We start from the raw sequence: 230,686 nt of genomic DNA, 5'->3' as shown, positions 1-230,686 counted from the left end.
AAGCTGCGCGCCAGCATCGAGGCCCTGGTGGCCGAGGGCCTGCTCGAGGTCCCGGATGACTGAGATCGTCACGGTCACCGTCGCCGACGTCGTCCGGGAGACGGCCGACGCCGTCTCCGTGGTGTTCGACGCGGACTTCCCCTACCGGCCAGGGCAGTTCCTGACGTTGCGGTGCGGCGAGGTGGCCCGTTGCTACTCCCTGTCCAGCTCCCCGCACACCGGTGACCGTCCACAAGTGACGGTCAAGCGGATCCCGGACGGGTACGGCTCGGCATGGGTGTGCGACAACCTCCGGCCGGGCGCACAGGTCGAGATCCTGTTGCCCGCCGGGATCTTCACACCGCGGTCGCTGGACGACAACCTGCTGTTGTTCGCCGCCGGCAGCGGGATCACGCCGGTGATGTCGATCATCAAGTCGGCGCTCAGCCAGGGCACCGGCAAGGTGGTCCTGGTGTACGCCAACCGCGACGAGGCCTCGGTGATCTTCGCGGACCGGCTGCGTGAGCTGGCGGCCGAGTATCCCGAACGGCTCCTGGTGATCCACTGGCTGGAGTCGTTGCAGGGCCTGCCGACCCCGCGGCACTTCGCGCAACTCAAGCCGTACACCGGGTTCGATGCGTTCCTCTGTGGACCGGCGCCGTTCATGGAGGTCGTCACGCAGGCGTTGAAAACGCTGAACGTCCCGCGCGACCGGATCCACATCGAACGGTTCATCTCGTTGTCCGGCAACCCCTTCGAGGAGAACGTCGAGGAGCTCCCCGGCGACGGCGACAACGCGACCATCGAGGTGGACCTGGACGGCGAGCAGCACACCTACGAGTGGCCGCGGCACAAGAAGCTGCTGGACGTGTTGCTGGACAACGGGCTCGCGGCGCCGTACTCCTGCCGGGAGGGCGCCTGCAGCGCGTGCGCGTGCCGGATCGAGCAGGGCGAGGTGAAGATGCTGCAGAACGAGATCCTCGACCAGGAGGACCTGGACGACGGTATCGTGCTGGCCTGCCAGTCCCTTCCGGTCACCGACACGGTGAAGATCACGTACTCCTGAGGAGCGGCATGCCGATCGACCCCGCCAAAGCCATCGGAGCGTCCCTGGGCTCGACGAGGTTCGAGTGGACCTCGTCGGATGTGCTGCTCTACCACCTGGCGCTGGGCGCGGGCGGCGACCCACTGTCCGAACGGGAGCTGCGGTACGCCACCGAGCAGGACCTCCAGGTGCTGCCCACGTTCGGGGTGATCGCGCCGAACCTGCGGATGACCAAGGCCCCCAAGGTGTCCTTCCCGGGCGTGGAGATCGACCTGGCGAAGGTGCTGCACGGCCAGCAGGAGATCACCGTGCACCGCCCGCTGCCGGCCCAGGCGACGGCCACGGCGAGTACTCGGATCGCCGATGTGTTCGACAAGGGCAAAGCGGCCGTGGTGGTTCAGGAGTCCACGGTCACCGACGAGAACGGTGACCCGCTGTACACAACGCGATCCAGCATCTTCGCTCGCGGCGAGGGCGGGTTCGGCGGCGAACGCGGCCCGTCGACCACGGTCGAGATTCCGGACCGCGAACCGGACACGATCCTGAACACGCCAACGCTTCCGCAGCAGGCTCTGCTGTACCGGCTGTGCGGCGACCGCAACCCGCTGCATTCGGACCCAGCGTTCGCGCAGGCCGCCGGGTTCCCCAAGCCCATCCTGCATGGCCTGTGTACATACGGAATTGTCTGCAAGGCCGTCGTGGACGGTGTTTTGGATGGCGATGTCAGCCGGGTTGCGAGCTACGCAACGAGGTTCGCCGGGGTGGTCTTCCCCGGTGAGACCCTGACGACCCAGGTCTGGCAGGACGACAAGCGTTTGCTGATCACGACGACGGCCGACGGGCGCCCGGTGCTGTCGGACACCGTGCTCACCCTATGTTGATCACCGGGTGCTGCGCCGGGTCCAGCCAGCGCATGATCGCGTCGAGCTGAGCCGAGGGCACCGAGACACAGCCTGCCGTGGCCTTGCCGTTGGACACGTGCAGGAAGAACGCCGAGCCCGCGCCCGGCTGGACCGGGCTGCGGTTGTAGTTGATCACCACGGCGTGGTTGTACACGCTGCCAGCAGCCAAAAGGTGCTCGCCTGCCTTCTCGTTGAAGGTGCACGCCCCTGGCTCGCAACGGACATGCGTGTTGTAAGCGGGCGAAGCCGAGTCGCTGACCCACCAGTCCGAGTCGTCCACCTGGAAGTACGGCAGTTTCGTCCCGTTGTTCGCGGCGATTCCGAACGCCTCGGTCAGGCTGTGCACGCCGGCCGGAGTGCGGGAGGTCGTCTCGCTGGCCTGCCCCACGCCCATCGAACCGATGTTCGCCGTGACCGGGCCGAGATCCCTGCGCCAGCCGCCCTCGATGCGGGTCCACGCGTTCAGGGTCGCGGTGGTCGCGGTCCTGGACGCCGCCACAACCGTGATCACCTGACCTGCCGAGCCGCTGTACGGCAACGGCAGCTGCTCGCCCTCGTTCCGGGTCTGTGCCTGGGGTTGTTCGGGCTTCCTGGTGACCGCGGGCGGTGCGCTCGTCAACGTGGTGTGCGCGCTGACCGGCGGGGCACTGACGCTGGGCGGGGCCGAAACCGACGCCGTTGCGGACGGTTCCACGGTGAGCGCCGGGGTCTGAATGTCCACAGCGGCCGGTGCGGTGAGCAGCTGCGGAGCCGCCTCGGCAGGGGTCGGGGTGCGCACAGTGGTGGATGCTGTCACGAGTCCGGCGACCGCGCAGGCTAGGACGAAGGGCAGCAGGATTCGGCGCACCGGGCCACTGTAGTGGCGTCACTCACGGAAACGGCAAGGCCCCCAACGCCTTTTCACCGTGGTCTGCCCTTTTGTCACCCGGTGACAATCAACCCGCTCGTCGGGACGCCGGTTCCGGCCGTGACAAGCACCGGAAATCCCACCTGGTTGGGGGACGTTCCACGGACCTGCCGCACCGCTTCGGCAATCCCGTTCATCCCATGAATGTAGGCCTCGCCGAGCTGGCCGCCGTGGGTGTTGACGGGCAACGATCCCCCGGTCTCGATGGCCCCATCGGCGATGAAGTCCTTGGCCTCACCGCGCTCGCAGAACCCGAGCTCCTCCAGCTGGACAAGGACGAACGGGGTGAAGTGGTCGTAGAGGATGGCGACTTTCACGTCCTGCGGCGAGAGTCCGGACTGTGTCCACAGTTGATCACCGACGACCCCCATCTCCGGCAGGCCGACCAGGTCGTCGCGGTAGTACGAGGTCATGACGAACTGGTCCGCACCACTACCCTGCGCCGCCCCGGCGATCACCGCCGGTCGTTGCGGCAGGTCACGGGCTCGCTCCACAGTGGTCACCACCAATGCGACTCCGCCGTCGCTTTCCTGGCAGCAGTCCAGCAGGTGCAGTGGTTCAACCACCCACCGTGACCGTTGGTGATCTTCCAGCGTGATCGGTTTCCCGTAGAACCAGGCATTCGGGTTCACCGCCGCGTGCTTACGGTCCGCGACCGCGACCCGGCCGAAATCCTCCGACGTGGCACCGTAGACATGCTGGTAACGCTTGGCGAACATGGCCACGTCAGCCGCGGGTGTGCCCAGTCCCATCGGGTAGGACCACGCGTTGTCGATCCCGTTGGAGGTCGGCATGGCCGCGGCGGCCGTGGACACCTGACCGAATCGGTGCCCGGATCGTTCGTTGAACGCGCGATAGCACACCACGACGTTCGCAACACCGCTCGCGACAGCCATCGCGGCCTGCTGAACGGTCGCACAGGCCGCGCCACCACCGAAGTTGATCCGGCTGAAGAAGCTCAACGACGGCACACCGAGTTCGCGCGCGACCGCGATCTCCGAGTTGCTGTCCATTGTGAACGTCACGAGTCCATCCACATCGGACGGGCTCAGTCCGGCGTCGGCCAGCGCCGCCCGGCAGGCCTCGACGGCCAGCCGCAGCTCCGTCCGGCCGGAGTTCTTGGAGAACTCGGTGGCGCCGATGCCTGCGATGGCGGCTTTTCCGGACAGCGTCATGGGACCACCAAACGAACGGTTCCGGTCACGTGGTCACCCAGCGAGCAGCGGCCGACAACCTGTACAACGGTGTCGGCGCCGTCCGGGGCCGCGGTTCCGGCGAAGGTGAGTGTATCGCCCGCGTAGCACGGCACGCCGAGGCGAATGGAAACGTTGCGCACCAACGCGTCCGGACCGGCCCAGTCGGTGACGAACCGCTGCACCAACCCGGTGGTCGTCAGGATGTTGAGGAAGATGTCCTGCGAGCCGCGCGCGATCGCCGCGTCCCGGTCGTGGTGCACGTCCTGGAAGTCCCTTGTGGCCAGCGCAGTGCTGATCACGAATGTCGTGGTCGTCTCGATGCTCAGTTCGGGCAGCTGTGTCATCGCGACCGCCAGACCGGGAGCGTCAGCTCACCGTCCACACGCGACCAGTCCACCGTGACGGCCTGGCCGATGGCCACCTCGTCCGGCGGGACGTCCAGCAGCTCACCCAGCATCCGCACGCCCTCCTCCAGCTCCACCAACGCGATCACGATCGGCAGCTGCTTGCCCGGCACCGGCGGGTGGTGGTGCACGACGTAGCTGAAGATCTCGCCGCGCCCGCTGGCGACGACGTACTCCGGCTTGTCGTGCCCACACGACGGGCAGAACGGGCCCGGTGGGTGCCGCAGCCGTTGGCACGCAGGGCATTTCTGGATCCGCAGCTCGCGTTGCGCGGTGCCGTCCCAGAAGAACTGGGTGTCCTGGTTGACCTGCGGCCGGATCACCGCGCCCGTCGCCGGTCTGGGCCGGAACTTCAGCACCCGGAACATCATCTCGGCGACCGGCTCGTCATCGACGTACCAGATGTTCTTGGTGGTGACGAACCAGCCCTCGCCAAGCCCGGTCTTCTTGGGGCCGGCCAGATCCGACAGCTGGGTGGTGAGCGAGAGCTGCTCGCCAGGCCGCAGGTACCGGTGGTAGGTCTGCTCGCAGTTGGTCGCGACGATCGAGGTGAACCCGGCCTCGTCCAGCACCCGGATCATCGAGCCGAGCGGGTCGTCGGCGTCGCGCTGGCCGTGCAGGCCGAACATGGTCCAGACCTGGATCATGGCCGGGGGCGCGAACTTCGGGTAGGCGGGGTTGCGGTCCCCCATCGCCTCCACCCAGTTGTTGATCATCGGCTCGTTCACCGGGTCGCGGGCGAAGCGGGGTTTGCTCTCCCCCAACGCCTTCAGGCGGGCCGCCTCGGCTTCGATCGGGTTGATGGTCATCGGGGCACCCTCGGCAGTTTCAGGCCGGCGGTGGCGATCAGCTCGCGCTGGATCTCGTTCACGCCCCCGCCGAACGTCAGCACCAGGTTGCGTTTCGCCTGCGCGTCCAGCCAGCGCTGGAGCGCGCCGGTCTCCGGGTCGGCCGGGTCGCCGTGCTTGCCGACGACCTCCTCCAGCAGCCGGCCGACCCGCTGCATGCGGTCGGAGGCGAAGATCTTCGTCACCGACGCGTCCGCCACGTCGAGCGGCGCGGAGGCGACCTGGCCGTTGAGCAACTCGTTGACCTCCATGCACGCGTACACCTCGGCGAGCGCGCGCCGCACATCCCAGTGGTTGAGCAGTCCTCGTTCCTTCGCCCAGGACCGGACCCGTTCGTACTGCCCGGCGATCCGCCCGGCCGGGCCGAGCATCACGCGTTCGTGGTTGAGCTGGGTGGTGATCAGCCGCCAGCCGCCGTGTTCCTGCCCCACCAACATGTCCGCGGGCACCCGGACGTCCTCGTAGTAGGTGGCGTTGACGTGGTGCGCGCCATCGCAGGTGATGATCGGGGTCCACGAGTAGCCGGGCAGCTTGGTGTCCATGATCAGGATCGAGATCCCCTTGTGCCGTGGGGCTTCGGGGTTCGTCCGGCAGGCGAGCCAGATGTAGTCGGCCTCATGGGCACCCGTCGTGAAGATCTTCTGCCCATTGACCACATAGGACTCACCGTCCCGGACCGCCGTGGTCCGCAGCGAGGCCAGATCGGTGCCGGACTCGGGTTCGGTGTAGCCGATGGCGAAGTGGATCTCCCCGGCCCGGATCTTGGGCAGGAAGAAGTCCTTCTGTGCCTGGGTTCCGAACTGGCGCAGGGTCGGCCCGACGGTCTGCAGGGTGACGTACGGCAGCGGGACGTCCGCACGGGCGGCCTCGTTGATCAGGATCTGGCGTTCGACGTCGCCGGTGTCCTGGAACCAGCCGTCCGAGCCGATCCGGCGCATCAGGTCCTTGAACACCGTGCCGTGCCGGTCGGTCATCATGGCCTCTTGCTCCGCCGGGGAGATCAGCCCGGTGAAGTACTCACGCAACTGTTGCCGCAGCGCGCGTTGCTCCTCGGTCAGATCGACGAACACAGCTGCTCCAGCCTTTCCTCGACGCCGCCGACGAACCGCACCAGGTCCTTGCTCAGCGAGTAGTAGCGGTGCATCGGGTAGGTGATGTCGACGCCCAGCCCGCCGTGCAGGTGGTGGCAGGTGTGCATGGCCAGCGGCAGTTCCTGGGCCAGCCAGTAGGCCGCCACGTCCAGCGCCGTACCCGCGTCCCGACCGGTGCCCAGCCGCCAGATCGCCGACCACGTGGCCAGGTGCAGGGTCCGCGCCGCCGTGTACACGTCCGCGATCTGCTGTGCCACGGCCTGGAAAGTCGCTAGCGGCTTGCCGAACTGTTCGCGGGTGCGGATGTGCGTCGAGGTCAGCTCCAACGCCCCGGCCAGCAGACCATCGCCCAGAGCGCATGCCCCGGCGAGCGCAAATGCCTGCAGGACTTGGACATCACCGAGGCGTTCGGCCGGGACCGCCGCGAGAGTGACTGTGGCCTCGGGCGCGCCGCTCGCCGAGTAGGTCGGGACGATGTTGACGCCCGGGTCGGCGGGGTCGATGACATACGCATACTCATTGCATGCAACGAGTATGCGGGTTGCATACTCGGCGTATACAACGTGTGTTTTGGTGCCGGTCAAGCGATCCCCGTCGATCCTGAGCTCGCCGCCGTCCAGCGCCGCGGTCAGCACCGGAGACCCTGCCAGCAGCCGGTCCTGCTGCTCGGGCGTGCCCAAGTTGACGATCGGCAGCACGCCGAGGGCGAGCGTGGCCAGCGCCGGGGTGTCCAGCCCGGCCCGGCCGACCTCGGTCAGCACCGCGCACGTCTCCAGCACGCCCAGCCCGTCACCGCCCAGCCGTTCGGGCAACGCGAGCGTCAGCAACCCGGCCTGCCCCAGGGCTTTCCACGCCTGGTCGGGCTCCCGGCGCAGCACCGTGGCCGCCAGGTCGGCGATTTCCTTCTGGGTGTCGTCGAAGGCGAAGTCCATCGGCGTCTCCTAGCTCCTCGGCAGGCCGAGGACGCGCTCCGCCGCGAGGGTGAGCAGGATCTGGCTCGTCCCGCCGGCGATGCTCAGGCAACGGGTGAGCAGGAACTGGTGGATGGCGGCACCGGCCACATCGGCGAGCGCACCTTCCGGGCCGTACAGGTCGAGCGAGAGTTCGGCGACCGCCTGCCGATGCTTGACGCCGACCAGCTTGCGGACGCTGGGATCGGTGCCCAGATGGTCCATTAAGGACACTACAAGCCCTTCGGCGACCTGTTCGCCCAGCCGCTCGTGGTCCGCGTCTCGTTGCTGCGCCAGCTTGAGCAGCTCCTCGACCTCGGTGCCGAACGACGACCCGCCGCCCATCGCGACGCGCTCGTTGGCCAGCGTGGTCCGGGTCAGCCGCCAGCCGTCGCCGGGCTGCCCGACCACGCAGTCATCGGGGACGAACACGTCGTCGAGGAAGACCTCGTTGAACATCGCGTCGCCGGTGATCTCCCGCAGCGGCCGGATCTCGATGCCCGGGCTCTTCATGTCGACCAGGAAGTACGTGATCCCCTTGTGTTTGGGGACATCGGGATCGGTGCGGGCCAGGCAGATCGCCCAGTCCGCCTGCGCCGCGCGGGACGTCCAGACCTTCTGGCCGGTCAACCGCCAGCCGCCGTCCTCGCGGACTGCCTTGGTACGCAAGGAAGCCAGGTCCGATCCCGCCTCCGGTTCGGAGAACAGCTGGCACCACTCGATCTCACCGCGCAGGGTCGGCCAGACGAACCGCTCGCGCTGTTCGCCGGTGCCGCCCTTGAGGATGGTGGGCGCCGCCCAGGCTCCGATCACGAGATCTGGCCTGCTGACTCCAGCTCTCCTGAGTTCGTCCGCGATCATCAGCTGCTCTTCGGCGGTGGCGTCCCGGCCGTAGGGCTTGGGCCATTCCGGGGTGAGCAGTCCGGTCTCCGCGAGCCGGTTCCGCTGGTCTTCGCGCGGGAGGGCCGCGATCTCCGCTACCAGGTCCCGAATCTCACCGTCCGCTGTGGACAGTGCCCGGACCTGCCTGCGCTTGCCTTCCAGCGCAAGGCTCGCCACTCGGCGGCGCCATGCCGCTGTGCCGCCCAGCAATGCCCGCAGGGTCAAGGCCCGGCGCAGGTAGAGGTGGGCGTCGTGTTCCCAGGTGAAACCGATACCGCCGAGGACCTGGATACAGTCCTTGGCCACCTCGACCGCCGCTTCCAGCGCCACCGCCGCCGCGACGGCCGCCGCCAGTGGGTGCTCGTCGGGGGCTTCGTCGGCCGCGCGGGCCGCGTCCCATGCCGCCGCCGTCGCCTTCTCGACCTGGCACAACATGCCCGCGCACAGGTGTTTCACCGCTTGGTAGGAGCCGATGGGCTTGCCGAACTGCTCTCGTACCTTGGCGTAGTCGGTCGCCGTACGCAGACACCATCGGGCGATTCCGGCGGCTTCCGCCGCGGCCAGTGTCGCCGCCAGGTCGCGGACTTCCTGTGTTGTCACCGAGACGACACGGCCGGCTTCGGCGCCGTCCAGCGTGGACAGCTCCTGGGACAGGTCGAGCGAGTCCCTGGGCTTGGTCGCGTTCTCGGTGATCGTCCAGGCGCCATCCCGCTCGACGAGTTGGTACGGAGCGTTACCGAGGAGTGGCCCGTCCGGTGTCAGGCCGACCGCCACCGGGATGCCGCCTTCGGCCAGGCCAGGGAGCAGTTCCTTGGCCACCGGTGAGTCGGGGTCGCGGGCGAGGAGCAGTCCGGCGAGTACGGTGGGTAACACCGGACCGGGGACCAACGCGGCTGCGGTCTGTTCCAGCGCGGCGGCGAGGTCGGCTACCGAACCGTCCTCGTCGGGGAGCACCATGGCGAACAGGCCGAGGTGTGCCAGGTCGGCCCAGTGCTCACGCCAGTGTTTGGCCCCGTCCATGCGACGCACGGTCGCCAGGACACCGGCCTCGGCGGCCCAGGCCCGGATCGACTCGCCGATGGCCCGCTGTTCCTCGGTGTTAGCGATCGACGCTGCGCCACTGACCACATCCCCATTAGAACGTGTTTCAGTTCTGGGGACAACCCCGGGAATAGGTGCGATTGGCGGCGAAGCGGTACACTACGACCCGAAGTGGAACAGGTTTCAGCAAGGGGTTCGGATGACAGCGACACCGTCCAGCGCGCTTGGTGAGGACGAGCTCGGCTCGGCGGCTCAACGCGACCGGCGCAAGCGCATCCTCGACGCGACGATCGCGTTGGCCACCAAGGGCGGCTACGACGCGGTGCAGATGCGCGCCGTCGCCGAGCGCGCCGAGGTCGCCCTGGGCACCCTGTACCGCTACTTCCCGTCCAAGATCCACCTGCTGGTCTCTGGCCTGGCGCGCGAGTTCGAGCGCAACCAGGAACGCATCGAGAAAGCCACCGTCCCAGGCGACACCCAGTACGACCGCGTCCTGTTCGTCCTGAGCCGCGTCACCCGCTCCATGCAACGCGACCCCCACCTCACCGAAGCCATGACCCGCGCCTTCATGTTCGCGGACACCTCAGCGGCCGCGGAAGTGGACCACGTCAGCCGCCTGATGGAGCGCATGTTCACCAGAGCCATGCACGAAGGCGACCCCACCGACGAAGACAAGGCGATCGCCCGCGTCATCGGCGACGTCTGGCTCTCCAACCTCGTCTCCTGGGTAACCCGCCGAGCCTCAGCCACCGACGTGACCACCCGCCTGGAACTGACAGTCCGGTTGCTCCTGAAGAAGGACTGATACACGACCGGAGTCCCGGGCCACCTACGACAACGGAAATACTGGCGATCGCTGCTCTCGGGCACCGACACAGCACGCTCATGTCCTAGTGCCTAAAGGCCGAAGCGAGCAGGACCCAACCAAACCCGACCTCCGCATAGACCACCGAACGCCGCAAACTCCCTGCGCTGCCAGCCGCACGCAAATAGTGCCCCCAAAAGAAAGCAACCCCCACCACACCCAGGGGGGCGACCCCGATGCCAGTCTACCGGTGGCGGCGGGGCGGACCCAGGGTTGAGGCGTGCCAGTGGGCCGTTCGCACGGTGTTCGCTCGGATGGGTGGCGGCTCGCGCCGGAACGCGGGCGCCAGGCCACTCGGGTGGGTGACAGTGCGGGCTCGAGTTCGCCCGGATGGGCGACGGCGCTAGGGGTGGCGGAAACGCGTGCGTTGCCAACGACTTCCGGCGCATTCGGTGCGGTGCGGGACGTCTTCGCTCGGGCAGATGATGGCGCGGATCGGACTCCAGGGTCGATAGCCCGCGCCCGAACGCAGGCGCCGGTCCCATCGAGGTGGGCGACAGCGCGGCGCGAGTTCGCTCAAGCAGGTGAGCAGGCCCGCGCCGGAGCGCAGGCGGGTATCAGCCGAGGGTTCCGCTAATAGAGCTGTGGCCTTTGAGGAGGTTGCGGGCGATGGTGCGGCGCTGGATCTCGTCGGTGCCTTCGTAGATGCGCAACAGCCGCAGTTCGCGGTACCAGCGCTCGATCGGCAGTTCCCGGGTGTAGCCCATGCCGCCGTGGATCTGCAGGACGCGGTCGACGATCTCGTTGGCCTTCACGCCGCCGTACAGCTTGGCCATCGACTGCGCCTGCCGCGAGTCCATGCCCTGCTCGACCTGCCACGCCGCGTGCAGCACCAGCCACCGCAGCGCCTCGATCTCCACTGCGGAGTCGGCGATCATCCACTGGATCGCCTGCCGCGTGGCGATCGGCTGGCCGAAGGTCTCCCGGGTGTTCGCGTAGTCGATGCCCATCTGCACCAGGCGTTCGCACGCGCCGATCGCCCTGGCGGGCAACAGGTAGCGGCCTTGGCCGATCCAGCGCATGGCCAGCTCGAAGCCGCGGCCTTCCTCGCCGAGGATGTTGCGGGACGGCACGCGCACGTTGTCGAACGTCAGCGCCGCCGGGCCCCACTCGCCCATGGTGTCGATGGGGTGCGACTTCCAGCCCGCCTCGCGGTCGACCAGGAAGCACGTGACGCCGCCATTGGCGCTCCCCCCGGAATTCATTGCTGCCTTGTCCGTCACCGCGAAGACCATGGTGAAGTCGGCTTCGTTGCCGCCGGTGATGAACGTCTTCTCGCCGCTGATGATCCAGTCGTCGCCGTCGCGGCGCGCGGATGTGCGAATCGCGCGCGCGTCCGACCCGGCGCCCGGTTCGGTGATCGCGAAGCAGGAGATCCGCTCGCCGCTGATCGTCGGCTCGAGGTAGGTCCTCTTCTGCTCTTCGTTGGCGTAGAACAGGATGTTGTCCGCCGAACCGCCGAACCGGAACTGCACGAACGACCGGCCCAGCTCGGCCTCGATCAGCGCGGCCATGGTCGCGCCCAGGTTCATGCCGCCGTACGCCTCGGGCGTGAGCACGCCCCAGAAGCCGGATTCCTTGGCCTTCAGCTGAAGCGCGCGCAGCTCGCCGCGGTCCAGGCCGGGCTGCCCGGCCCGTTCGCGCCGCAGCACCTCGGGCTCCAGCGGCATGATCTCCTTGCGCACGAACGTCCGCACCCAGTCGCGGACCTCGCGCTGCTCGTCGGTGAGCGAGAAGTCCATTGTCTCTCCTTAGAGTCGGCGTCCGCCGTCGACGTAGATGGTTTGGCCGGTGATGAACGACGACGCGTCGCTGACCAGGAACGAGATGGTGTTGGCGATGTCCTCGGGCTGGCCGACGCGGCGCACGGGGGTGATCTCGGCGCTGCGGGCGGCGAGCTCGTCTGCGGTGATGCCCAGGCGTTCGGCGGTGGCGGCGGTCATCTCGGTGACGATGAAGCCGGGCGCGACCGCGTTCACGTTGATGCCGAACGGGCCCAGCTCGATGGCCAGCGTGCGGGTGAAGCCCTGGATGCCCATCTTGGCCGCGGAGTAGTTGGCCTGGCCGCGGTTGCCGAGCGCGGAGACGCTGGACAGGCTGACGATCTTGCCGTACTTCTGGGCGACCATGTGCTTCTGCGCCGCCTTGGTGGCCAGGAACGCTCCCTTGAGGTGGACGCCGATCACGGTGTCCCAGTCCTGCTCGGTCAGTTTGAACAGGAGGTTGTCGCGGGTGACACCGGCGTTGTTGACCAGGATGTCCAGCCGGCCGAACTCCTCGGCCGCGCGGTCGGCCGCCGCGGTCACCTGGCCGGCGTCGGTCACGTCGGCGCCCACGGCGATCGCCCGGCCGCCCGCCGCCACGATGGAGTCCACAGTGGACTTCGAGGCGGCCTCGTCCAGGTCCAGCACGACCACCGCGGCCCCGTCGGCCGCGAGCCGGCCGGCCACCGCCGCACCGATCCCCCTGGCCGCCCCGGTCACCAGGGCCACCCGTCCGTCCAGTGCCGCCATCTCGAGAATCCTCCACAGTGCGAAAGCCTGACCGCTGAAAACCATACGGTGTTAGGTATAGTCAGAGCATAACTCCGAGAGGACCTGGATGCCACGGCCGAGCACACCCCTCCTGAGCAAGGACCGGATCAGAGCGGCCGCCCTGGAGATCATCGACCGGGACGGCCTGCCCGGGCTGTCCATGCGCCGCCTCGCGGCCGAGCTCGGCGTCCAGGCACCGTCCCTGTACAGCCATTTCGCCACCAAGGACGCCCTGCTGGACAACGTCTGCGACGAGATCATGTCGGCCGTCGACGTGTCCGACTTCGCCACTGGCGACTGGCAGGCGGGCATCCGGACGTGGGCGAGGTCATACCGCGCGGCCCTGGCCGCGCACCCCAACATCGTCCCGTTCCTGGCCGGCGGACCGGCCCGTCGTGACTCGGCGTTACGAGTAGCCGATGCCGTGCACGGAGGGTTGGTGCGCGCGGGCTGGCCGCCGAAGTACGCCACCATGATCGGCGCCTCGACGAAGTACCTGGTCCTGGGCGCCGCGATCGGCTCGTTCTCCCGCGGTTTCGAGGACGACGTGCAGGTTTATCTGGATCGGTACCCCAACCTCAACCAGGCGCACAAACTCGCCGAACACGCCGACGAGATCGACCAGGGCTCGTTCGAGCTGGCCCTCGACTCCTTCCTGCACGGCCTGTCGGCGCTGCACAGCGCGGTGTCCCCGGCCTGAAAGTGGTGCAATGGGCGGGTGCGCCCGCTGCCCTTCGTCGGCCGCGACGCGGTGCTCGGCGAGATCGGCGCCGCGCTGGCCGCGCCGCGCGGCGGCCTGGTCCTGCTGACCGGCCCGGCCGGCGCGGGCAAGACGCGGATCGCGGCCGAGGTCGCCGGCCAGGCCGACGGGTACCGGGTCGTGTGGTCCTGGTGTCACCCGGCTGGGAGTGTGCTCGAGCCCTGGGCGCGGATCCTTCGGGACCTCGACGCGTCGTTGAGTACCGCGGGGCAGGCGACCGACCCTGACAGCGCGCGGCGGCAGCTGACCGGCGATATCGCGTCCGTGCTGCGGGCGAACGCACCGTTGTTGATCGTTCTGGACGATGTGCACGACGCTGATGCTTCGTCGTTGCGGCTGCTCACCGAGCTGGTGGCGACCGCGCGGACCTCGAAGATCGTGTTCCTGGCGACCGCGCGGGACGACGACCTCGCCTGGCAGGACCGGGTGGCGGCGCGGGCGACGCTGCATGGGCAGGCGACGTCGCTGCCGGTCGGGCCGCTGAGCCGGACGGACATCGGCGCCCTGGTCGAGTCGGCCACCGGGCGGCGTCCGCTGGATGACGAGGTGTCCTCGATCTTCGCCCGGACCGGCGGTGAGGCGTTCTACGTCACCGAACTCATCCGCTACGACCAGGACCTGCCCAGTTCAGTGCGGACCGCGGTGGCCGCGCGGCTGTCGGCTTTGTCGCCCAAGACCGCGCAAGCCCTGACCACGGCGGCGGTTCTGGGTGTCCGGTTTGGACTGGATGTGCTCGCCGAAGTGCTCACTGTGGACATCCGTGAGCTGCGTGCGATGCTGGCTGACGCGGCCTCGGCGGGGTTGCTGGCGCGGATCGAACCTGGGGTGGCGAGTTTTCCGCACCAGTTGCTCCGGGACGCGGCCTACGAGAGCATGCCGCCGGACGTGCGCGCGAGTGTCCACATGCGAGCGGCGGAAGTGCTTGCCCGGCAGGAGGAACGCAACGCTCAGGTTGCCCATCACCTGCTGTTGGCCGGGCCGGAGCACACCCAAGCGGCCGCCGAGTACGCGTGGCAGGCAGGAGACGACGCCGCTCGGTTGCTCGCGTACGACGACGCCGTGACTTGGTATACGCGTGCGGCGGAGACGATCACCGCGCCGGAGTTGTTGGTAGCACTGGGAACCGCGCGGCTCGGCACCGGTGACCGGGACGGGGCGCGGGAGGATTTCCTGCGCGCGGCAACGGTGGCGGACGACCGGCCGGATCTGCTGGCGCGTGCGGCGCTGGGGTTGGGGAGTTTCGAGGTCGACCTGCTTGACCGGGCGCAGGTCGACTTGCTGGAACGGGCTCGGGCCCAGCTGGCCGAGGGTGAGCTCAAGGCCATGGTCACCGCTCGGCTTTCCATTGCCACGTCGTTGATCGAGCCTGAGGAGCGGCGGATCGCCCTGGCCGAGGAGGCTGTGCGGATCGCGCGGGACTGCGACTCGCCGTCGGCGATCGGGCAGGCGTTGGCGGCGATGTGCGACGCGCGGCCGGGTCCTGACTTCTGCGCGGATCGGTTGGCGTGGTCGTCGGAGATCATCGCGGTGGCGCGGGAGATCCGGGATCCTGGGCTGGAGTTGCTGGGGCGGCGGTTGCGGGTCGTGGCGTTGCTGGAGACCGGTGGGCAGGCGGATGCCGAGATGCTCGCGTTCGAGACCACCGCGAAGCCGTTGGGGCAGCCGCAGTACGAGTGGTTCGTGCCGTTGTGGCGGGGAATGCGCGCGCTGGCCGAGAAACGGTACGACGACTGCCGTACTTTCCTTGCGCAGACCGAGGAACTGGGACGCCAGGCGGGGAGCCACAACGCGGCGATACTGGCCGGCACGCAGCGCTGGTATCTGCTGACTGAGCTGGGGGATCTGGACGCCGTGGATGTCCTGATCGAGGAGTTCGGGCTGGAGCAGGTCGGCGGTGTCTGGCCTCGGGTGACCATGGCGTTGATCGCGGCCAGGGCGGGTCGGGTGGAGGAGGCACGCGCTCGACTGTCCACTGTGGCGCCTTTGCTGGCTGCCGCGCCGCGCGACTCCGAGTGGCTGTCGATGCTCGCGCAGGTCGCCGATCTGGTCGCTCTGACCGGGCCGCATCCGGTGGCCGCGCAGGTGCGGGAGTGGCTGGAGCCGTACGCGGATCTTCAGGTGGTGGAGGGAATCGGCGCCGTGATGCGCGGGCCGGTGCGTGATTTCCTTGCGTTGCTGGGTGCTCCGGTGGCTTCCGGCAATGTGTTCCGGCGGGATGGGGATGTGTGGGTGGTCGGCTTCGGTGGTTCGACCGTCCGGTTGACCGCCAGCAAGGGCCTGCAGGACCTCGCTCGGTTGCTGTCGCAGCCTGGTCGGGAGATCGCCGCTGCGGATCTCGCCGGTTCGGTGGTGTCTTCGGGGTCGACTGGTGAGGTGCTCGACGCCACTGCTCGGGCCGCGTACAAGCAGCGGCTGGTGGATCTCGCAGCGGCGGCTGAGGAGGCCGATTCCGCTGGGGATGTGGAGCGGTCGGCGCGGATCGCCGCTGAGCGGGATGCTCTTGTTACGTCGTTGAGCTCGGCTTATGGGTTGGGTGGGCGGGTGCGGCGGTCGGGTTCTTCCGCTGAGCGGGCCCGGTCGGCGGTGACTGCTCGGATCCGGGCGACGATTGACCGGATCGGGAAGGTTCATCCGGCGCTGGGGCGGCATTTGGCGAGCTCCGTGCGGACGGGCACGTTCTGTGTGTACGACCCGGAGACACCGCAGACCTGGGATCTCACGCCGCCCTGAATCTCACACTGTGAGGGCGGATCTCACGCCTTTGGGGTAAACACCCAGAGAGGACGTTGAGATGTATCTGACTGCCTACCACTTCGCCGGCGATCCCCAGCGCATTCTGGCCGGGTACGAGACCATGATGAAGGACTTCCCTGTGGAGTCGCTGCAGTTGCACCTTTCCGTGGTGACCTTCCACGGGTTGAGCGTCTTCGACGGCTGTCCGTCCTACGACGAGGCCGTCGAGTTCGCGCAGAGTGACGGTTTCTTGAAGGCCATCGCGGACGCCGGGCTGCCTTCTCCTCGGGTTGAGCATCTCGGGGAGGTTCACAGCAGTATCCCTCGTGTGGGGTAGGTGCTGCGAAAAGATGTCCTCGCCGGACGGCAGGCCGCCAAGAGGGGCAAGGGATCAGGATCCTTCGGATCCTTTGGGGTGGGCTGCTTTGCGCGTTCTCTCCCTCCCGTATGGCCTGCCAAGAGGGAGGGAGAGAACGCGAAGGGCACCCCTGTGGCGCGGGCACGCGCAAGGGTATGGGCATGCGCAAGAGGCGCGGACCGGCAGGCAGGGCAGGACTGGGCAGGGAAGTGCGGAGGCGCGGGGCCCGCCAGGGCAGGGGCGTGCGGAGGTGCGGAGGCGCGGCCGGGGTGGATGGTGCGCCGACGATCGTGGTGTGTCCTGTTATGCCGCGGTGGGGAGGGGTCTTCGGAGGGAGTTGGTTCTGGGGCGGCGTTGGGGGTCGATGTAGGTGGGGGGTGTGAATTGTGGGCGTCTGTTGACCATTGTGACGGCCCAGTCGCTGTTGTGGATGAGGCGGTGGTGGTGTTTGCAGAGGAGTACGAGGTTGTCGAGGCGGGTGTCGCCTTGGTCCGCCCAATGCTGGATGTGGTGGGCATCGCAGACGCTCGCGGGTTTGCAGCACCCGGGGAAGGCGCAGCCCTTGTCCCGCAACACAAGTCCCCGCCGGATGTGCGCCGGGGTGGTGTAGGCGGGTACTGCTACGTCCAGGGGTTCGGAGCGGCTGCCGAGGACTGCGGGGAACATGTGGCAGTCACACGCGATCCGCCGTGCCTCCCGCGCGGTCGTGTAGATGTCATCGCCGACCAGGATGCGGTCGTCGAGGCCCTTCTTGAGGTCCTCGAAGGCGATGGTGAACGCGACCTCGGTGCGCAGCCCGTTCCCCATCGGCATGTCCGGACAGTTCGCGGCGCGCTTGAGGATGCGCTCGGCGAAGGCGTCGCCCAGACGTTCGCTGAACGTGCGGGTGTCCTCCGTGTCGCCGAGGCGGGGCCGTTCGCACTCGTTGATCATCACCCGGAGCGGTCCAGCGTTCTCGGCGGCGACAACGGCGGACAGCTCAAGGCTGCCATCACGGCGGTCGCGGTACTTGAAGACCTGGGTCTGGCGCGCGGGTTCGGGATCGGGTGGCGGCGGCCCATCCGGATCGACCATGGTGCGCACCCGCGCACCAAACCGAGCCAACGCATTGGGATCGTCCTCAGCAGCCTGCTCCAGCATGACCGACTCGGCCAGCACCCGCTTCTCCGGCTCGAGATCCGGCAGGTCCTTCAAGGTCTTGCGGATGACATCCACAGCTTCGGAACTGATATCGCCAGCGGCGAACGCAGCGGAGGTCTGCGGCAACAACGCTTCGGTGACCGAACCGGTAGGCGTGACACCCGGAAACAGATCCGAAGCCTGCGCAACCAGATGCTTCGCCTCCCGCGGAGAGATCCGCAACACATGCACCAGCAACGCAACCGTATTGGAGTACCCCAGATTCGTCCCGGTCCCACGATTGTCCATGTGCGACACAACTTCCACCAGCCGCGCATACAACCGCCAAACCTCCCCCGCGATCCCCTGAGCGAGCGACACCATCTCGGTATCACCAACCCGCCAAAGATCACCACGAAGTTCCACACCCCCATACTACCGCCGAAAGGAACGAAAAGCATTGCCGCACAAGCATTTCACCCACTTCAGCGACCCACCCCAGCTCACCGCCCCGCAACACGCACAACCAAACAGTCATCCAGGACTTCGCCCCGCAACGCGCAACCCACTTCAGCGCTTCGGCGCGCCAGCGCACACGTGATCTTCGTGCCCTCGCCCTCCGGTATGGCCTGGCGCTTGCGCAACCGCATCTGTCAAGTGGGGCCAAAAAGAACTCGCCGCTCCGCCAACGCAACGCAACCGCCCACGCAAGCCATACGGACCGGCACAACGCTGGAAGCCAGGCCCCACTTGACAGATGTGGTTCCCTCCGGGCAGGCCATACCGGAGGGCGAGGGCACGGCCCCTCATCCCCTCTGGGTGGCGCTGCCCGTCCGGCGAGGACAACCCCACCTAGAGGCAACGCATAGCCGAGAAGCCACGACGAGAGTCACGCGCGGGCCAAGCGAGCACGCATCCCATCAAGGATCAGCTCAATCCCCATCCCCACCCGATCCTCAACAGGAAAAGCCGTAACCCCAGCCTGTTCCTCCAAAGTGGCGCCCAGAACATAGTCAGTCAACACACCAAGCCCATGCAGGCCGTCCTCCTGCGAGAACCCCGCCGCCCGCAACATCGCGACAATGGCCTCAACCGCCTCCCACCCACCCTCAGCAGGCCGAGCGGCGGCGTGCAACAACGCCCCATCCCGATGAGCGAGCATCAGCGCACGCATGTTGCGGGCCATCCACGAAAGCCATTCGTCCCAGGACGCCGAGGTCGGCGGCGGTAGGGCCTCCCCAGCCATCATCTGCGCGGCCATCTCGTCGATGAGGTCCTGCTTGTTCTTGAAATGCCAGTACAGGGTCGGAGCCTGAACACCTAGCTTTGCCGCGAGTTTGCGCAGGGACAGGCCATCCAGCCCGACCTCGTCCAGCAAGTCGAGGGCGACGCGGACCGCTTCGTCTCGTTCGAGGGGCACGGTTGACACTCTAACACTGTTAGAGGCAGGATGGCGACATGGTCTCTAACAGTGTTAGAGTGGTCCTGCTCGCTTTGATGATCTCGGTGTTGCTCGCCGCGACGGACATGATGGTCGTGAACGTGGCGATGTACTCGATCATCAGGGACCTGGATCCGCTCAACGGTCTCCGCGACAGCCAGTGGGTGCTGACCGTCTACATGCTCACGCTCGGAGTCACCGGGCCGGTCTACGGCAAGCTCGCCGACATCGCGAGCAGCCGCAAGGTGATGTTGTTCGCGCTCGCGTTGTTCCTGCTGGGCAGCCTGTTGTGCGGACTCGCGCGAAGCATGACCGGGCTCATCATCTTCCGTGGCGTACAGGGGCTTGGCGCGGGTGGGTTGATGAACACCGCCACGGTCATCGCCGCGCAGGTCTCGCCACCGGAGAACCGTGCGAAATACGCGGGGTATATCGGCGGCCTGGCGTTGCTGGGTCTGGTTGTGGGCCCCATGATCGGCGGGTTGTTCACCGACGGCGTCAACTGGCGCTGGGCGTTCCTGATCAACCTCCCCTTAGGACTGATCGCCCTGGCACTGCTAGCCAAGAGCCTGCCCAAGCAGATCGTCCCCAAAGGACTCAAAGTCGACTACGGCGGCGCAGCGCTCATCATTGCCGGCATCGGATGCCTCCTGATGTTCCTGCAGTGGAACCACATCTGGCTCGCAGCACTAGCAGCAGCGGCCATCGCGGCTTTCTTCTGGTGGGAACGCAGGACGAAGGAACCCATCCTGCCGCCGAACCTCCTGAAACTACGGGTGTTCCAGACCGCGAGCGCGATCTCTCTGGTGGCGGGGTTCGCGATGCTGGGCATGTCCTTCCACATCGCGCTCTACTTCCGGATCACCAAGAAGCTCGGCGCCACCGACACCGCCCTGCACATGATGCCAATGATCTTCGGCATGCTGGCCGGCCTCCTGGTCACGGGCAATCTTGTCGCCCGCTTCAACCGCTACCGCATCTTCCCGGTGATCGGCGCCGCGATCGCCGCCGCGGCCGTGGCGATGTGCGCGACCCTCCAGCCGGGCACGCCAATCCTGTTGACGTTCCTCTACGTCACCGCGTTCGGACTGGGGATCGGCCAGCTCATGCAGGTTCCGGTCGCGGCCGTGCAGAACACCGTGGGAGAGAACGAACTCGGTACGGCATCCAGCTTGGTCGTGTTCGTCCGCCTGCTCGGCCAGTCCATCGGTCCAGCCGTGTTCGGTGCGGTCAACGCGCCGTTCACCCTGAGCGCCATCGCGTTGGCGCTCGCGTGTGGGATCTCCCTGTTGCTACCTGAGCGAATCGGCCACCGCGAGAATGCGCCGGGCGTTGTCCACGTGTAGGTTCTCGATCATCCGGCCGTCCACAGTGACCACTCCGCGGCCGTCCCGCTGAGCCTCCTCGAAGGCCTCGATGATCCGCCGGGACCGGGCGATCTCGTCCTCGGACGGCGCGAACACCCGGTTGCACGGCTCGATCTGCGACGGGTGGATCAGCGTCTTGCCGTCGAAGCCGAACTGCTTGCCCTGCAAGCACTCCGCCTCAAACCCGGCCATGTCGCGCACGTCGTTGTAGACGCCGTCGACGATGTCCTTGCCCGCGGCCCGCGCGGCCAACAGGCACAGCGATAGCCCGGTCAGCAGCGGCGCGCGCCCCGGAACGTGGTCCGCCCGCAGCTCGTTGGCCAGGTCGTTGGTACCCATGACCAGCACCGACAGCCGTTCGCTGGCTGCAGCGATGTCGTAGGCGCGCAACATCGCGATCGGCGTCTCCACCATCACCCAGATCGATGTGCGGTCGGGCGCGTCCTCCAGGGCGCGCTCAATCGCGTGCACCTCGGCTGCGGAGTTGACCTTGGGCACGAGCACGGCGTCCGGCCCGGCCTCGGCGGCGGCCCGCAGGTCGTCCTCGTGCCACTGGGTACCGAACCCGTTCACCCGGATCGCGACTTCCCTTGTGCCGTAAGACCCCACGGCCTCGCACACACGCTTGCGAGCGTCCACTTTGGCGTCCGGCGCGACCGCGTCCTCCAGGTCGAGGATCAACGCGTCCGCGGGCAACGAGCGCGCCTTCTCCAACGCGCGCTCGTTCGCGCCCGGCATGTACAGAACCGAACGTCGTGCCATCGCTTAGTCCTTCTCAGCCAGGGCGTACGCCTCGGCCAGCTCGGGGTCCCGGGCGGCCAGCTGGTCGGCGAGCTCGGCGACCACCCGGCACTGCTTCACGGTAGCGTCATCCTGCATCTTGCCGTCGATCATCACGGTTCCGGTGCCGTCGCCCATCTCCCGGATCACCCGGCGCGCCCACGCCACGTCCTGCGGCGACGGCGAGAACACCTTCTTGGCGATCTTGATCTGCGCCGGGTGCAGGCTCCACGCACCCACACAGCCCAGCAGGAACGCGTTGCGGAACTGGTCCTCGCAGCCCACGGTGTCCCGGATGTCGCCGAACGGCCCGTAGTACGGCAGGATCCCGTTGGCGGCGCAGGCATCCACCATCCGCGCGACCGTGTAGTGCCACAGATCCTGTTGGTAGGTCTGCCTTCCCACGGTGATGTCCGCACCGGTCGGGTCGCTGCGCACGAGGTAGCCAGGGTGACCGCCGCCGACCCGCGTGGTCTTCATCCGCCGGCTCGCGGCGAGGTCCGCCGGGCCGAGCGACATCCCTTGCATGCGAGGGGAAGCGGCCGCGATCTCCTCCACATTGGCCACCCCGGTCGCCGTCTCCAGGATGGCGTGCACCAGGATCGGCCGCTCCAGCCCAGCCTTGGCCTCCAGCTGGGCCAGCAGCCGGTCGACGTAGTGGATGTCCTGCGCGCCCTCGACCTTCGGCACGATCACCACGTCGAGCTTGTGCCCGATCTCCGGTACCAGGGTCAGCAGGTCGTCCAGCGCCCACGGCGAGTCCAGGCTGTTCATCCTGGTCCACAGCTGGGTGTCGCCGAACTCGGTGCTCTTGCCGATCCGCACCAGCCCGGCCCGCGCGGCCTCCTTGCGGTCCGCTGGGACGGCGTCCTCCAGGTTGCCCACCAGCACGTCCACCTGCGGCACCAGGTCGGGCACCTTGGCGGCCATCTTCGGGTTGCCCGGGTCGAAGAAGTGCAGCGCACGCGAAGGGCGGAACGGGATCTCCCGCACCGGCTGCGGCGCGCCCAGCGCCAACGGCCGGAAGAAGTCCTTCGGCGAACGCATCCCTGACCTCCTCAGCTCGAGTTACCAGAGGGTAACGCGGCCGGTACCGCCCTGCAGGCGAGACAGGTCACACCGCGATTCACCCAAAGAAGCCGATGGTGCCGTCCGCGGTCAGGTAGCCGTGGAACATGCCGGGCGTGGAATAGGGCCTCGCCAGGGTTCCTTCTCGATCAAGAGCGATCAGGCCGCCGGTCCCGCCCAGCGCCTTGAGCCGGGTGAACACGACCTCGGCAGCGGCCTCGGTCACGTCCATCCCGGCGAACTCCATCAGCGCCGCGACCGTGCCCGCCGCCATCCCACGCAGGAACACCTCGCCGTCACCGGTCGCGCTCACGGCCACCACGGAGTTGGCGTACGTCCCGGCGCCGATGACGGCGGAGTCGCCGACCCGGCCGGTGAGCTTGTTGGTCATCCCGCCGGTTGAGGTCGCCGCGGCCAGCGCGCCCGAAGTGTCCCGCGCGACGGCGCCGACCGTGCCCTTGACCTCCATCAACTGCTGGTAGCGGTGCTTGGTCGAGAAGTAGTCGGGCGTGACGGTGACAAGACCTGCGCTCAGTGCGAAGTCGTCCGCGCCCAGCCCGGCCAGCAGAACGTGCGGTGTGGACTCCATCACCAAGCGTGCGGCCGCGATCGGGTTGCGGACACTTCGGACAGCGGCGACCGCCCCCGCGGCCTGGTCGGAGCCACGCATGATGGACGCGTCCAGCTCGTGGCCCTCGTCCGCGGTGAACACGGACCCCTTGCCGGCGTTGAACAACTCGTTGTCCTCCAGCGCCAGCACGGCCGCTTCCACCGCGTCCACACAGTTGTCCAAAGCGCGCTGACCTGCCCGCAGGGCCTCCTCGATCCCTGCTCGGTAAGCGTCTTCCAGATCCGCTGGTGCCTTCTTGCCCGCACCGCCGTGTACCGCGAGGATGACGTCCTTCATGCCCTACAGAGTAAGGCGTCCGGAGTCCTGCGTGAGCCGAACCGGCCGGTGTACGCCACTCCGGCGACGTACTCGCCCTGGGCGCACTGTCCTTTGTAGTTGCCGTAGGCGAAATCGCCGCCCGGGTTGCCGGAGGGCCGGTTGTCGCCGCGGTCGAACCACACCGTCCGCCCGTTGCGCCCCAACGAAGTCGTCTTCCCGCACAAGGCGGCGTCCAACGCCGCGCCCTTCACGGCGTAGCCAACGAGGAAGCTGTTGGCCGGGCACTGCAACTTCGTGTATCCGGACGCCCAGTCGGTATCCACATAGGACTCATCGCGGACGACGACATAGCCGTTGACGGGCTCGGAACTGGTGCACAGGCCACGGTTGCCGGTGTGGCTGAGCCCGGCCAGACGCTCACCGTCGGGGCAGACTCCCTTACGAGCGCCGGAATCCCAGTCACCCAACGCACGAACGTTCCGGGACTGCTGGAAGTCCGCGTGGTCCAGGTTCAGCATGTTCCAGCGCTCGACCGAAGGGACCTGCCCGGTCCGGCTGGGGGCGTTGATCAACCGGGTCCAGGCCGGTTCCCGCCAGTCATCCCCGTCGTACACGCCCATCCGGTTCCCCGCGGAATCCCAGTGCAGCAACGCCCAGCCATTCCCGGTCCGGTTCTCGTGGAACCCGACGAGGGGCCAGAAAGCGAAGTCGGTGTCCGTCTGGATGAGATAGTCGACGAACCGGTTGAACCAGTCGCGGGACTTCGGGTCGGTGTTCTCCCGGCCGGCCACGCCGAACTCGCTGATCCACAGTGGCGCCTGGAAGTGCCCGCTCTCGGCGGCGACGTAGAAAGCCTGACGGTACATGACGTCCCGCATCTCCTGCGGCGACAGGTCCTGGTAGCGCGGGTCGTGCGTCTCGCCCATGCCGGTGGCGCCCGAGTGGTTCGGACCGGTGTAGCCGTAGAAATGGGCAGAGTAAACAAGTTTCCCGGAGTCGATCAACGTGTGCGAGAGGTTGCGCACCGGCTCCAGGGTCGGGCGGCCATGCGGGAACCCGTCGACCGGGATGCCGGTCCAGTTGATGCCCTCGACGATGATCAGCAGGTCCGGGTTGGCCTCCAGCTGGATCCGGTCGGCCACCAGCTGCGACGCCAGCTGCCAGTCGTGGTCGTCGCCCCAGCCCCAGTTCGGGTCGTCCCAGACGTTGCGGCGCACCTCGTTGTACAGGTCCGCGCCGACAACCCGTTTGTTCGCACGGTACCGGCGGGCCATGAACAACCAGTCGTCCTGCCACTGCTGCACGGACTGGCTGGTGTTCCAGCGCTCGTTGCCGTCGACGCCACAACACCAGCGCGAGGTGTTGGTGTGGTTGTTGAGGATCACCGCGATGCCGCGCGCGGTCAGCCGGTCCACCACGGCGTCGTACACCTGCAGCGGCGTTTTCCCGCTGAGCTGAGGGTTTCGCGCGAGCTGCACCGGCTGCGTGTCGTGGATCATCTGGTTGGAGAACGGCAGCCGGACGCTGTTGACGCCCAGCTCGGCGAAGCCGTCGATGATCGACTCGATCGGCGCGCGGTCCAGGCCCAGCGGGACCTGGTCGGCCTTCTCCCCGGCGTGGTGGTTCGCCGGGTCGTCGACGTCGCCGGACCCGTTCCACGTCCCGCTGGCGCCGTGCCAGTTGCCGGACTTGAGCTTGAACCGGTCGCCGTTCGCGTCGACGATGTAGCGGCCGCGCGTGCTCAACGGCCCGGCCCAGCTCACCGGCGCGGATGCCAGAGCGGCGGCCGGCACAGTGACGATTCCCGCCCCCAGCACCATTGCCAGGAGAACGTGAGGAAGCCTCATGTCCCGGCAGGGTAGGGCCAACGCCCGCTGAGCGATAGTGCCGATAGGTGGGAACTAGTGGGCGGCGACGCCGTTGACGGCGATCCAGCGCTCAACGGAGTACTCCACCAGCGTGATGAGCGTCTGTTTGGTCGACTCGCGGTCGCGGGCGTCGCAGCGGACGATCGGCACCTGGGGGTCGACGGCGAGGGCTTCGCGCACGTCGTCGACCTTGTGGTGCAGTTCGCCGTCGAAGCAGTTCAGGCCGATGATGTAGGGCAGGCCGCGCTCCTCGAAGAAGTCCACCGGGGAGAACGAGTCGGCCAGCCGCCGGGTGTCGGCCAGCACGACCGCGCCGATCGCACCCCGCACCAGGTCGTCCCACATGAACCAGAACCGTTGCTGCCCAGGGGTTCCGAACAGGTACAGGATCAGGTCGGTGTCCAGCGACACGCGGCCGAAGTCCATCGCGACGGTGGTGGTGGTCTTGCCCGTGGAGGAGTCGAGGTCGTCCACGCCGACGCTCGCCTCGGTCATCACCGCCTCGGTCGTCAACGGCATGATCTCCGAGACCGAGCCGACGAAGGTGGTCTTGCCGGCCCCGAACCCGCCGGCTACCACGATCTTCACGGACGTCATCGTCGGGATCACTGTTTGCGCGGGGCTAAAGCCGGCGGAGTCCACCCAAAACCCTTTCCATCAGCGCGAGATGCGACGATCCGCCGGACAGGCCGGTCGTCCGGTGGACGATGACCAGTCCGGTGGCGACCATGTCCCCGAGCACGATCTTGGCCACTTGCAACGGGATGTCCAGCTCCGCCGAGATCTCCGCGACCGAGCGCGGGGCACGGCAGAGCCGGGCGATCGAACGGTGCTCGACCTGGGCGAGGCCCTCTTCGTCCAGGCCGGGGGTGGTGGAGATCATCGCCTCCACCCGGATCTCCGCGCCTGCCCTGGTGCGCCCGCCGGTCCAGGCGTACGGCCGGACCATCGCGGGATCGTCGTCGGGCATCTCCACCAGCACCGGCACCGGCTGTTCGGCCGGGCGCGGCGAGGGGGCCGGCGTCTGCGACCCGGCGGTCTCGTCCTTGCGGCCGAAGGTCAGTCCATTGAGGACATCGGCGAAGGTCGGGCCCGGCGGGGCGTCCTCGTGAATCGTCATCGGCTCACACCGCGGCCCCGGTCATTCCCCGCGCGCCCTGCAGCGCCGCACGCAGCTCGGGGGTGAGCATCTGGCCGACCCGGTCGACCAGCATGGTCATCTCGTAGGCGATCTGGCCGATGTCGCAGCTGGGCGCGGCCAGCACGGCCAGCGAGGACCCGTCGCTGATCGACATCAGCAGCAGGATCCCGCGCTCCATCTCCACCACGGTCTCCTTCACCGGCCCGGCCTCGAAGCACCGGGACGCCCCGTGGGTCAGGCTGACCAGGCCGGACGTCACCGCGGCGAGCTGGTCGGCGCGGTCCATCGGCAGCCGCGCGGACGCGGTGAGCAGCAGCCCGTCGGCCGACACCACGACCGTGTGCGCCACCCCGGCGACCCGCTCGGCGAAGTCGTTGACCAACCAGCCGAACTGGTGCGGCTGGGACTGGGGCGAGCTCATCGAGTCTCCTGTCCGTTCTCCCGGCCGGCGAGGCTGCGCCGGCCATTGCTCAGTCCACGCTGGAGCTCGTCCAGCCGGCCCCGAACCTCCTGTGCCCCTCGCTCACCCCGCACCAGGCCCTCGCCGAACCCGGGCGGCGAGGCGATGCTCCCCGGTACGAGCTTCTCCCGGGGGACGCGCTGCGGCAAGCCCGCCGGTGTGACACCTTCAGGGGATTTGGCCGCCAGCTCGGCGGCCTGAAAGCCGTTGTCCGCAGCGGTGACCGGCGGTTGCTCGCCGCGTGCCCTGGACAGCCCGCGCTGCAGGCCGCCCAGCCGCGAGCGCAGCTCCTCGGCCTCGCGGATGCCCCTGCCCTCGGTGGTCTGCGTGGCCGGCTGCTCGCCGGAAATGCTGCCAGGAACCAGTTTCTCGCGCGGAACGCGTTGCGGCAGCCCGGCCGCGGTGACCCCGGCTGGCGTGTCCGCGACCACCTGCGCGGCCTCGAAACCCTTGTCCGCCTCGAACTTCCACGTCTCGGTGGGCGCGGACCCGACGTCATCGGGCTTGTCCGCGGTGAACCAGGCGGAGATCATCTCGTCGAAGATCGGCGTGGTCTCGTGGATCCCGCGCTCGGCGGACGGGGACGAGGGCGGCGGCGGTGTCACCGGTTCCCACCAGCCGGTGGCGGTCTCCTCGGACGCGTTCGTCGTGGCGAACAGGTCGCCGCGGACGACCGGCTGCGGCACGGACTGTTCCACCGTCGTCGCCGGGGCGGCGCCGGAGGACAGCGCCTGCACGATGTCCGAAGTGGACAGGTGGTGGCCGTTGACGCGCTTGGGCCGGTGGTCCGGCTCGCCCTCGGCGAGCAGCTCGGCCGGGACCGTCATGGTGGCGCGGATACCGGCGATGTCCTTGCCGCCGTGCAGTTCCACCCGCACGCCGTGCCGGCCGGCCAGGCGGCCGACCACGAACAGGCCCATCCGGCGGGAGGCCGACGCGTCCAGCTGACCGCCCTCGGCCAGACGCGCGTTCGCCTCGAGGATCTCCTCGTCGCGCATGCCGATCCCGCTGTCCAGCACGTCGATCGCGACCGTGCCGTCGTCGGCCAGCCGGCTGGAGATGGTGACCCTGGTCTCCGGCGCGGAGAACGCGGTCGCGTTGTCCAGCAGCTCGGCGGTGAGCCGGACGAGGTCACGGGCCGCGTAGCCGACCACGGTCAGCGAGGGCGGCGGCTGCACGGTGACCCGTTGGTACTGCTCGATTTCCGACACCGCGGCGCGCAGCAGGTCGGCGAGCTGGACCGGCGGCCCGGCCCGGCGGGCGAGCTCGTTGCCGGACGAGAGCACCATCAGGTTCTCGTTGTTGCGCCGCATCCGGGTGGCCAGGTGGTCCAGCTGGAACAACGTGGCCAGCTGGTCGGGGTCCTCCTCGTCGCGCTCCAGCCGGTCGAGCAGGTGCAGCTGGCGCTGCACGAGCCCCTGGCTGCGGCGGGACAGGTTCACGAACACGTCGCCATAGCTGGCCCGCAGGTGCGCCTGCTCGGCGGCGAGCCGCAAAGCCTGGTCCTGCACGGCATCGAACGCGCGCGCCACCTGGCCGAGCTCGTCGTGGGTGTGCACCGGCACGGGCGCGACCTCAGGCGGCAGCAACACCCCCGAGCGCAGACCCGCCACGGCGTCGGGAAGTTTGTGGTCGGCGACCTCGAGTGCGCTGCGCCGCAACACGCGCAGCGTGCTGACCAGCTGACGGCCGACGAGCACCATCACGGCCGCGGCCAGGAGCATGGCCGCGAACAGGATCACCGACACCACGCCGGCCGCGTCGCTCGCCTGGTTGCGCAGGCGGTCGGACTCGGCCTGCATCTCCCGGCCGAGCGCACCGGCCACAGTGGACACCGCGGCGGTGGTCAGCGCGGAGCTGGTCTGCCAGTCGCTGAGGTTGATCGCGGGGGTGGCCGGGCGGGTGTCCGGCTGCTCCAGCACCTGGTTGAGCAGCTTGGCGCGGGACTCGACGCCCGCACCGGTCACCGTGCTGTTGAACAGGTCCAGCTGCCGCGGGCTCGCCGAGGCGCGGAAGTCGGTCAGCCGCGCGTCCAGCCGGGACAGCGAGGACCGCAGGTTGCTCAGGTCGCTGACGGTCAGCTGGCCGCGGGTCAGCCCGGCCGAGATCACCGCCTGCTGCAGGAAGATCTCCTCGTTCGCCAGCTGCAGGTCGTGCAGGGCGCCCGCGGTGCCGGTCAGCGCCGGGTCGGAGATCTCCGCGGCCAGCGCCTGGTCCAGGCCCAGCAGCACGGAGACCAGCTCGGTGTACCGGGTCAGCACCGCGCGGCCGTCCAGCTCGCCGCCGGTGACCTGCCCGCGCAGCCGCAGCAGCTGCGCGGGCAGCTCGCTCACGTCCGCGGCCCGCGCGGAGGTGGCCGGGACGGAGAAGGTGACCGGCGCGGAGGCCCGGCTCATCGCCGCCCAGGCGATGTCGGTGACCTGGTACTCCTGCCTGAGCTCGGCGCCCGGGTCGTCGCTGCCCGAGGTGAGCAGGCGCGCCGACTCGGCGCGTTCCGCCTGCAGGCCGCCGATCGTCCGGCGGACCTGGTCGGACAGCGCCACCAGCCGGTCCACCCGGCGGTAGGACTCGGCCCTGGCCACCTCGCCGCCGATCTGCGCCACGCCGAGCGCGACCGCGAACACCAGCGGGACCAACGTGACGGCGGCGAGCTTCGTGCGCAGGCGCCAGTCCCGCCACCGGAGCAAGCGTGCCCGTCTAGTGGTGATCACCGTTAACACTCCCAATGCGCGCACTCGCGTAGTGCAGGGGCGAATTATTCTGCGCCGTAGGTTCTCGGGGAGCCCCGACTGTACATCAGAAAAATGATCTCTCAATGGTCCGTTCAGGGAGTTCCTCGATTTCACTACCGAGAGCACGTCCGTGCGACGGCTTTATGCCCCGATCGGGTTGTTCTCACCGCGAGGTCGGGCCGGTTTCGCTCCCCGGGACATATACGGAGCGCGACACGAAGATTCACTCGGAAGTGTGACGATCGCCCCTAAGGTACCGGCGACCAGGCGCCGATGTAGTGGTCAGGCCGCTGGACAATCGCCTGCGCGTGGCTAGTATGGCGCCCGGCCGATACACGTACCGGGAAGGTACATATGACGCACTGGTCCGGCCGAACACCCTCGGCCAGCTTTGTGAGAATCAGCGAAACGAGCAATAAACACCATCAAGAAGGGCCCGACTTCGTCCGGATACAGCAGAGCCGGGAATTCGCCGAACTGCGGTCCAGAGTCCGGAGGTTCGTGTTCCCGGTCAGCCTGCTCTTCTTCCTCTGGTACCTGGGGTACGTCGTGCTCGCCGCGTATGCGACCGACTTCATGAGCAGGCGGGTGTTCGGCTCGGTCAACGTCGGCCTGCTGCTGGGCGTCTCGCAGTTCGTCACCACCCTGCTGATCACCCTGTGGTACCGGCGGTTCGCCCGCAGGCGGATCGACCCGCAGGTCGCCGCGGTGAAGTCGGTATGAGCGACATCGGCAGCCCGGTCCTCAACATGGCGGTGTTCGGGGCGTTCGTGCTGGTCACCCTGGTGATCGTGGCGCGGGTCAACCGGACCAAGGGCAACACCGCCGACTACTTCACCGCCGGGTCGGCGTTCGGCGGCGGCCGCAACGGCCTCGCGCTGTCCGGCGACTTCCTGTCGGCCGCCTCGTTCCTCGGCATCGCGGGGGCGATCGCCATCCACGGCTACGACGGCTTCCTCTACTCGATCGGCTTCCTGGTGGCCTGGCTGGTCAACCTGCTGCTGATCGCCGAGCTGGTGCGCAACACCGGCCGGTTCACCATGGGCGACGTGCTCAGCTACCGGATGCGCGCGCGGCCGGTGCGCGCCGCGGCCGCGACATCCACGCTGGTCATCTCGTTGTTCTACATGCTGGCCCAGATGGCAGGCGCGGGCGGTGTGGTCGCCCTGCTGCTGGGCGTGCACACCCGCGGCGGGCAGGCGATCGTGATCACCGTCGTCGGCGTGGTGATGATGCTGTACGTGCTGGTCGGCGGCATGCGCGGGACGACGTGGGTGCAGATCATCAAGGCCTCGATCCTGGTGCTGTGCGTGGCGCTGATGACCGTGTTCCTGCTGGGGAAGTTCGGCTTCGACATCTCCGCGCTGCTCGACCAGGCCGCCGCCAACAACGCCCGCGGCACCAAGGTGCTCGACCCGGGCGGGATGTTCGGCCAGAGCGGCACGTCCAAACTGGACTTCGTGTCCCTGGCGCTGGCCCTGGTCCTGGGCGCGGCCGGCCTGCCGCACGTGCTGATGCGGTTCTACACCGTGCCCAACGCGGTGCAGGCGCGCCGGTCGGTGATCTGGGCGGTCGCCACCATGGCGGTGTTCTACCTGGCCACGCTGGTGATCGGGTACGGCGCCTCGGCGCTGGTCGGGTCCGACCGGATCCTGGCCGCGACCGGCCGGGAGAACTCGGCGGCCCCGCTGCTGGCGTTCGAGATCGGCGGAACCCTGTTGCTGGGCATCGTCTCCGCGGTGGCGTTCGCCACGATCCTCGCCGTGGTCGCGGGTCTGACGCTGACGGCGTCGGCCTCTTTCGCGCATGACGTGTACGCCAACATCTTCAAGCGCGGCCAGGCCAACCCGGTGGCCGAGGTCCGGGTGGCCCGGCTGACCGCGGTGTTCGTCGGTGGGCTGGCCATCGTCGGCGGCATCATGGCCAACGGGCAGAACGTCGCCTTCCTTGTCGGGCTGGCGTTCGCGTTCGCGGCCTCGGCGAACCTGTCCACATTGCTCTACTCGTTGTTCTGGCGACGGTTCAACACCAGGGGAACGCTGTGGGGCATGTACGGCGGGCTGATGTCCTGCCTGGTGCTGGTGTTCCTGTCGCCGGTGGTCTCGGGCAGCACGACGTCGATCTTCCCTGGCGTGGACTTCGCGGTCTTCCCGTTGAGCAACCCGGGGATCATCTCCATCCCGGTGTCGTTCGTCCTCGGCTTCCTGGGCACGATCCTCAGCCGGGACAAGGGTGACGAGGCCAAGCAGGCCGAGATGGAGGTCCGTTCCCTGACCGGGATCGGCGCCTAGCCGTACATCCGGCCCAGGAACTCGATCAGGAGCCGCTCCCGCAGGGCCGCGGGGGCGGCTTCCAGCAAGGCGTTCACCGCGGCCATGCCCCGGCTCAGGTCCACTGTGGCCAGCAGGGTGTCGAACTGGGCCGCGGTGAGAGTTCCCGGGTCTAGGCCGTCGAGCAGGGCGAGGTCGACCTCGACCGGCGTGGACTCCGTCAGGGAGTCCTTGAGGTCAGTGAGGAACTGCTGTTCGTTGCCCCGGTTGGCGGCGGTGATGGTGAGGTGCAGGTTCGTCGGCGAGTTCTGGAAGGCGAACTGCGGCTGGACGTACCAGCCCCGGATGCGCATCTGGTCGGCGACCGCGAAGAGGTCCTTGTCCGATGAGGACAGTGCCAGCAGGGTCGAGATCGGGTCGCCGAGAATCTTCAGGCCCAGATCCTCGATGCCGGCACGGAGTTCCCGGACGGCGGCGAGGGTTTTCTCAGCCAGGGCAAGGTAACCCTCGTCGCCGACATGCTTCAGGACGGCCCAGGCGGCCGCGATCGGACCACCGGAACGAGTGGACTGCATGGTGGAGTTGAGCATCGTGTAGCCCGGCCAGGCCGCGCTCGCGAAGTACTGGGACCGGCGGAGATCCGCATTCCGGTGCAGCAGGACTGACGTGCCTTTGGGACAGTAGGCGTACTTGTGCAGGTCGACCGAGATGCTCGTGACGCCAGGGACGGTGAAGTCGAACGGCGGCACGTCGACGCCGAGCCGCTTGAAGTATGGCAGGACCCAGCCGCCGATGCAGGCGTCCACGTGGCAGCGGACACCGCGTTCCATTGCGGCAGCGGCGATCTCGGCGACCGGATCGACCACGCCATGCGCGTACGAAGGCGCGGAGGCCACGACAAGCACTGTGTCGTCGTCGATCGCGGCCCGGATGGCCTCAGCGTCCGCCCGGAAGTCCGGGCCGACCGGAATCGCGATGATCCGAATCTTGAAGTAGTGCGCGGCCTTGTGGAACGCGGCGTGTGCGGTCACCGGGAGCACAATGGACGGACGCTCGACGTCCGGCCGGGCCTCGCGGGCGGCCAGCACGGCGAGCATGCAGGACTCGGTCCCGCCCGAGGTGACCTGCCCGGCGCCGCCGTTCAGCAGCGTCGCGGCGGTCGCGACGACCTCGTTCTCCATCTGCAGCAGGCTTGGAAACGCCGTCGGGTCAAGGCCGTTCGTCGACGACGCGAGCGCATGTGCCGCCGCACCAAGCTCATCCAGCGAGGCCAGACCGCTGTCGTAGACGTACGCCATGGTCCGGCCGCCGTGAGTCGGCAGGTCGGCCGAGCGCAGGGCGCGCAGCTGAGCGAGAACGTCCTCGGCGGGGATCACGCGCTGACCTCGACCTTCTTGGTGAGCAACGGCAACGACACCAGCGCGATCGCCGCGGGCACCACCGAGAAGCCGAGCAATGCCGCCACCACAGCGCTTTCCGGCTGCGCCGCGGACCCGTCCGTGCTGGACACGTACCCGCCGATCGACAGGATCAGCCCGTACACGCCCGGTCCCAGCGCCAGCCCGAGGGTCTCCCCCGCGGTCCAGACCCCGGAGAACAGGCCCGCGCGCCGGGCGCCGGTGCGCTGCTCCTCCGCGGTGATCACGTCTGGCAGCATCGCCATCGGGAACACCTGCATCCCCGAGTAGCCAATCCCGGCGATCCCGCCGAACACCACCGACACCGAGATCGGCACCACCCGCGCGAGCACGCACAACGTCATCCCGGTCGCGAAGATCAGCGTGGCCACCACGAAGCTCACCCGTTTGCCGTACCTGGCCGCGAACCGTTGCCACAGCGGCATCACGACCAGCGCGGGGCCGACGAAGGCCACGAACAGCAACGTGTTCAGCCCCGGATCGCGCAGCACGACCCGGGAGGCGTAGTCCACGCCGGCCAGCACGGTCCCGATGCCGATCGCCTGGATGACGAACACCGCCAGCAGCCGGCGAAACGGCCTGGAGTCCCGCACCGCGGCCAGCAGAACCCGCCAGCCCGCACCATGATCGGCCTCCGTGGTGAACGTGACCCCGCGGGTGCCCAGGTACACGCCGAACGTCCCGGCCACGATCAGCGCGCCGAACACGATGCCCATCACCTGGTAGCCGCCGGTGGCGTTGCGGATGGCCGGCGCGCCCGCCCCGGAGATCAGGATCGCCAGCGCCAGCACCGCCATCCGCCAGGTCATCAGCCGGGTGCGCTGGTGGTAGTCGGTGGTGATCTCGGCCATCATCGCCACGTAGGGCACCTGGAACAGCGCGTAAGCCGTGGCGCACAACAGGAAGGTGATCTCCACCCAGGTGCCGCCGCCACCCGGCCAGGCGAAGATCAGCGCGAACAGCAGGCCGACCCCGATCCCGCCGCGCAGCATCAGCGGGCGGCGCGGGCCGATCCGGTCGCTGATCCGCCCGGCGACCGGGTTGAACAGCACGTCCCATGCCTTCGGCAGCAGCACCAGCAGGCCCGCGGCGGCCGCGCCGACACCGAGCGAGTCGGTCAGGTACGGCAGCAGGAGCAGCCCCGGCACGGTGCCGAACGCGCCGGTGACCAGCGATCCGACGCTGTATCCGGCGACCCGGTCGCGGGTGATGATCTCGGTCATAGTGGCCGGGAGCCTAACCCGGGCGATCCCGGCCAGGCGGAAATCGTTTCCCACTCGTTGGACAGCGTTGACCCTGGCCGCCCGGGTTTCCATGCTCGGAGCATGACGGTCATCGGAGTACTCGTCGGCAACCCGAAACCGGCGTCCCGCACCCTGCGGGCCGCGCTCGCCATCCGGTCCGCGCTGCCCGGCACGGACGGGCCGGTGATCGACCTGGCGGAGTTCGCCGGGGAGCTGTTCGACCACACCAGCGCACGGGTGGCTCAGGCGGTCGAGGACGTCAAGGGCGTGAACGTCCTCGTGGTTGCCTCGCCGACCTACAAAGCGAGCTACACGGGCCTGCTGAAGGCCTTCCTGGACCGCTTCGGCGCGGGTTCGCTGCGCGGCATCACCGCGGTGCCGCTGCTGGTCGCCGCGAGCGACCGGCACGCGCTGGCCGTCGAGGTGCACCTCAAGCCGGTCCTGGCCGAGCTCGGGCTCAGCGTGCCCGGCCAGGGCCTGTTCCTCAACGAGTCCGTTTTCAACGGTGACGTCGACGCCGAGGCGGCCAAGGTACTGAAGGAAAGTGGGTTCCTGTCATGAGGGACGAGCTTCGCCTTGCCTTGCGGCACCACCCGGCCGCCGTCGCGATTGTCACGGCGCCGGGGCCGGTCGGGCTCACGGTCAGCTCGTTCGGTTCGGTGAGCATGGAACCACCGTTGGTGGGCCTGTGGATCGGCACCGGCGCCTCGGCTTTCACCGCGCTGTCAACGGCTTCACACTTCGCCGTACACCTTTTGCACGCGGACCAGACCGAGCTGGCGGACCTGTTCGCGCGCACCGACGCCGACCGGTTCGGCCCGGCCACCCGCTGGGAGTCCGATGTGGACGGACTACCGAACCTGCTGGACGCCCCGGTACGCCTGCGCTGCCGCACCGCGCAACGGCTGACCGTAGGCGACCACATTGCTCTGATCGGGGCACCGCTGGACATCGACCACCACGCCGAGCCGCAGCCGTTGTTGCGCTTCAAGGGACGCTATACGTCCGTCGCCTAGTTCCTATGGGTGAACGGGGGCACGAGTAGCGTTAATCCTGACGGAGTCCCCTTCGAGTCGCGCGGGCGCGGGACTTATGCTCTCGCGGTGATCGACGTCCTCCCGCTCGCGGCCGAACGCTGTACGGCGTTCCTCGACGACCGCAGACCCCCGACCCCGTGCCTTGTGATCGACCTTGACACGGTGCGGGAAAGCCATACCCGGCTGCGGGACACCTTTCCCGAAGCGAGGATGTTCTACGCGGTCAAGGCCAACCCCGCGGCGCAGATCGTGAAGCTGCTCGCCAAGGTGGGCGCCGGGTTCGACGTGGCCAGCCGCGAGGAGATCGAACTGTGCCTCGACCAGGGCGCCCGCCCGGAGACGATCTCCTATGGCAACACCCTGAAGAAGGCCTCGGACATCGACTACGCGTTCCGCGCCGGTGTCCGCCGGTTCACCTTCGACAGCGGCACCGACCTGGCCAACATCGCCCGCTACGCCCCGGGTTCGACGGTGTCCTGCCGGATCCTGGTGGACAGCCCCGGCTCGCTCACCCCGTTCGGCCAGAAGTTCGGGTGTGCCCCGGAAATGGCGGCCGAGCTGCTCGTCCAGGCGGCGGCACTGGGGCTTGACGCCGAAAGTGTCGCGTTTCACGTTGGTTCCCAACACCTCGACCCGGCCGCGTGGGACGCCGGGATCGCCGCCGCGGCCGCGGTGACCGCCGCCGTCGCCGAGCGCGGGGTGACGTTGCGGGGCTTGAACATCGGCGGCGGCCTGCCCGGCCGCTACCGCGAGAACCCCCCGCCACTGGCGGATTACGCGGCGGCCATCCACGCGTCCATCGCCCGTCACTTCCCGGTCGCCCCGGAGCTGTCCTACGAGCCCGGGCGCGCGCTGGTCGCCGAGGCCGGGCTGATCCGCACCGAGGTGGTGCAGGTCTCGCGCAAGTCCGAAGCGGACCCCAAGCGCTGGGTGTACCTGGACATCGGGCGCTACAGCGGGATGGCCGAGACGGAGAACGAGGCCATCGCCTACGAGTTCCGCACCCCGCACGACGGCACCGAAGGCGGGCCGGTGATCATCGCCGGGCCCACGTGTGACGGCGATGACGTGATGTACCAACGGACTCCCTACTCGCTGCCGCTGGCGCTGCAGGCCGGCGACCTGGTGGACATCCTGTGCACCGGCGCCTACACCCAGAGCTACTCCTCGGTGGCGTTCAACGGTTTCCCGCCGCTGCGCACCTACTTCGTCGGTGAGGAACCGGATGAGGTCGGCGAGTTCGCCGGGCGGCACGTGCTTGCGGAGTTCGAGGGTGTGCCCGCTGAGCTGCTGGACGACTCCCAGTTCCTGCGTGACAGCTTGGAAAAGGCGCTGAACGAGGCCGGCGCGACGGTCCTTTCGATGACCTACAAGCAGTTCGAGCCGCAGGGCGTGACCGTGCTGGCGCTGCTGTCGGAGTCGCACGCGTCCATCCACTCGTACCCCGAGCGGGGCGCGGTGTTCGTCGACGTGTTCACTTGCGGCAGGCGCGCGGACCCGGAACTGGCCGTGCACCTGTTGCGGGACATGCTCGGACCGAGCATCGCCCGGACGAACACCATCCAAAGAGGACAGGAGGACCGGTGAGGATCGAGGAGCCGGTCGGGGCCGGACTGACCCGTGTCTGGCAGGTCGACGACGTGCTCGCCGACGAGCGGACGGCCTTCCAGCACGTCGTGATCGGCAAGACCGCCCAGGGCGTGTCGTTGTTCTGCGACAACGAACGGCAGAGCACCGAGCTGAGCCAGCTCGTCTACCACGAGGCGCTGATGGTGCCCGCGTTGCTGCTGGCGGAGAACCTGAACCGGGTGCTCGTGGTCGGCTCGAGCGAGGGCGTCGTCTGCGAGATGGCCGTCGAGGCGGGCGCCTCGGTGGTCGACCACGTGGACATCGACACCCAGGCGGTCAAGCTGTGCGCGCAGCACTTGCCGTACGGCTACACGACTTCCGCGCTCGCTTCGGCGGAACAGGGCGACGGTCCGATCCGCGTGCACTACACCGACGGGTGGGAGTTCATCCGCACGTCGGCTGAGCGCTACGACATCGTCCTGGTCGACCTCCCCGACGAGCAGGACGGCACCGACGCCCAGCACAACCGGCTGTACGGCGAGGAGTTCCTCCAGCTGTGCAAGGGTTTGCTGACCCCCGGCGGCGTCGTGGCCTACCAGGGCGGCTGCCCCACCCTGTGGCGCAACGCCACGCTGGTGCAGTGCTGGCGCCGGTTCGAGCAGGTCTTCGGCACGCCGGTGTACTTCGGCTCGGACGAGCACGAGTGGGCGTTCTTCTTCGGCACCAAACCAGACGACACAGCGCTGGACAACCCGGTGCGGCGGATGGCCGAGCGGTTCGCGACCCTGCCCTACCGGCCGAAGACGATCGACGAGCTGACCCTGCGCGGGTCGACCGTCCCGCCGATCAGCCTTCGCTAGCCGCGCGCGGGGGCGTCTGCTCAGGCGCCCCCGTCAGCTCCCGGGTGACCTTGCGCTCGGCGATGAAGGACACGAACGGGACCATGCCGGCCAGCAGGATCAGCACGGTGCGGGTCATCGGCCAGCGGGCCTTGAGGCCGAGGTCGACCGTCAGGGCGAGGTAGACCACATACAGGAAGCCGTGCACCGGACCGACGATCTTGCTGTACTGGGGCTGGTCGAAGCCGTAGTTCAGCACCATCGCGGCGCACAGGCAGAGCAGGCCGACACCGACGACGTAGGCGGCGATGCGGTAGCGGGACAGCGCGCCGGTCAGGCCGGGGGCCGCGGCGTCACGGGCCGGGCTCTCCTCATTGGTCGACACGGCGGGGTCTGGGGCGGTCATCAGGCTTGGTCCTTCGCGTTGAGCTCGGCCAGGTAGCGGTTGTACGCGGTCAGCTCGTCGTCGTCCTCGTGCACCACGACCGGGGCAACGGGTTTCACGGGAGTGGCCGCGGGTTCCGCCCTGACCTCGGTCCGCTCCCGCTGTTTGAGCCGGCGCACCCGCCACACCATGAACGCCGGGAACAGCCCGAAGAGGGGCCACTGCAGGACGTATCCGAGGTTCTGCCAGGTGCCGCTCGCCGAGGAGAACCGGGTCCACTGCCACCACGCGAGCGCACAGGCGCCGAGCAGGCTCACCACGCAGGTCGCCGCGATGAGCAACCCGCGTGCCGTCACCCGCTTGCCACGCACACCCCGACGCTAACACCCGTCACCTGAGTGACGCCGAACACATCAAGCCTTTTGAGCCGCGCGGGCGTACCCGTCGGCGAGGCCGAACACCTTCTGGCCGTAGGGGACCGAGTTGTTGTACGACAGCACACCGGCCCACCAGCCCTGGGGCGAGCCCATGTCCCGGCCGCCCACGCAGAGGTACCGCGCGGCGCCGAGGGCCGCGTCGTCGATCTGCTGCGGGTCGCCGCGGCCGTCGCCGTTGCCGTCGGAGGCCCACTTGTTCCAGGTGGAGGGGATGAACTGCATTGGTCCGACCGCGCGATCCAGCGAGGCGTCGCCGTCGTACCGGCCACCGTCCGTGTCCGCAATCCTTTGCACACCCACGGATCCGTCCAGCGGGACACCGACGATGGGCTTGGATGGACGCCCGTCCGCGCCCAGCTGGGCACCGCCGAACTGGCCGTGGTTGGACTCGATCCGGCCGATCCCGGCCAGCGTCGCCCACGACAGGTGACAGCCGGGGGTGGTCGAGCGCAGCACGAGCTCAGCGTTGCCGTAGGCCATCAGCGCCCGCGCCGGGACCCCGGTCACGGCGGAGACGCGGCCTGCCCACGCGGTGAGCGGGTCCGTGCCCGCGGCGCCCTGGGGTTTCGGTACGTCCTGCACCTGCACAGGCGCCACCGCACCGGGTTCGACCTGGGCCGCGGGAACCTGCAGAGCGGGGATCTCGGTGGTGACCGGGCTGGCCTCGGGCACGAAGGAGGTGCTCAGCGACCAGACGCCGGCACCGGCCATCCCCAGTACGAGCAGGACCAGTGCCAACCGCCCCAGCAGCCTGCGCCCTCGTTCAACCACCGCCACGGGTGGTCAACGACGAGGGCTGCCCGGCCGTTACGTACACCTTCGGGTGGCTTACGCCACGCCGTTTCGCTGTTGCCGCTGCAGACGAGCCACACACCACGCGGGCGCGCTGCCCCGGCGGAGGTGCTCCAGCACCGTCAGCGGGCCCAGCCTGCGGCTGAGGTCCGACGGCACCAGGCCGGCCGCCCGGTAGTCCAGGGCGCGCTGGTCGAGGGGGCTGATCCCCGCGTCCCACCACTGCTCGGCCTCGGCCAGGCCGCCCACCATCTGCCAGTACCCGGCCGCCGAGGCGATCAGGTCCTGCGGCACCCCAGGCAGCCGCTTGCTCATCGCGTCCAGGTACGCCGGATCGGCCGACTGCACGGCCACCCAGGACTTGGCGCCACCCTTGGACCGCTGACCCGGGATCCCAGGCTGGGAAACGGTTACCGGTCCCTCGGCCAGCCAGGTCGAGGCGATGCGGTTGATCTCCTCCGCTTCCGCGTCTTGCGAACGCTCCTGTGTCCACTGCCGAACCAGTGCGTCGACCCCGTGGTCGTCGACCATCCGTGCCTCCTTTGGGGGCGATGATCACTCGTTGCCGAAGACCGTAGGGTGGCGCGCCCTCCAGACGCTAGAGGAGAACCTTCATCAATCTCGCCACCTGGACTTTTCTTCGGTAATCCACCCGGACGGTCCAATATGGATCGCCCGACGGCAGCACTTGTGACCCAGCGTCACTAAGCGAACAGCTGCTTGACAAACGTGATGATCGCGTCCGCGCCCTCGCGCAGCCAGCCGAGCACCGTCTGCACCGCGTTCGCCGACTGCGTCGGCTGGGTGATCAGGTAGAACACCAGCAGTGCCACCACCGCCAGCAGGACTATCTTCTTCGCGTTCACCGGCTCGACTCCGTCCGCTCCGCACTCCGCCAGGCTGTCAACCCGGGCGAGTTCCTGCCCTCCCCCGGTACGCAAAACCGGCCGGACTCACTCTACGGGGGCAACCCGTTCCAGCGCATCCAGGCACACCCCGTAGTCACCCATTAGGGGACCTCCCTGAACGGGGGCATTCTCGCACTCTTCGGATAAGCGCTCCCGTGCATGAGTCACTACCAGCCACGATCTTCAGTTTGTTCAGTGAATGCCGAACTGGCGACACTGCTATGTGGAATACTACATTGAAGAGTATGACTGACGACACCCCGTTCAACGTCTTGCAGCTGCTGACCGAACAGCAGCGCGAAGACCTGTACGCCGCGGGTACGTGGGTGTCGTTCCCACCCGAACGGACGATCTTCTGGCAGGGCCAGCCGTCCCACTCCGCCCTGCTGACCCGGTCGGGCAGCGTCAAGATCACCCAGACCGCGCCGGACGGCGAGGAGGTCATGCTGATCGCGCGCGGCGCCGACGAGCTGATCGGCGACGAGGGTGCCCTGCTCGGCGAGGTCCGCTCGGAGACGGTGACCACGATGACCGAGGTGACCGGCTACGACATCAAGGCCGAGGACCTGGTCCGGTTCGTCGAGGAGAACTCGCTCTGGCCGGTGATGTACCGGGCCGTGGTGCGCCGCCGCCGCGAGTCCGACCAGCGCGCGGTCACCGCCCGGCTGGACGTCCGGTATCTCCTGGCCCGCTGGCTGCTCGACCTGGGCACCGAGGTCGGCATGCCGACCGAGCACGGCCTGGAGATCGGCTCGCTGACCCAGCGCGACCTGGCCGGCCGGATCGGCGCCTCGCGCGACGCGGTCGCCAAGGAGCTGGGCCGGTTGCGCGAGGAGAACGTGGTCACCACCGGCCGGCGCAAGATCATCCTTCGAGACGTGGCTGCTCTTCGAAAAATCGCCACTGTTCAGTCTTCGATTCCATCTCTCAACGTGTAATACTCTACACAGAGGGTGGGAGGTGTCATGACAGCCAGACCCGAGCCGACGCGCGACCTCGGCCCCTTCCAGGACATCTGGGACGCCTGGGACGAGGCGCACCAGCAGGTCACGGCCAAGCCGCTCAAGCACTTCGAGGCCGCGGCCGGCCACCAGTTCACCGAGCTGCGGGCCCATCTCGCGAGCGGTGACCGCGACGCCGCGGCCAACGAGGCGATCGACGTGATCAGCATCGGCCTCAACGTGCTGCGCTGGCTGGACTACCGGCCGGACGAGATCGCCGCCGCCGCCCGGGCGCGGGCCGGGCGCCGGATGCGCGGCCGGACCCTGGCCATCCTCGAGAAGTACGAACGCCTCTACGGCGTCTGACGGCTGGGGAGGCACCCCATGACCGCTCCAACGACACTGCCCGGCCCGACGATCCCCGTGCTGGGCGAGGGCCGCTGGCCCTCCGTGCTGCTGATCTGCGACCGCTGGTCGCCGGCCCGCGGGGCGATCTCCAAGTTCAACCGCGCCCTGGCGATCGCGTTCGCGCAGGCCGGGCACCGCACGACCTGCCTGGTGGAGCGCGCGTCGCAGCAGGAGCGCCGGGACGCGGAGAGCTTCGGGGTCACGCTGCGGATGGCCGAGCGGACCCCGGCGGGCCCGAACTTCTACCTGCCGTCCGCGGCCGTCCTCGACTCCCAGCCGGACGTCGTCGTCGGGCACGACGTGGTGACGGGTTCTGTCGCCTGGACGTACGCGCGCAAGTACCTCAAGACCTCGAAGCTGGTGCTGATCGTGCACTCCGCGCCGAACGAGCCGTACGAGCAGCTCGGCGAGATCCCGCGGCCGCGCGACGCCCGCGAGGGCGAGATCTGCGGGATCGAGGCGGACCTGGTCGCCGCGGTCGGGCCGAAGCTGACCCGGGAGGCGGAGGGCATCGTCGGCGACGGGTTCGGCAGCGTCCCGGTGCTGCAGCTGGACCCGGGCATGCACATCCCGACCACGCACGCGGGCCGCACCCGTGAGGTCCCGCGCAACATGAACGTCACCATGACCTGCCGGACCGGCCACATCAGGCTCAAGGGCCTGGACATCGTGTCGGCCGCGATCGCCGAGGTCACCGGCCAGCCCAGGCCGCGCCTGCTCATTCAGGGGCCGCCGCGGGACAAGTGCGTCGCGCTGCACGAACGGCTGCTGGTGATCTCGCAGCTGCCCACCGACCGCCTCGACGTGCGGCCGTTCAAGGAGGACTTCCTCGAGATCGGCCGGGAGATCGGCCGGTCCGCGCTGTTCGTGCTGCCGGCCAGGGTGGAGGGTTTCGGCCTGGCCGCGCTGGACGCGATCAGCCTCGGCACGCCCATCCTGGTCAGCGACCAGAGCGGGATCGCCGAGACCCTGCGGGCGCACCTCGGCGAGGACGCGGACCCGTTCATCGTGGACGTCGTCGACGACCCCGGCCGGGACATCCCGCGCTGGCGCGAGGCCATCCAGCGCGTGCTCGCCAACCCCCGCAAGGCCTTCATCGACGCCCACGAGCTGCGTGACCGCCTGGCCGGCGCCATGCGCTGGGACCTCACCGTGAGCACCCTGGTCACCCGCCTGGCCATCCCGGTCCCCCGGATGAGCTAAAGCGTGCGGGCGATGATCTCCTTCATGATCTCGGTGGTGCCGCCGAAGATCCGCTGCACGCGGGCCGAGGTCCAGGCCTTGGCGATCGGGTACTCGTTCATGTAGCCGTAGCCGCCGAACAGCTGCAGGCAGGCGTCGACGACCTTGCCGAGGCGTTCGGTGGTCCACATCTTGGCCATGGCCGCGCCGGTGACGTCGAGCTCGCCCCTCAGGTGGCGGGTGATGCACTGGTCCAGGAACGCCTTGCTGACCTCGACCTCGGTGGCCGCCTCGGCGAGGGTGAACTTGGTGTTCTGGAACCCGAACAGCGGGCGCCCGAACGCCTCCCGTTCCTTGGTGTACTGCAAGGTCTGCTGCACGGCCAGCTCCATCGCCGCCACCGCGCTCACCGCGATGATCAGGCGTTCCTGCGGCAGCTGCTGCATGAGCTGGATGAAGCCCTGGCCTTCCTGGGTACCGAGCAGGTTCTCGGCCGGGATGGTCACGTCGTCGAAGAACAGCTCGGCGGTGTCCTGACCCTTCATGCCGATCTTGTCCAGCACCCGGCCGCGCCGGAACCCTTGCGCCCCTTCGGTTTCCACCACAACGAGGGAGACGCCGGACGCCTTCTCCCCGGGGTTGGTCTTGGCCGCCACGATCACCAGGCCGGCCTGGGCGCCGTTGGTGATGAACGTCTTGGCGCCGTTGACCACGTAGCTGTCGCCGGTGCGGATCGCCTTGGTCTTGATGCTCTGCAGGTCGGATCCGGTGCCCGGCTCGGTCATCGCGATCGCCGCGACCAGCTCGCCGGAGGCCATCCTGGGCAGCCAGCGCCGCTTCTGCTCCTCGGTGCCGTAGTTGAGGATGTAGTGCGCGACAATTCCATTGTGGACGGACACGCCCCACGCGTCGTCCAGCGCCCGCGCCTGTTCCTGCAGCAGCACGGTCTCGTGGGCGAACGTGCCGCCCCCGCCGCCGTACTCCTCGGGGATGCTCAGGCAGAGCAGGCCCACCTCGCCGGCCTTGGTCCACAGCTCGCGGTCCACCTGCTTGGCCTCGGACCAGCGTTCCTGGTTGGGGGTGAGCTCCTTCTCGCAGAACGAGCGGGCCAGCTCTCGGAACGCGGTCAGGTCCTCATCCAGCCAGCTGGTCATGGGCACACGCCTCCCCGGCAGCAGAAAACAATCCGTCCGGAATGTACATGCGTGCAGGACTGCATGTAAAGTGCCCTTCGTGGCCCACCTGACCCAGCGAGAGCGCCGGACCCGCACCCGGGAGGCACTGCTCGACGCCACCATCGACTGCCTGGTGGAGCTGGGCTACTCGGGCACGACCGTGCAGGAGATCTGCCGCCGCGCGGGCCTGTCCCGCGGCGCGCAGCAGCACCACTTCACCACCAAGGCCGAGCTGATGGCCGCCGCGGTCGAGCACCTGGTCGGCCGGTTGCGGGCGGAGGTCACCGCCACCCTCGACCTGCCCCGCGAGCCCGAACGCGTCGCCGAGGCCATCGAACTGCTCTGGCGCGGGTTCTCCGGGAAGCTGTCCATCGCGGCGATGGAACTGTGGGTGGCCGCGCGCACCGACGAGGAGCTGCGCCGCTCGATGCTGCCGGTCGACCGCGCGCTGGCCCGCTCCACCCTGGACATCTTCACCCGGGACGCGACCGGTGCGGATCTGCCCCCACACCGGCTGGAGACCCTGTTCTGGCTGACCGTCAACGTCACTCGTGGCCTGGCGCTGGACGCCATGATCGGCGGCGACGCGCAGCGCCGGGCCCGGCTGCTGGACGAATGGAAGACCATCGCCACCAGCGTCTACCTGAGCGATGCCGACCGGCCCGGCCCTCGCTCGGGCCGGCCGGCATGAGTACAAGAGGGCGGCGGGGCGCGATTATGACGCCCGTGCCGAAAACTCACACTCCTCGCGGATCGCCGGTGGCACGATTGGTCCCATGACATCAGGGGGACAGCCGGTGGGACCGGTTGCGAGGTGGCCGGTCAACCGGTTGCGGCTCTACGGCGGCGGCGCGTGGGTGATCGCGGCGGGACTGGCGGTCGGCGGCACGTTCGCGCCGCTGTTCGAGCTGCGCTTAGGCCGGGAGTCGGCCGGGGTCACGGCCTGGGGAGCCAACGGTGACGACGCCGGGATCCTGTTCCCGGACTTCGGCGTGACGATCGTGGTGGGCGCGGTGCTGGTCGTGATCGCCGCGGTGCTGGCGCTGACCTCGACCCGGCTGCACCCGGCCAGCGCGCCCGTGCTGGCGGCACGGCTGATCGGCGTCGGCGCCACCGGCGTGGTCATCGGCACCACAGCCACGTTGTTCCTGCTCAAGGTGCTCTTCGAGGACACCATGGAACAGGACCGGAACGCCCTGGTCAGCAGCGGGCTGGGGATGTGGCTGCTGATCGCGTCCGCGGTGGTCGGCATCGCCGGGACGGTGCTGATGATCGTGCCGAAGCGCAGCAACTACGACCCCGACCCGGAGACGCCGCCGATGGGCATCCCGATCGTGCGCGTGCTCGAGCCGGAGTTCGACGAGCAGCCCGAAGAGCAGAAGGGCGCATGACCCGGTTCGCCGGAGCCGCGTGGCTGTTGCCCGCGGTTCTCGCGGTCGCGGGCGCCTTCGTCCCCTACCTGGAGCTGCGCGTCGGCAACCAGCAGGCGACGCTGCACAGCGCCCGGCAGACGACCCTGTTGCCCGGGGACGTGCCGCAGAGCCACTTCTACTGGGTCGTGCTGCTGGCCGGGGCCGTTCTCCTGGCCGTCGCGGGCGCGCTCACCCTGCGCGGGACCGCGCTCGGGACCGCCCGGCTGATCGGGACCGGCGGTGCGGGGCTGGTCCTGGGCACGGCCGTCGTCCTGCTGATCGACGTCACGCGGTTCGTCGTGCTGGCCGACTCGGCGGCGCACATCGAGGCGGGCACGTGGCTGCTGGCCGTGGCGGCGCTGCTGCCGGTCGCGGGCATCGCGCTGACCAGGCCGCCCCGCACGCCGGACGACGTCCCGACGCCGCCGATGGGCATCCCGGTCGTGCGCGTGCTCGAACCCGACTACGAGGAGCACGAGTGAACAGGCTCTGGGCATCCGCAGCCTGGCTCGTGGCCGCCGGGCTGGCGATCGCGGGCAGCCTGGTGACGATCAACAGCTACCGAACGCCGTACGAGACGCTCACGTCCAGCACGTGGACCATGAAGATCACCCCGGCAGTGGATCACCTGACACAGCCGTGGCAGGGCTTCGGGCTCGCCGTGGCTGCGGGCCTGCTGGCCGTCGCGGCGGCGGTGCGGCTGTCCCGGACCCGGCAGCCGCTGTCCCGGCTGGTGGGCATCTACGGGACCGGGGTGTTGTGCGCGGTCACGGTCGGCGTCCTCGACTGGTTCCGGATCCTCATGCCCAACGACAGGCTCCCGCCCGGCTTCGTCGCCGAGTCCGGACCGGCAATGTGGTTCCTCGTGGCGGCATCGGCGCTGGCCATCGCGGCTGTGGGGCTGAGTCTGGTGCCAAGGACAGAACAGTCCGGGTAGGCGTCTGGGCCTGGCGTCACCCATGAGGGATGATCTGGTCCATGTCCTGGCGCGTGCCCGCCGCGTGCCTTGCGCTGGCGTTCGCACTGCTGGCCGCCTCCGGCTGGTGCGTGCTGAGCAGGGCAACCAGTCCGTCCGACGGCACCGTCGTGAACGTCGGTGACCAGGCGGTACAAGCGCGCGCCGTGATCATCCAGCAGGACTCCGCGGACGGGCTGTTCCGCGCGGGCGACGAGGTCGTGGCGATCAACGGGCGCGGCGTCCGGGACTCCATCGCCGACGGGGTGGGCGGGCCGGCCGTGCACGTCGGCGACGTCATGCACTACTCGTTGCGCCGGGACGGCCGGACCGTCGAGGTCGACAGGACGCTGAAGCTGTACCCGATCGCGGAGGCGGTCGGCCGCAACTGGCCGACGCTGCTCGTGCTTGCCCTGATCCTGATCGTCTCCGCGGCGATCTTCACCGCCCGGCCCCGCGACCCCGCCGCCCAGGCGGCCCTGCTGAGCTCGGCGCTGGCGTTCATCACCACCAGCGGGTCCACCCACTTCCAGCTGGAGGCCCTCGACCTGGTCGCGGGCGGCCAGTTCTGGCGGTGGTACACGGGCGAGTTCGGCTTCATGCTGCTGTGGGCCTCGACCCTGCATATGGCCTTGGCATTCCCCGCCGTGTACGAGAAACTTCCGTTCCGCCGCAAGGTCATCGCCGGGTACTTGGGCGTGCTGGTCCTCTACGGGCTGATGGCGTTGTACGCGTGGCAGTTCGTCGACGACCCGCTCGGCCGCCTCGGCCTGCTCGGGTCTCCGGTGCTGCCGGTGCTGTTCTCGTATCCGCTGCTGATCGTGGGAGTGCTGATCTACCGGTTCCGCAACGTGCGCGACGGCCTGGACCGCAACCGGATGAGCTGGCTCGTCTGGTCGCTCGGCGGCGGCGCGGTGATCTACGTGCTGGTGTTCGTGCTGCCGCAGGCCATCCTCGGCCACACCCTGCTGCCCAGCGAGTTCCACACCCTGGCGTTCCTGCCCGTCCCGATCGGCGTGGCCGCGGCGATCCTGCGCTACCGCGCGCTGAACATCGAGGTCGTCGTCAGCCGCTCACTGGTCTACGGCACGTTGTCGGCCGGCACGATCGGCATCTACATCGGCCTGGTCAGCTTGCTCTCGATGCTGTTCCCGCCGATCGACAAGCTGTGGCAGCAGGCGGCCGCGGCGGCACTGGTGGCGGTCGTGGTGGCGCCGTTGCACTCCCGGCTGCAGTCGCTGATCAACAAGCGGTTGTTCGGCGCCCGGGACGATCCCTACGGCGTGGTCACGACGCTGGCGACCCGGCTGGAGCAGATCCGCACGCCCAGCGAGATGCTGCCCGCACTGGTCGAGACCATTGGCACCGCGCTGCGGCTGCCGTACGTGGCCATCGAGATCCAGTCGAGCGGGATCTACGAGCAGGCGGCCACCTTCGGCGAGTCCACCGGTGAGTTGTTCCGGTTGCCGTTGAGCTATCAGGGTGAACAGGTCGGTCAGCTGGCCGTGGCGCCGCGCACCCCGCGGGAGATCCTGGGCCGCCGGGACCGGATCGTGCTCGCCGACGTGGCCCGGCATGCGGGCGCCGCCGTGTACACCGTCCGGCTGACCCGTGATCTTCGCCGCAGCCGGGACAACGTGGTGCAGGCACGGGAAGAGGAGCGACGGCGGCTGCTGCACGACCTGCACGACGGGGTCGGGCCGACGCTGGCCGCGATCTCACTGGGGCTGCAGGCCACCCGCAAGGCGATCGGCCCGGCCAGTTCCCAGGGCGAGCTGCTGGGCACGTTGCAGGAGGAGCTGGACGGCGCGATCAACGAGATCCGGCGGCTCGCGCACGGCCTGCGGCCACCCGAGCTCGACCGGATCGGGCTGGTCGGGGCGATCCGCGCGTATGCGAGCGCGATCTCGGCAAGAGCCGATGACCAGGGCGTCACGATCGCACTGGATGTCCCGATAAGCATGCCGAGGCTGCCGGCGACCGTGGACGTCGCCGCGTACCGGATCGTGTCCGAGGCGCTGACCAACGTCACCCGTCACGCGTCGGCCCGGTCCTGCGCGGTCCGGCTGTGGGTGGACGACGACCTGCACATCGAGGTCGTCGACGACGGAATCGGACTGCCCGAGCAGCCCGCCACCGGTGTCGGGCTATGGTCAATGCGCGAAAGGGCGACCGAACTCGGTGGCGACTGTGTCGTGTCAGCGGGCAGCGGCGGGGGCACCAAGGTGCGAGCCACCCTGCCCCTGCCGAAGGAAGGCGGGTAAGGGCGGTGACATTCCAGCCCCCTGGCGCGGACTCCCAGCCCGCCCAGCAGGACCCCCTGCGGGTCCTGGTCGTCGATGACCACCCGTTGTTCCGTTTCGGGCTGTGCACGGTGCTGGCGGACGTGCCGGAGACCGAGGTCGTCGGCGAGGCCGCGACCGGGCTGGACTCGGTCAGCGCGGCCAGGGCGTTGCGGCCGGACGTGGTCGTGATGGACCTGCACCTGCCGGACATCAGCGGGATCGAGGCGACCCGCCAGATCGTCACCGAGACGCCGAGTGTGGGCGTGCTCGTGCTGACCATGTTCGACGACAGCGAGTCGGTGTTCGCCGCCATGCGCGCGGGCGCCCGCGGATATCTGCTCAAAGGCGCGGGACAGGACCAGATCGTGCGCGCGGTGCACGGGGTCGGCCGCGGCGAGGCCATCTTCGGGCCGGACATCGCGACCCGGGTACTGGGCTACTTCAACAGCCCGCCGCCCACCAACGACCCGGTGTTCCCGGAACTGACCAGCCGGGAACGGGAAGTGCTCGCGCTGATCGCCGAGGGCCAGTCGAACACGGTGATCGCCAAGGCGATGTCGTTGTCCCCCAAGACCGTGCGCAACCACGTGTCCAGCATCTTCACCAAGCTGCACGTGGCCGACCGTGCGCAGGCGATCGTCCGCGCGCGCAACGCGGGCCTGGGCTGATCACTCCACAGTAGACATAGGACGATCCGACACACCCATGTGGACACCCGGACGGTTTTTCACCGGCTTCCCGGGTTTCCCGGTGCAATGAAACCCCTTGTGCACACAGGGTTCTTGACTGTGCACAGCCAGCTGCGCCATGGTGGAACCCTAGGTGCGCGAACCCCCTCGGTGCGATGCCCACTCGGGCAACAACAGGACATCAGTCCCATGTGACCGGGACGCCCCATCGGGCAGTCTGTCCGTACACATCACAGAGCAGTGCCGGGCGAATGGGGACGTCCGGAAAAAGCGGGGAGAAAGAGAAATGCACGAGCAGCGCCGCACGCCGGTCATCGTCCGCGCCACCGACCCGATCCTGCAGAACGGGGTGCACATGGCACTCCGCACCCGTCCCGAAGTCTGGCTGGTCGACGAGGACGCCGCGACACCCGAAGCCGTCGCCCTGGTCGTCACCGACCGGTTCGACGAGCGCGGCAGCCAGCTGCTGCGCACTCTCCAGGTCCGCGGGTTCACCCGGATCGTCCTGATCGCGGGCGAGCTGGAGGACACCGAGATCCTGACGGCGGTGGAAGGCGGCGTGTGCGCGGTCGCACGCCGGTCCGAGACCACCCCCGATGTGTTGGTGCGCCTGGTAAAGGCCGCCGCCGCGGGCGAGGGCGCACTGCCCCCCGACCTGCTCGGCCGCCTGCTCAACCGGGTCTCGCGGCTGCAGCGGCACGTCCTGGAGCCCCGCGGCCTGCACCTCGCCGGGATCACCAACCGGGAGACCGAGGTCCTCAAGCTGGTCGCGAACGGCTTGTCCACCAAGGAGATCGCCGACCAGCTGTGCTACTCCCAGCGCACCGTGAAGAGCATCCTGCACGACGTGACGAACCGCTTCCAGCTCCGTAACCGTTCGCACGCGGTCGCCTACGCCCTGCGCGAGGGCCTGATCTGAACACTGGCAACGCTTTTCCGGCCCCGCTCGGGACACCCCCGGTCGGGGCCGGACGCACGCGCGCACGAGTGCCACTCCGGGACGCACAGCGGCCCCTTCCGACCGGAGTGGAGCCATTGCCTGCGGGACAACGGATCCCACCCCGACAACCTGGGCAAAAGGCATGCCCTGGCCCGAGCCCCACCCAGACACCCCAATACCACCAAAGACACGCCTCTCGCCCGAAAGGGCAGGGTGTGTGTCCCGATGAGGCGGGCCGCAAGCCCTTGGTGGGCCGGGACATGGCTAGGACACTCGTAGGGTGATCACCGAGGTGGACGACGCGCTGTGCCGGCTGCTCGGCCGGCGGATGCCGGAGGGCACGGTGGTCCGGCTCGATCCGCCGAAGCCCACCTGGCAGACCGAACGGCCGTCGAACACCATCGACCTGTTCCTGTTCGGGCTGCACGACGACTCGAATGTCCCGGCTCAGCGGGACTCGGTCCGGCGCTGTGAGCTGTCCTATCTGGTGACCGCCAGGGCCGAGAAGATCCACGAGGAGCACCGCCTGCTCGACCGGGCGCTGCGCACGGCGATGTTCGCGGGCACGTTGCCGGCCGACTGCATGTCCGATTCCCTTGCGGCGACCACGAACGAGCCGATTTTCCTGCGGATCGCGAGCACCGGGCCGGGCGCGTTGTGGACCAGCCTGGGGATGCCCGCGCGGGCCGCGTTCGTGATGAACGTCAGCGTGCCGATGGTCCCCGAGCAGCCGCCCGTGCGCACTCAGCCGCGAAGGGTGTGGGAGACGCCCTAACCGACGCTGACGCTGCGGCCGATCAGCACGATCGCGCCGATCGACGCCAGGGTCCCGCCGTTGCGGGAGAACCACGCCGCAGCGTCGGGATGCGCCACCGGTTCCCGGTTGTGCGGGGCGACCGTGACGGCCAGCTGGTAGGACACCTCACCGCTGACCGAGATCCCGTCCTCGGAGAAGTCGATCACGCTGCCGCCGGTGAACACCATCGTGGACGGCCCGAGGAACTTGGTGCCGTCCTGGGTGAACTTGTGCTTCGCGGTCGACGTCACGCTTGGCACCTCGGTGCCCAGCCCGCTGACGAACACGCCCTCGCTGATCCGGTCCAGCACCGGATGGGCCTCGGCCATCGACGGTGAAGTGACCTGCACCTGCCCGTTCAACGTCAGCGCGAGATCCACCCCCACGTGCCCGATGTCGGCCGACGCTGCCGCGATCGGTGCATCGGGCAGCGTGAAGCGGAACGACATGACCACTCCTGGCAAAGCGGATAAGTGAGGCCTGATCACGTTATGGCCAACCGGTCCGCGCCAGGGTGACCAAAAGGGCAGCACATCGGGCGAGCCCCATGACCACGCGGCAGAGGTTCATGCCGGTAGAAAAGCGGACGCGGCCCCTGGAGGGGGAGGGACCGCGCCCGCTGAGATGGCTGCTACGAGCCTGAACCCGGCAGCAGCTGGGTCGCGGTCACCGCCTTGGCCACCTGGTCGCAGTCCGAGGCGGTCGTACCGGCCACTCCGGTCTTGACGTTGTTGGCGCACACCGTGTTCAGCGCGACCCCGAGGTCACGGAAGTCCGCGGTCTCGGTGAGCGAGTTCTGCACGCCCCACAACAGCGCGATCGCCTTGTCCTCGCCGATCCCGTGCACGTCCTGGCCGTTGAAGGTGTCGCCGTCGGTGATCAGGTACGCGGTCTTGCCGACGATCAGCGAGTCGGAGAACGGCTGGTCGTCCGGTCCCACGAAGTGCTCGCCGCCGACCCGGTCCGCGCCGGGACCGCTGCGCAGGTTCGAGGCGGCCGGGTTGCGCAGGTCCCGGAAGTAGCCGGACAGGCTGCCGGTGCCGATCACCCACCGGCGCGACCCGGAGTCGGCCCACTCGTGCGCCTTGATCCCGATGAACTTGCCGAACACGTCCGCGAGGCCGAACCGGATGGACGCGGCGTAGCCCCAGTAGAGGCCGGATGTCTGGTTGATGATGCCGTCGTCGATCGCCCCGCCGACAGCGTTGAGCGCGTCCGCGCCCACCGCGTCACCGACAGCCAGCTGGGACACGCCCCACCACGCGCCTTCCCACGGGCACTGCAGCACCATGTCGTCGGGCTGGTTCCAGGTCGGGCCCTGGTAGCAGGCCCTGGTCGTGCCGCGCAGGGCCTTGCCCTTGCCGTCGCCGTAGTCCACGCCGAGGGTGTCGGTCAGGTCGATGCCGGTGTACTTGCCGTAGAAGTCCTGCGCGGTGCCGAAGTGGTCGTAGAGCCGGTCGACCGGCGCGAGCCCGGTGGCGCGCCGGCCCTCGGAGCGCGCGGGCGAGAACTGGAACTCCGAGCCTGCTCCGCAGCTGAACATCTCGCCGAAGTGCTCCGGGTCGAACCGGACCACCTTGTGGTCGGCGTCACAGACGACCCGGTTGCCGCGGCCGGAAGTGGCGGCTTTCACGGTCGCGGTCCTCTGCTGCTGGGTGACGCCGTCGAGCACCTTGAGCACTTTGTTGTCATTCGCGTTTACGACCACGGTCTGCCGGGCTTCGGGTGTGGTTCCGGCGACCTCGACGAAATACGCCGGAACGGCCGAGGCCGTCGCGTCCTCGCCGGTCAGACTGGCGTCATACCAGAACGACTTGACGCCGGTGACCCGCGTTCCGTTCTGTTTCGTGGCAGTGACTGCCGTTTCTTTGGCGGCATTCCGCGCCGCGGTCCCGTCGGCCGGGAATGACCCGGTGTGCCGGGTGCTGGCCTTTCCGAGGGTGGACAGCACCGCGCCGGTGCCGTCCTTGCCCTGGACCAGCTCACCCCCGAAGACCTGCACCCCGTCGATGGCCTGCCGCAGCCGCACCACGCTGCCGCCGGGAATGACCTGGGTCGAGACCACCCGCCAGTCGGGCGAGTCCGCATAACTCGAATTACCTACGACGATCGTCGCTGACACAGTGGCGAGCACCACTGCCCCGGCCGCGATTCTCCGCGCTGACATTTCGATTTGCCCCTGTCTTTGTCGCCGAAAACGCCGATGGAAGATCCGTCATGAACCTAACACGGACAGTAATCAACGCACCTGTGAGCAATCTGGCGAGCTATTGTCAGTCATCGGACAGCCGACCATTCTTTTCGCTCAGTACCAATTCATTTATCCGGCGGCCGGATATCCGGGAGATCGCCGGTTCTCACCTGACGGAAACATGGCCGTACCCGAGGGGCAACAGCGGACGGCGAGCCTGGAGGCATGGCGGAGACATCAGACACATCAGACACCTGGCGCCTGCGCGTCGAGCTGGACGACCACCCCGGCGTGCTCGCCCGGATCACCACGCGCCTGGCCGCCCGCGACTGCAACGTGCTGGCGTTGAGCATCCTGCCCGTCCCGGGCGGGGTGGTCGACGAGATCGTCATCCAGGCGGCGCCGGGCGTGCCGCCCGCCGATCTGGTCCGCGAGATCCGCGCCGAGGGCGGCCGGTGCTTGGGCATCACCCATGCGGATGTACGAGACCTGGTCGACCCGCCCACGGCGGCCGTGCGCGCGACCGCGATGGCGCTGGCGGACCCGTACGCGGTACCAGAGGCGATCCGGATTCTGCTCACCGCCGACTCGGTCGGCTACGAACAGGGCGAACCCGGCACGGTGGCCGACGGCGGGCACCGCGCGTTCCTGTCCCTGAGCGACGGCGTGACCGTGGCTGCTCGACGGGGCTGGGCGCCCTTCACCGACGTCGAGCTGGCCCGTGCCGCGGCGTTCACCGAACTGCTGAGCCGCAACGACATCGACCTCGACCCGCCCACGGCTGTAGTGACTCCAACCGGTGCGGGCGTGGTGCTGCGCCGCGGAGACCACACCGATGTCGACGCGGTCGGTGACCTACACGCTCGTTGCTCGGCGCGCAGCCTTTTCGCCCGCTATCACTCGGGAGTGCGAACTTTGCCGCGGCGGCTGCTGCACCGCCTGCTCACCCCGCCGCGCGGCCGGACGCTGCTCGCGGTGTCCGGGCGGGAGGTCATCGGCATCGGCCAGCTGATCCGCACGGCCCGGCCGGAAGAGGCCGAGGTGTCCCTGCTGGTGGAAGATTCCTGGCAGCACAACGGAATCGGTACAGCCCTGTTGCGCAGGCTGGCCGCGTCCGCACGAGCCGAAGGACACAGTGAACTGGTCGCATGGTGCCTGCCCGGTGAGTCCGGTTTCGAGCGAACCGCTGTCCGGGCGGGAATTCCGGTGTCGGTGCGCCAGGAACAAGGCATGGTGCGGCTCGGGTTGAGCGTGGCAGAAGGTGAGAGCGCTTCCCACACCGTGTCCACGCGGTGAGCCCACGCGAGGATTCCGCTCTGCCAAGCTAGTCTGACCGTGCAGAGCCGAAACTTCGGTGGGAGGACACTGGTGGCCGGTAGACCGCTGTCCGGGGCACGCCCGACGCTCGAGGACGTCGCGGCGGTCGCCGGGGTATCCCGCGCGACCGCGTCCCGGGTGCTCAACTCGTCGCCCCGGGTGAGCCCGGAGGCGCACGAGGCCGTGACGGCCGCCGCGCTGCAGCTGGGCTACGAGCCCAACCAGGCCGCGCGCACGCTGGTCACCCGGCGGGCCGGGGCGATCGCGATGCTGGTGTCCGAGCCGCAGGCCAAGGTGTTCGACGATCCGCACTTCGGCGGCCTGGTCCGGGCCGCGGCCGGGGAACTGGCCCGGATCGACACCCAGCTAGTGCTGATGCTGACGCACGGCGACGGCGCGCACCAACGGGCCGAACGGTTCCTGCGCGGCGGGCACGTCGACGGCGCGCTGCTGTTCACCCCGCACCGCGACGACCCGCTGCCCGCGACCGTCCGCAAGCTGCACCTGCCGGTGGTCCTCGGTGGCCGGCCGTGGGGTTCGCTGCGCGGTCTGTACACGGTGGACCATGACAACGAGGGCGGCGCGATCGTGGCCACCGAGCACCTGCTCGGCCTGGGCCGCAAGACCGTCGTCAGCGTGACCGGCCCGGACGACGAGCTGTCCGCCCGCGACCGGCTGGCCGGCTGGACCCGCGCGACCGGTGCGGACGAGCGCGCGATCGCCCGGCTCACCGAGAGCGGCGGGTACACGCGCGAAGGCGGTTACCACGCCACCAACAAACTGCTGCACCGAGTGCCCAAATTGGACGCGATCTTCGCCGCGAACGACCTGATGGCAGTGGGTGCGCTGCAGGCGTTGCGCGAGGCGGGCCGGCGCGTGCCGGACGATGTGGCCGTGGTGGGCTTCGACGACAACCCGACGATCGCCCCGCACGCCGACCCGCCGCTCACCACGATCCGCCAGGACCTCGGCGACCAGGTGCGCAAGATGATCGCCAACCTGACCACGTTGATCGACGGCGGTTCGGTCCGCAAACGCGAGGTCCTCCCGGTCCAGCTCGTCCGCCGCGAGTCGGCCTGATCCCCCGCGTGTCCCCCGTTCCTCCGCCCCGTGTCCCCCGTTCCTCCGGGGTGTGTTCCCCGTTGCGGACTAGGGACTGCCGTTGCCGGGCGGGATGCGGCTGGCGCGGAACGCGGGGATGGCCGCGGCGATCACCGCGCCGACAACGCCGGTGAACACGGCGAACAAGTAGAACGCGCCGGTCAGTTCGCTGAGCACGGCCCCGCCCGCGATCCCGGCGAGCGCGCCGAGCAGGCCGACGGTCGCGGCCTCGGACAGGACCCCGGCGAAGACCTGGCCCCGGCTCGCGCCGAAACACCGCAGCAGCGCGAGATCCCGCCGCCGCCTGCCCACCAACCGGGTGAACGCGTGGAACAGCACGACTTCCGCGAGGACGAACACGCCCAGCACAAGCCAGCCGGTGAACTGCAAGGCGCACAACCAAAGCAGCACCGCGACCGTGCCGACGGACAGCGCCAGCCCGACGGCGGTCAGCCGGGGTCCGGCGTGGATCGGGTTCACGCCAGCGCCTCCCGGACCGCGGTGAGTGTCGGCCGCTCGATCGATCGGGTGATCCTTCCGTTGTCCAGCACCAAGACCAGGTCGGCGCGCACGGCGACCTCGGGTTCGGTGGTGGCCAGCAGGATGGCCTGGTCGAGCTTGCGCACCCACATCCGCAGGAACCCCAGCAGCTCGGCGGCATCAGAGTGGGAAAGCTCACTCGTCGGTTCGTCGGCCAGCACGATGTCCGGGCGGTTGAGGAACGCCCTCGCGCACGCGACTCGTTGGCGTTCCAAGGGAGTCAGCACCGCGGGACGCAGCCGCAGCAGTGGCGTCAGCTCCAGCAACGCGGTGACCCGGTCGTACCAGGCCTGGTCGGGCTTGCGCCCGGCGAGCTCGGGCGCGATCCGGATGTTCTGGCCCACGCTCAGCGTCGGCAGCAGGCTGCAGGTCGCGAAGATGTAGCCGATCCGGTCCCGGCGCACCTTGGTCAGCGCCGCGTCGCCCATCCCGGTGATCCGCTGCTGTCCGATGTGGATGGTCCCGGCATCCGGCCTGGCCAGCCCGCCCAGGCAGCTCAGCAGGACGTCCTGGCCCGCGCCGGGCCGGCCGGTCACCGCGGTCAGCCGCCCGGCCGGCACCTCCAGATCGATCCCGGCCAGCGGGCCACGGGCCAGACCCGCGACCCGGGCGGCGAAGTCGACAGCAACCGGCATACGTCAACCGTAAGTTGTGAAACCCGCACAGCGCGTCGGCTTACGGGCCGGTTGACCGTCAGACCTGAGAATGATTTCAGTCCAGCAGCCCCCGGTCGTACGCGATCGCCACCGCCTCGGCGCGACGGCTCGCGCCCAGCTTGGCCATGATCCGGGACAGGTGCACGCTCACCGTTTTCTCGCTGATGTACAGCTCCTCGCCGACCTGGCGGTTGGTCTGGCCGAGCGCCACGAGCCGCAGCACGGACTGCTCGCGGGGCGTGAACAGGTCGACCGCGTCGCGCGGCTGGTCGTCGGACAGCGAGATCCGGCCGCGCCGGGCCAGCTGCGTGATCGCCTCGGCGAGGGGCTTCGCGCCCAGCCGCTCGGCCACCTTGTACGCGGCCCGCAACTCGGCGACGGCGTCGTCGCGCCGGTCCGCGCCGAGCATCGCCTCGGCCAGCCGCCACCGGGCCAGCGCCTGGTCGTAGACCGTCCCATAACCGAACGCGTCGACGACCTTCGCCCACGCCTCCGGGTCGCTGGTGTTGTGCAACCTGGTCAGCTCCGCCTCGGCCCGAGCGAGCCAGGCCCGCCCCTCCGGACCGAGCGAACCGTTGCGCGGGGTGCCGAACAGGGCGGTGTCACGGGCGTGCTCGACGAACTTCTCGCCTTGCGCAATCGCTTGCGCCATCCCGTCGGCGTCGTTCTTGAGCGACGCCCGATGGGCCAGGTCCGCGGCGGCGGCCGCGCCGAGGGCACCGAACTTGATCCCGCTCAGCTGCCAGGCGCCGCCGGCCCGCTTGGACCAGTCGAGGATCTCGTGCACGCGTTCGACCGCCAGCTCCGGCTTGCCCCGCCACATCGCGACCTCGGCGCCCAGGCTGCCGCTGTTCAGCGCGATCTGGATCTCCTTGGGCCACTCCGGGCGGACGTTGGCGAGCAGCCGTTCGGCGTCCGCGAACTGACCCCGGCCGACCGTCACGTGCAGCCCGGTCACCGCCAGCCGGGCCGACACCGTGCTGGAGATCCGGCGTGGCTGCTCGGCGGCCGCCGCGGCGGCGTCCCAGTCGCCGGTGGCGAAGTGCGCCAGGATCTGCAGGATCCGCAGCTCCACGCCGAAGTCGCTCCACGGCAGGCCGTTGTGCTTCGCCCGGGCCACCCCGTCGTCGAAGGTCCGCACCGCCTCGGCGAGCATGCCCTCCTCGTAGTAGTTCAGGCCGAGGTAGAACCGCGCCCGCAGCTCGACGGTGATCGCGTCCACCTCGGCGGCCCGGTCCTTGGCCTGGACCAGCAGCTCACGAGCCTTCTCGACGTCACCGGTGGCCTCGGCCGTGACCGCGAGCGTGGCCAGCGCGTCGGACTCGGCGCCGACCGCGCCCACCGCCCGCGCGTCCGCGACCGCCAGCTCGGCCCGTTCCCGCGCCAGCTCCAGTTCTCGGTCGTTGCGCAGGATCCGCGCCTGCACGGCCAGAACCCACGCGCGGGTCTGGCTCGGCGGCAGCTCGGCGACCTTCTCCCAGGCCGCCTCGATCACCGTGCGGGACTCGTCCTCGCCGCCGTCGATGGTCAGCAACGTCTGCGCGAGCCGGCGCCGGACCTCCGCGGACAGCTGCGCATCCCCTTGTTTGTCAGCGAGTTTGACCGCCGAACGGGCGTACGCGATGGCGCGTTCGGGTTCACCGGAGGTGCCCGCGGCCCAGGAAGCCTTACGCAGCAACGTCAACTCGTTGGTGTCGGCCGGGCGGGCGGACTCGTCCACCGAGTCCCACAGCCGCAGCGCCTGTTCCAGGTGCCGAAGCGCGTCCCCGGGAGCGCCGAGTTTGGTCGCCTCCTTGGCCGCGGCCACCGAAGCCATAAGCGCAACTGGCAAAGAATTGCTTTCAAGACTGTGGTACGCCAGCGCGGCCGCGTTCCCGCGTTCGTCCTGATGCGCCATCTTGTAGCGGGCGTACGCCGCATGCATGCGCACCCGTTCGCCAGGAAGCAGGTCGCCGTACACGGCCTCGCGCAACAAGGCGTGCCGGAAGGAGTACTGCTCGCCCTCGCCTTTGAGGACCAGGACATGATGCTGGACGGCCTCCCGCAGGGCCTCTTCCAGCTCGCGGTCGTCGAGTTCGCCGACGTCGTGGAGGGTCTCGTGGCGTACCGTGCGGCCCGCGACCGACGCCAGCCGGATCACCTGCTGGGCGGGTTCGCTCAGCCGTTCCACCCGGTTGAGCAGCACGTCCACCAGCGACGCCGGGATGCCGCAGTCCGGATCCGACAGCGCGGCAAGCAGCTCCTCGGCGAAGAACGCGTTGCCCTCGGACTGGTCGGCCACCTTGCGCACGGTGTCCGCCTCGATCCCGCCCTCGCCCAGCGCCGCGACGAACGTGCGCGCGTCGGTCTTGTCGAACGGCGGCAGGTCCAGCCGTTCCACCGCGGGCAACCGGACCAGCTCGGCCAGCAAGGGCCGCAACGGATGCCGCCGGTGCAGGTCGTCGGTCCGGTAGGTGCACACGATCAGCAGCCGCTGCGAACGCAAGCGGGACAACAAGAACGACAACAGTCCCCGGGTGGAACTGTCGGCCCAGTGCAAATCCTCGATGACGAGCACCACACAGTGCTCTTCGGCCAGATCGGTCAGCAACGCGTACACCGCGTCGAACAGCTGCAGCTGCCCCACATCCTGCTCGCGGCGGGGCTGCATCCCTTGCACTTTCCCAAAAGCAGGCACGAACCGCTGCGGCTCGTGCGTCGGCGGCTCGTTCGCGGCCGGGGCGAGCTCCGGCAACAGCATGGACAACCCGGGCCTGCCCGCCAGATCCTCCCGGCGGACCTGCGACAACGCCTCGGCGAACGGCAGGTAGGGCAATCCGGCCTCACCGACGTCCACGCAGCGCCCGGACAGCACGATCGCACCCCCAGCGGTGGCGATCCTGCCGATCTCCTCCACCATCCTGGTCTTGCCGACGCCCGCGTCCCCAGCGATCAACACCGCTCCGGCCGTTCCCCCAGCCGCACGGTCAAAAGCCGCGCGTAGCCGGGACAGCTCCCGGCCACGCGCGACCAACGATATTCCCGATCCCAGTCTCGGCACGTCAGGCATAGTGACACACCTCAGGCGGCGCGGCGGTGCTCATTTCCGTCGTCCACCTCACGGTGCGTCCACAACCGCTGCCACCACCTGGGCGGGGCCGACTCGCGGGCCTCACGCAGCTGGCGCAGGGTCACGGGGTCACCGGTGCGGTACGCCATCTCGGCCTTGATCGCCTCGGGGGTCCATTCCATCTCAGTTCACCTCTGTTGTCGCTCCGGATCTGGTGACACTGAGATTCGTCCTAAGGGCTCACACCGGACATCAGGCGAACAACCACTGTTGCGCCGCCGGACCCTTACCCACGGGGGTAAGGGGTGGGTAAGGGCCCCTGAGGCCCCCTTACCCACCCCTCGTGAGTGGTTGTGCCGGTTCTGACCAGTACCCCCCTCACCAGGGCTGACCTGCGGAAACGTGGTCAGCAGGGGCCTTGGTCGGCCCAGACGCCCCACTCACCCGTGGTGCCGGGTTCCTCGTTCTGGGTCCACCACTTCGCGCGCCAGGTATGCCCGCTGTGCGCAACCTGCATACCGCCGGTATACACGCTGGTCGGCGTCCATTCCGGGGCCGTGCAGCTGCCCGGCGGCGGGGTGGTCGGCGGGTCGGTCGGAGGCGTGACCACCGTGCCGCGAGGGTTGTCGGTGCTGAGGGCGTAGCTCTTGCCGCCGAAGGTCAGCTTGAAGTTCGACGGGGTGGCGATCGGCATCTGGTAGACGATGGTGATGTCCACGCTGCCGCCCGCGGGAATTGTCTGCCAGCTCGGGATCGTCACCGACACGTGCTGGAAGTCACCGCGCAGGCCACCGGCATTCGCACCGCTGTGGCCCTTGGCTGTGACTCGCAGGCCGAACCCGGACTGGTCGGACATGCTGCCGGGAGCACTGGTGCCGTAGTCGAACTCCAGGGTCGCGCCGCCCGGGATGGCCGCGGCCGACCGGTTGGTCAGGCGCAGCTTCGGGTTGATCGGATAGTTGTTGTCGCCCAATGCGAAGCCGTTGAACGTGACGTTGACGTCGAGGATGTCCGACGGCATGGCCGAGTTCGCCTTCGAGGCGCCGTAGGGCGCCGCGCCCCGCATGGCCGTGTTCATCGCGTCGATCAGGGTCGTGCCCATGACGTACTGGTTCCTGGCGGTGTCCAACCTGTAGTCGCCCGCCAGCTCCCAGATCATCAGGCCGCCGATCCCCTTGTCGGCCACGTACTTCGCCTTGGCCGCGATGGACACGTCGTCCTCTGTGGACAGGAACACCTTCTTCTGGGCGTTCCACAGCCACGGGCTGACCAGGGAGGTGCTGTAGTTGCGGGTGTAGGTGCCGGTGATCCGGTCCGTCGGGTCGTTGACCGGGTCCAGGCCGTACGCGGTGAGGTAGTCGCCCTGGATGCCGCGCTCGAGGTTCTTGGCGTGCCACATGGGGTTCACACCGGACGGGACCTCGGCGCCACCCGCGGTCGAGTCGTGCCACAGGTTGTCGATGCCGATCGCGCCGTTGCCGCACGGCACGGTCGAGCCGACGCCGGAACCGGTGCCGGGCGGGCACTTCGTCTGGTCGGGCAGGGCGGCCGTGCCCCAGAGTCCGTTCGTGCCACCGGAGACGTTCTGCCAGCCGCGCGTGTAGAACGGCACGCCGAGGTTGATCCGGCCGGCCGGCATGGCGCCGCGGAAGTAGTGGAACGCCCAGTCGGTGTTCAGATAGCCCATCCCCTCGTACTGCGGGGTGGTGTAGACCTGCCAGTGCGCGAGCTCGGCGTCCTTGCCGTCGTCGTACAGCGCCGCGTTCGGGCCGACGAAGTGGTTCCACGAGCCGTGCAGGTCGTAGCTCATCAGGTTGACGTAGTCGAGGTACTGGGTGACCTGGTAGGTCTCGGCGCCGCGCAGGATCCAGCCGGACGAGGAGACGGCCGCGGTCAGCATGTAGTGCTTGCCATCCGCGGCACCCGCTGCGTCCAATTTGGACCGCAATGTGCGCATCAGGTTCACGTATCCGGTCATCAACGTGCCGCGGTTGGCGTTCGAGACCCAGAAGTCGTCCGGGTTGCCCGCGAAGTTCGCCGAGGTCGCGTACTCGTAGTCGATGTCGGCGCCGTTGAAGCCGTACTGGCGCAAGAAAGCGACGACCGAGTCCGCGAAAGTGTCAATTGACGACTGATTTTGCGTAAGTTTGTAGAAACCGCCACTGGCCGTCCGGGAACCGTCCGGATTCAGGATCCCGCCGGTCTCGGCCCAGCCGCCGATCGAAATCAGTGTTTTGACACCCGGATTCGCCTTCTTGTACTTGGTCAGCAAGTTGAAGTGCCCTTTGTAGGGAAGCGCCGGGTCCATCTCGGCGCCGGGAACACCGGGCCACTCCATGCCGGTCGACGCGTTGTTCGCACCGGCCGGGCCGACGGAGATCTTGTTGTCGGTACCGATGTGCGCGAACGCGTAGTTGATGTGCGTGACCTTGGTCCATGGAATGTTGTTCACCAGGAAGGCGGGTGTGCCGTCCTTCCCGGTCCGCCAGCTGGTGAAGTAGCCGATCACGCGGCGGGAGTTGCCGTTCGCGAGCTTCTCGCGGCCGGCGGCGTCGTAGACGGTGCAGTACGGGACCGTGACGCCGGGCGTCGTGGCCAGGCCGTCGGGCCGGCAGTCGTCGGCCGCGAGGGCGGGCCGGGCGGTGTTCAGCACCAGCGCGGCGAGCCCGAGCAGGGCGGCGAACATCAACGACAGTAAGGAAAACATGGGACGTCGGGACATATGGGACCTCCGCCAGGGGCAGGGGGTGGCCGCGGGCCACGTCCTGTCGGAAAAGTCTCCTGACGCTAAGAGGTCCAGACCTATACGGTCAATAGGTCTGGACCACTGTTCCGCTATGCAGCGTAGTGCGCGGGTATCAGCCCTTCGCTGCCGCCAGGAAGGCCGACCACTCGGCCGCCCCGAAAATCAGCACGGGCCCGCCCGGGTTCTTGGAATCGCGAATCCCCGCCCCGTTGTCCACCAAGGCGATCTCCACACAGTCGTTGCCGGCACCGCTGTAGCTGCTCTTGCGCCACATCGCGCCGGCGAGTTCGGAAACCGTCAAAGCCCCTACTCCTCTCGTTGACGAGACAACCTTTCGGCCGCCCCAGAGATCAAGTGCAGGGTGTCGTCCGGGCTCAGTGCGGACGCCCGCAAATGATCGAACATCAACGTATACCGTTGGACGTCAACTTGCTCTTCCAAGTAGACGCCGCCGGTTGTCGTGTCAACGAACACGACGTCCGGGTCGGCCTGTTCCGGGAATCCGAGAATCAGGTACGGACCCTCCATACTGGAGTGCGCTCCCGCGTCGAACGGCACCACCTGGATGGTGACGTTAGGCATGGCGGCGGCTTCACACAACCGAAGCAACTGGCGGCGCATCACGTCGCGATTCCCGACGGTTCGGCGGATCACCGCCTCGTCGATGACGACCCAGTAGTTCGGCGGCTCGGGCGCGGTGAGCAGGCGCTGGCGTTCCATCCTTCCGGCGACCCGGCGCTCGACCTCGTCCCCGGTCCAGTCAGGGCGGATCGAGCGGATCACCGCCCGGATGTAGTCCTCGGTCTGCAGCAGGCCGGGCACCAGCAGCGCCTGGAACGCGCGCAGCGACGAGGCATCCGACTCCAGCCCGACGAACGCGCCGGTGAACACCTCGCGGTAGGCGTGCCACCACCCGTTCTTGCGCGCCTCACGGGAAAGCTGCACAAGGGCTTCGAGCCGATCGGCTTCAACGTTGTAAAGCTCCAGGAGATCGCGCGCGTCCCGCGGTGTCACCCCCACATGACCCGTTTCGATGCGGCTGATCTTGGATGCCGAACATTCGAGTTTCTCGCCGACCTCGTCAATGGTCAGCTTCGCCGACTCCCGAAGCCGCCGCAGCTCACTGGCCAGCCTGCGGCGCCTTACCGTCGGGCTTTGCCCACGTGCCATCCCCGCTCCTCGCCTGTGACAGTTGCGCCGGGAGACAATGACACTGCTGTCACCCGTTCGTGTACTGCAACTTGCAGAATGCCGGTTGCAGTCGCAAGCTTCTTCTATCCGCGAGGAGTAGCGGCAGAAGGTCCAGACGGACGCAGAGGACGTGGTGACGGGTGGTCGTCGTGAACAATTCCATTTTCGGCCACCTGGAGTCCTCGCTGAACGGCTACCTGGCCGATCTCACCCGTCGCGGGGAGTCCGCCGACCCCATCACCGCGACGCGGATCGCGCAGGCCGAGCTGCCGCGCGTCGTCAGCGCACTGCAAGCAGTGCTCGACGAACACCGACCGGACGACCAAGGCCGCTGCCCCACCTGCCGCAAGCGCCTGTTCGGCCGCGCCCCCGCACCGTGCCGTGCCTACCTCGCCGCGCACCTGTGCCTGCTGGTCACAGAAGACGACCGCTCGGATACCCACCACCGGGGCCTGTCCACAGCCTGACAGCCCCGCCCCACCTGACCGACCCGCCGGGACTGCCCTATCCGGACTGTCCCGTCAGGACTGCCCCATCGAGACCCACCCAACGGGATCGACCCATTGAGATCGACCCATCGGGACCTGCCATCGAGATCGACCTATCGGGACCCGCTCATCGAGACCCGCCCAACGGGATTGCCCTATCAGGACTGCCCCATCGAGACCGGCACCGAGACCGGCCCACCGGGACCGACGCATCCGGACCGCCACACCGGGACCGGCCTGCATCGGAACTGACCTAGTAGGACCGGCCCCGTCGGGGCTGCCCCAAGGCCGCCCCGCCGAGACCCAGCCCCGCAGACTTCCCTTCCCCGCAGACTTCCTTCCCCCACAGACTTCCTTTCCCCACAGACGAGCCGGCCCTCAACCCTCCGGCTCGGCCGGACCGCACGAACCCCCAACCCCACGGCCAACCCCCTTCCCCCGGCCGATCACTCGTGCAGTCCGGTGCCTCTCCCAGCGGGGCCGAGACGCGCCCCCCGACTGACTCGGCCCCGCTGGGTCCACCAAAGCGCAGGACACAGTCCCTAGCGGACCCAAGCAGTCCATAACGGACCCAAGACGTCCACACCTCGCCTCACAGTCCACTGTGCTGTGCAGCCGCCCTCAGCCGCTTGCCTCCGGCCCCCCGAATCCCACGCTACAGCCCAGCACCGACAGGATCGGGACGGCAAGATCGACTCAGCCGCGGTTGTCCACAGACCTGCCGGTTGTCCACAGATCCCGGCAACCACCAGTTCGGCCCAGTTTCGGCCGCTACGCTGGATTTCGGGGGGCCGAAGGCACCCAGCGCCACACTTCGCGCCTCAAGTCGTCCACTGACAGATCCCGAGAGCCAAACGCGGCCGACGGCTGGCCCGGGCGCTTGAGGGCAACCGATGGCAGATCCCGAGACCCTGGGGCGACCTGCGCCGAGTCCCGAGGACCCTGCGCTCCCATCGACCGTCCCAACGGTTCGTCACCCGGGATCGTCGCCCTCGCCACGACGCAGACATGGCAATCGACACCAGACTTCGAGCTGAAGCCTGCCAGGGGACGAGCCTGCTCCGATCGTGAATCAGTTCTGGTGGGCCTGTGGCGCCTGGGCAGTGCAAGAGTCCGTGGGAGTTGGCACCTCGCGTTGCGGACGCGTGGACACAATTGTCGCAGAAGGCATCTGGGGCCCGGATGTTCGAGGAGAGGCACCGATGACCCGGGCCCCCACACGACCAGCCCAACACATAGCCATCCGCAAATATCACCACTCGTGATCAACTCCCCACACTTTCCACGTATGGCTGAACTTCTTTGCGTCCCATGTGGACTTTCACTCATCATGGTGGCCAGCGGGTGAGGTGTGCCTTGCCTGTTGTGTGCCGACACTCCGTGCCCTGAGGGGCGCGGTGCCGACACGGAGGTGGCTTCGATGGCCGGTTCGAGCAGTCAACGGATGGAGCGGGGGCCTTTTCGGCCTCGTGGCGGTTTTGGGCGTGCGCGTCGGGCATTGGTGGACCAGCCGCGGTTAACGGCGGCCGGTTAGCCGCGCGCGGAAGTGTCCACTTATTTGTTGGGGTTGAAGCATGTCCATCTTGCGGTACGACGTGCCCGCGTCGTTCGTCGTTTTCCTTGTGAGCGTGCCGTTGTCGTTGGGGGTGGCGGCGGCTTCGGGGGCGCCGTTGATCTCCGGGCTGATCGCGGCGGTGGTCGGCGGGGTGGTCGCCGGCGCGCTCGGCGGGTCGCCGTTCCAGGTCACCGGGGCGGGGACCGGTCTGCCCATTGTGGTCGCGGGTCTGATCGACCAGTTCGGCTGGCCGGCGACGGCGGCGATCACGGCCGCGGCCGGCGTGGTCCAGATCCTGTTCGGGATGACCAGACTCGGCCGCCTCGCACTCTCGTTGTCCCCCGCGATCGTGCACGGCATGCTCGCCGGGATCGGCCTTTCCATCGTGATCGGCCAGTTGCACGTGCTGCTCGGCGGAACGGCCGACGGCGATGTCCTGGTCAACATCGGCCTGTTGCCGCGTCAGCTCGCGAACCCGGTGTGGGGCGCGGTCCTCGTCGGCGGGCTCGCGGTGGTGACAATGCTGCTCTGGCCGAAAGTCCCCAAGGGCAACATCATTCCGGCGCCGCTGATGGCCGTCGCCACAGCGACCGCCGCGGCAGCGCTGGTAACTGTCCCGACCGTTCACCTGCCCGCGTTCCAAGGCCTCGCCCTGCCGCAAATGCCCAGCGGCGGTGCCCTCCCGATCGCCTTGGCTGTCTTCACTGTCGCGCTTGTGGCAAGCATGGAGTCACTTCTGGCGGCGGTGGCCGTCGACCGCATGCACAACGGCCCCCGCACGGATCTCAACCGGGAACTCATCGGCCAGGGCGCGGCGAACATCGTGTCCGGCACCCTCGGCGGTTTCCCGGTCAGCGGTGGGATCACCCGCAGTTCGACGAACGTGGCCGCGGGCGCCAAGACCCGCGCAAGCGTGATCCTGCAAGGACTCTGGGTCGCGCTGTTCGTGCTGTTGCTCAGCCACGTGCTGGAACTCATCCCGCTGGCCGCACTGGCCGGTGTCCTGGTCGTCGTCGGCGCCCGCCTGATCAGGATCGGCCACCTGAAGAACCTGAAACTGCACGGTGAACTCGTCGTCTACCTGGTGACCATCGGCGGCGTGGTCACCTTGGGACTCCTCGAAGGCGTCGCTCTCGGTCTCGCCACCGCGATGACCCGCGCGCTCTACCGCCTCGCCCACACGAGCGTGGAAGTCGAGCAACGCCCGGAAGGCTGGCGGGTCGACGTCCGCGGCTCGCTCGTTTTCCTCGGGGTGGGGCGACTTGTCCGGGAGCTCCGCGAGATCCCCCTCGGCGAACGCGTAACACTGTTGCTGCACATCGACTTCATGGACCACGCCGCCTTCGAGGCCATCGACGACTGGCGCATCGGCTACGAGGATCGCGGCGGACAGGTCACAGTGGACGAAGTGCACGACACCTTCTACAGCCGCGCCCGCAAGGGCGAACCGGGGCACCGCAAGACGATCCCGACCCGGTGGGTGGGCCGCTGGACCGACTGGGAACGCACCAGTGTCGTCCCCGAACCACGCGAGCCCGTCCTGGACGGCGCCCTGGAGTTCGAACGGATGTCCGCGCCCCTGGTCCGCCCGTTCCTCAAGGAGCTTGCCGACAAGGGACAGGCACCCGAGCAGCTGTTCATCACCTGCGCCGACTCACGGGTCCTGCCGAACCTGATCACCTCCACCGGCCCGGGAGACCAGTTCTGCGTCCGGAACATCGGCAACCTCGTCCCCGTGCACTACGAGTCCGAGTCGGTCGGCGCCGCCATCGAGTTCGCCGTGGACGTCCTCGCCATTCCCACGGTCGTCGTATGTGGACACTCACACTGCGGTGCCATGAAAGCCCTCCTCAGCGGCAGCACCGAACCCGGCTCACGCCTGCACTCCTGGCTGCGCAACGCGAGGTCCAGCCTGTCCCGTGTGGACGGAACCAACGACGTCGAACGCCTCGCTGTGGCGAACGTCGTTCAGCAGCTGGACAATCTCCGCACGTACCCCAGTGTCAAGAAAGCCGAGCAGGCCGGGCGGCTGAACCTGGTGGGCATGTACTTCGACCTCGCAGAGGCCCGGGTCTATCTGGTCGACCCGAACACCTGCGAGCTCAAACGCCTCGAGGAAGACGCTGTCCCTACCTGATCGGGTGCATGACCGGCAGATAGGACGGGATCTCGGGCTCGGGCGGCCGGTGACGGTCGTACCCGAGCCCGAACTCCATCCCGACCATCGCCATGGCCACCACCGGAAGCGAGACCAGCGAGGGGAAAGCCACCCCGCGGGGCACGAACGACGGCCGGAACTTGGCGTTGAACAGGTAAAGCGACTCGACCTGGATGAACGGGTCCAGCAGGTGCAGCGCCTTGTACCCGGCCTTCTCCACCGGCCCGCGCGTGGCACCGGCGTCGATCAACGTCCGGAACGCGGCGAAGTTCAACGACACCAGCGAGATCCCGTGTGCCCGCGCGTACGTCACGAGGTCCACGATCATCCGCTCGTTGAGCCCGTTCGGCCCGTTCCGGTCGCGCCGCATGGTGTCCAGCGACAGCGCCTGTCCACAACGGGCATACCGCTGGAAACCAACCACCCGCCCGGAACCGTCGTAAGCGATCACCAGCAGGCAGTCGGGGTGGGTCCCGGCGAGCATCCCGTCCAGGATCATCGAGAACCCGCGCTCCCGCGACCCGTTGAGCCACCGCGAAGACACCGCGGCCAGTTCCGCCCGCAACGAGCCAGGCAGGTCACCTTCACGGACAATGCGAGTGGTCACGCCCATGTTGTGGGTCCGCTGCACGGCCTGCCGGACGTTGCGCATGGCCCGTCCGGAAAGGTCGAACCCATCGACCGGCAACACCACCTCGTCGCCGATCCCGACGGTGCGAAGCCCGTGCCGCCGCCACAAGTGTTCTAGATCACCCCGGACCGCGAGCACGGACACCCGCCACCCGGCCCGGTCACAAGTGGCTACGAAAGTGTCCACAGCCGACTGGAAAGACTCTGGATCGCCCACCGGATCGCCGCCGACAACGGCGGTTCCTAACAAAACCCGGTACCCCACAGCGGCCCGGCCGTCCGGACTGAACACGTAAGCCTTGTCGTGCCGCAGCACGAAGGGTGCCAGCGTGTCCGAAGCCGGGTGCTGGACCAGCTCCCGGACCCGCGCCCGCGTGAACCCGTCGGCGGGCGGAGGGGGCGCAGCGGGCGCCAGCAGGACCACCAGGGCCACGCTGACGCTCAACAGGACCAGCGACCCCAGGTCGACACGGAGTTCGTCATGTCGTTGGATCACGCCGTCATAGAACGTCCCCGTGCCCAGCACGATGAGCCCGGCGTAGGCCGCGATCCGCATCCGGCCCAGCGACGGCACCGCCGGGAACTCGGCCCGCCGGACCGTCAGCAGGACACCGCAGCCGACCAGCACCAGCGCCAGAATGCTGTGCCCGGCGACCAGGATTCCGCAGCCGGCCAGCAGCAACGCCACCCAGTAGGCCACTTTCCGGCGTCGTAACAACCCGTGGGCCAGCAGGATCAGGCCGACGGCGAACAGGCCGCCGTGCAGGCGGCCGTGGGGTCCTTGGCACAGCATGTGCGCCGCGGGCCGCACCCAGCTGGGGAGCGCGACCCGCAACGCGGCCAGGGCGGCGACCACGCCGAAGCCCCCGGTCACCAGACCGAGGGGCCAGACGTGCCGCCGGGGCTCAGGCGTCCACTTCGGACCGGTCGGCGCCCCAGAGGGTGTGGAAGGTCCCCTCCCGATCGGTCCTGCGGTAGGTGTGCGCACCGAAGAAGTCTCGCAAACCCTGGATCAGCGCCGCTGGCAGGCGGTTGGACCGCAGCGCGTCGTAGTACGCCAGCGCCGAGGAGAAGCCCGGGACCGGGACATTCGCCTGCACGGCGGTCACGACGACGCGGCGCCACGCGTCCACAGCGTTGTCCACAGCGGCCTTGAAGTAGTCGTCGACCAGGAGGGACGGCAGGTCCGGGTTCTTCTCGTAGGCCTCGCGGATGCGGTTGAGGAACACCGCGCGGATGATGCAGCCGCCGCGCCAGATGGTCGCCATCGCGCCGCGGTCGATGTCCCAGTCGTACTGCTCGCTGGCCGCCTGGATCTGGTCGAATCCCTGCGCGTACGCGACGACCTTCGACGCGTAGAGCGCGGCGCGGACGTCGTCGACCAGGGTGTCCGGCACCGAAACGGACACATCGGACGTGGACTCGAGCGCCTCGCGCTGCTCCACCCGCGAGGACAGCGACCGGGCGAACACCGCCTCGGCGATCCCGGTCACCGGGATGCCCAGCTCCAGGGCCTCCTGGACGGTCCAGCGGCCGGTGCCCTTCTGCTCGGCGCGGTCCTGCACGATGTCCACGAACGGCTTGCCGGTGGCCGCGTCGACGTGCCCGAGCACCTCGGCGGTGATCTCCACCAGGTAGGACTCCAGGTCGCCGGAGTTCCAGGTGCGGAACACGTCGCCGATCTCGGCGGGCGACAGGCCGCCCGCGCGGCGCAGCAGGTCGTAGGACTCGGCGATGAGCTGCATGTCGGCGTACTCGATGCCGTTGTGCACCATCTTGACGAAGTGGCCGGCACCGTCCGGGCCGACGTGCACGCAGCAGGCCTGGCCGTCGACCTGGGCGGCGATCGACTCCAGCACCGGGCCGAGGTGCTTGTAGGACTCGGGCGAGCCGCCGGGCATGATGCTCGGCCCGTTGAGGGCGCCCTCCTCGCCGCCGGAGATGCCCGCGCCCACGAAGTGCAGGCCGCGGTCGCGCAGCGCGGCCTCGCGGCGGCGGGTGTCGGCGAAGTGGGCGTTGCCGCCGTCGATGATCATGTCGCCGGGTTCCATCAGGTCGGCGAGCTCGTCGATGACCGCGTCGGTCGGCGCCCCGGCCTTGACCATGATGATCACCTGGCGCGGCTTGGCCAGCGAGGCGACCAGGTCGGCCGCGGTCTCCGCCGGGACGAAGTCGCCCTCGTGGCCGTGCTGCTCGACCAACGCCTTGGTCTTCGCGTACGACCGGTTGTGCACAGCCACCTTGTACCCGTGGCGGGCGAGGTTGCGCGCCAGGTTGCTGCCCATCGTCGCGAGGCCGGTCACCGCGATGCGGGCCGTGCCGTCCGTGCTGTTCGCCATGTCTCCCAGCCTGCCGTATCAGCTCAAGTAAGGCTCACCTGTCCCGCACGGACCGGAAGTTTGCCCAGCTCACCGGTCATGCGCGGGTTATGTACCACACGAGCCTACGCAGCTGCGAGTTCACGCTCTTGGACATCTGTTGCGGCCCGCTTGCGTGCTCTGCCCGACAGTGGTCCTCACCAGGGGAGGAGGTGAATCTCAATGAAGGATCTCACTTTCGACGTGGAGGACCTGCAGCTCGACGACCTCGCCGTGACGTCCATGCGCGACGCCGTGGCGCTGCCCGAGTCGGCCGCGTCCGGTGCGCCGTCGTCGTGTTCGTGCGGCAGCTCGTCGTGCTGCTGCTGCCAGCCGAACCTGCCGACGACCGACGTCTTCTGACCAGGTTTCTTGTCCAGAACTCGCCGTCCGGTGGTGCCGGGGAGCACCACCGGGACGCCGGTTCCCACACCAGGGAGAGTGAGCGATGACGAGCCCGCGGGTGGCGCCGTTCGCGCTGGTCCGGGTGGCCGCCCTGGCCTGCCCGCCGCCGCCGGACGCCGCGCGTGGCTACCGCGAAGCCGTGCGGTCGCTCGCCTCGTTGGAGTCGGCTGTCCGTACCCTCGGCCGGGAGCTCGTCGAGGCGCTGTACGCCAGCGCTTCGGGGCACTCGGCGGAGTTCCACCGGCGGGTCGTCCTCCCGCTGCGCCGTGACGTCCACAATGGACGGACACCCAAGCTGACCGGTCTTGGTCGTCTGGCAGACCGGGTTCCCGGACTCAACACCTGGCTCGCCGCGCAGTCCGCGCTGGCGGCGGCAACCGAGACCGTGCTGCACGAGTGGCCGTCGGCGCTGGCCGCGGAACGCGCCACGCTCGCCACTGTGTGCGCCGCCGAACCACTTCGCCGTGCGGTGGCGCTGTCCGGCCGCGATCTGCTCTACGGGGTCGAGCGCGCCGGCAGCCAGGACCGCAAGGCCCGCAAGGCGGAGGCGACCGTGCTGCGCTACGCCTTGCGGGCCACGACGAAGACGAGCCCGTTGTCCTGGTACACCTACGCGGCCTGGGGTCACTGGTCCGATGTGGACGACCTGGACTGGGGCGAACCCGTTGCCCACGCCCAGATCAACCAGACATTGCTGACCCGGCTGACCGCGGACGTGCTCTGGAAACACCGTGATGTCCTGCCGCACCGGCTGGCGCCCGGGCTCAAGCAGGAGCGGGGCCGGGTCTCCTTCCTGCGGGACACGCCGGTGGACGGGTCCACGCGGGCCTATGTCACCAAAGAAGAACGCGTCGAGATGGCGTCCTCGGGCCCGCTGCGGTTCGTGATCGACGCCGCTCAGGGCGAAAAGGGCATCACACCAACGGATCTGGCCAGCGCGCTGGCCACCAAGCTGCCCGGCGACCAGGCCGAGGCCGCGGTCTCGTACGTGACCCGGTTGCTCGACGCGGGCATGTTGATCCCCGTCGCGCCCGTTCACCCGCACGACCCGGACACCACCTGGCTGGCCGACCTGGACCCGGATCTGGGTCTGCGGCTGGACAATCTCGTGATCCAGACGACCACGTTCGCCCAGATGGACGCCAGGGACCGGGCCGCCCGGCTGGCGTTGCTGGAGCAGAGCTGGCGTGACTTGGGAGTCGAACCCGCAGGGGTGACGCCGGTGGCGGAGGACGTCGTCCTACCTGGCCGGGCGCGGTTGGGTCCCGCGCACGGCCGGCGCGCCACCGGCACGCTGGCCCGGCTCACCCCGCTGATGATGGCGTTCGACCGTCAGCTGCTGGTCCGCCGGCTCGCGCGCGAGAAGTTCGTGGCCGCGTTCGGCCCTGGCGGCACGGTCCGGCCCGCGGACTGCGCCGGACTGTTGTCCGAGGCCCTGATCGAGGCGCTGACCAGCCCGCATGCCGAGATCGACGCCATCCGGGCCGAGCTGGCCGGGATGATGGCCACTCCCGGCGAGATCACCGACGCGATGATCGACCGGGCCGAGGAGTTGTTGCCCCGCTGGGCCCGCTCGCGCCCGGTGTCGTATTCCTGGTTCGTCCAACCGGTTCCCGGCGGCCTCGTGGTGAACCACTGTTATGCGGGCTTCGCACGGTTCACGACCCGGTTCCTGGACCACCTGCCGGGCGCCGCCGACGACGTTTCCTGGTACCTGGACGAGATCTTCCCGGACGGGTTCGCGCAGTACCGGCCGGTGCACGGGTTCAACCCGAACCTGCAGCCGCTGCTCACCGGGACCGAGGTCGGCGAGGACCCGCGCTGGGCCGACGTTACCCCGGACGACCTGCGGGTACACCACGACGAGGACACCGACGAGCTGCGGCTGATCTCGCACGGCAAGACCTGGGACGTGCTGTACCTCGGGTTCCTGATGCCGTTGATGCTGCCGGACCGGGTCGCCGCGCTGTACACGGATCTCTCGTGCGGCTGGGCCGATCTGTCCTCACTTCAGTCCACTGTGGAAAACGATGGTGTGGTCGAGAAGGGCCGGCTGCGCTACCGGGACGTGCTGCTGGCCCGCCGGTCCTGGGACTTCCGCGGCGCCATGGCCGAGCGGCTGCGCACCGGCTTCGCCAAGGGTGACGTTCGTAACGCCCTCGCCGCGGCGAGGCTCCGGGCCGAGTTCGACCTGCCGGAAGAGGTGTTCATCAGCGCCGGTGGGGGTATCTCAACCCTAGAGGACTTCCAGAACCGTTTGGGTGCCCCGAAGCCGCAGTACGCCGACCTGACGAACGCGCTGCATACCCGTTGTCTGCACAAAGTATTCACTCGGCATACCGGTGACGTGCTGGTGACCGAGGCGGTGCCCGCGCCCACCGGCCGGGTGCTCGAGCTGATCGCGGAAACCTGGTGGAGGGCACCATGATCGACATCATCTGCTACTACCACGACCCGGTGAAGGCACCCCTGATCCGGCACGCCGTGCTGCCCGCCCTCGCCGCCGCGACCCGCCTGGGCGCCGTCGGTCACATCGAACGGCACTGGCTCAACGGACCGCACGTCCGCATCCGCCTTGACGGAACGCCAGAGGCAGCCGAGGCGGCTGCCCAGATCCTGCGCACGTACGTCGAGGACAATCCCTCCACTGTGGACATCCCGGACCCGGTGCTGATCGCGCAGGCCGAGCAGTACGGTCTCGCCGAGCTGGTACTGCCGCCGTACACGCCGTTGCACCCCAACAACACCGTCCGCAGCGAGCCGGCCGACACCTCCCGGCTGCGGAGCCTGCTGGGTTCGGAGGCGTTGGTCGAGCTGCTGTCCCGCGGTCTGCGGCTGGGTATCGACGCGATCCGCGAGTCGCTGGACTCCATCGGTGACACCACTCAGGAACGCGTTCAGCTGACGGTCACCGCGATGGCCGTGCACGCCAGCCGTTACCCGGCCGGCCTGGCCAACGGCTACCACTCGTTCCTGTCCCACCTGGAGGACTTCCTGCTGGCCAACGACCCCGGCGACCGGATCCGCGCGAAGTTCGAGCAGATCTGGCAGCGCAACGCCGAGAACGTGGTCAAGTGCGTCGAGCAGGTCGCGAGCGGGCACCCGACCAACCGGCTCGAGGCCGCCTGGCAGGCCTGGACGATCGGCATGCGGCTGGAGGCCGAGGACGCCTACGACTGGGGCGACCTGACCGCCACGCCGAACACCCGCTACGGCGAACGTGCCTACCAGATGGGCGACCCGGCCACGATCCAGCGCTACAACTACGACCAGCGCGACCGGTTCAGCGACTACCACACGCAGCTGCAGGACGTCGACCTCGACCACCCGCGGGTCAAGCGCCCGCTGACCGTGTACCGGTTCGGCACCAACGTGTTCTACCAGCTGCTCGCGGTCTGCGACATCACTCCGATGGAGCGCTACCTGGCCGCCGACCTCGTTTCCCGTGCCGCGCAACGGATCACCGGGCAGTCCTGGTCGGACCACCTGGCGAGCATGGAAAGGCGATGAGCATGCTGGTCCGGCTGCGTCCCATCGTGCACGCCTCCCCTACCGTCAACGGGATCCACGTGCGTGGCTGGGCCTCCAGCTTCACCGTCACCGGCGGCAAAGGCCTGTGGCTGGTCTGGTTGCGGGTCGCCGACGCGCTCGCTTCCGGCGTCCCGCATGACGCGCTGGGCGCGCCCGCGGATGCCCCGCCCGCGGTCAGCAAAGCCGTTGACCTGATCCTCGACCAGTTGTGGGAACACGACATGCTGGCGACCGTCCCGGACTGGGGCCGGGACGCGCCGCCGGAGGCCATCGCGACCTGGCTCGAGTCGGTGGCGGGCAATCCCCAGGAGGTCTGGGACCGGCTGAGCACGGCCACGATCTCCATCACCGGCTCGGCGACGCTGGTCGCCGCCGCCCGCCGCGCGATCACGACGCTGGGCCTCCGGGTCGTGACCTCGCCCGGTGAAGGCCTGGTGCTCACGTCCGGAAACCTCGCAGTGGCAGCGGATTGCTCCAGCGAGGTCGGGTTCGTCGTTCATCCAGGCTCCTATGAGGACGTCATCTCGGACGCCAAGGCCGTGTCCCGTCGGCTGGATGTCCGGCCGTCGCAGGCGCCTGAGGTGCTGGCGGCGCTGATTGGTTCGGCCGCTGCTCACCGGCTCATCTGCGCGGTCGGGGATCTGCCGGACCCATCCACCGAGTTCATCGTGCATCCGACTGAGCCTTTGCCCGCCGACGTTCCGCAGCTCGGAGTGCTCGTGGCTCGCCTGGACCCGTTGCGCGCCAAGTATCACCCGTGGTTCCGCGATGAGCTGCCCGCGGATCCCTTCCATGCCTTCGATCTGCTCGCCGACCCCGAGCTGGGGGCGGTTCCGGCGCCGGAAGCCGGTGACCTGCCTCAGGTTCCGGCCCACCTCGCGTTGTCGGGCACCGCACTCGGGGTCGGCACGACGGCCGAGGCCGCCCGGATCGACGCCGTCTCGCGTGCTCTCGGCTCCGGTCTCGACCACACTCACGCCCTCGGCATGACTTTGCGTCTCGCTGTGTACCAGCGTTCGATGGCCGGCCTCGAACTGTCCGATGCGGACTGGTCCAGTGACCCGGTTGCCCGGCGTTGGTGGAAAGCGCTCATCCTGCGGTTCGGCGTGCCCGCCACGATCGAGGTGAAACGCCTGGCGCCCCATGTTGTTCAAGCGGTGATCCGGGACGGCGACCGGGTGCTGTCCTGGGCCATCGAGGCGGAGCCCGCGGACGCCGTCGCGTTCGCCGCGCTGGCCGCGACCGGTGTCGCGCAGGCCGGGATCGAGGTGGCGGAACCGTTCCACCTCAACGGCGCCGCCCCGCTGCCCGCGCCCGCCGAGACCGACTGGACCACCAGGGAGTGGACGTGGCCCGCGGATGTCCGCGGCCGCGAGGAGGAATTGCAAGCCGCACTAGCGAGGTTGGTGAAACCATGATCCAGTTCCTGACCGACTACACGCTCGACGAGATCGAGGACATGGAGTACCCCTCCGTCCCAGTCGGCCACGACGGCGCGCTGGTGCTGTTCCACCACCCCGACTTCCCGGACTTCGCGCAGGTCAAGTACGTCACACGGACGTGCGACTGGAGCGCAGGGGTGGACGAACGCGAGGAGAACCTGCACGAGCACCGGGTCACGCTGGTGGAGCCGTGATCCGGCACCTGACCGGCTACACCCTGCAACAGCTCCGGACCGTCGATGGCCTGCCGGTCCGGTACGACGGCGGCCTTGTCCTCATTGGACCTTCACCGGGTGGCGTATGCGTGAGCTGCGCCGAACAAGCCCGTCTGGCCGCGCTGGGATCCGCTGTCCCCAGACAGAATCCGCGGATGAGCTTCGGCGGGCTCGTCGTCCCGGCGATGCAACCGTTGGTGGACAAGCTCATCGCGTCGGTGCAGGCCGATCCCTTGGCCCACAAGAACATCGTCATCGCCGTCCGGGCCGATCTGGGCACAGTGGACCGGCACATCGTCCGGCCGCGGTCCGGTGGATGCCCGGACTGTGGGCCATTGCCGGACGATTTCGCCGAAGACGCACCAGCTGCGCCGGTCTCGCCCGGCAGTCTCCGTGGGGCCAATCCAAAGGCGGACAACCTTCGCGAGAAGTTGCTGGACCTGCGGCATGGCCCGGTGACCGGGATCTTCAAGACGGGGTACCTGCCGCTGGCCGTGATGAGCGCGGAGTTGACCGGTGACCACAAGGAATACGGGTTCGGCCGGACGGTGGACTTCGCGTCGGCCGAGCGGGTCGCGTTGTACGAGGCCGTCGAACGCCACAACGGTATGCGGCCCAGGCGGACTCGCAGCGTGATCGAGGCTTCGTTCACGCAGCTGGGCCCGGAGCGCGCGGTCGACCCGTCTCGGGTCGGCCGGTACGACCCGGAACACGTCGACCACCCTTCGTTCCCGCTGACCCCGTACCGCCCGCACGTGAAGACCCAGTGGGTTCAGGGCTGGTCGTACACCCAGCAGAAACCCCTTGCCGTGCCGGAACATCTGGCTTATTGGGCGGCCAGCAGCCACAACCAGTTCGTGTCCGAGACCTCCAACGGCTGCGGGCTCGGCAACAGCCTCGCCGAAGCAGTGCTGCATGGCCTGTTCGAGGTCGCCGAGCGGGACGCGTTCTTAATGGCCTGGTACGCCAGGACCCCACTGCACCGGATCCGGATCCCGGACGACGACGTCCTGCCACACCTGGCCGACCGGCTGGAGTCGCTGGGCTACGAGCTGACGTTCTTCAACGCCACCAACGACCTCGGCATCCCGGCAGTGATCAGCACCGCTCGCTACCAGGGCAGCAACGCGGACACACCACGGATCTTCTACGCGGCCGGAGCACATCCCGACCCCCACAAGGCCATGGTCTCGGCGGCGGTCGAACTTGCGGTCGACGTAGAGGCCACAGTGGACAAGGTCGTCACCGAACCCCGGCTGTACAACCGCGAACGCCTGGTCCGGCTGCTGGAGAATCCACAGTGGATCCGGACCATGACCGAGCACGTGCTGGTCAACGCCCTGCCGGAGGCGGCAGAAAGACACGATTTCCTGCTTGGGACGAAGGAAATCGACGTTCCGGGAGCCACCGCGCCGGAATTCGATGACCTGCGCGCCATGCTCGACCACTACGTGTACCAGCTGCGCAAGCTCAAGCTGGAGATCATCGCGGTGGACCAGACCGATCCCGTGCTCGCCGAACAGCTGGGTCTGCACTCCGCCAAGGTGATCGTGCCCGGCACGCTGCCGATGACGTTCGGCCAGCTGCTCCGCCGGACCCGTGGCCTGCCGCGGTTGCTGGAGGTGCCGCAGCAGATCGGCCGGCTGCCCGCCCAGCTGACGTACGAGTCCCTTGCCCTGCAACCGCATCCGTTCCCGTGACCGGCCTGGCGGCGGCGTATTCGCACGGACCGGGCAAAGTGATCGCCCCCGGTCCACCGCCGTCCCCAGCGTCCACCCCTGGCGAACGGTACCCACTCCCAGCGAGTTCTGCTGTGGCCCAGGTGATCCTGGATGTGTTGACACCTGTTCGCTGGGAGCCGTGGAACCAGTACAACGACCATCGCGCGTGCCCGTCGCCGCGAGCCGCTTATCTGGTCGATGTGGATGTCGTGCTGGGTCAGCGACGCTGGCCGGTCGATCCTTTGCGGCGTGCGACTGTTGGGCCGGACGCCCCTTCGCTGGATGGTCCCGTGCGGCTGGAGTTCGTTCGCCGTCCGGACCGGTTGTCCAGTGGCTACGGCGAGTTCGTCCATGCGCTGATCGAACTCGAGGTCGGCCACATCGCCGCTGCTTTGGTGGAGCACGCCGAACGTCGTGGCCTGCGGGCGATCGCCGATCCCGGCGGGGTCTGGCTGCACCCTTCCGAACCCCGAACTCCCGGCCCCACACCGCCTCGCAGCTCGGGCCTCGGTCCCCGTGGTCTCACCGCTGATCCTCGTCCGTTGCCTCGGCAGGCTTTGCTCGCCTTGGTACAAGCCGCCCGGAGCCGATACCCCTTGGCCCATCCGGGACTCACTCACTGGCTCGCCGTCCACAATGTCACCGGGGGTCAGGACGGCTGGTACACGGTGGATCCGTTCGTGCTTCGACGTTCTGGCGCGGCAATGGAGACCGTTCAACGCCACCATGGTCATCCGCGTTCGGTCATTGACGTCGCCAGCATGAACCTCGCGCTCATCACGACCGCCGACGTTCCGGCCGCGGTTCGTGCTGGCGGCTCGGAGGCCTACCCGGCTCTGCTCCGGGCTGCGGGATCCTTGGCACAGCATGTGTGTACGGCTTCGGCGGCGGTGAACATGTTCTGCCGTCCACTGCGCAGCTTCGACGACACCGCTTTGGAAGCCGCCATCGGCGTTCCCTCGTCGCATAGTCTGCTGTACGCGTTGCTGGCCGGGCGGTCGCGGGTGAGCGGGTTCAGTTACGACCTCACGCCGTTGGAGCCATGATGACGTGGACCAGCCTGCACTGTCGCCTGTCCTGGCAGCCCGAAGATGTGGACGCCTTCATCACCGGGACGCTCGCGCCGATGCTCGCCGACCGCGAGTGGTTCTACATCCGTTACGGCGACACCGGACCGCATCTACGGGTGCGCATCCGCGGCTCCTTCGACGCTTCGTTACTCCGCCATGCCATCGACGCCGCGGACTACCCGGTCTTCGAGGACTCGCCGGACTGGTTGCCGCATGGTGACGTCCGCGAAGTCCCTTATGTGCCAGAGGTTGCCCGCTACGGCGGCCCTCAGGCAATGCCGGTTGCCGAGGAGTTCTTCTGCCACAGCACGCAAGTCGCCATCGCCGTCCTGAAGTCCACGCACACCACCAGCGCGAAGATCACCGCGGGCATCGAGTTCGCCATCGCCACCACCACGGCTTTGGGCCTCGACCGGCCCGCCGCCGCGTCCTGGTTGCGGTTGATGGGCGCCAGCTGGCGGTTCACCGACGCGACCGAACCGTCCCTCGACTCGCACCGCCGCGCGCACCACATCCTGAACAAGTACGGCCCGCAGATCGCGGCTCGTTGGGAACGCTCTGCCGGCGGTGCCACCGCGCACTGGATCGAGCAGGTCCGTCAGGTCACGGTGGGCACGAACTGGGCGTCGCAGCTGCACATGTTGTTCAACCGCTTGGGGATCACACCGGAACAGGAGCGCCTGATCTGCTGGGTCACCGCCGCGACCGCCTTGCACGGCCCCGCTTCGTTCCACTCCGACGGTGCGGACGCCCCAGACCGCCGCTACCTCGAAGCCAGCAAGTTCCTCCCTGGCTTCGCCGAACAGTTCCCCCGCAAGACCTCACACCCAAGGCACCGCCGCGGCTCCATCCCCCTGCCACAACCCCGGAAACTCACGAGCACCCTCACCCACGCCCTACACACCAGGCACACCAGCCGAGGCTCGGACCTCGAAGGCGCACTGTCCACTCAGGACCTGGCCACGTTGCTGTGGACGGCTCACGGTTCGGACCAGGGCCACTGGCCGTACCCGAGCCCGGGTGCCCAGTACTGCGCCCGGATCCGGATCGTCGCGTTGAACGTCATCGGCCTCGCGCCCGGCGTCTACGAAGCCGACGAACTCACGAAAACCCTGGCCTGGACCGGGCCTTGTCCATCCATCCCGGACCTTGAGGCGACCTCGATGTGGCTCGGCCCGGACACCACACCACTGGCGAACTGCCCCGCAGTGCTCGCCATGTACGTCCGGCTCGGCACGTTGCGCCAGTCCTACGGCACGCGGGCGCTGCGGTTCGCGTTCACCGAGGCCGGTCACCTCGCCCAGAACCTGGGCCTCGTCGCCGCCGCGATGAACCTGCATGCGGGCCTGATCGGTGGCATCTACGATGACCTCGCGCACGACCTGCTGGCCCTCGACGGGGTCAACGACACCCTCGTGTACCTGATCCCCGTCGCCCGGTTATCCACAGCGTGACTTGAGTCACGTCCGGATTTGGCCATTTCGCGACTCCGTAAGCAAGGAACGCGGCGGCGAACCCCACCGGGACGGCAGCGGACCTCAGCCGGACGGCAGCGGACCTCAGCGGGACGGCAGCGAGCCCCACCAGATCACCGGTTGATACGCAGCAGCCCTTCCTGGACCACAGTGGCGATGAGCCGGCCGTCCCGAGAGAAGAACCGCCCGGTCGCGAGCCCGCGCGCACCCGAGGCGCTCGGGGACTCCTGGTCGTAGAGGAACCACTCGTCGGCCCGGAACGGCCGGTGGAACCACATGGCGTGGTCCAGCGAGGCCCCGTTGACCTTGTCGGTCCACCAGTGCACCCCGTGCCGGGCCAGCGGCGCGTCGAGCAGCGTCATGTCCGACGCGTACGCCAGCACGCACACATGCAGCAGCGGGTCGTCGCTGAGCTTGCCGTCGGCCCGCATCCAGACCTGGTTGCGGGCCTCACGCGGGCCGTTCTCCCGGGACAGCCACGGCGGCTCGGAGATGTAGCGGATGTCGATCGGCCGCGGCAGCTTCCAGATCGCGCCCATCTTCTCGCCGCCGAGCTCCACCTGCTCCTGGTAGGTGGGCAGGCCCTCGGGGTCGGGCACGTCGGGCATGGCGTCGGAGTGCTCCATGCCCGGCTCGGTGATCTGGAACGACGCGGACAGCGAGAAGATCGCCTTGCCGCGCTGGATCGCGATCACCCGCCGGGTGGTGAACGACCGGCCGTCACGGATCCGGTCGACCTCGTACACGATCGGGATGCTCGGGTCGCCGCCCCGGATGAAGTACGCGTGCAGCGAGTGCACCTGCCGCTCGGGCGGGACCGTCCGGCCGGCCGCGATCAGCGCCTGGCCGGCCACCTGCCCGCCGAACACCCGGATCGGGCGGTCGGCGGGGCTCACACCGCGGAAGATGTTGTCCTCGATGACCTCGAGGTCGAGCAGGGCCACCAGCTTGTCGAGAACGGGCTGGCCGCTCTGGCCTTCACGGCCCGGGTCCGCCGCAGCGGCCCTCGCGACCTCCGTCATGCCGAACTCCTACGCGTGGTCTTCCTCGCCCAACCGGTGAACCCGGATGAGGTTAGTCGACCCGACGGTACCGGGCGGCGACCCTGCGACGATCACCACCAGGTCACCCGGCTGGTAGCGCCCGATGGACAGCATCGAGATGTCCACCTGGCGGACCATCTGGTCGGTCGAGTCCACCCGCGGCACCAGGAACGTCTCGGTGCCCCAGGTCAGCGCCAGCTGGCTGCGCACCTCCGGCTCCGGCGTGAACGCCAGCAGCGGCAGGTGCGTGTGCAGCCGCGCGAGGCGGCGGACGGTGTCGCCCGACTGGGTGAAGGCGACCAGGGCCTTGGCGTTCAGCCGCTCACCGATGTCGCGGGCCGCGTAGGACAGCACGCCCCGCTTGGTGCGCGGCACGTGGGTCAGCGGCGGCACGACCACGGACTCGCTCTCGACGGCCTCGACGATCCGGCCCATGGTCCGCACCGACTCGATCGGGTAGCGGCCCACGCTGGTCTCACCGGACAGCATGACCGCGTCGGCGCCGTCGAGCACCGCGTTGGCCACGTCCGAGGCCTCGGCCCGGGTCGGCCGGGAGTTGTTGATCATCGAGTCGAGCATCTGGGTGGCCACGATGACCGGCTTGGCGTTCTCCCGGGCGATCTGGATCGCCCGCTTCTGCACCAGCGGCACCTGCTCCAGCGGCAGCTCCACGCCCAGGTCACCACGGGCGACCATGACACCGTCGAAGGCCAGCACGATCGCCTCGAGGTTGTCCACCGCCTCGGGCTTCTCCAGCTTGGCGATCACCGGCAGCCTGCCGCGGCCGACCCGGTCCATCACCTGGTGCACCAGGTCGATGTCGGCGGGGGAACGCACGAACGACAGCGCCACGAAGTCGACGCCCAGACCGAGCGCGAACTCCAGGTCCTCGATGTCCTTCTCGCTCATGGCCGGCACGGACACGTCCATGCCCGGCAGCGAGATGCCCTTGTTGTTGCTGACGGGGCCGCCCTCGGTGACCTCGCAGATCACATCCTGGTTCTCGACACTCTTGACCACCAGGCCGACCTTGCCGTCGTCCACCAGCAGCCGGTCACCGGCCTTGGCGTCGCGGGCCAGGCCCTTGTAGGTGGTGGACACCCGATCGTGCGTTCCGACTACGTCGTCAACGGTGATCCGGACGATCTCCCCGTTGGCCCATTCGACCGGCCCGGCGGCGAAGGTGCCCAGCCGGATCTTCGGTCCCTGCAGGTCAGCCATGATCCCGACGGCGTGACCCGTCTGGTCGGAGGCGGCACGGACCACGTCGTACACCTGCTTGTGGTCACTGTGACTGCCGTGGCTGAAGTTCATTCTCGCCACGTCCATACCCGCCTCGACCAGTTCGAGGACACGTTCCGGGGTCGAGGTAGCGGGACCCAGGGTACAGACGATCTTTGCGCGTCGGCTCACGTTCGTGCAGCCTAGCCCCTCCATCTGAACCGATGCGGAACTACCGCCTAGTAATATCCCCAGACCCCCATCCCCCACCCGCCGTACACCGCCCGTTCACCCAGCTCACCCCCGCAATCCAACCTCCCGCGCGAGATCGAACCGGTGCGCACAGGTTGGACAGGGTCAGGGATCTACGGGGCGTTGGGTGGGGCGGAGCGTTCGGCGGGGATGGGTTTGTCCTGGGTGTTCATCCGGATGAGGTAGCCCCAGGCGCCTTCGCGGTCGGGGAGGCGGGCGTCGACGTCGTCGCGGGGTTCGCGGATGGCCCAGTCGGCGGGCCAGATCGACAGGCTGCGGTCGGTGTCGACGCGGACGCGGCCGCCGTCGAGCATCGCGGTGGCGGCGAACCAGGCCTCGGTGAAGTCGACGTTGCCGCCGAACCGGGACGCCCGCAGGTCGCCGTTGCGGGTGAAGTAGGCCCCGCGGAAGCTGGCGTGCGCGGCGAAGTACGCCCCGAGGGCCTCGACCTGGCCGGTGAACCGGGTCCCGTTGAACAGGGCGTCCTTGGAGAACGCGGCGCTGCTGAAGTCCGCGTCCGCGCCGAACCACGCGCCCGGGAACTCCGCCCGGCCGACGAACATGGCCGCCCGGAACGCCCCGACCGCGCTGAACGCCGCCTGCGCGAAGTCGGCCATCCCGGCGAACACGGTCTTGCCGAACAGCGCCTCCGCGCCGAACTTGGCCCCGCTGAACTCGACGTCCCCGGCGAACCCGGCGCCGGTGAAGTCCGCTTTCACCGCGAACCACACGCCCCGGAAGTCCGCGCGGCGGCTGACGAACCGGGCGTTGCCGAACCGGGCGTCCCCGGCGAACTGGGCGCCGGCGAAGGAGATGTCCCCGGCGAAGTGCGCGCGGTCGAACGCCCCGGACCGCAGCCGGGCGCCGGCGAGGCTGAAGTCGATCAGGGTGGCGCCGGACAGGTCGAGGTCGACGTCCGGCCAGAACCGTTCGAGGTCACCTGCGTCGAGGTGGCTGGCGAGGATTCGCTGCGCGGCGATCCGGACCCCGCGTTCGGCCACGTCGGTGACGGTGTCGTGGGCCTGCTCCGGCGGCGCGTACGGCATCCGCAGGTACGAGCACATCACGTTGATGATCGTCTGGCGGTACTTGGTGTCGGTCTGCGCCATACGTTCCAGCGCGTACAGACCGGCCAGCCGGACCGGCGCGGCGGTGGACCCCAGCTGTTCGGCGGCGCGGGCGTAGGCCTCGTAGGACCGCCGCTCGTTCATGTCGTGTTCCCGCGCGTCGGTCGCCTGCTCCACCCGCCAGAAGTGGCGGCCGACCAGCAGCAACCCCATCGCCGCGCCGACCAGCACGCCGACCAGCACGGCCGTGCGGGTCACCTCCGGTACGGGGCTGTCGGGGGCGGTGAGCAGCATGATGGCGAGCACGAGTGCGGTCGCGCCGAGCACCGGCGCGCCGATCAGAATCGCCATCCGCGACCAGGACCACGGGGTGCGTGCCATGACCAGATGCTCTCCCAGACCGGGGTCGTTCACCAATTCGGGTGTATCCCGTGTCCCGCGCGCCGGAGGTCCGGTGCCTTTGTTCGGCGGATCCAGGTTTCCAGCCGGGGTTGATCAGCACGGCCGTGCGGTGGCGGACCTCCGGCGCGGGACACTAAGAGGCTGAACGGAGGCTCACGCCGACGTGGTCGCGCGCCCAGGTGTTCAGCGCCTTGAGCTCCCGCCAGGCCTTGCGCACGCGGGTCAGGCACTCGCGTTCGTGCAGGAAGTCGCCCGGCTCCCAGGACCGCGCCGCGTACAGCGACTTGTGTTTGAGCAGCTCGATCCGGGGGTGGTCGGCCTCGTAGCCCTTGGGCCTGGTCTTCAGGCGCTCGCCTAGGATGTCCCAGCCCTGCTTGGTCAGCTTGGCGATCAGCTTCTCCAGCACGCTGCCGTGGATGTCCTCGGCGATGGCGGCGCGGAACCGGGCGATCTGGTCGGCCTCCAGGTGGAAGCAGCCGCCGCCGACCCGCAGCCCCTCCGGGCCGATCTGCACGTAGTAGGCACCACCGCCGCGGCCCTGCTCGATCACGCCGCCGCAGTGCGTCTTGTACGGCGTCTTGTCCTTGGCGAACCGGACGTCGCGGTACGGGCGGAACACCTTGGCCTCGCCGAAGTCGGTGCCGAACTCACCGACGAGCTCGGCCAGCAGCGCCTCCATCGGGGCACGGACGTCCGCGTTGTACGTATCGCGGTTGTCGTCCCAATAGGCCTTGGTGTTGTCCAGGACAAGGCCGTCGAAGAAGTCGATCGCGTACTCGCCGAAACCCGTGAAGCTCACTCCCGGCAGCTTACTGTCCCGGTTCCCGCCACATCGGGTACATCCTCGGCCCGGGCTCCGGGCCGAACGGCGTGCCGATGTGCTCGAACCCGTGCCGCTGGTAGAGCGGCGGGCTCAGCGTCGAGCTCGCCTCCAGGTAGGCCGCCATGCGCCGCTCGTCGAGGGCCTGCAGGTTGTGCGCGAGCAGCGCGCCGCCGATCCCGGCCCGCTGGTGGTCCGGGTGCACGCCGATGAACTGCAGGTGCAGGTGCCGGCCCATGGTCGGGTGGTTCTCGGCCATCACCTCGGTGAGCCGGCCGAACCGGTCCGCCTCGTCCTCGCTGAGCATGTCGAACTGGGCGGACGCCTCGTCGTCGTCATCGTCGCCACCGGGAAACCACACGGTTGCGGCGACATCGCTGTGCACGTAGATGATTCCGCCCGCGTCCAGCGCCAGTCCCGCGAACGTCCGGAAGAACTTCGGCTGGACCGCTGCGCGCCGGGCATCGTCCGGGAAGATCCACGCGCTGACCGGATCGCCCTGAAAGGCCGCCCCCAGTAACTTCCCGATCAGTGACAGGTCATCCCGGCCAGCCGTGCGGATCATTCACACACTCCCCAGTGAGTCGCCGACCCCTCCGACCTTAGCGTAGGCAGCCGGTTTTCGGTTGCGTAGCACGGAAGAGCGGATCAGCCCGGCGATCGCGCCGGCCAGCAGCAGCCCGGGGAGGATCCAACGCAACGCCGTATCCTGTTCGGTGCCAAGAAGATGATCGAAGTTGGCGAGGATCAGGATCAGGATCGCCACCAGGAACAACGTGGCCAGCGACGGCGCGATCGTGCGCTGCCAAGGGGTTTCCGGGCCGCGGCGGCGGCTGAAGAAGCCGACCACCGAGATCGACACCATCGCCATGATCGCGACCACACCGGTGGACGCGGTAACGCCCAGCCAGGTGAACAGCTCCAGGATCGGATCCCGGCCGGCCAGCGCGAAACCGGTCACGACCACCAGCGCTACTACCGACTGCGTGACCGAGCCGGCGACCGGGGCGCCGGTCCGTTTGCTGGTCCGGCCCAGCGCCTCCGGCAGCACGCTTTCCCGTCCCAGCGCGAAGAAGTAGCGGGCGACCGCGTTGTGGAAGCTCAGCAGGGACGCGAACTGGCTCGTCAGGAAGAGGACGTAGGCGATGTCGGTGAACGTCTCGCCGAGGTGCGCGCCGCTGATGCCGAACCACACACCCGGTCCTTGTTGCTGCGCCTGGGAAACGATCGCGGACGGACCGACGCCGACGGCCATTGCCAAGGCGGACAACGTGTACAGCACCGCGGTCACGCCGATCGCGATGTAGGTCGCCTTGGCGATGGTCTTGCTCGGGTCGCGGGTCTCCTCGCCATATGTTGCCGCGCCTTCGAAACCGGTGAACGCGGCGACCGAGAAGGCGAACACCGCTCCGACTCCGGCGACGAACAGGTTGCCCGGGTTGAGTGGCGCGAGGCTCTCACCGGGCGCGGCCGGGTTCGCGAAACCGGCGACGTCGATCACCAGAACGGTCGCGCATTCCAGGATCATGGCCGTGCCAAGGACTTTGGCGTTGATGTCGATGCGCAGCGCGCCGAGCACACCGACCACGATCAGCACCAGCACCGCCCAGAGCCACCACGGCGTCTCGGTACCGGTTCTGGTGCCGATGAAGTTCGCCACCGACCACCCGAACAGCCCATAGACACTGATCTGAATGGCGTTGTAGGCGATCAGCGCGACGAACGAGACCGCGATCCCCGGCCCCCGGCCCAAACCGTGGGCCACATAGGGATAGAACGCGCCCGCGTTGGTGATGTGCCTGCTCATCGCCGCGTATCCGACCGCGAACAACGCCAGCACCGGGGCGAGCAGAACAAACGACAGCGGCACGCCGATGATTCCGGTCACCGCGTAGGTTGTTGATATACCACCGGCGATCGCGAAGAGCGGTCCGGACGCGGCGACAACGAAGAAGACGATCTGTGCGGCCCCCAGCCTCGGCTTGGCCAGGCCGCGCGTGAACCCTTGCACTGCGGTCATTCCGCTGTCCTCCCACAGACCGGACCGTTCGACCCGCGGGAGTATAGGATCTTCACCGCCCGGCATGCCATTGCCCGGACGGATTTCCAACGCATGGGAGCAATCGTGCGGTTAGGGGACCTCTCGCTCGGCGAGAGCCTGTTCTTCCTGGGGAACGACCCGTTCACCGGCAAACCCCGAATCGCCCAGCCGGTCCTGGACATCGGCCTGGCCGGCGCCGTTCTCGCCGATTTGCTGTTCGACGAACGTATTGCGCTGCAACGCGGAGTTGTCGTATTGACCAGCCGGTACGCCACGGGCAACGCCGCGGCCGACCGCACCCTGGCGCTGATCATGGGCGAGATGGATCAACATGGTGTCCGCGACTGGGTGCAGCACCTGCAGGACAAGGTGACCGCGAGCCTGACATTGAGCCTCGCCGAGCGCCGAATGGTGTCCCCCAAGGAGAACCGGACATTTCTCAAGCGCACGATCCTCTATCCACCCGCCGATCTGCGCACCGCCTCCGAACCCCGGGCACGAATCCGCGCGGCCGTGCTGGGACGGACATCCTGTGATCTGCCGACCGCGACACTGGCCTTGCTCGGCTGGGCGATCGGACTGGACGACATCTGCGAGCCGGACCTACCCCGAAGACAGTTCGGGGAATGGACGGAACGAGTGAAAAGTATGATCATTGAGCCGATCGGAACGCTGATCACCGCAGTCGAAGCGGCCGTCGCCGCCACCGTTTACGGGGGCAATCGCCACTAACCCGACAGGCCCGCACATCCACCACGACCGTCTCCGCACACCATCCCGATTTCGGTGCCCTCAAACACAACACACATCGCCGGTTTCACCCTCCGGCGCGAGTTTTCCAGCAACCCCTTTGCCATCAACAAAGCAGGGCATTCCGGTGAAGGTCACTCACCCGATTTCATCCAGCAACTGGGCCGCCCGTTCGACATCCTCAGTCAGCGACCGGTCCTCCAGCCGGGAATCCAACACCGCCTCCGCACGCTCGAACGCCTCGCGCACAGGCAGATCCACAAGATCCGCCTTCCGCATCCGCAACGCACGCACCGCCGCGACCAACTCACACCCGAGCACAATCCGGTACGCCGCAGCCACTGTGCCCGCCTGCCGCGCCGCTTGCGTTGAGAAAGAAGCGTGATCCTCCAACCCCCGAGACACCACCGCGGTTCCCAGTGTTACCGGAAGCGCAGCCTGCCGAAGCTGGGCCAAGGCGTCATGAGCCACATACTCCAAGATCATCACACCGGAACTGCCCGCCGGCCCGGACGCCAAGAACGGCGGCAAGTCCGTCTGGTCAGGCTCGACGAGATCCCCGAGTCGGGCCGCCGAAAGCTCGGCCACCGAGTGCACCGTAGCCCGCGCGGTGTCGAGCGCCACGGCAACATAGGCCGTGTGAAAGTTGGCATTGTGGTAGACATCGTTGTCCGCCACCGAGATCATCGGGTTCTCGGTACTGGCGTTGATCTCCGTCGTGAGCACCTTTTCCAGGTACTGCACAGCATCCAGCGCCGGCCCCTGCACCTGTGGAAACGCCCGAAGACCATAGGGATCCTGAATCCGCCGCCCAGGCTTCGGAACCCCAGCCATCCCCAGCAACCGGCGCATCTCCTTCGCGCACTCCGCCTGCCCAGGATGCGGCTTGGCGGCATGAACCGTTGACGCATAAGGCTCCGGCGACCCACCCAGAGCGATGTACGACAACGCTGCCACCGTGTGACTGGCCTTCAACAGATCCCGCAGCTCCACCATGACCAACACCGCCTCGGCCAAGGTCGCCGCATTGCTGCTCATGAACCCGAGCGCCTCACCAGTCCCAAAAGCCACAGGCGGCTGCTCACCAACACCCCAGGGCCGCTCACCGGCCAGCGTGAGCGCCGTCTCCGCCAACGCCGTCAGATCCCCAGTCCCAATAGCCCCAATCCGGTGCACAACCGGCAACGCATTGTTGTTCAACGCCCCCTCAACAGCCACAAGCAGCCGCGGATGCACCCCCGACCGCCCAGCCGCCAACTGATTGAGCCGCACCAACAACATCGCCCGAACCAGTCCCTCGGACATCACCTCACCAACACCACCAGCATGACTGCGCATCAGCCGCAACCCATCCTCAGCGGTCCCCGCAGTCATCACATCCTTGTTGGCCCCGACCCCCGTCGTCCGCCCATACACCGCCCGCCGAGCCACAGCCTCCAACTGCAGCCGCCACGCAGCCTCCGCATGATCAAGCGCCCTGGCATCCACCCGCACCTTGAGCTTCCCCGTGGCAAACCCCGCGACATCATCACAACGGAGTGACGCTCCATCCAGGACAAGCTCAATCTGACCCATGAGGTGCATTGTGCGTCCCGCCACCCCACACGCGCCAGCGGGCAAGCACCAAGCGCAACAGGGGTGTCCTTCGTGTTCTGTCCCTCCCGTATGGCCTGCCTAGCGGCGAGCGCTGCTTTTGAAGGGCCCCGGACACTCAACTCCTAAACCACAGCCAGAGGCAAGGCAGTGGGGTGCACGGGCGCAGGCAGATCCGAGGCGCCAGTCAAATAGGCATCCACAGCGTGAGCAACAGAGCGACCCTCAGCAACGGCCCACACCACAAGAGAAGCGCCACGATGCGCATCCCCGCACACGAAGACGCCAGGAGCGGTCGTCTGCCAGTCAGCGCCACAGGAGAGGGTCCCACGAGAGGTCAACGACAGCCCGAGACCGTCCAAAAGAGGCATCCGCTCGACACCCTCGAACCCAATAGCCAGCAGCACCATGTCCGCCGGAATGGTCTCGACCTCATCGGACACCGGCGTCACTGTCCGCAAACCAGTGGACGGGTCTCGCTCGACGCGCACCTTACGGAGTTCCACCGAACGAACGTGCCCGGAGTCGTCGCCGACGAACCGCTCGACAGCCACGGCGAACCGACGAGTCCCGGACTCCTCATGCGCCGGATAGGTCCGCAGCACGACGGGCCAGGTGGGCCAAGGGGAACGAGCGTCATCCCGGGCCTCGGGCGGCCGCGGATACTGGTCCAGCTGAGTCACGGAGAGGGCGCCCTGCCGGGTCGCGGTGCCATAGCAGTCCGCGCCGGTGTCACCGCCACCGATGACCAGAACATGCTTGCCCGCAGCGGAGATAGGCGTCGGCCCATCTCCCTCACACTCACGGTTGGCGGGCACCAGGTGCTCCATGGCGAGGTGAATGCCATCCAGGGACCGCCCAGGGATGTCCGGCGCGTCACGCCCTTGCAGCGCCCCCACTGCCAGAACCACCGCATCGAACGAAGCCCGAAGTTCCTCAACGGAGATCCCACTACCACCGACCTCACAGCCGGTGACGAACTTGGTCCCCTCGGCCCGCAGCTGAGCCAGCCGCCGGTCGAGAACCTTCTTCTCCATCTTGAACTCGGGAATGCCGTACCGCAGCAACCCACCCAGCCGGTCATCCCGCTCAAAGACGGTGACCTCGTGCCCAGCGCGAGTCAACTGCTGCGCAGCAGCGAGACCCGCAGGCCCGGAACCAACGACAGCGACCCTTTTGCCCGAGGCCACAGTGGACACCCGAGCCTCAACGTAAGAGTTCTCCCACGCGACCTCGGAGATCGTCTCCTCAACCCGCTTGATGGTCACCGCACCACCCGCCTCCGGCGAAATGGCCAGCACGCAAGCGGTCTCACACGGCGCCGGACACAACTTCCCAGTGAACTCCGGAAAGTTGTTCGTCGAGTGCAGCCGCTCGGAAGCCAGCCGCCAGTCACCCCGACGCACCAAGTCATTCCACTCCGGAATCAAGTTCCCCAGCGGACACCCAGCAGAACCCGAGTGACAGAAGGGAATCCCGCAGTCCATGCAACGAGTAGCCTGCTTGCGCACCTGCGTGTCCCGCTCAGCAGGAGTCAGCGCGGCGTAAACCTCATGCCAGTCCCCCAGGCGCTCGTCGATCGGCCGCTTCGGAGCGTCTTTCCGGGGATAGGACAGGAAACCGTTCGGGTCAGCCACGGGACGCCTCCATCACTGCCTCGTCGACGTCACGACCTTCCGCGCGCGCGATCCGGATTGCTTCCAGAACTCGTTGGTAGTCCCGCGGCATGACCTTGGTGAACGACACGGAGCGGCGCGGCCAGTCACCCAGCAGCGACGCGGCCACGGCTGACCCGGTCAGCTGGTGGTGCCGGGACACGGTTTTCCGCAACCAGTCCAGGTCCTCGGCGTTGGGCCGCTGCAACTCGACCATGTCGGTGTTCACCAACGCCTGACGCAGGTCGAGCACGTACGCGACGCCACCGGACATGCCTGCCGCGAGGTTGCGGCCTGTCGGCCCGAGAACCACCGCGCTCCCACCGGTCATGTACTCGAACGCGTGATCGCCGACGCCTTCGGCGACGATCACCGCGCCCGAGTTGCGCACGCCGAACCGTTCACCGACCCGGCCGCGCAGGAATATCTCGCCGGAGGTGGCGCCGTAGCCGATCACGTTGCCCGCGATCACCTGCGCCTCGGCGGCGAACAGCGCCGCCGGATCCGGCCGGACGATGATCCGCCCGCCGGAAAGTCCTTTGCCCACATAGTCGTTCGCGTCACCGACCAGGTCGAGGGTGACCCCCCGCGGCACGAACGCACCCAGCGACTGGCCCGCCGACCCGGTCAGCGTGACGTGGATCGTGTCCTCCGGCAGGCCGTCGCCGCCGTAGCGCCGGGTCACCTCGGACCCCAGCAGCGTGCCGACGGTCCGGTTCACGTTGCGCACCGGCAACTCCAGCCGGACCGGGTGCGCGTCCTCCAGCGCCGCCTCGGAAAGCTGGATCAGCGTGCGGTCGAGGGCGTGCTGCAGGCCGTGGTCCTGCTCGCGGACCTTGCGGCGCGCGTTGTTGTACGTGTTCGCCGGGACCTCGAAGACCGGCGTCAGGTCCAGCCCCTGCGCCTTCCAGTGCTTCACGGCGTGGTCCACGTCGAGCACCTCGGCGTGCCCGATGGCCTCGTCGATCGATCGGAAACCCAGCTGCGCCAACGTCTCCCGCACCTCATGCGCGACGAAGTGGAAGTAGTTCACCACATGCTCGGCCTGGCCGGTGTACCGCTTGCGCAGCACCGGGTTCTGGGTCGCGACGCCGACCGGGCAGGTGTCCAGGTGGCACACCCGCATCATCACGCAGCCCATGACCACCAACGGTTCGGTGGCGAAGCCGTACTCCTCGGCGCCGAGCAGCGCGGCGACCACGACGTCCCGCCCGGTCTTCATGCCGCCATCCACCTGCACGGTGATCCGGTCGCGCAACCCGTTGAGCATCAACGTCTGGTGCGTCTCGGCGAGGCCGATCTCCCACGGGGTTCCCGCGTGCTTCAACGAGTTCAGCGGGGAGGCGCCGGTCCCGCCGTCGTGCCCGGAGATCAGCACGACGTCCGCGTGCGCCTTGGCCACACCCGCCGCGACCGTGCCGACACCCAGCTCGCTCACCAGCTTCACGTGGATGCGGGCCTGCTCGTTGGCGTTCTTGAGGTCGTGGATCAGCTGCGCCAGGTCCTCGATGGAGTAGATGTCGTGATGCGGCGGCGGGGAAATCAGGCCCACGCCCGCGGTCGAGTGCCGGGTGCGCGCGATCCACGGGTACACCTTGTTCGGCGGCAGCTGGCCACCCTCGCCCGGCTTGGCGCCCTGCGCCATCTTGATCTGGATGTCGTCCGCGTTCACCAGGTACTCGCTGGTGACGCCGAACCGTCCACTCGCGACCTGCTTGATGGCCGAGCGCCGCTCGGGGTCGTAGAGCCGCTCCGGGTCCTCGCCGCCCTCACCGGTGTTCGACCGGCCACCGATCCGGTTCATCGCGATGGCCAGGGTTTCGTGCGCCTCGGCGGAGATCGAGCCATACGACATGGCGCCGGTGTTGAACCGCTTGAGGATCGACTCGACCGGCTCGACCTCGTCCAGCGGCACGGCCGGGCGCACGCCGCTGCGCAGCTTGAACAATCCGCGCAGGGCACCACCTTCGCGGTTGAGCCGCTCGACTTCGTCGACGTACTTGCGGTACACGTCGGTCTGACGGGTCTTTGTCGCGTGCTGCAACAGGAACACCGTCTCGGGCGTGAACAGGTGCAGCTCGCCGTCGCGCCGGTAGGCGTACTCGCCGCCGCTGTCGAGCCTGCGGTGCACGCGGTCGGTCGGGTTCTCCGGGTGCGCGCGGCGGTGCCGCAGCGCGGCCTCCTCCGCGATCACGTCGAGCCCCACGCCACCGAGCTTGGACGAGGTGCCGGTGAAGTACTCGGCCAGTACTTCGTTGGACAGGCCGAGAGACTCGAAGACCTGGGCCGCGGTGTACGCGCCCACGGTCGAGATGCCCATCTTGGACATGATCTTCAGCACGCCCTTGACCAGGGCGCTGACGTAGTTGCGCACGGCGGTGCGGGGCTCGATGCCGGTGATCGCGCCCTGGCCGATCAGGTCCTCAATGGACTCGAAGGCCAGGTACGGGTTCACCGCCGCGGCGCCGTAACCGAGCAGCAGCGCGATGTGGTGCACCTCGCGCGCGTCGCCGCTCTCCACCACGAGGGCGACCTGCAGGCGCTCCTTGGTGCGCACCAGGTGGTGGTGCACGGCGGAGACGAGCAGCAGCGACGGGATCGGCGCCATCCGGTGGTCGGAGTCCCGGTCGGAGAGCACCAGGGTCCGTGCCCCGGCGGCGATCGCCTCGGAGGCCTCGCGGCGGACCCGCTCGATCGCCTCGCGCAGCGCGTTGCCGCCACCGTCCACCTCGTACAGTCCGGAAAGGACAGTGCAGGCGAAGCCAGGCAGATCCCCATCGTCGTTGATGTGGATCAGCTTGGCCAGTTCATCGTTGTCGATGACCGGGTAGGGCAGCTGGATGTGCCGGCAGGACCGCGGGCCCGGGTCGAGGAGGTTCTGCTCCGGTCCCATGATGCGGGACACGGAGGTGACGATCTCCTCGCGGATCGCGTCCAGCGGCGGGTTGGTGACCTGCGCGAAGTTCTGCTTGAAGTAGTCGTAGAGCAGCCGGGACCGCTGCGACAGCGCGGCCGGCGGGGTGTCGGTGCCCATCGAGCCGATCGGCTCGGCGCCCTTCACGGCCATCGGGGTGAGCAGGATCTTGAGCTCTTCCTCGGTGTAGCCGAAGGTCAGCTGGCGGCGCAGCACGGACTCGTGCGTCTGCACGACGTGCTCGCGGTTGGGCAGGTCGGCGAGCTTCAACAGCCCCGCGTGCAGCCATTCGTCGTACGGCAGGTGACCGGCCAGCTCGGACTTGATCTCGTCGTCGCCGATGATCCGGCCAGCCTCGGTGTCCACCAGGAACATCCGGCCGGGCTGCAGCCTGCCCTTGGCGATGATCTCATCAGGTGGGACGTCGAGCACACCGGTCTCGCTGGCCAGCACCACCCGGTCGTCGGCCGTGCGCCACCAGCGCGCGGGCCGCAGACCGTTGCGGTCCAGCACCGCGCCGACGACCGTGCCGTCGGTGAACGTCACACAGGCGGGGCCGTCCCACGGCTCCATCAGGCTGGCGTGGAACTTGTAGAACGCGCGCCGGGCACGGTCCATTGTGGCGTGGTTCTCCCACGCCTCCGGGATCATCATCAGCACCGCGTGCGGCAGGCTGCGCCCGCCCAGGTGCAGCAGCTCCAGGACCTCGTCGAAGGACGCGGAGTCCGAGCCGTCGCCGTCGATGATCGGGTACAGCCGGGTCAGGTCGCCGGGGATCAGCTCGGAGGCCAGCAGGGCCTCACGGGCGCGCATCCGGTTGCGGTTGCCGCGGATCGTGTTGATCTCACCGTTGTGGGCGACGTACCGGAACGGGTGCGCCAGCGGCCACGACGGGAAAGTGTTGGTGGAGAAGCGACTGTGCACCAGCGCGATGGCGCTCTCCAGCCGCTCGTCGCGCAGGTCGCCGAAGAACCGCGGCAGCTGCTCGGTGGTGAGCATTCCTTTGTAGACCATCGTGCGCGCGGACAACGAGGCGAAGTACACGCCCACACCGGCGGAACGGCTCTCGTGCTCGGCGCGCTTGCGCAGGCAGAACGCCAGGCGGTCCAGCTCGACGCCGGCCGGGACGCGGCCGGACTGGTCGGCCTCACCGGTCACGAACAGCATCGCGAAGTGCGGCATGACCGACCGCGCGGTCGGCCCGACGTTCGCGGCGTCCGGGTCGGCCGGGACGTCCCGCCAGCCGAGGACGGTCAGGCCCTCCTCGCCCGCGATCCGCTCGACCAGTGCGACCGCGGCCGCACGCTGGGCCGGATCCGTTGGCAGGAAAGCGATCCCGGCCGCGTACTCGCCGAACTCGGGCAGCTCGAACCCGGTCACCGCGCGCAACAGCCGGTCCGGCAGGCCGACCAGGATGCCCGCGCCGTCGCCGCTGGTGGGCTCGGCGCCCGCGGCGCCGCGGTGCTCCAGGTTGGCCAGTGCCGTCAGACCATCCGAGACGATCCCGTGCGAGCGCCGGCCGCGGATGTCGGCAACCATTGCCACACCACACGAATCCCGCTCTTCGCTGGGGTCGTACAGGCCCTGCGGGCCTGGGATGGCGGAGAAGATCATGAGCAGACCTCCCTCGTCGTCCTCGCGCTCAGGTTTTCCTTCGTCTGGGCGCGGGACACCGATGGCCCGCTGTCGTTGACGTGACCTTAACAGTCCAGAAACGTAAAAAACACTCTTGGGGAGTGAAATCCGGAGCTTCAGGTAACGATTTGACTGATCGTGACGATACAGCGCCCACGCCGCAGTGGTGGTCCGTCAGCTCAAGCATAACCGGCGTACGGCTAGCCGCAAAACACGACAAACCACCTGGTAGAGGCCCCGCACTGGGCCCGGCGACCACGATTCGGCGCCCAGCATGAACCACGGCGGGCCGCTCGCGCCACTTCGGGTACCCGATCGTTAACTAGAACGTGTTACAGTTTTTTGATGATCCTTGATCGTTTTCAGGTCACCGGCAAGGTGGCCGTCGTCACCGGGGCAGGACGCGGGATCGGGGCCGCGACGGCGGTCGCGCTGGCACAGGCCGGGGCCGATGTGGTGATTTCCTCACGGACCGCCGCACAGCTCGAGGACGTCGCCGCCCAGATCGCCGACGCCGGACGCAAGGCGGTCGTCCTGCCCGCCGACCTCAGCTCGCTCGACTCCCTGGCAGGACTGGTCGACGCGGCCCGGGATTCCTTCGGGCGCTTGGACATCGTCGTCAACAACGTCGGCGGCTCGATGCCCGGCCCGTTCCTGCAGACCAGTGTGGACACATTGGTCGAGGCGTTCCGGTGGAACGTAGGCACCGCGCACGCGCTGAACCTCGCCGCCGTGCCGCTGATGCTGGAGGGCGGCGGAGGGTCCATTGTGAACATTTCCTCCGCGATGGGCCGGTTGACCGGCAGGGGTTTTCTGGCGTACGGCACGGCCAAGGCGGCGCTCGCTCACTACACCCGGCTCGCGGCCACCGATCTGGCGCCGAAGGTCCGGGTCAACGCGATCTCGGTGGGCTCGGTGGCAACGTCCGCTTTGGACATCGTGCTGACCCAGGAGGCGTTGCGCACCAAGATGGAGCAGGCCACCCCGCTGAAGGTGATCGGGGAGGCCTCCGACATCGCCGCGGCGGTGGTGTACTTGTCCAGTGCCGCCGGGAAGTTCGTCACCGGCAAGGTGGTGGAGGTCGACGGCGGGACCGAGCGGCCGACCCTGGAACTGGGTCTGGAGGACCTGTGACGTACAAAGTCGTGCAGTGGAGCACCGGCAACGTCGGGCGGCACGCGATCGCCGGTGTCGCCGCGCATCCCGCGCTGACGCTGGCGGGGGTGTGGACGTCCACTCCGGACAAGGTGGGCCGGGATGCCGGTGAGCTGGCCGGGATCGCACCTCTGGGCGTGCAGGCGACCTCGTCCGTCGGCGATCTGCTCGCCTTGAAGCCGGATTGCGTTGTGTACACGGCGATGGCGGACGACCGGCTGGCCGAGGCGACCGCCGATCTGACGATGTTGTTGCGCGCCGGGGTGAACGTCGTCTCCAGCTGCCCGGTTTTCCTGCAGTTCCCCGCGGGGGTCGTACCGCCCGAGGTCACGCAGCCGATCACCGAGGCCGCGGCGGAGGGCAACGCGTCCCTCTTCGTGAACGGCATCGACCCCGGGTTCGCCAACGACACCCTTCCGTTGGTGCTGACCGGGATCAGCGAGCGGATCGACGCGGTGCGCTGCCTGGAGATCCTGGACTACTCGACCTACGACAACCGCAAGGTCCTGTTCGACATCATGGGCTTCGGCCTGCCGTTCGACCAGACACCCCTGCTGCTGCAGCCCGGCATCCTCCCGTTGGCGTGGGGCAGCGTTGTCCACCAGCTCGCCGCCGGCCTGGGCATCACCCTCGACAGCGTCGAAGCCACCCACGAACGCATCCCCGCCCCGGACACCTTCGAGATCAAGTCGGGCACCATCCAGAAGGGCACGGCGGCGGCGCTGCGGTTCGAGGTCGCGGGCATGTACCACGGCCGCAAGGTCTGCGTCCTGGAACACATCACCCGCCTCCACCCCGACCTCGCCCCGGACTGGCCGCAACCCACCGGTCAGGGCTGCTACCGCGTGGTCGTCACCGGCGAACCCACCATGACCCTCGACCTCCAGCTGATGGGCTCCGACGGCGACCACAACACCGCCGGCCTCAAAACCACCGCCATGCGCCTCGTCAACGCCATCCCCCACGTCATCCAAGCCCCACCCGGCCTGCTCACCGCCCTGGATCTCCCCCTGATCACCGGGAAGGGCCTGGTCGCGTAAACAAAAGGCCGGGGCGGCGTGTGCCACCCCGGCCTTCGGAAAAGACCCGTCAGTCCTTCGACTCCGGCTTGGGCTTCTCCGGTTCGTCCTCGTCGTCCTTGGCCTCGGGGGCCGCGGGGACCTTGGCGGTCTCGGAGTCGTCCTTGGACTTGTCGGAGTCGGTGTCGTCCTCCGCCGAGTCGGTAGCGGAGTCCTCTGTGGACTCGTCCGAAGCCTCCGGGGTGGGCTCGGGGGTTTCGGTCGTGGGGGTATCGCCGCGGAGGGCGGCGAGGTCCTCGCGGGGGCCCTTGGAGCGGGCGACGATGAAGTAGGCCACGGAACCCAGGAACACCAGGATGGAGACCCAGACGTTGATGCGGACGCCGAACACGTGGGTGGCGTCGTCGGTGCGCATCAGCTCGATCCAGGTGCGGCCGAGGGTGTAGCCGGCGACGTACAGCGCGAACGCGCGGCCGTGGCCGAGGCGCAGCTTGCGGTCGACGTACACGACCAGGCCCGCCACGAGCAGGTTCCAGATCAGCTCGTACAGGAACGTGGGGTGCACCGGGCTCTCCGGGAGCGGGATCCCGGTGGACACGCCGCCCAGCTGGTCGGGCAGCCCCTCGGAGTTGACCCGCTGGAACACCTCGAGGCCCCACGGCAGGGTGGTGTGCGCGCCGTAGAGCTCCTGGTTGAAGTAGTTGCCGATGCGGCCGATGGCCTGCGCGGTGACGATGCCCGGCGCGACGGCGTCGGCGAACACCGGCAGCGGGATGCCCTTGCGGCGGCAGCCCAGCCAGGCACCGAACCCGCCCAGCGCGATCGCGCCCCAGATGCCCAGGCCGCCCTGCCAGATGTACAGCGCCTCGACCGGGTTCTTGCCCGGCCCGAAGTAGCGCTGGTAGTCGGTGGCCACGTGGTACAGCCGGCCACCGATCAGGCCGAACGGCACCGCGTACACCGCGATGTCGATGACCTCACCGGCCCGGCCGCCGCGGGCCTGCAGACGCTTCTCACCCCACCAGATGGCCAGGATGATCCCGACGATGATGAACAGGGCGTACGCGCGGATCGGGATGGGCCCGATCTCCCACACACCCCGGCTTGGGCTGGGGAAACTCGCCAGCAGTTCTGCGGTCACGCGGACACGGTAACGGGCGCCACAATCCGCCTCGCGACCGGTCCCCGCGTCCTATGCGACCGGGACGGAACGGACACCAGCCGCCAGCTCCGCGGTCAGCTCCTCCACGTCCGAAATACCCGAACCCGCCCGGCTCACGAACGCCGAACCCACGATCACCGCGTCGGCGAACCCGGCCACCTCGGCGGCCTGCGCCCCGTTGCGCACACCCAGGCCCACCCCGATCGGCAGGGAGGTGTGCACGCGGGCGCGTCGCACCAGGTCGGCCGCGCCGGAGCCGACCGAGTCGCGGGCACCGGTCACGCCCATCACCGAGGACGCGTACACGAAGCCCGAGCCCGCCTCGACCGTGCGCACGATCCGCTCCTCGGTGGAGGAGGGCGCGATCAGGAAGATCCGGTCCAGCCCGTGCGCGTCGGACGCCGCGATCCACTCGCCGGCCTCGTCCGCGATCAGGTCCGGCGTGATGATGCCGAGCCCGCCCGCGGCCGCGAGGTCACGCGCGAACGCGTCCACGCCGTACTTGTAGACCAGGTTCCAGTAGGTCATGACCACCGCGCGCCCACCGGCGGCGGCGACCGACTCGACCACGGTGAACACGTCCCGCACCCGGAACCCGCCGCGCAGCGCCTGCTCGGCGGCGGCCTGGATGGTCGGGCCGTCCATCACCGGGTCGGAGAACGGGATGCCGACCTCCACCAGGTCACACCCGGCGGCGATCATCGCCTTCAACGCGTCCGCGGAGCCCCGCACGGAGGGGTACCCGGCGGGCAGGTAACCGACGAGCGCGGCCCGCCCCTCGGCCCTGGTCTGCTCGAACATCGGATCCAGCCGGCCCATCAGGACTCCTCATCGACGAGGCCGAAGAACTTGGCCGCGGTGTCCATGTCCTTGTCGCCCCGGCCGGACAGGCTGACCAGGATCACGCCGTCCTGGCCGAGTTCCCGGCCGAGTTTCAGCGCACCGGCCAGCGCGTGCGCGGACTCGATGGCGGGGATGATGCCCTCGGTGCGCGACAGCAGCTTGAACGCTTCCATCGCCTCGGCGTCGGTGACCGAGCGGTACTCGGCGCGCCCGGAGTCCTTGAGGTACGAGTGCTCCGGCCCGACGCCCGGGTAGTCCAGGCCCGCCGAGATCGAGTACGCCTCGATGATCTGGCCGTCGTCGTCCTGCAGCAGGTACGACCGCGACCCGTGCAGCAGGCCGGGCGTGCCCTCGGACAGGGTCGCGCCGTGCTCACCGGTGTCGATGCCGTGGCCCGCGGGCTCCACGCCGACCAGGCGCACCGACTCGTCGTCGACGAACCCGTGGAAGATGCCAATCGCGTTCGACCCGCCGCCGACGCACGCGGTCACCGCGTCCGGCAGCCTGCCCGCCTTGTCCAGCATCTGGGCGCGGGCCTCGATGCCGATGACCCGGTGGAAGTTGCGCACCATCAGCGGGAACGGGTGCGACGCGGCGGCCGTGCCCAGCAGGTAGTGCGTGCTGTCCACATTGGTCACCCAGTCGCGCAGGGCCTCGTTGATGGCGTCCTTGAGCGTGCGCGACCCGGTCTTCACCGGGATCACCTCGGCGCCCAGCAGCCGCATCCGGGCCACGTTCAGCGCCTGCCGCTCGGTGTCGACCTCGCCCATGTAGATGACGCAGTCCAGGCCCATCAGCGCGCACGCGGTCGCGGTGGCCACGCCGTGCTGGCCCGCGCCGGTCTCCGCGATGACCCGCTTCTTGCCCATCCGCTTGGTGAGCAGCGCCTGACCCAGCACGTTGTTGATCTTGTGCGAGCCGGTGTGGTTGAGGTCCTCGCGCTTGAGCCAGATCTGCGCGCCGCCGGCGTGCTCGCCGAACCGCGGCGCCTCGGTCAGCATCGAGGGACGGCCCGCGTAGTCGCGCAGCAGCCGCAGCAGCTCGTTGACGAAGTCGGGGTCCTGGCGCGCCTTGTCGTACTCGGCTGACAGCTCGTCCAGCGCCGGGATCAGCGCCTCCGGGATGAACCGGCCGCCGAACGCGCCGAAGTAGCCGCGCTCGTCCGGGTCGTGGGCGTCGTGCTCGTGTCCGGTCTGCATCTGTTCGGTCATCGTGACGGCCTCGGGCAAGCGGGGTGGGAGCCGGCGGTGACCAGCTTGGTCAGCGCCGCCTTGGGGTCTCCGCTGGTCACCAGGCCCTCGCCGACGAGGATCGCGTCCGCGCCCGCACCGGCGTAGGCCATCAGGTCGCCCGGGCCGCGCACACCCGACTCGGCGATCTTGACCGTCTCGAACGGCAGGCCGGGTGCCAGGCGCATGAACACCTCGCGGTCGACCTCCAGCGTGTGCAGGTCACGCGCGTTGATCCCGATCACCGACGCGCCCGCCTCCAGCGCGCGGTCGGCCTCCTCGGAGTTGTGCACCTCGACCAGCGCGGTCATACCGAGCGACTCGACCCGGTCGAGCAGGCCGACCAGCGTGTTCTGCTCCAGCGCGGCCACGATCAGCAGCACCAGGTCGGCGCCGTGCAGCCGGGCCTCGTGCACCTGGTACGGGCTGACGATGAAGTCCTTGCGCAGCAACGGGATGTCCACCCGGGCGCGGACCGCGTCGAAGTCGGCCAGCGAGCCGCCGAACCGGCGCTGCTCGGTCAGCACGCTGATCACGCGCGCACCGGCCGCCTCGTAGTCCGCCGCGAGCTCCGCGGGATCGGAGATCTCCGCGAGATCGCCCTTGGATGGGCTGCGCCGCTTGACCTCCGCGATCACGCCGACGTCCGTGGACCGCAACGCGCTCATGACGTCCTTGGGCGGGGCCACCTTCGCGGCCTGCTCCTTGAGAACGTCGAACGGCAGCAACGCCTCGCGGGCCGCGAGGTCCTCCCGCACTCCGTCGATTATCGACTCGAGAACGCTCACCGCGTATGCCCCTTCCCGCCGCACTGATGCTAACCCCGTGCCTGACGGGCATAAGGCACCGGGTCGGCCGTGCACTCTCAGCATGCGCCCGCTGGCGCAACGCTCGCGCATCGGGTCACCCATCGGTGGGGTCCCGTCCCTCGGACAACTCGCGCCAGAGTTGCTTGTCCGGCGTCTCGTTGCCCTTGGCCGCCGCGGGTGTCTGGTAGCTCCCGCCCAGCTTCGGCATCCGGTGACCGGCCCGCGCGAGCACAATGGCGGCGATCCACAGTGCCACCACGGCCAGCAGCGCGAGCCCGCGCGCGAACACCGCCGCGCCCCGCTCCAGCCCGTCCAGCGCGACCCACCCGGCGGCCAGCCCGGTCAACGCCAGCAGGATGCCGACCAACTGGCGCGCCCGGCCGCTGGTGGCCAGCGTCCCGGCGATCGCGGCCAGGGCCACCAGTGCCAACGGCGTCAACGCGGCCGGGGCGGACTGCGGCCACGGCAGTTGGGACGCGCCCCACAATGCCGCTGCCGCCGCGGCGAGCAGCGCGGCCACGATCCACAGTGGACGCTTACCCGGCCGGACCCCCGCAGCCCCCTCGACGGCAGCCGAACGGCTGCCAGGTGGACGGTCATCAGGTGGACGGTTCGCCGCGGCACTGTCCGCGGCGGCACCGTCTGCCACGGCACCGTCCGCGGCGGCCTCCGCCGTTGCGGGATCGGCCGATAGGCGGCCGTGCCTGGTGTCCTGGTTCATCCGGACGCCGGTTTGATCGTCCCGGCCATCGCTATCGCCGAGAGCACCGCGCCCGCTTTGTTCTGGCATTCGTCGTCCTCCGCGCCCGCATTGGAGTCGGCCACGATCCCGGCTCCGGCCTGCACGTACGCCACGCCGTCGCGCACCAGCGCGGTGCGGATGGCGATCGCGGTGTCGGCGTTGCCGGCGAAGTCGATGTACCCGACGATCCCGCCGTACAACCCGCGCCGCACCGGTTCGAGCTCCTCGATCAGTTCCATCGCACGGGGTTTCGGCGCCCCGGAAAGAGTTCCCGCCGGGAAGCACGCGGTCACCGCGTCGAAAGCCGTCTTTCCCGGCGCCAGCTTGCCGGTCACCGTCGACACGATGTGCATCACGTGGCTGTAGCGCTCGACCCGGAAGAAGTCGACCACGTGCACCGAACCCGGCGAGCAGACCCGGCCGAGGTCGTTGCGGCCCAGGTCGACCAGCATCACGTGCTCGGCGCGTTCCTTCTCGTCGGCGAGCAGGTCCTTCTCCAGGATGGCGTCCTCCTCGGGGTCCACCCCGCGCCAGCGGGTGCCGGCGATCGGGTGCGTGGTCGCCACCCCGTCCCGCACCGTGACCAGCGACTCCGGGCTGGACCCGACGATGTCGAAGCCGTCCATCCGCAGCAGGTACATGTACGGGCTGGGGTTGGTGGTCCGCAGGATCCGGTACACGTCCAGCGAATCGGCCTCGGTGTTCATCTCGAACCGTTGGGACACCACGATCTGGAACGCCTCACCGGCGCGGATCGCCTCCTTGGCGGTCTCCACCGCGGCGCCGAACTCCTCGCGGGTGCGCCGTCGCCGGAACTCCGGGCGGGGCCGGGAGAACACCATCGCGGTCGGCTCGGCGGTCGTGCACAGCTGCTCGGTCATCCGGTTGAGCCGGGCGACCGCGTCGTCGTAGGCCTCGTCCTTGCGTTCCGGCGAGTCGTCCCAGTTGACCGCGTTGGCGATCAGCGTGATCGTGCCCTCGTGGTGGTCGAGGGCGGCCAGATCGGTGGCCATCATCATGACCAGCTCGGGGATCTTGAGGTCGTCCTCGGCCAGCTCGGGCAGCCGCTCCAGCCGCCGCACCGTGTCGTAGCCGATGTAGCCGACCATGCCGCCGGTCAGCGGGGGCAGCCCGGGCAACGGCTCGGTGTGCAGCGTCTTGAACGCGTGCTGGAGGATCTCCAGCGGGTCGCCGCTGGTCATCAGGTCGTGCGGGACGGTCCCCGACCAGCTGGCCTCGCCGCCGGACGCGGTCAGCCACGCGGCGCAGCGCACCCCCACGAACGACCAGCGCGACCACGACCGGCCGTTCTCCGCGGACTCCAGCAGGAACGTCCCGGTCCGGTCGCCCGCGAGCTTGCGGTACACCCCGACCGGTGTCTCGGCGTCGGCCAGCACCTTGCGGACCACCGGGATGACCCGGCGGTGCGGCGCGAGGGCGTGAAACTGCTCGCGGGTGAGGCTGATCTCCCCCATGCCGGTGGCCAGGGGTATGTCTGATCCAAGCACGCTCGCCATGACGGTCATTCTGCCGGGCGCGGACAACGGCATTCTCAACCGGGGACAAATTCAGCGTTTGTTGAAAACTTGGCCGTGCCAGGTCATGATGGAGGCGTGACATCGGATACTAAGCGCCGCGGCCGCCGCCCGGCGGGCGCCGACACCAAGTCCGCGCTGCTCGACGCCGCCCGCGAGGTGTTCACCGAACAGGGATACGAAGGGGCCACGGTCCGGGCCATCGCCAAGCGCGCGGGGGTCGATCCCGCCATGGTCAACCACTGGTTCGGCGGCAAGGAGGGCCTGTTCGCGCGGGCCGTGCTGCAGTTACCGGTGGACCCCGAGGTGATCGTGAACGAGCTGGTGTCCGGCGAGGTGGACACCCTCGGCGAACGGGTCGTGGGCCGGTTCCTGACCGTCTGGGACTCCACCGGCGGCGGCCAGTTCGCCGCCCTGATCCGCAGCGTGGCCGGTCACCAGATGGCCCTGGAGGGCCTGCGCGACCTGTTCATGAACCACATCTTCCGGCACGTCACCGACCGCGTCGCCCAGGACAACTCGCTGTTCCGCGCCAACCTGGTGGCCAGCCAGCTGATCGGCCTCGGCATGGTCCGGTACGTGGCCAAGTTCGACCCCATGGTGTCGACCGACATCCCCACGGTCGTGGCGGCGGTCGGGCCGACCCTCCAGCGCTACCTGACCGGGTCGATCACCTGAGTCGCGGTCACGAACGGCCCGTCCCCGAACAGCACCACGCGGCCCTCCCCGCCGACCAGGACCTCGGCCTCGCCGCTGTACCAGGCTCCATTGAACCTGCCTCCTCGTACCCGCAGGGAGAACGCACGCAGGCACAGCGTCCTTCCGTTGTCCAGCCGGACATCGAGGATCCGCCGCCCACCCTTCAGCCGGATCGACGCCTGCCCATGGCGCCAGCCGAGGTCGCGGGCCTCGCTGTAGCGCCCGCCCCAGCGGAGCCACACCGCCAGGCCCGCGGGAAGCAGCATGACCCCGGTGACGAGGGCGAGGATCAGCAGGGTCACCTCCCCGAACGGCTCGTTCTGCTCGGCGTCGGTGCGGATGCGTTCGGGGTCGGACCGGTCGTAGATCACCGTGACCTGCTGACCCACCTGGTAGGGCGGGCTGCTGGTGTTGAGCCGGACCGTGCGGACCCGCTCGGTCTCGTCGATCGCGAACCGCACGTCCATCGTGCCGCCGCCCCTGGCCGAGCGGTTGTACTCGGTGACGACCCCGGGGGTGCGGGCCCCTTCCCTGAACAGTTGTTCCTCACCGCTGGTCACGAGTTCCAGCGCCAGGAAGAAGCCGATCAGCAGGATGCCCGCGACGAGCAGGAGCACCAGCCCGGTCCGGCGCAGTGCCCGGACCCTGGCCGTCCCGCCCTCGGGGGTGAAGGTCAGCCGAGCAGCAGATCCGCGTCGAAGCATGTGTGATCCCCCGTGTGACATGCGCCGTCGACCTGGTCGACGACCAGCAACAGGGTATCCCCGTCACAGTCCAGGCGGACCTCGTGAACGTGCTGGGTGTGGCCGGACGTCTCGCCCTTGACCCACAGTTGCCGGCGGCTGCGGGAGAAGTACGTGGCCTTGCGGGTGGTGAGGGTGAGCTCGAGGGCTTCGTCGTTCATCCAGGCGACCATCAGGACGTCGCGGGTCGAGCGTTCCTGGACGACGGCGCACACCAGGCCGTCGGCGGTGCGCTTGAGGCGGGCGGCGATCTTCGGGTCCAGGCTCACTTCGGCTCCAGGTAGTGCCGGGCGGGTTCGGTGTTCACCAGAACGGCGACGTAGATGTACGCGGCGCAGAGCAGGCCGGAGACCAGGCGGATCCACCACGGGCCGCCGTCGAGCGCGATCAGCAGGTGCACCAACGCGAACAGCCCCATCACGATCATGGTGACGGTCCGGACGAACCGCAGCCGCAGCACCAGTCCCACGCACACCGCGACGGCGAGGATGCCCGCGCCGATCGGCAACCGCAGCGCCTGCTGGTCCCATGCCAGCGCGACCGCGACGAAAACCAAGGCGCCCAAGGCGATCACGCCCGCGGACACCTTGACCTCCAGCGGCGGCCTCACCGGATCTCCACCCCGTCGGCCCGCAGCGCGTCCTTGACCTCACCGATCCGCAACTGTCCGAAGTGGAACACACTGGCCGCCAGCACCGCGTCCGCCCCTGCCCGCACCGCGGGGGTGAAGTGCTCCACCGCGCCCGCGCCGCCGCTGGCGATCAGCGGAATGTCCACAACGGACCGGACGCGTTCGATCAGGTCGATGTCGAACCCGGCCTTGGTGCCGTCGGCGTCCATCGAGTTGAGCAGGATCTCGCCCACACCCAGTTCCTGGCCCCGGCGGGCCCACTCGACCGCGTCGATCCCGGTGCCCTTGCGGCCGCCGTGGGTGGTCACCTCGAACCCGGACTCGGTGCCCTCGGCCCGCCGCGCGTCGACCGAGAGCACGATGCACTGCGCGCCGAACCGTTGCGACGCCTCGCTGAGCAGCTCGGGCCGGAGGATCGCGGCGGTGTTGATGCTGACCTTGTCCGCGCCCGCGCGCAGCAGCCGGTTGATGTCCTCCACGGCCCGCACACCGCCGCCGACGGTCAACGGGATGAACACCTGCTCGGCCGTCCGGCGGACCACGTCGAAGGTGGTCTCCCGGTCCGAAGAGGACGCCGTGACGTCCAGGAAGGTCAGCTCGTCGGCCCCCTCCGCGTCGTAGGCGGCGGCCAGCTCCACCGGGTCGCCCGCGTCCACCAGGTCGGTGAAGTTGACCCCCTTCACCACCCGCCCCGCGTCGACATCCAGACAAGGGATCACCCGTACCGCTACCGCCATGCCGAAAGCCTACGTGGCACGCTGGAGGGCATGGCACGCGCGGGACGCCGGCCCGGCCAGACCGAGACCCGGGAGCACATCCTGGCGGCCGCGCGCGCCCAGTTCGCCGCCCTGGGCTACGACGGCGCCACGATCCGCGGCATCGCGGCGGAGGCGTCGGTCAACCCGGCCCTGATCCACCACTTCTTCGGCACGAAGGAAAGGGTGTTCGTCGCGGCCCTGCGACTGCCGGTGGACCCCGCGCTGATCGTGCCGACCCTGCTGGACGGGCCGCGGGAGCAGTTCGGTGAGCGGATGGTCCGGTTCTTCCTGACCGTCTGGGGCAACCCCGTGTCGCGGGAGCCGTTCCTCGCCCTGATGCGCTCGGTGGTGTCCAACGAGCAGGCCGTGCGCATGCTCCTGGAGTTCCTCGGCCGCACCATCCTCGCCAAGGTCGCCGACGGCCTGGGCATCCCCCGCCTGCGCATGGCCGCCGCGGCCTCGCACATGATCGGAATCGCCATGATCCGCTACATCGTCGAACTGGAACCCCTCGCCAGCGCCCCCGACGAAGAGATCATCGCTCTGCTGGCGCCGGTCATCCAGCACTACATCGACACTCCTGATTTTTGATCACACGAATGGACTACTCATTCGATGTTTTTGCGATTGTCCGACTCGACGACCCCGGTTACCACACCAGGGGCATCGGATGACCTAACGTCCGGACCACCCCGAACCCCGCCCCACTCGAAGATGCGGAACCCATGGCTCGACCCCCCAAGCGGCTTGACCTCACCACCTGCACCGATGACCGTTTGCGCGTGGCGGACGAGATGCGCGAGGCGCGACTGCGCCGGAAGAAAACACTCAAGCAGGTCAGCGACGACCTGCACTACAGTGTCAGCACGATTTCCCGCAAAGAATCCGGTATATCCAAGCTCGACGGCCCCTTCATCCAGCAATACTGCGAATTTCTCGGCATAAGCAGGCGGCAGATGCTCGAATGGATGAAGCGGGGCATCGCCGTCCTCTTTCTCCTTGGCGGCTTGTCCGCGGTCACCGCGGTCACCGCAGACCGGCCCAGGGGACGCGAAACAGTGCTCGCCGAGGCCCCTCATCCGGCCACTCCGTCGCCGGCCGCTCCCCTGATCACGGCGGCATCCATCCGGCCAGGGCCGCCACCGGCCACCGGACGCGTCACCTCACCACCGCCCAGCCATCTCGGCCCGCCGTCCCCGCCACCGCAACCGGCCTCCGCCGGAACTCGACCGGCGGCCCTGCCGCCGAGCATGCCGACGACCTCGGCGCCGACTCCGCCAGGCAAGGGAACAGGCTGGCTCGGGTACGACGACTCCCCGGCCATCGAGCTCGATATCTGCGTCGAGGCGAAACGGAGCGCGTCATTCCCCGTCACTGTGTCCGGCACTACATTCCGGGCGAGGATCGGCCGGAATCCACATTCCCCGATGAAGGCGCGGCTGCGCTACACCATTACCGTGGCCGGGAAAACGACCACCTACACAGTGGACGAACTCGAACCGATTTCGCTGCCATTGAATGGAGCGACCAGCATTACCGTGCGAATCGAAACGCTCGCTACTGCGTGCGGGGTCACGCAGGCGACGATTGTCCCGCTCGGCTGATGTCAATGCCGCAGTTCCGTCACCGCGAAGCACACTGTGCCGTCCTTGCCGCGGCGGACGCGGCTGCCGTACACGGTCAGGAACCCCATCACGCCGTACTTCCGCGCCAGCGCCTTGCGCGCCCGGTCGGCGGCCTCGGGATCCATGAGCGTCGCGGTCGCCTTGACCGTCGGCCCCGAAGGATTCCCACGGAAGTCGCATTCGGTGAGTTCCACGGCGGGGTCGCGGCGGAGGCGTTTGACCTTGCCGGTGTTGCGGGCGCTCCAGAAGTACAGGGCGTCGCCGTCGCGGCCGACCCACACGGGGGTGGGGACGGGGGTGCCGTCCTTGCGGAAAGTCGTTACCAGCACGTACTTGGCGGCGGCGAGCCGGGCGAGTGAATCGTCCACTTCAGACTGGCTCCAATGGGGTGTGCGGTTCGGCGGGCAGTTCGACGCGGATCTCGTCGCCGGGCCGGACCTCCCCGCCGGCGATCACGACGCCCATGATCCCAGCCTTGCGCACGAGTTCGCCAGCCTCGTCGCGGTCCAGCACGGCCTTCTGCAGGCCACGCTGGAACCCGTCGAGCTGCAGGCACGGGTTGCGCAGCCCGGTGACCTCGACGACCGCCGAGGCGCCCAGCCGCAGCAGCGTCCCGGTGGGCAGCCCGAGCAGGTCGATCCCCCGGGTGGTGACGTTCTCGCCGATCTCGCCCGGCTGCACGGCGAACCCCTTCTCGGCGAGCTCGTCGTGCAGTTCGGCGTGGATCAGGTGCACCTGCCGCAGGTTCGGCTGGCTCGGGTCCCGCCGCACGCGCGACCGGTGCTTGACGGTGACGCCCTGATGCACGTCACCCTCGACACCCAGCCCGGCCAGGAGCGTGATGCTCTCGGCCGTGGGCTTGCTGAACGTGTACTCACCGCTGCGGCTCACGGCCGCGACAACCCCATTCGTCACTGTTCCCAGGGTAGTCACGGTGTGCGGCGGCGCAACGTCATCGCGCCGAGCATCAACGCCAGCAGCGCGCAGCCCGCGATGATCACCAGGTTGCGCAACAGCGTGCCGGTGAACTCGGTCGACGACGTCACATGGAACAACGCGTCCACGGCGTACGACAACGGCATCACATCGGACAGCCAGTTCAGCAGCCGCGCCATGGACTCCCGCGGCACGAACAGTCCACAAAGGAGGATCTGCGGCAGCACGAACACCGGCATGAACTGCATCGCCTGGAACTCCGTGCGGGCGAACGCGGACACGAACAGCCCCAACGCCATACCCAGCAACGCGTCCAGCACGGTGATCACCAGCAGGATCCACAGTGGACCGACCAGGGTGAGCCCGAGCCACCACACCGAGACCAGCGTCGCGATGGTCACCTGGACCACCGCGACCACGCCGAAGGCCAAGGCGTACCCGAAAAGCAGGTCGAGCTTGCCCAGCGGCGTGGTCATCAGCCGCTCCAGCGTGCCCGAGGTCCGTTCGCGCAACGTGGTGATCGAGGTGATCATGAACATGATGGTGAACGGGAACACGCCGAGCATCGCGGGCGCGGCCTTGCTGAACGCCATCTCGTTGTTGAAGACGAACCGCAGCAACACCATCAGCAGGGTCGGCATCGCCAGCAGCATCGCCACGGTCCGCTTGTCGTGCTTGAGCTGCCGCAGCAGCCGCTGGGCGGTCGCGAGCGTGTTCATACCGTTTCCTTGATCAGCTGGAGGAACGCCTGCTCGACGTCCGCGGTCCGGGTGCGTTCGCGCAGGCCGAGCGGGGTGTCGTCGGCCAGCAGCCTGCCTTCCCGCATGAGCAGCAGCCGCTGGCAGCGTGCGGCCTCGTCCATCACGTGACTGGACACCAGGAGGGTGACGCCCGACGCGGCCAGCGAGTGGAACAGCGTCCAGAGTTCTTCGCGCAGAACGGGATCGAGCCCGACCGTCGGCTCGTCGAGGACGAGCAGCTGGGGCGTGCCGAGCAGCGCGACGGCGAGGCTGGCGCGCGATCGTTGCCCGCCGGACAGCTGGCCGACCATGGCGTCGCGGTGCGACCCCAGACCGACCTCGCCGATGACGCGCTGCACGTCCCCGGCGGGCGCCCGGAGCACGGAAGCGAAGTACCGCAACGCTTCCGTGACGGTGAGGTCCGCATACAGGGCCGGGTTCTGGGTCGCGTACCCGATCTTGTCCCGCAGGTCCTTGTGGCCCGCGGGCTTGCCGAGCACGGTCACCGTGCCGCCTTCGACGATCTGCACCCCCACGATCGCCCGCATCAGGGTCGTCTTGCCGCAGCCACTGGGCCCGAGCAGCCCGGTGACGGTGCCCGGCTCGACCTCGAAATCCACCCCGCGGAGCACCGGACGGCCACCGCGCTTGACCGTGAGCCCGGTCACCGACACGACAGAATTAACCATGCGTTTAATTCTGCGCCCGGAGAATTATCGAAGTCAAGAGGAGTTCAGCGTCAACCCGAGGTTGACGATTGCGGCATCGTCAACCTAGAGTTGACGCATGGCTCAGACTCCGAAACTCGGCGACCTCATCGACACCATCGACAACCTTCACCCGGACGGGGACCCGCTGCAGAAGCTGAGTGACGCCGTGTACCTGGCGCAGCACCTAGGCGAGCTCGCGGATCACCTGATCGGTCACTTCGTGGACCGGGCGCGGCACTCCGGGGCGTCCTGGACCGAGATCGGCCAGAACATGGGCGTGACCAAGCAGGCCGCGCAGAAGCGGTTCAACCCGAAGTCCGACGCCGTCGACCTGACCCAGTTCGCCCGGTTCAGTCCCCGTGCCCGCGCGGCAACCGTTGCGTCACAAGGGGAAGCGCGCCGGCTTCAGCACGCGTCGATCGAACCGGGGCACCTCGTGCTCGGGATGCTCAAAGACCCCGACAGCGTGGCCACGAAGATCATCGTTTCGCTGACCGGGTCGGCGGACACGCTGCGGGACTCGGTCACCGAGAAGCTCGGGCCACCGGCCGAGGAGCTCGCGGGCGAGCACATCCCGTTCTCCGGCGCGTCGAAGAAGGTGCTGGAGCTGACCGTGCGCCAGGCGCTCCGGCTGGGGCACAACTACATCGGCACCGAGCACATGCTGCTCGGCGTGCTGGGGCTCGAGGACGGGACGCTGCCCGGGATCACGGCCGAAGCCGTGACCGCGTCGCTGCCAGCGCCTCAGGAAGGGTGAAAGCCCCGCTGTACAAGGCTTTCCCGATGATCACGCCCTCAACGCCGTCCGCCGCCAGGCCGGCCAGCGCGACCAGATCGTCCACACTGGACACCCCGCCGGATGCGACGACCGGCGCGTCGGTGCGGGCGCAGACCTGGCTGAGCAGCTCGATGTTCGGGCCGGTGAGGGTGCCGTCCCGGCCCACGTCGGTCACGACGTAGCGGGCGCAGCCGTCCCGGTCCAGCCGGTCGAGCACGTCCCAGAGGTCGCCGCCGTCGCTGGTCCAGCCGCGGCCGCGGACCCGGTGTCCCGCCTCGGTGATCCGCACGTCCAGGCCGACCGCGATCTTCTCGCCGTACTCGCCGATGACCCGCGCACACCACTCCGGGTCCTCGATCGCGGCTGTGCCCAGGTTCACCCGGCCACAGCCGGTCGCCAACGCGGCCTTGAGCGACTCGTCGTCCCGGATCCCGCCGGACAGCTCGACCGCGACGTCCACCTCGGCGACGAGCTTCGCGATCAGTTCACGGTTGCTGCCTCTGCCGAACGCGGCGTCCAGGTCGACCACATGGATCCACTCGGCGCCGTCGCGCTGCCAGGTCAGCGCGGCGGCGACCGGGTCGCCGTAACCAGTCTCGGTGCCGGCCTCGCCCTGGTAGAGGCGAACAGCCTTGCCGTCGGCCACATCGACGGCCGGGAGCAGCGTGAACGTCACGGCGGTGACTCTACTTGCCGTGCGCGGGCGGCGGCTCCCCCGGGACTAGCGGCCCAGCGCCGCCAGGCCCCACTCGGGCCGGAAGTCGTCAAGCAGCGCCAGGGCCGCCTGTGGGTTCATCCCGACGTACCGGCGGATCCGCGCCAGGGCGTCGAACGTGGCCCCTGGCTTGCCGGCCGTGGTCATCCGCTGCCGGTCCAGGTCGTCGCGGAACACGCCGGTGACGGTGGCGAGGTAGAGCGCTTGCGCGGTCATGGTGTCGCGCAGGTCCCGGGCGGTGATGTCATCCCCGACCGTGCAGGAGCTCAGCTTCGCCGCGTAGTCGAACAGGCCCGGCTCCGAGACCTGCCCGGGCGCTGCGTCCAGGGCCCGCACCAGTGACGCCACCACCGCCCGGTCCGACACTTTGACCAGCGAGCCCTTGACCGCCTCGGTGACCCGGCGGAGGTCGTTGGCCACCAAGGAGCCGACCACGGTGCACAGCGTGTCGGCCTGGTCCTTGCCCGCCCAGTCGAGCAGCTCGCGCGCGGCCCGCAGCAGCTGCCGGGCCAGGCCGCCCGACCGGACGTACGCGAAGGCGAGGTACTGCTCGGACAGGCCGACGATGTAGTTGCCCAGCAACCGCTTGGACAGCTCGAAGTCCAGGTAGTCGACCCACAGCACCTCGTCGAACGCGCTGTCCATGACCGTGCGCATGCCCAGCCCGGCCAGTTCGAAGTCGTGCATGGCGTCCTCGGACACCGACACCAGGCAGTAGCAGTTGGGCACGCGGAAGATGGCCTTGATCTCGTTGAGGAAACCGACCGCCCTGGCCTCGTTCTGGATCCGGTCCAGCTCGTCCACGCAGATGATCACCCGCGGCTCGCCGGGCCCGTCCTTGATCCGCTGGGCGACGTCCACGAGGTCGGCCCGCAGCCGAGCGACGATCTCCGGGAACGTCCTGGCCTGTTCGACCCGGCTGACCGACTTGCGCAGCGCGATCTCGCTACCGCTGAACCCGATCTTCCCGGACCGCTCGCCCTGGACGGTCTGCAGGTAGCGCAGTTCGGCCCGGCGCTGGAGAGCGAACCTGCGCAGCCCGTTGTCCTTCCCGGCATCCGCACCCACATAGCGCAGCACCGACTCGCACAGTTCGATGTGCAGGTGCAGCATGAAGTCCCGGGCGACGTACTCGACCGGCGCGAGCACCGCGACCACCAGGTCCTGGCGCGGCGACTCGTTGTACATACCGCGGGAGAACGCCGCCATCAACGCGGACTTTCCGGCGCCCCTAGGTCCCGAGATGGCGAAACTGCCGCTGCGCAGGGTGCGGAAGTACTCCGCGAGCCGCGCTCCGGCGGGAGTGCGTTGGTGCAGCTCGGCGGGATCGACCGCGCGGGAGAGGAACTCGGCGCGATACCGCGGCGTGATGGAGTACTGCTCCTCGGTCCGCACGTTCACATACGAGATCAACGCGGGCACGACACCCAGTGTGTAGAGCGCGGAACGCCATTCCGCGAAAGCGGACTCGACGTCGGACGGTGACGCGGTGTCCACACCGAACAGTTCCTCGACCACGTCCGACAGGTTCGCCAGGCCAATCGCGACGAACCCGAAGACGACGACCGAGCCGACGGCGATCAGGATGCTCCAGGCCTCGTAGCCCAGGAAGTAGGCGAGCGCGCCGGTCGCGAGCAGGACGAGGGTGAACGCCGTGATCTCGGGTTCTGACTGGCCGGCCACCCTGAGTTCGACCAGCACACCGGCGGCGGCGATCACCGCGCCACCACCCACGATGAGCGTCACGACCGGCCATGGGGCGGCCAGCGACCGGGCGAACATGTACAGAGCGAGCAGCGTGAGCGCCGCGGGGATCAGGTAGACCAGCCCCATCAGGGCCCAGGCGACGATCTTGCCCCAGTCACGCGCGGCCCGTGCGGTCAGCGCCCGGTAGCGGTCCTCCTGGTCCCTGGCGGCTGAGAAGATCGCGGCCTCGGTGGCGGACAGCGCCTGGCGGACCTCTTCCCGCCCGCCGGAGTCGATGGTGTCGAGCTGGCTCATCACCTCCCGGTCGGCCAAAGCTCGATCCAGGAGCGCGTCCAGCACGTGTGCCCGGGACACCGGGTCGGGGCCGGTCTTGCTGCGCGCCATGGGCATGATCGTGCTCTGTGGACGGACCACGCGGGAGGGCCGTTCGGGTGGGGTTCACCCCAGCGATTTGAGCCAGTTCTCCAGCAGGGTGGCGCCGACGTCGCCGGACTTCTCCGGGTGGAACTGGGTGGCGGACAGCGGTCCGTTCTCAACGGCCGCAACGAAATCGGAGCCGTGCGTGGCCCACGTGACCAGCGGCGGCGCCAGGATCTCGGACGGCTCCAGCTCCCAGGTCCGTACCCCGTACGAGTGCACGAAGTAGAAGCGCGCGTCGGCTGGGAGTCCCGCGAACAGCACCGAGTCGTCGGGCGCCTTCACCGTGTTCCAGCCCATGTGCGGCACAACATCCGCCTCGAGCCGCTCAACCGTCCCAGGCCACTCACCACACCCACCAGTCTCAACGCCATGCTCGATCCCCCGCCCGAAAAGAATCTGCATCCCCACACAGATCCCCAGCACAGGCCGCCCGCCGGCCAGCCGCGTCCCGATGGTCCGATCCCCCCGCACGCCCTTCAACCCCGCCATACAGGCCGCGAACGCCCCCACCCCAGGCACCACAAGCCCATCCGCGTCCAACGCGGCCTGAACATCCGCGGTCACCTCAACATCCGCGCCCACCCGCTGCAGGGCACGCTCGGCCGACCGCAGGTTCCCGGATCCGTAGTCCAGCACAACCACTCGCACGGCCCAATCCTAGCCGGAGGACGAGCTGGCATCCTGTGCATCCATGACGCCGAGGGACGAGGCCCACCGCCGAATCGACGAAGCGCTGGCGACCGGTGCCGATTCCCTCGACCTAAGTGGACTCCGCCTGGGCCACGTGCCACGAAGAGTGGCGATGCTGACCGGCCTGAAAGAGCTCTATCTGGCCGACAACGGGCTGTCCGGCCTGCCGGACTGGATCGGCGGCTTCGCGGATCTGTCGGTGCTTTCCCTGCACGGCAACGCCATGGTTCAGGACCCCAAGCAACTCCGCCGGCTCACCGGCCTCACCGTGCTGGAACTGCCCGACAGCAGCACCCACGGACTGCCGGACTGGTTGTCCTCCTTGAGGAGGCTACGACGTCTGACCGTCGGTTCCCGCGAGCTCACCGAACTGCCGGACTGGCTCGCGGACCTCGACCTCGCCGAGTTCGGCGCCCGCGACAACTCACTCAGCGCCCTGCCGGAATGGTTCGGCCGGTTGCCGCTGACCAGCCTCGACTTGAGGTCGAACAACCTCCGTGGGTTCCCGGACGTCATTCTCCGGATCCGCTCCCTGAAAACCCTGCGGCTCAGCCGGAACCCGCTCAAGTCGATCCCGGCCTCGATCGAGGATCTGACCGCGCTGGAATGCCTGCAACTCGCCGCCGCCGGCTTGCGGGAACTGCCGGACAGCCTGGTGAACCTGCCCGCGCTGACCGAGTTGTCCGTCGACGGCAATGGGCTCAACGGCCTGCCGGACTGGCTGTGGACAATGACCCGGCTGACAACTCTCGCGGTCGCGGACTGCCACCTCACCAAACTCCCCGAACAGCTGGCTGAATTCCGGCAGATCACCACGTTGCACCTGAACAGAAACCGCATACACGAGCTACCCGAATGGTTCTCATCGCTGGTGAGTCTCAGGACGCTGAACATCGCCTACTGCAGTGTTCGGACGATACCGGAACGGCTCGGGCAACTGCGGGATCTGCGATTCCTCGACCTCACCGCGAACCGCCTCCGGTCGGTCCCGTCCTCGCTCGGCGAGCTCCGTGAGCTCACCACGCTCCTGGTGTCCCGCAACCAGCTGCTTGAGCTGCCGGAGACGATCGGCGGTCTGGTCAACCTGGCCCGCCTCGACATCAGCGACAACCTCATCGAGGCACTTCCCGCGAGCCTCACCCGGCTGTCGAACCTGACCATCCTCAACGCCCAGCGCAACCGGCTGGACCAGTTGCCCGATGACATCGGCAGTCTGCGCGACCTCAGGTCACTGTACGCCGGGCACAATCGACTGACCGCGCTACCGGAATCGCTGGGTGAACTGCACAACCTGTTCAACCTGAACGTCGAGAACAACGATATCGAATCGCTACCCGATACGACTCCGAACCTTACCGAACTCAGCTATCTACGCATATCAAAGAACAGGATCAGGTCATTCCCGGACGGCATGGCCAGGCTGACGCAGCTCGCCGAGCTGGAGCTTTTCCACAACGGGCTGACCGACCTGCCGGACTGGATCGCGAACCTGCGCCGGCTCCGCCGGCTCACTGTGGGTGGCAATCCACTGGAAAGTCCGCCGCCGGAGATCGTCGCGGCCGGCGTCCCCTCCATCCTCGCCTTCCTGCGGGCGCGCCGGGATGGCGCCACCCAGCTCTGGCAGTCGAAACTGCTCGTGGTCGGCGAGGGCGGGGTGGGAAAGACCTCGCTGGTCAAGGCGCTGTCCGGGCTTCCTCATGATCCGGCCGAGCAGTCCACCCACGGGATGCGGGTGCACGACCTGGACGTGCCGCACCCGCAGCTGGGACACGTCCAGATGAACCTCAGCGCCTGGGATTTCGGTGGCCAGCAGATCTACCACGCGACCCACCAGTTCTTTCTCACCAACCGGTCGTTGTTCGTGCTGCTCTGGAACTCGCGGCTGGGCTGGGAACAGGGGCGGTTGCGCTACTGGCTCGACATCATCGGCGCACGGGCCCCTGAGTCGCCGATCATCCTGGTGGCGACCCATCTCGGCGACCGGCCCGCGGATCTCCCACTGGACGATCTGCGGCGCGAATACCCGCGGATCGTGGCCAGTTTCGCGGTCGACAACGCGACCCGCGAGGGAGTTCCGGCGCTGTACGACCGGGTCGCCTGGGAAGCCGCCGGCCTGCCGTTGATGGGTGTCGAGTGGCCGACTGTCTGGCTGCACGCGGTCGACGCGCTGCTTTCCTCGGGGCACAAGCATGTCACGCCCGAGCAGATGCGGCAGGTCGTCGCGAAGGCGGGGGTCCCGGACCGCGCGCAGCAGGACTACCTGGCTGTCGCTTTGCACGAACTGGGGCAGATCCTGTACTACCGGGACGATCCCGAGCTGAGTCAGACCGTTGTGCTGCGGCCGACGTGGGTCAACGAGTACATCAGCAAAGTCCTGGACAGCCACGATGTCGCCGACCGGCATGGTCTGCTGGGACGGCGGCACCTCAACGAGTTGTGGGCAGATCTCGATCGCGGGCTGCACGAGCACTTCCTTGGCATGATGGACAAGTACGACCTGTCGTACCGGATCGACCACGCCGGGGACGTCAGTCTGGTCGTGGAGCGGTTGCCCTGGAACGCTCCCGAGTACCAGGCCGAGTGGGATTCGTTCCCGGGACAGCAGATCCGGGTCATCTACCGGCTGAACACCATGCCGCCGGGCATTCCCACGTGGTTCATCGCGCGGTCGCACCGGTTCTCCACGAACACGCACTGGCGCACCGGGGCGGTGCTGGAGCATCAGGGGCGCAAGGCGCTGGTACGGGCGGACGCCCATCGCAAGACCGTCGAGCTGACTGTGAAGGGGACGCAACCCGCGGCGTTCTTCAACCTGCTCGACGAGGGTCTCAACCGGACACTCGAGCGTTACCCGGGTCTGCGCATCGAGCGGCAGGTGCCCTGTTCGTGCACGCCGGACTGCACCCATCGCTACGACTACGAGGACCTCAACCGGCGCATCAACCGCACTCCGCCGAAGTACACCATCGAGTGCCCGAAGTCCTACGCGGACGTCGACGTGCGTTCGCTCCTCTTTGGACTGGTTCCGTCGCAGCCGGACCAGATCGTACGGATGCTGGAGGAGGTCGGCGACCGGCTCGCCCAGCAGGCCGAGTATCACCAGCTGATGTTCATGCGGCTGCAACACCTCCTGCAGCGGCAGCAGGAAACCAGGTGCCCCAGCGTTTTCGCGTTGGTGCCGGTGCACAACAAGATCGCCAGCACCGGGTACGAGCTGCGGTTGTACTGCGAGGAGCCGGGGGCTTGGCATCGGTTGCCTGAGCCGCAGGGCGTCTACGAGATCAAACAGCCCAAGAAGTGGTTCCGGACGGCCGGGCCCTATCTGACGGGGTTGATCAAGGTCATGCAGTACGCCGCCCCGCTGGTCAAGCCGGTGCTGGGGATCACCGTCGACCAGCTCAGCGAGCAGCTCAAGTCCGACTGCGACCTGATGAAGGAGCTGATCGCGAAGCTGCCCGGTGAGCTGGACGACGACGATGCCCTCGAGGGACTGGGAAAGCGCGCCGAGACGGAGGCGGACTTCCGGGTTCTTGAAGGGATGCTGACCGAGCTGGATCCGCAACGGGGGTGGGGTGGCCTGTCCAGGACGACCACCCCGGAGGGGCTCACTCTGTACTTGTGCCCTCAGCATCTGCGGGCTTACTGATCGCCGCTTCCGCCGCGGTCTTGATGCGCCGGCCGAACGCCGGTGCGTCCTTGCGGGCCTGGCTCAGCGCGAAGCCCACGATCAGTTTGCCGAAGCCGTGGCCTTCCAGCTCGTTGAAGATCCGCAGCCGGGTGCGACCGTCCTCAAGGGACTCGAAGTCGTAGCCGCCTTCCTTGGACGTCACGATGTTCTTCGAGGTCTCGGTCCAGCGCAGTTTGGTGTTCGGCACGAACTCGGTGATCTTGATCTGGCGGTTCGTTTTCATGCCCGCGTCCTTCACCGTGCTGGTGAAGACCGTGCCCACCGCCGTCTCACCGGCCGGTTCCTTGGTGATCCGCAGGACGCGGGGGCTGAACTGGGGGTCGTTGGTGCCGTCCGCCAAGTAGGCGAACACCTCTTCGACCGGGCGGTCGATCTCCACTGACGCCTCGAACTGGCCGGCCATGTCCGCTCCTTGAGGTCTCACTCACCCCCTGGCGCGCGAACCCTACCGCACCTACAGCATCCAGGCGACCGCTCCGCCGATGGCCAGCGCGGCCAGCAACCCGAGCAGCACGGCGAAAACCTTGGCGGTCTTCCAGGCCGCGTACACCCCGCCGACGAGGAACCCGGCCAGCACGACCAGGCCGATGACCGCGATCTCCTTGGGCACTACAGGACACCCTTCGTGGAGGGGACGCCACTGACGCGTGGGTCCGGCTCGACGGCCGCCCGCAGCGCGCGGGCGACCGCCTTGAACTGGGCTTCGGTGATGTGGTGCGGATCCCGGCCGTGGATCACCCGGATGTGCAGCGCGATGCCGGCGTGGAAGGCCAGCGAGTCGAACACGTGCCGGTTGAGCACGAACGGGTAGTTCCCACCGATGGTGAAGGTGTTGAACTGCTCCGGCTCGCCCACGTGCACGCAGTACGGGCGGCCCGAGACGTCGACCGCGGCGTGCGCCAGTGTCTCGTCCATCGGGATCCAGGCGTCGCCGAACCGGCGGATGCCCGCCTTGTCCCCCAACGCTTCCCGGATCGCCTGGCCGAGCACGATCGCGGTGTCCTCGACGGTGTGGTGCGCGTCGATCTCGACGTCGCCGGTGGCCCGGGCGACCAGGTCGAACGACCCGTGCGCGCCGAAGGCGGTGAGCATGTGGTCGTAGAACGGCACGCCGGTGCCGATGTCCAGCTTGCCCGAGCCGTCCAGGTCGATCTCCACGCGGACCGACGACTCCTTGGTGGTCCGCTCGATCTTGCCGATCCGGTTCACGCGAGAATCTCCTTACTGGCGGCCAGGAACGCGTCGTTCTCGGCCGGGGTGCCAATGGTGACGCGCAGGTGCCGGGGAATGCCGACATCCCGGACCAGCACGCCACGGTCCAAATAGGACTGCCAGGCGCCCGGCTCGAACAGTCCGAACAGGACGAAGTTCGCGTCACTCGGCACGACCTGGAACCCCATGTCCCGCAACGCCTTCATCACCCGTTCCCGCTCGGCGACGAGCTTGTGAACGGACTCGAGCGTCTGGTCCGCGTGCCGCAGCGCCGCCCGCGCGGCCGCCTGGGTCAGCAACGACAGGTGGTACGGCAACCGCACCAGCTGCAGCGCGTCGACCACAGCGGGCGCCGCGATGAGGTACCCGAGGCGGCCACCGGCGAACGCGAACGCCTTGCTCATCGTGCGGCACACGATCATCTTGTGGCCGAACTCGTCCAAAAGGGACACAGCGCTGGGCTGGTCGGAGAACTCCTCGTACGCCTCGTCCACCACGACGATTCCGGGCGCCTTGGTGACCAAGGTGGTCAGATCGGCGAGCGGGATCGCCTGCCCGGTCGGGTTGTTCGGGCTGGTGATGAACGTGACATCCGGCTGGCGTTCCAGCAGGACGGTCAGCGCCTGATCCACGTCGAGCGAGAAGTCCGCGCGGCGCGGGGCCGGGGCCCACTCCGTCCGCGTGCCCGAGGCGATGATCGGGTGCATCGAGTACGACGGTTCGAACCCTACGGCCACCCGCCCCGGACCGCCGAACGCCTGCAGGATCTGCTGCAGGATCTCGTTCGAACCGTTGGCGGCCCACAGGTTCCCGGCGGTCACCGAGTAACCGGTGGAGTCCGAAATGTACTCCGCGAGATCCGTGCGCAGCGCCACCGCGTCACGGTCGGGGTACCGGTGCAGCTCCCGCGCGACCTCCTCGACCGAGCGGGCCACGTCCGCGACCAGCTCGGGCGGCGGCGGGTACGGGTTCTCGTTGGTGTTCAAGCGAACCGCGACGTCGAGCTGCGGCGCACCGTAGGGGGTGCGGCCACGCAGGTCCTCGCGCAGCGGGAGATCCTCGAGTCTGACGTCCTTCATTCCTCGTCCTGGAATCGGGCGGCCACCGCCTGGCCGTGTGCGGGCAGGTCCTCGGCGTTCGCGAGCGCGATCACCTTGCTCGCCACCTCCCGGAGCGCGTCCTTCGAGTAGTCCACGATGTGGATGCCCTTCAGGAACGTCTGCACCGAGAGACCCGACGAATGCCGGGCGCAGCCACCCGTTGGCAGCACGTGGTTCGACCCCGCGCAGTAGTCCCCAAGGGACACCGGCGAGTAGGCGCCGACGAACACCGCGCCCGCGGCCCGCACCCGGCGGGCCACCTCACTGGCGTTCGCGGTCTGGATTTCGAGGTGCTCCGCGGCGTAGTCGTCCACAACGACCAGACCGGCGTCCACATCGGACACCAGGACGCAGCCGGACTGCTTGCCGGACAACGCGGTACCGATCCGTTCGCGGTGTTTGGTCGCGCCGACCAGGCGCTTGAGCTGAAGGTCCACCGCGTCCGCGAGATCCTCGGAGGTGGTCACCAGGACGCTCGCCGCGAGCGGGTCGTGCTCGGCCTGGCTGATCAGGTCGGCCGCCACGTGCACCGGGTCGGCCGTCTCGTCGGCCAGGATCGCGATCTCCGTTGGCCCGGCCTCGGCGTCGATCCCGATGACGCCGCGAAGCAAGCGCTTGGCCGCGGTCACGTAGATGTTGCCCGGGCCGGTCACCATGTCCACCGGCTTGAGCTCGCCGCCGTCGGTGTCCGTGCCGCCGTACGCGAGCATCGCCACCGCCTGAGCGCCCCCGATCGCCCACACCTCATCCACACCGAGCAACGCGCAGGCGGCCAGCACCGTCGGGTGCGGCAACCCACCGTGATCGGCCTGCGGCGGCGAGCACACCACCAGCGACTCCACCCCCGCGATCTGCGCGGGCACCACGTTCATCACCACAGTCGACGGGTACACCGCCAACCCACCCGGCGCGTACAACCCCACACGCCGCACCGGCACCCACCGCTCCGTCACCGTGCCGCCGTCGGCCACCTTCGTCACGGTCTCGGTCCGCCGCTGGTCCGCGTGCACCTTCCGGGTCCGCGCGATCACCTCCAGCAGCGCCTCCCGCACCTCCGGGGCCAGCCCTTTCTCGGCCTCGACCAGCGTATTTGTGGAGACCCGCACGGCATCCGGCCGCACCCCGTCGAAGCGCTCGGTGAACTCCAGCACCGCCTCGACACCCCGGCTGTGCACCGCCTCGACCACCGGCCGGACGCGGTCCAGCACCGCGTCCACGTCGGTCTCCGCCCGTGGCAGGGCGGCCCGCAACTCGGCGGGCGACGGGGTACGTCCACGCAGGTCGATACGGCTGAGCATGGCCTCAAGGGTAGAGGGCCCCACCGAACGGTATTTCCGTGCCATCATGTTGCGTTTGCTTCGAATATTGCGAATATTACGAATAGGCTGACTCGAGAGGAAGCAGCGATGAGCGCACTGGCGTTCGAGCCCATCACGCCTGATCAGGCCGCCGTCAGCAAGGCGCACCGGGCGCTGCCGCACATCGAGGAGTACCTGGCCAACCACGAGACACAGGAGTCCCTGCGGCTGCTGGTCGACGACGAGCCGCTTGAGGTGCCTCGCACCGCGGTCGAGCTCCTGGCCCGCATCCTGGCCCACATCGCGACCGGCCAGGGCGTGTACATCGTGTCCGCGCACGCGGAACTGACCACCCAGCAGGCCGCCGACCTGCTCAACGTCTCCCGGCCGTTCCTGATCGGTCTACTCAACGCTGGCGAGATCGAGTACCGGACCGTGGGCAGGCATCGCCGGGTGAAGGCGGAGTCGCTTCGTGAGTACATGCGCGACGACGACGCCAAGCGCCGCCAGGCGGCGGCCGAGCTCTCCGCGTTGAACCAGGAGACGGGGCTGATCTGAGCAGTGGCGTTCGTTGTCCCGACGATGTCATCGATCAGCTGGTGCGGAATGGGTTGCGTCGGTCCGCGGCGGTGTCGCGGTCGCGTTGAGCAACATCTCCACGCCGAGGCCCGCGGTGAGCAGGCGTTCTTTGTTGTTGCCCAGGAGGTGGCGGGTCCAGGGGACGAAGCCGCCGTCGCCGACGCTGGTGCCGTTGAGGTGGATGTCGAAGCAGGTGTCGGTGTAGTAGCCGCGGCCGCGGGTGCGGGTGTCGTCGAAGGTGATGGGGACGATGTCGCGGAGGGGGGTGATGACGCGGGTTTGGAGGGCGGTTTTGTGGTTGTTGAGGTCGGTGAGGTAGATATGGCAGCCGGGTAGCAAGGTGGCTATGGCTTCGAAGTGGGAGCGCAGGCTGGCTGTCTCGAAACGGAACGAGCCCTCGTCGCGGCCGGCGATGGTCAACGCGAGCAGCCGGAAGTGCTGGGACCACCCGGCGGGGAACGGCTGGGTGCGCAGCAGCCGGTGGGACGCGCACAGCTTGACCCAGGAGCGCCCCGACCGGCGGACGGCCGACTCCAGGCCGAGCACGTTGGTGGCGTCGGCGGTGACCTCGGTGCCGCGCTCGGTGGTCAGCACCCGGTTCTGGTCCATCGGTGACAGCGCGCTGACCGTCCCTAGTGGACACACCGGCGACAGCTCGACGGGCGTGTACCCCTTGGCGCGCAACACCGAGAACGCCTGGAGGTCGAATGCGGCGAAAGCGGCCGGGTCCTGGGTCGCGGCGCCGGTGAACTTGTCCCGCCGGTACTGGGCCAGCACCTGCGCCGGTTTCACCCGCGCGGCCTGCCGCCGGTTCACCTCCAGCATCAGCGACCGCAGGTCCGCGGCCGGCATCGAGCCCAGTGTCTCGGCGAGACCCGGCACCCCGGCGGCACGTTCGATCCGGTCCAGAAGCGTCACACCCCGACCGTCGCACAGAACCGGGGTTCAGATCTCCCGAATTTTGGCCACGAACTCGTGAATCTGGTCCGGCGACACGAAGTAGTGCGGCGAAGCACGAACCAGTGAGTGCAGGCCGCGGCGGGTCATGTCGAACTGGGTGGAGGTGTCGTACGTCACGCTGACGGCGACGCCGAGGTCCCACAGGCGGTCGCGGACGGTCTCGGCGGGCATCCCATCCACCGAGAAGCTGACGATCCCCGCCAGCGAACGTCCCAGATCGTGGACAGCCACCCCAGGAATGGCAGACAGCAACGAGCGGGTCAGCGAGGCCCGCGAGGAGATCTCCGAAGCGATCGAAGAAACACCCAGATTCAGCGCGTACCGGGCGGCCTCGATCAACCCGAGGCGGTCCGCGACGCTGTACTCCCACAGCTCGAAAGCCTTGGCGTCCTTCTCCAGCGTGAACGTCGAAGGCGAGTCCCACAGCGCCCCGCGGCCGTCAACCAGCCTGGGCCGCAACGAAGAACGAATCGCCAGCACCCCGGTCCCCCGCGGCCCGCGAATCCACTTCCGCCCGGTGCCGGTGATCGCGTCAACACCAAGGGACTCAAAGGACAACGGCAGCTGTCCCAAGGACTGACACGCGTCCAAGATCACCGAGGCGCCCACAGAGTGGGCAAGTGCGGCCACCGAGGAAACCGGGTTGATCAGACCGCCATTGGTGGGCACATGCACCAACGACACGAGCTTCACCGACGGGTCGAGCATCGACTCCAGCGCGGCCAGATCCATGGCGCCCGAGGCATCCGAAGGCACGACCGAGATCGAGACGCCGAGGTTCATCAACGCCAGCGCGTTGCTGTGGTACTCCACCTCCGGCACCAAGGCCCGATCCCCGGGCTGCAGGCCCAAAGCGTCCACGGCGAGCAGCCAGGACCGCGAGGCGCTGTCGGTGAAGGCCACCTCGGTGGGCGAACACCCCAGCAACGAAGCGAGGACCGAGTAGCCCTCCTCCAGCGAGGAACGGCGTTCGGCAGCGGCCCGGTAGCCGCCGACGACGGCCTCACGCGCCAGATGTGACTGGACCGCGGCGAGAACCGGAGCAGGGGGCAGCGAGGACCCCGCGTTGTCGAGGAAGATCAGGTCGTGGCATCCGGGGGTGTCCGCGCGTACCGCGCCGAGATCGATCACGTCCCCGAAAGTACCTGCTCAGCCCTCGTGAGTGGGGCTACCTGGGTTTCCAGGTTTCGAGGTTCCAGAAGGCGCCCCAGGTGGCGTCCTCGCTGGTGGTGTCGACGATGGGCTGGTAGCCGGTCCAGTTGCGGCGCAACAGGTATGTGTGGTCGACGCCCGCGAGAACGACCATGTTCGGGCCCTCGATGTAGCTGCGCTGGAGCTTGCGGTACGCCACGGCCCGCTGGGCGGGGTCGGTGGTCGAGCGGCCCGCGTCCAACTCCGTCGGGAAAGCGGTGTGGAGCAGCGGATACAGCGACAGGTCGGGGTCGAACGGGTCGCCGAACTGGATCACCGCGGCCTCACCGGGCCCGGGAGCACCGGCTTTGGTCTGGACGCGGATCCCCACGGCGTCCGCGTCGGCGGCGAAAGCCGTCGTCAGGTCACGCGCCACGGTGTCGCCGATGGGATACGCCACGGTGAAAGCTGAAGCCACACCCGCTTTCATCCGCACGCCGTTCGCCCCCGCGGGCCAGCCGCCGCCGTCCAGCAGCGACTTGGCGGTCGGCACATCGTGCGAGAACTTCGCCGTGGGCTCGTAGAACTCGGCCAGCACCGGCGACACCGGTGTCGACGTCTCAATTCCCCGCCCCGCCAACGGGCCGTCGATCATGCCCTTGCGGTTCACGGCGTAGTTCAGGGCCAGCCGGATCGTCGGGTCGGCGGTCACCGGGTTGTCCGAAGGCATGGTGATCGCGCGGATCGCGGCGCTGCGCTGCGGCAGGATCGTGAAGGCGTCGGCCTTCTCGAACGTCTTGGCCTGCGCGGGCGCGAGCGGGGCGCCGTCGAGTTTGCTGTCCTTGATGAGCTTGGCGCGGGCGTCGTCGTCCGGCACGAACTGCACGGTGACGCGGGCGATCGCGGGCGCGCCCTCGAAGTAGGACGTGTTGGCCCGTAACGTCATGCTCTCGCCGTGCTTCCACTCCTCCAGCTGGTAGGGGCCGGTGCCGACCGGTTTCACCGGCTGGCCGGGCCCGGTCAGCGCCTCGCTCGGCAGGATCCCGAGCACGAGCAGCTCCGGGAACGGCGCATACGGCTGGGACAGCTCGAACTTCACCAAACCCGTGCCCGGCGCGGTGACCGCGGTGATCATGCTGTAGCGCGACCGCAACGGCGAGTTGTAGGCCGGGTTCAGCAACGCGCTGTAGGTCGCGATGACGTCCTGCGCGTCGAACGTCGTGCCGTCGGTGAACTTCACCCCGCTGCGCAACGGGATCGTCCAGGTCTTGCCGTCCGGCGAGGACGTCGGCAGGTCGGTGGCGAGCGCCGGGCGGACGCTGAGGTCCGCCTGGTGCTCAAGCAGGCCGTCGTACACCTTCGCCGCGCCGTCCGTGCCGTACCCGGCCAACGGGTTCACGTCCGCCGGCTCGTTCGGCACGGCCAGCACCAGGGCGGTGCTGTCCGTGCTGCCCGCGGCGGTCGGCGTGGGCGAGGCCGTGCACCCGACAACAGGCGCCAGTGCGGCGAACAGGAGCGCACAGCGCAACGAAAGGCGGCGTCGGGACACGTCCGAGACCTTATCCGGCCGCGCTGGCGCCTGCCTGGGCATTGGCTGAGACAAGATCCATGCCGAGGTCCAGCGCGGGCGAGGAGTGCGTCAGCGCACCGACAGCGACGTAGTCGACACCTGTTTCGGCGTATGCCCTCGCCACATCGAGCGACAGCCCGCCGGACGCTTCGAGCCTGGTGATGCCGCCCGCGGCCCGTGCGCGCCGCACGGCCTCCGCGCACTCGGCGACCGTGAAGTTGTCCAGCAGGACCAGTTCCGCCCGCAGCCCGAGCGCCTCGTCCAACTGGTCCAGGGTGTCCACCTCGACCTCACACGGCAACTGCGGCGCACGCGCGCGAGCCGCGTGCAGCGCCGCCGTGATGGACCCGGCCGCCAGCACGTGGTTGTCCTTGATCAGAACGGCGTCACCGAGGCCGAGCCGGTGGTTCACGCCACCGCCCTGCACCACCGCGTACTTCTCCAGCAGCCGCAGCCCGGGCATGGTCTTGCGGGTGTCGCGCACCGCGCAGCCGGTCCCGGCGATCGCGTCCACCCACTGGGCCGTCGCGGTCGCCACCCCGGACAGGTGGCCGATCAGGTTCAACGCGGTCCGTTCGGCGGTCAGCAGGCCACGCAACGGGCCGCGCACGATCAGCGCGGGCTCGCCGGGCACGAGCCGGCTGCCGTCGGGCGCCTGGCGGACGACCGCGAAGTCGTCCAGCACCCGCTCGAACACCGCCAGCGCAACGGGTCCACCGGCCAGCACGCCCGGTTTACGTGGCGTGATCTCGGCAATACCGATCGCGTCCGCCGGGACGGTCGACTCCGTGGTCACATCGGGGCCGTAGCGAAGGTCCTCCCGCAGTGCGCGGTCGACGACCTCGGCCAGGTCCGCCAGGTCCAGCGTGCTCATGCCGCGCTCCTCAGCAGGGTGTCGGCGGCCAGCACCGGCTGGCCGGAGGGGTTGAGCCGGACCGCGAGGCTGCGCCGCCAGGACTCCTTGGTCTCCGGGACGTCGGTGCGCACGTGGCAGCCGCGCGACTCGGTCCGGGCCGCCGCCGCGGCGATCAGCGCGCGGGCGACCAGGGTCAGCGCCGCGTCCTCGACTCGTTGCTTGGTCTTCACCATAGTGTCCACAGTGGACACATCCAGGACCGAGCCGACCACGGCCAGTCCTTCGGCGTCCCGGCCGATGGCCGCATACCGGCTCATCACCCGTTGCAGCATGTCCCGGTCGGCGACCGGCGCAGACGGCAATCCCCCACGCACTGCCGTCTTCGGGTCGCCGAGCAGGCCGGCCGCCAGGTCCGCGGCGACCGCGTGGGCCGCCCGCGCCCCGACCACGAGGCCTTCGAGCAAACTGTTGGACGCCAACCGGTTCGCGCCGTGCAGTCCGGTCCGCGCCACCTCACCGGCCGCGTACAGCCCGGTGACGCTGGTCCGGCCATCCACTGTGGACACCACACCGCCGCAGGCGAAGTGGGCCGCCGGGGACACCGGGATCGGGTCCACCGAAGGATCCACACCCACCGACTGGCAGGCCGCGAGCACGGTCGGGAACCGGCGCCGGAACAGCTCCGCCTCCAAGTGCGTGGCATCGAGGAACACATGGTCGTCGTCGAGCGCGGTCATCCGCCGGGTGATCGCGGCCGAGACGACATCCCGCGGCGCGAGGTCCTCCAGCGGGTGAACCCCTTGCATCACACGGGAACCAGTCGCGTCGACGAGTACCGCGCCCTCACCGCGCACGGCCTCGGTGACCAGCGGGCAACGCCCCCGCGCGCCCGGCCCCGTGTACAGCACGGTCGGGTGGAACTGCACGAACTCCAGGTCCGCCACAGTCGCTCCGGCCCGCAGAGCGAGCGCGACACCATCGGCAGTCGCCACCTCGGGGTTCGAAGTCGCTTGGTACAGCTGGCCCATCCCACCGGTGGCCAGCAGAATCGCCGGTGCGCTCACGATCCCGGGCACGCCGTTCGGGTCCAGCACCAGCAGCCCGACCACCGCGCCGACCGGCGTGCGGATGGTGTCGACCGCGATGTGGTTGTCCAGCAACGGAACCCGGCCGTCCTGGGTCGCCGCGAGCAGCGCCCGCTCGACCTCGGCCCCGGTCGCGTCTCCGCCCGCGTGCACGACCCGGAACGCGCTGTGCCCGCCTTCCCTTGTCCGCGCGAGCTTTCCGTCCGAACCCGGGTCGAACACCGCGCCCAGCGCGCGAAGCTGCGTGACCGCGGTGGGCCCGTCAGCCAGGATCGCCTCGACCGCGTCCTGCTCGCACAGGCCCACTCCCGCCACCAGAGTGTCCTGCACGTGCGCGGCCACCGAGTCGCCTTCGTCGTGCTGGCCGGGCAGAACGACAGCGACCCCGCCCTGCGCCCACCGTGTGTTCCCGGCCCCGGCCGCGGCCTTGGTGATCACCAGCACGCGCAGGCCCAGCTGGCGCGCCTGCAAGGCGGCCGTGAGCCCGGCGACGCCGGTGCCGACCACGACCAGGTCGGCTCTCGCCTCCCAGTTCACTCGCCACCGCCCGGCTTGCCGATCTCGATCATCCGCTGCACCGAGGCCCGCGCCCGTGCGGCCGTACCCGCGTCGACGAACACCTCGTCTTTGTTCTCCCGCAACGACCTGAGCAACGCGGCCGGGGTGATCATCTTCATGTACTTGCAGGACGCCCGGTCGTTCACCGCGCGGAAGTCGATCTCCGGGGCGGCCTTGCGCAGCTGATGCAGCATGCCGACCTCGGTGGCCACCAGCACGCTGGTCGCGTTCGTGGCCCGAGCCTGGGTCACCATGTCCCCGGTGGACAGGATCTTCACCTTCTCCGGCGGCACGATTCCCTCACCCGCCAGGTAAAGCGCCGAGGTCGCACAGCCGCATTCGGGGTGCACGAACAGGTCCGCGTCCGGGTTCGCCGCCGCCCGCTCGGCCAGCTCGGCGCCGTTGATCCCGGCGTGCACGTGGCACTCCCCGGCCCAGATGTGCATGTTCTGCCGGCCGGTCACGCGCTTCACGTGCGCGCCAAGGAACTGGTCGGGGCAGAACAGCACTTCCCGGTCCTCGGGGATCGAGGCGACCACGTCGACCGCGTTCGACGAGGTGCAGCAGATGTCCGTCTCCGCCTTCACCTCGGCCGTGGTGTTCACATAGGACACAACGACCGCACCGGGGTGCTCGGCCTTCCAGGCACGCAGGTCCGCGGCGGTGATGGAGTCGGCGAGCGAGCAGCCGGCGCGGGCGTCCGGGATCAGCACGGTCTTGCCCGGCGAGAGGATCTTGGCCGTCTCGGCCATGAAGTGCACGCCGCAGAACACGATCGTGGACTTGTCGCTCTCCGCCGCGATCCGGGACAACGCGAGCGAGTCGCCGGTGAAGTCGGCGATGTCCTGGATCTCGGGCAGCTGGTAGTTGTGCGCCAGCAGGACGGCGTCGCGCTGGTCTGCCAGGCGCCGTACCTCGTCCCGCCATGCCGCGTCTGGGGTCACCCCTGAGTAGGGCTCCAGCGTTGCGGTCATCGTCAGTCCTCCTAGCTCTGGATTTCCCATCCCGAGGTTTTCGCCTTAGGATCGAAAACATGCCTGATACTACCACCGGGGCACCCCCCATCCGCCACGAAGTTCTCGCCGCAGTGCTCCAGGTGAGAGGGGGATCACTTCAGGTCCTGTTGTGGGAACGCGCGATGGAGCCGCACGCGCACCGCTGGTCACTGCCGGGCGGGGCGCTGCGCATCGACGAGGACATCGAGCACTCGATCCGCCGCCAGCTCAAGGAGAAGGTCGACGTGCGGCAGCTCGCGCATGTCGAGCAGCTGGCGGTTTTCAGCGCCCCGGACCGCGTCCCGGGGCCACGCACGATCGCCTCGGCGTTCCTCGGCCTGGTGCCCTCCGACAACGACCCCGAACTGCCCGGGGACACCAAGTGGCACCCGGTCGGCGACCTGCCGCCGACCGCCTTCGACCACGAGGCGATCGTCCGCCGCGCCCGCGACCGGCTGCGCTCGAAACTCTCGTACACCAACATGGGGTTCGCCCTGGCGCCGCCCACGTTCACCGTCTCCGCGCTGCGCGAGCTGTACTCGGCCGCGCTGGGCTACCGGGTCTCCGCGACCAACCTGCAGCGCGTGCTTTCCCGCCGCGGCCTGCTGGAACCCACCGGCGACACCGCCAAGCCCGGGCGGTCCGGCGGGCGGCCCGCGGCGCTGTTCCGGTTCGCCGCGCGGGGCATGCAGGTCACCGATCCGTTCGCGGTTCTCCGGCCGCCCGCTGCGAAACCTTCGTGATGGCCGTAGCGTGGTGTCGTGCCCGAATCGCTGCCGCTGTTTCCGTTGCAGACGGTGTTGCTGCCGGGAGCCAACCTGCCCCTGCACATCTTCGAGCCGCGGTACCGCCAGCTGACCGTGGACCTGGTCACCGGGACCGTGCCGGAGAAGCGGTTCGGCGTGATCGCCATCCGCACGCCGGTGACCGAGGAGGTGGACAAACCCGAGCAGCTGCACCCGATCGGCTGCTCGGCGCTGCTGCGGCAGGCCACCCGGCTGCCCGACGGGCGCTACGACATCATCACCACCGGTGAACGCCGGTTCCGCCTGCTGGATCTGGACGCCACCAGCGCGCCCTACCTGCTCGGCACGGTCGAGTGGGTGCCCGACGACGACATCCCGCCGTCCGAGCGGATCCCCGGCCTGGTGGAGTCCGCGCGGGCGGCGTACCGGCGCTACTGCGAGACCGCGTGGGAGCGCGAGGACTGGACCGAGCCCGGCGAGGACACGCCCCTGGGCAACCTCGCGCACTTACTCGCGGCCGACTGCCTGCTGCCCATGCAGGACCGGCAGGACCTGTTGGCCGAGACCCGTCCCCTGCACCGGCTGCGGATGGTCTACAAGTACCTCACCCGCGAGGCCGGCATCATCGCCGCGCTGCGTGCCGTTCCCGCCCCCGCGTCGGCCTTCAACGCCCCGGTGAACCTCAACTAGCCCAGACGCCTACCGAGGTCGTCCATGCCGTTCCAGGCGGCCATCACGCCGTACACGAGCGCGGTCGCCAGCGGCTGGGCCATCACGGCCCACCAGGACTCCAGCTTCGGGGCGATGGTGACCACGTCACCGAGCTTCACGGCACTCGGCGCCGGGTACATGCCCGCCGCGAACGAGTTCGCCATCAAGGCCGCCAGCAAAGCCGCGGCCAGCGAACCCAGCACGGCGGCCAGCATCACCACCGGGCCTCGCCGTTCCCGCAGGAACCAGACGGCCACGCCGACGACAAAGCCCGCGCCCAGCCCGAGGGCGACGAAGATCGCCAGGGAGTCGAACCGGTGGTAGCTCTCCGCGGTCAGCGGGATCTGCGCGCCGTTCTGCGCGATCGCCTTGAGCTGCGGCGGGGCAAGCTGCGCCCAGATCCAGGCCAGCAGGATGCCCACCAGCGACACCGTGCACACGATGCTGACCGACGGCAACAGGTCGGCCTTGACGTGCACCTTCGGCTTCGGCGCTGGTGGCAGCGCGAACGGGTGCCCGAAGGGTTCGTACAGCGGGGCGTCCACCGGCGCATCCTGCTGCTGCGGCTCGGCCACGCCCATACCTCCCTGTGGATGACTCCAGGCAGACGAGCCTATCCGGTGACACCCGCGGAGCCGAACACGCCGTGCCGACTACAGCGCGCGGTCCAGCCCGCCGGCGTCACCTGGACGACCATCCGGCGGGCGCACTCGGCGCAGAACCGGGGCGGGTCGATCGTGTTCAGCCTGCGGTCGCACTGGCCGTGCTCGCCCTCGGCCCGGTCCTTGCCACACCATCCGCAGTAGCTCACAGCGTCTCGTTCAGCGCCTTGATCGGCATCTTCAGCTCGGCCAGCATCTCGATGTCCTGGCTGGCCGGGCGGCCGAGGTTGGTCAGGTAGTTGCCGACGATGATGGCGTTGATGCCGCCGAGCATGCCCTGCTCGGCGCCCAGGTCACCGAGGGTCAGCTCGCGGCCGCCGGCGAACCGCAGCATGGTCCGGGGCATGGCCAGCCGGAACGCCGCCACCGTGCGCAGCGCCTCGCTGCCCTCGACGATCGGGTAGTTCTCGTACGGCGTGCCCGGGTTGGGGATCAGGAAGTTCATCGGCACCTCGTCGGGCTCCAGCTCGGCCAGCTGGACCGCGAACTCGGCACGCTGCTCGACCGACTCGCCCATCCCGATGATCCCGCCGGAGCAGACCTCCATGCCCGCGGCCTTGACCATCTGCAGGGTGTCCCAGCGCTCTTCCCACTCGTGCGTGGTGACCACGTTGGGGAAGTGCGACTTGGCGGTCTCCAGGTTGTGGTTGTACCGGTGCACACCCATCGCCACGAGCTCGTCGACCTGCTCCTGCGTGAGCATGCCCAGCGAGCAGGCGATCTGGATGTCGTTGCCGTCGTCGCGGATGGCCTTGATGCCCTGGCGGACCTGGTCGAGCAAACGCTTGTCCGGCCCGCGCACGGCCGCCACGACGCAGAACTCGGTGGCCCCAGTGGCCTTGGTCTGCCGCGCCGCCTGGACGAGACCCGGGATGTCCAGCCACGCGGAGCGCACCGGCGTCGGGAACCGACCGGACTGCGAGCAGAAGTGGCAGTCCTCCGGGCAGCCACCCGTCTTCAGGCTGACGATGCCCTCGACCTCGACCTCCGGCCCGCACCAGCGCATCCGCACCTCGTGCGCGAGCGCCAGCAGCTCCGCCAGCCGGTCGTCCCCGAGCTGGAGCACCGCCACCAGCTGTTCCTGAGTCAGGCCCTCGCCTCGCTCGAGCACCTGGTCGCGCGCGATCTTGAGTACGTCCGAAGACCTGCTCGCCGGGTCGAGCATCGGTTCAGCGCGCTTGGCCGCCGCAGTCAAAGGTCCTCCTCGAAGCGCTGGCAGTTCCCGATCGGTCAGTCTGCCGTAACCGGGGCCGGTTGGTGAGGGACGAACATCACGCCCCTGCCATGACCGAATCATGATCGGGGCTGTTGGTTGCCTCAGGAGGGGCTGTAGGTCTTGGCGAACTGTTCCGGGTCGAACTCGCCGCCGAACCACGGCGAGAGCCCGTGCCGGGCGACCTCGAGGAAAGCGGGCCCGTCGAGGCCACCCGCGCCCTCAGGCAGCACGCCCAACAACGGTGCCCCGGCGGCGACGGGGAGGTCCTCGACGTTGCAGCGGGTGGCGAGGTCGGGGTCGGCCGGCCAGCTGCCGACGACGACGCCGACGGTGTTGATCCCGCGGCGGAGCAGGACCTCGGCGGTCAGCGCGGTGTGGTTGAGGGTGCCCAGACCCGCCTGGGCGACGATCACGACCGGGACGCCCATGGCCCAGGCGGCGTCGGCGATGGTGGCGCCGTCGTCGTCGAACCGCACCAGCAGGCCCCCGGCGCCCTCGACGAGCACGAGCTCGTGGCTCTCCTCCAGCTCGACGGCGGCCGCGGCGATGTCCGCGGGGCGCACGGTCGGCATGCCGCTGCGGCGCGCGGCCGTGGCGGGGGCCAGGGGTTCGAGGTATCGGGCCAGCTCACGAGTGGTGGTCGGCGCGGCCAGGCGTCTGACGACGTCGAGGTCGCCGGTGCCGTCGGGCTCGAGGCCGGCCTGGGCCGCCTTGATCACGGCGACGCGGCGGCCCTCTGCCATGGCCACGGCGGCGATCGCCGAGGTCACGATCGTCTTGCCCACCCCGGTTGAAGTACCGGTGATCACGATCACGGTCACGTCGAACCAGACTACGGCGGGCACACCGGGCACGACACGCCGGGGCCGCCACGCCGGTAGAAAGCGCTTACCGGCAGTGATCACCCGGGTGCGGAGACGGACTCCCGGACCATCAGCTCGGCGGGCATGAACAGCCTGCTCAGCGAGGTCACCGCCTCGGTGCCGGACGCGATCCGCCCGGCCCGCCGCGCGCCCTGGTCCAGCGGCAGCCGCACGGTGGTCAGCGCGGGCACGACGTCGACGGCCGCGGGCAGGTCGTCGAACCCGGCGACCGAGATGTCCTCGGGCACCCGGACCCCCCGCTGCCGCAGGGCCGCGATGACGCCCAGCGCCATCAGGTCGTTCCCGGCGACGATCGCGGTGAGGTCGTCGAACCGCCGCAGCAGCTCCAAAGCCGCGTCGAACCCGGACGCCCGCGAGAAATCCCCGTGCAGCACAACGGTTTCGGCCACACCGGCGGTCTTGAGGGCCTGCCGGTGACCGGCCAGCCGGGCGGTCGTGGTGCTGTTGCCGGGCGGGCCGGCGATGTACGCGATCCTGGTGTGCCCCATGGCAAGGACGTGCTTGGTCAGTGCCCGCGCGCCGCCCTCGTTGTCGAACGCCACGCACGGCACCTCGACCCCGGGCGGGGCCGGGCGCCCGCACATCACCACGTGCGTGCCCGCGGCCTGGGCCCGGCCGATGAGCTTGGCGATCGCCGTGACGTGCTCGGGTTCCTCGCGGCTGCCACCGGTCAGCACCATGCCGCGGACCCGTTGGCGCAGCAGCATGCTGATGTACTTCAGCTCGTCCGACGGCGACCCGGCCGTGTTGCAGATGACCGCGAGCAGGTCGGCGCTGGCCGCCTCCCACTGCGTGCCACTGGCCTGGATGGAGAAGAACGGGTCGGACACGTCGTTCACGATCACGCCGATGACCTCTGAGGTCGCCGCCGCCAGCGCCCGCGCGGGGCCGTTGACGACGTAGTCGAGCTCGCCGAGCGCGCGGTGCACCCGTTCCCTGGTCACCGCGGAGACCGGGTAGTTGCCGTTGAGCACGCGCGACACGGTCGCGGTGGACACGCCCGCGCGAGCGGCGACGTCAGCCAGCGTGGCCGCCATCCGGTCACCTCCTATTGACACCCGGTCATAAGGATGCCTAGCTTACGCTGATAGTAAGCGCTTTCTATCCGGCAACTCGCCGCCGTGTCTGGAAGGGGAGACAATGGCAGACCGGACATCGGTCGGCATCGTGATGAACGGCATCACCGGGCGGATGGGCCTGCGGCAGCACCTGGTGCGGTCGATCCTGGCCATCCGCGAGCAGGGCGGCATCCCGATCGGGGACGGCCGGGTGATCTGGCCGGAACCGGTGCTGGTCGGCCGCAACGAGCACAAGGTCAAGGCGATCGCCGACGAGCACGGCCTGTCCTGGACCACGGACCTGAGCGAGGCCCTGGCCGACCCGGACACCGGCATCTACTTCGACTCGCTGGTCACCGGCGAGCGTGAGAAGACCGTGCGCCAGGCGATCGCGGCGGGCAAGCACATCTACTGCGAGAAGCCGACCGCACCGGACCTGGCGACCGCGCTGGAGCTGGCGCGCCTGGCGACCGAGGCGGGCGTGAAGAACGGCGTGGTGCAGGACAAGATCTTCCTGCCCGGCCTGCTGAAGCTGAAACGGTTGGTGGACGGCGGTTTCTTCGGCCGGATCCTGTCGGTGCGCGGCGAGTTCGGCTACTGGGTGTTCGAGGGCGACTGGCAGCCGATCAACCGGCCGTCGTGGAACTACCGGGCCGAGGACGACGGCGGGATAGTGCTGGATATGTTCTGCCACTGGCAGTACGTGCTCAACCACATCTTCGGCAAGCCCCTGTCGGTGCAAGCCCTTGCGGCGACGCACATCCCGCGCCGGGTGGACGAGCAGGGCGAGTGGTACGACGCCACCGCCGACGACGCCGCGTACGGGATCTTCGAGCTGGACGGCGGGATCGTCGCCCAGATCAACTCCTCCTGGGCCACCCGGGTGTTCCGGGACGAGCTGGTGGAGTTCCAAGTGGACGGCACGGAGGGCAGCGCGGTCGCCGGCCTGCGCCGCTGCCGGGCACAGCATCGGTCCGCCACCCCGATGCCTGTGTGGAACCCGGACCTGCCGGCCGCGCACGACTTCCGCTCGCAGTGGCAGGAGGTCCCGGACAACACCGAGTTCGACAACGGCTTCAAGACCCAGTGGGAGCTGTTCCTCAAGCACGTCGTGCTGGACACGCCGTGGCACTGGGACCTGCTGGCCGGTGCGCGCGGGGTTCAGCTGGCGGAGCTGGGGTTGCGGTCCTCTCGTGAGGGCCGCCGCCTGGAAGTCCCGGAGCTGGAGCTGCCGTGATCACCCTCCCCAATGGACAGACCTACCAGGTGTCGTCCGCGGGTGGCTATCCCCCGGGTTCCGCGCCGGCGTCGCGCAAGCTGTTCGCGGCCGCGCACGTCGTCGCGGACCCGTTGGGCGACAACACCCCTGGGCGACCGGCGGCGGTGGACTGGGACGCCACCATGGCATACCGGCACCACTTGTGGAGCTATGGCTTCGGGATCGCCGAGGCGATGGACACCGCGCAACGCGGGATGGGCCTGGACTGGACCGCCACCCAGGAGCTGATCCGGCGGACCGGTGCCGCGGCCGCCGGTCCGTTCGCCTGCGGGGCGGGCACGGACCAGTTGTCCGGAGTGGACCATTCGGTGGCCGACATCCTTGCCGCGTATGAGGAACAGGTCGGCGTTGTCGAGGCTGCTGGTGGTCAGGTCATCCTGATGGCTTCCCGGGCCTTGGCCGCTTCGGCTGCCGGCCCGGACGACTACCATCGCGTCTACGGCTCGCTGCTGGCCCAGACCGCTCAACCGGTGATCCTGCACTGGCTGGGGCCGATGTTCGACCCGGCACTGGCGGGCTACTGGGGTTCGTCCGATTTGGACGCTGCCACCGCGGTGTTCCTGGAGATCATCAAGGCGAACGCGAGCAAGGTCGACGGGGTGAAGATCTCGTTGCTGGATGCCGGTCGTGAAGTGGCGTTGCGCCGTTCACTGCCTACGGGCGTTCGTTGTTACACGGGCGACGATTTCCACTATCCCGAGCTGATTCAGGGTGATTCCGAGGGCTACAGCGACGCATTGCTGGGGATTTTCGACGCGATCGCCCCGGCAGCCTCAGCGGCCGTGACCGCGTTGGACAAGGGCGATCTGGACACGTACAACGCGATCTTCGCGCCCACCGTTCCGTTGTCCCGGCACATCTTCGGCACGCCGACGTACTACTACAAGACGGGGATCGTGTTCCTGGCCTGGCTGGCGGGCCACCAGTCGCACTTCAAGATGGTCGGCGGCCTGGAGAACGCCCGCACGGTCCCTCATCTGGTCGAGCTTTTCCTGCTGGCCGACGCGGCGAACCTGTTGCCCGACCCCGAGCTGGCCGAACACAGGATGCGCGCGTTCCTTGAGGTGTCGGCATGACAGCGCGACTGAGCCTCAACCAGGCGACCACTACACAGTGGACGGTCCCCGAGGTCGTCTCGGGCTGCGTTCAGGCCGGGATCTCCGGCATCGGGCTCTGGCGTGATCCCGTTGCGGCTCATGGCGTTGAGGAGACGGCGAAGCTCGTGCGGGACGCCGGTCTCACGGTGACCTCGTTGTGCCGGGGCGGGTTCTTCCAGTCCCCCAACGCCATCGAGGACAACCGCCGGGCGATCGAGGAAGCAGCGGCCCTGGGCACCGGGATCCTCATCCTGGTGTCCGGCGGCCTCGCCGAGGGCAGCCGGGATGTCGACGGCGCCCGCCAGAACGTCATCGACTCCATCGCCGAACTCGCGCCCTACGCGGCGGACCACGGCGTGCAGCTGTCCATCGAACCCCTGCACCCCATGTTCTGCTCCGACCGCTGCGTAGTGTCCACGTTGGACCAGGCACTCGACATGGCCCTGCAGTTCCCGGCCGAGCAGGTCGGCGTCTGCGTGGACACCTACCACATCTGGTGGGACCCCAACGTGTACAAGGCGATCGAACGCGCGGGCGACCGAATCTCCATCTTCCAGGTCTGCGACTGGATCACCCCGCTGCCCGAGGGGGTGCTGCTGGGCCGCGGCATGATGGGCGACGGCAGCATCGAACTGCGTCGCCTGCGCGAAGCCGTCGACGCCACCGGCTACACCGGCCCGATCGAGGTCGAGATCTTCAACCAGCAGATCTGGGACCAGCCCGGCACCGACGTCGTCAACCGCGTGGTCGAGACCTACCAAACGCACGTCCTCTGACGGGGCCGGAGGCACCCACCATCGGTCAAGCCGCGATGGCCCGGCGGTCCCAGCCCGGCAGAGCGATCCACTCACAGCGAACCCGGCCCGGCAACCCGCTCCCGTCCCAGCGACCCCAGCTCAGCAGAGCGGTCTTCACCCGCCTGCTAACCGGCCGCGACGGCGGCGCAGAGGGCTTTGGTGATCAGCGCCAGGTCCTCGTCGCGGGTGACGTAGGGCGGCATGGTGTAGATCAGGTCGCGGAACGGGCGCAGCCAGACGCCGCTGGCCACGGTGGCCTTGGTGGCCAGGGCGATGTCCACCGGGTGGTCGAGCTGGACGACGCCGATTCCGCCGAGCACCCGCACGTCCACGACCCCGGGCAGGTCGACGACGGGTTCGAGGCCGGCGATCAGGCCGGCCTCGATTCTTCGGATGTCCGCGGCCCAGTCGGAGTCCAGCAGCAGGTCGATGGAGGCGTTGGCGACGGCGGCCGCGAGCGGGTTGCCCATGTAGGTGGGGCCGTGGGCGAGGACGGGGAGGTCGCCCTGGGAGATGCCGTTGGCGATCTCGGAGGTGCACAGGGCCGCGGCCATCGACAGGTAGCCGCCGGTCATCGCCTTGCCGACGCACATCACATCCGGGCTCACGGCGGCGTGGTCGGCGGCGAACAACGTGCCCGTGCGGCCGAAGCCGGTGGCGATCTCGTCGAAGATCAACAGCACGTCGTGGGTCAACGTCAACTCGCGCAACACATGCAGGTACCGGGGGTCGTGGAACCGCATCCCTCCGGCGCCCTGCACCACCGGCTCGACGATCACTGCCGCCAGGGAGTCGGCGTTCTCTTCGACAAGAGCAGCCAGCAAGGCCACGTAGTCGTGGTCCACTCCGGCGTCGAACCCGGCCGGTGGGGTGGGCACGAAAACCTGCTCCGGCAGCACACCCCGCCACAGCGAGTGCATCCCACCATCCGGGTCACACACGCTCATCGGGTGGAACGTGTCGCCGTGGTACCCGCCGCGCCAGGTGAGCAGCCGCCGCTTTTCCGGTCGGCCGACCGAAAGCCAGTACTGCAGGCACATCTTGATGGCGACCTCAATGGACACCGACCCGGAGTCGGCCAGGAACACGTGCCGCAGCGGCGACGGGGTGATCTCGACCAGCTTGGTCGCGAGGCGCACGGCGGGCTCGTGGGTGAGGCCACCGAACATCACGTGGCTCATCCGGTCCAACTGGTCGCGCACGGCCGCGTCCAGCCGCGGGTGCCGGTACCCGTGGATGGCCGCCCACCAGGACGACATGCCGTCCACCAGGTCCCGGCCGTCGGCGAGGCGCAACCGCACGCCCGAGGCGGATTCCACCACCAACGGGTCCCTGGTGCCCGGCATCGGGCCGTACGGATGCCAGACGTGCGCGCGGTCCAACGCGGTGAGTGAGGCGACGTCCACGGACAATGACAGTAGTGCCAATTGGGCGGATTTCGGGGCCGTTTCGTCCGGTTACCCATTCACCAGAACCGGCAACGACTGGAGACCATGGATCAGTGTGCTGAACCGCCAGCGCAAATCCGCCGGATCCACGGCCAGCGCCAGGTCCGGGAACCGGGCGAAAAGCTGTCCAATCGCGACTTTCCCCTCCAGCCGGGCCAGCGGCGCGCCCAGGCAGTAGTGGATCCCGTGGCCGAACGCCAGATGGCCGCCCGCCTTGCGGGTGATGTCCAGCCGGTCCGGGTCGGCGAACCGGTCACCGTCGCGGTTGGCCGACACCAGCGACACCACCACGATCTGGTGCTCGGGCACGAGCACATCACCCACCTGGAGCGGTTCGGTGGTCACGCGCAGTGTGGAGTGGTCGAGCGGGCTGTCGAACCGCAGGAACTCCTCGACCGCGCCGGGCAGCAGCGACGGGTCGGACTTCAGCAGCTCCAACTGGTCGGGGTTGCGCAACAGCGCGTACACGCCGTTGCCGATCAGGTTCACGGTCGTCTCGTGCCCGGCGATCATCAGCAGGAACGCCATGGCCACCAGGTCTTCCTCGTTGAGCTGGTCACCGTCCTCGGAGGCCTGGATGAGCGCGGACATCAGGGCATCGTCCGGGTGGGCACGCAGCGTGGCGATCATGTCCTTGAGGTACGCGGACATCGCCTGGGTCGCCCCGGCGATCTTGTCCCACTTCTCCGACGACATCACCAGGTTGGACCACTGCCGGAACTCGTCCTGCCTACCCTCGGGCACGCCGAGCAGCTCGCAGATCACCGTGATGGGCAGCGGGAACGCGAACGCGTCCAGCAGGTCCACCCGATCGTGGGTGGCCATCTCGTCCAACAGGTCCGACGTGATCTGCTCGATCCGCGGCCGCAGCCGGTCCACCATGCCCGGCGTGAACGCCTTGGACACCAGCTTGCGCAGCCGGGTGTGCTTGGGCGGGTCGGTGTTGAGCATGTGCGCGACGAGCGCCCGCGCGTACTTGCCGTCCTGGTTCCAGCCGAGGACCCGGTCCATCGTGTCGCGGTCCTTGGACACGGTCGGATCGGACAGCACGACCTTGGCGTCCTCGTATCGGGTGACAAGCCAGAACTTCATGCCACGCGGAGTGACCGCCTCCGTGACCGGACCCTCGTCCCGCAGCGACGCATAACGCGAATACCGCTGCTGGATGAAGTCGTCCTGCACCGCGATCGCCGCCATCGATGACCTCCCCAGGTAGCCCACACCACGCTACCGCTTATCGTGTCGGGGTGACGGCTTGGACAACACTGCATCCGCTGATCGACGGCGGTGACCCGGTCAACGTCGTGCGAGTGCTGCGGGAGCTGGGTGCGGCCGACCGCAAGGCGCTGGCCGAGCCGTTGCGCGCGTACGAGAAGTCCTTGCGCACAGCGGACTTCGTCGCCAAGCGGTTCTGGGGACCGCGGCTGTGCGCGCTCACCGTCGCGGGCGCGGCGCTGCTGCCGAGCGCGTCCAGCGTCGCGGTCTGGGTGGTGCGCAACGGCTTGCGCGAGGACGAGACCGGCACGGACGTGACCGACCTGGTCGTCGAGGCGCTCAACGACCGCAATGTGCCCTGGCTCGGCGACCTGGTCGACCGGCTCGCGCTGCGGCTGCCCGCGGACAAGCTCGAACCCGACCTGCAGCGGCTCGTGGTCCAGCTGGCCAAGCACACCGGCATCGCGCCCCTGGCCACCGACGGCCTGGTCTACGCCTGGATCGCGACCGGCCAGGAGGTCACCGGCCGTGCCTCCCTCGCGCGCCGGCTGTTCGAAGTAGACGGTGTGGGCGCGCTGCTGGACGCGGGCGGCTGGCCGGACCGGCTGGCGGCCGACCCGGCGCTGGACCGGACCATGCTGCTGGAGGGCTGCCTGTTCCGGTTGCGCCGGGGCGGCAAGCTCGCTGACATCAACGGGTTCCTGTTGCTGCACAAGGCACTCGCCCCGACCGTCGACGAGGTCACCATGCTGGCCAAGGACTACACGGCCCTGCTGGCGAACTCCCATCCACCCGTCGCCGGGGTCGCCCGGCACGAACTGATGCGCGCCGGCCACCTCGTCCAAGCGAACGGATAGCCACTCCACCCTCCGCAACAACGTGAAATCCCGCCACACCAACGGCTCGAAGACCCCACATCGATATTACCGTTTTGCCGCAACGAAAACCGGGCCCACTCCCCGAAAGGAACAGGCCCGGAACTCCCGGAACGAGCACTGTGCGAATCAGGCCAGGCAGCTGGGACCGAGCAGCGCCTTGAGGTCACCCATCAGCGCCGGGTTGGGGGTCACCCGCAGGGCGTCGTCGAGCTTGAGCAGGGTCTTGCGCTGCCCGTTCATCAACCGGAGGTGCACCTCGGTCGTGCCCGGGTGGGTGGACAGGGCCTCCTTGAGCTGCGCGACGACGGCGGGGGTGCACTTGCTGGCGGGCATGCTGACCCGGAACGGCTGCGAGCCGGCCATCGCCTCGAGGTCGGGCACGGCGAGGTCGTTGGCGATCAGGGAGGTGCGGTCGTCGCGTTTGGCCACCCGGGCCTTGACCAGCACGATCGCGTCCTCGACCACGCTCATCCCGACCACCGAGTAGGTCTTCGGGAAGAACAGCACCTCGATGCCACCGTTGAGGTCCTCGAGCATCGCCGACGCCCACGGCTCACCGTTCTTGTTCACCCGCCTGGTCACCGAGGCGAGGATGCCGCCGATGGTGACCTGCTGGCCGTCGTTGATGCCGCCTTCCAGGATCGCCGCGATCGGGGTGTCGGACTGGGCCGAGAGGATCTGCTCGACGCCGTCCAGCGGGTGCCCGGACACGTACAGCCCCAGCATCTCCCGCTCGAGGGCGAGCTGGTGCTTGGTCTCCCAGGCGTCGTCCGGGACCTTCACGTCGAACACCGAGGCCACGTCGTCGGACGCGTCGCCGCCGCCGAACAGGTCGAACTGGCCGACCGCCTCGGCGCGCTTGGTCTCCATCACCGCGTCGATCGCGTCGGTGTGCACCAGGAACAGGCCCTTGCGCGGGTGCTTGAGCGAGTCGAACGCGCCCGCCTTGATCAGCGACTCGACGACCTTCTTGTTGCACGCCTGGGCATCGACCTTGCGCAGGAAGTCGGAGAAGTCGACGAACGCGCCCTTCTCGGTGCGCGCCTTGACGATCGAGTCGACCACGTTGGCGCCGACGTTGCGGATCGCGCCGAGGCCGAACCGGATGTCGTCGCCGACCGGGGCGAACTCGCGCTCGGACTCGTTGACGTCCGGCGGCAGCACGGTGATGCCCATCTTGCGGCACTCGGCCAGGTAGACGGCGGCCTTGTCCTTGTCGTCGCGCACGGACGTCAACAAGCCCGCCATGTACTCGGCGGGGTAGTTCGCCTTGAGGTACGCGGTCCAGTACGAGACCAGGCCGTACGCGGCCGAGTGGGCCTTGTTGAACGCGTAGTCGGCGAACGGGACCAGGATCTCCCAGAGGGTCTTGATGGCGTCCTTCGGGTAGCCGTTGTCCAGCATGCCCTTCTCGAACCCGGCGAACTCCTTGTCCAGGATCTCCTTCTTCTTCTTGCCCATCGCGCGGCGCAGCAGGTCCGCTTGTCCCAGCGTGTACCCGGCGAGCTTCTGCGCGATCGCCATGACCTGCTCCTGGTAGACGATCAGGCCGTAGGTCGTGCCGAGGATGTCCTTGAGCGGTTCGGCCAGCGCCGGGTGGATCGGGGTGATCTCCTGCTGGCCGTTCTTGCGCAGCGCGTAGTTCGTGTGCGACTTCGCACCCATCGGGCCGGGGCGGTACAGCGCGCCCACGGCCGAGATGTCCTCGAAGTTGTCCGGGCGCATGAGCCGCAACAGGTCCCGCATGGGCCCACCATCGAGCTGGAACACACCCAGCGTGTCGCCCCGGGACAGCAGCTCGTAGGTGGCCTTGTCGTCCAGCGGCAGCGTCTGCAGGTCGATCGGCTGTTTGCCGTTGCGCTCGATGTTGCGCATGCAGTCGTCGATCACCGTGAGGTTGCGCAGGCCCAGGAAGTCCATCTTCAGCAGGCCCAGCGACTCACAGGTCGGGTAGTCGAACTGGGTGATGATCGAGCCGTCCTGCGGGCGCTTCCACAGCGGGATCACGTCCAGCAGCGGCTCGGCCGACAGGATCACCGCGCAGGCGTGCACACCGGCGTTGCGGATCAGGCCCTCCAGCCCGCGGCCGGTGTCGATGATCTGCTTGACCTGCGGGTCCTGGTCGTAGAGCGTGCGGATCTCGGTGGCCTCGGCGTACCGCTTGTGCGCCGGGTCGTGGATGCCCGACAGCGGGATGTCCTTGGCCATCACCGCGGGCGGGTAGGCCTTGGAGATCCGGTCGGCCACCGCGTAGCCGGGCTGGCCGAACAGCACCCGGGCGGCGTCCTTGATCGCCGCCTTTGCCTTGATCGTGCCGAACGTGATCACCTGGGCGACCTTGTCCTCGCCCCACTTCTCGGTCACGTACCGGATCACGTCACCGCGCCGGCGCTCGTCGAAGTCGATGTCGATGTCGGGCGGGGACACCCGGTCCGGGTTGAGGAACCGCTCGAAGATCAGCCCGTGCGCCAGCGGGTCGAGGTCGGTGATGCCCATCGCGTAGGCGATCAGCGCGCCTGCCGCGGAGCCACGGCCCGGGCCGACCCGGATGCCGTTCTCCTTGGCCCAGTTGATGAAGTCGGCCACCACGAGGAAGTAGGCCGGGAAGCCCATCTGCAGGATGACGCCGATCTCGAACTCGACCTGCTGGCGGTGCACCTCGTCGACGCCGTCCGGGAACCGGCGGTGCATGCCCTCCCAGACCCGCTGGGTGAAGTACTCGCCCTCGGTCATGCCCTCCGGGATGGGGAAGCGCGGCATCAGGTTGCGGAACTCGAACATCCCCGCGGTGTCCACCTTCTCGGCGATCAGCAGGGTGTTGCGGCAGCCCTCCTGCCAGATGTCCGAGGAGTCGATCGCGCGCATCTCGTCCGGCGACTTGAGGTAGTAGCCCTCGCCGTCGAACTTGAACCGGGTCGGGTCCTGCAGCGTCTTGCCGGTCTGCACGCACAGCAGCGCGTCGTGGGCGTCGCGCTCGTGGGCGTACGTGTAGTGCGAGTCGTTGGTCACCACCGGCGGGATGTTGAGCTTCTTGGCCACCTCGAGCAGCTCGTTGCGGACCTTGAGCTCGATGTCGATGCCGTGGTTCATCAGCTCGACGAAGAAGTTGTCCTTGCCGTAGATGTCCTGCCACTCGCCCGCGGCCCGGACCGCCTCGTCGAACTGGCCCAGCCGCAGCCGGGTCTGCACCTCGCCGGACGGGCAGCCGGTGGTGGCCATCAGGCCCTCGGCGTTCTCGGCCAGCAGCTCCTTGTCCATCCGCGGCCACTTGCCCAGCTGGCCCTCGAACGAGGCCAGGCTGGCCGCGCGCATCAGGTTGCGCAGGCCGGTGGCGTTGCGTGCCCAGATCGTCTGGTGCGTGTACGCACCGCTACCAGACACGTCGTCGCTCTTCTGGCTCGGGTCGCCCCAGCGGACCCGGTCCTTCACGTGCCGCGAGCCCGGCGCCACGTAGGCCTCGATGCCCAGCACCGGCTTGATCCCGGCGGAGGTGGCCTGCTTGTAGAAGTCGTAGACGCCGTTCATGTGCCCGTGGTCGGTGATCGCCACGGACGTCATGCCGAGCTGCTCGCACTGGGCGAACATGTCCTTGAGCTTGGCCGCCCCGTCGAGCATCGAGTACTCGGTGTGCACATGCAGGTGTGTGAAGGAGTCAGCCACGATCCATCACCCTAAACGCCTTCCAGCGATCTCCAAGCACCGACACCCAGGTTGTACATGCGGGGTACGACAATTCGCCGGTGCGCTTCCGACCCGTCTCGCAGGACGTTCTCGTCGAGCAGATCGTGACCCGTCTCACCGCCATGCCCGGCCGCCTGCGGGTGGCGGTCGACGGCGCCCCGGCGGCCTCGCCCGGCACCCTGGCCGACGCTCTCGTCGACCCTCTGCGGGTGCTCGGCCGCCCTGCCGTGCGGGTGCGCGCACACGACTTCCTGCGGCCGGCGTCACTCCGGTTCGAACGCGGCCGCACCGACCCCGATTCCCGGTACGACGACTGGCTCGACGCGGGCGCGCTGACCCGTGAGGCGCTCACCGGCGACCGCGTGCTGCCGTCGTTCTGGGACGCGGCCACCGATCGGGCGACCCGGGCCGGTTACGTTGAGTTGCCGCCGTCCGGCGTGGTGATCGTCGACGGGGAACTGTTGCTGGGCCGCGGACTGCCGTTCGACCTCACCGTGCACCTGTGGATGTCCGCGGCTGCGCTGACCCGGCGGACCCCGCCCGAGGAGGCGTGGAGCCTGCCCGCGTTCGCCCGTTATGAGCGCGAAACCGGTCCGATGACCGTTGCCGACCTCGCCGTGCGCGTCGACGACCCGCACCACCCTGCACTACGAATCCCCTAGGGACTGGCGGTTCCCGGTCATTTGGTCTATACCAATGAGAACGCCGCCTCACACCCTGCCTGAGGAGGTCCGGTGGTCGGACTTGGCCGTCTGGGGATCGCCATCGCGGTCGCTGTGAGTGTTGTCATTCCTGGGGTCGCGCATGCGGCGACAGCTTCGTCGGTCGCACCGTACGTCGACATGGGCGAGTGGCCGACGCCCGTGTTGTCCACCATGGCCAGTCGTGGTGGTGTCAAGAGCTTCACGCTGGGGTTCGTCACGGCGTTCGGGTGCAAGGCGTCGTGGATGGGCGCCTATGACCCGCGCGCTGGGTGGCAGAAGGCCGAGATCGCCAAGGTCCGGGCCGCGGGCGGGGACGTGAAGGTCTCCTTCGGCGGCGCGTCCGGGATCGAGCTGGCCCAGATGTGCGGCACGGTCACCTCGCTGGCCAACGAGTACGACGCGGTGGTCAAGGCGTACTCGTTGAAGGACATCGACCTGGACATCGAGGGGGCCGCGGTGGCCGACCCGGTGTCGATCACCCGCCGCTCGCAGGCGCTGGCCGTGGTGGCCGGCCGCAACCCTGGGCTGAAGATCTCGCTCACCCTGCCGGTGATGCCCGACGGCCTGGATGCCAACGGGCTCACCGTGGTCAAGGCCGCCAAGGCGGCGAACGTCCCGCTGGACATGGTCAACGTGATGGCCATGGACTACTACGAGGGCCGCGCCGACCAGGGCGCCAAGGCGATCGCGGCCGCCAAGGCCACCCAGAAGCAGCTGAAGTCGCTGTACGGGCTGTCCGACGCGGCCGCGTGGAAGAAGGTCGGCGTCACGCCGATGCTGGGCGTGAACGACTCGGGCGACGAGATCTTCTACCAGAAGGACGCCCGCGCCCTGGTGGCGTTCGCCCAGTCGGTGCACCTGGGCATGCTGTCCTACTGGGAACAGGGCCGCGACGCCAACGCCTGCACCGGCGATCTGGCTGTGTGCAACAACATTCCGCAGCAACCCTACGAGTTCGCCAAGATTTTCTCGGCCTACAACGGCTGAGGCTTCCTCACACCCTGCCTCGAGGAGGTTTTCGATGAGAAAACTGTTCACACTGGCCATGATCGCGGCCCTGTCCGTGCTGGCCCTGCCGGTGGGGACGAGCCAGGCCGCCACGGCGTCCTCGGTCGCTCCCTACGTGGACATGGGCGCGTGGCCGACGCCCGTACTGTCCACAATGGCCAGCAAGGGCGGCGTGAAGAGCTTCACGCTCGGCTTCGTCACGTCCTATGGCTGCAAGGCCAGCTGGTTCGGGGCCTATGACCCGCGGACCGGGTGGCAGCGCGACGAGATCAACAAGCTGCGGGCGGCCGGCGGCGACGTGAAGATCTCGTTCGGCGGCGCGTCCGGCATTGAACTGGCCTACTTCTGCACCACACCGCAGACGCTGGCCACCGAGTACGACGCCGTGATCAACGCCTATGCCCTGAAGTACGTCGACTTCGACATCGAGGGCGCCGCGGTGGCCGACCCCACCACGGTCGCCCGCCGCTCGCAGGCGTTGAAGATCATCCAGGACCGGCACCCGGGCCTGAAGATCTCGCTGACCCTTCCGGTGCTGCCCAACGGGTTGACCGCCGACGGCGTGAACGTCGTCAAGTCGGCCAAGAACGCGGGCGTGAACCTGGACATGGTCAACATCATGGCGATGGACTACTACCAGGGCGCCGGTGACCAGGGTGCGAAGGCGATCGCCGCGGCCAAGGCCACCATGGCCCAGGTGAAGTCGGTCTACGGCGGCACGGACGCGGCCGCGTGGAAGAAGATCGGCGTCACGCCGATGCTGGGCGTCAACGACTCGCAGAACGAGATCTTCCTGCAGAAGGACGCCCGCGCCCTGGTCTCGTTCGCCCAGTCGGTGCACCTGGGCATGCTCTCGTTCTGGGAGCAGGGCCGGGACGCCAACGCGTGCAACGGCGCCCTGTACCGCTGCACGAACGTGGCCCAGCAGCCGTACGAGTTCTCCAAGATCTTCGCCGGCTACAACGGGTAAAGGGGGATCCGGCACCCTGCTCTTAACCTAGCAGGGTGCCGTCCTCCTTGCTGTACAGCAGAAGACGGCCCGACTCGGGCACAGCCGTTGCGCGGCTGCCGATGGCCGGTTCGTCCTGTTCCCGGACGGTCACGCCGATCAGCGTGCCGTCCGGGCATTCCAGTGTCACGAGAGAACTCACACCCAGGTTCTCCACAATGGACACCGTGCCGGTGATGCCGATACCGTCCGTCGTCAGGGACAGGTACTCGGGGCGGACGCCGACGGTGACCTTGGTTCCATCCGGAAGCGCTTGGGGTGACGGCATTTTCGCGCCCGCCACGGCGAGCTGACCGCCGTCGACCACGCCGTCGACCAGGTTCATCGGGGTCGAGCCGATGAAGTTGGCGACGAAGGTGTTGGCGGGTCTGCGGAACACCTCTCGCGGGCTGCCCAGCTGACGGATCCCGCCGGACTCCATCACCGCGATCCGGTCGGCCAGCGCGAGCGCCTCGGCTTGATCGTGCGTCACGAACACCGTCGTCACGCCGAGTTCCCGCTGCAGCCGCTTGAGGAAAGTCCGCGCTTCCAGCCGGAGTCGTGCGTCCAAGTTGGACAGTGGTTCGTCCAGCAGCAGCACGTCCGCGTCGATCGCGACCGCGCGGGCCAAAGCGACGCGCTGTTGCTGCCCGCCGGAGAGCTGGCCCGGACGGCGTTCGAGAAGGTGCCCCAGGCTGAGGCTGTTCGCGGTCCGCTCGGCGACCTCGTGCTGTTTCGCCTTGGGCTGCTTGCGAACCCGCAACGGGTAGGCGATGTTCTCCGACACCGTCATGTGCGGGAACAAGGCGTAGTCCTGGAACACCATGGCCACATTGCGCCTGCCCGGTTCGACGTTCGTGACCTCGCGGTCGCCGATCGAGACCGCGCCGGACGTGGCCTGCTCCAGGCCGGCGATGGTGCGCAGCAGCGTGGTCTTCCCGCAGCCGGACGGGCCGAGCAACGCGAAGAACTCGCCGTCGGCGATGGTCAGGTCCAGCCCGTCCACCGCTCGCACCCCGTTGGGGTACACAGTGGACAGCGCGTCGATGGAGATCTGGGCCATCAGCTCTTGATCCCTCCGTGGAACCGGAAGCCGTAACGCTTGCTCACGAACAGGTACAACACGACCACCGGGATCGAGTACAGCAGGGAGAACACCGGGATCACGGTCAGGTTCGCGCTGCCACCCTCGTCCTGCAGGGTCCGCAACAGAACCGCGGCGGGCTGGCTGCCGATGTCCCGCAGCAGCAGGAACGGCAGCAGGAAGTTGCCCCACGCCTGGACGAACGACCAGACCACGATCGTCGCGATCCCCGGCCGTGCCACCGGAACCACCACGTGCAACAGGATCTGCCCCGGCGAGGCGCCGAACACCCGCGCGGACTCCTCGTAGGACCGCGGCACCGCGTCCATGAAGTCCTTGAGGATGAAGATGGCCGCGGGCAGCATCCCGCCCGCGATCACCAGAGCCGTGCCGTACTGGGAGTTGATCAGTCCCAGCTGGTACATCATCACGAAGATGGGCACCATCGCCGCGGTCCCGGTGACCACACTGGACAGCAGCAGAAGCACATACAGCAAGGCATCCCGGCCCGGGATCCGCACCCGGGACAGCGCGTACGCGGCGCACGCGGCCAGCACGGTCGTGATCACCATCGCCAAAGTGCACAGCACCAACGAGTTCACCAGCGAGGTCAACGCGTAGGGGTGATCGAACGTGGTCTGGATGTTGGCGAACGTCCAGTCCGGCCACCGCAGGCCCAGCCCCGGCTTCGAGTCGAACGGCGCCGAGGCCAGCCACAGCATGGGGATCGCGAAGAACGCCAGCACCACCGCGAAGAACGCGGTGTACCCGATCCGGCGCAGCACCAGGCCCGTCACGTGCGCCTCCGCAGAATCCTCAGGTACACCAACGCGACCACCAGGTTCACCAGCAACAGCAGGAACGAGATCGCCGAGGCGTAGCCGAGCTGCCCGGAGCCGAGCGCCTGCTGGTAGATGAACACCGGCAGCGTCTCCGACTGGTGGTTCGGCCCGCCCGCGGTCAGCAGGAACGGCGAGAAGTCGTTCGCTGTCCAGAGGCTGACCAGCAGGGTGTTGGTCAGCACGTGCCCACGGATGTGCGGGAACACGACATCCTTGAGCGTGCTCCACTTCGACGCGCCGACCATCCGCGCGGTCTCCAGCTGCGACGGTGGGACGACGGCCAAAGCCGAGCTGTACAACAACATCGAGAACGCCGTGCCGCGCCAGACGTTGAACACGATCAGGCTGGACATCGGGTACTGCACCAGCCACGCGGTGGCCGGGTTGCCCAGCAACAGGTTCAGCGTGCCGCCGTCCCGGTCGAGCACCGCGATCCACAGGTAGGCGACCACAGTGGACGGCAGGATCCAGGCCAGCAGCACGAGGCCCTCGGTGGTGCGGCGCAGCCATTTCCGGGCTCCGCGCATGGTCCAGGCCAGCGTGAAACCGAGGATGTTCTGCCCGATCACCGCCGAGCCGAGCACGAACAACAGGGTGAGCCACAGCGAGTTGCCGAACAGCGGGTCGCTCAGCGCGCCGGTGATGTTGTCCAGGCCGACGGTCTGCGGGTTCACCGAGGCGGGCCCGGTGAGCGTGTAGTTCGTCAGTCCGATGTAGATGCTCCACAGGGCCGGGAAGACCAGGAAGATCCCGATCAGGATCAGCGCCGGGGCGACGAACCCCAGTGCCCGGCCCTTGCCCAGCCCCGCCGAGTCGGTCGCCGGGCGGCGGGCCGGGGGCGCCGCCGCCACGGTGACCGCGGTGGCGTCAGCTGCCGGCAACGTTGGCCTCGCCGACCGCCTTGCTGAGGGCCTGCTGGTAGGCCGTCGCCGCCTCGTCCGGGCTCTTGCCCGCCACGACGTCCGCCGTCGCCTGCTGCAGCGCGGACGAGACCTGGGGGTAGACGGCGAGACCCGGGCGGTAGCGGGTGATCGGCAGGACCTGCTTGGACACGAAGGACAGCATCGGGTCGCCGGCGAGGACCTCGTCGTTGACGTCGGTGCGCGGGGTGATCTGTGCGCCGCCGGACACCTTGGCCTTGGTGGCGTCGAAGGAGTTCATGAACTGCAGCAGCTCCCATGCCTGCTGCGGGTACTTGCTGTTGGGGTTGATGACCCGGATCGAGCCGCCGGACATGCTCACGAAGTCCTGGCCGCCGACCCCGCCGCCGGCGGTCCTGGCCGGGATCTTGGCCCAGCCCACCGCCGTGTCCCGGTCGGCCATCTTGGCCACGCCCGCCTTGGGCTCGACCACCGAGCGCCAGAAGTAGTCGCTCTCCAGCAGGATCCCGATCTTGTTGTCGGCGAACTCGGCGAACGACTTGTCCCGGCCCTTGGCCTCCTGCTGCAGCAGCGGGTCGCCCAGGCCGCCGCCGTAGATCTGCTGGTACAGGCCCAGAACGTCCTTCACGTTCTGGGTCGCGCCCTGCCACTTGCCGTCCGCGTAGACCGGCTTGCCGGTGCCGGCCAGCAGCGGCAGCACGCCCTGCATCGTGGTCGCCTCGGTCATCGCGGTGCCCGCGTTGAGCTGGATCGGCGTCACCCCCGGCAGCTTCTTGAGCGCCTGACCGGCCGAGACGATCTCGGCCCAGCTCTTGGGCTGCCAGTCGGCGGGCAGCCCGGCCTGGGCGAACAGCTTCTTGTTGAAGTACAGCACGCGCCCATCAGTCCCGGTCGGGATGCCGTAGCGCTTGCCGTCGAACTGGCCCAGCGCGGCGACCGCCGGCGGGATCTTGGACCAGCCGTCCCAGGCGTCCACCTTGTCCCTGCCCGCCACGTCGTCCAGCGGTTTGACCTGCCCGGCCTGCGCGAACTCACCCAGCCAGATACCGTCGATCTCCAGCACGTCCGCGCCCTGGCCGGTCTTGAGGTCCAGCGCGACCTTGGTCTTGTAGTCCTTGTCGTCCGCGCCGTTGCCCTCGAACTTCACGGTCGCGGTCACGCCCTTGGCCTTCTGCGCCTCGGTGAACTTCGGGATGACGTAGTCGGTCATCCACTTGGCGGTGGCCGTGTTCTTGCCCCCGGCCAGCGCGTTCGCGCCGATCGTCAGGGTGATGTCCTTGGCGTCCGCGTTCTGGCCGGTGTTGCTGTCCGCCGACTTCCCGACACACCCTGCCGTCACCAGCGTCACGCCGGTCAGTACCGCGATCAGAGACCTGAGCCGCATCGTCGCGCCCTCCCATACGGTAAATCACCCAACTGGCCTGGGTCGCGTTATCTTCTGCCACCAAGTGATCATTGACAAGGCCGTGTGCAGGTCTTTCCGGCGTGCTGCACGCGCTGATCAGGGCGAGGAGGTAGCGTTTCCAGCCGTGGTAGCCCCCGATCCCGTGGACATCCGGTTGCTCAGCCTCATCGCCGAGGTGGGGCGCGCGGCGGTGCACGAGGTCGCCGCCCGGCTGGGTATGGACCCGCGGGAGGTGGCCTCCCGGCTGGTCGCCTTGTCGGCCAACGGCTTGCCGCTCATCGTCGGTGTGGAGTGCGACCCCAATGGCATCCGCGCGGCCCTCGCAGCGGTCCCCCAAGCACCACCACCCCCACCTCCAGCACCACCCTCCGGGCCCTACCACGTCCCCTCTGGCCAATACCCGCCGCCACCAACGCCCCCATCAGGCCCGTACCCAGTGGCGCCGCCCTCCGGGCCGTACCAGATGCCACCCCAGCAACAGGCCTACCGCCCAGCGCCACCCCCACCATCACACCCATTTCCAGCGCAGCCCCAACCACAGCCACACCAGCCCCAGCCACTGCCCCCACCCGACCCCGTGCTGAGCACGTGGGGTCCCCCACAGTCGGCCTCGTGGGCCCGCGGCGACCAACCCCCACACCGCGGCGCAGCAGCAGCCACAACCGCCGCAGGCAACGCCGTCAAACCCACACCCATCCGCACCGGCAAGGTCGGCGGCACCCTCGAAACAGAAGGCCTGGAGGGCGAACACCTCTCCATCCAGCTGGTCGAAGTCGTCGACCCCGCGGACTTCCTGTTCACCGCCGCGGGCTACCGCCTCCAACCCGGCGAACGCTCAGTCGTCGTCCACACCGAGATGGTCAACAAGGGCGGCCACCCCTTCAACTCTCTCCCGGACCTCTACCTGGTCCTGGTGGCCAAGGACGGCCAGACCATCACCAAAGCCCCCGTCTCCCTCTCCTCCAGGCCACCCCACCGCATCGGCGTCGCCCCGGGAGAAACCGCAGGCGGTCACACCGTCTACGTCCTCCCAGAGAACCAGGAGCTCACCGCCGTCCGCTGGAGCCCCCGCCCCGACGACACCACCAGAACCCTCACCTGGACAGTCGAGCAATAAAAAGAGCCACCGATTCGCCACCCAGGCCATAGGTCGGGCCCCTCACTGGAAACACCCACCCAGAGCATCCGCCCAAAACCGCCCAAGAGCAGCATCATCCCCAGCCTTGAAGTTCACCTGAACAAGCCGCAGCGCCACCCCTCCGCCATCGGAAGTCAGGACTCCGAACGAAGCCGCTCCAGAGCCGTATCCAGATCAGCCGGATACTCGCTGGTGAACTCCACCCACCGCCCATCAGCGGGGTGCTCGAAACCGAGAGTGCGCGCATGCAGCCACTGCCGGGTGATCCCAAGCCGCTTGGCCAGCGTCGGATCAGCCCCATAGGTGAGATCGCCAACACACGGATGATGCAACGCCGAGAAATGCACCCTGATCTGGTGAGTACGACCAGTCTCAAGCTTCACCTCAACGAGTGAAGCCGCCCGAAACATCTCGAGCACCTCATAGTGCGTCACACTCGGCCGCCCGGAAGCCACCACAGCGAACTTGTAGTCATGCTTGGGATGCCGATCAATCGGCGCATCAATCGTGCCCGAACTCGGATCCGGATGCCCCTGCACCACCGCGTGATAAATCTTCTCGACCGTCCGCTCCTTGAACGCCCGCTTCAACACGGTGTACGCATGCTCGCTCTTGGCCACGACCATCACCCCAGTCGTGCCCACATCCAGCCGGTGCACAACCCCCTGCCGCTCCGCAGCGCCCGAAGTGGACACTCGCACCCCAGCAGCCGCCAGCCCCCCGATAACAGTCGGCCCGGTCCACCCCGGACTGGGATGCGCAGCAACCCCCACAGGCTTGTCCACCACGACGATGTCATCGTCCTCGAAAATGACCCGCAGCCCCTCAACCGGAACAGGAATCAGCTCAACCGGCCGATCCGGCGCCGGAAGCGTCACCTCCAGCCAAGACCCGGCGATCAACCGATCAGACTTACCCACCGGACGGCCATCGACGACGACATCCCCCGCCTCGGCAATAGCGGCGACAACAGTCCGAGACAGCCCGAGCAACTTGGACAGCCCCGCGTCGACACGCATCCCGTCCAGCCCATCGGGCACAGGGAGAGTTCGCTGGTCACTCACTGGAAGCGGCCTCCCGCTTCTTGTCCCGCGACCGGCGCCCGTCGTACTCGTAGCCGAGCAGCGAGAGCAGCACGATCAGGATCCCGCCGACCACGATCGCCGAGTCGGCGGCGTTGAACACCGGCCAGACCTGCCCGTTCGGCGCGAACAGCGAGACGAAGTCGATCACGTGCCCGCGCAGCGGCCCGGGCGCGCGGAAGAACCGGTCGGTGAGGTTGCCGAGCGCACCGGCGAGCACCAGGCCCAGGCTCAGCGCCCAGCCGGTCGAGCGCAGCCGCGGCAGGATCCAGATGATCGCCACCACCACCCCGATCGCGACCAGCGCGAGCACCCAGGTCATCCCGGTCGCGATGGAGAACGCGGCCCCGGGGTTGCGCACGATCTGCAGGTAGACCAGCCCGCCGAGGACCCGCGCCGGCTCCTGCCCCTCGAGCTGGGACAACGCCAGCACCTTGGTGCCCAGGTCCAGGGCGTACACCACGACTGCCGTCACGATCAGGACCAGCGCCCGGCGTGGCGGCTCGGTCACCTCCGGCGTGCTCTCGGTACTCACCAGGCCATTGTCCATGGCCGCCGCGGGCAGCACGCACACCCCGGTCATTGATCGCCGGGAACGATCAGAACGAGGTCCTGCCCAGCAGCATGGCGACTTCGTGCCACGGGCGATTGGCCCGGTCCGAGGCTAGTGTCGGCGGTCGAGGACAGCCCTTTCGCGAAAGGACCCACCATGCCAAGCCTCAAGGTCGGCGACGACAACGGCACCCCCGTTGAGATCTACTACGAGGACCACGGATCCGGCCGGCCCGTCGTGCTGATCCACGGCTGGCCACTGTCCGGCCGGTCGTGGGAGAAGCAGGTACCCGCGCTGGTCGACGAGGGCTACCGGGTCATCACCTACGACCGCCGCGGCTTCGGCTGGTCGTCGCAGCCGTTCGGCGGCTACGACTACGACACGTTCGCCTCCGACCTGCACGTCCTGCTGGAGACCCTGGACCTGACCGACGTCACGCTGGTCGGGTTCTCGATGGGCGGCGGCGAGGTGGCGCGCTACCTCGGCCGGTACGGCGCCGACCGGATCTCCAAGGCGGTGTTCGCCGCCGCCGTGCCGCCGTTCCTGCGCATCACCGACGACAACCCGGACGGCGGCATCGACCAGGCGACGCTGACCGCGTTCCACGACGGCATCCGCGGTGACCGGGTCGCGTTCGTCGACCAGTTCGTCACGAACTTCTTCGCCGTGGGCGACCGCAAGGACCTCGTCAGCGAGGCGACCCGCCAGTACAATGTGGACATCGCGAAGTTCGCCTCCCCCAAGGGAACGCTGGACTGCACCACGGCGTTCACGAACACCGACTTCCGCGACGACCTCAAGGCGTTCACCATCCCGACGCTGGTCATCCACGGCGACTCGGACGCGATCGTGCCGGTCGAGGTCAGCGGCAGGCGCACCGCCGAGGCGATCCCGGACAGCAAGCTGGTGATCGTTCCCGAGGCGCCGCACGGGTTGAACGTCACGCACGCCGAGGTGTTCAACGCGGAACTGCTGGCGTTCCTCAGGTCCTAGTAATACGGGTACGGCGCCGGGGCCTGCGCCACGCCGGGCTGCCGCATCGCCTGTTTGGTCAACGGGAGCAGCGTCATCACCTCCGCGACCAGCCAGAGCAGCAGCGACAGCACCAACGGCGCGGCGTAGTCCCCGCCGCCGTCGGCCACCAGCTTGATCAGCGCGTAGACGAAGTACAGCACCACGATCCCGCCCACGATCCCCAGCAGCACGCGGGCGAGCCACAGCCGGAACGCCAGCAGCAGCGCCAGCAGCGCGGTCACGCCCATGATGATCATGCTCACCGTGATGGCGAAGTCCACGTTGCCGGTGATGTCCTCGCTCAACGCCATGCCGGGCACGGAGACCAGCACGTTGACGTTCCTGGTCCGGCCGTCCCAGGAGATCAGCGCGACGACGAGGGTGAGCACCGAGCACATCCCGAACAGGATCGCCGACGCGTACGCCATCGCGTTGCTGGGTTTGGCCGGGAACTGCTGCTGTGGTGGGTAGTACATGTCCAGCAGTATCGACGATCAGGCGCCCGCGTACGTGCCGAACGTCCAGACATTCCCCTCGGAGTCGGCGATCCCCACGTTGCGGGCGCCGTATTCGGCGTCGTACGGGGCCAAGACGATGTTCGCCCCGGCCTCGCGGGCGCGTTCGTACACCGCGTCCGGGTCCTTTGTGTACACACAGATCCACTGCGTGCCCGGAACGGGTTGCGGCCAGTCGGGATGCCCCTTGCCGGACCCGTACATCACGCCGCCGCCCTCCGGCCACTTCACCTCGGCGTGCGCGATCGTGTCACCGTCGCGGACGGTGAGGGTCTCGGTGAACCCGAAGACCTCGGTGAGGAAGACCCGGGCCTTCTCGGCGTCCCGGTAGATCACGCACGGCCACACACCTGGATTGTTGTTGTCGCTCATGGGGATCACTCTGTCCGCCCTGGACCGGTGATGTCTTGGAGAAACGGGAGCTCCTCGCGGATCCACTCGGTGGGCGTGCAGCCCGCCAGCGCACGCCACTCGTTGCTGAGGTGCGCCTGGTCGTAGTACCCGGCGAGCGCGGCCACGTCGGCCAGCGTGTGTCCGGCGCGCAGCAGGTCGCGGCCGCGTTCGAACCGGATCAGCCGGGACACCTGCTTGGGGCCGAGGCCGACCTCCCGGGCGAACCGTTCGGTGAAGTGGCGGCGGCTCCAGCCGACCTCCCCGGCCAGCTCGGTGACCGGGGTGACGCCCTGGCTGCGGACCATGCGTTGCCAGGCCCACTGGACCTCGCTGAGCAGCGTGACGGGTTTGAGGGCGTGGGTGAGCACCTCGTCGAGCAGGTCGAACCGCTCGGCCCACGTGCCTCGGTCTTTCAGCCGCTCCGGGAGGGTCTTCGCCCAGGTCACCGGCAGGTCGCCGAGGTCGACGACGTCTTTCGCGAGCTCTTTGGCCGGGACACCGAGCAGGGCGCGGGCGCCGAGCGGGTTCAGGTCGAGCTGGAGTCCCTGCTGGTAGCGGTCCTGTTCGATCAACGACGGAGCCATGTGCAACCCACCCACCACCCCCTGGAACGCGGGCCCGTCGAGGAGGCGTATCGGCGCCGCCAGACTGACGATGAACGTGATCGACCGTCCAGGCAGCCCCCGATGCACCGGCAGAGTGACGTTGTCCTGCGTATACCCCACATACCTCCGCACAAGCTGCCGCAACGCGGGATGCGCCGCCCGCGCCGCCCACCCAAGCCCCACCCGCTCCACATCCCCGACCATAGGCGCAGACCACGGCCTGGCACAGCACATGGCTCGCCCCAACGCATCTACACCCCAGAAAACCATCCATCCAGTGAACTGCCCCTGGTCGAGCCCCCTGATCGCGCTCCGCAAGGCCCTCCCGTACCAAGATCTCACCCACGTCCGCCGAGCCTCCGCGCTCCTCGTAGCCGACGACATCCCCATCAACCGGGCTTGCAGCGGTCCCAGCCCAAGGAGATCCGAATTCGGCTTCATGCTCGCTACCTCGCCAAAGTCCTCGAGACGGGCGCTAGGCGTTACGAAACGGTTGACATGAGTTGAATTCGGGCGCTACCTGCGGAAACTGGTTCCAGGTACTTCCAGCATTGACTGATTGTGCGTTGTGCTAGTGTGGCCGCTCTCGGGCACAGCTGTGCCCAAGCCCTAGCCAATCGGCTGGGGCTTTTTGTTTGCCACCGCCCTCGCCGACCGAACCGTTGGCTGTTTTGTCATGCCCGGAGGACCGCTGATGCCGAATTCAACGCTGTTGCTGCTGTCTCCGCTTCTACTGCCCATCGTCGTTCTGGGCATAGCATGGATCATCGCTCTGGTCCGCGCGCGACCGGAGGATGTGCCGACGGTGCTCAATGGAGGTGGCACATTCTTCCGTCGACTGACTGAGCGGCTGCCGCAGCGCCACAATGTCACCAAGCGGGAGGAGGACCGTTGACCAAACAGCGCCGAGCACTGCCCGATCCGACCAAATAGCTGGCCGCCAGGCAGCTCCTTGCCCAGCTACGCCAGGCCCTTGCGACGTTGCCATATGGCGACGTATGGTTCGTCTCCATTCGGTTCGGCCTCGAAGACGGTGTCCCACGCACGCACGAGGAGATCTCGGGCAGATCCCGCTTCTTCCTCAAGAAATCGGTTAACCAGGAGACGCGGGCATTGGCAGCACTGCGGAGCCGACTGTCAGCGGACGTGAACGACTATGGGGGCACTGATCTCACAGCGATTCCCGACAATATCCGGCGTCTTGTCATGGAACTACCGGATGATCTTCCGCCGCTGACCTTCTGCGAGCTACATGGCTGGTCAGACCATCACAACGCGACGAGGATCGACGTTCATATTTGTGCGCAGTGTCCTTGCCCCATTCTCTGGCCGCGGACTGGTCGGCCGCGTAAGTACTGCTCCAATGGGTGTCGTCAGGCGGCTTATCGGCGGCGGAGGGCTGCCCTTCGCCTCGATGAGAGGTGAGGATGGCGGGATGGTGCGCTTCGAAGACGATGACCGTGGCTATCTCGGGTGGCTCGCGGCCCATCCCGCAGAGTTCGTGCTGAACATCGAGCGGACGCTGTCGCCACCCACGAACCTCGTACTGCACAGCGCGAGCTGCTACACGATCAACGGCACCCCTGCTCGCGGCAAGCAGTGGACGGGGCCGTACATCAAGGTCTGCGGGACCAGAGCCGAGTTGGAGGGCTTCGTGCGGCGGGAGGCCGGGGCGCAGGCACGGGTGTGCAGGTTGTGTCTGGGGTGACCGATTCCTTTTCGGGGCGCTGGAGGTCTGGATGGGTATGACGGTGGAGTTCGAGGGGTTTCGGCGGGAGTTGACGGCGCACTGTTACCGGATGGTGGGGTCGGTGGATGAGGCTGAGGATCTGGTGCAGGAGACCTATCTGCGCGCGTGGAAAGGGGTGGATGGGTTTCGCGGGGAGGCGTCCTTGCGGGTGTGGTTGTACCGGATCGCGACGAATGTGTGTTTGACGGCTTTGAAGGGGAGGGGGCGGCGGGCGGTGCCGTCGGGGTTGGGGGCGGCGAGCGAGGACCCGTATGGGGAACCGGTGATCGCCGAGGACGCGCTGTGGGTCCAGCCCGTGCCCGATGAGCTGGTGATGGATCCGGCCTCGATCGTGGCGGACCGGGAAAGCCTGAAGCTGGCGCTGATCGCGAGCCTGCAGTACCTGCCCGCACGGCAGCGGGCCGTGCTGATCCTGCGGGAAGTCCTGGCGTTCTCGGCCCAGGAAACCGCCGAAATGCTGGAAACCAGCGTGACCGCCGTCAAAAGCATGCTCCAGCGCGCCCGCGCGACCCTCGAGAAAGTCGAACCCGCCAAGCTCGCCGAGCCCACCGAGCCCGACCAGAAAAGGCTGCTCGACCAGTACATCGCCGCCTTCGAGACCTCGGACCTCAGCATCCTCGAACGCGTTCTACGCAAGGACGCCAGCCTCGAGATGATCGGCTCGACCACCTGGTTCGCCGGCAACGACACCTGTCTGCCTTACCTGGCAACGGTTCTGGGCAACCCAGGCGACTGGCGCATGACCCCCATCCACGCCAACGGCCAGCCCGCGGTCAAGACCTACTACCAGGGCGAACCCTTCGGCGTCGCCCTCCTCACCTTCGCAGGCAACGGAATCAAGAGCATCACCGTCTTCGGCGATCCCACGCTCGTGGACCGGTTCCCCTAGAGCTGAAGGAAAGCAGGCAACTCCCGGGTGTCCTCCACCGGGGCATACCGGCCGTCGACGAGGTGATAACGCAGAGCAGGACCGCGGGTGACCAAGGTGCGCAAGGCGTTGACGAGGCGGTCGACGTGCTCGGGAGTGCTGCCCAGGCCAAGGCTCGCACGAAGTGCGCGCTGCTCCGAAGAACCGGCCTTGGAAAGCAACCGGCGCGTGGCGATGTGCGCGCAGAAAGCACCGTCGCGGACGCCGATGCCGTACTCGGCGGACAAAGCGGCGGCGATCAGACCCGCATCCTGACCGTCGATCGTGAAGCTGACGACACCCACCCGCGGACCGTCGAACAGCGAAAGCTCAGCCAGGCCAGGGATTGTGCGCAGACCCGCCCGCAAACGCTCCAGCAAAGCCACTTCGTGCGCCTCGACATCGTCCCAACACGAGGACAGCACCTTACACGCCGCCGCAAGCGCATGCACGCCAACGACATTCGGCGACCCGGCCTCGTGCCGCTCGGGAACCGCCGACCACGCAACACCCAACTGGTCCGACACGAGCTTGGTCGCGCCACCACCGGCCAGGTACGGCGGCGCGGCCTGCAGCCAGTCCGCGCGGCCGATCAGAGCCCCCGCACCGAAAGGCGCGTAAAGCTTGTGCCCCGACAAGGCCACGTAGTCGACGTCCCACGCCTTGATGTCAACGCGGCGGTGGGGCGCGAGCTGCGCGGCGTCGAGGGCGACGCGGGCCCCGTGGCGGTGGGCAACGGCGGCCAGCTCGGCAACCGGCCACAGCTCACCGGTCACATTGGACGCTCCGGTGACCACGACCAGACGCGGACCCGCTGGCGCCGAAGACAAAGCCTCGTTCAACGCGATCAGAGCGTCGCCCGCGCAGGACGGGGTCTGGATGCGTTGCACGTGAGGTCCGCGCCACGGCAGCAAAGCCGCGTGGTGCTCGGTGTCGAACAGGATCACGGAGGTGCCCTGCGGCAGCGAACGGGCCAGCAGGTTCAGCGAATCGGTGGTGTTGCGGGTGAACACCACGGTGTCGCGGCTGCGCGCCCCCACGAAGGACCGCAGCACATCGCGCGCCTTCTCGTAGACCCGCGTCGAGACCTGGGAAGCGAAGCCCGCGCCGCGGTGAACGCTTGCGTACCAAGGCAACAGCTCGTCCACCGCGTCCTGCACGCTGATCAGCGCCGGGGCGCTGGCCGCGTGGTCGAGGTTCGCGTACTGGATCTGCCCGCCGGTGGCCAGCGGGACGTTCAGCCCCGCGCCGACGACGGCGGGCACGGCCACGGTGGTAGGCCGGCTGGGCAGAGCGAGAGTCATTTCGTCCTCCGGGTCCGGGACCCGCCTGACGAGGGTCCGCGCTTGCCCGGCCACGGTGTGTGGCGGGCCTGGTCCTCACCCGGGGCACCCCACCGCGGTAGGAGGGTTGCCGGCCAGCAAGCCGGGGCTTCGCGCTGGCACTCATGACCTTCACGGCCGAGAGTAGCGGAAGACGCGGCGGTTGAGAAGTCAGTGCCCCTGCTCGCCCCGCCAGCGCGCGTAGCGGCCGGCGCGGTCCACGGCCCGGATCCGGCGCTCGGTGGCGATCCGCGCTTCCTGTGTCGCCACGATCAAAAGCTGGTCCAGTTCCTCCAGCCGGGTGGTCGGCTGCGGGGTGAACGCGCCACCGTTGCGAGTGACGAGGCTCACGGTGGCGCCCGGCGGCAGCCGTAGCTCGGTCAGGTACACGCCGTGCAACCGGGACCCGGCGGGGATCTTGACCTGGAGCAGCTCCGCGCCCAGCTCGTCCAGCGGCGCCGCGTCCACCTGCATCTCGTGCGACTCCGCGCCCTTGGTCAGCCCGAGGAACCTGGCCAGCAGCGACAATGTGCTGCCCTGCACCAAAGTCAGCACGATCACGAGCACGAACACCGCGTCGACCAGCTGCCGGGCACCCGGAACCCCTTGGCTGATGGGGATCATCGCCAGCACGATCGGCACGGCACCGCGCAAACCCGCCCAGGACAAGAACACTTGTTCCCGCCAGGGCACGCGGAACGGCAGAACCGAGAGCAGCACGGACAGCGGCCGCGCGACCAGCGTCAACACCGCGCCGGCGACAAGACCGGGAATGACCGCCGACAACAACCGGGACGGCGAGGCGAACAGGCCGAGTAAAACGAACAACCCGATCTGGGAAAGCCAGCCAAGGCCCTCGGCAAAGGAAAGCGTGTCCGACCGGTGCGGCAACCGGGAATTGCCAAGCACGAGACCGGCGACATAAGTCGCGAGCAACCCGGACGCATGCGCGAATTGCCCGCTCGCGAAAGCGAAAACGCACACCGCGACGGTTGCCAGCGGGTACAGACCCGTTGCGGGCAAAGCCACATGGCGCAACGCCACCGCGCCCAACCAGCCCAGCAGCAGCCCGATCACCGCGCCCGCGAGCAACTCGTACACCACGAGCGCGGGAACCGACCAGTCCAGCGTCGTCGCCGTGGACAACAACACGACCGCGATGTACGAAGGCGCGTCGTTGAGACCCGACTCCAGCTCCAGCGAACCGACCAAGCGCTTGCTCACACCCAGTCCGCGCAACACCGAGAACACCGCGGCGGCGTCGGTCGAGGCGAGCACCGCGCCCCACAGCGCGGCCATCTTCCAGTCCAGCCCGAGGATGAGATGTAAACCCGCCGCAGTCACACCGATACTGAGCGCAACAGCCACAGTGGACAGTGCGATGCCGATCCCGATGGACGGCCGCACATCGGACCACCGGGTGGTCAGCCCGCCTTCGGTCAGGATGAGCACCAGGGCGGCCAGCCCGAGTGCCTGCGTGAGCTGGGCGTCGTCGAACCGGATGCCGAACCCGGCCTCGCCGAGGACGACGCCGATCCCCAGGTAGACCAGCAGCGAAGGCAGGCCCAAGCGGACCGACACCCGGACCGCGAGCACGGCCACGAGCACGACGACAGCCCCGATCCCGAGGGCGAGAGTCAGCCCGTTCACCCGGGCATTGTCTCATCTGTCCTAATTGCTCACGAAGTTGATTCTCGTGGAGCGGAATTCTCTTACGGCACCGGTTGTCCGGCGAGCAACCGGCTGAGCCGTTCGGCCGCATCGCCGGGCGCCGGGTGCAGCTCGACGATCTTGTCCCGGCCGCGGGCACCCGCCACAACGGACACATCCGCGCGCCGCACCCCGAACGCCTTGGCCAGCACCGCCCGTACCGCCTCGTTGGCCTTGCCTTCCACCGCGGGCGCGGCCACCGCGATCACGAGAGCGTTCTCACCCCAGCACCCGCCCACCTGATCCTTGCGAGCCCCGGGTTTCACCCTGACCGCGAACCGAAACGCCACCCGCCCAGTGTGGCATTGGCGGCCCGCAAGGCCGCCAATGCCACGTCAGAGCCCTATCCCAGCGCCACCGTCAGGATCGCGCGCATCTGGGCCACGATGTCGGTGCGGTTCTGTTCGAACACCGGGTCGGTGAGCTGGCTGGTGTTGCCCGGGCCGAATTCCAGAACAGGTGTGTGCACGTGCCCGGCGGCCAGCGTCGGCCGGACGGCGTCACGCAGCAGGGTCGCGCGGTAGGCGATCTCGTTCGACAGGTAGGAACCCCCACTGCCCGCACGGGCGACCGAACCCGGTGTTGGGCCGTTCGGGGAGACCACCGGAACGGTCTCGCCGGGCCGGATCTCGGTCACGGTGGTGTTGTCGAACACCGGGAAGCGGCCGGTCGAGGCGGCCACGATCTTCGCGTACGGCAACGTGGTCGGCACGAACTCCGGCTGCGGGGTCACGGTCGGCACGTCCGGCGGGATGGGGATCGTGGTCGCCCGGGACATGTTGTCGTTGTCCAGGCCGGTGTGCCAGCGGCCGTTGAACCGCTCCACGTCGATCCGGCCGACGCGGCCCTGCGACACCGTGGTCAGCATGTCCAGGCGGGGCAGCTGGGCGAGGAACGTGTGCTCGACCATGCCCTGCTCGAACGGCTCCCACAGCACCGGGAACATCGCCGTCTCCACCCGCGCGGGCCCGGACGGCGTCTGCAAGGTCACCCCGTCGAGCGCCAGGGCGTTGGCGCCGGACGGGTTGCTCCGCCGGATGTCGCCGTCCAGCTGGAACGGGTCGAACCCGCTGACCAGGACCCGCCGGACGCCCGCCGGGTAGGTGATCGAGTTCTGCCCGCGCGAACCGGTCTCCACGGCCGAGATCAGCTCGCTCCGCGCCGAAGCGGGTAACGAGAACGACGGCGTCCACTGCCGCAAAGCCCGCGTCAGCTGCAGCCGCGCCCAGTACAGCGGCCGGTCGTCACCGCGGGACAGGTCACCGCCGGCCGGCCCGCGCCCCTGAACGCGGTCGACCGCGGCCCGCCACAGCGCCGGACCTTCGTTGCGTACCAGCACTTCCGCCGCGCGCTTGGTCCGCGAAGCGCACAGCAGCTTCTCGAAGCGTGGCGCGAAGCGGTCGAACCCGCTGCGCTGCAACACCTCCTGAGGTGCGGTGAGGTCGAGTCGCTTCTCGGAAACGGTGATCGGCGCCGTGCGGTCGAAACACGGCCCGGCTGCCGCCGCCATGCCCGGCACGGCGACCGACAGCGCCCCAAGGACGATCCCGCAGGTCATTGCCCCGCGTAGTAGGTTTCTCACAGTCAGCCATCAAAGCAGGACCACTTCCCACACCCACAACCCGCCAAAAGTCGCCCATCCCCCGCGTGTCCCCCTTTCCTCCCCCGCGTGTCCCACGTTCACGGCCCCCGTGTCCCACATTCGTGGCCCCCGAGATCCCCACCGCGCGGACCCGAATGTGGAACTCGGGGTCCGCGAACGTGGGACACGGCCACCACGAATGTGGGACACGGGGGTTAGAGGGCGCGGAGGAACTTGGCGGCCACTTGGACTGCGAGGGTCGAGGTCTTGCCGTTGGCCACGAGGACCGCGAAGGCCATGTCGCCCTTGAAGCCGATGAACCAGCCGTGCGCCTGGTCGCCGCCGTTCGTGATCTCCGCAGTGCCGGTCTTGCCGCCGACGCCCGGGATGCCCTTGAGGTCCGTCGCCGTGCCCTCCTGGACCACGGCGGTCATCATCGTCCGCAGGTTCGAGCAGACCCCCGCGGACGGCGGCGAGTAGGGCGTTCCGACAGTGGTCTCGGCGTCCCGGCGCAGTTTCGGCACGATCGCCTTGCACTGCACGACGGTGGCCGCGACGATCGCCATGCCCAGCGGGGACGCGTTGACCGTGCCCTGCCCGATGGCGTTCTCCACCTGGCGGCTGGGGCTGTCCGAGTCGTCCACGCGGCCCAGCTCGGTGGTCACGCCCGGCACGGTGTAGTCGGCGTTCAGGCCGAACTCGTTGGCCGCCTTGTGCAACGCGTCCACCGGCAGCTGGCTGGCGATCGAGGCGAACGTCGTGTTGCACGACTTCGCGAACGCCCGCCGCATCGGCACGGTGCCCAGCTGGAAGTCGCTGGCGTTGTGGATGGTCCGGCCGTTGTAGGTGCCCTGGGATGGGCAGTCAAGCTGGGAATCGGCGTTCAGGCCCTTGCGTTCCATGCCGGCCGTCGCGGTGATCACCTTGAACGTCGACCCCGGCTGGTACTGCCCGTTGAACGCCTGCAGCGCGGTCCCGGCGGCATTGCTCTGCGCCACGGCCATGATCGCGCCAGTCGACGGTTTGATGGCCACCAGGTATGTCGGCAGCGGCACGTCGGACACGGCGTTCTGCGCGGCGATGGACGCCTTGGCGTTCAACGTCGACTGCACCGGTTTGGCCGTGTTCTCGACCTGCTTGGTGCCGTGCAGCGGTTCGCCGATCTCCTTGCCCGCCGCGTCCACGGCCGACAGCCGGCGGTTGTCCTGCTCACCCGGCTTCGAGGTGTCCTTGGCCAGCGCGGTCATGATCAGCGGGGAGATCCTGGCGTCGACCGGTTTGACCGAGCTGCCGTCCCAGGTCGCCAGCGCCTTGCCGTCGTCACCGACGATCGCGTCCGTCCCGGCCTGGCCGGTCTCGCCCAGCACGGCCAGGTTCTCGCCCGGCTTGAGCGTCGGGTACAGGATCGAGGACGCCCACTTCACCAGCCACTTGTTGTCCTTGAGGACGAAGTCGAGCCTGCCGGGGCTCGGGAACGTCCACGTGTCGCCGGAACCACGCGACCAGGTTCCCTTGATCGGCACCGAAGCGGTGGTCTGGCCGGGTTTCGGCTCGTTCGAAGTGGTCCGGGTATAGCCGAACTTCGTCCCCGCGGTGTTCTTTGCGAATGCCGCGATGGCCGCCTGTGCGGCGGCCGGGTCATCGGTCAACGGCGCCGCGCCATCGGCATTTCCGGCGCTCAGATAATTGAGGAACTCGTCGGCGAGCTTTCCCGTGGCCGCGGGCGGAACCGTCGTCCCGATGGTCGGCACATCCGCCGGGCCGGCCGTCGGTTTCGGCGATGGCCACAACACGATCACCCCGGTGACGATCACCAGCACGGCCAGTACGCCGCCACCAATGAGGATCGCGCGTTTTCGTCCATCGGTCACAGAACACCCCCAGTTCTGACTCTCCCGCCCCTAGGGCGCGAGCATGCCAGAACCGGGGGTGCGCAACAAAGCGATGACTAGACTTTGTTAACTTCCACGCTCACGGCAACCCCGTCGCCCACTGATCCGTTGAACCCATCGGAAACCGGGCCATAGCCAACGGAAGTCGCCAACGTCTCGGACGCGACGAACTTCTCGTGCGCCCGCGCGGCCGCCTCGACCTCGCCGGACACCGACAGCACCAACGAGATCCGGTCGGCCACGTCCAGGTTGGCGTCCCGGCGGGCCTGCTGGACCACCCGGACCAGGTCGCGCACCAGGCCCTCGGCGGCCAGCTCCGGCGTCACGTCGGTGTCCAGCACGACCAGGCCCGAACCGCCCGGCAGCGGAGCCGCCACGCCGTGGTCGCCCGTGACCAGCCGGCGCTCGTACTCGCCTTCGCGCAGCTCGACCCCTGCCGCCACAACGGCTCCCGACTCGGACGTGGTCCACTCGCCCGCCTTCACCGCCTTGATCACCGTCTGGACGTCCTTGCCCAGCCGGGGACCGGCGGCCCGAGCGTTCACCACGAGCTCGAAATGCCCGTGTGCGGCCACATCCGTGGTCAGCTCCACCTGCTTGACGTTCACCTCGTCGGCCAGCAGGTCCGTGAACGGCTCGAGCACCTCGGCGTCGTCGGCCGCGATCACCAGGCGTGCCAACGGAAGCCGCACGCGCAGCTTGTTGGCCTTGCGCAACGACAACGCCGCCGACGCCACCTGCCGGACCCGGTCCATGCCCTCGACCAACGCACTGTCCGCGGGCAGCAGGTCCACCGACGGCCAGTCCGCCATGTGCACCGACCGCTCACCGGTCAGCCCGCGCCACACCGCTTCCGTTGTCAGTGGCAGCAAGGGCGCGGTCACCCGGCTCACCACCTCCAGCACGGTGTGCAGGGTGTCGATCGCATCCTTGTCACCGGCCCAGAACCGGTCCCGCGACCGCCGGACGTACCAGTTGGTCAGCACCTCCAGGTACTCCCGGACCGCCGCACACGCCCCGGAAACGTCGTACGTCTCAAGGGCTTCGCCGACGTAGGCGACCAGATCATGAGTCTTGGCAAGGACATACCGGTCCAGCACGTGCCGCGAGTCGGTCCGCCACGTGCCCTCGACGCCTTCCGCGTTGGCGTACAACGCGAGGAAGTAGTACGAGTTCCACAACGGCAGCACGGCCTGGCGCACCGCGTCCCGGATCCCGCGGTCGGTGACGATCAGGTTGCCACCGCGGAGGATCGGCGAGGACATCAGGAACCAGCGCATGGCGTCCGCGCCGTCCCGCTCGAACACCTCGTTGACGTCCGGGTAGTTGCGCAGCGACTTGGACATCTTCTGCCCGTCGTCGCCGAGCACGATCCCGTGCGCCACGCAGTTGCGGAACGCCGGCCGGTCGAACAGCGCCGTCGCCAGCACGTGCAGCGTGTAGAACCAGCCCCGCGTCTGGCCGTTGTACTCGACGATGAAGTCGCCCGGGTAGTGGTGCTCGAACCAGTCGGCGTTCTCGAACGGATAGTGCACCTGGGCGAACGGCATCGACCCGGACTCGAACCAGCAGTCCAGCACCTCGGGAACGCGGCGCATCATGGATTTCCCGGTCGGGTCGTCCGGGTTGGGCCGCACCAGGTCGTCGATCGCCGGGCGGTGCAGATCCGTTGGCCGCACACCGAAGTCGCGCTCCAGCTCGTCCAGCGAGCCGTACACGTCGGTGCGCGGGTACTCCGGGTTGTCCGAGCGCCAGACCGGGATCGGCGAGCCCCAGTACCGGTTGCGCGAGATGCCCCAGTCGATCGCGTTGGCCAGCCACTTGCCGAACTGGCCGTCCTTGATGTGCTCGGGCACCCAGTTGATCTGCTGGTTGAGCTCCACCATCCGGTCACGGAACTGGGTCACCGCAACGAACCACGACGAGACCGCCCGCTGGATCAGCGGGTTGTCGCACCGCCAGCAGTGCGGGTACGGGTGGTCGTAGGTCTCGTGCCGCAGCAGCAGGCCCGCTTCCTTGAGGTCGCGGATGATCACCCGGTTCGCGTCGAACACGTGCATGCCAACGTAGGGCGCCACCTCGTCGGTGAACTCGCCGTGCGGGCTCACCGGCAGCACCACGTCGATCCCGGCAGCGTCGGTGACGACCTTGTCGTCCTCACCGAAGGCGGGGGCGATGTGCACGATGCCCGTACCGTCCTCTGTGGTCACATAGTCGGCCGCGAGGAACTGGTGCGCGTTGGGCTGCTTGCCGTAGAAGAAGTCGAACGGCGGCCGGTAGCGGCGGCCGACGAGGTCGCTTCCCTTGTACCGGGCCACGATCCGCTCGGCAGCGTCCTCGCCCAGCTCGCGGGTGTAGGCGTACAGCCGGGCCTCGGCCAGCAGGTAGCGCTCGCCCTCGTGCTCGACGGTGACGTAGTCGACGTCCGGGTGCACGGCCGCGGCCAGGTTGCTCGGCAGCGTCCACGGCGTAGTGGTCCAGACCAGCGCCTTCTCGCCGGTGTCCAGCCGCAGCGCGACGGTCACCGCCGGGTCCTGCCGGTCCTTGTAGACCTCGTCCATCTTGGTCTCGGTGTTGGACAGCGGCGTCTCACATCGCCAGCAGTACCACATCACCTTGAAGCCCTCGTAGACCAAGCCCTTGTCCCACAAGGACTTGAACGCCCACATGACGCTTTCCATGTAGTCGAGGTCGAGCGTCTTGTAGTCGTTGTCGAAGTCGACCCAGCGGGCCTGGCGGGTGACGTAGTCGCGCCATTCCTGGGTGAACCGCAGCACCGAGGTGCGGCAGGCGTCGTTGAACGCGGCGACACCGAACTCCTCGATGTCGGCCTTGGTCTTGAAGCCCAGCTCCTGCTCGGCGGTGATCTCGGCCGGCATGCCGTGCGTGTCCCAGCCGAACCGGCGCTCGACGTGCTTGCCGCGCATGGTCTGGAACCGCGGGACGACGTCCTTGACGTAGCCGGTCAGCAGGTGGCCGTAGTGCGGCAGGCCGTTGGCGAACGGGGGGCCGTCGTAGAAGACGTACTCGTTCGAGCCGTTCTGGCCGGCCGGGCGTGCCTCGATCGAGGCCGGGAAGGTCCGGTCGATCTCCCAGTACTGGAGAACCTCGGCCTCGAGCTTCGGGAAGGACGGCTGGGCGGGCACGCTCGCCTCGCCGCCATGCGTGGCCTTGGGGTACGGCATCGCTCGGGTACCTCTCGCGGTCGTCACGTCCTCGTGGGGACGACACGCCAGGCTTCCTGGCGTACCGCGGTACCACCCCGATTGCGCCCGTGAAACCCCGAGCGCCTCTCGTTGACGGCTGTGACGGGCCTGCCCGTCCGGTTCTACTGAGGCCGTGACAATCGCCACAGCCCGTTCTTCCGGAGGCTCCCCGGTGATGGCCGGATCGGTGCCTGTACCTCAAAGGATACGGGTCCGTGCAAACGGCTTAACGGCCAGCCCGGTGGCGGGCCGCCAGCATCGCGTCCGGCCCGCACAGGGCGCACGGGGTGAAGCCGAGGTCGCGGGCCTCGGACACCGGCAACGGCAGGGTCGGGCGGTCGCCCAGCCACTTGCACGTCACCAGGTGGTACCGGGGCCGCTCGTCGATCACCACGACCTGGTCGGACAGCTCGCTGACCACCAGCAGGTCGGTGGCGTCGGTGTTCTCCTCGGCCGGCTCGGTCGCCGGGTCGAGCGGCACGAACGGCTCCACCGACGTGACCTCGGCCACCGGCGGCTGGGTCTGGGTGACCTCCGGACCCTCCAGCGGACCGTCCAGCTCGGGCACGTGCTCCCACTCGTCGTCGCGAGCCGGAGTCGTGCCGGGCTGCTCCCCGACGGTCCTCAGGTCGATCCGGGAGATCTGCGGACCCAGCGGCTGGGACTCGTGGCCCAGCACGTCGGCGACCGTCGTATCGCCCACCATGGGCAGGTCACTGCGGGAGATGGCCTGACCGGACCTCGTCGTCGCGGCGGCCACCTTCGCCTTGTCCTGCCCGGACGCAGCCGTCTGCGCCCGGCGTCGCCTGTTGCGCAGCCAGTCCATCACCAGCAGGCCGGCAGCGACCACGCTGATCAGGACCGAGATCCAGGCCCACAAGGTGTTGGCCGTGGTCAGTGCCGCGATCAGCAGACCGAGCGCGGCCACCACGAGCAACAGCACCAGAACGAGCATGAGAACTACTCAGACCCCGTCTCAGCCCGCTTCGGCCGCGCGCGGCCCGAACGAGTACCCCTGCTGGCTGGCCGACCGGCTCCCCTCCGACGGCGGTGCCGCCGGTGCCCGGTCCTCCAGCTCGCGGAGCGAGGACTGGAGCAGCGTCTTCAGGCGCGTGCGGTACTCGCGCTCGAAGGTCCGCAGGGTCTCCAGCTTCTTCTCCAGGGTCGTGCGTTCCTGCTGCGCCGAGCCGATCAGCTCGGTGTGCTTGCGCTGCGCGTCGCGCTCCAGCGCGGTCGCCTTCTCGCGGGCCTGCCGCTCCAGCGTGTCCGCCCGGGTGCGCGCGTCGTTGAGCATGGTCTCGGCCCGGGTCCGGGACTCGTTGATCATGGTGTCGGACTTCGCGCGGGCCTCGGACATCAGCTGCTCGGCCTTGGTGCGGGCCTCGGCGAGCATGCCGTCCGACTCGGCCTTGGCCTCGCCGGTGAGCCGGTCGGCCATCTCCTGGGCCAAGCCGAGCACCTTGGCGGCCTGCACGTGGTGGTCACCACCGCCGGCGCCCGGGTTGGTCTGCTCCAGCGCGCTCGGTGGCGGCACCGGGGTCAGGCGCCGCGAGGGCACCGGCTCCTCCACGACACGGGTGGGCGGGCCGGAGGAGAGGTTCGCCCTGGCGTCGTCCAGATCCGCCCGCGACGCTTCGAGCTGCGCGTCCAGCTGCTCGACCTGTGCACGCAGATCGTTGTTCTCCTCGATCAGCCGGGCCAGTTCGCCCTCGACCAGGTCGAGGAAAGCGTCCACCTCGTCCTCGTTGTAGCCCCGCTTCCCGATAGGAGGCTTGCTGAACGCGACGTTATGCACGTCAGCGGGGGTCAACGACATCAGATCACCTCACGCACTCACGGCCTGCGGGCATCCCGGGTTCCCCGTTCACCCGGGATACACCAGTCGCATTCCGATGAACACGACCAGCAGCAGCACCATAATCGATAAGTCCAGTCCTACGCCTCCGATCCGGACCATCGGGATCAGCCGACGGGCTAGCCGGACCGGAGGGTCGGTCACTGTGTAGATGGTCTCCAGCGCAACCGCAACCCCGCCCGCTGGATGCCACTCACGGGCGAACGCGCGGACCAACTCCACGATCACCCGCGCCGTGAGCAGCAGCCAGAACGCGAACAGCACGTACCAAACTGCGAGAAGCACTGGTTCCACGGTTACAACTCTGCCATTGGTCAGCCCCGGGAGGCGAACCCACCCTCGGCGAGCCGTCTGCGGTCCTCGGCACTGACGTCGACGTTCGGCGGTGAGATCAAGAACACTTTGTTGGTGACCTTGTCCATCGCGCCGCGCATCGCGAACGCCAGACCGGCCGCGAAGTCGACCAGCCGCCGGGCGTCCGAGTCGTCCATCTCGGTCAGGTTCATGATCACCGGCGTGCCCTCGCGGTAGTGCTCGCCGATGGTCCTGGCCTCGATGTAGCTGGTCGGATGCAGGGTGATGATCCGGCCGAGCGGCGAGGCCGCGGGTGCCGTCTCGGGCACCGGGCGCAGCCGTCCGGCGGGCTCGCGGTGCGGTTCGACGGCCAGCGCGCCCCTGGTCGGCGGCGTGTCCCCGGCCCAGGCGGCCGGGCGCCCCCGGCCACGGTCGGCCGGCTGGTAGTCGTCCTCGGGGTCGTCGCGGTAGCCGGAGCGGCGGCGACGGGCCGGGCGCTCCGAATACGGAGAGTAGTCATCCTCGACGTACTCCGAGCGATAGCCGTCCGAGCGGTACGACCCATAGCGGTCGTCCTCGCCCTCGTACTCCTCGTCGTCCGCCGGGACCATTCCGAAGTAGGCCTTCAGCTTCTGCAGCGCGCTCATGCGTGTGCCTCTCCTCCGCGACTCCCGAGGCTCGCGGACCCCGCCCTTGCCCGATCCAGGTATACCCAAAACCGCAGGGGACCGGGCCGTGAATCGCACTCAGGGTGAGGTTAACGGCCGCTCCCCTAGCAGAGCGGTTCCGACACGCACGCAGGTGGACCCGTATGCGATGGCGGTCTCCAGATCGGCACTCATTCCAGCGGACATCTCGATTGCTTCGGGGTGATCGTTACGGGTCCGCTCGAAGACCTTTGCCAGCAGGTCGAAGGCCTTTTCCGCAGGCCAGCCGAGTGGAGCCACCGCCATCAGACCACGAAATCTCAGTTCACTCGACCGAGTTACCCCGTCGGCCAGGGCGGCAACCCCCGAAATGGGGACGCCGCCGCGAGCCGAATCACCGTCGAGGCTCACCTGAATAAGAACGTCGAGTGGCGAACTTCGGTCACCCGCTGTCAGCGCCGCGTCCACCCCTCGGGTCAACGCGTCCGCCAGCCGGGCGGAGTCCAGGGACTGGACCACCGAGGCCCACCGGGCCACCGACCTGGCCTTGTTCCGCTGGAGCTGCCCGACCATGTGCCACCGCACACCGACGCCAGGCAGCAGTTCACCGACGGCCCGGGACTTCGGCCCGGCTTCCTGGTCGCGATTCTCAGCCAGCTCGGTCAGCCCGAGCCGGGCCAGCTCAGCGGCATCCTCGGCGGGGAAACGCTTGGTCACCGGCAGCAGTTTGACGGTGTCGGCACCCCGGTTGACCTGCGCACATGCCCGTTCGATACGATCTTGGACACGCGCGATCGCGGCCTTGAGCTCCTCGGCGCGTTTCGTCATGCCGGCTCGACCCAGGTCAGAGCGGCCAATCGCCCAGTGGTCCCTTCCCTGCGGTGACTGAACAGCGAACGGTCCTCCACCGTGCACCGGGGGTCGATTCCGATCTTGGCCACGCCCACCGCGGCGAGCTGCTCCCACAACCCGGCACGGAGGTCCAAACCGGTCGTTCCGGACCTGGTCTTGCTCGCGCTGCCCGGCAGGTGCTTCTCCACGTCCGCCTGCATCGCCGGCGGCACCTCGTAGCACTGCCCGCAGACCGCCGGGCCGAGCAGCACCTCGATCCGGTTGATCCGGGCGCCCGCGTCCTTCATCGCCTGCAACGCTGCTGGCAGCACGCCAACCCGAGCGCCCACCCGACCGGCGTGCACCGCGCCGACGACACCCGCCTCCGGGTCGGCGAGCAGGACTGGCACACAGTCGGCAGTGAGAACCGCCACTGCCAGTCCCGGCTGCGCGGTGACGATCGCGTCGGTCGCCTCGACCGGTTCGGTCGCCGGCCCGTCGATGATCACAGCGTTGCGGCCGTGGACCTGTTCCATCCAGACGATGTGGTCCTCGGCGAGCTTGAGGTCGTGGGCGAGCCGGCGATGGTTGGCGGCGACCGCCGCCGGATCATCACCGACCCGGCCGCCCAGGTTGAACGAGTCGTAAGGCTTGGCCGACACCCCACCGGCCCGGGTCGTGACCACCCGACGGATCCGCAAAGTCTGCTCCCAAAAGACTCGTGAGTGCCCTCGCCGGGTCTCCGGCGTGGGCACTCACGAGGATATGTCTCAGCGTCCCTTGCTCAGCGGCGCATGAACGGCGGAACGTCCACCTCGTCGTCCGGGTCGTCCGGGACCGGGGTGATCCGGCCGGGCAGCTGGCCCGGGCGGACCGGTTCGGACCGGTCGAAGCTGCGCTGGCCGGGCAGGCTCGGGTTGCGCGGCTCCACCCGTGGCGTCTGGTAGGTCGTCGCCGGGGGCGGGGTCTGCGGAGCGGCCGGCGCCCGGTACTCGGTGGGCGGCGGCTGCGTCTGGGCGACCGGCGGCGGAGGTGGCGGCGTCACGGGGGCCGGCGGCTGCTCCGGTTCCGGCTTGGCCACCTGGCCCGCCGTCGCGGCCGCGGTCGTCGTGGACGACCGGGACACGACCATGGTCGGGTCCAGCTTCTTGTGCGTCGGCGTCCCGCTGTCGAACCCGGCCGCGATCACGGTGACCCGCACCTCGTCGCCGAGCGAGTCGTCGATGACCGTACCGAAGATGATGTTGGCCTCGGGGTGCGCGGACTCCTGGACCAGCGAGGCCGCCTCGTTGATCTCGAACAGGCCGAGGTCCGAGCCGCCCGCGATGGCCAGCAGCACGCCGTGCGCGCCGTCCATCGAGGCCTCGAGCAGCGGCGAGTTGATCGCCTTCTGCGCGGCCTGCATCGCTCTGCCCTCGCCGCGCGACGAGCCGATGCCCATCAGCGCGCTGCCCGCGCCGGACATGACGCTCTTCACGTCGGCGAAGTCGAGGTTGATCAGACCGGGGGTGGTGATCAGGTCGGTGATGCCCTGGACACCGGACAGCAGCACCTCGTCGGCCGACCGGAACGCGTCCATCAGGCTCACGCCCACGTCGCCGAGCTGCAGCAGCCGGTCGTTCGGGATGACGATGAGCGTGTCGCACTCGTTGCGCAGCTCTGTTATCCCCTCTTCGGCCTGGCGCGCGCGGCGCTTGCCCTCGAAGGAGAACGGGCGGGTGACCACACCGATGGTCAGCGCGCCGAGCTTGCGGGCGACCGACGCGACCACGGGGGCACCACCGGTACCCGTGCCGCCGCCCTCGCCCGCGGTCACGAACACCATGTCCGCGCCCTTGAGGACCTCTTCGATCTCCTCGCGGTGGTCTTCGGCGGCCTTGTGGCCCACTTCGGGGTTGGCACCGGCACCAAGGCCACGGGTCAGCTCACGACCGATGTCCAGCTTCACGTCGGCGTCGGACATCAGCAGGGCTTGCGCGTCGGTGTTCACCGCGATGAACTCGACGCCCTTGAGGCCGACCTCGATCATTCGGTTGACGGCGTTGACCCCGCCGCCGCCGATACCGACGACCTTGATCACCGCCAGATAGTTGTGCGGGGGCGTCATCGGTTCCGCCTTCCTCCAGTCTTGGGCTCACACATGGACACGCCGTCCGGCGGCCACGCAAACCCTCAACCTCAACCAGAGATCCAGAGTCATGTCAACCCCGTACGTCTTCCCGCAGGACGTTAAGCACCTAACGGGCCCGGGTCCAGCCACCACGCCGTATGTGACCGAGCCGATCCTCGATGATCACCCGTATCCACTACCGCCCGGCGGTCGCGGAAAGGATATCGAGATCCGGCCGGGCGCGGTGATTCAGCGCCCACCAAGCGGAATGTCCACACTGGACGACCCCGGCCGGCGTTGCGGCGAGTTCCCGCCCAAGATCACCTGGACATGTTTCACCAAACACCCATAACCTGCGGAAAGTCACCAACCGCAACCAGGGAGGTTACTTTGCGCGCACGTGTGCTGATCAGGTCATTAGTGGGTATGGCCGTCGTCGCGGCCGGTGTCACGCTCACCATCACGTCCGGTTCGGCCCAGCCCGGACCGCCCCCGGCCGGCGCCCCCAAGGCCGCCGCACAGGTCGACGCCGGGCCCCAGCCGCCGCCGGCGGCGGTCGCGGCCCAGGTCAGGAACGCCGCGCCGGGCCGTGAGCTGGGCAAAGGCCCATCGCTTCGGGTGGACGAGGTCGCCACGGCGGGCGCCAAAGCGCCAGCCGTGCGGCTGACCATCTCGGGCACGTTCCCCCTCCGCGACCTGGACCCCACCGTGCTCGTCGACAACACACCGGTCGGCCGGGGCATCACCGCAGCTGACGCGGGTTCCCTTCGGGTGGCCGTCGGCGATCCGTCGGTGCTCAAGACCGGCGCCGTCGTGGCCTATCGCTACGGAACCGGGCCAGTCACCGTCGTCGGCGCGCTCACCCAGGGGGTCAGGTGAAACGCGTACTCATCGCGCTGGGCGCGGCCATGCTCGTGCCGTTGGTTCCGTTGACGGCCACAGCCGCTGATGTGCCAGACCCGTTGGCTCCCGGCTCACATCAGGTTTCGGAGACTGGCTACACCCTGGGCGACACGGCGTTCCAGCCGCCGAACTTTCCCGGCCCGGTGGAGCTGACCGGTCAGGCCTACTACCCCACAGACGTGGACAACGGTCCGTACCCCACTGTCGTACTGCTGCACGGGCGGCACGCGACCTGTGTGATCGATGGTCAACCGTACCCGTCCGGAGACTGGCCCTGTCCCAGCAACGGCAAGCCGATCCCGAGTTACCTCGGCTACGGCGAACTGGCGCGCAACCTGGCGAGTCACGGGTACTCCGTCATCTCCGTCAGCGCCAACGGCATCAACTCGGCCGACGCGATGGACCCGTCCTATGGCCAACCGGCCCGCGGCGAGCTGGTGTTGAAGCACCTGGATCTGCTGAAGCAGTGGAGCCAGCAGGCCGATGGAGCATTGCCGCAGAACGTGGCCAAGGCGTACGACCTCACCAAGGTCGGTGTGATGGGGCACTCGCGCGGTGGTGAGGGTGTAGTCAATGCCGTCGACCTGAACTCGCAACGGGAACAGCGGTACGGCATCAAGGCCCTGCTGCCTCTGGCGGCGACCGACTTCGAACGCCGTATTCCTACCGGTGTTGCCATGGCCGCGGTGGAGCCAACGTGTGACGGTGACGTCTCGGACCTGCAGGGTGTGCACTACTACGACGACGGCCGCTACCGCATAGCCACAGATCATGCGGTGCGTCACGTCATCACCGTGTTCGGCGCCAACCACAACTACTTCAACAGCGTGTGGTCCGACAGCTCAGGTCTGCCAGGGTCCGGCGACGACTGGGGCTACACCAACGCGCCAAACTCGCCGTGTTCACCGGGGACGCCTACGCGCCTGACGGAACAACAGCAGCGCGCGGTCGGTACGGCATACATGGGTGCATTCTTCCGCTACGCCCTCGGCGGCGAATCGGCCTTCGCGCCGCTGTTTAACGGCAGCGAATCCGTGGGGGCGCTGGGCAAGGTGCTCGTGTCGTACTCGCCGCCGTCAGCTTCCGGGCGTCGCTTGGATGTCAACCGGTTCGCGAGCTGGCGGCTGGCCGGTCCGAACGACCTCGGCGGGCAGACCACGACAAGCGGAAAGCTGACGTCGAAATCCTGCGGTGGGGGGACGGACGCGTACGGGTCATGCCTGCGCTGGGGCCAGGCCAGCAGTCTGCGGGAACCGCACCGCGGGTTCGGGTTCGGCGGTGTGCAGGCGCAGTCAGTGAGCTGGACGGCCACGGACGCCGTGCTGGCCAACGCCATTCCCGAGCAGCGCGGGGATGTCCACGGCTACAAGGCGATCCAGTTCCGGGCCGCGGTCGACTACACCAGTGAGCTCAACAAGCCAGGTGCGGTGCAGGATCTGCACGTGACTGTGACGGATGCCAGCGGCCACACGGCTTCCGCACCGGCGGGCCAGTTCGGCAAGGGCCTGGAGTACCCGCCGACCAACGCGGCCGACGACGTGGTCCCGCACCTGCTGCTCAACCAGATCCGGATCCCGTTGAACGCCTTCACCGGCGTGGACCTGACCCAGATCCGCTCGGTCGGCCTGGCCTTCGACGCCACCCCCAGCGGCACCCTCACCCTCGCCGACCTCTCCTTCACCGACTAATCCCCAGCTAGCTGGGAGTTAGGAGGCGATGGTGGGCAGGTCGGGGGCGGAGACGTCGTAGGTCTTTCCTGGTCGGGTCAGCAGCGCGGCCAGCACCATCGCCTTGCGCTCGGTGTCCGCGCTGTTGCCCCACTTCACCACGCGGCCGTCGGTCAGCGTCAGCTGGACGCTGCCGGCGGTCTGCGCGGTGAGGCCCACGACCATGTTCCGCAGCTGCTGCGGAATCCTTGCCAGCACGTCGACAACGGCGTGTGTCGCCGGATCCGCGGGGTTGATGTTGGCGACCTCGATCGACGGCAGTCCCGTCGGTACCTGGGGGATGGTGGCGAAGTCCGTGCCACTGCCGTCGACCATGTGCACACCGTCGGGCCGTTTCACGAAACCAACGGGATCCCGTTCGTGCACGGTGATGACCACAGTCGTGGGCCAGGACCGTTCCACGTCGACCTTCGCCACCCGCGGCAGCGTGGCCACGCGTTTCACGATCTCGTCGGTGTCGAGGCGCACCAACGGAGTGTCCATCTCCACCGCGGCCACCTGACGGACCTGTTCGGGTGTCAGGCCCTGCGTGCCCTCGACTTCCACGTTGTGCACACCCAGCACACCGGTGAACAGCAACAGATACAGCGAACCGAGGACCGCCAGGAACACGACCAGCACCGTCCACCGGCGCATCAGCGCGCGACGGCGAGTGGGCCGCAGCCGGTCCCGCTTCTCCCGACGCGCCCGCGCCGCCGCACCCGCAGTGGACGGAGTGCGGCGACGATCAGGACGCGTCGGGGTAGTCACGCGCGGTCCAGTGCGGCGATCAGTTCGGGACCCAGCGAGGTGACATCGCCCGCGCCCATGGTCAGGACGAGGTCCCCGTCGGTGACCAGGCCTGCGACCAGGTCGGGCACCTTGTCGAACGCGGGCTCGTAGTGCACGTAGTCGCTGGACAATGGCACGGCGTCGGCGATCAGCGCGCCGCTCACCCCGGGCTCCGGGGCCTCGCGCGCGCCGAACACGTCCAGCACCACGACCTCGTCGGCCAGCGCCAGCGCCTCGCCGAACTCCTTGGCGAACGTGCGGGTCCGCGAGTAGAGGTGCGGCTGGAACACCACGATCACGCGGCCGCCCTGAGCCGCGGGGCGGACCGCCCGCAGCTGCGCTGCGACCTCGGTGGGGTGGTGCGCGTAGTCGTCGTACACGCGGACGCCCCGCGAGCGGCCCTTGAACTCGAACCGCCGCCGCACCCCGCCGAACGCGGCCATGCCTTCCAGCAGGCCCTCCAGTGGCGCGCCGAGCTCGAGACCGGCGAGCAGCGCGGCCAGCCCGTTGGCGGCCATGTGCTCGCCCGGCACCGCGATGCCGACCTCGATCTCCTTGCCCGCCAACGAGATCACCGCACGTCCGGCGCCGTCGACCGGGTCGTAGGACAGCAGCTTGGCCGCGTCGTCGCCGTATGCCGTCTTGCCGTACCGGCGAACCCGGATGCCACGCGCCTCCGCCTTCTCGGCCAGTGCGGCCGCGCCTGGGTCGTCCGCACAGGCGATGAGCACGCCGCCAGGCACGATCCGGTCCACAAAGGACTCGAAGACCTCCGCGTAGGCCTCGGGGGTGCCGTGGTGGTCCAGGTGGTCCGCCTCGACGTTGGTGACCACCGTGACCGACGGGGAGAACGCCAGGAACGACCCGTCGCTCTCGTCCGCCTCGGCCACGAAGATCCCGCCGGTGCCCTGGTGCGCGTTGGCCCCGGACTCGTTGAGATCGCCACCGATGGCGAACGACGGGTCCAACCGGCAGTGTTGTAGCGCAACGGTCAGCATCGACGTGGTCGACGTCTTGCCGTGTGTACCGGCGATGCACGCGACCCGGTGGCCGGCCATCAGGCCCGCGAGCGCCTCGGACCGGTGCAGCACGGTGATCCCGCGCCGCCGGGCCTCGACCAGCTCCGGGTTGTCCTCCTTGATCGCGGTGGACACCACCACCGCGCTCGGGCCGTCCGGCAGCAGGTCCAGGTTCTCCGCCGCCTGGCCGACCGCGATGTTCGCGCCCTGCGCCCGCAGCGCGAGCATGGTCCGCGACTCCTTGGCGTCCGACCCGGACACCGGCAGGCCGCGGGCCAGCAGGATCCGCGCGATGCCGCTCATCCCGGCGCCGCCGATGCCGACCAGGTGCGTCCTGGACAGCACCTCGGGGGTCTCCGGGGTCTCGATGTCTCCGATCGCGCTGCTCACTTGCCCACCACGTCCAGCACCATCCGGGCCAGCACGTCGGCGGCGTGCTTGTGTCCGGTGTTCATCGTCGCCTGGCTCATCGCCTCGAGCTGCCGCGAGTTGGTCATCAGCGGGAGCACGGACTCACGCACCCGCTCCGGGGTCAGGTCGGCGTCGTCGATCATCAGCGCGCCACCGGCCTTGACCACCGGCAGGCCGTTGAGCGCCTGCTCACCGTTGCCGTGCGGGAGCGGCACGAAGATCGCCGGCAGGCCGACCGCGGACACCTCGGCCACGGTCATCGCGCCGGACCGGCACAGCACCGCGTCGGCCGCCGCGTAGGCCAGGTCCATCCGGTCCACGTACGGCACCGGGACGTACGGCGGCGCGCCCGGAACCTGTTGCACCGCAACGGTGTTCTTCGGGCCGTGGACGTGCAGCACGCCCACCCCGGCCCGGGCGAACTCGCTGGCCAGCGGCGACACCGCGGTGTTGATCGAGCGCGCACCCTGCGAACCGCCGGTGACCAGCAGCGTCGGCGCGGTCGGGTGCAGCTGGAAGTACTGGCGGGCCTGGGCTCGCAGCGCGGCCCGGTTGAGCTCGGTGATGGACGCCCGCAGCGGGATGCCGATCACCTCGGCGTCCGGCAGGCCCGAGTCCGGCACGGCCGCGGCCACCTTGGCGGCGAACCTGGCGCCCACCTTGTTGGCCAGCCCGGCGCGTGCGTTGGCCTCGTGCACGACGATCGGCGTGCGGCCGCGTGCGGCCAGGTAGGCCGGCAGCGCCACGTAGCCGCCGAACCCGACGACGACGTCCGCGCCGACCCGTTCGAGCACCGCACGGGTGTGCTTGATCGCGCCGCGCACGTTCAACGGCAGCTTCAGCAGGTCCATCGTGGGCTTACGGGGCATCGGCACCGGCGGGATCATCTCCAGCGGGTAGCCCCGCGCCGGCACGATCTTGCCCTCCAGGCCCTTCTCCGTGCCGAGGGCGACCACCCGGGCGTCCGGCCGGGCCCGCATGACCGCGTCGGCCAACGCGAGAGCCGGCTCGATGTGCCCGGCCGTGCCCCCTCCGGCCACGACGACACATGGTCCCTGGTTAATGACGTCCTCCTTCGTCCGCACGGGGGTGGCCGGCGCGGCCCTGTGCGGAACGACGACGGTGTTCCGGTACCGGAACGCTGCGACGAGTCCTGCGACGCTCCTGAGGCTGACGCTCCGCCGTGCCGCCCCGCCCGGCGACCTTGCCCGGGCGCCCGGCCGCGCGTGGCGGCGTGGACGGTCGCACCGGTTTCTTCCTCGCGGGCGGGTTGTACACGTCGGGGGCGGGCAGCTTCAGCAGCCGGCCGAACCGACCTGGTCCCTGGGAGCGTAGTGCGGCCACCGATTCGGGTTCATGGCGAGCACAGTTAGCCAGGATCCCGAACACGAACATGGTGACGACGATGGAGCTGCCACCTGCGGAAATCATCGGCAGCGTGATGCCGGTGACGGGCAGCAGGCCGACCACGTAGGCGATGTTGATGGCGGCCTGGCCGACCAGCCAGACGGTCAGCGTGGCGGCCACCATCCGGATCCACGGGTCGATGTTGCGCGCCGCGATCCGCAGCCCGACCACCGCGAGCATGGCGAACAGGCCCAGCACCAGCGCGCAGCCGAGGAACCCCAGCTCCTCGCCGATCAGCGCGAAGATGAAGTCGTTGTGCACGTTGGGCAGGTACTTCCACTTCGACGAGCCCTGCCCGAGCCCCCGGCCCAGCAGCCCCCCGTTGGCCAGCGCGAGCAGCGCCTGAGTTGCCTGGTGGCCGGAGCCGGTCGGGTCGTCGTCGGGATGCAGGAACGACAACACCCGGTCCAGCCGGTACCCGGCGCCGATGGCCAGCACCAGCAGCCCCGCGAGGCCGCCGCCGGCGATCGCGCCGAACAGCCGCATCGGCGCCCCGGCGAACCACAGCAGCGAGAACAGCACCACGACCAGGGTGACCGTGCCGCCGAGGTCGGGCTGCATCATCACCAGCGCGAACATCAGCAGCGCGGCGGGCACGACCGGGACGAGAAGATGCCGATACTGGTGCAGCACGGCCTTCTTCTGCACGAGCACGTGCGCGCCCCACAGCACCAGCGCGAGCTTGGCGACCTCGATGGGCTGGAAGGACAGCGGCCCGATCACGAACCAGCTGCGCGCCCCGTTGAACTTCCTGCCCAGGAACAACACGAGCACGAGCAGCCCGATGCAGACGGCCAGCGCGCCGCTGGCGGACTGGCGCATGACCCGCAGCGGCATCCGCAGCCCGATCCAGAACACGACCGCGCCGATGATCACGAACAGCAGCTGCTTCTTGAACACGGCGTAGACCGAGTGGCTGGCCTCGTCCTGCAGCGACACGACCGAGGAGGCGGACAGCACCATCACCAGGCCGAGCACGGTGAGCAGGCCGAACACGGCCAGAACCAGGTGGAAGGAGGCCAGCGGCCGGCCGAGCCATGCGGTGAGCACCTTCCACACGCTGGTCCGTTTGCGGCGTTCCGCCCTGGCGCGCTTGCGCTCCTCGGCCTCGGTGAGGGTGGCCGTCACAACCGTGCCTCCGCCCGTGTGGTCAAGTCCCCAATGCTTGCTGGACCGCCGCGGTGAACGCCTCGCCCCGGTGCACGTAGCTGCGGAACATGTCGAAGGACTTGGCAGCCGGTGCGAGCAGTACGACGTCACCCGGGCGCGCGAGCGCCCTGGCCGCGTGCACCGCAGCAGTCATGGGCTCATCGTCTCCCGAACCGACCCTCGTCACGGGGACCTCGGGCGCGTGTCGCCGCATCGCGTCGGCGAAAACGTCCTGATCAACCCCGATCAGCACGACGCCACGCAGCCGGTTCTTGATCTTGGTCACCAGATCGTCCACCTCGGCGCCGCGCAGCTCGCCGCCGCCGATCCAGACAATGGACTCGAACGCTGTTAGAGAGCCTTCGGCGGCGTGGGTGTTGGTGGCCTTGGAGTCGTTGACGAACTGCACGCCATCCTGTTCGCCGACCAGCTCGACGCGGTGCGGGGAGGGTTGGTAGGCGCGCAGGCCATCGCGGACCGCTTCGGGCTCGACGCCGTAGGCGCGGGCGAGGGCCGCGGCGGCGAGGGCGTTGCTGACGTTGTGCGGACCCGGTGGCCGGACCTCGTCAACCGGGCAGAGCCGGATCACCCCCGAGTTGTCCACACCCCCACCAGTTGTCCCCAGATCGCCGCCGACCCCCCCGCCAGCGCCCCCACCTCGATAGACTGGCACTGGGGTCGCCCCCCGGGAGGGTGGGGGCTGGTCTTGCGGCGGTTCAGGATTTTGGACTAGCCAGCCGTCGGCGACGCTGTAGTCGGCGTTGGGGGACTCGGTGACGGTGAACGTGATGGGGCCGGGGCCTGCCAGGCGGAGCGACCAGGGGTCGTCGGCGTTGGCGATGCGGACCTTGGCGCCGACGTAGATCTCGCCCTTGGCGGCGGCGTACTCATCCATGGTGCCGTGCCAGTCCAGGTGGTCCTCGGCGAGGTTGAGCACCACGGCGGCGTCCGCACGCAGCGAGTGCTGCCAATGCAGCTGGTAGGACGACAGCTCCACCGCGAGCACCTCGTGCCCGGCCAGGACCGCGTCGACCACCGGGAGACCGACGTTCCCGCAGGCCACAGCCTTGAGTCCGGCGGCGCGGAGGATCGACTCCAGCATGCCGACCGTGGTCGTCTTGCCGTCGGTGCCGGTCACCGCGAGCCACGCGGGCGGATCGGGCAGGCTCCGGGAGATCCGCCAGGCCAGTTCGACCTCGCCGATGACCTCGATCCCGGCGTCCACGGCGGCGAGCAGCAACGGGCTCGACGGCTTCCAGCCCGGGCTGGTCACCACCAGGTCCGTGCCGTCCGGGATGCCGGTGACGGCCATCGGCCCGAAGTCGGCCAGCGCGTCGGGGTTGCCGTCGGTCACCGAGACGTTCGCGCCCAGCTCACGCAACGCGAAGACGGCCGACCGGCCGGTCACCCCGGCTCCGGCCACCAGGACGTTGCGTCCCGCGAACTCACCCACCGGCGGCCAGCCAGTCGCTGTAGAACAGGCCGAGGCCGAACATCGCGCACACCCCGCCGAGCAGCCAGAACCGGATGATGACCGTGGTCTCGGCCCAGCCGGCCAGCTCGAAGTGGTGGTGGAACGGCGCCATCCGGAAGATCCGCCGCCCGGTGGCGCGGAACATCGCGATCTGCAGGATCACCGACAGCATCTCCACCGCGAAGATGCCGCCGATCACGATCATCAGCAGCTCGGTGCGGGTCATCATGGACAGCCCCGCGACCAGGCCGCCCAGCGCCAGCGAACCCGTGTCGCCCATGAAGATCTTGGCCGGGGCCGCGTTCCACCACAGGAAGCCGATGCAGCCGCCCATCGCCGCGGCCGCCACGATCGCCAGGTCCAGCGGGTCGCGCACGTCGTAGCAGCCCGGCGACAGGAAGGTCGTGCAGTCGTTGCGGAACTGCCAGAAGCCGATCACCACGTAGGTGCCGAACACCATGGCCGCGCTGCCACCGGCCAGGCCGTCCAGGCCGTCGGTGAAGTTCACCGCGTTCGACCAGGCGCCGATGATGCCGTAGCAGAACACGATGAAGCCGATGGTGCCGAACGAGATGAACGAGATGTCCCGGATGAACGACAGGTTCGGCGTGGCCGGGGTCATGTCGTGCTCGTCGGCGAAGCGCAGCGCCAGGATGGCGAAGCTGATGCCGACCACCAGCTGGCCGACCAGCTTGGCGGTCTTGTTCAGGCCGAGGTTGCGCTGCTTGCGGATCTTGATGAAGTCGTCCAGGAAGCCGACCAGGCCGAGGCCGCTGGTCAGCATCATCACCAGCCAGCCGGACGCGCTGGGCGTCTCGGTTCGGCCCATCAGCATGTTCACGCCGTACGAGCCGAGGTAACCGGCCCACATGGCGACGATGATCGCCACGCCGCCCATGGTCGGCGTACCGCGCTTGGACTTGTGCCCCTGCGGGCCCTCCTCGCGGATCTCCTGGCCGAAACCCTGCCGGGAGAACACCCGGATCAGGTACGGCGTGAACAGGATGGAGATCAGCAGCGCGATGGCGCCGGCCAGACCGATGCCGATCACTGGGTGTCCTCCAGCAGGGCGTCCGCGACCCGCCACAGCGCCTCCGACTTGGAGGCCTTGACCAGCACGATGTCACCGGGGGCCAGCTGCGCCCTGAGCACCCCGATGGCCGCTTCGACGTCCGGCACGTGCACGGACTCCTCTCCCCATGAGCCTTCGAGGTGGGCGCCCTGGTGCATCGCGCGCGCCTTGTCACCCACCACGATCAGCCGGTTGATGTCGAGCCGTACCGCGAGCCGGCCGATGCCGTCGTGCGCCGATGTGTGCTCCGGGCCGAGCTCGCCCATCATGCCGAGCACGGCCCAGCTGCGACGGCCGCCGCGGGCCATCTCGGCGAGGCTCTTCAGCGCGGCCCGCATCGACTCGGGGTTGGCGTTGAACGAGTCGTTCACCACCGTCACGCCGTCGGGACGAGTGGTCACCTCCATGCGGCGCGCGGAGACCCGCTGCGCGCCGGACAGCCGCTGCGCCACTTCCTCAGGCGTGGCACCGAGTTCGAGCGCGACCGCGGCGGCGGACAGGGCGTTGCCCACGTGGTGGGCGCCGTGCAGGCCCAGCTTGACCTGGGCGTTCCCTCGCGGGGTGACGAGCGTGAACGAGGCGCGGGCCTCTCCGTCCAGCACCACGTTCTCGGCGCGGACGTCCGCGTCCGGCGCCTCACCGACGAACACGACCCGGGCCTTGGTGCGGCTGTCCATCGCGCGCACCAGCGGGTCGTCGGCGTTCAGGATCGCGACGCCGTCCTCGGGCAGGGCCTCGACCAGCTCGCCCTTGGTCTGCGCGATCACCTCACGGGAACCGAACTCGGCAAGGTGCGAGGTGCCGACGTTGAGCACCACCCCGATCCGGGGCGTCGCCGTGCGGCACAGCGCGGCGATGTGCCCGGGGCCGCGCGCGGACAGCTCCAGCACGAGGTGCTTGGTCTGCGCATCGGCGCGCAGGACCGTGTACGGGTGGCCGAGCTCGCTGTTGAACGACCCGGGCGGCGCCACGGTGTTGCCCATCGGCGTCAGCACCTGGGCGATCAGGTCCTTGGTGGACGTCTTCCCGGACGAACCGGTGACTCCCACGATCGTGAGGTCGGGCAGCCGGGACACGACGTAGTGCGCCAGCGACGCTAAGCCGGCGAGCACCGCCGCACCGGACCCGTCCTTGTCGCCGAGCAGCGCGACCGACCGGGTGTGCGCCTCGCTGACCGGCGGCACGATCACCGACGGCGCGTCGATCTCCCGCGCGGCCAGGGTGATCCGGGCGCCGGACTGCTTGGCGAAGTCGTGCCCGTCCACCTTCTGCCCGGGCAGCGCGACGAACACGCCGTCCGGAGCGACCTTGCGGGAGTCGAACTCGACCGGGCCGGTGACGACCACCGACGGGTCGACGTTGTGCGGACGGCCGCCGACGGCGTCGGCGATCTCCGCCACGGACAGCGGGATCACAGGCTCACCTCGCGGATCGCGGCCTCCAGCTCGTCGCGGTCGGAGAACGGATACACCACGCCGTTGACCTCCTGGCCCGTCTCGTGCCCCTTGCCGGCGATCACCACCGCGTCGCCCGGCCGGGCCTCGGCCACGGCGGCGGCGATGGCCTCACGCCGGTTGCCGATGTCCAGTACCTCGCCGCGGCCCTCGGTGGCCAGCGCGCCCTCGACCATCGCCTGGCGGATCGCCGCCGGGTCCTCGCTGCGCGGGTTGTCGTCGGTGACGATCAGCAGGTCGCTGCGCAGGGCGGCCTCGCGGCCCATCAGCGGGCGCTTGGCCACGTCCCGGTCGCCGCCGCAGCCGAGCACGACGATGATGCGGCCGGTCGTGCGGGCACGGATCGCGTCCAGCGCGAGCGCGACCGCGGCGGGCTTGTGCGAGTAGTCCACGACGGCGGTGAACTGCTGGCCGAGCGCGACCCGTTCCATCCGGCCGGGGACCTGGACCCCGGCCAGGCCACTGCGGATCGCCTCGGCGTCCACCCCGACCGCGGTCAGGCAGGCGGCGGCGAGCAGGGCGTTGGCCACGTTGAAGGTTCCCGGCATCGGGAGTCTGACCGGGAATGTCGCATCCGGACCGTGCACGGTGAAGGTCTGCTCACCGTCCACAGAGGACTTGAGGTCGGTCGCCGTCCACAGCGCGTCCTTGGTGAGCGCGACGGTAACCGTGTCGGCGTTGACCAGTCGCGGACCCCACTCACCGTCCACACAGACGACCTCGGTGGTGGACCTGCCGTCGAACAGCAACGCCTTGGCCTGGAAGTAGTCCTCCATCGTCGGATGGAAGTCCAGGTGGTCCTGCGACAGGTTGGTGAACGCGCCGACCGAGAACCGCGTGCCGCCGACCCGGCCCAGCGACAACGCGTGGCTGGACACCTCCATCGGCACGTGCGTGACGCCCTTCTCGACCATCACGGCGAACAACGCCTGCAGGTCCGGGGCCTCGGGCGTGGTGAACGCGCTGGCCAGCCGCTGCCCGGCGATCCGGGTCTCCACCGTGCCGACCAGGCCCGTCGTGTGCCCGGCGGCCCGCAGGCCCGCGTCGATCATGTACGTCGTCGTGGTCTTGCCCGACGTGCCGGTCACCCCCATGACAGAGAGGTGCAGCGACGGCTCGCCGTAGATCCACGCGGCCACCGAGCCGAGCACCCCGCGGGGATCCGGGTGGGTGAGCACGGGAACGCGCAGGTCACCGAGCATGGCCGCGCCGGCCTCGTCGGTCAGGATCGCCACCGCGCCGGACGCCACCGCCTCCTGGGCGAACTGGGCGCCGTGCACCCTCGCCCCGGGCAACGCGGCGAAGATGTCCCCGGGCAGCACATGCTGCGCACGCAGGGTGGCCCCGCTGACCAGCACATCCAGGCTCGCCCCGGCGGAGCGGGCGCCGTTCGCCGGGCTGACGCGGACACCGTTCGCCTGGCCGACCCAGGCGCCGCCGGCCTGGCCGCCACCGGCCTGGCCGCTCTGGGCACCGCCGGCCTGACCGGTTTGGGCACCGCCGGCCTGACCGGTTTGGGCACCGTCCGCCGGGCTGATGTGGACGCCGCCGGCCTGGCCGGTGCGGCCGCTGGCCTGGCCGGTTTGGGCGGTCTGGGCGCTGCGGGCCTGGCCGGTGCGGCCGTTCGCCGGGCTGGTGTAGGCGTCCGCGCGGGCCACCAGCGTGGCGAGCGGGACTGGTTCGGTTCGGACAGGCCGGGGCGGGGCGTTCACGGCCTTGCCCTCGAGCTTCGCGGGCACGCGCGAGAGGCTACCTGCGCCCCTCCGGCCGCCACCCGGCGGTGCGCGGATCTTGCCCCACCCCCCTCGTGCTAAGCCCCGCCCCACCCCAACACCCCGCGTGTCCCCCATTCACCGCCCCCGTGTCCCACACTCACCGCCCCCGTGTCCCCCTTTCCTCCCCCGCGTGTCCCCCTTTCCTCCGGCCCGTGTCCCGTGTTCCTCCGGGGTATGGCCTTCTGGCGGGCTTTGGCTGTGGCGCGGTTCGGACGGACGTGCGGCAGGCGGGGGCGGAACGGAGAACATGGGACGGAGCAAAGGGGGACACACCCCGGAGCAAAGGGGGACACGGCCCGGAGGAAAGGGGGACACGCCGGTGGGGTGGAGGTGGGGGTGGGGTCAGTTGACGATGAGGGGGACTACGGGAGACTGCTCCTTGGACAGCGGGATGGTGAAGCGCTGGGCCAGGTAGGACGCGATGTCGTGGAACAGTGGCGCGGCCGTGCCCGTGAAGTGGCGGTCGCCCTTGGCCGGGTCGGGGGCGTCGATCATGATGCCCACCACGAACCGGGGGTCGTCGGCGGGCAGGATCCCGGCGAAGGTGATCCAGTACTTCGAACGGCTGTAGCCGCCGCCCGGCTCGACCTGCTGGGCCGTGCCGGTCTTCCCGGAGATCTGGTAGCCCGCCAGTGCCGCGGGGACGCCCGTCCCGGAGTTGGCGGCGTTGGACTTCTGCATCACGGCGCGGAGCATGTCGCGCACGGTCGATGCGGTCTGGTCGCTCACCACACGCACGCCTTGGGGCCGCGGCTCTTCTTTCCGGGTGCCGTCGGGGGCGATGGTGCTCTTGATGATGCGTGGGGGCATGCGCAGGCCGTTGTTCGCGATGGTCTGGTACATCCCGGCCATCTGCAGCACGGTCATCGACAGGCCCTGGCCGATCGGGAGGTTGCCGAACGTCGAACCCGACCACTGCTTGCGGTCCGGTACCGACCCGGCCGACTCGCCGGGCAGCCCCAGCCCGGTCTTCTCGCCCAGCCCGAACTTCTTCAGCATGTCCGCGTACCGGTCCTGGCCCACCTGCTCGGCCAGCATCAGCGTGCCGATGTTGGACGACTTGGCGAAGATGCCCGGGACGGTCAGGTTGATCGGGCCGTGGTTCCACCAGTCGTGGATGGTCCGGTCGGCGACCTTGCGGGTGCCGTCGACGCGCAGCGAGTCGGTGGGTTTGACGATGCCGAACTCGATCGCGGACGCTGCCGTGACGACCTTGTTCACCGACCCTGGTTCGTACGGTGTGGACACCGCCGGGTTGCCGGTAGCCAGCGGGTTTCCATACCCGTTGGGGCCGTTGGGATCGTTCGGGTCGAAGCTCTTGTCGTTGGCCAGCGCGTAGACCTCGCCGGTGTGCGCGTCCAGCACGACCGCGGACCCGCCCTTGGCACCCGCCTTCGCCACGTACTCGGTGAGCATCTGCTGCACCTCGTACTGGACGTCAGCGTCGATGGTCAGCTCGATGCTCGAGCCGTCCCTGGCCTGGCGGACATCCCGTTCGGTGCCGGGGATCATCACGCCCTCGGCACCCTCCTCGGTGTCGAACGTGATGCTGCCCGGTTCGCCGGCGAGCAGGGTGTCCTTGTCGTTCTCCATCCCGAACAGGCCGTGGATGTTGTGCTTGGACCGGTCCGGGTCGTCGTTGCGCCAGTTCGCGTAGCCCAGGATGTTGGACGCCAGCGAGCCGCCCGGGTACTCGCGCTGGGCCTGCGGCTCGGAGATGATCTCCTTGTACTTGTTGCGGATCTCGCGTTCCTGGGTCGGCAGCACGTCCTTGACCAGGTACGTGTAGCTGTCCCCGCGCATCTTGGCGATCAGGTCCTGCTCGTTGACCTTGTCGCCGAGCACGGACTTGATCTTGGCGGCGATCTCCGCGGTCCGGGCGTCGTAGTCGAACTTGCCCGCGTACGTCTTGCGCATCAGCTTGGGCGACCACGCCAGCGCGCGGGTCTCCACGCTGAACGCGAGCTTCACCCCGTTGCGGTCGATGATGTCGCCGCGCTCGGCCTGGATCGGCTGGGTCTCGGCGCGCTGCTTGTCCGCCTTGGCCGACAGCGTGGAGGCCTCGATCGCCTGGACCTGAACGAGTTTGAGCCCGGCCGCGACCAAGGCCGCCACCAGCACGAACCGGACGGTCAGGATGCGCAGCCGGGAGTTGTTGCCGGGCGGGCGTTTGCGCCGCGGCGGCTTCGGCGGGCGCCGGGCCTCCGGGCGGCGCACGGGCTGGCGGACCGGCTTGCGCGCCGGGCGGCGCGCGGGAGCCGGGCGGCGAGGCCGGCCCTGACGGGGCGGCGGCTCGGCCCAGTCACGGGGCATCAGCCGCCGCCCTGCTGCTGGTCACCGGGCTGGGCCGGCGGAGCCTCGTCCAGCGGGGCGGGCGGCGGCGGCACCTCGGCCGTCGCGCTCGATGGCGGCGCGGCGCTGGGCGCCACCGGCTTCGGGTCGCCGACCACGGTCACCTTGCCGTCCGGCCCGACCACCAGCCGGGACGGGTCACCGGCCGGGACCATGCCGAGCTTGCGGGCCGCGTCGGCCAGCGAGGACGCCGACTCCATGCCCGCGACCTCGCGTTGCAGCACCTCGGCCCGCTCGGACTGCTCGGTGACCGCCTTCTTGGCCTGGTCCAGCCGGTACGAGTCGGCGATGGCCTGGGTGGACAGCCACAGCGTGGTGATCACGCCGACCACCAGCAGGCCCATCACGAGCATCACGAACGACGCGCGCGAGGCCGTGCCACGCTCGGGCCGTGGCCCCTTCGCGCGGGGTGCGCGGCGGACCGGCTCCCCGACCGAACGGCCCTCGCGCTGCGCACGACGTGCATACGCGCGCTCGGCCGCGGCGGTCCGCGGCCGTCGCTCGGTGCGCGGCGGGGCCCCCGCGGAGGTTTCCGTGGTCTGCGTGGTGGCCTCGGTCGCGGCGGTCTGCGCCGCCGCGCTCTTGGCAGCGGCCGCGGCCTTCCTGCGGGTCGAACGGCCGCGCGAGGACGATCCGCCCACCCTTGCCGGTGCGGTCATGACGCCTCCCTGATCCGTTCGGCCGCGCGGAGCCGGACCGATGCGGCTCGCGGGTTGTGCTCGTTCTCCGTCTCGTCGGCCTGCTCGGCTCCCCTGGTGAGCAGGCGGATCTCCGGGCCGTGCCCGGGCAGCTCCACCGGCAGGCCCTCCGGCGTGCGGGACCTGGCCAGCTCCGCGAACGCCTGCTTGACCAGCCGGTCCTCCAGTGACTGGTAGGACTCGACCACGATCCGGCCGCCCACCTTGAGCGCCTTCAACGCGGCCGGGATGGCTCGCTTGAGCACGTCCAGCTCGCCGTTGACCTCGATGCGCAGGGCCTGGAAGGTGCGCTTGGCCGGGTGCCCGCCGGTGCGCCGGCTGGCCGCCGGGACCGCGTTGTACAGCAGCTCGACCAGCCGCGCGCTGGTGTCGAACGGCTCCTTGGCGCGCGCGTTGACCACGGCCTTGGCGATCCTCCCGGCGAACCGCTCCTCGCCGTACTCGCGCAGGATCCGGGCCAGGTCACCGGCCTCGTACGTGTTGAGCACGTCGGCGGCGGTGATGCCCTTGGTCTGGTCCATCCGCATGTCCAGCGGCGCGTCCTGGGCGTAGGCGAACCCGCGGCCGGCCTCGTCCAGCTGCATCGAGGACACGCCGAGGTCGAACAGGATCCCGTCCACCTGGGGAATGCCGAGATCGGCCAGGACTTGCGGCATCTCGTCGTAGACCGCGTGCACGAGGTGGATCCGGCCGGCGAACCGGGAAAGCCGCTCGCCCGACAGCTTCAGGGCGTTCGGGTCGCGGTCCAGGCCGACCAGGGTGAGCCGCGGGTGTGCCTCGAGCAGGGCGTTCGCGTGACCGCCGAGGCCGAGGGTGGCGTCGACCAGCACGGCGGGCTTGTTCTCCAGGGCCGGGGCCAGCAACGCCAGAACGCGCTCGAGCAGCACTGGGACGTGCCTCTCGCGCGCCATGGTCCCAACCCCTCTCGCGGTACCGCCCGGCTAGAACGAGGAATGCCGTCAGGTCCCAGCCCGGGGTCACGAACCTGGCGCCGGGGAAGGTGCGTCAGGGCCGATACCGGGCCGAGGCCTCACGGCATCCGGATCTAGAAGAATCCGGGCAGTACCTCCTCCCGCGCCTGCGAGTAGCTGTCCTCGTGCTGGTCCAGATATGCCTGCCAGGCCTGGGCGTCCCAGATCTCCAGGCGGGTGATCGCGCCGATCACCACGCACTCCTTGGTGAGCCCGGCGTACTTCCGGAGCTCAGGCGCGACCGCGATCCGCCCCTGCCCATCGGGCCGCTGCTCGTCGGTTCCGGCGAACAGGTACCGCTGGTAGGCGCGTACCGCCTCGTTCGTCAGCGGGGCGGCGGCGACCTTGCGGGCCATCTCCTCGAACTCGGCACGGGGGAAGACGTAGAGGCAGTGATCCTGACCCTTCGTGACCATCAGGCCCCCCGCGAGCGCGTCGCGGAACTTGGCCGGCAGCGTCAGCCTCCCCTTGTCGTCCAGCTTGGGGGTGTGGGTACCGAGGAACACCGGCTGCCACCTCCCCACCGACCCTGGTGGACCGGCCATGGGGCACCCGTCTGCCCCACTTGCGGCCACAGTACCCCACTTTTCACCACAGTCAACGCGGAACCAGCCGCGTTCGCCCGGTCGATTGACACGTTTCCGCAGGTAACCGCGATGGACCGCAGGTGGGGGACGGTGGGGCGGGTTCCCGCCACGGGTGAGGCCGAACGACTGTTCAGAAGGTGTTCAGTTGTCCACAATGGCCGCTCATCCGGCCGCTCATCCGGCCGCCCGGCACGGCGGTGGGTGGTTGTGGGGAACCGGGGAGAACCGTCCGACTGGCGTACCCCGCGCGGGTTGGTCACCGACTGTGACGGCAGATCTCCCGGAGCGACGAAACTTCACAGAGTCACCGGTCGTGTGAAGGGAGCGCTCTCCGCGACCGGGCCACCTGGCCCGCCCGCGTCCGTGAGTGATCGAACAGCGACATCCGTACCCGTGGCCGCGTCCTAGGGTCAGCCTTTGTGCCGTGCGGGCCCGAACCTGAGCTTCTCGTCCTTCGGGGCGGGTCCGGGCAGCAGCCTGGCCACCCGCGTCCCCAGCAACCAGCCGAGCGGGCCGAGGCTGAGCAACGCCATCATCATCACGAAGTACAGCGCCCCGTCGACCTTCACCGGGTAGTCGTTGGCCACCACCTCGACCGAGCGGCGGGTTTTCTGCCGCTCCAGCACGTAGACCAGGTCCGACAGGTCGTGCGTCGAGCGGACGGTGACCGTCACGGCTGTCGATTCGCCGGGCCATTGAACCCGGGCGGAGCATCGCGACGTAAGCCACATGTAGAGGGCGTCGCTGGTGCAGGAGTCGATCTGCGCCGTGGCGCCGCGGCGGACTTCCGGAGGCGAGTCGACGGTGAGGCCCATCTTCTCCGTGGCGGAGATGAACGCCCAGATCCCGAGCAGGGTGAACACCGCGGTCAGCACGGCGGAAGGCCAATAGTGCACACGCCGGGACATGGGGCTGAGGGTAAATCACCGGACGCTGGGCAACCGGATCGTCACTCACGCGTCCGGACAGTCGTGGCGGGAACCCGGGCCCGCCCGGCGGTGTCAAAGGTGACCAGGCGGCCGAAGGCATCCGGGGAGGTCAAGTCGGTGGAACTGTCCTGCACGACGGACGTGTCTTGCCGGATACTTGGCTGCAAGCCCGGAGCACTTCGCCCCGGTTTGACACCGCACGTGTCAAGCTGTGCCGCCGCGCCCGTTCACCCATTCGGGAGCCGGCATCGCATCGGTGGGATCTGGGTGGGTACCACCGAGGAGTTTCAGGAGGTCGAGTGACGTCGTCTACCCCGTCCGCCGCGATACCTGGCCACCCGTACGGGGGCAACGGCGCAGGATCCGACCCCTACGCGGCCCTGCGCGCGGCGGAGTCCACACCCGGTATCCCGTCGGTGTCCGCACCCACCGTGGCCGTCCGCCCGGGTGAGCAGCCCGCGCCGACGCCCTCGCCGGCGCCGCGGGTCACCAACCCGCTGGACGAGGTGCACAGCACCGCCCAGCGCATCGCGGCCAACGTCGAGCGCGTGCTGGTGGGCAAGCCCGAGGTGGTCCGGATCGCGCTCGTCACCCTGCTCGCCGAGGGCCACCTGCTGGTCGAGGACGTGCCTGGGGTCGGCAAGACCTCACTGGCCAAGGCGCTGGCCCGGTCGATCGACTGCACGGTCAGCCGCCTGCAGTTCACCCCCGACCTGCTGCCCAGCGACGTGACCGGGGTGTCCGTGTTCAACCGCCAGACCACTGGGTTCGAGTTCCGGCCGGGGCCGGTTTTCGCCAACATCGTGGTCGGCGACGAGATCAACCGCGCCTCGCCGAAGACCCAGTCCGCGCTGCTGGAGTGCATGGAAGAGCACCAGGTCACCGTGGACGGCAAGACCTACCGGCTGGAGTCGCCGTTCATGGTGATCGCGACCCAGAACCCGATCGAGATGGAGGGCACCTACGCCCTGCCCGAGGCGCAGCGCGACCGGTTCACCGCGCGCGTGTCGATCGGTTACCCGGACCCGGCCGCCGAGCTGGCCATGGTCGACGAGCACGCGGGCACCGACCCGCTGGCGTCGCTGCAGCCGGTGTCGGACGCGGAGTCGGTGCGCGCCCTGATCGAGGCGGTCCGCGGCGTGCACATGGCCCCGGAGATCCGCCGGTACTCGGTCGAGCTGGTGTCGGCGACCCGGCGGCTGCCGGAGATCCGCCTCGGCGCCTCACCCCGCTCCACGCTGCACCTCGTACGCGCCGCGCGGGCACAAGCCGCCCTGGCCGGGCGTGACTTCGTCGTGCCGGACGACATCCACGCCGTGGCCGTGCCGGTCCTGGCGCACCGCCTGGTGCTCACCGCCGAGGCGCAGGCCGCCCGCCGGTCCCCCGCGGACATGATCCGCGGTCTTCTCCAGCGCGTGCCCGTTCCCCAGGGCGCCGAACCAGTCTCGCCGTGGGCGGACGGACGCGGAAGCAGGTAGCAGTCGATGGGCGGGCCACTGGCTGGAATGACGACCCGCGGCCGGTGCCTGCTGGCGGCCGGCCTGGCCGCGGCCCTGTGCTCGGCCGTGCTGAACGAGCGTGACCTGCTGCGGGTGTCGGTGTTCGTGATCGCGATGCCGGTGCTGGTGTGCGTGCTCATCGGCCGGTCACGGATCGGCCTGCACACCGAGCGGCACGTCAACCCGGCGCGCACCCCCGTGGGCGGGCGCGCCGAGGTCTCGCTGAACGTGTGGAGCACCGGCCGGCTGCCCACCGGCGGCCTGCTGCTGCAGGACGGCGTGCCGTACACGCTGGGCGGGCGGCCCCGGTTCGTGATCGAGCACCTGCCCCGCAACAACGGCATCCAGCTGCGGTACAACGTCGACCCGTCGATGCGCGGCATCCACCACCTCGGGCCGTTGCGTGCCAAGGTCACCGACCCGTTCGGCCTGGCGGAGTTCGACCGTGAGCTCGCCGGGGTGACCCGCCTGGTCGTCGTGCCGCGCGCGGTCCCGCTGATCGGCCTGCCCGGCGGGTCCGGCCTGGGCGCGGGCGACGACGGCTCGGTCCGGCTGCACTCCGGCCAGGGTGAGGACGACGCGGTCGTCCGGCCCTACAGGCAGGGCGATGACCTGCGGAAAGTGCACTGGCGGTCGACCGCGCACCGGGACGAGATGATGGTGCGGGTCGAGGAACGCCCCTGGAAGGGCGGCACCACGATCCTGCTGGACCACCGCGAGTCCGCGCACAAGGGCAGCGGCCCGACCGCGAGCCTGGAGTGGGCGGTGTCGATGGCCGCGAGCGTGGCCATCCACCTGCACCGGCACGGCCACCACATCCGCCTGGTCACCGAGAACGGCCGGGCCATCGCCCCGGACAGCGGCGACGGCGTGCACAGCGACCACATCCTGCTGGATTCGCTGGCCGCGTTGCAGTCCACCCACCAGCGTGACATCTCGCTGGCCGGCGACCCGGGGCACGGCCAGGAGCTGATCGCCGTGCTCGGCGCGGTCGACCCCGACTCGGTCGAGCAGCTGATCCGCTACCGGCCGCGGTCCAGCCGCAGCCTGGCGATCCTGCTGGACACCCGGTCGTGGGCGGCCAAGGACGACGCGGGCGCCGATCCCGAACAAGCCGAGTCCCTGCTGCAGGGCGCCGGGTGGAGCACCATCGTGGCCCGCCCGGAGATGCCGATGCCGCAGGTGTGGACGAACCTGTGCCGCGTGAGTGCCAACCGCGGCGCGATGCATGCGGGGGGTTGGGCCTGATGACGACTTCGGCGAGACCTGCGGCGGACCAGTGGTCGAACACCGTCACCCCGGTGTTCGCGGCGATCACGACGCTGTGCGCGGCGACCGCGTTGTCCGGGGTGATCGACGGCAGCGTGTGGCTGGGCCACGTCGCCGTCGCGATCATCGTGGTGACCGGCGCCGGGATCGGGTTGCGGGCGTTGCGCGTTCCGATTCTGCTGATCGGGCTGTGCCAGCTGCTGGCTCTGGCGTTCCTGGTGACGGCTTTGTTCACCACGGAGGGCGTGTTCGGGTTCATCCCCGGGCCGAAGGCCATCGACCAGTTAGGTGACGTGCTTCGCGGCGCGGTCACGGTGATCCAGACCGGGGTGCCGCCGGTCGAGCCGACGACGCCGATCCTGTGCCTGGTAGTGATCGCCATCGGTTTGGTAGCGGTGCTAGTGGACGCGTTGGCTGTGGCTGCGGGTACGCCTGCTGCTAGTGGTCTCGTGCTGCTGTGTGTGTACGCGGTGCCTGCGTCGCTGGCCGACGAGATGCTGCCGTGGTGGTCGTTCGTTCTCGGCGCTGGGTCGTACGCGTTGCTGCTGTGGGTCGACGGCACGCACCGTCATCAGGTGTGGCGTGGTCGTTCGTCGCGGACGACGGGTCTGGCTATTGGTGCGCCGACAGTGCTGGTGGCTGCGGCGGTGCTGTTGTCGTTGCTGACTGGTGAGACGGTGACCGCGATCGGCACGGTCGGCCAACTGCCGGGCAACGCGGGCACGGGCGCGACCACGGGCGGCTATCAGATCAAGCCGTTCACCAAGCTGCGCGGGATGCTCAACCAGAAGGGCAACCAGGAGATGTTCCGCGTCCGCGGACTCACCGAGGACCACCGCTACCTGCGGGCGGTCACCCTGAAGGTGTACAACGCCAACGACGGCTGGAGCATCACCCCCACCATGCCGCCCGGCACGCCGCTGGCCGGTGACCTGCCTTTGGAGCCGGGGCGGACCGCCGACGGCCCGCCGACCCGGATCGAGGTCGAGCCGGTCAACTCCGAGGACAACTGGGCACCCGTGTACGGCTCCCCGCGCCGGGTCGAGGGCGTCCCCGGGGATGTCCGGTACGACGAGTTCACCGGTTCGGTGTACGTCAAGCGGGCCCGCAAGCTGCCGAAGTACGTCGAGTGGGCCGACCTGGCCCGGCCGACCTACGAGCAGCTCGAGGCGGCGACCCCGGCCGACGGCGGCTCGGTCCAGGCGGACTACCTGAACCTGCCGCCGCTGGACCCGCGGATCACCGGTCTGGCGCGTCAGCTGACCCAGGGCAAGACCAAGCAGTGGGACAAGGTCAACGCGCTGCTGAAGTACTTCTCGCCGGACAACGGGTTCGTGTACAAGACCGAGACCGCGCAGGCGAGTGACAGCGACGCACTGTCGGACTTCCTGTTCAACGGCAAGGCCGGCTACTGCGAGCAGTACGCGTCGGCCATGGCTGTGCTCGTGCGGGCCGCGGGCATCCCGGCGCGCGTGGCGATCGGCTACACCTCCGGGTTCCAGATGGCCGACTACCGCTCGATCACCACCCAGGACGCGCACGCGTGGGTCGAGGTGTTCTTCCCGCAGTTCGGCTGGGTGACCGTTGACCCCACGCCGTTGTCCGACGGTCGCGGCGAGACCCCGCCGTACATGAACCCCCAGTCGTCCACCCCCGGCCGGCTGCCCGACGGCGGCGAGTCGTCGGCGGCCCAGCCACCCGCGTCGAGCAGCGCAAGCGCCGCGACGGGCCCGGACAAGGAAGCGGGCCTGAACAACGGCGGGGAGATCCCGACGGAGGAGAAGAGCTACCTCGCCGAGTACGTCACCGCGGGCATCGCCGGAGTGGCGTTGGTCTTGACGCTGCTGGTGTTGTTCTGGCGGCGTAAACGGTGGGCGGGCACGGTCGCGTTGGTGGCGGCCTTCGTGTGGGTGGCCGCGGTGATGGCGGCGGTGGGCCTCTACAGCTGGTGGATAGCCATCCCGCTGGGGATCATCCTGCTGGCCGGGTTCCCCGCGTTCATCCGGATGTGGCGCAGACGGGAGCGGCTGCACACCGTCAACGAACGGTCGATGAGCGCGGCGGAGGCGGCGTGGCAGGAGCTCCTCGCCGAGTCCTGGGACCGCGGAGCCACGATCCCGGACACCGACACGGTGCGGATGACCGCAAGACGCCTGGTCCGGGAACACAGCCTGGACGAAGAGGGCATGGAGGGCCTGCGCACAGTCGTGGGCGTGATCGAGCGAAGCTGGTACGGCTCAACCACCGAAGCCGACCCAGCCCTCCCCGCGGCGGTGAACAACGTCCGGGCGAGCATGCGCCGAAACGCCCCCCTGGCACTGCGCGCCAAACTGATGCCCAAATCCATCCTCAAACCCCGCCGCCGCCGAACATCCCTATCCGAAGACGAAGAAAACTGACCCAAGAGACACCCGGCCCACCAGCCGGGTGTCTTTCTTCCAACGCCATACCCGCAAGCCCCATCACCGCAGGCCCTTTCCGCCGCCTGATCCCGCCGGGCTCCGGTGGCGAAGCAGGACTCACCACTGCTCTCCGCATCGCCACGCCCGTGTCCCGGGGCACCGCTCCAGGAGCTCCACCGCTCCCACTACGCAGCCCGGCCACCCTCACCAGCGCGTCGCCATTCCTGCCGAGCCCTGCTCCCGCCCCCGCGCCCAGTCGCCATTACCAACCGCGCCACGCCTTCCGCGCCCCACGCTGAGTCGCCATGCGGGCCACCTCACCCAGCTCTCCCAGGAGCCATCTCCGAGGCCCATCCCGGGTAGTCCCACCCCCAAGGCTGCGCCGCCCTCGCCAAGGTCCGGCGCTATCTCCTGCCGAGCCACCTCCCCAAGCCCCCTGCGGGCCACCGCAAGCCCGCACCGCAGTGCTTCCACGCGGCCCCTTCCGGTCGTCCGTCGACGCGGTTGCTTCCCAGCAGTCCGTCCCACCGCCGCCCAGTCCCGCCAGTCACCTCACCGAGCCCAACTCATCGGCACCCCAGCCTCGCCTCGCCTGCCGCCCCCACTGCCACTCCCTCGCCATCCCCCACGGCCGCCCTCCGGGGACAGTCCCCTTCACCGCAGCCGTTCCCACAGCCATCCCACCCCGGCGGGGTCACCGAGCCCGGCTCGCCTCCAACCGCCGCCCAGGCCTCTACCTGGCGACAAATGCCGCTAATGCCCCGATCCCGGCAAACCGCCCATTCACCGCCCTTTACGCGCGCATGGTGAAGGCCACCCTGCCGGAGCGGGGTGGCCTGCGGTTTTCTGGATGTCAGTCTTGTTCGAAGCGCTTGCGGAAGCGCTCCTCCATGCGCTGGGAGAAGGAGCTGCGGCGGGCGGCGTTCTTGCCGCCCGACTCTCCCTCTGGCCCGCTGTCCCCGCCGCGGCGGATGGCGGTCAGCGTTATGAGCGCGCCGAAGAACATTACTAGGAAGCCGAGCAGGCTGACGGCGGGGAACCCGCCGAACCAGAACTCTTGCACGACAACACCGAGCACCAGCAGTGCGACGCCCACCACGAACAGCGCCGCGCCTTGCAGCCGCCGGCGACGTGACGGACGCCGGAGCCGCGCCCGGCCCACGGTGGATGCGAACTTGGGGTCTTCGGCATAGAGCGCGCGCTCGATCTGGTCGAGCAGTCGCTGCTCGTGCTCGGAGAGTGGCATCTTTCCTCCTCCGGCACAGCTCTCACGGGCGCCGGGCGTTTGCGGCCGCCGTACCCGGCGGGCGCCCCATCCCTGGGACGTCACCCCCAAGGATACGAGCCCCGGGCCTGCGCGACTACCCGATCTGACCACACAGCTGCATGCTCTTGCCAACCCACGGCCACAGCGGCGAGGATGCCCGCCGGGTACGCACACGCGATCGGCTCAACAGGGACGGCGTTCGGGGGCGCGCCATGTGGCATGTCCAGCGGTTATGACCGTGTGTAACGGAAAGTACCGGTAAACCACCGCCCACCCGACGCTTGGGTGAAAACCCTCGCGATTTCCTGTCGAAACCGCGAGGGTCTCAGTTGGGCCGTCAGATCAGGCCCAGGAAAGCCGCCCCATTGGGCGCCCCCAGGCCGGTGACGTTGTCGTAGCCCGGCGTGGTGTGAATGGTCAGGCCAGGCCAGTCGAACGTGCGCGCCGTGGTGGTCGTGCCGTCGGCCGGATCGGTGCCGTTGACGTAGTCGACCCGCACCACACCACCGGATGCGTGCTGCACATCTTTGACCACCGGACGGCCGAAGAAGTACAGCGCGGGGTTGACGAACCCGTGGTGGAACCCGGTCACCTGGTCGGAGACCGCCATCAGCCCGGCGAACAGCGGCGAGGCCAGGCTGGTGCCGCCGATCCGGTACTGGTCGTAGTGCGCGCCCTCGGGGAACGTCTGGGTGATGCCGATCAGCATCCCGGTGTTCGGGTCACCGGCCATCGAGATGTCCGGCACAACCCGGCCACGGTGGTTGCCGTTCTGGTTCTGCCGCGCGAGCGCGTCGGGCACCATGCCGCGCTGGTAGAACGGCTCGTCGAACAGCCGGCTGGTCGACCCGCCGGAGCCGTACTGGTAGGCCGCCGCACCCCACGCGCCGTTGGCCAGCGCGCTGCGGCCGGTCTCCCAGCCGGTCTCGACGACCTTGCGGCCGTCCTTGCCGATCCCGAGGCTGGTGCCGCCCACCGCGGTGACCCACGGGCTGGACGCGGAGAAGTCGGCGGACGGCTGCGGCAGCCGGGTGGACTCGTCGCCGTTGTCACCGGACGAGAAGTACAGGCCGATGCCCTCGAGCGCCGCGTTGCGGGCGATCTTCTCGAACACCTTCACCTCGTCGGCGGGCACGTCCTCGCCCTCGTCGCCGTAGGAGTTGGACACGATGTCCGCCTCGTGCCCGGCGACGATCTTGTTCAGCGCCTTGTCCAGCGAGAGGTCCTCGCAGTCCGAGCCGCCCACGTAGTAGATGTCCGCGCCGGGCGCCATCGCATGCACGGCCTCGACGTCCAGCGACTGCTCGCCGTACCAGCCCGCGGCGTCGCACTGGTCCGGCGGCTCCAGGATCGGGTTCGGCGGGTAGACGAACTCGTGGAACTGGGACTTGCGCAACGGGTGCGAAGCATCGTTGCGCTTGGCGTACTCGGCCGCGTCGGCGTACAGGGTCGGCGACGCGAACGCGTCGACGATCGCCACTGTCACGCCACGGCCGTCAACGCCATGCCCTACAACGCCGTCGATGCCGTAGGCCGAGCGGAGCTGTCCGGGCTTGTAGCCGCACGGCGCGTACGGCAGGTGCTGGCCGTTGTAAGCAGGGTCAGTGGTGTCGACCTTCTCACCCCAGTAGTTGCTGCACGGCGGCGCATTGCGGAACCCCGCGGGCGGCGCGACATCCGTCGGCGCGACGAGGGCCCGTTGGGACGACGCGGTGTCGTCGCTGCCACCGACGTGGTCGGGCCGCATCAGGTTCATCGACTGGTCGACGCCGAGCACCCCGTCGACCACGCCGTTCAGCGAGGCGGGCACCGACAGGTCCGTGTCCGGGGCGCGGAGTGTGCGCCCGTTCACCTGGTACTCGCCCAAGTGCACGCCAAACGCTTGCTGCGCCTGGGAAACCGTGCCGACGGCCTCCACGTACGCGTTGTTCGACGGCACGTCGCCGATGGTGAACCCGTTGGCGGTCAGCCAGGAGCGCACCTGCTGCACGGACTGCTGGGTGGGCGCGTACCGGTCGAGCACCTGGCCCGGTGTGAGGTAGCGGCGGTACGACGGGTCGCGCGGGTCCGAAACGGCCTGCGCGGCGGCCTCCGCCCCCTGATCGTCCCGTGTGGACAGGTACACCCGGAAACGCAAATGGTCCCCCGGTGCCGCATCCGCCACTTTGGACTTCGCCCATTCCGGATGCGATGCCGGAATCACACTCCGGCCCGCGGGCGCCGCGGCGGCCGGTAAGGCTGCCGCGGTCATCGCCACCAGGGCGACGCCCAGCGCGAAAGTTCTGCGCACGACTGGATTCCCCTTCCTCAATGCCCTCGCCGGAATCACTTGAGGCGGCGAACGTATGCCAAATACTTGACATTGGGAAGGTCGGACGTCAAACGTCCCTTTTGTACCGATGATTTCCAAAAACGCCGTAAAGAATTGCCCCGCTAAAGGTTACGGAGTCCAATCAGGACTCTTTCCATCATCGCGAGGTCCGGCTCGTGGCCGTTGGAGGTGTCCTGCCGGTGCACGATGACCATGCCGGCCGACGCCATGTCGCCGAGCACGATCCGCGCCACCCCGAGCGGCAACGACATCAGCGCGGCGACCTCCGCGACCGACCGGGCCATCAGGCACAGTTCGCAGACCGCGCGGTGGTCGCTGGTCATCCCGGCGCCGATCCGGCTCATGGTCGCGCGGTTCGTCGAGATCAGCGCCTCGATCGGCAGGTCGTACGCGGTCTCGGTGCGGCCACCGGTCCAGGCGTAGGGCCGGACGATGGAACGGGACCGGTCGACCTCCAGCCACTCGCCCTCGCCGCCCGCATCCTCGAGCGGGTCCGACGGATCGGGGATGAAGGGATGCGGCTGTGTCGGCTCGGGGTCGGGCTGGCCGAAGCGGGCACCGGTCCGGCCGGTGCCTGGTCGCGCCGTCGACACGGCGGGATCACCCCGTTCCTCCTCGTCGCGTCCCCGCGAATCCGAGGACACTTGGCCGAAGCGCGCACCCGTGCGCCCGACCGCGGTCTTGTCGCGCCGATCAGATCCCGCCACGCCCCCACCCCCGCGCCGGTTTCCATCCTGACCATCCGAAGAGAGGGCCAAAACGTTAGCCAGAACCCGGTGCACACAGGTAACGACGATGTTTCAGCCCAGTTTTATCCCAGTTGCCGAAAACAAGTGCTCCGCCATTCGAGTGATAAATAGGATGATGATCAGCCCTCGCCGACCCCATTTCCGCACAAACCCGCAGTTGCCCACGTGAGGCCACCCCATCGGATCATCCCTTGTATCTCGCTGGCGCGATCGGGAATGGCGGCGTGCTGGGGTTCAGGCGGGGCGGGAGGTGCCGTGCTCGAGTGGCGGCGGTCTGGGAGGCGGCGCGGTCGGGGACTCGGTCGCCCGGCAGGCGAGGCGGTGAGGTCGGCAGACGAGGCGGCGCGGTCGAGGAGGCGGCGCGGTGAGGTCACGAGGCGGGTGCGGTCGGGAGGCAGGCATGCCAGGAGGTCGGGTGCGGTTGCGAGCAGGGCGAGAGAGGCGAGTCGTCAACGAAGGCCGCCGTTGACGGCACCGAGCCAGGCCGGGTGCGGTCAGCCAGGGGCTGTCAGGGCGTGGGCCAGCCCGGTAGGTGCACGGGTGGGGAGTTGAGTTGCTCGCGGTCGACTGTGGGCATGGGGCTGGGAAGTCGGGTGCCGCCACCAGGCCGGGCGCGGTTGGGGCGAGGCGCGGTCGGCAGCCGGACATCCATCGCCAGGCCGAACACGGTCGGCATTCAGGCAGGGTCAAGAGCCGGGCACGGTCGAGGCCAGGCACGGTCTGAGCCAGGTGCGGTCGCAGCCGGGCGCTTGAAGGCCCTGACGGGAAGTCCGGGTGTAGTCGGCAGGCCAGCCACGACCACGGACCGAGGCCGCCCAGCCAGACATCCGGACACAGCCCCAAAGCCCAGCACAGCTCTGGATCAGGCCCACCCGCGAGACCAGACACCGCCGGCAGCCAGACGCTCGAAGGACCTGGCGGGAAGTCCGGGTGTGGTCAGTAGGCCGACCACAATCACGGACCGAGCCCGCCCAGCCGGACATCCGGACACAGCCCCAAGGCCGAACACAGCTCTGGATCAGGCCCAGCCGCGAGATCAGGCACGGTCGGAGGCTGGGTGCCTCCTGTGGCGCACCTGCCCTTGTGGTTATTGGGGTTTGGGGTCGGCGTGGCCGGAGCGGTCGGGGGCTTTCGCTAGGAGGGAGGCGGGGCGGATGGCGGCGAGGCCGAACTTGGCGCGGGCCTTGTCGGCGGCCTGGTCGGCCTCGCGCCAGCCGGTTTCGGGCGCGTCGAGCAACAGTTGCTGGGATGGGTCGTCGCCGAGTTGTTCAACGCGGACGCCGATCAACCGGACGGCGCCGGGTGGGGTTTGTTCTTCGAGGAGCTGGGTCGCGGTTTTGAAGATCTCCTGCGTCACGTCTGTGGGCACCAGGAGGGTTCGGGAACGGGTGATCGTGGTGAAGTCCGAGAATCTGACTTTGATCGACACCGTCCGGCCGCGCAGGCCCCGGCCGCGCAATGCGCCGGCGGTCTTCTCGGATAGGCGCAGCAGTTCTCGTTTGAGCAGAGCGCGGTCCCAATGGTCGACTTCGAACGTCTCCTCCGCGCCGATCGACTTCTCCGCCGACTCGGCAACCACCTCGCGGCCGTCCAACCCCAGCGCGAGCGGGTGGAGATGCTCGGCCATGGCGTTGCCGACGATCCGCCGCAGGCGGGGCAGCGGCGCCGCCGCCACATCCGCCACCCGTTCGAGGCCAACGTTGCGCAGGCGTTCGGCGGTCTTCTCGCCCACCCCCCACAGCGCCGATACCGGGAGCGGGTGCAGGAAGTTGAGCACCTCGCCGCGGGACACCACGAGCATGCCGTCCGGTTTGCACAGTCCCGACGCCAGCTTCGCCACGAACTTGGTCGGCGCCACCCCCACCGAACAGGTGATCCCGTGGTCCGCCTCCACCCGCTGCCGGATCCACTGCCCCACCTGACCGGAGGTCATCCCCAGCCGCTTGAGCGCCCCGCCCACGTCCAGGAACGCCTCGTCCAGGCTCAACGGCTCCACCAACGGGGTGATCTCCCGGAAGATCCCCAGCACGCCCCGGGAGATCTCCTGGTAGAGCCCGAACGTCGGCGGCACGAACACCGCGTCCGGGCACAGCCGCCGCGCCCGGGAGGTCGGCATCGCCGAGCGCACCCCGAACTCGCGCGCGATGTAGTTCGCCGACGAGACCACCCCGCGGTTGCCGATGCCGCCGACCACCACCGGCCTGTCCCTCAGCTCCGGCCGTTCCCTGATCTCCACGGACGCGTAGAAGGCGTCCATGTCCACATGCAGGATCGAGCAGCCGGTGTCGTCCGGCCACTGCCCGTCCTGAGCTCGATACCGATCCACCAGACCTCGTGGCAGATCCCCGCTGCGTCCCACGAGAAGGCACGCTAGACCACCGCACCGACAATTCCGGGTTACCGTCTGCGCGTGACCCGGTGGCCGAGGAGCGTGTACTCAGTCGGTGACGAGCCGGACCCGCGTTTCTCCCTCGCCAACGAACGCACCTTCCTCGCCTGGCTGCGCACCTCGCTGGCGTTGATGGCCGGCGGCGTCGGGTTCGCCGCCCTCGGGCCGGACGACCATGTCCTCAAGCTCGTCGTCGCCGTGGCCCTGCTGGTCACCGGCATTGTCTGCAGCGTCAGCGCACTACAGCACTGGATCGCGTGCGAACGGGCCCTACGCACCGGACAGCCACTGCCGTCGCCCTGGATGGCCGCCGTGCTCGGCGTCGGGCTCGCGATCACTGGGGTGCTGGCCGTCGTGCTGGTACTGCGATGAACCGTCAGCCCTGGGACCACGGTCTCCAGGTCGAACGAACCGCCCTTGCCTGGATCAGGACGTCGGCGTCGCTAGTGGTCGTCGCGCTCGTCGTGTTCCGCTTTGCGGCTCACTACAGTCTGGAGCTGGCCCTAGTACTGCTAGCAGTCATAGCAGGCTTGGGCCTGGCTGCGGGGTGGCTCGCATGGCGCCGTTACCGGACGTCTGACGACAGGCTCAACAAAGGCACGCCACTACCTGGCGGTGGACTAGCACTCATAGCAACGGCAATGACCGTGGTTACTGGCCTGCTGGGGCTTGTTTACGTCCTAGCGCGTGCAACCTAGCCGCGATGTCCCGCAACGGTGACAGCGTCGCGGCCGCCAGCTCCAGCTGGGCCAACGCGTCCGCCGCCCCCGGGTTGCCGTCCAGGACCGACCCGGGCACGAGATCGGCGACCACACCGTGTCCCTGGACCAACTCGACCGCCAACCCGCCCTCGACCAGCAGCTGCGTCAACCCGGCCACGTCGAACCGGCGCGTCAGCGACTCCTCCACGAGCTGGCCGGCGGGGTCGTCCAACAGGCGACGCGCGTCGACGAGCCGCCCAGTGACCGCCCGGTGCAGCACGGCGGCGAAGCGGTTCGCGACGAGAACCGACACAACCCCACCCGGCGCCACGGCCTCTGCCATGGCGGCCACAGTGGTCTTGGGGTCGTCGACGACCTCCAACACACCGTGCCCCAGCACGAGGTCAGCAGACCCGGCAGGCACGAGCGACGCGAGGGCGTCACTGTCACCCTGAACAGCGGTGATCTTGTCCAGCACCCCGGCGTCCTGGGCACGGCGGTGCAACGTGGCCAGCGCGTTGGGGCTGGGGTCGACCACGGTCACCGAGCAGCCCGACGCGGCCAGGGGCACGGCCCACACCCCGCTGCCGCCGCCCACGTCGAGCACACGAGGCACTCCACGCTCGCGTACAGCGGCCAACTCGGCGTTCAGTACGCGTCGAACGGCATCCGGTCTCATGCGAAAAATGCTAATGCGGCTGGTGGTCGGCACCCGAGACGGGGTTTGGCTGAAGACCGTACGCTCTCGGGGTGCAGACGGTCGCAGTGCTCAGTCTCAAGGGTGGTGTCGGCAAGACGACGGTGGTGCTCGGCCTGGCTTCGGCGGCGTTGCGGCGTGGCGCGCGGACCCTGGTGGTCGACCTGGACCCGCAGTGCAACGCGACCGCGACGCTGGATCCGGAGGAGACCGGTACGACCCTGGCGAACGTGCTGGAGAGCCCCCGGCTCCCCGTGGTCCGCGCGGCGATCACGGCCAGCTCCTGGGGCGAGGGGGTGGATATTCTGGTGGGCTCCGAGGACGTCGAGGAGCTCAACCATCCGAACCCCGGCGCACGCAGGCTCGGCAACCTCGGCCGCGCCCTGCAGGAGGTCAACCACTTCATCGAGGAGGGCGACCTCCCGTACGAACTGGTGCTGCTGGACTGCCCGCCTTCACTCGGACGGCTGACACGTTCGGCGCTGGTCGCCGCGGGCGGTGCCCTGCTGGTCACCGAGCCGACGCTGTACGCCGTGTCCGGTGCGCAACGCGCGTTCGACGCGATCGCCGAGACCCGCGAGCAGTACAACGCGAACCTGCAGACCCTGGGGGTCGTGGTGAACCGCGTGCGGCCACGGTCCTACGAACACCAGTTCCGGATCCAGGAACTGCGTGAGCACTTCGGTTCCCTGGTGATGCCGGTGGCGCTGCCGGACCGGCTCGCCGTTCAGCAGGCACAGGGCGCCTGCATGCCGATCCACCAGTGGGGCACGCCGGGCGCGCGCGAGGTCGCGCTGGCGTTCAACCTGATCCTGGCCCGGGTGCTCAGGTCCGGCCGGCGCGGGCGCCACCACGAGTTCGCCTGGCCGGAGAGCGACGACGACGAGGCCGCGAACACCTGATGCCCGAGGGCGACACGGTCTACTACACCGGCCTGCGGCTGACCCAGGCACTGGCCGGGAAGGTGTTGCGCCGCGGCGAACTCCGCCATCCCCGGCTGTCCACAGTGGACCTCGCCGGGCGGACGGTCGAGGGCGTCCGCACCTACGGCAAGCACATCTTCGTGCGGTTCGACAAGGACCTGAGCCTGCACAACCACCTGATGATGGACGGCTCGTGGCAGATCCACGCGACCGGTCAGCGCTGGCACTCGCCCGCGCACCACGTCCGGGCGATCCTGGCCAACGACGACCACTTCGCCCTCGGCGTGCGCCTGCACGACATGGAACTGCTGCGCACCAAGGACGAGGACGCCCGGATCGCGCACCTCGGCCCGGATCTGCTCGGCGAGAACTGGGATCCGGAGACGGCCGCACAGGCCCTCGCCGCGCGACCGGACCGCGAGATCGGCCTCGCCCTGCTCGACCAGACCGTGATGGCCGGGGTCGGCAACGTCTACAAGGCCGAGGTCTGCTTCCTGCTCGGCGTCTCACCATGGGCCAAGGTGTCCGAAGTGGACGCCCGGCGGGCCGTCGACCTCAGCCACGAACTGCTCACGCGCAACGCCACCACCCCGTCCCGCAACACGACGGGCCTGCGCCGGCCCGCCACCTGGGTCTACGGGCAACGCCAGTGCCGCAAGTGCGGCGGCCGGATCCAGGTGGCCGACCAGGGCACCGGCCTGGAGATTCGCAAGACCTGGTTCTGCCCTGTATGCCAACGGCGAAATTCGTTGGCGACCCCTCCGGAGATCACATAGGTTGGTCGTACACGAGAAAGGAGGTGGTCCAAAGTTGTATACCAACAGGACACGTGAGGTGGCTGTCCGCTAGGACCACCACTGGTCTTTTGCCGGCCCTCGAACACGGGATGACAGCGCGAGCTGCCGTGACGCGGGCGGTGGTCGGCGAATCCACAGCAGTCACCGGCCCCCGGGGTTTCCAGGAGTAGTCCGCTTCCTGGACCTTTTGTCGATCGGCACCTGTCGTCCGACACGAGGAGTCACCCCGGGGGTTGTTCTGTGTTCTGCGCAAGGCAGCATGGTGGGCGTGTACGAGCTGATTCGACGTGGCCTTTTCCGGTTCGGTGGCGGTGATGCCGAGGTGGCCCACCACCGGACCACCGCGATCCTCGCCAAGGCAGGCCCGCTGCTCGCACCCGTCCGCCGCTACTTCAGCGTCGACGCGCCCGTCGAGGCGTTCGGCCTGCGCTTCCCCAACCCGGTCGGCCTGGCGGCCGGCATGGACAAGGACGGCATCGCGCTCAACGCCTGGCCCGCGCTGGGCTTCGGCTTCGTCGAGGTGGGCACCGTCACCGCCCGGCCTCAGCCCGGGAACCCCAAGCCGCGGCTGTTCCGGCTGGTCGGCAGCGAGGCCGTGATCAACCGGATGGGCTTCAACAACGCCGGTGCCGAGGCGCTGGCGGCCCGGCTGGCCACCCACCGGCGGACCGTCCCGCTGGGCATCAGCCTGGGCAAGTCCAAGGTCGTCCCGGTCGAGGAGGCCGTCGAGGACTACCGCACCTCACTGCGCGCGCTCTACCCCTACGGCGACTACTTCGCCATCAACGTCAGCTCGCCCAACACCCCTGGCCTGCGCGGCCTGCAGGACCGCAAGGCGCTGTCCGAGCTGCTGGCCGAGCTGAGCCTGGAAAGCCGGGCCATGGCGGAGAAGGACCGCGGCAGGCCGCGGCCGCTGCTGGTCAAGATCGCGCCGGACCTGTCCGACGACGCCGTCGGCGAGGTCCTCGAGGTCTGCGAGGAGCACGGGATCAGCGGCATCATCGCCACGAACACGACGCTGAGCCGCGACGGTCTGGCACCCGGCGACCAGCACCTGGCGGCGGAGGCGGGCGGCCTGAGCGGCCGGCCGCTCACCCAGCGGGCCCTCGAGGTGGTCTCGTTCGTGCACAAGCACACTTCGCTGCCGGTCATCGGCGTGGGCGGGATCCTGGACGTGGCCGACGCGGCGCGGATGTTCGACGCCGGTGCGTCACTTGTCCAGATCTACACGGGGTTCATCTACCGCGGACCGGGTCTGGTCCGGCGGATCAGTCGACACCGTAGGGATTCACCAGGCCGTCGGGACTGAGCCGGACCGGGTACGGTTCGGCCAATTCGGCGAACTGTTCGCTGGCCAGCGAATGGGTCTCCACGTAACGGCCGTCTCGCAACGCCAGGCACCGCAGCGTCGGGATGTCCGGGTCGACGAGCCAGTAGTGCGGGCAGCCGGCCTCCTGCAGCTTGGCCCGCTTGAGCTCCAGGTCCACCAGGCGCGTGCTCGGCGAGTGCACCTCGACGGCCAGCACCGGCGGCCCGGCGAGGCCGCTGCGCGTGAAGTTCGCGCGGCGGCCGACGATGACATCAGGGATCAGCACGGTGTCGTCGGCCAGGATGACGTCGACTGGTGCCGGGAGAACCTCTAGGTCGGTGGGACAGTGGACGGTCAGCGCCGCGAGCAGTCTGGCCACGGCGCGCTGGTGGAGTGGGCGCGGCGAGGGGCTCATGACAAGCACCCCGTCGACCAACTCGAAACGGTGCCCGTCATCAGGCATCGACTCCAGGTCGGCCCGCGTCAGCGGTCTGCCGGAGGGAAACGCGGGGACTGACACCATGGTGCGACCACCCTCCATTTTCCGTCCAGCAAACGCTCTACCTGCGAAAACGACCAGCCGATGAAGCATCGATGAACCGGTGAAGTCTAGCGACCCGACCGTTGGAACGTCTCTCCCCGGGTGCTGCGCCAGATCATCTCCGGCGATCACCGTGAGTGCGATGTTCGGCCTAATCACTAGGCTTTATGGGTACCCAGCCGCCTTTCAGGTGATTTTTCCGCGACGCGCCCGTAGGCGCCGCACCACCGGGTAAAGCACGACCACAAGCATGGATCCCCAGGCCACTCCATGCAGCTCGAGTCCCCATACTGAGACGGTGAGGTCGCCCACCGCGGCCACCACCGCGATGCCGCCGACCAGCAGGGTCACCGGGTCGGTCAGGTCCACCTTGGCCTCGGTCCAGATCCGCACGCCCATCATCGCGACCAGGCCGAACAGCGCCAGGCTCATCCCGCCGACCACGCCGGGCGGCATGGTGTTGATCAACGCGGTCACCTTCGGCACGAACGCGAGCAGGATCGCCAGCACCGCGGCCATCGCGCACGCCGCCGTGGACAGCACCCTGGTACCCACCATCAGACCGGTGTTGCCGGGGTATGCCGTCGTGCCGACGGCACCCGACGTGCCTGCTAGCGCGGTGGAGATGCCGTTGGCGATCAGTGCGTCGCCGATGTTCGGGTCGAGGTCCTCGCCGCTGACCGCCGCGATCGCCTTCACGTGCGCGACCATTTCCGCCACCAGCACCAGCACGACCGGCACGGACAGCACCATCACGCTCGGCAGCAGCTCCGGCGCCTGCACGTCCGGCAGGCCCAGCCAGGACGCGTCCACCAGTGCGTCGATCTTGGTGTCCTCGATCCGCCCGCTGATGATCGCGAAGAGCCAGCCGGCACCCACCCCGATCAGGATGGACAGCCTGGCCAACGTGCCTTTGGACAGCGCCAGGCAGAGCAGGACCACCCCGAGGGTGACCGCGGCGATGCCGGGCTGGGCGGCGAACGGCTCGGTCGCGTAGGGCGCCATGCTCAACCCGACCAGCAGCACCAGCCCGCCGGTCACGATCGGCGGCAGCACCGACTCGAGCAGCCGCACACCCAGCGCCTTCACCGCGATGCCGAACACGATCAGGATGCCGCCGGCCACCAGCACCGCGCCGAGCTGGGCGGCGATCCCGTGCTCCTTGGCCATCGCCAGCGGGGTCATGAACGCGAAGGACGAGCCGAGGTAACCGGGCACCCGGTTGCGGGTGACCACCAGCAGCACGATCGTGCCGATACCGGTGAACAGCAGTGTCGTCGCAGGTGGGAGACCCACGGCCATCGGCACCAGCAGGGTCGCGGAGATCATCACGGCGGCGTGCTGGGCGCCGAAGCCGATCATCACCGGCCAGCTCAGCCGCTCCCTGGACCCGATGAGCTCGCCGTCGGCGACGCGGCGACCATCGCCGTGTACCGACCAAAGCATCACAGTGGAGCCCTTCCCTGCCGAACCTCGCAGGGCATAGTGCCATGCCACCCGCTCACCAGTCCCGCGTGACATAACTGTTATCACACGTTTGCCCTAAGGGGCGTGGGTCGAACAACCGACGGGCGGGAATCAGCCGCGTTCGGGGAAGAGTTCGCGCAGGGCGACCGCCAGGCCGTGGAGGCGGTCGGAGGCGTCGGTGAGGGCTTGTTTGTCCGGTCCGCCGGTGGAGCTCGCGGCGACCAAACGGCCCGCGGCGGCGATCAGGCTGCCGTAGCCGTCGAGGCCCTGGTCGAGCTGTTCCCGCAGGCGGCGGACGCCGTCGGCGAGCGGGCCGCGTTCGTGCGCGGGGGCGATGTCCCGGGCTCGTTCGACCGACTGGAGCTGGGCGGCGACCTCGCGCAACGCACCGGCGGCCTCGGCGCCGGTCGCACGGGCGTGGTCCACGGTGTCCTTGGGGACGCTGCTGCGCGGGGAGCTCAGCTGGCGGAGGAGGTCAGCGAGCACCCGTTCGGCGTCCTGCAGGCGCTCCATCGGTTCCCTGGCCTGCGAGGACCGGGCCGGGAGCGCGGAGACGGCGGGTTCGGCGGCCGCGGGCAGCGCGGTCCGGTTGAGCGCCCGCAGGCGCAGGCCCGCGCGGCCGCTCACGGTGAACGCGGCGAGCGCGAGGACCGCCGTGATCCCGCTGAGGATGGCGTCACCGACGCCCGGAGCGGTGGCGATGCCGGCCGCGGCCACCACCGCGATGATCATGCCGAGGAACAGGAACACCCACATCAGGGCGGCGAGCCGCCGCCTGCGCCGTTCCAGCTTGGCCGCCGGGGAGTTCCAGCGGCCGAGCCGGGTGGTGGCCTGGGTGATCTGGGTGCGGACGTGGTCGGCGATCGGACCGCGCAACTGTCGTTCGACGAGGTCGCGTAACTCCGCGAACTCCGCTCTGCGCGGCCGGTGGTCCACCACGTCCCCCTCTCAGGTCAGACGTCAGCCGTTGCGCGGTCAACCATTGCTTTGCGGGTTGGCGCGCTGCTCCTGGGCCACCCGCTGCTGGATCTCGGCCTGGATGTTGGCCGTGGGGGCGCTGGCCGCGGTCGACCCGCCGACCTGCTTGGCACCGCCGGACATCGAGGCGCGGATCTGCTCGAGACGGGACTGGCCGGCCAGCTCGGTGGTGGACATCTGGACTTCCATCATCCGGCCCTGGACCGAGTTCTGCGCCAGCTCCGCCGACCCGAGCGCGGTGGTGTACCGCTTCTCGATCTTGTCGCGGACCTCGTCGAGCGACGGCGTGTTGCCGGGGGCGGCCAGCTCGCTCATCTGGTTGAGCGACTTGGACACCTGCTCCTGCATCTTGGCCTGCTCCAGCTGGCTGAGCAGCTTGGTGCGCTCGGCGAGCTTCTGCTGCAGCACCATCGCGTTGCGCTCGACCGCCTGCTTGGCCTGGCCCGCCGCCTGCAGGGCCTGGTCGTGCAGCGTCTTGAGGTCCTCGATGCCCTGCTCGGCGGTGACCAGCTGGGTGGCGAACGACTGCGCGGCCTGCTCGAACTGGGTGGCCTTGGCGTCGTCGCCCTTGGCGCGGGCCTCGTCGGCCAGCACCAGCGCCTGGCGCGCGGACGCCTGCAGCTTCTCAACGTCGCCGAGCTGGCGGTTGAGCTTCATCTCCAGCTGGCGCTGGTTGCCGATCACGGCTGCGGCCTGCTGCGAGAGGGCCTGGTGCTGACGCTGAGCCTCCTCGATGGCCTGCTGGATCTGTACCTTCGGGTCAGCGTGCTCGTCGATCTTGGACGAGAACGACGCCATGAGGTACTTCCAGAACTTCACAAAAGGGTTGGCCATCTCCTCCGCCTGCCTTCTTGCGTGCTACGGCTGCCCACAGGCAACGACCCGGTAGGTGTCCGGGTTCCATCGTGTCAGGTGCACGATTGTGGTTCCACCGGGCCCAGGGGTAAATCAGGTAAGTCCCTGACCCGGACCAGGCAGGCTGACCCCAGCATGCCCCCACTCCGAACCTACACCGCGGGCCCAGGTAACGATTCGGCCAGCACGCGGCGCGGACGCGCGAAGCCGGCCGGGACACACCACCCGGCCGGCTCTCTCGCTCGTTGATGATCCGTTATGCGGCGAACACCCGCGCCCTGGCGATCTCCGGCCCGAGCCGATGCGACAGCGCGGGCTGGATGCGCAGGTCGGACAGCGTGTCGCCGACCACGTCCAGGCTGAGCTCGTCCGGACCGATGCCGTTGAGCTCCTGCGGAGTCAGGCCACTGAGGTCCTTCTGCGCCCGGCCGCCGTCCAGGCCTGCCGCCGACATCGCCGCCTCGTCGCCGGTGCCGGCCGGCGCGGGAGCCGGCTGCTCGGTGACGCTGGCGGACTTGGTGAACTCGCCGGCCGGGGCCTCCAGCAGCTCGCTGGGGTCCAGCCCGGTCATGTCGTTGGCGACGTTGTACAGCAGCTCCGGCAGCGGCAGCTCCAGCGCGTCGCAGATGGCGGCCAGCAGCTCGCTGGAGGCCTCCTTCTGCCCGCGCTCCACCTCTGACAGATAACCCAGACTCACCCGCGCGGTACGAGACACCTCGCGCAGTGTCCGGCGCTGGATCGTGCGGGCATGGCGCAGCCGATCACCGATCGCCTCACGCAACAGCACAGTCATCGCGCCTCCCTTCACCGGCGGGCCCGTGGAGTCAACGTTACCGAGAGCCGGTGACATCACGCATCGACTTCACGGCCCGTCCGCCAAGGGCGAACGACTCAGCGTGGCCGGTTGTTCCCCCGTCAGGGTGCGCCGAGGTGTTCCAGCAGCAGGTCAACCGCGACACGCACGGCCGCGGCCCGCACCGCGTGCCGGTCACCGGGGAAAGTGATTGTCGCCACGTCAAGGCCGGTCCCGGCGATGCCGATGTGGACAGTGCCGGGACGGACACCGTCCTGGGGATCCGGACCGGCCACCCCGGTCAGCCCGAGTCCCCAGTTCGCCCCGCAGCGGTCGCGGGCGCCGGTCGCCAGTTGGACGGCCACGTCCGGGTGGACCGCCCCGTGCTCGCGCAGCAGGACCGGGTCGACCCCGGCGAGGCCCCACTTGAGGTCGGTCGCGTAGACCACCAGGCCGCCCCGGACGGCCTTGCTGGCCCCCGGCACGCTGGTCAGGACCGCGCTGAGCAGGCCGGCGGTCAGCGACTCGGCGGTCGCCACCGTCTCGCCCCGGTTGCGCAGGCGCGCGATCACCCTGGTGAGGGTGCCTTCCGGCAGGCCCAGGACGTCCGCCAGCGGGTTCACGAGGCCTCGGCGGCCTTGCGGGCCCGGATGCCCTGCGCGCGCAGCCGTAGGGCACGGAACACATAATCCAGGCCGGTCACCACGGTCAGCACGACCGCGATGCCCATGATCGTCCACTGCACCGGGTCGAACGCGGCAGGCAGCGGCGCCAGGAAGAACCCGATCGCGACGATCTGGGTCAGCGTCTTGAGCTTGCCGCCGCGGCTGGCCGGGATCACGCCGTAGCGGATCACCCAGAAGCGCAGCAGTGTGACGCCGATCTCGCGGACGGCGATCACGATCGTCACCCACCAGGGCAGTTCGCCGAGGATGCTCAGGCCGAACAGGGCGGCCCCGGTGAGCGCCTTGTCCGCGATCGGGTCGGCGATCTTGCCGAAGTCGGTGACCAGGCCGTGCCGCCGGGCCAGCCAGCCGTCCAGCTGGTCGGTCAGCGAGGCGACACCGAACAGGATGGTCGCGCCCAGCCGCCACCCGAACGAGTGACCGCCCTCGGTGAACAGGGCGACCAGGAAGACCGGCACCAGGACCAGCCGGGAGACGGTCAGGATGTTGGCGATGTTCAGCAGCGGGACCGGCGGTCTCGGCGGCGGGGTCGGCGGGGTCGCGGGCACGGTCTGATGCTCGCGATCGGCGGGCGCGGTGCTCACCGAAGTACCTCGAGGGCACGGACCAGCAGGTCCACCCCCTCAGCGGCCTCGACCCGGCAGCGCACGAAGTCCCCGCGCTCGACCTCGAAGTCGGACTCGACCACGCACTCGCCGTCGACCTCGGGGGCCTGGTGCGCGGCACGGCCGATGATCTCGTCCTCGTCCTGTTCGATCATGACGACCACCTCGTCGCCCACCCGCTCCTCGGCCCGCTGCATGGTCAGCTGCTCGACCAGCGCGGAGATCCGGGCGACCCGCTGGGCGACCGTGTCCTCGTCGTGCTTGTCGCCGAACCCGGCCGCCTCGGTGCCCTCCTCGTCGGAGTAGCCGAACACGCCGACCGCGTCCATCCGCGCGCCGACCAGGAACCGTTCCAGCTCCCGCAGGTCCTCCTCGGTCTCCCCGGGGAATCCGACGATCACGTTGGTCCGGATACCCGCCTGTGGCGAGAACTCCCGGATCTGGTCGGTCAATTGAAGGAAGTCGTCGCAGCCGCCGAACCGGCGCATCCGGCGCAGCACCTTGGCGGAGCCGTGCTGGAAGGACAGGTCGAAGTAGTCGGCCACGTTCGGCGTGGTGGCGATGGCCTTGACCAGGCTCGGCCGCATCTCCGCGGGCTGCAGGTAGGACACCCGGACCCGTTTGGCGATCTTGGCCAGGTCCCTGAGCACGGCCTCGAGGGTCACGCCTTTGAGGTCCTTGCCATAGGACGTGGAGTTCTCGCTGACCAGGAAGAGCTCATGGGCGCCGTTCTCGGCGAGCCAGGCGGCCTCGGCGACGATCTCCTCGGGCGTGCGGGACACGAACGCGCCGCGGAAGCTCGGGATGGCGCAGAAGGTGCACCGCCGGTCGCACCCGGACGCGATCTTCAGCGCGGCCACCGGCGAGTCGTCGAGGCGCTTGCGCAGCACCCGCGGCCCCCACCCGTGCCCGGGCACGACGACCTCGTTCTCCTGGCGCTGGACCGGACTGATGGGCAGCAGGGTCCGCCGGTCGACGGGCACGTGGGACTCGACAGTCTTGCCGTGCAGCACCTCGTCGAGCCGCGAGGCCAGCTCCGGGTACTCGTCGAAGCCCAGCACGGCGGCGGCCTCCGGCATGCTCTCGGCGAGCTCCTTGCCGTACCGCTCGGCCATGCACCCGACCGCGACGACCTTGGCCCCCGTGTCCGCCGCGGCCAGCAGCGTGTCGACGGAGTCCTTCTTGGCCTGCTCCACGAACCCGCACGTGTTCACCACGATGACCTCGGCCTGCTCGGCCTCGGCCAGCTCCCAGCCACTGCCGGTCAGCCGCCCGGCCAGCTCCTCGGAGTCGACCTCATTGCGGGCACAACCGAGCGTGAGCATGGCGACACGCCGCTTCGCGGAGGGAGAAGACACAGAGTGAGAGTAACCGCCCGGCCGCCGTGCTCAGCACTCCCCAAGGGCACCGCCGACAATTCGCCAGCCGAGACCAAGCACACGTCAGCTGCGCCGATCCCGGCGGACTAGGTTCTTGGGTTGTGAGTGAGAGTCTGGTTGTCCGGCGGGCTCGGGCGACTGATGTGCGTCAGATGAAGGCGATTGTGGACCGTTATGTGGGCAAGGTCCTGCTCGCCAAGCAGTTGGTGACGTTGTACGAGGACATCCAGGAGTTCTGGGTCGCGGAGCGGGACGGCGAGCTGCTGGGGTGCGGGGCGCTGCACGTGTTGTGGGAGGACATCGCGGAGATCCGCACGATCGCGGTGGTGCCGCAGGCGAAGGGGCTGGGCATCGGGCACGCGCTGATCGAGCGGCTCATCGCCACCGCGAAGGAACTGGGGATCTCGCGGCTGTTCGCGTTGACCTTCGAGGTGAGCTTCTTCGAGCGGCACGGGTTCGTGGAGATCGACGGCACGCCGGTGAGCCCGGAGGTGTACGAGGAGATGCGGCGCAGCCTCGACCAGGGTGTGGCCGAGTTCCTGGACCTGCCGTACGTGAAGCCGAACACGCTGGGCAACAGCCGGATGCTGCTGGAGCTGTAGTCGTTAGGAACGCCGGCCGGACCGAGGGATGGCAGGGTGATCCCCGGGCCGGCCGGCGTTCGGGCGCCCGCCGGGACACATCGGCGGGGTACGACTGGCCCATGACCGTAAGCCGCCGACACGCCCGAACGCGTGGCTGGAATGACCTGCGTCACACTCTGGGAAATCACCAGTTTTCGGGCGCGTACGTGCCGAAGTGCCAGTGGTTGCCCTCCAGGTCGCGGGCGGAGTACTCGCGCGAGCCGTAGTCCTGGTCGACCAGCGGGGTGACCTCGGCGCCCGCCGCCTGGGCCCGCGCGTGGTGGGCGTCCACATCGGACACCACGAGGTAGAGGGTGCAGAACGCGCCCTTGAAGTCGTCCGGCACGGCGGGCAGCGGCCGGTCGGCCGAGTTGATCATCACGCCGCCCCTGCCGAACCTGAGCTCGGCGTGAGCGACGGTGCCCTCATCGGTGAGGTACACGGCGTGCTTCTCAAAACCGAAGGCCTCGACGAGCCAGTCGATGGCCTTGACGGCGTCGCGGTAACGCAAAGCGGGAAAGATCATGCGTCGACGCTAGGCGTCGTCGAGCACCACAGCTTGGAAAAATGGGAAGCGCGCCGGGGCGACCCCGGTGATCAGCCGGAAGTCCCGGTTGAGGTGCGACTGGTCGAAGTAGCCGCACTCCTGGGCGATCCGCGCGATCGACCAGTCCCCCGCCCGCAGCAGCCGGATCGCGTTGCGGCACCGCAGCACCCGCGCGTACGCCTTCGGCGCCAGCCCGACGTGGGTGCGGAACTGGGTCAGCAGATGCCGCCGGCTGCAGCCAAGATCTTCGACCAAAGAGGTGATGGAGGCGCGACCCTGGGTCGCCACGAGCCGCTGCCAGGCGTAGGCGGCCAGCGGGGCGGGTTGCTTCCCCTCGGCCAGCCACATCGGCAGAACGGTGTCCAGCAACGCGAACCGCTGCGGCCAGTCGGGCAGATCCGCGAGCTGTTCGATGAGCAACGCCCCCGGCGGACCCAGCAGATCGGTGAGCTCGACGACGGACGTCCCCAGCTCGTCGAGCGGAACACCAAGGAGTCGGCTAGCACCCAAAGGAGTGAATGTCACTTGCAGACCGTGCTGCTCGCCGACGTACTCCGTATCGGCCCACGATTCCTCCACCGTGGCAACGAAAGACACCACCTCGCGCAGACCGCCGACCCGCAGCCGCGGCCCGAAGCTCATGATCAGGTGCACGTCACCAGTCGGGATCTCCCTGCGCCGCAACGGAACCACCGAGTGCTCCCGATATCCGGTATACCGCCGGACGACCGAGCGCAGCCCGGCCGCGGGCGGCCGCGAGCTGAACTCCCACCACCCGGTCGCCGACTCGGCCTGGATCAGAGACATCGCACGTAGGCCAGGAAGGACCGCCAATGGGTGATGGACAGGTACGGCCCGTCAGGGTTCTTGGAGTCACGGATGAGCACAGTGGGGCGGGAGGGAGTGGTGGGCCCGCAAGCGATCTCGATGCGGTGGACGCCGTCGCCCTGGCTGAAGCTGCTGCTGGTCCAGTCCAGCTCGAAGCAGTCGATCACGTCGCTGCGCGGGAAGCAGCTGTCGACGGCCACCTCCAGCTCCTCGGTGTGGACACCTTCCATCCAAGCGACCTCGACACAGTCCCCCTGGCCCCTGCTGTAGCTGCTTTTCCGCCAGGTGAGCATGCACTTCGCCCTTCGTCGGCCGGTCTGAAGCAAGCACCTCCCCGCGATTGTCCCCCAGACAAGGCCGTTTCGGCGAGTGCACTGGTCATAAACTCACTTCACGTGACCAGTACCGCACCGTCCGGCCCGCTCGCGGGTGTCCGGGTCATCGACCTCGCTTCCGTTGTGATGGGCCCGTATGCCGCCCAGCTGCTCGGCGACATGGGCGCCGATGTGATCAAAGTGGAGCCTCCCGCCGGCGACCTCACCCGGATCACCCACCCGCAGCGGCACCCCGGGATGGGGCAGCTCGCGCTGAACGTCAACCGCAACAAGCGCAGCATCGTGCTGGACCTGAAGTCCGCCGATGGCCAGGCCGCGCTGCTGAAGCTGGTGTCCACAGCGGACATCCTGCTCACCAACATGCGGCCGGGAGCGTTGGCGCGCCTGGGTTTGGACTACGAACGACTGTCCACAGCGAACCCGAAACTCATCTACTGCAACGCCCAGGGGTTCCGCACCGACTCCGACCGGGCCGGGCTCGCCGCCTACGACGAGATCGTGCAGGCCTCGTCCGGGTTCGTCGACCTGATGCGGCGGGCGACCGGTCAGCCGAACTACGCGCCCTCGATCCTGGCCGACAAGGTGTGCGCGCTGACCATCACGTACGCCGTACTCGCCGCGTTGGTACACCAGCGCGCAACCGGTGCGGGACAACAGGTCGAGGTACCGATGACGGACACCCTGCTGGCGTTCAACCTCGTCGAGCACCTCAGCGGGCACACCTTCGAGCCGCCGATGGGCGCGACGGGGTTCAACCGGTCGATGGCCGAGCCGCACCGCGCGGTGCGCACAAAGGACGGTTGGGCCTGCATCCTGCCGTACACCGACCGGAACATCGCCGCCTTCTTCGAGGCCGTCGGCGAGCCGGATCTCGCCGCGGACCAGCGTTTCCAGGACCCCGGGCAGCGGGCGAACAATTTCTCCGCGCTTTACGCGCTGGTCGAGCAATTCGCGCCGATGTACACCACCGCGGAATGGCAGGAGATCTGCGGCGCGCGCAGTATTCCGTTCGCGCCGGTGCTCGAATTGGAGGACGCCGCCGCCGATCCCTATTTCGACCCCATGCTGACCGTGGCCGATCATCCTACCGAAGGCGCCTACCGTCAGGTGGGTTTCCCGGTGCGGTTCTCCGCGACCCCGGCCACTATCCGTGAACACTGCCCGACACTCGGCCAACACACCGGCGAAATCCTGGCGGAGCTGGGTTTGGACAACCCGAATGGAGGTAGCGCGGCGGGCTGACGGGCGCGCACGCTGTGGCTCTACTGGAGGGTCCACAAAGGAGAGTCACGTGCCCAACCTGCTCAAGCGCGTGTCCACCGCGGCGGCGACCACCGTCACCGCCATGGTGATGGTGGCCGGCACCGCGCACGCGGCGCTCAGCCCGGCGCAGCTGGCCACCGTCACGGACGACTACTCGTTCAACAAGTCGTTGTCCCAGTTCGAATCCATCCGCAACTCCCGTCCGTACGCCGACCAGCTCGACTGGTCGTCCGACGCCTGCAGCTGGTCGCCGGACAAACCGCTCGGGTTCAACTTCGCCCCCGCCTGTCACCGGCACGACTTCGGCTACCGCAACAACAAGAAACAAGGCCGCTGGAACGCCGACAAGAAACTGCGGATCGACAACAAATTCAAGTCCGACATGTACTCGATCTGCGGCGGCAACATCATCTGCAAGGGAACGGCGGAGATCTACTACGCCGCCGTCCGCAAGTGGGGCACCTGATTTAACATCGGTGGGTGCTGGAGACCCTCGCGCTCACAGTAGGACGGCAAGTCGCGACCCATGCCACGAAGGCCTGGCTCCGCCACCGTAAGGCGGCGGGGGAACGAAAAGCGCAGCTCACCGACCTGCTCGCGAGCGGTCTTCCGGACCAGTTCGCTCGACGGAAGCTGGCGCGGCAACTCGAGGACATCGGCGATCAGGTTGCCCGCCGGCTGACCCCGTTGCTGGCAGGCGAGTTCAGCCTGCCGGACAACGAACGCGAGGCCGCCCTGTCGGCCGTCGTCGACGCCCTGGAGGACGCCGACCTGACCGACACCCTGATGCTCGGCGCGGACATGGACCCGGTGCGACTCGCCCGTGAGGTCCGCGAACTCGTTCCGGTCAAACGCGCCGGCCTGAGCGAACCGGGTTTGGCGCTCTACAACGCCGTTCTGGACGAAACCTGTGTCGCCCTGGTCAACGTCGTGCAGAACCTGCCGACGTTCCAGCCACGCGCATTGACCGAGATGCTGGGGCGGTTGTCCAGAATCGAGACCGTGCTGGACCGCCTGCCGCGAACCTCGCTGGACGCCCCGCGTGGCACCGGCCACGACGCCGGGTTCACCGGGCGGTACCAGGCCTTCATCAGCAGCACCCTCGACCAGCTGGAGATGTTCGGCGTCGACATCCGGCGGTACAAACCGCAGATCTCCGTCACGGTCGCGTATCTGAGCCTGTCGGTGTCCGGCGAGGCACAGGACCTCCGGATCGAGCACGCGCTGGAGGACAGCCCGCGGACGTTGCTGCGCGGCCAGGCCGGTTCGGGCAAAACGACGTTGCTGCAATGGCTTGCCGTCAACGCCGCCCGCGGCACGTTCACGGGAGCACTGGCCGATTGGAACGGCTCGGTTCCCTTCTTGGTGCGGCTGCGCAGCTATCCCGACGGCGATCTGCCCCAGCCACAGGACCTGGTCGCCACCAACGCCCCGCCGCTGGCCGGGCTGGCGCCGGAAGGCTGGGCGCACCGCCAGTTCGCCTCCGGCAGGGCGTTGCTCCTTGTCGATGGCGTGGACGAACTCCGGGCGGAACGGCGCCCGCGCGTGCGGAAGTGGTTGTCGGAGTTGCTGTTGGCGTTCCCGCGGACCCGGGTCGTGGTGACTTCGCGTCCCAGCGCCGCCGAACCGGCGTGGCTCACCGGCTTCCGTTCGTTGTACCTGCAGCCCATGACTCCCGCGGACGTGGCCGCGTTCTGTCGCCGGTGGCACGAGGCCATCCGCGAGTCCGACCCGCCCGAGGACATCGACGAGTACGAGGCCGCCCTGGCCCGTCAGCTCGAAGCCCGCCGCCACCTCCGCACCCTCGCCTCGACCCCGCTGCTGTGCGCCTTGCTCTGTGCCCTGAACCTCGACCGCCACAAGCAGTTACCGCCCGACCGGATGCGGTTGTACGAGGCCTCCCTTGAGCTGCTGCTGGAACGCCGGGACGCCGAACGTGAGCTGCCGGTGGTCCGTGACCTCCAGCTGGCCACGAAGTCGAAGCTGACCATCCTGCAGCACCTGGCCTGGTGGCTGACCCTCAACGGCCGCTCCGAGGCGAGCCTGGCCGAAGCGGTCACCCAGGTCGAGCTGGGCATCCGCCGGATGCCCGATGTCACCGGGGATCCCACGGTCGTCCTGAAGTACCTCCTGGAGCGCAGCGGGGTGATCCGGGAACCGGTGTCCGGCCGGATCGACTTCATCCACCGGACCTTCCAGGAGTACCTCGCGGGCAAACAAGCCGCCGAGGAACACCTGATGGAGTTCCTGGTCCGCAACGCCCACCTCGACCAGTGGCGAGAGACCGTCGTGATGGGCGCGGGCCACGCCAGCGTTCCCCTCCGCACGAGCCTGCTGAACGCCCTGCTGGACCGCGCAGACAAAGAGCAGCGCCACGCTCGCCGCCTCAAACTCGTCGCGGCATCATGCTTCGACACAGCGCACACGATCGATCCCGAGGTGACGTCCCGGGTCGAGGCGGCGCTTGATCAGTTGATCCCGCCCCGGCGCGGGGAGGAGGCGCGGTCGTTGTCCCTCGGCGGGGACAGAGTGCTGCGCAAGCTGCCGCGGACGCTCGACGGGCTGACGGTTCCTCAGGCCGTGGCATGTATTCGGACGGCGGCTTTGGTCGGCGGTCAGGAAGCTTTGCGGCTCTTGGGAAGGTACGCGCCGACGGCCGAGGACAAGGTGCAGGCGGAGCTGGCGGCGGTGTGGCAGTACTTCCCGGCTGAGCAGTACGCGGCTGAGGTGCTTTCGGTTGCGCCCCTTTGCGACGGCACGATCGAAGTCAAACAGATCGACCACGTGCGGCACCTACACCACCTGAGAAGGCTCACCCAAGCTGTCGTGGATGTGGTGGAGGACAGGGACATCGAGAACCTCGACTTCCTGTCTGAGGCCACACGCTTGAAGCGACTCAGAGCCCGCGCGAAGGCGGGTGCGGTAGTCGACCTCGGCCCGCTCGCCCAGCACTCCGAGCTGGAGATGGCCAACGTGTTCACCGGCGGTGGTCACGCCACCAACGTCGAGGCATTGAGCGGCCTCCCGTTGCTCACGGACCTAGGTCTGCCCCTCACCCGTGATGTGCGATCGCTGGACTTCCTGCACGCGGTCCCCCGTCTTACCAGGCTCAACCTGATCGGCTGCAGGGCTGTGACGGACTTCGCCGCGCTGCCTTCGCTCAGCGACCTGAGGAACTTCAGTGTGTACGAATGCCGAAGTTTGGCGATGCTGCCCGAACACAATGGGCTCACCGATTTCTCGCTGCAGGACTGCGACATCATGGATGTTCCGCGGATCGCATCCCTGTTCCCGAGCCTTGACTTCGTCAGCCTCCTGGCCTGTCCCATCGAGGATGTGGGGCTCCTGGCCGGTCTGGATCTCACTTTTCTGCATTTGAGCGGCTGCGCTGAGTTGCGCGATCTGGCGGCAGCCCGCCAGATCACCACTCTCGAAACACTGATGCTGATTGCGATCCCGGTGACCGACTTGAGTCTCATCGGTGACTTGCCCGCGCTGCGCACACTGTGGCTCAACCTCATGGACCCCGACCTGACACCGCTGGCGGACATCCGTCACCCGCTGACCGTCAAGCTGGCTCCCTGGCTGGAGAAGCAGCTACCCGATCAGCTCAGTCCACAAGTGACAGTCAAGCTCCTGAGTTCGTTGCAGCGCTAGAACCGGCCCAGATCTAGGCTATTCCTCGAAGTCCTCGTCCGCGGGGGCGCCGCCACCGCGGATCGTGAACAGCACGCCTTCCAGTTCATCGGGCTTCACAAGGACTTCGCGGGCCTTCGAGCCCTCCGAAGGACCCACCACACCTCGGCTCTCCAGCAGGTCCATCAGGCGTCCCGCTTTCGCGAACCCGACGCGCAACTTCCGTTGCAGCATCGAGGTCGAGCCGAACTGCGACGTCACGATCAGCTCCGCGGCCTGCAGCAGCACGTCGAGGTCGTCGCCGATGTCGGCGTCGATCTCCTTCTTCTCGCCCGCGGAAGCCGTTGTGACGCCGTCGGTGTACTCCGGTTGCGCCTGGTCCTTGGTGAAGGCGACGACCGCCTGGATCTCCTCGTCGCTGACGAAGGCGCCCTGCACGCGCACCGGCTTGGACGCGCCCATCGGCAGGTACAGCCCGTCACCCATACCGATCAGCTTCTCCGCGCCCGGCTGGTCCAGGATGACCCGGGAGTCGGTCAGCGAGGAGGTCGCGAACGCAAGGCGGGACGGCACGTTGGTCTTGATCAGACCCGTGACGACGTCCACCGACGGCCGCTGGGTCGCCAGCACGAGGTGGATGCCTGCCGCGCGGGCCTTCTGGGTGATGCGGACGATCGCGTCCTCCACGTCGCGGGGCGCGGTCATCATCAGGTCGGCCAGCTCGTCGACGATCGCCAGGATGTACGGGTATGGGCGGTACTCGCGTTCGCTGCCGGGCGGGGCGGTGATCTCGCCGGACTTCACCTTCTTGTTGAAGTCGTCGATGTGCCGCACCCGGTTGGCCTGCATGTCCTGGTAGCGCTGCTCCATCTCCTCGACCAGCCAGGTCAGCGCCGCGGCCGCCTTCTTCGGCTGGGTGATGATCGGCGTGATCAGGTGCGGGATGCCCTCGTACGGCGTCAGCTCGACCATCTTCGGGTCGATCAGGATCATCCTGACCTCGTCCGGCGTCGCCCGGGACAGCAGCGACACCAGCATCGAGTTGACGAAGCTCGACTTACCAGAACCGGTCGACCCCGCGCACAGCAGGTGCGGCATCTTCGCGAGGTTCGCGGTGATCATGTGGCCTTCGATGTCCTTACCGAGGCCGACGACCATCGGGTGCGAGTCCTTGACCGCCGTCGCCGAACGCAGCACGTCACCGAGCCGGACCATCTCGCGGTCGCTGTTGGGCACCTCGATGCCCACCGCCGACTTGCCCGGGATCGGCGCCAGCAGCCGCACGTTGTCGGTGGCCACCGCGTAGGCGATGTTCTTGGTCAGCGCGGTGATCTTCTCGACCTTCACGCCCGGGCCCAGCTCGACCTCGTAACGCGTGACTGTCGGCCCGCGGGTGAACCCGGTGACCTGGGCGTCGATCGAGAACTGCTCCAGCACACCGGTGATCGCCTCGATCATGGTGTCGTTGGCGCGGCTGCGGGACTTGGGCGCGTCGCCCTCCTCCAGCAGGCTCGGCGGGGGCAGCTGGTAGTCGCCCTCGACGACCCGCGCGGGCTGCAACGGCAGCTGCGGCTGGGTCTCCTTCTTTGGCTTCGGCTCCCGTTTCGGCGGCGGGAGCGGCGGTTCGGCCGCCATCTCCGGTTCCGGCGCGGGCTCCTCCACCGGTTCGGCCATCGTGGCCTGTCGGCGGCGCGACGGACGGCGCAGCTTGGTCTCGGCGACCGGCTCGACGGGTTCCTCCTCGACCGGCTCCTCTTCCTCCTCGGGTTCGCGGCCGAGCTCACGCAACCGGTTGGGGATCTGGCGGATAGGCGTCCCGGTGAACACCAGCACGCCGAAGAACAACGCCAGCACCAGCAGGGGGAACGCGACCCAGGCGGTCACCCCAGCCTCCAGCAGCCCGCCGGACAGGTACCCGAGCACGCCGCCCGCGTACATCCGGTCGAGGTTGTCCGGACCACCGTTGAGCAGGTGCAACATGCCCAGCAGCGCGAAGACCATCAACAGCGAGCCGACCACGAACCGGGGCCGCGCGTCGGGCCGCGGGTCCGACCGCATCAGCGCGATCCCGACCACCAGCAGCACCAACGGGAACGCCACCGCCCCGGCCCCCATCACCGTGCGGACGCCGATCTCCACCCAGTGGCCGATCGGCCCGGCCGCACGCCACCACACGGCGGCGCCGATGATCACCGCGAACGCGATCAGCCCGAACGCCAGGCCGTCGCGGCGGTGCGCCGGGTCGAGCTCCTTGGTCCGGCCCAGGGTGCGGGCCAGGCTGCCGACCCCTTTCGCGAGCAGGTTCCAGCCACCCGCGATCACCCCCCGCTTGCGGGTGACGGGCTTCGCCGCCGGCTTGGCCGGGGCGGGCTTCTTGCGCGCGGCGCCTTTTTTGGCGGTTGTCGACCGGCTCGCCATGCGCCCCACCGTAGTCGCCTTGTCTCTCTCGTAACATCAGCCACACCGAGGCCCAGGTGAAGGCGCCTTTCGGCGGACATGCCATGCTCCCGCCATGGTTGCGCTCTACCGAGACGGGCACGAACCAGGCCATCGCAGCGACGGCCGGACCGAGGCGCCCCTGATCTGGCGGACGATGCTCGAGATCGACCGGGCCGCCGTCGCGCTGGTCGGCAAGCTCGAAGTGACCGGCGACGTCCCCGCTGAGCTGCGCAAAGGCCCGCTGGTGATGGCGGCCAACCACATCGGCGTGTTCGACGCGCTGGTGCTGATGAAGGCGTGCTGGTCGATCGGCATCGCGCCGCGGTTCATGCTGGCCGGCGGCCTGCTGGACACGCCGGTGCTCGGGTGGGCGCTGACCCAGTCCGGGCACCTGCGGGTGGAACGCGGGAAGGCGACCGTCATCGACTCGTTCGCCACCGCCGTGGAGTCGATCAGGTCCGCGAACGTGCCGCTGCTGGTCTACCCCGAGGGCCGGATCAGCCACGACCCCGGGCTGTGGCCGGAACGCGGCAAGACGGGCGTGGCCCGCATCGCCCTGGCCGCGAACGCGCCCGTCATCCCGATCTCGCAGTGGGGCGCGCACGAGGCCGCGTACTGGGGCACCGAGGTCGTCACCGGCTGGCCGGACCTCAAACCCGTGGTGACGTCGTTCCTGCGCGCGGTCCGCCGCCGCCCCACCTTCAAGGTCCACTTCGGCGCCCCCGTCGACCTCGCGGACCTCTCGGCGGGCACACCAGGCGACGCGGTGCGCGCCCACAAACGCATCATGCAAACCATCACCGACAACCTGGCGACCCTCCGCCCCAACGAACCCACCACCCCCAAGTTCCACGACCCCACCAGGCCAACGGACACCAAGTCACCCTGGCGGTAGTTCTGGGGGCAGTTCCTGCCACTCACCGATCCATTTGGCCATCCGCTGCAGGACGTCGACGAAGTTCTCGCGCTCCTCGGCACTGAGCGACGCGAAGTGCTGCTGCTGAATCTCCCGTAGGGCTTCGCGCTGGCGCTCGACCAGCCAGCGCCCGTGGTCGGTGAGGGTCACCACGACGACGCGCTCGTCGATGACGGACCGTTGGCGGGTTACGACGCTGTCCCTCTCGAGCTGCTTGAGCGCGCGGGTCGCACTCGGGCCGGAGACGCCCGCGACCGCGGCGATCCCGCTTACCGTCATGGGACCGTCGGTGAGCAGCACCTCGAGCATGCTGAGCTGCGACAACGACAGACCCGCCGTGCTCTGGGCGAGGCGGCCGCGGTTCTTGCGCATCGCCGTGTACAGGTCGTGGGTCGCGGTCACCCAGTCATCAAAGCTCGCTGCCATGTGAAGATACTAACAGGCTAATATCTAACTAGTTAGCTAATATCGTGGTAGTAGATGCTCGGCTAGTAGCTAGCCCATTAGTAGCTAGCCCATTAGTAGCTAGCCCATTAGTAGCTAGCTGGGTAGTAGCTAGCCCATTAGTAGCTGGCCCATTAGTAGCTAGCTGGGTAGTAGCTAGCCCATTAGTAGCTGGCCCATTAGTAGCTAGCTGGGTAGCAGCTAGTTGGCTAGTAGCTCGCCGGTCAGCAGCTAGCGGGGTAGCAGCTCATCGGCTAGTAGCTCGCCGGTCAGCAGGTAGCGGGTTAGACATCCCAGGGCCGTGGCTTGTCAAGCGGCGGTTTGGTGATCTTGGGTGCGGTGGGCCCAGGCGGTGTGTTCGTCATAGCAGGTGTGGT

At 68.8% G+C, this 230,686-nt stretch carries 212 protein-coding genes, 1 pseudogene and 1 riboswitch (1 of these 214 cut by a window edge); of the genes and pseudogenes, 76 read left to right on the top strand and 137 right to left on the bottom strand.

Annotation, left to right across the window (positions count from 1 at the left end):
* The 3 genes in view from AB0J95_RS30345 to AB0J95_RS30335 are tightly spaced (at most 8 nt apart) and all read left to right on the top strand, a layout consistent with a single transcriptional unit that may run on beyond the window.
* Positions 1-63 carry the final stretch of a hypothetical protein gene (locus AB0J95_RS30345; protein ID WP_364765210.1) on the top strand. It extends 237 nt beyond the left edge of the window, so 63 of the gene's 300 nt are visible here — the last part of the coding sequence; its start codon lies off the left edge, out of view; it ends in the stop codon at positions 61-63.
* Positions 56-1,045: a ferredoxin--NADP reductase gene (locus tag AB0J95_RS30340; protein WP_364765207.1), complete on the top strand. Its 990-nt coding sequence runs from the start codon at positions 56-58 to the stop codon at positions 1,043-1,045. Before AB0J95_RS30345 ends, AB0J95_RS30340 begins: the two co-directional genes overlap by 8 nt.
* A gap of 8 nt (positions 1,046-1,053) precedes the next feature.
* Positions 1,054-1,905 carry a MaoC/PaaZ C-terminal domain-containing protein gene (locus AB0J95_RS30335; RefSeq protein WP_364765204.1) on the top strand — a complete coding sequence of 284 codons (852 nt, stop codon included), beginning with the start codon at positions 1,054-1,056 and terminating at the stop codon, positions 1,903-1,905.
* On the opposite strand, the gene AB0J95_RS30330 is transcribed toward AB0J95_RS30335, so the two are convergent.
* The 7 genes from AB0J95_RS30330 to AB0J95_RS30300 all read right to left on the bottom strand — a co-directional run bounded on the left by AB0J95_RS30330 (position 1,892) and on the right by AB0J95_RS30300 (position 9,332).
* A complete protein-coding gene (locus tag AB0J95_RS30330; RefSeq protein WP_364765201.1) occupies positions 1,892-2,773 on the bottom strand; it encodes a L,D-transpeptidase family protein in 882 nt (293 codons plus the stop codon). The genes AB0J95_RS30335 and AB0J95_RS30330 overlap by 14 nt on opposite strands.
* A 74-nt stretch (positions 2,774-2,847) precedes the next feature.
* A complete protein-coding gene (locus tag AB0J95_RS30325) occupies positions 2,848-4,008 on the bottom strand; it encodes a lipid-transfer protein (RefSeq protein ID WP_364765199.1) in 1,161 nt (386 codons plus the stop codon).
* Entirely contained in the window at positions 4,005-4,373 is a 369-nt protein-coding gene (locus AB0J95_RS30320; RefSeq protein WP_364765196.1) for a MaoC family dehydratase, read from the bottom strand. The genes AB0J95_RS30325 and AB0J95_RS30320 overlap by 4 nt, the downstream gene beginning before the upstream one ends.
* Positions 4,370-5,242, bottom strand: a complete 873-nt coding sequence (locus AB0J95_RS30315) for a bifunctional MaoC family dehydratase N-terminal/OB-fold nucleic acid binding domain-containing protein (protein ID WP_364765193.1) — start codon at positions 5,240-5,242, stop codon at positions 4,370-4,372. The genes AB0J95_RS30320 and AB0J95_RS30315 overlap by 4 nt, the downstream gene beginning before the upstream one ends.
* Positions 5,239-6,351, bottom strand: a complete 1,113-nt coding sequence (locus AB0J95_RS30310; protein ID WP_364765190.1) for an acyl-CoA dehydrogenase family protein — start codon at positions 6,349-6,351, stop codon at positions 5,239-5,241. Before AB0J95_RS30310 ends, AB0J95_RS30315 begins: the two co-directional genes overlap by 4 nt.
* Positions 6,336-7,304 carry an acyl-CoA dehydrogenase family protein gene (locus AB0J95_RS30305; RefSeq protein ID WP_364765187.1) on the bottom strand — a complete coding sequence of 323 codons (969 nt, stop codon included), beginning with the start codon at positions 7,302-7,304 and terminating at the stop codon, positions 6,336-6,338. The genes AB0J95_RS30310 and AB0J95_RS30305 overlap by 16 nt, the downstream gene beginning before the upstream one ends.
* Positions 7,305-7,313: 9 nt before the next feature.
* A complete protein-coding gene (locus AB0J95_RS30300; RefSeq protein ID WP_364765184.1) occupies positions 7,314-9,332 on the bottom strand; it encodes an acyl-CoA dehydrogenase in 2,019 nt (672 codons plus the stop codon).
* 112 nt (positions 9,333-9,444) lie between these two features.
* Here AB0J95_RS30300 and kstR point away from each other — a divergent pair, with 112 nt between their 5' ends.
* Positions 9,445-10,050 (top strand): cholesterol catabolism transcriptional regulator KstR, encoded by a 606-nt coding sequence (gene kstR, locus AB0J95_RS30295; RefSeq protein ID WP_364765181.1) that lies wholly within the window; start codon positions 9,445-9,447, stop codon positions 10,048-10,050.
* Between the two features lie 617 nt (positions 10,051-10,667).
* On the opposite strand, the gene AB0J95_RS30290 is transcribed toward kstR, so the two are convergent.
* Positions 10,668-11,852: an acyl-CoA dehydrogenase family protein gene (locus AB0J95_RS30290; RefSeq protein ID WP_364765178.1), complete on the bottom strand. Its 1,185-nt coding sequence runs from the start codon at positions 11,850-11,852 to the stop codon at positions 10,668-10,670.
* Between the two features lie 9 nt (positions 11,853-11,861).
* Entirely contained in the window at positions 11,862-12,623 is a 762-nt protein-coding gene (gene fabG / locus AB0J95_RS30285; RefSeq protein WP_364765175.1) for a 3-oxoacyl-ACP reductase FabG, read from the bottom strand.
* Between the two features lie 88 nt (positions 12,624-12,711).
* Between fabG and AB0J95_RS30280 the strand changes: the two genes are divergently transcribed.
* From AB0J95_RS30280 to AB0J95_RS30270, 3 genes are all read left to right on the top strand, one after another.
* Entirely contained in the window at positions 12,712-13,344 is a 633-nt protein-coding gene (locus AB0J95_RS30280; RefSeq protein WP_364765172.1) for a TetR family transcriptional regulator, read from the top strand.
* A gap of 18 nt (positions 13,345-13,362) precedes the next feature.
* The gene (locus AB0J95_RS30275) at positions 13,363-16,134 is read left to right on the top strand and encodes an AAA family ATPase (protein ID WP_364765169.1); all 2,772 of its coding nucleotides are present in this window, start codon (positions 13,363-13,365) and stop codon (positions 16,132-16,134) included.
* Between the two features lie 61 nt (positions 16,135-16,195).
* Positions 16,196-16,474: a hypothetical protein gene (locus AB0J95_RS30270; RefSeq protein ID WP_364765166.1), complete on the top strand. Its 279-nt coding sequence runs from the start codon at positions 16,196-16,198 to the stop codon at positions 16,472-16,474.
* A gap of 324 nt (positions 16,475-16,798) precedes the next feature.
* Here the strand turns inward: AB0J95_RS30270 and AB0J95_RS30265 are convergent, their stop codons facing one another.
* A complete protein-coding gene (locus AB0J95_RS30265) occupies positions 16,799-17,998 on the bottom strand; it encodes a DUF222 domain-containing protein (protein WP_364765163.1) in 1,200 nt (399 codons plus the stop codon).
* A 505-nt stretch (positions 17,999-18,503) separates the two neighbouring features.
* Complete coding sequence (locus AB0J95_RS30260; protein WP_364765157.1) at positions 18,504-19,034, bottom strand: TetR/AcrR family transcriptional regulator C-terminal domain-containing protein; 531 nt, start codon at positions 19,032-19,034, stop codon at positions 18,504-18,506.
* 38 nt (positions 19,035-19,072) lie between these two features.
* On the opposite strand from AB0J95_RS30260, the gene AB0J95_RS30255 reads away from it, so the two are divergent.
* The gene (locus tag AB0J95_RS30255) at positions 19,073-20,401 is read left to right on the top strand and encodes an MFS transporter (protein WP_364765156.1); all 1,329 of its coding nucleotides are present in this window, start codon (positions 19,073-19,075) and stop codon (positions 20,399-20,401) included.
* Here the strand turns inward: AB0J95_RS30255 and AB0J95_RS30250 are convergent.
* The 8 genes from AB0J95_RS30250 to AB0J95_RS30215 form a co-directional block, all read right to left on the bottom strand.
* Positions 20,348-21,184, bottom strand: a complete 837-nt coding sequence (locus AB0J95_RS30250) for a CoA ester lyase (protein ID WP_364765155.1) — start codon at positions 21,182-21,184, stop codon at positions 20,348-20,350. The two genes, AB0J95_RS30255 and AB0J95_RS30250, sit on opposite strands and share 54 nt — an antisense overlap.
* Before the next feature lie 3 nt (positions 21,185-21,187).
* Entirely contained in the window at positions 21,188-22,249 is a 1,062-nt protein-coding gene (locus AB0J95_RS30245) for a CoA ester lyase (protein ID WP_364765154.1), read from the bottom strand.
* A 79-nt stretch (positions 22,250-22,328) separates the two neighbouring features.
* Complete coding sequence (locus AB0J95_RS30240) at positions 22,329-23,177, bottom strand: isoaspartyl peptidase/L-asparaginase (protein WP_364765153.1); 849 nt, start codon at positions 23,175-23,177, stop codon at positions 22,329-22,331.
* A complete protein-coding gene (locus AB0J95_RS30235) occupies positions 23,174-25,006 on the bottom strand; it encodes a cellulase family glycosylhydrolase (protein WP_364765150.1) in 1,833 nt (610 codons plus the stop codon). Before AB0J95_RS30235 ends, AB0J95_RS30240 begins: the two co-directional genes overlap by 4 nt.
* A gap of 54 nt (positions 25,007-25,060) precedes the next feature.
* Positions 25,061-25,624, bottom strand: a complete 564-nt coding sequence (locus AB0J95_RS30230; protein ID WP_364765147.1) for an ATP/GTP-binding protein — start codon at positions 25,622-25,624, stop codon at positions 25,061-25,063.
* A gap of 25 nt (positions 25,625-25,649) precedes the next feature.
* Complete coding sequence (locus tag AB0J95_RS30225; RefSeq protein ID WP_364765144.1) at positions 25,650-26,147, bottom strand: DUF742 domain-containing protein; 498 nt, start codon at positions 26,145-26,147, stop codon at positions 25,650-25,652.
* Positions 26,148-26,151: 4 nt separating this feature from the next.
* Positions 26,152-26,589 carry a roadblock/LC7 domain-containing protein gene (locus tag AB0J95_RS30220; protein ID WP_364765141.1) on the bottom strand — a complete coding sequence of 146 codons (438 nt, stop codon included), beginning with the start codon at positions 26,587-26,589 and terminating at the stop codon, positions 26,152-26,154.
* Positions 26,586-29,339 carry a nitrate- and nitrite sensing domain-containing protein gene (locus tag AB0J95_RS30215; RefSeq protein ID WP_364765138.1) on the bottom strand — a complete coding sequence of 918 codons (2,754 nt, stop codon included), beginning with the start codon at positions 29,337-29,339 and terminating at the stop codon, positions 26,586-26,588. Before AB0J95_RS30215 ends, AB0J95_RS30220 begins: the two co-directional genes overlap by 4 nt.
* Positions 29,340-29,714: 375 nt before the next feature.
* Between AB0J95_RS30215 and AB0J95_RS30210 the strand changes: the two genes are divergently transcribed.
* Positions 29,715-30,083 carry a DUF485 domain-containing protein gene (locus AB0J95_RS30210; protein ID WP_364765135.1) on the top strand — a complete coding sequence of 123 codons (369 nt, stop codon included), beginning with the start codon at positions 29,715-29,717 and terminating at the stop codon, positions 30,081-30,083.
* A complete protein-coding gene (locus tag AB0J95_RS30205) occupies positions 30,080-31,651 on the top strand; it encodes a cation acetate symporter (RefSeq protein ID WP_364765132.1) in 1,572 nt (523 codons plus the stop codon). Before AB0J95_RS30210 ends, AB0J95_RS30205 begins: the two co-directional genes overlap by 4 nt.
* Here AB0J95_RS30205 and AB0J95_RS30200 read toward each other — a convergent pair.
* Both AB0J95_RS30200 and AB0J95_RS30195 read right to left on the bottom strand, forming a co-directional pair.
* On the bottom strand, positions 31,648-33,003 hold the full coding sequence (locus AB0J95_RS30200) for an aminotransferase class V-fold PLP-dependent enzyme (protein WP_364765495.1): 1,356 nt from the start codon (positions 33,001-33,003) through the stop codon (positions 31,648-31,650). The two genes, AB0J95_RS30205 and AB0J95_RS30200, sit on opposite strands and share 4 nt — an antisense overlap.
* Positions 33,003-34,271 carry an MFS transporter gene (locus AB0J95_RS30195; RefSeq protein ID WP_364765129.1) on the bottom strand — a complete coding sequence of 423 codons (1,269 nt, stop codon included), beginning with the start codon at positions 34,269-34,271 and terminating at the stop codon, positions 33,003-33,005. Before AB0J95_RS30195 ends, AB0J95_RS30200 begins: the two co-directional genes overlap by 1 nt.
* A gap of 102 nt (positions 34,272-34,373) precedes the next feature.
* Here AB0J95_RS30195 and AB0J95_RS30190 point away from each other — a divergent pair, with 102 nt between their 5' ends.
* The 5 genes and pseudogenes from AB0J95_RS30190 to AB0J95_RS30170 all read left to right on the top strand — a co-directional run bounded on the left by AB0J95_RS30190 (position 34,374) and on the right by AB0J95_RS30170 (position 37,758).
* Entirely contained in the window at positions 34,374-34,853 is a 480-nt protein-coding gene (locus tag AB0J95_RS30190; RefSeq protein WP_364765126.1) for an NAD(P)H-dependent oxidoreductase, read from the top strand.
* Positions 34,850-35,308: a flavin reductase family protein gene (locus AB0J95_RS30185; RefSeq protein ID WP_364765123.1), complete on the top strand. Its 459-nt coding sequence runs from the start codon at positions 34,850-34,852 to the stop codon at positions 35,306-35,308. Before AB0J95_RS30190 ends, AB0J95_RS30185 begins: the two co-directional genes overlap by 4 nt.
* Positions 35,309-35,317: 9 nt before the next feature.
* Positions 35,318-36,463 (top strand): annotated as a pseudogene (locus tag AB0J95_RS30180) (type III PLP-dependent enzyme); the annotation flags it as partial.
* 60 nt (positions 36,464-36,523) lie between these two features.
* Positions 36,524-36,916: an adenosylmethionine decarboxylase gene (gene speD / locus AB0J95_RS30175; RefSeq protein WP_364765493.1), complete on the top strand. Its 393-nt coding sequence runs from the start codon at positions 36,524-36,526 to the stop codon at positions 36,914-36,916.
* Entirely contained in the window at positions 36,913-37,758 is an 846-nt protein-coding gene (locus tag AB0J95_RS30170; protein ID WP_364765120.1) for a spermidine synthase, read from the top strand. Before speD ends, AB0J95_RS30170 begins: the two co-directional genes overlap by 4 nt.
* Here the strand turns inward: AB0J95_RS30170 and AB0J95_RS30165 are convergent.
* The 5 genes from AB0J95_RS30165 to AB0J95_RS30145 all read right to left on the bottom strand — a co-directional run bounded on the left by AB0J95_RS30165 (position 37,745) and on the right by AB0J95_RS30145 (position 40,217).
* Positions 37,745-38,143 (bottom strand): DUF3817 domain-containing protein, encoded by a 399-nt coding sequence (locus tag AB0J95_RS30165; protein WP_364765117.1) that lies wholly within the window; start codon positions 38,141-38,143, stop codon positions 37,745-37,747. The two genes, AB0J95_RS30170 and AB0J95_RS30165, sit on opposite strands and share 14 nt — an antisense overlap.
* Positions 38,143-38,493, bottom strand: coding sequence for a hypothetical protein (locus AB0J95_RS30160; RefSeq protein ID WP_364765114.1), 351 nt, complete (start codon positions 38,491-38,493; stop codon positions 38,143-38,145). Before AB0J95_RS30160 ends, AB0J95_RS30165 begins: the two co-directional genes overlap by 1 nt.
* A 42-nt stretch (positions 38,494-38,535) precedes the next feature.
* Positions 38,536-39,336 (bottom strand): lytic murein transglycosylase, encoded by an 801-nt coding sequence (locus AB0J95_RS30155; RefSeq protein ID WP_364765111.1) that lies wholly within the window; start codon positions 39,334-39,336, stop codon positions 38,536-38,538.
* 51 nt (positions 39,337-39,387) lie between these two features.
* Positions 39,388-39,882 (bottom strand): helix-turn-helix transcriptional regulator, encoded by a 495-nt coding sequence (locus tag AB0J95_RS30150; protein WP_364765108.1) that lies wholly within the window; start codon positions 39,880-39,882, stop codon positions 39,388-39,390.
* A 173-nt stretch (positions 39,883-40,055) separates the two neighbouring features.
* Complete coding sequence (locus AB0J95_RS30145) at positions 40,056-40,217, bottom strand: hypothetical protein (protein WP_364765105.1); 162 nt, start codon at positions 40,215-40,217, stop codon at positions 40,056-40,058.
* A gap of 287 nt (positions 40,218-40,504) precedes the next feature.
* Between AB0J95_RS30145 and AB0J95_RS30140 the strand changes: the two genes are divergently transcribed.
* The 3 genes from AB0J95_RS30140 to AB0J95_RS30130 are packed head-to-tail and all read left to right on the top strand — an operon-like array spanning position 40,505 to position 42,811.
* Positions 40,505-41,197, top strand: a complete 693-nt coding sequence (locus AB0J95_RS30140; RefSeq protein WP_364765102.1) for a Crp/Fnr family transcriptional regulator — start codon at positions 40,505-40,507, stop codon at positions 41,195-41,197.
* Between the two features lie 27 nt (positions 41,198-41,224).
* Complete coding sequence (locus tag AB0J95_RS30135) at positions 41,225-41,566, top strand: hypothetical protein (RefSeq protein WP_364765099.1); 342 nt, start codon at positions 41,225-41,227, stop codon at positions 41,564-41,566.
* 18 nt (positions 41,567-41,584) lie between these two features.
* Complete coding sequence (locus AB0J95_RS30130; RefSeq protein WP_364765097.1) at positions 41,585-42,811, top strand: glycosyltransferase family 4 protein; 1,227 nt, start codon at positions 41,585-41,587, stop codon at positions 42,809-42,811.
* On the opposite strand, the gene AB0J95_RS30125 is transcribed toward AB0J95_RS30130, so the two are convergent.
* Positions 42,808-43,944, bottom strand: coding sequence for an acyl-CoA dehydrogenase family protein (locus AB0J95_RS30125; RefSeq protein ID WP_364765094.1), 1,137 nt, complete (start codon positions 43,942-43,944; stop codon positions 42,808-42,810). The two genes, AB0J95_RS30130 and AB0J95_RS30125, sit on opposite strands and share 4 nt — an antisense overlap.
* Before the next feature lie 70 nt (positions 43,945-44,014).
* Here AB0J95_RS30125 and AB0J95_RS30120 point away from each other — a divergent pair, with 70 nt between their 5' ends.
* The 8 genes from AB0J95_RS30120 (at position 44,015) to AB0J95_RS30085 (ending at position 51,021) form a co-directional block, all read left to right on the top strand.
* Positions 44,015-44,656 (top strand): TetR/AcrR family transcriptional regulator, encoded by a 642-nt coding sequence (locus AB0J95_RS30120; RefSeq protein WP_364765091.1) that lies wholly within the window; start codon positions 44,015-44,017, stop codon positions 44,654-44,656.
* Positions 44,657-44,741: 85 nt separating this feature from the next.
* Positions 44,742-45,356 carry a hypothetical protein gene (locus AB0J95_RS30115; protein ID WP_364765088.1) on the top strand — a complete coding sequence of 205 codons (615 nt, stop codon included), beginning with the start codon at positions 44,742-44,744 and terminating at the stop codon, positions 45,354-45,356.
* Positions 45,353-45,859, top strand: a complete 507-nt coding sequence (locus AB0J95_RS30110; RefSeq protein WP_364765085.1) for a hypothetical protein — start codon at positions 45,353-45,355, stop codon at positions 45,857-45,859. The genes AB0J95_RS30115 and AB0J95_RS30110 overlap by 4 nt, the downstream gene beginning before the upstream one ends.
* Entirely contained in the window at positions 45,856-46,314 is a 459-nt protein-coding gene (locus AB0J95_RS30105; RefSeq protein ID WP_364765082.1) for a hypothetical protein, read from the top strand. The genes AB0J95_RS30110 and AB0J95_RS30105 overlap by 4 nt, the downstream gene beginning before the upstream one ends.
* 41 nt (positions 46,315-46,355) lie before the next feature.
* Positions 46,356-48,596, top strand: coding sequence for a sensor histidine kinase (locus tag AB0J95_RS30100; RefSeq protein WP_364765079.1), 2,241 nt, complete (start codon positions 46,356-46,358; stop codon positions 48,594-48,596).
* Positions 48,597-48,601: 5 nt separating this feature from the next.
* Complete coding sequence (locus AB0J95_RS30095) at positions 48,602-49,285, top strand: response regulator transcription factor (protein WP_364765076.1); 684 nt, start codon at positions 48,602-48,604, stop codon at positions 49,283-49,285.
* Positions 49,286-49,592: 307 nt separating this feature from the next.
* Entirely contained in the window at positions 49,593-50,225 is a 633-nt protein-coding gene (locus AB0J95_RS30090) for a response regulator transcription factor (protein WP_364765073.1), read from the top strand.
* A 301-nt stretch (positions 50,226-50,526) separates the two neighbouring features.
* Entirely contained in the window at positions 50,527-51,021 is a 495-nt protein-coding gene (locus tag AB0J95_RS30085) for a Pvc16 family protein (RefSeq protein WP_364765070.1), read from the top strand.
* Here the strand turns inward: AB0J95_RS30085 and AB0J95_RS30080 are convergent.
* Both AB0J95_RS30080 and AB0J95_RS30075 read right to left on the bottom strand, forming a co-directional pair.
* Positions 51,018-51,491 carry a hypothetical protein gene (locus AB0J95_RS30080; RefSeq protein WP_364765067.1) on the bottom strand — a complete coding sequence of 158 codons (474 nt, stop codon included), beginning with the start codon at positions 51,489-51,491 and terminating at the stop codon, positions 51,018-51,020. The genes AB0J95_RS30085 and AB0J95_RS30080 overlap by 4 nt on opposite strands.
* A 182-nt stretch (positions 51,492-51,673) precedes the next feature.
* Positions 51,674-53,209, bottom strand: a complete 1,536-nt coding sequence (locus AB0J95_RS30075) for a M4 family metallopeptidase (protein ID WP_364765064.1) — start codon at positions 53,207-53,209, stop codon at positions 51,674-51,676.
* 249 nt (positions 53,210-53,458) lie between these two features.
* Between AB0J95_RS30075 and AB0J95_RS30070 the strand changes: the two genes are divergently transcribed.
* Together AB0J95_RS30070 and AB0J95_RS30065 are read left to right on the top strand one after the other, a co-directional pair.
* A complete protein-coding gene (locus AB0J95_RS30070) occupies positions 53,459-54,529 on the top strand; it encodes a GNAT family N-acetyltransferase (RefSeq protein WP_364765061.1) in 1,071 nt (356 codons plus the stop codon).
* A 72-nt stretch (positions 54,530-54,601) separates the two neighbouring features.
* Entirely contained in the window at positions 54,602-55,630 is a 1,029-nt protein-coding gene (locus AB0J95_RS30065; RefSeq protein WP_364765058.1) for a LacI family DNA-binding transcriptional regulator, read from the top strand.
* A 69-nt stretch (positions 55,631-55,699) separates the two neighbouring features.
* Here AB0J95_RS30065 and AB0J95_RS30060 read toward each other — a convergent pair whose 3' ends face one another.
* From AB0J95_RS30060 to AB0J95_RS30030, 7 genes are all read right to left on the bottom strand, one after another.
* Complete coding sequence (locus AB0J95_RS30060; protein ID WP_364765055.1) at positions 55,700-56,131, bottom strand: FtsX-like permease family protein; 432 nt, start codon at positions 56,129-56,131, stop codon at positions 55,700-55,702.
* A complete protein-coding gene (locus AB0J95_RS30055; protein ID WP_364765052.1) occupies positions 56,128-56,826 on the bottom strand; it encodes an ABC transporter ATP-binding protein in 699 nt (232 codons plus the stop codon). The genes AB0J95_RS30060 and AB0J95_RS30055 overlap by 4 nt, the downstream gene beginning before the upstream one ends.
* 76 nt (positions 56,827-56,902) lie before the next feature.
* Positions 56,903-59,896, bottom strand: a complete 2,994-nt coding sequence (locus tag AB0J95_RS30050; protein WP_364765049.1) for an AAA family ATPase — start codon at positions 59,894-59,896, stop codon at positions 56,903-56,905.
* Between the two features lie 11 nt (positions 59,897-59,907).
* Positions 59,908-60,078, bottom strand: coding sequence for a hypothetical protein (locus AB0J95_RS30045; RefSeq protein WP_364765046.1), 171 nt, complete (start codon positions 60,076-60,078; stop codon positions 59,908-59,910).
* Between the two features lie 224 nt (positions 60,079-60,302).
* The gene (locus AB0J95_RS30040) at positions 60,303-62,618 is read right to left on the bottom strand and encodes a glycosyl hydrolase family 18 protein (RefSeq protein WP_364765043.1); all 2,316 of its coding nucleotides are present in this window, start codon (positions 62,616-62,618) and stop codon (positions 60,303-60,305) included.
* 136 nt (positions 62,619-62,754) lie between these two features.
* Entirely contained in the window at positions 62,755-62,916 is a 162-nt protein-coding gene (locus tag AB0J95_RS30035) for a DUF397 domain-containing protein (protein ID WP_364765490.1), read from the bottom strand.
* A gap of 32 nt (positions 62,917-62,948) precedes the next feature.
* Positions 62,949-63,812 carry a helix-turn-helix transcriptional regulator gene (locus AB0J95_RS30030; protein ID WP_364765040.1) on the bottom strand — a complete coding sequence of 288 codons (864 nt, stop codon included), beginning with the start codon at positions 63,810-63,812 and terminating at the stop codon, positions 62,949-62,951.
* 170 nt (positions 63,813-63,982) lie between these two features.
* On the opposite strand from AB0J95_RS30030, the gene AB0J95_RS30025 reads away from it, so the two are divergent.
* Together AB0J95_RS30025 and AB0J95_RS30020 are read left to right on the top strand one after the other, a co-directional pair.
* Positions 63,983-64,300 (top strand): hypothetical protein, encoded by a 318-nt coding sequence (locus AB0J95_RS30025; RefSeq protein WP_364765037.1) that lies wholly within the window; start codon positions 63,983-63,985, stop codon positions 64,298-64,300.
* A gap of 1,595 nt (positions 64,301-65,895) precedes the next feature.
* On the top strand, positions 65,896-68,013 hold the full coding sequence (locus AB0J95_RS30020; protein ID WP_364765034.1) for a SulP family inorganic anion transporter: 2,118 nt from the start codon (positions 65,896-65,898) through the stop codon (positions 68,011-68,013).
* On the opposite strand, the gene AB0J95_RS30015 is transcribed toward AB0J95_RS30020, so the two are convergent.
* A complete protein-coding gene (locus AB0J95_RS30015; protein WP_364765031.1) occupies positions 68,006-69,538 on the bottom strand; it encodes a phosphatidylglycerol lysyltransferase domain-containing protein in 1,533 nt (510 codons plus the stop codon). The genes AB0J95_RS30020 and AB0J95_RS30015 overlap by 8 nt on opposite strands.
* Positions 69,539-69,569: 31 nt before the next feature.
* Positions 69,570-71,003 (bottom strand): NADP-dependent phosphogluconate dehydrogenase, encoded by a 1,434-nt coding sequence (gene gndA, locus AB0J95_RS30010; RefSeq protein WP_364765028.1) that lies wholly within the window; start codon positions 71,001-71,003, stop codon positions 69,570-69,572.
* Between the two features lie 201 nt (positions 71,004-71,204).
* On the opposite strand from gndA, the gene AB0J95_RS30005 reads away from it, so the two are divergent.
* From AB0J95_RS30005 to AB0J95_RS29970, 8 genes are all read left to right on the top strand, one after another.
* Positions 71,205-71,384 (top strand): thiazolylpeptide-type bacteriocin, encoded by a 180-nt coding sequence (locus AB0J95_RS30005; protein ID WP_364765025.1) that lies wholly within the window; start codon positions 71,205-71,207, stop codon positions 71,382-71,384.
* Between the two features lie 85 nt (positions 71,385-71,469).
* On the top strand, positions 71,470-73,854 hold the full coding sequence (locus tag AB0J95_RS30000; RefSeq protein ID WP_364765022.1) for a lantibiotic dehydratase: 2,385 nt from the start codon (positions 71,470-71,472) through the stop codon (positions 73,852-73,854).
* Positions 73,851-74,936 (top strand): hypothetical protein, encoded by a 1,086-nt coding sequence (locus tag AB0J95_RS29995; protein ID WP_364765019.1) that lies wholly within the window; start codon positions 73,851-73,853, stop codon positions 74,934-74,936. The genes AB0J95_RS30000 and AB0J95_RS29995 overlap by 4 nt, the downstream gene beginning before the upstream one ends.
* A complete protein-coding gene (locus tag AB0J95_RS29990; protein WP_364765016.1) occupies positions 74,933-76,375 on the top strand; it encodes a hypothetical protein in 1,443 nt (480 codons plus the stop codon). The genes AB0J95_RS29995 and AB0J95_RS29990 overlap by 4 nt, the downstream gene beginning before the upstream one ends.
* Positions 76,372-76,593, top strand: coding sequence for a hypothetical protein (locus tag AB0J95_RS29985; RefSeq protein ID WP_364765014.1), 222 nt, complete (start codon positions 76,372-76,374; stop codon positions 76,591-76,593). Before AB0J95_RS29990 ends, AB0J95_RS29985 begins: the two co-directional genes overlap by 4 nt.
* Positions 76,590-78,314, top strand: coding sequence for a TOMM precursor leader peptide-binding protein (locus AB0J95_RS29980; RefSeq protein WP_364765011.1), 1,725 nt, complete (start codon positions 76,590-76,592; stop codon positions 78,312-78,314). The genes AB0J95_RS29985 and AB0J95_RS29980 overlap by 4 nt, the downstream gene beginning before the upstream one ends.
* Before the next feature lie 113 nt (positions 78,315-78,427).
* A complete protein-coding gene (locus AB0J95_RS29975; RefSeq protein ID WP_364765008.1) occupies positions 78,428-79,381 on the top strand; it encodes a hypothetical protein in 954 nt (317 codons plus the stop codon).
* Positions 79,381-80,859: a thiopeptide-type bacteriocin biosynthesis protein gene (locus AB0J95_RS29970; protein ID WP_364765005.1), complete on the top strand. Its 1,479-nt coding sequence runs from the start codon at positions 79,381-79,383 to the stop codon at positions 80,857-80,859. The genes AB0J95_RS29975 and AB0J95_RS29970 overlap by 1 nt, the downstream gene beginning before the upstream one ends.
* Before the next feature lie 134 nt (positions 80,860-80,993).
* Here the strand turns inward: AB0J95_RS29970 and tesB are convergent, their stop codons facing one another.
* The 6 genes from tesB to AB0J95_RS29940 form a co-directional block, all read right to left on the bottom strand.
* Positions 80,994-81,902: an acyl-CoA thioesterase II gene (tesB, locus tag AB0J95_RS29965; protein ID WP_364765002.1), complete on the bottom strand. Its 909-nt coding sequence runs from the start codon at positions 81,900-81,902 to the stop codon at positions 80,994-80,996.
* Positions 81,903-81,911: 9 nt separating this feature from the next.
* Entirely contained in the window at positions 81,912-83,336 is a 1,425-nt protein-coding gene (gene pyk, locus AB0J95_RS29960; protein WP_364765000.1) for a pyruvate kinase, read from the bottom strand.
* A gap of 173 nt (positions 83,337-83,509) precedes the next feature.
* Positions 83,510-84,844 (bottom strand): pentapeptide repeat-containing protein, encoded by a 1,335-nt coding sequence (locus AB0J95_RS29955; protein WP_364764997.1) that lies wholly within the window; start codon positions 84,842-84,844, stop codon positions 83,510-83,512.
* A gap of 154 nt (positions 84,845-84,998) precedes the next feature.
* On the bottom strand, positions 84,999-85,664 hold the full coding sequence (locus tag AB0J95_RS29950; RefSeq protein WP_364764995.1) for a DUF2461 domain-containing protein: 666 nt from the start codon (positions 85,662-85,664) through the stop codon (positions 84,999-85,001).
* 10 nt (positions 85,665-85,674) lie between these two features.
* Positions 85,675-86,250, bottom strand: coding sequence for a GNAT family N-acetyltransferase (locus AB0J95_RS29945; RefSeq protein ID WP_364764992.1), 576 nt, complete (start codon positions 86,248-86,250; stop codon positions 85,675-85,677).
* Positions 86,251-87,705 (bottom strand): APC family permease, encoded by a 1,455-nt coding sequence (locus tag AB0J95_RS29940; protein WP_364764989.1) that lies wholly within the window; start codon positions 87,703-87,705, stop codon positions 86,251-86,253.
* 93 nt (positions 87,706-87,798) lie between these two features.
* On the opposite strand from AB0J95_RS29940, the gene AB0J95_RS29935 reads away from it, so the two are divergent.
* Positions 87,799-88,458, top strand: coding sequence for a GPP34 family phosphoprotein (locus AB0J95_RS29935; RefSeq protein ID WP_364764987.1), 660 nt, complete (start codon positions 87,799-87,801; stop codon positions 88,456-88,458).
* Between the two features lie 156 nt (positions 88,459-88,614).
* Here the strand turns inward: AB0J95_RS29935 and AB0J95_RS29930 are convergent, their stop codons facing one another.
* From AB0J95_RS29930 to gltB, 3 genes are all read right to left on the bottom strand, one after another.
* Positions 88,615-90,051 (bottom strand): aromatic amino acid ammonia-lyase, encoded by a 1,437-nt coding sequence (locus tag AB0J95_RS29930; RefSeq protein ID WP_364764984.1) that lies wholly within the window; start codon positions 90,049-90,051, stop codon positions 88,615-88,617.
* A 143-nt stretch (positions 90,052-90,194) separates the two neighbouring features.
* Complete coding sequence (locus AB0J95_RS29925) at positions 90,195-91,706, bottom strand: glutamate synthase subunit beta (RefSeq protein WP_364764981.1); 1,512 nt, start codon at positions 91,704-91,706, stop codon at positions 90,195-90,197.
* Complete coding sequence (gltB, locus tag AB0J95_RS29920; protein ID WP_364764978.1) at positions 91,699-96,252, bottom strand: glutamate synthase large subunit; 4,554 nt, start codon at positions 96,250-96,252, stop codon at positions 91,699-91,701. The genes AB0J95_RS29925 and gltB overlap by 8 nt, the downstream gene beginning before the upstream one ends.
* Before the next feature lie 366 nt (positions 96,253-96,618).
* On the opposite strand from gltB, the gene AB0J95_RS29915 reads away from it, so the two are divergent.
* Both AB0J95_RS29915 and AB0J95_RS29910 read left to right on the top strand, forming a co-directional pair.
* On the top strand, positions 96,619-97,407 hold the full coding sequence (locus AB0J95_RS29915) for an SDR family oxidoreductase (protein WP_364764975.1): 789 nt from the start codon (positions 96,619-96,621) through the stop codon (positions 97,405-97,407).
* Entirely contained in the window at positions 97,404-98,468 is a 1,065-nt protein-coding gene (locus AB0J95_RS29910; RefSeq protein ID WP_364764972.1) for a diacylglycerol kinase, read from the top strand. The genes AB0J95_RS29915 and AB0J95_RS29910 overlap by 4 nt, the downstream gene beginning before the upstream one ends.
* A 49-nt stretch (positions 98,469-98,517) precedes the next feature.
* Here AB0J95_RS29910 and lgt read toward each other — a convergent pair whose 3' ends face one another.
* From lgt to AB0J95_RS29880, 6 genes are all read right to left on the bottom strand, one after another.
* Positions 98,518-99,588: a prolipoprotein diacylglyceryl transferase gene (lgt, locus tag AB0J95_RS29905; RefSeq protein ID WP_364764969.1), complete on the bottom strand. Its 1,071-nt coding sequence runs from the start codon at positions 99,586-99,588 to the stop codon at positions 98,518-98,520.
* Between the two features lie 51 nt (positions 99,589-99,639).
* Positions 99,640-100,428 (bottom strand): tryptophan synthase subunit alpha, encoded by a 789-nt coding sequence (trpA, locus tag AB0J95_RS29900; RefSeq protein ID WP_364764966.1) that lies wholly within the window; start codon positions 100,426-100,428, stop codon positions 99,640-99,642.
* Positions 100,428-101,663, bottom strand: a complete 1,236-nt coding sequence (gene trpB / locus AB0J95_RS29895) for a tryptophan synthase subunit beta (RefSeq protein WP_364764964.1) — start codon at positions 101,661-101,663, stop codon at positions 100,428-100,430. Before trpB ends, trpA begins: the two co-directional genes overlap by 1 nt.
* Entirely contained in the window at positions 101,660-102,469 is an 810-nt protein-coding gene (trpC, locus tag AB0J95_RS29890; RefSeq protein WP_364764961.1) for an indole-3-glycerol phosphate synthase TrpC, read from the bottom strand. Before trpC ends, trpB begins: the two co-directional genes overlap by 4 nt.
* Before the next feature lie 115 nt (positions 102,470-102,584).
* On the bottom strand, positions 102,585-103,211 hold the full coding sequence (locus AB0J95_RS29885; protein ID WP_364764959.1) for a Trp biosynthesis-associated membrane protein: 627 nt from the start codon (positions 103,209-103,211) through the stop codon (positions 102,585-102,587).
* On the bottom strand, positions 103,208-104,749 hold the full coding sequence (locus tag AB0J95_RS29880; protein ID WP_364764956.1) for an anthranilate synthase component I: 1,542 nt from the start codon (positions 104,747-104,749) through the stop codon (positions 103,208-103,210). Before AB0J95_RS29880 ends, AB0J95_RS29885 begins: the two co-directional genes overlap by 4 nt.
* 96 nt (positions 104,750-104,845) lie before the next feature.
* On the opposite strand from AB0J95_RS29880, the gene AB0J95_RS29875 reads away from it, so the two are divergent.
* Positions 104,846-105,445 (top strand): TetR family transcriptional regulator, encoded by a 600-nt coding sequence (locus AB0J95_RS29875; RefSeq protein WP_364764954.1) that lies wholly within the window; start codon positions 104,846-104,848, stop codon positions 105,443-105,445.
* On the opposite strand, the gene AB0J95_RS29870 is transcribed toward AB0J95_RS29875, so the two are convergent.
* Genes AB0J95_RS29870 through hisF form a run of 4 tightly spaced genes read right to left on the bottom strand, consistent with a single transcriptional unit; the run spans position 105,421 to position 107,577 of the window.
* Complete coding sequence (locus AB0J95_RS29870) at positions 105,421-106,170, bottom strand: DUF3592 domain-containing protein (protein ID WP_364764952.1); 750 nt, start codon at positions 106,168-106,170, stop codon at positions 105,421-105,423. The two genes, AB0J95_RS29875 and AB0J95_RS29870, sit on opposite strands and share 25 nt — an antisense overlap.
* Positions 106,140-106,478, bottom strand: coding sequence for a phosphoribosyl-AMP cyclohydrolase (gene hisI, locus AB0J95_RS29865; protein ID WP_364764951.1), 339 nt, complete (start codon positions 106,476-106,478; stop codon positions 106,140-106,142). Before hisI ends, AB0J95_RS29870 begins: the two co-directional genes overlap by 31 nt.
* Positions 106,475-106,819, bottom strand: a complete 345-nt coding sequence (locus tag AB0J95_RS29860; protein WP_364764948.1) for a hypothetical protein — start codon at positions 106,817-106,819, stop codon at positions 106,475-106,477. Before AB0J95_RS29860 ends, hisI begins: the two co-directional genes overlap by 4 nt.
* On the bottom strand, positions 106,816-107,577 hold the full coding sequence (hisF, locus tag AB0J95_RS29855; RefSeq protein WP_364764946.1) for an imidazole glycerol phosphate synthase subunit HisF: 762 nt from the start codon (positions 107,575-107,577) through the stop codon (positions 106,816-106,818). The genes AB0J95_RS29860 and hisF overlap by 4 nt, the downstream gene beginning before the upstream one ends.
* A 30-nt stretch (positions 107,578-107,607) precedes the next feature.
* Between hisF and AB0J95_RS29850 the strand changes: the two genes are divergently transcribed.
* Together AB0J95_RS29850 and AB0J95_RS29845 are read left to right on the top strand one after the other, a co-directional pair.
* A complete protein-coding gene (locus AB0J95_RS29850; protein ID WP_364764943.1) occupies positions 107,608-108,189 on the top strand; it encodes a TetR family transcriptional regulator in 582 nt (193 codons plus the stop codon).
* A gap of 191 nt (positions 108,190-108,380) precedes the next feature.
* Complete coding sequence (locus tag AB0J95_RS29845; RefSeq protein ID WP_364764940.1) at positions 108,381-109,202, top strand: helix-turn-helix domain-containing protein; 822 nt, start codon at positions 108,381-108,383, stop codon at positions 109,200-109,202.
* Between the two features lie 2 nt (positions 109,203-109,204).
* Here the strand turns inward: AB0J95_RS29845 and AB0J95_RS29840 are convergent, their stop codons facing one another.
* Genes AB0J95_RS29840 through AB0J95_RS29825 form a run of 4 tightly spaced genes read right to left on the bottom strand, consistent with a single transcriptional unit; the run spans position 109,205 to position 111,588 of the window.
* Positions 109,205-109,591, bottom strand: a complete 387-nt coding sequence (locus AB0J95_RS29840; RefSeq protein ID WP_364764937.1) for a PPOX class F420-dependent oxidoreductase — start codon at positions 109,589-109,591, stop codon at positions 109,205-109,207.
* Position 109,592: 1 nt separating this feature from the next.
* A complete protein-coding gene (locus tag AB0J95_RS29835) occupies positions 109,593-110,138 on the bottom strand; it encodes an MOSC domain-containing protein (protein WP_364764934.1) in 546 nt (181 codons plus the stop codon).
* Between the two features lie 14 nt (positions 110,139-110,152).
* A complete protein-coding gene (locus AB0J95_RS29830) occupies positions 110,153-110,878 on the bottom strand; it encodes an ABC transporter permease (RefSeq protein ID WP_364764931.1) in 726 nt (241 codons plus the stop codon).
* Entirely contained in the window at positions 110,875-111,588 is a 714-nt protein-coding gene (locus AB0J95_RS29825; protein ID WP_364764928.1) for an ABC transporter ATP-binding protein, read from the bottom strand. Before AB0J95_RS29825 ends, AB0J95_RS29830 begins: the two co-directional genes overlap by 4 nt.
* 97 nt (positions 111,589-111,685) lie before the next feature.
* Between AB0J95_RS29825 and AB0J95_RS29820 the strand changes: the two genes are divergently transcribed.
* Positions 111,686-112,366 (top strand): Clp protease N-terminal domain-containing protein, encoded by a 681-nt coding sequence (locus AB0J95_RS29820; RefSeq protein ID WP_364764925.1) that lies wholly within the window; start codon positions 111,686-111,688, stop codon positions 112,364-112,366.
* On the opposite strand, the gene priA is transcribed toward AB0J95_RS29820, so the two are convergent.
* Genes priA through hisH form a run of 3 tightly spaced genes read right to left on the bottom strand, consistent with a single transcriptional unit; the run spans position 112,317 to position 115,871 of the window.
* Positions 112,317-113,063, bottom strand: a complete 747-nt coding sequence (priA, locus tag AB0J95_RS29815) for a bifunctional 1-(5-phosphoribosyl)-5-((5-phosphoribosylamino)methylideneamino)imidazole-4-carboxamide isomerase/phosphoribosylanthranilate isomerase PriA (RefSeq protein ID WP_364764923.1) — start codon at positions 113,061-113,063, stop codon at positions 112,317-112,319. The genes AB0J95_RS29820 and priA overlap by 50 nt on opposite strands.
* Before the next feature lie 45 nt (positions 113,064-113,108).
* Positions 113,109-115,193 (bottom strand): hypothetical protein, encoded by a 2,085-nt coding sequence (locus AB0J95_RS29810; RefSeq protein WP_364764920.1) that lies wholly within the window; start codon positions 115,191-115,193, stop codon positions 113,109-113,111.
* A gap of 54 nt (positions 115,194-115,247) precedes the next feature.
* The gene (hisH, locus tag AB0J95_RS29805; RefSeq protein ID WP_364765487.1) at positions 115,248-115,871 is read right to left on the bottom strand and encodes an imidazole glycerol phosphate synthase subunit HisH; all 624 of its coding nucleotides are present in this window, start codon (positions 115,869-115,871) and stop codon (positions 115,248-115,250) included.
* 49 nt (positions 115,872-115,920) lie between these two features.
* Here hisH and AB0J95_RS29800 point away from each other — a divergent pair, with 49 nt between their 5' ends.
* On the top strand, positions 115,921-119,565 hold the full coding sequence (locus AB0J95_RS29800) for a COR domain-containing protein (RefSeq protein WP_364764918.1): 3,645 nt from the start codon (positions 115,921-115,923) through the stop codon (positions 119,563-119,565).
* Here AB0J95_RS29800 and AB0J95_RS29795 read toward each other — a convergent pair.
* Genes AB0J95_RS29795 through hisD form a run of 5 tightly spaced genes read right to left on the bottom strand, consistent with a single transcriptional unit; the run spans position 119,525 to position 123,217 of the window.
* On the bottom strand, positions 119,525-120,010 hold the full coding sequence (locus AB0J95_RS29795; protein WP_364764915.1) for an SRPBCC family protein: 486 nt from the start codon (positions 120,008-120,010) through the stop codon (positions 119,525-119,527). The two genes, AB0J95_RS29800 and AB0J95_RS29795, sit on opposite strands and share 41 nt — an antisense overlap.
* Before the next feature lie 51 nt (positions 120,011-120,061).
* On the bottom strand, positions 120,062-120,217 hold the full coding sequence (locus tag AB0J95_RS29790) for a hypothetical protein (RefSeq protein ID WP_364764912.1): 156 nt from the start codon (positions 120,215-120,217) through the stop codon (positions 120,062-120,064).
* Positions 120,217-120,816: an imidazoleglycerol-phosphate dehydratase HisB gene (hisB, locus tag AB0J95_RS29785; protein ID WP_364764909.1), complete on the bottom strand. Its 600-nt coding sequence runs from the start codon at positions 120,814-120,816 to the stop codon at positions 120,217-120,219. The genes AB0J95_RS29790 and hisB overlap by 1 nt, the downstream gene beginning before the upstream one ends.
* Complete coding sequence (locus AB0J95_RS29780; RefSeq protein WP_364764906.1) at positions 120,813-121,898, bottom strand: histidinol-phosphate transaminase; 1,086 nt, start codon at positions 121,896-121,898, stop codon at positions 120,813-120,815. The genes hisB and AB0J95_RS29780 overlap by 4 nt, the downstream gene beginning before the upstream one ends.
* Positions 121,895-123,217 carry a histidinol dehydrogenase gene (gene hisD / locus AB0J95_RS29775; RefSeq protein ID WP_364764903.1) on the bottom strand — a complete coding sequence of 441 codons (1,323 nt, stop codon included), beginning with the start codon at positions 123,215-123,217 and terminating at the stop codon, positions 121,895-121,897. Before hisD ends, AB0J95_RS29780 begins: the two co-directional genes overlap by 4 nt.
* A gap of 108 nt (positions 123,218-123,325) precedes the next feature.
* On the opposite strand from hisD, the gene AB0J95_RS29770 reads away from it, so the two are divergent.
* Positions 123,326-123,775, top strand: coding sequence for a helix-turn-helix domain-containing protein (locus AB0J95_RS29770; protein WP_364764900.1), 450 nt, complete (start codon positions 123,326-123,328; stop codon positions 123,773-123,775).
* A 27-nt stretch (positions 123,776-123,802) separates the two neighbouring features.
* Here AB0J95_RS29770 and AB0J95_RS29765 read toward each other — a convergent pair whose 3' ends face one another.
* From AB0J95_RS29765 to nadA, 6 genes are read right to left on the bottom strand one after another with little or no spacing between them, the layout of a single operon-like run.
* On the bottom strand, positions 123,803-124,714 hold the full coding sequence (locus AB0J95_RS29765; RefSeq protein ID WP_364764897.1) for a hypothetical protein: 912 nt from the start codon (positions 124,712-124,714) through the stop codon (positions 123,803-123,805).
* A gap of 27 nt (positions 124,715-124,741) precedes the next feature.
* A complete protein-coding gene (locus AB0J95_RS29760) occupies positions 124,742-125,887 on the bottom strand; it encodes an aminotransferase class V-fold PLP-dependent enzyme (protein ID WP_364764894.1) in 1,146 nt (381 codons plus the stop codon).
* A gap of 37 nt (positions 125,888-125,924) precedes the next feature.
* Positions 125,925-127,436, bottom strand: a complete 1,512-nt coding sequence (locus tag AB0J95_RS29755; RefSeq protein WP_364764892.1) for an ABC transporter substrate-binding protein — start codon at positions 127,434-127,436, stop codon at positions 125,925-125,927.
* A 10-nt stretch (positions 127,437-127,446) separates the two neighbouring features.
* Positions 127,447-128,331: a carboxylating nicotinate-nucleotide diphosphorylase gene (gene nadC / locus AB0J95_RS29750; protein WP_364764889.1), complete on the bottom strand. Its 885-nt coding sequence runs from the start codon at positions 128,329-128,331 to the stop codon at positions 127,447-127,449.
* Entirely contained in the window at positions 128,328-129,935 is a 1,608-nt protein-coding gene (locus AB0J95_RS29745; RefSeq protein ID WP_364764887.1) for an L-aspartate oxidase, read from the bottom strand. The genes nadC and AB0J95_RS29745 overlap by 4 nt, the downstream gene beginning before the upstream one ends.
* Complete coding sequence (gene nadA, locus AB0J95_RS29740; protein WP_364764884.1) at positions 129,932-130,930, bottom strand: quinolinate synthase NadA; 999 nt, start codon at positions 130,928-130,930, stop codon at positions 129,932-129,934. Before nadA ends, AB0J95_RS29745 begins: the two co-directional genes overlap by 4 nt.
* 59 nt (positions 130,931-130,989) lie before the next feature.
* Here nadA and AB0J95_RS29735 point away from each other — a divergent pair, with 59 nt between their 5' ends.
* Positions 130,990-131,694 carry an NUDIX domain-containing protein gene (locus AB0J95_RS29735; protein WP_364764881.1) on the top strand — a complete coding sequence of 235 codons (705 nt, stop codon included), beginning with the start codon at positions 130,990-130,992 and terminating at the stop codon, positions 131,692-131,694.
* Between the two features lie 18 nt (positions 131,695-131,712).
* Positions 131,713-132,387, top strand: a complete 675-nt coding sequence (locus AB0J95_RS29730; RefSeq protein ID WP_364764878.1) for an LON peptidase substrate-binding domain-containing protein — start codon at positions 131,713-131,715, stop codon at positions 132,385-132,387.
* On the opposite strand, the gene AB0J95_RS29725 is transcribed toward AB0J95_RS29730, so the two are convergent.
* From AB0J95_RS29725 to AB0J95_RS29705, 5 genes are all read right to left on the bottom strand, one after another.
* Entirely contained in the window at positions 132,384-132,983 is a 600-nt protein-coding gene (locus AB0J95_RS29725) for a DUF2567 domain-containing protein (protein WP_364764875.1), read from the bottom strand. The two genes, AB0J95_RS29730 and AB0J95_RS29725, sit on opposite strands and share 4 nt — an antisense overlap.
* Positions 132,984-133,021: 38 nt before the next feature.
* Positions 133,022-133,219 (bottom strand): hypothetical protein, encoded by a 198-nt coding sequence (locus AB0J95_RS29720; protein ID WP_364764872.1) that lies wholly within the window; start codon positions 133,217-133,219, stop codon positions 133,022-133,024.
* Positions 133,216-134,235, bottom strand: a complete 1,020-nt coding sequence (gene bioB, locus AB0J95_RS29715) for a biotin synthase BioB (protein ID WP_364765485.1) — start codon at positions 134,233-134,235, stop codon at positions 133,216-133,218. Before bioB ends, AB0J95_RS29720 begins: the two co-directional genes overlap by 4 nt.
* A 152-nt stretch (positions 134,236-134,387) precedes the next feature.
* Positions 134,388-135,131 (bottom strand): dethiobiotin synthase, encoded by a 744-nt coding sequence (gene bioD / locus AB0J95_RS29710; protein ID WP_364764870.1) that lies wholly within the window; start codon positions 135,129-135,131, stop codon positions 134,388-134,390.
* Positions 135,132-135,187: 56 nt separating this feature from the next.
* Positions 135,188-136,207, bottom strand: a complete 1,020-nt coding sequence (locus AB0J95_RS29705) for a LacI family DNA-binding transcriptional regulator (protein ID WP_364764867.1) — start codon at positions 136,205-136,207, stop codon at positions 135,188-135,190.
* 103 nt (positions 136,208-136,310) lie between these two features.
* Here AB0J95_RS29705 and AB0J95_RS29700 point away from each other — a divergent pair, with 103 nt between their 5' ends.
* Genes AB0J95_RS29700 through AB0J95_RS29690 form a run of 3 tightly spaced genes read left to right on the top strand, consistent with a single transcriptional unit; the run spans position 136,311 to position 139,380 of the window.
* Positions 136,311-137,465, top strand: a complete 1,155-nt coding sequence (locus AB0J95_RS29700) for a Gfo/Idh/MocA family oxidoreductase (RefSeq protein WP_364764864.1) — start codon at positions 136,311-136,313, stop codon at positions 137,463-137,465.
* Positions 137,462-138,583 (top strand): dihydrodipicolinate synthase family protein, encoded by a 1,122-nt coding sequence (locus tag AB0J95_RS29695; RefSeq protein ID WP_364764861.1) that lies wholly within the window; start codon positions 137,462-137,464, stop codon positions 138,581-138,583. The genes AB0J95_RS29700 and AB0J95_RS29695 overlap by 4 nt, the downstream gene beginning before the upstream one ends.
* Positions 138,580-139,380, top strand: coding sequence for a sugar phosphate isomerase/epimerase family protein (locus tag AB0J95_RS29690; protein ID WP_364764858.1), 801 nt, complete (start codon positions 138,580-138,582; stop codon positions 139,378-139,380). The genes AB0J95_RS29695 and AB0J95_RS29690 overlap by 4 nt, the downstream gene beginning before the upstream one ends.
* Positions 139,381-139,526: 146 nt before the next feature.
* On the opposite strand, the gene AB0J95_RS29685 is transcribed toward AB0J95_RS29690, so the two are convergent.
* Together AB0J95_RS29685 and AB0J95_RS29680 are read right to left on the bottom strand one after the other, a co-directional pair.
* On the bottom strand, positions 139,527-140,807 hold the full coding sequence (locus AB0J95_RS29685) for an adenosylmethionine--8-amino-7-oxononanoate transaminase (protein ID WP_364764855.1): 1,281 nt from the start codon (positions 140,805-140,807) through the stop codon (positions 139,527-139,529).
* A gap of 51 nt (positions 140,808-140,858) precedes the next feature.
* Positions 140,859-142,046, bottom strand: a complete 1,188-nt coding sequence (locus AB0J95_RS29680) for a cytochrome P450 (protein WP_364764852.1) — start codon at positions 142,044-142,046, stop codon at positions 140,859-140,861.
* A gap of 50 nt (positions 142,047-142,096) precedes the next feature.
* Between AB0J95_RS29680 and AB0J95_RS29675 the strand changes: the two genes are divergently transcribed.
* Positions 142,097-142,921: a hypothetical protein gene (locus AB0J95_RS29675; protein ID WP_364764849.1), complete on the top strand. Its 825-nt coding sequence runs from the start codon at positions 142,097-142,099 to the stop codon at positions 142,919-142,921.
* 147 nt (positions 142,922-143,068) lie between these two features.
* Here the strand turns inward: AB0J95_RS29675 and dnaE are convergent, their stop codons facing one another.
* The gene (gene dnaE, locus AB0J95_RS29670) at positions 143,069-146,605 is read right to left on the bottom strand and encodes a DNA polymerase III subunit alpha (RefSeq protein ID WP_364765483.1); all 3,537 of its coding nucleotides are present in this window, start codon (positions 146,603-146,605) and stop codon (positions 143,069-143,071) included.
* Between the two features lie 77 nt (positions 146,606-146,682).
* On the opposite strand from dnaE, the gene AB0J95_RS29665 reads away from it, so the two are divergent.
* The 3 genes from AB0J95_RS29665 (at position 146,683) to AB0J95_RS29655 (ending at position 149,305) form a co-directional block, all read left to right on the top strand.
* The gene (locus AB0J95_RS29665; protein WP_364764846.1) at positions 146,683-147,285 is read left to right on the top strand and encodes a uridine kinase; all 603 of its coding nucleotides are present in this window, start codon (positions 146,683-146,685) and stop codon (positions 147,283-147,285) included.
* A gap of 72 nt (positions 147,286-147,357) precedes the next feature.
* On the top strand, positions 147,358-148,314 hold the full coding sequence (locus AB0J95_RS29660; RefSeq protein WP_364764843.1) for a chitinase: 957 nt from the start codon (positions 147,358-147,360) through the stop codon (positions 148,312-148,314).
* Positions 148,315-148,348: 34 nt separating this feature from the next.
* Positions 148,349-149,305 carry a chitinase gene (locus tag AB0J95_RS29655; RefSeq protein ID WP_364764840.1) on the top strand — a complete coding sequence of 319 codons (957 nt, stop codon included), beginning with the start codon at positions 148,349-148,351 and terminating at the stop codon, positions 149,303-149,305.
* A gap of 22 nt (positions 149,306-149,327) precedes the next feature.
* Here the strand turns inward: AB0J95_RS29655 and AB0J95_RS29650 are convergent, their stop codons facing one another.
* Genes AB0J95_RS29650 through AB0J95_RS29635 form a run of 4 tightly spaced genes read right to left on the bottom strand, consistent with a single transcriptional unit; the run spans position 149,328 to position 153,514 of the window.
* On the bottom strand, positions 149,328-150,386 hold the full coding sequence (locus AB0J95_RS29650; RefSeq protein WP_364764837.1) for an ABC transporter ATP-binding protein: 1,059 nt from the start codon (positions 150,384-150,386) through the stop codon (positions 149,328-149,330).
* A complete protein-coding gene (locus tag AB0J95_RS29645; protein ID WP_364764834.1) occupies positions 150,386-151,204 on the bottom strand; it encodes a carbohydrate ABC transporter permease in 819 nt (272 codons plus the stop codon). Before AB0J95_RS29645 ends, AB0J95_RS29650 begins: the two co-directional genes overlap by 1 nt.
* On the bottom strand, positions 151,201-152,130 hold the full coding sequence (locus AB0J95_RS29640) for a sugar ABC transporter permease (protein ID WP_364764832.1): 930 nt from the start codon (positions 152,128-152,130) through the stop codon (positions 151,201-151,203). The genes AB0J95_RS29645 and AB0J95_RS29640 overlap by 4 nt, the downstream gene beginning before the upstream one ends.
* Positions 152,117-153,514: an extracellular solute-binding protein gene (locus tag AB0J95_RS29635; protein ID WP_364764829.1), complete on the bottom strand. Its 1,398-nt coding sequence runs from the start codon at positions 153,512-153,514 to the stop codon at positions 152,117-152,119. The genes AB0J95_RS29640 and AB0J95_RS29635 overlap by 14 nt, the downstream gene beginning before the upstream one ends.
* A gap of 145 nt (positions 153,515-153,659) precedes the next feature.
* Here AB0J95_RS29635 and AB0J95_RS29630 point away from each other — a divergent pair, with 145 nt between their 5' ends.
* The gene (locus AB0J95_RS29630; RefSeq protein ID WP_364764827.1) at positions 153,660-154,652 is read left to right on the top strand and encodes an AsnC family protein; all 993 of its coding nucleotides are present in this window, start codon (positions 153,660-153,662) and stop codon (positions 154,650-154,652) included.
* 155 nt (positions 154,653-154,807) lie between these two features.
* Here the strand turns inward: AB0J95_RS29630 and AB0J95_RS29625 are convergent, their stop codons facing one another.
* Positions 154,808-155,692 (bottom strand): RluA family pseudouridine synthase, encoded by an 885-nt coding sequence (locus AB0J95_RS29625; RefSeq protein WP_364764824.1) that lies wholly within the window; start codon positions 155,690-155,692, stop codon positions 154,808-154,810.
* Between the two features lie 37 nt (positions 155,693-155,729).
* Positions 155,730-156,290, bottom strand: a complete 561-nt coding sequence (gene lspA / locus AB0J95_RS29620; RefSeq protein ID WP_364764822.1) for a signal peptidase II — start codon at positions 156,288-156,290, stop codon at positions 155,730-155,732.
* A gap of 174 nt (positions 156,291-156,464) precedes the next feature.
* Between lspA and AB0J95_RS29615 the strand changes: the two genes are divergently transcribed.
* Positions 156,465-157,301, top strand: coding sequence for an alpha/beta hydrolase (locus AB0J95_RS29615; RefSeq protein ID WP_364764820.1), 837 nt, complete (start codon positions 156,465-156,467; stop codon positions 157,299-157,301).
* Here the strand turns inward: AB0J95_RS29615 and AB0J95_RS29610 are convergent.
* From AB0J95_RS29610 to AB0J95_RS29600, 3 genes are read right to left on the bottom strand one after another with little or no spacing between them, the layout of a single operon-like run.
* Positions 157,298-157,798: a hypothetical protein gene (locus tag AB0J95_RS29610; RefSeq protein WP_364764818.1), complete on the bottom strand. Its 501-nt coding sequence runs from the start codon at positions 157,796-157,798 to the stop codon at positions 157,298-157,300. The genes AB0J95_RS29615 and AB0J95_RS29610 overlap by 4 nt on opposite strands.
* An 18-nt stretch (positions 157,799-157,816) precedes the next feature.
* The gene (locus AB0J95_RS29605) at positions 157,817-158,209 is read right to left on the bottom strand and encodes a VOC family protein (protein WP_364764816.1); all 393 of its coding nucleotides are present in this window, start codon (positions 158,207-158,209) and stop codon (positions 157,817-157,819) included.
* Positions 158,210-158,214: 5 nt separating this feature from the next.
* Positions 158,215-159,027 (bottom strand): helix-turn-helix domain-containing protein, encoded by an 813-nt coding sequence (locus AB0J95_RS29600; RefSeq protein ID WP_364764813.1) that lies wholly within the window; start codon positions 159,025-159,027, stop codon positions 158,215-158,217.
* Between the two features lie 502 nt (positions 159,028-159,529).
* On the opposite strand from AB0J95_RS29600, the gene AB0J95_RS29595 reads away from it, so the two are divergent.
* The 3 genes from AB0J95_RS29595 (at position 159,530) to AB0J95_RS29585 (ending at position 161,474) form a co-directional block, all read left to right on the top strand.
* On the top strand, positions 159,530-159,730 hold the full coding sequence (locus AB0J95_RS29595; protein WP_364764810.1) for a hypothetical protein: 201 nt from the start codon (positions 159,530-159,532) through the stop codon (positions 159,728-159,730).
* Positions 159,731-160,270: 540 nt separating this feature from the next.
* A complete protein-coding gene (locus AB0J95_RS29590; protein ID WP_364764807.1) occupies positions 160,271-160,543 on the top strand; it encodes a hypothetical protein in 273 nt (90 codons plus the stop codon).
* Positions 160,544-160,574: 31 nt separating this feature from the next.
* A complete protein-coding gene (locus AB0J95_RS29585) occupies positions 160,575-161,474 on the top strand; it encodes an RNA polymerase subunit sigma-70 (protein ID WP_364764804.1) in 900 nt (299 codons plus the stop codon).
* Here the strand turns inward: AB0J95_RS29585 and AB0J95_RS29580 are convergent.
* The 13 genes from AB0J95_RS29580 to ftsZ all read right to left on the bottom strand — a co-directional run bounded on the left by AB0J95_RS29580 (position 161,471) and on the right by ftsZ (position 176,938).
* Positions 161,471-162,796 carry an aminotransferase class V-fold PLP-dependent enzyme gene (locus AB0J95_RS29580; protein ID WP_364764801.1) on the bottom strand — a complete coding sequence of 442 codons (1,326 nt, stop codon included), beginning with the start codon at positions 162,794-162,796 and terminating at the stop codon, positions 161,471-161,473. The two genes, AB0J95_RS29585 and AB0J95_RS29580, sit on opposite strands and share 4 nt — an antisense overlap.
* A 33-nt stretch (positions 162,797-162,829) precedes the next feature.
* Positions 162,830-162,945: riboswitch (SAM riboswitch) on the bottom strand.
* A 40-nt stretch (positions 162,946-162,985) separates the two neighbouring features.
* Positions 162,986-164,464, bottom strand: a complete 1,479-nt coding sequence (locus AB0J95_RS29575; protein WP_364764798.1) for a potassium/proton antiporter — start codon at positions 164,462-164,464, stop codon at positions 162,986-162,988.
* A 62-nt stretch (positions 164,465-164,526) separates the two neighbouring features.
* On the bottom strand, positions 164,527-164,814 hold the full coding sequence (locus AB0J95_RS29570) for a DUF167 domain-containing protein (protein ID WP_364764795.1): 288 nt from the start codon (positions 164,812-164,814) through the stop codon (positions 164,527-164,529).
* Between the two features lie 53 nt (positions 164,815-164,867).
* Entirely contained in the window at positions 164,868-166,082 is a 1,215-nt protein-coding gene (locus AB0J95_RS29565; protein WP_364764792.1) for a pyroglutamyl peptidase, read from the bottom strand.
* A 239-nt stretch (positions 166,083-166,321) separates the two neighbouring features.
* Complete coding sequence (locus tag AB0J95_RS29560; protein ID WP_364764789.1) at positions 166,322-167,977, bottom strand: penicillin-binding transpeptidase domain-containing protein; 1,656 nt, start codon at positions 167,975-167,977, stop codon at positions 166,322-166,324.
* A gap of 77 nt (positions 167,978-168,054) precedes the next feature.
* Positions 168,055-171,183, bottom strand: a complete 3,129-nt coding sequence (gene ileS / locus AB0J95_RS29555; RefSeq protein WP_364764786.1) for an isoleucine--tRNA ligase — start codon at positions 171,181-171,183, stop codon at positions 168,055-168,057.
* Between the two features lie 247 nt (positions 171,184-171,430).
* Positions 171,431-172,159 carry a hypothetical protein gene (locus AB0J95_RS29550; RefSeq protein WP_364764783.1) on the bottom strand — a complete coding sequence of 243 codons (729 nt, stop codon included), beginning with the start codon at positions 172,157-172,159 and terminating at the stop codon, positions 171,431-171,433.
* 21 nt (positions 172,160-172,180) lie between these two features.
* Positions 172,181-173,020, bottom strand: a complete 840-nt coding sequence (locus AB0J95_RS29545; RefSeq protein ID WP_364764780.1) for a DivIVA domain-containing protein — start codon at positions 173,018-173,020, stop codon at positions 172,181-172,183.
* Between the two features lie 48 nt (positions 173,021-173,068).
* Positions 173,069-173,344 (bottom strand): YggT family protein, encoded by a 276-nt coding sequence (locus tag AB0J95_RS29540; protein ID WP_364764778.1) that lies wholly within the window; start codon positions 173,342-173,344, stop codon positions 173,069-173,071.
* 29 nt (positions 173,345-173,373) lie between these two features.
* Complete coding sequence (sepF, locus tag AB0J95_RS29535) at positions 173,374-174,000, bottom strand: cell division protein SepF (protein WP_364764776.1); 627 nt, start codon at positions 173,998-174,000, stop codon at positions 173,374-173,376.
* A 99-nt stretch (positions 174,001-174,099) separates the two neighbouring features.
* The gene (locus AB0J95_RS29530; RefSeq protein ID WP_364764773.1) at positions 174,100-174,828 is read right to left on the bottom strand and encodes a YggS family pyridoxal phosphate-dependent enzyme; all 729 of its coding nucleotides are present in this window, start codon (positions 174,826-174,828) and stop codon (positions 174,100-174,102) included.
* A complete protein-coding gene (pgeF, locus tag AB0J95_RS29525) occupies positions 174,825-175,532 on the bottom strand; it encodes a peptidoglycan editing factor PgeF (RefSeq protein ID WP_364764770.1) in 708 nt (235 codons plus the stop codon). The genes AB0J95_RS29530 and pgeF overlap by 4 nt, the downstream gene beginning before the upstream one ends.
* 83 nt (positions 175,533-175,615) lie before the next feature.
* A complete protein-coding gene (gene ftsZ, locus AB0J95_RS29520; RefSeq protein ID WP_364764767.1) occupies positions 175,616-176,938 on the bottom strand; it encodes a cell division protein FtsZ in 1,323 nt (440 codons plus the stop codon).
* Between the two features lie 393 nt (positions 176,939-177,331).
* On the opposite strand from ftsZ, the gene AB0J95_RS29515 reads away from it, so the two are divergent.
* Together AB0J95_RS29515 and AB0J95_RS29510 are read left to right on the top strand one after the other, a co-directional pair.
* Positions 177,332-177,820: a hypothetical protein gene (locus AB0J95_RS29515; protein ID WP_364764764.1), complete on the top strand. Its 489-nt coding sequence runs from the start codon at positions 177,332-177,334 to the stop codon at positions 177,818-177,820.
* Complete coding sequence (locus AB0J95_RS29510; protein ID WP_364764761.1) at positions 177,817-179,532, top strand: hypothetical protein; 1,716 nt, start codon at positions 177,817-177,819, stop codon at positions 179,530-179,532. The genes AB0J95_RS29515 and AB0J95_RS29510 overlap by 4 nt, the downstream gene beginning before the upstream one ends.
* Positions 179,533-179,550: 18 nt before the next feature.
* Here AB0J95_RS29510 and AB0J95_RS29505 read toward each other — a convergent pair whose 3' ends face one another.
* The 13 genes from AB0J95_RS29505 to AB0J95_RS29445 form a co-directional block, all read right to left on the bottom strand.
* Positions 179,551-180,321, bottom strand: a complete 771-nt coding sequence (locus AB0J95_RS29505) for an FtsQ-type POTRA domain-containing protein (protein ID WP_364764758.1) — start codon at positions 180,319-180,321, stop codon at positions 179,551-179,553.
* Complete coding sequence (gene murC, locus AB0J95_RS29500) at positions 180,318-181,751, bottom strand: UDP-N-acetylmuramate--L-alanine ligase (protein ID WP_364764755.1); 1,434 nt, start codon at positions 181,749-181,751, stop codon at positions 180,318-180,320. The genes AB0J95_RS29505 and murC overlap by 4 nt, the downstream gene beginning before the upstream one ends.
* Entirely contained in the window at positions 181,748-182,857 is a 1,110-nt protein-coding gene (gene murG / locus AB0J95_RS29495; RefSeq protein ID WP_364764752.1) for an undecaprenyldiphospho-muramoylpentapeptide beta-N-acetylglucosaminyltransferase, read from the bottom strand. The genes murC and murG overlap by 4 nt, the downstream gene beginning before the upstream one ends.
* Positions 182,832-184,238, bottom strand: a complete 1,407-nt coding sequence (gene ftsW, locus AB0J95_RS29490; protein WP_364765481.1) for a putative lipid II flippase FtsW — start codon at positions 184,236-184,238, stop codon at positions 182,832-182,834. Before ftsW ends, murG begins: the two co-directional genes overlap by 26 nt.
* A 91-nt stretch (positions 184,239-184,329) precedes the next feature.
* Entirely contained in the window at positions 184,330-185,781 is a 1,452-nt protein-coding gene (murD, locus tag AB0J95_RS29485) for a UDP-N-acetylmuramoyl-L-alanine--D-glutamate ligase (protein WP_364764749.1), read from the bottom strand.
* Positions 185,774-186,853, bottom strand: a complete 1,080-nt coding sequence (gene mraY, locus AB0J95_RS29480; RefSeq protein ID WP_364764746.1) for a phospho-N-acetylmuramoyl-pentapeptide-transferase — start codon at positions 186,851-186,853, stop codon at positions 185,774-185,776. The genes murD and mraY overlap by 8 nt, the downstream gene beginning before the upstream one ends.
* A complete protein-coding gene (gene murF / locus AB0J95_RS29475; protein ID WP_364764743.1) occupies positions 186,850-188,289 on the bottom strand; it encodes a UDP-N-acetylmuramoyl-tripeptide--D-alanyl-D-alanine ligase in 1,440 nt (479 codons plus the stop codon). Before murF ends, mraY begins: the two co-directional genes overlap by 4 nt.
* A complete protein-coding gene (locus AB0J95_RS29470; RefSeq protein WP_364764740.1) occupies positions 188,286-190,067 on the bottom strand; it encodes a UDP-N-acetylmuramoyl-L-alanyl-D-glutamate--2,6-diaminopimelate ligase in 1,782 nt (593 codons plus the stop codon). The genes murF and AB0J95_RS29470 overlap by 4 nt, the downstream gene beginning before the upstream one ends.
* A gap of 378 nt (positions 190,068-190,445) precedes the next feature.
* On the bottom strand, positions 190,446-192,416 hold the full coding sequence (locus AB0J95_RS29465; protein ID WP_364764737.1) for a penicillin-binding protein 2: 1,971 nt from the start codon (positions 192,414-192,416) through the stop codon (positions 190,446-190,448).
* Positions 192,416-193,114, bottom strand: coding sequence for a hypothetical protein (locus AB0J95_RS29460; protein ID WP_364764734.1), 699 nt, complete (start codon positions 193,112-193,114; stop codon positions 192,416-192,418). Before AB0J95_RS29460 ends, AB0J95_RS29465 begins: the two co-directional genes overlap by 1 nt.
* A complete protein-coding gene (gene rsmH, locus AB0J95_RS29455; protein WP_364764731.1) occupies positions 193,111-194,064 on the bottom strand; it encodes a 16S rRNA (cytosine(1402)-N(4))-methyltransferase RsmH in 954 nt (317 codons plus the stop codon). Before rsmH ends, AB0J95_RS29460 begins: the two co-directional genes overlap by 4 nt.
* Positions 194,065-194,198: 134 nt before the next feature.
* On the bottom strand, positions 194,199-194,630 hold the full coding sequence (gene mraZ, locus AB0J95_RS29450) for a division/cell wall cluster transcriptional repressor MraZ (RefSeq protein WP_364764728.1): 432 nt from the start codon (positions 194,628-194,630) through the stop codon (positions 194,199-194,201).
* Between the two features lie 491 nt (positions 194,631-195,121).
* A complete protein-coding gene (locus AB0J95_RS29445; RefSeq protein WP_364764725.1) occupies positions 195,122-195,619 on the bottom strand; it encodes a hypothetical protein in 498 nt (165 codons plus the stop codon).
* Positions 195,620-196,137: 518 nt separating this feature from the next.
* Here AB0J95_RS29445 and AB0J95_RS29440 point away from each other — a divergent pair.
* The 3 genes from AB0J95_RS29440 to AB0J95_RS29430 are packed head-to-tail and all read left to right on the top strand — an operon-like array spanning position 196,138 to position 200,807.
* Positions 196,138-197,118: a MoxR family ATPase gene (locus AB0J95_RS29440; RefSeq protein WP_364765478.1), complete on the top strand. Its 981-nt coding sequence runs from the start codon at positions 196,138-196,140 to the stop codon at positions 197,116-197,118.
* Between the two features lie 6 nt (positions 197,119-197,124).
* Positions 197,125-198,387 (top strand): DUF58 domain-containing protein, encoded by a 1,263-nt coding sequence (locus AB0J95_RS29435; protein WP_364764722.1) that lies wholly within the window; start codon positions 197,125-197,127, stop codon positions 198,385-198,387.
* Positions 198,387-200,807 (top strand): DUF3488 and transglutaminase-like domain-containing protein, encoded by a 2,421-nt coding sequence (locus tag AB0J95_RS29430; protein ID WP_364764719.1) that lies wholly within the window; start codon positions 198,387-198,389, stop codon positions 200,805-200,807. Before AB0J95_RS29435 ends, AB0J95_RS29430 begins: the two co-directional genes overlap by 1 nt.
* Positions 200,808-201,663: 856 nt before the next feature.
* On the opposite strand, the gene AB0J95_RS29425 is transcribed toward AB0J95_RS29430, so the two are convergent.
* From AB0J95_RS29425 to AB0J95_RS29405, 5 genes are all read right to left on the bottom strand, one after another.
* A complete protein-coding gene (locus AB0J95_RS29425; RefSeq protein ID WP_364764716.1) occupies positions 201,664-202,056 on the bottom strand; it encodes a DUF3040 domain-containing protein in 393 nt (130 codons plus the stop codon).
* 358 nt (positions 202,057-202,414) lie between these two features.
* Positions 202,415-204,367 carry a S53 family peptidase gene (locus AB0J95_RS29420; protein ID WP_364764713.1) on the bottom strand — a complete coding sequence of 651 codons (1,953 nt, stop codon included), beginning with the start codon at positions 204,365-204,367 and terminating at the stop codon, positions 202,415-202,417.
* Positions 204,368-204,510: 143 nt separating this feature from the next.
* On the bottom strand, positions 204,511-205,116 hold the full coding sequence (locus tag AB0J95_RS29415; RefSeq protein ID WP_364764710.1) for a DUF742 domain-containing protein: 606 nt from the start codon (positions 205,114-205,116) through the stop codon (positions 204,511-204,513).
* A 550-nt stretch (positions 205,117-205,666) separates the two neighbouring features.
* Positions 205,667-205,834, bottom strand: a complete 168-nt coding sequence (locus AB0J95_RS29410; protein WP_364764707.1) for a hypothetical protein — start codon at positions 205,832-205,834, stop codon at positions 205,667-205,669.
* Positions 205,835-206,245: 411 nt separating this feature from the next.
* The gene (locus tag AB0J95_RS29405; protein ID WP_364764704.1) at positions 206,246-207,484 is read right to left on the bottom strand and encodes a DNA polymerase IV; all 1,239 of its coding nucleotides are present in this window, start codon (positions 207,482-207,484) and stop codon (positions 206,246-206,248) included.
* An 84-nt stretch (positions 207,485-207,568) separates the two neighbouring features.
* Here AB0J95_RS29405 and AB0J95_RS29400 point away from each other — a divergent pair, with 84 nt between their 5' ends.
* Together AB0J95_RS29400 and AB0J95_RS29395 are read left to right on the top strand one after the other, a co-directional pair.
* Positions 207,569-207,919, top strand: a complete 351-nt coding sequence (locus tag AB0J95_RS29400; RefSeq protein ID WP_364764701.1) for a DUF202 domain-containing protein — start codon at positions 207,569-207,571, stop codon at positions 207,917-207,919.
* Positions 207,916-208,245, top strand: coding sequence for a DUF202 domain-containing protein (locus AB0J95_RS29395; protein WP_364764698.1), 330 nt, complete (start codon positions 207,916-207,918; stop codon positions 208,243-208,245). The genes AB0J95_RS29400 and AB0J95_RS29395 overlap by 4 nt, the downstream gene beginning before the upstream one ends.
* Here AB0J95_RS29395 and AB0J95_RS29390 read toward each other — a convergent pair.
* On the bottom strand, positions 208,199-208,927 hold the full coding sequence (locus AB0J95_RS29390; RefSeq protein ID WP_364764695.1) for a methyltransferase domain-containing protein: 729 nt from the start codon (positions 208,925-208,927) through the stop codon (positions 208,199-208,201). The two genes, AB0J95_RS29395 and AB0J95_RS29390, sit on opposite strands and share 47 nt — an antisense overlap.
* A 71-nt stretch (positions 208,928-208,998) precedes the next feature.
* Here AB0J95_RS29390 and AB0J95_RS29385 point away from each other — a divergent pair, with 71 nt between their 5' ends.
* The 3 genes from AB0J95_RS29385 (at position 208,999) to AB0J95_RS29375 (ending at position 211,974) form a co-directional block, all read left to right on the top strand.
* Positions 208,999-209,847, top strand: coding sequence for a ParA family protein (locus AB0J95_RS29385; RefSeq protein WP_364764692.1), 849 nt, complete (start codon positions 208,999-209,001; stop codon positions 209,845-209,847).
* Complete coding sequence (locus AB0J95_RS29380; RefSeq protein ID WP_364764689.1) at positions 209,847-210,644, top strand: DNA-formamidopyrimidine glycosylase family protein; 798 nt, start codon at positions 209,847-209,849, stop codon at positions 210,642-210,644. Before AB0J95_RS29385 ends, AB0J95_RS29380 begins: the two co-directional genes overlap by 1 nt.
* 283 nt (positions 210,645-210,927) lie before the next feature.
* Positions 210,928-211,974, top strand: coding sequence for a quinone-dependent dihydroorotate dehydrogenase (locus AB0J95_RS29375; RefSeq protein ID WP_364764686.1), 1,047 nt, complete (start codon positions 210,928-210,930; stop codon positions 211,972-211,974).
* On the opposite strand, the gene AB0J95_RS29370 is transcribed toward AB0J95_RS29375, so the two are convergent.
* From AB0J95_RS29370 to rimO, 8 genes are all read right to left on the bottom strand, one after another.
* Positions 211,934-212,437 (bottom strand): Uma2 family endonuclease, encoded by a 504-nt coding sequence (locus AB0J95_RS29370; protein ID WP_364765475.1) that lies wholly within the window; start codon positions 212,435-212,437, stop codon positions 211,934-211,936. The two genes, AB0J95_RS29375 and AB0J95_RS29370, sit on opposite strands and share 41 nt — an antisense overlap.
* A gap of 264 nt (positions 212,438-212,701) precedes the next feature.
* Entirely contained in the window at positions 212,702-213,961 is a 1,260-nt protein-coding gene (locus tag AB0J95_RS29365; RefSeq protein WP_364764683.1) for a solute carrier family 23 protein, read from the bottom strand.
* A gap of 132 nt (positions 213,962-214,093) precedes the next feature.
* On the bottom strand, positions 214,094-214,918 hold the full coding sequence (locus tag AB0J95_RS29360) for a hypothetical protein (RefSeq protein ID WP_364764681.1): 825 nt from the start codon (positions 214,916-214,918) through the stop codon (positions 214,094-214,096).
* Positions 214,919-214,957: 39 nt separating this feature from the next.
* The gene (locus AB0J95_RS29355) at positions 214,958-215,794 is read right to left on the bottom strand and encodes a PspA/IM30 family protein (RefSeq protein ID WP_364764678.1); all 837 of its coding nucleotides are present in this window, start codon (positions 215,792-215,794) and stop codon (positions 214,958-214,960) included.
* Between the two features lie 277 nt (positions 215,795-216,071).
* Positions 216,072-216,608: a helix-turn-helix transcriptional regulator gene (locus tag AB0J95_RS29350; protein WP_364764675.1), complete on the bottom strand. Its 537-nt coding sequence runs from the start codon at positions 216,606-216,608 to the stop codon at positions 216,072-216,074.
* A gap of 122 nt (positions 216,609-216,730) precedes the next feature.
* Entirely contained in the window at positions 216,731-217,231 is a 501-nt protein-coding gene (locus AB0J95_RS29345; RefSeq protein ID WP_364764672.1) for a CinA family protein, read from the bottom strand.
* On the bottom strand, positions 217,228-217,842 hold the full coding sequence (pgsA, locus tag AB0J95_RS29340) for a CDP-diacylglycerol--glycerol-3-phosphate 3-phosphatidyltransferase (RefSeq protein ID WP_364765472.1): 615 nt from the start codon (positions 217,840-217,842) through the stop codon (positions 217,228-217,230). Before pgsA ends, AB0J95_RS29345 begins: the two co-directional genes overlap by 4 nt.
* Before the next feature lie 32 nt (positions 217,843-217,874).
* Positions 217,875-219,224: a 30S ribosomal protein S12 methylthiotransferase RimO gene (gene rimO / locus AB0J95_RS29335; RefSeq protein WP_364765469.1), complete on the bottom strand. Its 1,350-nt coding sequence runs from the start codon at positions 219,222-219,224 to the stop codon at positions 217,875-217,877.
* 155 nt (positions 219,225-219,379) lie between these two features.
* Between rimO and AB0J95_RS29330 the strand changes: the two genes are divergently transcribed.
* Positions 219,380-219,880: an amino-acid N-acetyltransferase gene (locus AB0J95_RS29330; RefSeq protein ID WP_364764669.1), complete on the top strand. Its 501-nt coding sequence runs from the start codon at positions 219,380-219,382 to the stop codon at positions 219,878-219,880.
* 166 nt (positions 219,881-220,046) lie between these two features.
* On the opposite strand, the gene AB0J95_RS29325 is transcribed toward AB0J95_RS29330, so the two are convergent.
* Genes AB0J95_RS29325 through AB0J95_RS29315 form a run of 3 tightly spaced genes read right to left on the bottom strand, consistent with a single transcriptional unit; the run spans position 220,047 to position 221,569 of the window.
* Positions 220,047-220,427: a VOC family protein gene (locus tag AB0J95_RS29325; RefSeq protein ID WP_364764666.1), complete on the bottom strand. Its 381-nt coding sequence runs from the start codon at positions 220,425-220,427 to the stop codon at positions 220,047-220,049.
* 9 nt (positions 220,428-220,436) lie between these two features.
* On the bottom strand, positions 220,437-221,255 hold the full coding sequence (locus tag AB0J95_RS29320) for a helix-turn-helix transcriptional regulator (protein WP_364764663.1): 819 nt from the start codon (positions 221,253-221,255) through the stop codon (positions 220,437-220,439).
* Positions 221,246-221,569, bottom strand: a complete 324-nt coding sequence (locus AB0J95_RS29315) for a DUF397 domain-containing protein (RefSeq protein WP_364764661.1) — start codon at positions 221,567-221,569, stop codon at positions 221,246-221,248. The genes AB0J95_RS29320 and AB0J95_RS29315 overlap by 10 nt, the downstream gene beginning before the upstream one ends.
* Positions 221,570-221,671: 102 nt before the next feature.
* Between AB0J95_RS29315 and AB0J95_RS29310 the strand changes: the two genes are divergently transcribed.
* Genes AB0J95_RS29310 through AB0J95_RS29300 form a run of 3 tightly spaced genes read left to right on the top strand, consistent with a single transcriptional unit; the run spans position 221,672 to position 226,531 of the window.
* Positions 221,672-222,853 carry a CoA transferase gene (locus AB0J95_RS29310; protein ID WP_364764658.1) on the top strand — a complete coding sequence of 394 codons (1,182 nt, stop codon included), beginning with the start codon at positions 221,672-221,674 and terminating at the stop codon, positions 222,851-222,853.
* A gap of 49 nt (positions 222,854-222,902) precedes the next feature.
* A complete protein-coding gene (locus tag AB0J95_RS29305) occupies positions 222,903-223,340 on the top strand; it encodes a phospholipase (protein ID WP_364764655.1) in 438 nt (145 codons plus the stop codon).
* 14 nt (positions 223,341-223,354) lie between these two features.
* Positions 223,355-226,531, top strand: coding sequence for an NACHT domain-containing protein (locus tag AB0J95_RS29300; protein ID WP_364764652.1), 3,177 nt, complete (start codon positions 223,355-223,357; stop codon positions 226,529-226,531).
* Between the two features lie 18 nt (positions 226,532-226,549).
* On the opposite strand, the gene AB0J95_RS29295 is transcribed toward AB0J95_RS29300, so the two are convergent.
* Entirely contained in the window at positions 226,550-228,829 is a 2,280-nt protein-coding gene (locus AB0J95_RS29295) for a DNA translocase FtsK 4TM domain-containing protein (protein WP_364765466.1), read from the bottom strand.
* Positions 228,830-229,022: 193 nt separating this feature from the next.
* Here AB0J95_RS29295 and AB0J95_RS29290 point away from each other — a divergent pair, with 193 nt between their 5' ends.
* Positions 229,023-229,844 (top strand): lysophospholipid acyltransferase family protein, encoded by an 822-nt coding sequence (locus tag AB0J95_RS29290; protein WP_364764649.1) that lies wholly within the window; start codon positions 229,023-229,025, stop codon positions 229,842-229,844.
* Here the strand turns inward: AB0J95_RS29290 and AB0J95_RS29285 are convergent.
* The gene (locus AB0J95_RS29285; protein ID WP_364764648.1) at positions 229,830-230,291 is read right to left on the bottom strand and encodes a MarR family transcriptional regulator; all 462 of its coding nucleotides are present in this window, start codon (positions 230,289-230,291) and stop codon (positions 229,830-229,832) included. The genes AB0J95_RS29290 and AB0J95_RS29285 overlap by 15 nt on opposite strands.
* Positions 230,292-230,686: the final 395 nt, after the last annotated feature.

The sequence above is a fragment of the Actinocrispum sp. NPDC049592 genome (assembly GCF_040675465.1).
GTDB lineage: Bacteria > Actinomycetota > Actinomycetes > Mycobacteriales > Pseudonocardiaceae > Kibdelosporangium.
This window is presented reverse-complemented; position numbering and strand designations above follow the sequence as displayed.

Excerpts from the sequence above, each read along its gene's own strand:
- AB0J95_RS30340 (WP_364765207.1), top strand. The coding sequence starts at position 56 with ATGACTGAGATCGTCACGGTCACCGTCGCCGACGTCGTCCGGGAGACG.
- AB0J95_RS30335 (WP_364765204.1), top strand. The coding sequence starts at position 1,054 with ATGCCGATCGACCCCGCCAAAGCCATCGGAGCGTCCCTGGGCTCGACG.
- AB0J95_RS30325 (WP_364765199.1), bottom strand. The coding sequence starts at position 4,008 with ATGACGCTGTCCGGAAAAGCCGCCATCGCAGGCATCGGCGCCACCGAG.
- AB0J95_RS30320 (WP_364765196.1), bottom strand. The coding sequence starts at position 4,373 with ATGACACAGCTGCCCGAACTGAGCATCGAGACGACCACGACATTCGTG.
- AB0J95_RS30315 (WP_364765193.1), bottom strand. The coding sequence starts at position 5,242 with ATGACCATCAACCCGATCGAAGCCGAGGCGGCCCGCCTGAAGGCGTTG.
- AB0J95_RS30305 (WP_364765187.1), bottom strand. The coding sequence starts at position 7,304 with ATGGACTTCGCCTTCGACGACACCCAGAAGGAAATCGCCGACCTGGCG.
- kstR (WP_364765181.1), top strand. The coding sequence starts at position 9,445 with ATGACAGCGACACCGTCCAGCGCGCTTGGTGAGGACGAGCTCGGCTCG.
- AB0J95_RS30290 (WP_364765178.1), bottom strand. The coding sequence starts at position 11,852 with ATGGACTTCTCGCTCACCGACGAGCAGCGCGAGGTCCGCGACTGGGTG.
- fabG (WP_364765175.1), bottom strand. The coding sequence starts at position 12,623 with ATGGCGGCACTGGACGGACGGGTGGCCCTGGTGACCGGGGCGGCCAGG.
- AB0J95_RS30280 (WP_364765172.1), top strand. The coding sequence starts at position 12,712 with ATGCCACGGCCGAGCACACCCCTCCTGAGCAAGGACCGGATCAGAGCG.
- AB0J95_RS30270 (WP_364765166.1), top strand. The coding sequence starts at position 16,196 with ATGTATCTGACTGCCTACCACTTCGCCGGCGATCCCCAGCGCATTCTG.
- AB0J95_RS30265 (WP_364765163.1), bottom strand. The coding sequence starts at position 17,998 with ATGGTGTCGCTCGCTCAGGGGATCGCGGGGGAGGTTTGGCGGTTGTAT.
- AB0J95_RS30255 (WP_364765156.1), top strand. The coding sequence starts at position 19,073 with ATGGTCTCTAACAGTGTTAGAGTGGTCCTGCTCGCTTTGATGATCTCG.
- AB0J95_RS30250 (WP_364765155.1), bottom strand. The coding sequence starts at position 21,184 with ATGGCACGACGTTCGGTTCTGTACATGCCGGGCGCGAACGAGCGCGCG.
- AB0J95_RS30245 (WP_364765154.1), bottom strand. The coding sequence starts at position 22,249 with ATGCGTTCGCCGAAGGACTTCTTCCGGCCGTTGGCGCTGGGCGCGCCG.
- AB0J95_RS30240 (WP_364765153.1), bottom strand. The coding sequence starts at position 23,177 with ATGAAGGACGTCATCCTCGCGGTACACGGCGGTGCGGGCAAGAAGGCA.
- AB0J95_RS30235 (WP_364765150.1), bottom strand. The coding sequence starts at position 25,006 with ATGAGGCTTCCTCACGTTCTCCTGGCAATGGTGCTGGGGGCGGGAATC.
- AB0J95_RS30230 (WP_364765147.1), bottom strand. The coding sequence starts at position 25,624 with ATGACGTCCGTGAAGATCGTGGTAGCCGGCGGGTTCGGGGCCGGCAAG.
- AB0J95_RS30225 (WP_364765144.1), bottom strand. The coding sequence starts at position 26,147 with ATGACGATTCACGAGGACGCCCCGCCGGGCCCGACCTTCGCCGATGTC.
- AB0J95_RS30220 (WP_364765141.1), bottom strand. The coding sequence starts at position 26,589 with ATGAGCTCGCCCCAGTCCCAGCCGCACCAGTTCGGCTGGTTGGTCAAC.
- AB0J95_RS30210 (WP_364765135.1), top strand. The coding sequence starts at position 29,715 with ATGACGCACTGGTCCGGCCGAACACCCTCGGCCAGCTTTGTGAGAATC.
- AB0J95_RS30205 (WP_364765132.1), top strand. The coding sequence starts at position 30,080 with ATGAGCGACATCGGCAGCCCGGTCCTCAACATGGCGGTGTTCGGGGCG.
- AB0J95_RS30195 (WP_364765129.1), bottom strand. The coding sequence starts at position 34,271 with ATGACCGAGATCATCACCCGCGACCGGGTCGCCGGATACAGCGTCGGA.
- AB0J95_RS30190 (WP_364765126.1), top strand. The coding sequence starts at position 34,374 with ATGACGGTCATCGGAGTACTCGTCGGCAACCCGAAACCGGCGTCCCGC.
- AB0J95_RS30185 (WP_364765123.1), top strand. The coding sequence starts at position 34,850 with ATGAGGGACGAGCTTCGCCTTGCCTTGCGGCACCACCCGGCCGCCGTC.
- AB0J95_RS30165 (WP_364765117.1), bottom strand. The coding sequence starts at position 38,143 with ATGACCGCCCCAGACCCCGCCGTGTCGACCAATGAGGAGAGCCCGGCC.
- AB0J95_RS30150 (WP_364765108.1), bottom strand. The coding sequence starts at position 39,882 with ATGGTCGACGACCACGGGGTCGACGCACTGGTTCGGCAGTGGACACAG.
- AB0J95_RS30140 (WP_364765102.1), top strand. The coding sequence starts at position 40,505 with ATGACTGACGACACCCCGTTCAACGTCTTGCAGCTGCTGACCGAACAG.
- AB0J95_RS30135 (WP_364765099.1), top strand. The coding sequence starts at position 41,225 with ATGACAGCCAGACCCGAGCCGACGCGCGACCTCGGCCCCTTCCAGGAC.
- AB0J95_RS30130 (WP_364765097.1), top strand. The coding sequence starts at position 41,585 with ATGACCGCTCCAACGACACTGCCCGGCCCGACGATCCCCGTGCTGGGC.
- AB0J95_RS30125 (WP_364765094.1), bottom strand. The coding sequence starts at position 43,944 with ATGACCAGCTGGCTGGATGAGGACCTGACCGCGTTCCGAGAGCTGGCC.
- AB0J95_RS30115 (WP_364765088.1), top strand. The coding sequence starts at position 44,742 with ATGACATCAGGGGGACAGCCGGTGGGACCGGTTGCGAGGTGGCCGGTC.
- AB0J95_RS30110 (WP_364765085.1), top strand. The coding sequence starts at position 45,353 with ATGACCCGGTTCGCCGGAGCCGCGTGGCTGTTGCCCGCGGTTCTCGCG.
- AB0J95_RS30100 (WP_364765079.1), top strand. The coding sequence starts at position 46,356 with ATGTCCTGGCGCGTGCCCGCCGCGTGCCTTGCGCTGGCGTTCGCACTG.
- AB0J95_RS30090 (WP_364765073.1), top strand. The coding sequence starts at position 49,593 with ATGCACGAGCAGCGCCGCACGCCGGTCATCGTCCGCGCCACCGACCCG.
- AB0J95_RS30080 (WP_364765067.1), bottom strand. The coding sequence starts at position 51,491 with ATGTCGTTCCGCTTCACGCTGCCCGATGCACCGATCGCGGCAGCGTCG.
- AB0J95_RS30075 (WP_364765064.1), bottom strand. The coding sequence starts at position 53,209 with ATGTCAGCGCGGAGAATCGCGGCCGGGGCAGTGGTGCTCGCCACTGTG.
- AB0J95_RS30070 (WP_364765061.1), top strand. The coding sequence starts at position 53,459 with ATGGCGGAGACATCAGACACATCAGACACCTGGCGCCTGCGCGTCGAG.
- AB0J95_RS30055 (WP_364765052.1), bottom strand. The coding sequence starts at position 56,826 with ATGCCGGTTGCTGTCGACTTCGCCGCCCGGGTCGCGGGTCTGGCCCGT.
- AB0J95_RS30050 (WP_364765049.1), bottom strand. The coding sequence starts at position 59,896 with ATGCCTGACGTGCCGAGACTGGGATCGGGAATATCGTTGGTCGCGCGT.
- AB0J95_RS30045 (WP_364765046.1), bottom strand. The coding sequence starts at position 60,078 with ATGGAATGGACCCCCGAGGCGATCAAGGCCGAGATGGCGTACCGCACC.
- AB0J95_RS30040 (WP_364765043.1), bottom strand. The coding sequence starts at position 62,618 with ATGTCCCGACGTCCCATGTTTTCCTTACTGTCGTTGATGTTCGCCGCC.
- AB0J95_RS30035 (WP_364765490.1), bottom strand. The coding sequence starts at position 62,916 with ATGTGGCGCAAGAGCAGCTACAGCGGTGCCGGCAACGACTGTGTGGAG.
- AB0J95_RS30030 (WP_364765040.1), bottom strand. The coding sequence starts at position 63,812 with ATGGCACGTGGGCAAAGCCCGACGGTAAGGCGCCGCAGGCTGGCCAGT.
- AB0J95_RS30020 (WP_364765034.1), top strand. The coding sequence starts at position 65,896 with ATGTCCATCTTGCGGTACGACGTGCCCGCGTCGTTCGTCGTTTTCCTT.
- gndA (WP_364765028.1), bottom strand. The coding sequence starts at position 71,003 with ATGGCGAACAGCACGGACGGCACGGCCCGCATCGCGGTGACCGGCCTC.
- AB0J95_RS30005 (WP_364765025.1), top strand. The coding sequence starts at position 71,205 with ATGAAGGATCTCACTTTCGACGTGGAGGACCTGCAGCTCGACGACCTC.
- AB0J95_RS30000 (WP_364765022.1), top strand. The coding sequence starts at position 71,470 with ATGACGAGCCCGCGGGTGGCGCCGTTCGCGCTGGTCCGGGTGGCCGCC.
- AB0J95_RS29995 (WP_364765019.1), top strand. The coding sequence starts at position 73,851 with ATGATCGACATCATCTGCTACTACCACGACCCGGTGAAGGCACCCCTG.
- AB0J95_RS29990 (WP_364765016.1), top strand. The coding sequence starts at position 74,933 with ATGAGCATGCTGGTCCGGCTGCGTCCCATCGTGCACGCCTCCCCTACC.
- AB0J95_RS29985 (WP_364765014.1), top strand. The coding sequence starts at position 76,372 with ATGATCCAGTTCCTGACCGACTACACGCTCGACGAGATCGAGGACATG.
- AB0J95_RS29970 (WP_364765005.1), top strand. The coding sequence starts at position 79,381 with ATGACGTGGACCAGCCTGCACTGTCGCCTGTCCTGGCAGCCCGAAGAT.
- tesB (WP_364765002.1), bottom strand. The coding sequence starts at position 81,902 with ATGACGGAGGTCGCGAGGGCCGCTGCGGCGGACCCGGGCCGTGAAGGC.
- AB0J95_RS29955 (WP_364764997.1), bottom strand. The coding sequence starts at position 84,844 with ATGGCACGCACCCCGTGGTCCTGGTCGCGGATGGCGATTCTGATCGGC.
- AB0J95_RS29945 (WP_364764992.1), bottom strand. The coding sequence starts at position 86,250 with ATGATCCGCACGGCTGGCCGGGATGACCTGTCACTGATCGGGAAGTTA.
- AB0J95_RS29940 (WP_364764989.1), bottom strand. The coding sequence starts at position 87,705 with ATGACCGCAGTGCAAGGGTTCACGCGCGGCCTGGCCAAGCCGAGGCTG.
- AB0J95_RS29935 (WP_364764987.1), top strand. The coding sequence starts at position 87,799 with ATGGGAGCAATCGTGCGGTTAGGGGACCTCTCGCTCGGCGAGAGCCTG.
- AB0J95_RS29930 (WP_364764984.1), bottom strand. The coding sequence starts at position 90,051 with ATGGGTCAGATTGAGCTTGTCCTGGATGGAGCGTCACTCCGTTGTGAT.
- gltB (WP_364764978.1), bottom strand. The coding sequence starts at position 96,252 with ATGATCTTCTCCGCCATCCCAGGCCCGCAGGGCCTGTACGACCCCAGC.
- AB0J95_RS29915 (WP_364764975.1), top strand. The coding sequence starts at position 96,619 with ATGATCCTTGATCGTTTTCAGGTCACCGGCAAGGTGGCCGTCGTCACC.
- trpA (WP_364764966.1), bottom strand. The coding sequence starts at position 100,428 with ATGGGCCGGCTGGATCCGATGTTCGAGCAGACCAGGGCCGAGGGGCGG.
- trpB (WP_364764964.1), bottom strand. The coding sequence starts at position 101,663 with ATGACCGAACAGATGCAGACCGGACACGAGCACGACGCCCACGACCCG.
- AB0J95_RS29885 (WP_364764959.1), bottom strand. The coding sequence starts at position 103,211 with ATGAACCAGGACACCAGGCACGGCCGCCTATCGGCCGATCCCGCAACG.
- AB0J95_RS29880 (WP_364764956.1), bottom strand. The coding sequence starts at position 104,749 with ATGGCGAGCGTGCTTGGATCAGACATACCCCTGGCCACCGGCATGGGG.
- AB0J95_RS29870 (WP_364764952.1), bottom strand. The coding sequence starts at position 106,170 with ATGCTTCGACGCGGATCTGCTGCTCGGCTGACCTTCACCCCCGAGGGC.
- hisF (WP_364764946.1), bottom strand. The coding sequence starts at position 107,577 with ATGGCGGTAGCGGTACGGGTGATCCCTTGTCTGGATGTCGACGCGGGG.
- AB0J95_RS29850 (WP_364764943.1), top strand. The coding sequence starts at position 107,608 with ATGGCACGCGCGGGACGCCGGCCCGGCCAGACCGAGACCCGGGAGCAC.
- AB0J95_RS29830 (WP_364764931.1), bottom strand. The coding sequence starts at position 110,878 with ATGAACACGCTCGCGACCGCCCAGCGGCTGCTGCGGCAGCTCAAGCAC.
- AB0J95_RS29825 (WP_364764928.1), bottom strand. The coding sequence starts at position 111,588 with ATGGTTAATTCTGTCGTGTCGGTGACCGGGCTCACGGTCAAGCGCGGT.
- AB0J95_RS29820 (WP_364764925.1), top strand. The coding sequence starts at position 111,686 with ATGGCTCAGACTCCGAAACTCGGCGACCTCATCGACACCATCGACAAC.
- AB0J95_RS29810 (WP_364764920.1), bottom strand. The coding sequence starts at position 115,193 with ATGGCGCGCAGCAAGACCGGCCCCGACCCGGTGTCCCGGGCACACGTG.
- AB0J95_RS29800 (WP_364764918.1), top strand. The coding sequence starts at position 115,921 with ATGACGCCGAGGGACGAGGCCCACCGCCGAATCGACGAAGCGCTGGCG.
- AB0J95_RS29795 (WP_364764915.1), bottom strand. The coding sequence starts at position 120,010 with ATGGCCGGCCAGTTCGAGGCGTCAGTGGAGATCGACCGCCCGGTCGAA.
- AB0J95_RS29780 (WP_364764906.1), bottom strand. The coding sequence starts at position 121,898 with ATGAAGGACGTCAGACTCGAGGATCTCCCGCTGCGCGAGGACCTGCGT.
- hisD (WP_364764903.1), bottom strand. The coding sequence starts at position 123,217 with ATGCTCAGCCGTATCGACCTGCGTGGACGTACCCCGTCGCCCGCCGAG.
- AB0J95_RS29770 (WP_364764900.1), top strand. The coding sequence starts at position 123,326 with ATGAGCGCACTGGCGTTCGAGCCCATCACGCCTGATCAGGCCGCCGTC.
- nadC (WP_364764889.1), bottom strand. The coding sequence starts at position 128,331 with ATGAGCACGCTGGACCTGGCGGACCTGGCCGAGGTCGTCGACCGCGCA.
- nadA (WP_364764884.1), bottom strand. The coding sequence starts at position 130,930 with ATGACCGCAACGCTGGAGCCCTACTCAGGGGTGACCCCAGACGCGGCA.
- AB0J95_RS29735 (WP_364764881.1), top strand. The coding sequence starts at position 130,990 with ATGCCTGATACTACCACCGGGGCACCCCCCATCCGCCACGAAGTTCTC.
- bioB (WP_364765485.1), bottom strand. The coding sequence starts at position 134,235 with ATGCTCGACCCGGCGAGCAGGTCTTCGGACGTACTCAAGATCGCGCGC.
- AB0J95_RS29705 (WP_364764867.1), bottom strand. The coding sequence starts at position 136,207 with ATGGCGGCCACGCTGGCTGACGTCGCCGCTCGCGCGGGCGTGTCCACC.
- AB0J95_RS29700 (WP_364764864.1), top strand. The coding sequence starts at position 136,311 with ATGGCAGACCGGACATCGGTCGGCATCGTGATGAACGGCATCACCGGG.
- AB0J95_RS29690 (WP_364764858.1), top strand. The coding sequence starts at position 138,580 with ATGACAGCGCGACTGAGCCTCAACCAGGCGACCACTACACAGTGGACG.
- AB0J95_RS29680 (WP_364764852.1), bottom strand. The coding sequence starts at position 142,046 with ATGGCGGCGATCGCGGTGCAGGACGACTTCATCCAGCAGCGGTATTCG.
- AB0J95_RS29655 (WP_364764840.1), top strand. The coding sequence starts at position 148,349 with ATGAGAAAACTGTTCACACTGGCCATGATCGCGGCCCTGTCCGTGCTG.
- AB0J95_RS29650 (WP_364764837.1), bottom strand. The coding sequence starts at position 150,386 with ATGGCCCAGATCTCCATCGACGCGCTGTCCACTGTGTACCCCAACGGG.
- AB0J95_RS29635 (WP_364764829.1), bottom strand. The coding sequence starts at position 153,514 with ATGCGGCTCAGGTCTCTGATCGCGGTACTGACCGGCGTGACGCTGGTG.
- AB0J95_RS29625 (WP_364764824.1), bottom strand. The coding sequence starts at position 155,692 with ATGCGTGTCGACGCGGGGCTGTCCAAGTTGCTCGGGCTGTCTCGGACT.
- AB0J95_RS29615 (WP_364764820.1), top strand. The coding sequence starts at position 156,465 with ATGCCAAGCCTCAAGGTCGGCGACGACAACGGCACCCCCGTTGAGATC.
- AB0J95_RS29610 (WP_364764818.1), bottom strand. The coding sequence starts at position 157,798 with ATGTACTACCCACCACAGCAGCAGTTCCCGGCCAAACCCAGCAACGCG.
- AB0J95_RS29605 (WP_364764816.1), bottom strand. The coding sequence starts at position 158,209 with ATGAGCGACAACAACAATCCAGGTGTGTGGCCGTGCGTGATCTACCGG.
- AB0J95_RS29595 (WP_364764810.1), top strand. The coding sequence starts at position 159,530 with ATGCCGAATTCAACGCTGTTGCTGCTGTCTCCGCTTCTACTGCCCATC.
- AB0J95_RS29590 (WP_364764807.1), top strand. The coding sequence starts at position 160,271 with ATGGTGCGCTTCGAAGACGATGACCGTGGCTATCTCGGGTGGCTCGCG.
- AB0J95_RS29585 (WP_364764804.1), top strand. The coding sequence starts at position 160,575 with ATGGGTATGACGGTGGAGTTCGAGGGGTTTCGGCGGGAGTTGACGGCG.
- AB0J95_RS29580 (WP_364764801.1), bottom strand. The coding sequence starts at position 162,796 with ATGACTCTCGCTCTGCCCAGCCGGCCTACCACCGTGGCCGTGCCCGCC.
- AB0J95_RS29565 (WP_364764792.1), bottom strand. The coding sequence starts at position 166,082 with ATGACCTGCGGGATCGTCCTTGGGGCGCTGTCGGTCGCCGTGCCGGGC.
- ileS (WP_364764786.1), bottom strand. The coding sequence starts at position 171,183 with ATGCCGTACCCCAAGGCCACGCATGGCGGCGAGGCGAGCGTGCCCGCC.
- AB0J95_RS29550 (WP_364764783.1), bottom strand. The coding sequence starts at position 172,159 with ATGCTCGTTCTGGTGCTGTTGCTCGTGGTGGCCGCGCTCGGTCTGCTG.
- AB0J95_RS29545 (WP_364764780.1), bottom strand. The coding sequence starts at position 173,020 with ATGTCGTTGACCCCCGCTGACGTGCATAACGTCGCGTTCAGCAAGCCT.
- sepF (WP_364764776.1), bottom strand. The coding sequence starts at position 174,000 with ATGAGCGCGCTGCAGAAGCTGAAGGCCTACTTCGGAATGGTCCCGGCG.
- AB0J95_RS29530 (WP_364764773.1), bottom strand. The coding sequence starts at position 174,828 with ATGACGAAACGCGCCGAGGAGCTCAAGGCCGCGATCGCGCGTGTCCAA.
- ftsZ (WP_364764767.1), bottom strand. The coding sequence starts at position 176,938 with ATGACGCCCCCGCACAACTATCTGGCGGTGATCAAGGTCGTCGGTATC.
- AB0J95_RS29465 (WP_364764737.1), bottom strand. The coding sequence starts at position 192,416 with ATGCCCCGTGACTGGGCCGAGCCGCCGCCCCGTCAGGGCCGGCCTCGC.
- AB0J95_RS29460 (WP_364764734.1), bottom strand. The coding sequence starts at position 193,114 with ATGACCGCACCGGCAAGGGTGGGCGGATCGTCCTCGCGCGGCCGTTCG.
- rsmH (WP_364764731.1), bottom strand. The coding sequence starts at position 194,064 with ATGGCGCGCGAGAGGCACGTCCCAGTGCTGCTCGAGCGCGTTCTGGCG.
- AB0J95_RS29445 (WP_364764725.1), bottom strand. The coding sequence starts at position 195,619 with ATGTCCCGGCGTGTGCACTATTGGCCTTCCGCCGTGCTGACCGCGGTG.
- AB0J95_RS29435 (WP_364764722.1), top strand. The coding sequence starts at position 197,125 with ATGGGCGGGCCACTGGCTGGAATGACGACCCGCGGCCGGTGCCTGCTG.
- AB0J95_RS29430 (WP_364764719.1), top strand. The coding sequence starts at position 198,387 with ATGACGACTTCGGCGAGACCTGCGGCGGACCAGTGGTCGAACACCGTC.
- AB0J95_RS29425 (WP_364764716.1), bottom strand. The coding sequence starts at position 202,056 with ATGCCACTCTCCGAGCACGAGCAGCGACTGCTCGACCAGATCGAGCGC.
- AB0J95_RS29410 (WP_364764707.1), bottom strand. The coding sequence starts at position 205,834 with ATGCCGACCGTGTTCGGCCTGGCGATGGATGTCCGGCTGCCGACCGCG.
- AB0J95_RS29395 (WP_364764698.1), top strand. The coding sequence starts at position 207,916 with ATGAACCGTCAGCCCTGGGACCACGGTCTCCAGGTCGAACGAACCGCC.
- AB0J95_RS29390 (WP_364764695.1), bottom strand. The coding sequence starts at position 208,927 with ATGAGACCGGATGCCGTTCGACGCGTACTGAACGCCGAGTTGGCCGCT.
- AB0J95_RS29380 (WP_364764689.1), top strand. The coding sequence starts at position 209,847 with ATGCCCGAGGGCGACACGGTCTACTACACCGGCCTGCGGCTGACCCAG.
- AB0J95_RS29370 (WP_364765475.1), bottom strand. The coding sequence starts at position 212,437 with ATGCCTGATGACGGGCACCGTTTCGAGTTGGTCGACGGGGTGCTTGTC.
- AB0J95_RS29365 (WP_364764683.1), bottom strand. The coding sequence starts at position 213,961 with ATGCTTTGGTCGGTACACGGCGATGGTCGCCGCGTCGCCGACGGCGAG.
- AB0J95_RS29355 (WP_364764678.1), bottom strand. The coding sequence starts at position 215,794 with ATGGCCAACCCTTTTGTGAAGTTCTGGAAGTACCTCATGGCGTCGTTC.
- AB0J95_RS29350 (WP_364764675.1), bottom strand. The coding sequence starts at position 216,608 with ATGACTGTGCTGTTGCGTGAGGCGATCGGTGATCGGCTGCGCCATGCC.
- rimO (WP_364765469.1), bottom strand. The coding sequence starts at position 219,224 with ATGCTCACGCTCGGTTGTGCCCGCAATGAGGTCGACTCCGAGGAGCTG.
- AB0J95_RS29325 (WP_364764666.1), bottom strand. The coding sequence starts at position 220,427 with ATGATCTTTCCCGCTTTGCGTTACCGCGACGCCGTCAAGGCCATCGAC.
- AB0J95_RS29320 (WP_364764663.1), bottom strand. The coding sequence starts at position 221,255 with ATGTCTCTGATCCAGGCCGAGTCGGCGACCGGGTGGTGGGAGTTCAGC.
- AB0J95_RS29315 (WP_364764661.1), bottom strand. The coding sequence starts at position 221,569 with ATGCTCACCTGGCGGAAAAGCAGCTACAGCAGGGGCCAGGGGGACTGT.
- AB0J95_RS29290 (WP_364764649.1), top strand. The coding sequence starts at position 229,023 with ATGGTTGCGCTCTACCGAGACGGGCACGAACCAGGCCATCGCAGCGAC.
- AB0J95_RS29285 (WP_364764648.1), bottom strand. The coding sequence starts at position 230,291 with ATGGCAGCGAGCTTTGATGACTGGGTGACCGCGACCCACGACCTGTAC.